The 225,650-nt window shown below is 69.7% G+C and carries 201 protein-coding genes, 1 tRNA gene and 2 riboswitches (2 of these 204 cut by a window edge); of the genes, 123 read left to right on the forward strand and 79 right to left on the reverse strand.

What is annotated here, in order from left to right:
- Positions 1-967, reverse strand: partial view of an LPS export ABC transporter permease LptF gene (lptF, locus tag FHT37_RS03435; protein ID WP_091723999.1) — the 5' portion only. Its footprint begins 233 nt before the window's first position; only the first 967 of its 1,200 coding nucleotides appear in the window; the start codon lies at positions 965-967; the stop codon falls past the left edge of the window.
- 28 nt (positions 968-995) lie between these two features.
- Here lptF and FHT37_RS03440 point away from each other — a divergent pair, with 28 nt between their 5' ends.
- The 9 genes from FHT37_RS03440 to FHT37_RS03480 all read left to right on the forward strand — a co-directional run bounded on the left by FHT37_RS03440 (position 996) and on the right by FHT37_RS03480 (position 15,156).
- Positions 996-2,456 carry a leucyl aminopeptidase gene (locus FHT37_RS03440; RefSeq protein ID WP_183478875.1) on the forward strand — a complete coding sequence of 487 codons (1,461 nt, stop codon included), beginning with the start codon at positions 996-998 and terminating at the stop codon, positions 2,454-2,456.
- Between the two features lie 46 nt (positions 2,457-2,502).
- Positions 2,503-2,931, forward strand: coding sequence for a DNA polymerase III subunit chi (locus FHT37_RS03445; protein WP_183478877.1), 429 nt, complete (start codon positions 2,503-2,505; stop codon positions 2,929-2,931).
- Between the two features lie 342 nt (positions 2,932-3,273).
- A complete protein-coding gene (locus FHT37_RS03450; RefSeq protein ID WP_147241890.1) occupies positions 3,274-4,416 on the forward strand; it encodes a branched-chain amino acid ABC transporter substrate-binding protein in 1,143 nt (380 codons plus the stop codon).
- 478 nt (positions 4,417-4,894) lie between these two features.
- Positions 4,895-6,274 (forward strand): TIGR03013 family XrtA/PEP-CTERM system glycosyltransferase, encoded by a 1,380-nt coding sequence (locus tag FHT37_RS03455; protein ID WP_183478879.1) that lies wholly within the window; start codon positions 4,895-4,897, stop codon positions 6,272-6,274.
- An 83-nt stretch (positions 6,275-6,357) separates the two neighbouring features.
- Positions 6,358-8,496 carry an XrtA/PEP-CTERM system histidine kinase PrsK gene (gene prsK, locus FHT37_RS03460; protein WP_091724012.1) on the forward strand — a complete coding sequence of 713 codons (2,139 nt, stop codon included), beginning with the start codon at positions 6,358-6,360 and terminating at the stop codon, positions 8,494-8,496.
- Between the two features lie 73 nt (positions 8,497-8,569).
- Positions 8,570-9,937, forward strand: a complete 1,368-nt coding sequence (gene prsR / locus FHT37_RS03465) for a PEP-CTERM-box response regulator transcription factor (RefSeq protein WP_183478881.1) — start codon at positions 8,570-8,572, stop codon at positions 9,935-9,937.
- A gap of 71 nt (positions 9,938-10,008) precedes the next feature.
- On the forward strand, positions 10,009-12,885 hold the full coding sequence (gene prsT / locus FHT37_RS03470; protein ID WP_183478883.1) for an XrtA/PEP-CTERM system TPR-repeat protein PrsT: 2,877 nt from the start codon (positions 10,009-10,011) through the stop codon (positions 12,883-12,885).
- 76 nt (positions 12,886-12,961) lie between these two features.
- A complete protein-coding gene (locus FHT37_RS03475) occupies positions 12,962-14,266 on the forward strand; it encodes a GNAT family N-acetyltransferase (protein ID WP_183478885.1) in 1,305 nt (434 codons plus the stop codon).
- On the forward strand, positions 14,263-15,156 hold the full coding sequence (locus FHT37_RS03480) for a serine protease (protein WP_091724022.1): 894 nt from the start codon (positions 14,263-14,265) through the stop codon (positions 15,154-15,156). The genes FHT37_RS03475 and FHT37_RS03480 overlap by 4 nt, the downstream gene beginning before the upstream one ends.
- A gap of 20 nt (positions 15,157-15,176) precedes the next feature.
- On the opposite strand, the gene FHT37_RS03485 is transcribed toward FHT37_RS03480, so the two are convergent.
- Both FHT37_RS03485 and FHT37_RS03490 read right to left on the reverse strand, forming a co-directional pair.
- A complete protein-coding gene (locus tag FHT37_RS03485; protein ID WP_255489480.1) occupies positions 15,177-17,216 on the reverse strand; it encodes an ATP-binding protein in 2,040 nt (679 codons plus the stop codon).
- Positions 17,217-17,346: 130 nt separating this feature from the next.
- Positions 17,347-18,792: a DHA2 family efflux MFS transporter permease subunit gene (locus FHT37_RS03490; protein WP_183478890.1), complete on the reverse strand. Its 1,446-nt coding sequence runs from the start codon at positions 18,790-18,792 to the stop codon at positions 17,347-17,349.
- Positions 18,793-19,018: 226 nt separating this feature from the next.
- Here FHT37_RS03490 and FHT37_RS03495 point away from each other — a divergent pair, with 226 nt between their 5' ends.
- Positions 19,019-19,216 carry a hypothetical protein gene (locus FHT37_RS03495; RefSeq protein WP_183478892.1) on the forward strand — a complete coding sequence of 66 codons (198 nt, stop codon included), beginning with the start codon at positions 19,019-19,021 and terminating at the stop codon, positions 19,214-19,216.
- An 18-nt stretch (positions 19,217-19,234) separates the two neighbouring features.
- On the opposite strand, the gene FHT37_RS03500 is transcribed toward FHT37_RS03495, so the two are convergent.
- The 4 genes from FHT37_RS03500 to gcvT form a co-directional block, all read right to left on the reverse strand.
- Entirely contained in the window at positions 19,235-20,626 is a 1,392-nt protein-coding gene (locus FHT37_RS03500; protein WP_183478894.1) for an L-serine ammonia-lyase, read from the reverse strand.
- Positions 20,627-20,761: 135 nt separating this feature from the next.
- Entirely contained in the window at positions 20,762-23,656 is a 2,895-nt protein-coding gene (gene gcvP / locus FHT37_RS03505) for an aminomethyl-transferring glycine dehydrogenase (RefSeq protein ID WP_183478896.1), read from the reverse strand.
- Between the two features lie 145 nt (positions 23,657-23,801).
- Entirely contained in the window at positions 23,802-24,173 is a 372-nt protein-coding gene (gcvH, locus tag FHT37_RS03510; RefSeq protein WP_183478898.1) for a glycine cleavage system protein GcvH, read from the reverse strand.
- 98 nt (positions 24,174-24,271) lie between these two features.
- Positions 24,272-25,405, reverse strand: coding sequence for a glycine cleavage system aminomethyltransferase GcvT (gcvT, locus tag FHT37_RS03515; RefSeq protein ID WP_183478900.1), 1,134 nt, complete (start codon positions 25,403-25,405; stop codon positions 24,272-24,274).
- A gap of 64 nt (positions 25,406-25,469) precedes the next feature.
- Positions 25,470-25,588: riboswitch (glycine riboswitch) on the reverse strand.
- Positions 25,589-25,598: 10 nt separating this feature from the next.
- Positions 25,599-25,702: riboswitch (glycine riboswitch) on the reverse strand.
- A 51-nt stretch (positions 25,703-25,753) separates the two neighbouring features.
- On the opposite strand from gcvT, the gene FHT37_RS03520 reads away from it, so the two are divergent.
- From FHT37_RS03520 to xerD, 4 genes are all read left to right on the forward strand, one after another.
- Positions 25,754-26,413 carry a response regulator transcription factor gene (locus FHT37_RS03520; protein ID WP_091724043.1) on the forward strand — a complete coding sequence of 220 codons (660 nt, stop codon included), beginning with the start codon at positions 25,754-25,756 and terminating at the stop codon, positions 26,411-26,413.
- On the forward strand, positions 26,410-27,828 hold the full coding sequence (locus FHT37_RS03525; protein WP_091724045.1) for an ATP-binding protein: 1,419 nt from the start codon (positions 26,410-26,412) through the stop codon (positions 27,826-27,828). Before FHT37_RS03520 ends, FHT37_RS03525 begins: the two co-directional genes overlap by 4 nt.
- A 136-nt stretch (positions 27,829-27,964) precedes the next feature.
- Complete coding sequence (locus FHT37_RS03530; protein ID WP_183478902.1) at positions 27,965-29,548, forward strand: DegQ family serine endoprotease; 1,584 nt, start codon at positions 27,965-27,967, stop codon at positions 29,546-29,548.
- A gap of 115 nt (positions 29,549-29,663) precedes the next feature.
- Complete coding sequence (gene xerD, locus FHT37_RS03535; RefSeq protein WP_183478905.1) at positions 29,664-30,638, forward strand: site-specific tyrosine recombinase XerD; 975 nt, start codon at positions 29,664-29,666, stop codon at positions 30,636-30,638.
- Between the two features lie 23 nt (positions 30,639-30,661).
- Here the strand turns inward: xerD and FHT37_RS03540 are convergent, their stop codons facing one another.
- Positions 30,662-31,225, reverse strand: coding sequence for an Lrp/AsnC family transcriptional regulator (locus FHT37_RS03540; RefSeq protein ID WP_183478907.1), 564 nt, complete (start codon positions 31,223-31,225; stop codon positions 30,662-30,664).
- Positions 31,226-31,341: 116 nt separating this feature from the next.
- Between FHT37_RS03540 and FHT37_RS03545 the strand changes: the two genes are divergently transcribed.
- Positions 31,342-31,944: a MarC family protein gene (locus tag FHT37_RS03545; RefSeq protein WP_091724054.1), complete on the forward strand. Its 603-nt coding sequence runs from the start codon at positions 31,342-31,344 to the stop codon at positions 31,942-31,944.
- Here the strand turns inward: FHT37_RS03545 and FHT37_RS03550 are convergent.
- On the reverse strand, positions 31,923-32,507 hold the full coding sequence (locus FHT37_RS03550; RefSeq protein ID WP_183478909.1) for a GNAT family N-acetyltransferase: 585 nt from the start codon (positions 32,505-32,507) through the stop codon (positions 31,923-31,925). The two genes, FHT37_RS03545 and FHT37_RS03550, sit on opposite strands and share 22 nt — an antisense overlap.
- Before the next feature lie 46 nt (positions 32,508-32,553).
- On the reverse strand, positions 32,554-34,575 hold the full coding sequence (locus tag FHT37_RS03555) for a CHASE domain-containing protein (RefSeq protein WP_183478911.1): 2,022 nt from the start codon (positions 34,573-34,575) through the stop codon (positions 32,554-32,556).
- A gap of 357 nt (positions 34,576-34,932) precedes the next feature.
- On the opposite strand from FHT37_RS03555, the gene FHT37_RS03560 reads away from it, so the two are divergent.
- The gene (locus tag FHT37_RS03560; RefSeq protein ID WP_183478913.1) at positions 34,933-35,490 is read left to right on the forward strand and encodes a GGDEF domain-containing protein; all 558 of its coding nucleotides are present in this window, start codon (positions 34,933-34,935) and stop codon (positions 35,488-35,490) included.
- A gap of 64 nt (positions 35,491-35,554) precedes the next feature.
- On the opposite strand, the gene FHT37_RS03565 is transcribed toward FHT37_RS03560, so the two are convergent.
- The 6 genes from FHT37_RS03565 to mutL all read right to left on the reverse strand — a co-directional run bounded on the left by FHT37_RS03565 (position 35,555) and on the right by mutL (position 44,899).
- The gene (locus FHT37_RS03565) at positions 35,555-36,697 is read right to left on the reverse strand and encodes a lipocalin-like domain-containing protein (RefSeq protein ID WP_183478915.1); all 1,143 of its coding nucleotides are present in this window, start codon (positions 36,695-36,697) and stop codon (positions 35,555-35,557) included.
- The gene (locus FHT37_RS03570; protein ID WP_183478917.1) at positions 36,697-39,288 is read right to left on the reverse strand and encodes an FtsX-like permease family protein; all 2,592 of its coding nucleotides are present in this window, start codon (positions 39,286-39,288) and stop codon (positions 36,697-36,699) included. The genes FHT37_RS03565 and FHT37_RS03570 overlap by 1 nt, the downstream gene beginning before the upstream one ends.
- Positions 39,289-39,329: 41 nt before the next feature.
- On the reverse strand, positions 39,330-39,989 hold the full coding sequence (locus tag FHT37_RS03575; RefSeq protein WP_091724067.1) for an ABC transporter ATP-binding protein: 660 nt from the start codon (positions 39,987-39,989) through the stop codon (positions 39,330-39,332).
- Positions 39,990-39,997: 8 nt separating this feature from the next.
- Positions 39,998-40,987, reverse strand: coding sequence for a tRNA (adenosine(37)-N6)-dimethylallyltransferase MiaA (gene miaA, locus FHT37_RS03580; RefSeq protein ID WP_183481187.1), 990 nt, complete (start codon positions 40,985-40,987; stop codon positions 39,998-40,000).
- A gap of 17 nt (positions 40,988-41,004) precedes the next feature.
- Entirely contained in the window at positions 41,005-42,783 is a 1,779-nt protein-coding gene (locus FHT37_RS03585; RefSeq protein ID WP_183478919.1) for a pseudouridine synthase, read from the reverse strand.
- A gap of 73 nt (positions 42,784-42,856) precedes the next feature.
- A complete protein-coding gene (mutL, locus tag FHT37_RS03590) occupies positions 42,857-44,899 on the reverse strand; it encodes a DNA mismatch repair endonuclease MutL (protein ID WP_183478922.1) in 2,043 nt (680 codons plus the stop codon).
- A gap of 94 nt (positions 44,900-44,993) precedes the next feature.
- Here mutL and FHT37_RS03595 point away from each other — a divergent pair, with 94 nt between their 5' ends.
- The 3 genes from FHT37_RS03595 (at position 44,994) to FHT37_RS03605 (ending at position 49,965) form a co-directional block, all read left to right on the forward strand.
- Entirely contained in the window at positions 44,994-45,647 is a 654-nt protein-coding gene (locus tag FHT37_RS03595) for a DedA family protein (RefSeq protein WP_147242330.1), read from the forward strand.
- 317 nt (positions 45,648-45,964) lie between these two features.
- Positions 45,965-49,393 (forward strand): S41 family peptidase, encoded by a 3,429-nt coding sequence (locus FHT37_RS03600; RefSeq protein WP_183478923.1) that lies wholly within the window; start codon positions 45,965-45,967, stop codon positions 49,391-49,393.
- Between the two features lie 53 nt (positions 49,394-49,446).
- Complete coding sequence (locus FHT37_RS03605; RefSeq protein ID WP_183481190.1) at positions 49,447-49,965, forward strand: nucleotidyltransferase family protein; 519 nt, start codon at positions 49,447-49,449, stop codon at positions 49,963-49,965.
- A 31-nt stretch (positions 49,966-49,996) separates the two neighbouring features.
- On the opposite strand, the gene FHT37_RS03610 is transcribed toward FHT37_RS03605, so the two are convergent.
- Complete coding sequence (locus FHT37_RS03610) at positions 49,997-51,493, reverse strand: N-acetylmuramoyl-L-alanine amidase (RefSeq protein ID WP_255489481.1); 1,497 nt, start codon at positions 51,491-51,493, stop codon at positions 49,997-49,999.
- Positions 51,494-51,524: 31 nt separating this feature from the next.
- Positions 51,525-52,088, reverse strand: coding sequence for a tRNA (adenosine(37)-N6)-threonylcarbamoyltransferase complex ATPase subunit type 1 TsaE (gene tsaE / locus FHT37_RS03615; protein ID WP_183481211.1), 564 nt, complete (start codon positions 52,086-52,088; stop codon positions 51,525-51,527).
- A 92-nt stretch (positions 52,089-52,180) separates the two neighbouring features.
- Here tsaE and queG point away from each other — a divergent pair, with 92 nt between their 5' ends.
- Positions 52,181-53,260 (forward strand): tRNA epoxyqueuosine(34) reductase QueG, encoded by a 1,080-nt coding sequence (gene queG, locus FHT37_RS03620; protein ID WP_183481196.1) that lies wholly within the window; start codon positions 52,181-52,183, stop codon positions 53,258-53,260.
- Here the strand turns inward: queG and FHT37_RS03625 are convergent.
- Entirely contained in the window at positions 53,238-54,119 is an 882-nt protein-coding gene (locus tag FHT37_RS03625) for a LysR family transcriptional regulator (RefSeq protein WP_183478925.1), read from the reverse strand. The two genes, queG and FHT37_RS03625, sit on opposite strands and share 23 nt — an antisense overlap.
- 128 nt (positions 54,120-54,247) lie before the next feature.
- On the opposite strand from FHT37_RS03625, the gene FHT37_RS03630 reads away from it, so the two are divergent.
- The 3 genes from FHT37_RS03630 to FHT37_RS03640 all read left to right on the forward strand — a co-directional run bounded on the left by FHT37_RS03630 (position 54,248) and on the right by FHT37_RS03640 (position 56,326).
- Positions 54,248-55,141, forward strand: a complete 894-nt coding sequence (locus FHT37_RS03630; protein WP_183478928.1) for an amino acid ABC transporter substrate-binding protein — start codon at positions 54,248-54,250, stop codon at positions 55,139-55,141.
- Positions 55,142-55,148: 7 nt separating this feature from the next.
- The gene (locus tag FHT37_RS03635; RefSeq protein ID WP_183478930.1) at positions 55,149-55,943 is read left to right on the forward strand and encodes an aspartate/glutamate racemase family protein; all 795 of its coding nucleotides are present in this window, start codon (positions 55,149-55,151) and stop codon (positions 55,941-55,943) included.
- Between the two features lie 116 nt (positions 55,944-56,059).
- Entirely contained in the window at positions 56,060-56,326 is a 267-nt protein-coding gene (locus tag FHT37_RS03640) for a hypothetical protein (RefSeq protein WP_183478932.1), read from the forward strand.
- Positions 56,327-56,362: 36 nt separating this feature from the next.
- On the opposite strand, the gene FHT37_RS03645 is transcribed toward FHT37_RS03640, so the two are convergent.
- Positions 56,363-57,256 (reverse strand): AEC family transporter, encoded by an 894-nt coding sequence (locus FHT37_RS03645; RefSeq protein WP_091724095.1) that lies wholly within the window; start codon positions 57,254-57,256, stop codon positions 56,363-56,365.
- 144 nt (positions 57,257-57,400) lie between these two features.
- Between FHT37_RS03645 and FHT37_RS03650 the strand changes: the two genes are divergently transcribed.
- Positions 57,401-58,378 carry a tripartite tricarboxylate transporter substrate binding protein BugE gene (locus FHT37_RS03650; protein WP_183478934.1) on the forward strand — a complete coding sequence of 326 codons (978 nt, stop codon included), beginning with the start codon at positions 57,401-57,403 and terminating at the stop codon, positions 58,376-58,378.
- A gap of 339 nt (positions 58,379-58,717) precedes the next feature.
- A complete protein-coding gene (gene aceA, locus FHT37_RS03655) occupies positions 58,718-60,016 on the forward strand; it encodes an isocitrate lyase (protein ID WP_141225253.1) in 1,299 nt (432 codons plus the stop codon).
- 93 nt (positions 60,017-60,109) lie between these two features.
- Here aceA and FHT37_RS03660 read toward each other — a convergent pair whose 3' ends face one another.
- Positions 60,110-62,512, reverse strand: coding sequence for a response regulator (locus FHT37_RS03660; RefSeq protein ID WP_183478937.1), 2,403 nt, complete (start codon positions 62,510-62,512; stop codon positions 60,110-60,112).
- Positions 62,503-67,605, reverse strand: coding sequence for a HAMP domain-containing protein (locus FHT37_RS03665; protein WP_183478939.1), 5,103 nt, complete (start codon positions 67,603-67,605; stop codon positions 62,503-62,505). The genes FHT37_RS03660 and FHT37_RS03665 overlap by 10 nt, the downstream gene beginning before the upstream one ends.
- Before the next feature lie 209 nt (positions 67,606-67,814).
- Between FHT37_RS03665 and FHT37_RS03670 the strand changes: the two genes are divergently transcribed.
- The 3 genes from FHT37_RS03670 to FHT37_RS03680 are packed head-to-tail and all read left to right on the forward strand — an operon-like array spanning position 67,815 to position 69,954.
- Positions 67,815-68,282 (forward strand): response regulator, encoded by a 468-nt coding sequence (locus FHT37_RS03670; protein ID WP_183478941.1) that lies wholly within the window; start codon positions 67,815-67,817, stop codon positions 68,280-68,282.
- Positions 68,283-68,298: 16 nt separating this feature from the next.
- Positions 68,299-68,934 (forward strand): UdgX family uracil-DNA binding protein, encoded by a 636-nt coding sequence (locus FHT37_RS03675; protein ID WP_183478943.1) that lies wholly within the window; start codon positions 68,299-68,301, stop codon positions 68,932-68,934.
- A gap of 57 nt (positions 68,935-68,991) precedes the next feature.
- On the forward strand, positions 68,992-69,954 hold the full coding sequence (locus tag FHT37_RS03680) for a helix-turn-helix domain-containing GNAT family N-acetyltransferase (protein WP_183478945.1): 963 nt from the start codon (positions 68,992-68,994) through the stop codon (positions 69,952-69,954).
- 65 nt (positions 69,955-70,019) lie between these two features.
- Here the strand turns inward: FHT37_RS03680 and FHT37_RS03685 are convergent, their stop codons facing one another.
- The gene (locus tag FHT37_RS03685) at positions 70,020-72,167 is read right to left on the reverse strand and encodes a TonB-dependent siderophore receptor (protein WP_310739712.1); all 2,148 of its coding nucleotides are present in this window, start codon (positions 72,165-72,167) and stop codon (positions 70,020-70,022) included.
- A 427-nt stretch (positions 72,168-72,594) separates the two neighbouring features.
- Positions 72,595-74,133 (reverse strand): alkaline phosphatase, encoded by a 1,539-nt coding sequence (locus FHT37_RS03690; protein ID WP_183478949.1) that lies wholly within the window; start codon positions 74,131-74,133, stop codon positions 72,595-72,597.
- A 138-nt stretch (positions 74,134-74,271) separates the two neighbouring features.
- Between FHT37_RS03690 and FHT37_RS03695 the strand changes: the two genes are divergently transcribed.
- Positions 74,272-74,679, forward strand: coding sequence for a hypothetical protein (locus tag FHT37_RS03695; RefSeq protein ID WP_183478951.1), 408 nt, complete (start codon positions 74,272-74,274; stop codon positions 74,677-74,679).
- A gap of 49 nt (positions 74,680-74,728) precedes the next feature.
- Here the strand turns inward: FHT37_RS03695 and FHT37_RS03700 are convergent, their stop codons facing one another.
- The 3 genes from FHT37_RS03700 to FHT37_RS03710 all read right to left on the reverse strand — a co-directional run bounded on the left by FHT37_RS03700 (position 74,729) and on the right by FHT37_RS03710 (position 77,166).
- Positions 74,729-75,232 (reverse strand): hypothetical protein, encoded by a 504-nt coding sequence (locus FHT37_RS03700; protein WP_183478953.1) that lies wholly within the window; start codon positions 75,230-75,232, stop codon positions 74,729-74,731.
- A 100-nt stretch (positions 75,233-75,332) separates the two neighbouring features.
- Positions 75,333-75,920 (reverse strand): TetR/AcrR family transcriptional regulator, encoded by a 588-nt coding sequence (locus FHT37_RS03705; protein ID WP_183478955.1) that lies wholly within the window; start codon positions 75,918-75,920, stop codon positions 75,333-75,335.
- 85 nt (positions 75,921-76,005) lie between these two features.
- Positions 76,006-77,166, reverse strand: a complete 1,161-nt coding sequence (locus tag FHT37_RS03710) for an iron-containing alcohol dehydrogenase (protein ID WP_183478957.1) — start codon at positions 77,164-77,166, stop codon at positions 76,006-76,008.
- 163 nt (positions 77,167-77,329) lie between these two features.
- Between FHT37_RS03710 and FHT37_RS03715 the strand changes: the two genes are divergently transcribed.
- The 6 genes from FHT37_RS03715 to sodC all read left to right on the forward strand — a co-directional run bounded on the left by FHT37_RS03715 (position 77,330) and on the right by sodC (position 83,166).
- A complete protein-coding gene (locus FHT37_RS03715; protein WP_183481214.1) occupies positions 77,330-78,340 on the forward strand; it encodes an alpha/beta hydrolase in 1,011 nt (336 codons plus the stop codon).
- A complete protein-coding gene (locus tag FHT37_RS03720; protein WP_183478959.1) occupies positions 78,337-79,218 on the forward strand; it encodes a YbgC/FadM family acyl-CoA thioesterase in 882 nt (293 codons plus the stop codon). Before FHT37_RS03715 ends, FHT37_RS03720 begins: the two co-directional genes overlap by 4 nt.
- 182 nt (positions 79,219-79,400) lie before the next feature.
- Complete coding sequence (katG, locus tag FHT37_RS03725) at positions 79,401-81,602, forward strand: catalase/peroxidase HPI (RefSeq protein WP_183478961.1); 2,202 nt, start codon at positions 79,401-79,403, stop codon at positions 81,600-81,602.
- 156 nt (positions 81,603-81,758) lie between these two features.
- A complete protein-coding gene (locus FHT37_RS03730) occupies positions 81,759-81,905 on the forward strand; it encodes a hypothetical protein (protein ID WP_175538215.1) in 147 nt (48 codons plus the stop codon).
- Positions 81,902-82,372 (forward strand): hypothetical protein, encoded by a 471-nt coding sequence (locus FHT37_RS03735; RefSeq protein ID WP_091724134.1) that lies wholly within the window; start codon positions 81,902-81,904, stop codon positions 82,370-82,372. The genes FHT37_RS03730 and FHT37_RS03735 overlap by 4 nt, the downstream gene beginning before the upstream one ends.
- A 257-nt stretch (positions 82,373-82,629) precedes the next feature.
- The gene (sodC, locus tag FHT37_RS03740) at positions 82,630-83,166 is read left to right on the forward strand and encodes a superoxide dismutase family protein (RefSeq protein ID WP_091724137.1); all 537 of its coding nucleotides are present in this window, start codon (positions 82,630-82,632) and stop codon (positions 83,164-83,166) included.
- A 176-nt stretch (positions 83,167-83,342) separates the two neighbouring features.
- Here the strand turns inward: sodC and acnB are convergent, their stop codons facing one another.
- From acnB to FHT37_RS03770, 6 genes are all read right to left on the reverse strand, one after another.
- Positions 83,343-85,931, reverse strand: coding sequence for a bifunctional aconitate hydratase 2/2-methylisocitrate dehydratase (acnB, locus tag FHT37_RS03745; RefSeq protein WP_183478963.1), 2,589 nt, complete (start codon positions 85,929-85,931; stop codon positions 83,343-83,345).
- 50 nt (positions 85,932-85,981) lie between these two features.
- Positions 85,982-86,419 (reverse strand): type II toxin-antitoxin system VapC family toxin, encoded by a 438-nt coding sequence (locus tag FHT37_RS03750; RefSeq protein ID WP_091724139.1) that lies wholly within the window; start codon positions 86,417-86,419, stop codon positions 85,982-85,984.
- Between the two features lie 4 nt (positions 86,420-86,423).
- Positions 86,424-86,681 (reverse strand): AbrB/MazE/SpoVT family DNA-binding domain-containing protein, encoded by a 258-nt coding sequence (locus FHT37_RS03755; RefSeq protein ID WP_147242052.1) that lies wholly within the window; start codon positions 86,679-86,681, stop codon positions 86,424-86,426.
- Between the two features lie 229 nt (positions 86,682-86,910).
- A complete protein-coding gene (locus FHT37_RS03760; protein ID WP_091724141.1) occupies positions 86,911-87,474 on the reverse strand; it encodes a hypothetical protein in 564 nt (187 codons plus the stop codon).
- Positions 87,475-87,770: 296 nt separating this feature from the next.
- Positions 87,771-88,781, reverse strand: coding sequence for a CoA ester lyase (locus tag FHT37_RS03765; protein ID WP_183478965.1), 1,011 nt, complete (start codon positions 88,779-88,781; stop codon positions 87,771-87,773).
- Positions 88,782-88,904: 123 nt separating this feature from the next.
- On the reverse strand, positions 88,905-89,891 hold the full coding sequence (locus FHT37_RS03770; RefSeq protein WP_091724143.1) for a malate dehydrogenase: 987 nt from the start codon (positions 89,889-89,891) through the stop codon (positions 88,905-88,907).
- A gap of 257 nt (positions 89,892-90,148) precedes the next feature.
- Between FHT37_RS03770 and FHT37_RS03775 the strand changes: the two genes are divergently transcribed.
- From FHT37_RS03775 to FHT37_RS03850, 16 genes are all read left to right on the forward strand, one after another.
- Positions 90,149-90,931, forward strand: coding sequence for a GntR family transcriptional regulator (locus tag FHT37_RS03775; protein WP_091724144.1), 783 nt, complete (start codon positions 90,149-90,151; stop codon positions 90,929-90,931).
- A gap of 126 nt (positions 90,932-91,057) precedes the next feature.
- Positions 91,058-91,498 carry a succinate dehydrogenase, cytochrome b556 subunit gene (sdhC, locus tag FHT37_RS03780; protein WP_091724147.1) on the forward strand — a complete coding sequence of 147 codons (441 nt, stop codon included), beginning with the start codon at positions 91,058-91,060 and terminating at the stop codon, positions 91,496-91,498.
- Positions 91,499-91,573: 75 nt separating this feature from the next.
- Positions 91,574-91,936, forward strand: coding sequence for a succinate dehydrogenase, hydrophobic membrane anchor protein (sdhD, locus tag FHT37_RS03785; protein ID WP_091724149.1), 363 nt, complete (start codon positions 91,574-91,576; stop codon positions 91,934-91,936).
- Positions 91,937-91,939: 3 nt separating this feature from the next.
- Positions 91,940-93,757 carry a succinate dehydrogenase flavoprotein subunit gene (gene sdhA, locus FHT37_RS03790; protein WP_183478967.1) on the forward strand — a complete coding sequence of 606 codons (1,818 nt, stop codon included), beginning with the start codon at positions 91,940-91,942 and terminating at the stop codon, positions 93,755-93,757.
- A gap of 19 nt (positions 93,758-93,776) precedes the next feature.
- Positions 93,777-94,481, forward strand: a complete 705-nt coding sequence (locus FHT37_RS03795; protein ID WP_091724154.1) for a succinate dehydrogenase iron-sulfur subunit — start codon at positions 93,777-93,779, stop codon at positions 94,479-94,481.
- A 33-nt stretch (positions 94,482-94,514) separates the two neighbouring features.
- The gene (locus FHT37_RS03800; RefSeq protein WP_091724156.1) at positions 94,515-94,796 is read left to right on the forward strand and encodes a succinate dehydrogenase assembly factor 2; all 282 of its coding nucleotides are present in this window, start codon (positions 94,515-94,517) and stop codon (positions 94,794-94,796) included.
- Positions 94,797-94,827: 31 nt separating this feature from the next.
- A complete protein-coding gene (gltA, locus tag FHT37_RS03805; RefSeq protein WP_091724158.1) occupies positions 94,828-96,138 on the forward strand; it encodes a citrate synthase in 1,311 nt (436 codons plus the stop codon).
- Between the two features lie 193 nt (positions 96,139-96,331).
- Positions 96,332-97,348 (forward strand): LacI family DNA-binding transcriptional regulator, encoded by a 1,017-nt coding sequence (locus tag FHT37_RS03810; protein ID WP_183478969.1) that lies wholly within the window; start codon positions 96,332-96,334, stop codon positions 97,346-97,348.
- Positions 97,345-98,346 (forward strand): ribokinase, encoded by a 1,002-nt coding sequence (locus tag FHT37_RS03815; RefSeq protein WP_183478971.1) that lies wholly within the window; start codon positions 97,345-97,347, stop codon positions 98,344-98,346. Before FHT37_RS03810 ends, FHT37_RS03815 begins: the two co-directional genes overlap by 4 nt.
- Positions 98,347-98,366: 20 nt before the next feature.
- On the forward strand, positions 98,367-99,347 hold the full coding sequence (locus FHT37_RS03820; RefSeq protein ID WP_091724161.1) for a nucleoside hydrolase: 981 nt from the start codon (positions 98,367-98,369) through the stop codon (positions 99,345-99,347).
- 79 nt (positions 99,348-99,426) lie between these two features.
- Complete coding sequence (locus tag FHT37_RS03825; RefSeq protein WP_183478973.1) at positions 99,427-100,749, forward strand: TRZ/ATZ family hydrolase; 1,323 nt, start codon at positions 99,427-99,429, stop codon at positions 100,747-100,749.
- Positions 100,750-100,858: 109 nt separating this feature from the next.
- The gene (locus FHT37_RS03830; RefSeq protein ID WP_183478976.1) at positions 100,859-102,016 is read left to right on the forward strand and encodes an ABC transporter substrate-binding protein; all 1,158 of its coding nucleotides are present in this window, start codon (positions 100,859-100,861) and stop codon (positions 102,014-102,016) included.
- 298 nt (positions 102,017-102,314) lie between these two features.
- Positions 102,315-102,575, forward strand: coding sequence for a hypothetical protein (locus FHT37_RS03835; RefSeq protein ID WP_183478978.1), 261 nt, complete (start codon positions 102,315-102,317; stop codon positions 102,573-102,575).
- Positions 102,576-102,687: 112 nt separating this feature from the next.
- Positions 102,688-103,356 carry a response regulator transcription factor gene (locus FHT37_RS03840; RefSeq protein WP_091724163.1) on the forward strand — a complete coding sequence of 223 codons (669 nt, stop codon included), beginning with the start codon at positions 102,688-102,690 and terminating at the stop codon, positions 103,354-103,356.
- Entirely contained in the window at positions 103,349-105,448 is a 2,100-nt protein-coding gene (locus FHT37_RS03845; protein ID WP_183478980.1) for an ATP-binding protein, read from the forward strand. Before FHT37_RS03840 ends, FHT37_RS03845 begins: the two co-directional genes overlap by 8 nt.
- A 77-nt stretch (positions 105,449-105,525) precedes the next feature.
- Positions 105,526-106,635, forward strand: a complete 1,110-nt coding sequence (locus FHT37_RS03850; protein WP_183478982.1) for an EAL domain-containing protein — start codon at positions 105,526-105,528, stop codon at positions 106,633-106,635.
- Between the two features lie 54 nt (positions 106,636-106,689).
- Here the strand turns inward: FHT37_RS03850 and FHT37_RS03855 are convergent, their stop codons facing one another.
- Positions 106,690-107,211 carry a peptidylprolyl isomerase gene (locus tag FHT37_RS03855; protein ID WP_091724170.1) on the reverse strand — a complete coding sequence of 174 codons (522 nt, stop codon included), beginning with the start codon at positions 107,209-107,211 and terminating at the stop codon, positions 106,690-106,692.
- A 146-nt stretch (positions 107,212-107,357) separates the two neighbouring features.
- Between FHT37_RS03855 and FHT37_RS03860 the strand changes: the two genes are divergently transcribed.
- From FHT37_RS03860 to FHT37_RS03870, 3 genes are all read left to right on the forward strand, one after another.
- Positions 107,358-108,431, forward strand: a complete 1,074-nt coding sequence (locus FHT37_RS03860; protein ID WP_255489568.1) for a JmjC domain-containing protein — start codon at positions 107,358-107,360, stop codon at positions 108,429-108,431.
- A gap of 58 nt (positions 108,432-108,489) precedes the next feature.
- Positions 108,490-109,014 (forward strand): hypothetical protein, encoded by a 525-nt coding sequence (locus tag FHT37_RS03865; RefSeq protein ID WP_091724176.1) that lies wholly within the window; start codon positions 108,490-108,492, stop codon positions 109,012-109,014.
- A gap of 157 nt (positions 109,015-109,171) precedes the next feature.
- A complete protein-coding gene (locus FHT37_RS03870; protein WP_091724179.1) occupies positions 109,172-109,372 on the forward strand; it encodes a hypothetical protein in 201 nt (66 codons plus the stop codon).
- A 200-nt stretch (positions 109,373-109,572) separates the two neighbouring features.
- Here FHT37_RS03870 and bamC read toward each other — a convergent pair whose 3' ends face one another.
- From bamC to FHT37_RS03900, 7 genes are all read right to left on the reverse strand, one after another.
- On the reverse strand, positions 109,573-110,736 hold the full coding sequence (gene bamC, locus FHT37_RS03875; protein WP_255511970.1) for an outer membrane protein assembly factor BamC: 1,164 nt from the start codon (positions 110,734-110,736) through the stop codon (positions 109,573-109,575).
- An 81-nt stretch (positions 110,737-110,817) separates the two neighbouring features.
- Entirely contained in the window at positions 110,818-111,699 is an 882-nt protein-coding gene (dapA, locus tag FHT37_RS03880) for a 4-hydroxy-tetrahydrodipicolinate synthase (protein WP_147242474.1), read from the reverse strand.
- Positions 111,700-111,761: 62 nt separating this feature from the next.
- Positions 111,762-112,439 carry a bifunctional 2-polyprenyl-6-hydroxyphenol methylase/3-demethylubiquinol 3-O-methyltransferase UbiG gene (locus FHT37_RS03885; RefSeq protein ID WP_183478986.1) on the reverse strand — a complete coding sequence of 226 codons (678 nt, stop codon included), beginning with the start codon at positions 112,437-112,439 and terminating at the stop codon, positions 111,762-111,764.
- Entirely contained in the window at positions 112,436-113,239 is an 804-nt protein-coding gene (locus tag FHT37_RS03890; protein WP_183478988.1) for an SDR family oxidoreductase, read from the reverse strand. Before FHT37_RS03890 ends, FHT37_RS03885 begins: the two co-directional genes overlap by 4 nt.
- A 117-nt stretch (positions 113,240-113,356) precedes the next feature.
- On the reverse strand, positions 113,357-113,488 hold the full coding sequence (locus FHT37_RS25260) for a hypothetical protein (protein WP_255489482.1): 132 nt from the start codon (positions 113,486-113,488) through the stop codon (positions 113,357-113,359).
- A 23-nt stretch (positions 113,489-113,511) separates the two neighbouring features.
- Complete coding sequence (locus tag FHT37_RS03895) at positions 113,512-114,747, reverse strand: MFS transporter (protein WP_147242981.1); 1,236 nt, start codon at positions 114,745-114,747, stop codon at positions 113,512-113,514.
- 157 nt (positions 114,748-114,904) lie between these two features.
- A complete protein-coding gene (locus tag FHT37_RS03900) occupies positions 114,905-116,317 on the reverse strand; it encodes an amidohydrolase family protein (RefSeq protein WP_183478990.1) in 1,413 nt (470 codons plus the stop codon).
- A 301-nt stretch (positions 116,318-116,618) separates the two neighbouring features.
- Here FHT37_RS03900 and parE point away from each other — a divergent pair, with 301 nt between their 5' ends.
- The 5 genes from parE to FHT37_RS03925 all read left to right on the forward strand — a co-directional run bounded on the left by parE (position 116,619) and on the right by FHT37_RS03925 (position 123,162).
- Positions 116,619-118,607 carry a DNA topoisomerase IV subunit B gene (gene parE, locus FHT37_RS03905; protein WP_183478992.1) on the forward strand — a complete coding sequence of 663 codons (1,989 nt, stop codon included), beginning with the start codon at positions 116,619-116,621 and terminating at the stop codon, positions 118,605-118,607.
- A gap of 171 nt (positions 118,608-118,778) precedes the next feature.
- Positions 118,779-119,339, forward strand: a complete 561-nt coding sequence (locus FHT37_RS03910) for a GNAT family N-acetyltransferase (RefSeq protein WP_091724196.1) — start codon at positions 118,779-118,781, stop codon at positions 119,337-119,339.
- Positions 119,336-120,067, forward strand: coding sequence for a lytic transglycosylase domain-containing protein (locus tag FHT37_RS03915; protein WP_091724197.1), 732 nt, complete (start codon positions 119,336-119,338; stop codon positions 120,065-120,067). Before FHT37_RS03910 ends, FHT37_RS03915 begins: the two co-directional genes overlap by 4 nt.
- 57 nt (positions 120,068-120,124) lie before the next feature.
- Entirely contained in the window at positions 120,125-122,479 is a 2,355-nt protein-coding gene (gene parC / locus FHT37_RS03920; RefSeq protein ID WP_175538218.1) for a DNA topoisomerase IV subunit A, read from the forward strand.
- 188 nt (positions 122,480-122,667) lie between these two features.
- Complete coding sequence (locus tag FHT37_RS03925) at positions 122,668-123,162, forward strand: FxDxF family PEP-CTERM protein (RefSeq protein WP_183478994.1); 495 nt, start codon at positions 122,668-122,670, stop codon at positions 123,160-123,162.
- Between the two features lie 88 nt (positions 123,163-123,250).
- On the opposite strand, the gene FHT37_RS03930 is transcribed toward FHT37_RS03925, so the two are convergent.
- The 5 genes from FHT37_RS03930 to FHT37_RS03950 form a co-directional block, all read right to left on the reverse strand.
- The gene (locus tag FHT37_RS03930) at positions 123,251-123,577 is read right to left on the reverse strand and encodes a DUF3325 domain-containing protein (protein ID WP_183478996.1); all 327 of its coding nucleotides are present in this window, start codon (positions 123,575-123,577) and stop codon (positions 123,251-123,253) included.
- The gene (locus tag FHT37_RS03935) at positions 123,570-125,249 is read right to left on the reverse strand and encodes a PepSY domain-containing protein (protein WP_183478998.1); all 1,680 of its coding nucleotides are present in this window, start codon (positions 125,247-125,249) and stop codon (positions 123,570-123,572) included. Before FHT37_RS03935 ends, FHT37_RS03930 begins: the two co-directional genes overlap by 8 nt.
- A 15-nt stretch (positions 125,250-125,264) precedes the next feature.
- Positions 125,265-125,591 (reverse strand): iron uptake protein, encoded by a 327-nt coding sequence (locus FHT37_RS03940; RefSeq protein WP_147242340.1) that lies wholly within the window; start codon positions 125,589-125,591, stop codon positions 125,265-125,267.
- 166 nt (positions 125,592-125,757) lie between these two features.
- Positions 125,758-126,798, reverse strand: coding sequence for a quinone-dependent dihydroorotate dehydrogenase (locus tag FHT37_RS03945; RefSeq protein ID WP_183479000.1), 1,041 nt, complete (start codon positions 126,796-126,798; stop codon positions 125,758-125,760).
- Between the two features lie 132 nt (positions 126,799-126,930).
- Positions 126,931-127,893 (reverse strand): LysR family transcriptional regulator, encoded by a 963-nt coding sequence (locus tag FHT37_RS03950; protein WP_183479002.1) that lies wholly within the window; start codon positions 127,891-127,893, stop codon positions 126,931-126,933.
- A gap of 113 nt (positions 127,894-128,006) precedes the next feature.
- On the opposite strand from FHT37_RS03950, the gene FHT37_RS03955 reads away from it, so the two are divergent.
- The 5 genes from FHT37_RS03955 (at position 128,007) to rpiA (ending at position 131,854) form a co-directional block, all read left to right on the forward strand.
- The gene (locus tag FHT37_RS03955; RefSeq protein ID WP_091724228.1) at positions 128,007-128,933 is read left to right on the forward strand and encodes a DMT family transporter; all 927 of its coding nucleotides are present in this window, start codon (positions 128,007-128,009) and stop codon (positions 128,931-128,933) included.
- A gap of 79 nt (positions 128,934-129,012) precedes the next feature.
- A complete protein-coding gene (locus FHT37_RS03960) occupies positions 129,013-130,146 on the forward strand; it encodes a 3-deoxy-7-phosphoheptulonate synthase (RefSeq protein WP_091724229.1) in 1,134 nt (377 codons plus the stop codon).
- 15 nt (positions 130,147-130,161) lie between these two features.
- Positions 130,162-130,590 carry a hypothetical protein gene (locus FHT37_RS03965; RefSeq protein WP_254783263.1) on the forward strand — a complete coding sequence of 143 codons (429 nt, stop codon included), beginning with the start codon at positions 130,162-130,164 and terminating at the stop codon, positions 130,588-130,590.
- Between the two features lie 55 nt (positions 130,591-130,645).
- Positions 130,646-131,119 (forward strand): DUF6152 family protein, encoded by a 474-nt coding sequence (locus tag FHT37_RS03970; protein WP_221210952.1) that lies wholly within the window; start codon positions 130,646-130,648, stop codon positions 131,117-131,119.
- 75 nt (positions 131,120-131,194) lie between these two features.
- Positions 131,195-131,854 carry a ribose-5-phosphate isomerase RpiA gene (gene rpiA, locus FHT37_RS03975; RefSeq protein WP_183479004.1) on the forward strand — a complete coding sequence of 220 codons (660 nt, stop codon included), beginning with the start codon at positions 131,195-131,197 and terminating at the stop codon, positions 131,852-131,854.
- Between the two features lie 51 nt (positions 131,855-131,905).
- On the opposite strand, the gene FHT37_RS03980 is transcribed toward rpiA, so the two are convergent.
- Positions 131,906-133,456: a methyl-accepting chemotaxis protein gene (locus tag FHT37_RS03980; protein WP_091724231.1), complete on the reverse strand. Its 1,551-nt coding sequence runs from the start codon at positions 133,454-133,456 to the stop codon at positions 131,906-131,908.
- A 347-nt stretch (positions 133,457-133,803) separates the two neighbouring features.
- Between FHT37_RS03980 and FHT37_RS03985 the strand changes: the two genes are divergently transcribed.
- Positions 133,804-134,307, forward strand: a complete 504-nt coding sequence (locus FHT37_RS03985) for a coiled-coil domain-containing protein (RefSeq protein WP_183479006.1) — start codon at positions 133,804-133,806, stop codon at positions 134,305-134,307.
- 96 nt (positions 134,308-134,403) lie between these two features.
- Here FHT37_RS03985 and mnmC read toward each other — a convergent pair whose 3' ends face one another.
- Positions 134,404-136,383 (reverse strand): FAD-dependent 5-carboxymethylaminomethyl-2-thiouridine(34) oxidoreductase MnmC, encoded by a 1,980-nt coding sequence (gene mnmC / locus FHT37_RS03990; protein ID WP_183479008.1) that lies wholly within the window; start codon positions 136,381-136,383, stop codon positions 134,404-134,406.
- Between the two features lie 135 nt (positions 136,384-136,518).
- Positions 136,519-138,078 (reverse strand): DEAD/DEAH box helicase, encoded by a 1,560-nt coding sequence (locus FHT37_RS03995; protein ID WP_091724234.1) that lies wholly within the window; start codon positions 138,076-138,078, stop codon positions 136,519-136,521.
- A 422-nt stretch (positions 138,079-138,500) separates the two neighbouring features.
- Here FHT37_RS03995 and FHT37_RS04000 point away from each other — a divergent pair, with 422 nt between their 5' ends.
- On the forward strand, positions 138,501-139,208 hold the full coding sequence (locus FHT37_RS04000; RefSeq protein ID WP_175538220.1) for a winged helix-turn-helix domain-containing protein: 708 nt from the start codon (positions 138,501-138,503) through the stop codon (positions 139,206-139,208).
- A 128-nt stretch (positions 139,209-139,336) separates the two neighbouring features.
- Here FHT37_RS04000 and FHT37_RS04005 read toward each other — a convergent pair whose 3' ends face one another.
- On the reverse strand, positions 139,337-140,977 hold the full coding sequence (locus FHT37_RS04005; protein WP_183479010.1) for an ABC transporter substrate-binding protein: 1,641 nt from the start codon (positions 140,975-140,977) through the stop codon (positions 139,337-139,339).
- A 209-nt stretch (positions 140,978-141,186) separates the two neighbouring features.
- Between FHT37_RS04005 and ettA the strand changes: the two genes are divergently transcribed.
- The 4 genes from ettA to FHT37_RS04025 all read left to right on the forward strand — a co-directional run bounded on the left by ettA (position 141,187) and on the right by FHT37_RS04025 (position 145,932).
- Positions 141,187-142,851 (forward strand): energy-dependent translational throttle protein EttA, encoded by a 1,665-nt coding sequence (gene ettA / locus FHT37_RS04010; protein WP_091724236.1) that lies wholly within the window; start codon positions 141,187-141,189, stop codon positions 142,849-142,851.
- Positions 142,852-143,051: 200 nt separating this feature from the next.
- Positions 143,052-143,615 carry a Spy/CpxP family protein refolding chaperone gene (locus tag FHT37_RS04015; RefSeq protein ID WP_183479012.1) on the forward strand — a complete coding sequence of 188 codons (564 nt, stop codon included), beginning with the start codon at positions 143,052-143,054 and terminating at the stop codon, positions 143,613-143,615.
- A 94-nt stretch (positions 143,616-143,709) separates the two neighbouring features.
- Complete coding sequence (locus tag FHT37_RS04020) at positions 143,710-144,423, forward strand: response regulator (protein WP_091725180.1); 714 nt, start codon at positions 143,710-143,712, stop codon at positions 144,421-144,423.
- Positions 144,424-145,932, forward strand: a complete 1,509-nt coding sequence (locus tag FHT37_RS04025; protein WP_310739713.1) for an ATP-binding protein — start codon at positions 144,424-144,426, stop codon at positions 145,930-145,932.
- A 59-nt stretch (positions 145,933-145,991) separates the two neighbouring features.
- Here FHT37_RS04025 and FHT37_RS04030 read toward each other — a convergent pair whose 3' ends face one another.
- The 3 genes from FHT37_RS04030 to trpS are packed head-to-tail and all read right to left on the reverse strand — an operon-like array spanning position 145,992 to position 148,919.
- Positions 145,992-147,425, reverse strand: a complete 1,434-nt coding sequence (locus FHT37_RS04030) for an MATE family efflux transporter (protein WP_255489483.1) — start codon at positions 147,423-147,425, stop codon at positions 145,992-145,994.
- The gene (locus tag FHT37_RS04035; RefSeq protein WP_183479014.1) at positions 147,422-147,892 is read right to left on the reverse strand and encodes a DUF3717 domain-containing protein; all 471 of its coding nucleotides are present in this window, start codon (positions 147,890-147,892) and stop codon (positions 147,422-147,424) included. The genes FHT37_RS04030 and FHT37_RS04035 overlap by 4 nt, the downstream gene beginning before the upstream one ends.
- A gap of 10 nt (positions 147,893-147,902) precedes the next feature.
- Positions 147,903-148,919: a tryptophan--tRNA ligase gene (gene trpS / locus FHT37_RS04040; RefSeq protein ID WP_091724238.1), complete on the reverse strand. Its 1,017-nt coding sequence runs from the start codon at positions 148,917-148,919 to the stop codon at positions 147,903-147,905.
- 153 nt (positions 148,920-149,072) lie between these two features.
- Between trpS and purN the strand changes: the two genes are divergently transcribed.
- The gene (gene purN, locus FHT37_RS04045; RefSeq protein WP_183479016.1) at positions 149,073-149,711 is read left to right on the forward strand and encodes a phosphoribosylglycinamide formyltransferase; all 639 of its coding nucleotides are present in this window, start codon (positions 149,073-149,075) and stop codon (positions 149,709-149,711) included.
- A gap of 19 nt (positions 149,712-149,730) precedes the next feature.
- Here the strand turns inward: purN and FHT37_RS04050 are convergent, their stop codons facing one another.
- Together FHT37_RS04050 and FHT37_RS04055 are read right to left on the reverse strand one after the other, a co-directional pair.
- Positions 149,731-150,381, reverse strand: a complete 651-nt coding sequence (locus FHT37_RS04050) for a DUF1345 domain-containing protein (protein WP_183479018.1) — start codon at positions 150,379-150,381, stop codon at positions 149,731-149,733.
- 14 nt (positions 150,382-150,395) lie between these two features.
- Positions 150,396-150,611, reverse strand: a complete 216-nt coding sequence (locus tag FHT37_RS04055) for a DUF1653 domain-containing protein (RefSeq protein ID WP_255489570.1) — start codon at positions 150,609-150,611, stop codon at positions 150,396-150,398.
- A 114-nt stretch (positions 150,612-150,725) separates the two neighbouring features.
- On the opposite strand from FHT37_RS04055, the gene FHT37_RS04060 reads away from it, so the two are divergent.
- The 3 genes from FHT37_RS04060 to FHT37_RS04070 all read left to right on the forward strand — a co-directional run bounded on the left by FHT37_RS04060 (position 150,726) and on the right by FHT37_RS04070 (position 154,144).
- Complete coding sequence (locus FHT37_RS04060; protein WP_183479022.1) at positions 150,726-151,994, forward strand: RsmB/NOP family class I SAM-dependent RNA methyltransferase; 1,269 nt, start codon at positions 150,726-150,728, stop codon at positions 151,992-151,994.
- Between the two features lie 267 nt (positions 151,995-152,261).
- On the forward strand, positions 152,262-153,473 hold the full coding sequence (locus FHT37_RS04065) for a fatty acid desaturase (RefSeq protein ID WP_255488628.1): 1,212 nt from the start codon (positions 152,262-152,264) through the stop codon (positions 153,471-153,473).
- A 152-nt stretch (positions 153,474-153,625) separates the two neighbouring features.
- Entirely contained in the window at positions 153,626-154,144 is a 519-nt protein-coding gene (locus FHT37_RS04070) for a DUF3016 domain-containing protein (protein WP_175538221.1), read from the forward strand.
- Between the two features lie 119 nt (positions 154,145-154,263).
- On the opposite strand, the gene rpmG is transcribed toward FHT37_RS04070, so the two are convergent.
- From rpmG to trxB, 3 genes are all read right to left on the reverse strand, one after another.
- The gene (rpmG, locus tag FHT37_RS04075) at positions 154,264-154,434 is read right to left on the reverse strand and encodes a 50S ribosomal protein L33 (protein ID WP_058934741.1); all 171 of its coding nucleotides are present in this window, start codon (positions 154,432-154,434) and stop codon (positions 154,264-154,266) included.
- A gap of 22 nt (positions 154,435-154,456) precedes the next feature.
- The gene (gene rpmB / locus FHT37_RS04080) at positions 154,457-154,690 is read right to left on the reverse strand and encodes a 50S ribosomal protein L28 (protein ID WP_022979438.1); all 234 of its coding nucleotides are present in this window, start codon (positions 154,688-154,690) and stop codon (positions 154,457-154,459) included.
- A 240-nt stretch (positions 154,691-154,930) separates the two neighbouring features.
- On the reverse strand, positions 154,931-155,890 hold the full coding sequence (gene trxB / locus FHT37_RS04085; protein WP_183479027.1) for a thioredoxin-disulfide reductase: 960 nt from the start codon (positions 155,888-155,890) through the stop codon (positions 154,931-154,933).
- Positions 155,891-156,069: 179 nt separating this feature from the next.
- Here trxB and FHT37_RS04090 point away from each other — a divergent pair, with 179 nt between their 5' ends.
- From FHT37_RS04090 to FHT37_RS04110, 5 genes are all read left to right on the forward strand, one after another.
- Positions 156,070-156,738 carry a Crp/Fnr family transcriptional regulator gene (locus FHT37_RS04090; protein ID WP_067067043.1) on the forward strand — a complete coding sequence of 223 codons (669 nt, stop codon included), beginning with the start codon at positions 156,070-156,072 and terminating at the stop codon, positions 156,736-156,738.
- A gap of 73 nt (positions 156,739-156,811) precedes the next feature.
- Entirely contained in the window at positions 156,812-159,193 is a 2,382-nt protein-coding gene (locus FHT37_RS04095) for a DNA translocase FtsK (protein WP_183479029.1), read from the forward strand.
- Positions 159,194-159,273: 80 nt separating this feature from the next.
- Positions 159,274-159,954: an outer membrane lipoprotein chaperone LolA gene (gene lolA, locus FHT37_RS04100; RefSeq protein ID WP_183479031.1), complete on the forward strand. Its 681-nt coding sequence runs from the start codon at positions 159,274-159,276 to the stop codon at positions 159,952-159,954.
- An 81-nt stretch (positions 159,955-160,035) separates the two neighbouring features.
- Entirely contained in the window at positions 160,036-161,367 is a 1,332-nt protein-coding gene (locus FHT37_RS04105) for a replication-associated recombination protein A (RefSeq protein ID WP_183481224.1), read from the forward strand.
- A gap of 122 nt (positions 161,368-161,489) precedes the next feature.
- Positions 161,490-162,404 carry an amino acid ABC transporter substrate-binding protein gene (locus tag FHT37_RS04110; protein WP_183479033.1) on the forward strand — a complete coding sequence of 305 codons (915 nt, stop codon included), beginning with the start codon at positions 161,490-161,492 and terminating at the stop codon, positions 162,402-162,404.
- Here the strand turns inward: FHT37_RS04110 and FHT37_RS04115 are convergent.
- A complete protein-coding gene (locus FHT37_RS04115; protein WP_183479035.1) occupies positions 162,319-163,356 on the reverse strand; it encodes a LysR family transcriptional regulator in 1,038 nt (345 codons plus the stop codon). The two genes, FHT37_RS04110 and FHT37_RS04115, sit on opposite strands and share 86 nt — an antisense overlap.
- A 171-nt stretch (positions 163,357-163,527) precedes the next feature.
- Here FHT37_RS04115 and sugE point away from each other — a divergent pair, with 171 nt between their 5' ends.
- Complete coding sequence (sugE, locus tag FHT37_RS04120; protein WP_091724250.1) at positions 163,528-163,848, forward strand: quaternary ammonium compound efflux SMR transporter SugE; 321 nt, start codon at positions 163,528-163,530, stop codon at positions 163,846-163,848.
- A 93-nt stretch (positions 163,849-163,941) separates the two neighbouring features.
- Complete coding sequence (locus FHT37_RS04125) at positions 163,942-164,262, forward strand: hypothetical protein (RefSeq protein WP_147241751.1); 321 nt, start codon at positions 163,942-163,944, stop codon at positions 164,260-164,262.
- 11 nt (positions 164,263-164,273) lie between these two features.
- On the opposite strand, the gene FHT37_RS04130 is transcribed toward FHT37_RS04125, so the two are convergent.
- From FHT37_RS04130 to rpsU, 5 genes are all read right to left on the reverse strand, one after another.
- Positions 164,274-165,842, reverse strand: a complete 1,569-nt coding sequence (locus FHT37_RS04130; protein ID WP_183481227.1) for a TRAP transporter large permease subunit — start codon at positions 165,840-165,842, stop codon at positions 164,274-164,276.
- The gene (locus tag FHT37_RS04135) at positions 165,842-166,450 is read right to left on the reverse strand and encodes a TRAP transporter small permease subunit (RefSeq protein ID WP_091724252.1); all 609 of its coding nucleotides are present in this window, start codon (positions 166,448-166,450) and stop codon (positions 165,842-165,844) included. The genes FHT37_RS04130 and FHT37_RS04135 overlap by 1 nt, the downstream gene beginning before the upstream one ends.
- Before the next feature lie 207 nt (positions 166,451-166,657).
- The gene (locus FHT37_RS04140; RefSeq protein WP_091724253.1) at positions 166,658-167,005 is read right to left on the reverse strand and encodes a TIGR01244 family sulfur transferase; all 348 of its coding nucleotides are present in this window, start codon (positions 167,003-167,005) and stop codon (positions 166,658-166,660) included.
- A gap of 46 nt (positions 167,006-167,051) precedes the next feature.
- Positions 167,052-167,498 carry a GatB/YqeY domain-containing protein gene (locus FHT37_RS04145; RefSeq protein ID WP_099859742.1) on the reverse strand — a complete coding sequence of 149 codons (447 nt, stop codon included), beginning with the start codon at positions 167,496-167,498 and terminating at the stop codon, positions 167,052-167,054.
- Positions 167,499-167,684: 186 nt separating this feature from the next.
- Positions 167,685-167,897 (reverse strand): 30S ribosomal protein S21, encoded by a 213-nt coding sequence (rpsU, locus tag FHT37_RS04150; protein WP_012346814.1) that lies wholly within the window; start codon positions 167,895-167,897, stop codon positions 167,685-167,687.
- A 455-nt stretch (positions 167,898-168,352) separates the two neighbouring features.
- On the opposite strand from rpsU, the gene FHT37_RS04155 reads away from it, so the two are divergent.
- The gene (locus FHT37_RS04155; protein WP_091724255.1) at positions 168,353-169,369 is read left to right on the forward strand and encodes a GGDEF domain-containing protein; all 1,017 of its coding nucleotides are present in this window, start codon (positions 168,353-168,355) and stop codon (positions 169,367-169,369) included.
- A 32-nt stretch (positions 169,370-169,401) separates the two neighbouring features.
- Here the strand turns inward: FHT37_RS04155 and FHT37_RS04160 are convergent, their stop codons facing one another.
- The 7 genes from FHT37_RS04160 to FHT37_RS04190 all read right to left on the reverse strand — a co-directional run bounded on the left by FHT37_RS04160 (position 169,402) and on the right by FHT37_RS04190 (position 175,027).
- Complete coding sequence (locus FHT37_RS04160) at positions 169,402-169,839, reverse strand: EVE domain-containing protein (protein WP_183481240.1); 438 nt, start codon at positions 169,837-169,839, stop codon at positions 169,402-169,404.
- A 356-nt stretch (positions 169,840-170,195) separates the two neighbouring features.
- Positions 170,196-170,537 carry a cell division protein ZapA gene (locus FHT37_RS04165; protein ID WP_091724256.1) on the reverse strand — a complete coding sequence of 114 codons (342 nt, stop codon included), beginning with the start codon at positions 170,535-170,537 and terminating at the stop codon, positions 170,196-170,198.
- Complete coding sequence (locus FHT37_RS04170) at positions 170,534-170,788, reverse strand: cell division protein ZapB (RefSeq protein WP_147241750.1); 255 nt, start codon at positions 170,786-170,788, stop codon at positions 170,534-170,536. The genes FHT37_RS04165 and FHT37_RS04170 overlap by 4 nt, the downstream gene beginning before the upstream one ends.
- A gap of 47 nt (positions 170,789-170,835) precedes the next feature.
- The gene (gene nth, locus FHT37_RS04175; protein ID WP_183479037.1) at positions 170,836-171,474 is read right to left on the reverse strand and encodes an endonuclease III; all 639 of its coding nucleotides are present in this window, start codon (positions 171,472-171,474) and stop codon (positions 170,836-170,838) included.
- A 67-nt stretch (positions 171,475-171,541) separates the two neighbouring features.
- Complete coding sequence (gene rsxB / locus FHT37_RS04180) at positions 171,542-172,207, reverse strand: electron transport complex subunit RsxB (RefSeq protein WP_147241757.1); 666 nt, start codon at positions 172,205-172,207, stop codon at positions 171,542-171,544.
- Positions 172,208-172,266: 59 nt separating this feature from the next.
- Positions 172,267-173,583, reverse strand: a complete 1,317-nt coding sequence (locus FHT37_RS04185; protein ID WP_183479039.1) for a polyhydroxyalkanoate depolymerase — start codon at positions 173,581-173,583, stop codon at positions 172,267-172,269.
- Between the two features lie 241 nt (positions 173,584-173,824).
- The gene (locus tag FHT37_RS04190) at positions 173,825-175,027 is read right to left on the reverse strand and encodes an amino acid aminotransferase (RefSeq protein ID WP_183479041.1); all 1,203 of its coding nucleotides are present in this window, start codon (positions 175,025-175,027) and stop codon (positions 173,825-173,827) included.
- A 166-nt stretch (positions 175,028-175,193) separates the two neighbouring features.
- Here FHT37_RS04190 and uvrB point away from each other — a divergent pair, with 166 nt between their 5' ends.
- Complete coding sequence (gene uvrB / locus FHT37_RS04195) at positions 175,194-177,359, forward strand: excinuclease ABC subunit UvrB (protein ID WP_183479043.1); 2,166 nt, start codon at positions 175,194-175,196, stop codon at positions 177,357-177,359.
- Positions 177,360-177,570: 211 nt separating this feature from the next.
- On the opposite strand, the gene FHT37_RS04200 is transcribed toward uvrB, so the two are convergent.
- The 4 genes from FHT37_RS04200 to FHT37_RS04215 all read right to left on the reverse strand — a co-directional run bounded on the left by FHT37_RS04200 (position 177,571) and on the right by FHT37_RS04215 (position 181,597).
- Positions 177,571-179,322: a rhodanese-like domain-containing protein gene (locus FHT37_RS04200; RefSeq protein ID WP_183479045.1), complete on the reverse strand. Its 1,752-nt coding sequence runs from the start codon at positions 179,320-179,322 to the stop codon at positions 177,571-177,573.
- 40 nt (positions 179,323-179,362) lie between these two features.
- A complete protein-coding gene (locus tag FHT37_RS04205; protein ID WP_183479047.1) occupies positions 179,363-180,352 on the reverse strand; it encodes an aliphatic sulfonate ABC transporter substrate-binding protein in 990 nt (329 codons plus the stop codon).
- 126 nt (positions 180,353-180,478) lie between these two features.
- The gene (locus FHT37_RS04210) at positions 180,479-180,643 is read right to left on the reverse strand and encodes a hypothetical protein (RefSeq protein ID WP_175538223.1); all 165 of its coding nucleotides are present in this window, start codon (positions 180,641-180,643) and stop codon (positions 180,479-180,481) included.
- Between the two features lie 63 nt (positions 180,644-180,706).
- On the reverse strand, positions 180,707-181,597 hold the full coding sequence (locus tag FHT37_RS04215) for a LysR substrate-binding domain-containing protein (RefSeq protein ID WP_183479049.1): 891 nt from the start codon (positions 181,595-181,597) through the stop codon (positions 180,707-180,709).
- Positions 181,598-181,731: 134 nt separating this feature from the next.
- Between FHT37_RS04215 and FHT37_RS04220 the strand changes: the two genes are divergently transcribed.
- The 35 genes from FHT37_RS04220 to ggt all read left to right on the forward strand — a co-directional run bounded on the left by FHT37_RS04220 (position 181,732) and on the right by ggt (position 215,493).
- Positions 181,732-182,127, forward strand: a complete 396-nt coding sequence (locus FHT37_RS04220; protein WP_183479051.1) for a RidA family protein — start codon at positions 181,732-181,734, stop codon at positions 182,125-182,127.
- A gap of 1 nt (position 182,128) precedes the next feature.
- Positions 182,129-183,238, forward strand: coding sequence for an NADH:flavin oxidoreductase (locus FHT37_RS04225; RefSeq protein ID WP_183479053.1), 1,110 nt, complete (start codon positions 182,129-182,131; stop codon positions 183,236-183,238).
- 318 nt (positions 183,239-183,556) lie between these two features.
- Positions 183,557-184,090 carry a Fe-S cluster assembly transcription factor gene (locus FHT37_RS04230; RefSeq protein WP_091724267.1) on the forward strand — a complete coding sequence of 178 codons (534 nt, stop codon included), beginning with the start codon at positions 183,557-183,559 and terminating at the stop codon, positions 184,088-184,090.
- Between the two features lie 67 nt (positions 184,091-184,157).
- Entirely contained in the window at positions 184,158-185,378 is a 1,221-nt protein-coding gene (locus FHT37_RS04235; protein WP_091724268.1) for an IscS subfamily cysteine desulfurase, read from the forward strand.
- A 43-nt stretch (positions 185,379-185,421) separates the two neighbouring features.
- On the forward strand, positions 185,422-185,835 hold the full coding sequence (gene iscU / locus FHT37_RS04240; RefSeq protein WP_091724269.1) for a Fe-S cluster assembly scaffold IscU: 414 nt from the start codon (positions 185,422-185,424) through the stop codon (positions 185,833-185,835).
- 10 nt (positions 185,836-185,845) lie between these two features.
- The gene (gene iscA, locus FHT37_RS04245; RefSeq protein WP_091724270.1) at positions 185,846-186,169 is read left to right on the forward strand and encodes an iron-sulfur cluster assembly protein IscA; all 324 of its coding nucleotides are present in this window, start codon (positions 185,846-185,848) and stop codon (positions 186,167-186,169) included.
- A 148-nt stretch (positions 186,170-186,317) separates the two neighbouring features.
- Positions 186,318-186,839 (forward strand): Fe-S protein assembly co-chaperone HscB, encoded by a 522-nt coding sequence (gene hscB, locus FHT37_RS04250; RefSeq protein ID WP_091725198.1) that lies wholly within the window; start codon positions 186,318-186,320, stop codon positions 186,837-186,839.
- 58 nt (positions 186,840-186,897) lie between these two features.
- Positions 186,898-188,766 (forward strand): Fe-S protein assembly chaperone HscA, encoded by a 1,869-nt coding sequence (gene hscA, locus FHT37_RS04255; RefSeq protein WP_183479055.1) that lies wholly within the window; start codon positions 186,898-186,900, stop codon positions 188,764-188,766.
- A 35-nt stretch (positions 188,767-188,801) separates the two neighbouring features.
- Positions 188,802-189,140, forward strand: a complete 339-nt coding sequence (fdx, locus tag FHT37_RS04260) for an ISC system 2Fe-2S type ferredoxin (RefSeq protein ID WP_091724272.1) — start codon at positions 188,802-188,804, stop codon at positions 189,138-189,140.
- 15 nt (positions 189,141-189,155) lie between these two features.
- Entirely contained in the window at positions 189,156-190,214 is a 1,059-nt protein-coding gene (gene tsaD, locus FHT37_RS04265; protein ID WP_091724273.1) for a tRNA (adenosine(37)-N6)-threonylcarbamoyltransferase complex transferase subunit TsaD, read from the forward strand.
- A gap of 53 nt (positions 190,215-190,267) precedes the next feature.
- The gene (locus FHT37_RS04270) at positions 190,268-191,584 is read left to right on the forward strand and encodes a branched-chain amino acid ABC transporter substrate-binding protein (protein WP_091725200.1); all 1,317 of its coding nucleotides are present in this window, start codon (positions 190,268-190,270) and stop codon (positions 191,582-191,584) included.
- A 243-nt stretch (positions 191,585-191,827) separates the two neighbouring features.
- Positions 191,828-192,097, forward strand: coding sequence for a 30S ribosomal protein S15 (rpsO, locus tag FHT37_RS04275; RefSeq protein ID WP_091724274.1), 270 nt, complete (start codon positions 191,828-191,830; stop codon positions 192,095-192,097).
- A 313-nt stretch (positions 192,098-192,410) separates the two neighbouring features.
- On the forward strand, positions 192,411-194,549 hold the full coding sequence (gene pnp / locus FHT37_RS04280; RefSeq protein WP_091724275.1) for a polyribonucleotide nucleotidyltransferase: 2,139 nt from the start codon (positions 192,411-192,413) through the stop codon (positions 194,547-194,549).
- 42 nt (positions 194,550-194,591) lie between these two features.
- The gene (locus FHT37_RS04285) at positions 194,592-195,578 is read left to right on the forward strand and encodes an NAD(P)H-quinone oxidoreductase (RefSeq protein WP_183479057.1); all 987 of its coding nucleotides are present in this window, start codon (positions 194,592-194,594) and stop codon (positions 195,576-195,578) included.
- 48 nt (positions 195,579-195,626) lie between these two features.
- Positions 195,627-196,367, forward strand: a complete 741-nt coding sequence (gene tpiA, locus FHT37_RS04290; RefSeq protein WP_147241144.1) for a triose-phosphate isomerase — start codon at positions 195,627-195,629, stop codon at positions 196,365-196,367.
- A 34-nt stretch (positions 196,368-196,401) separates the two neighbouring features.
- On the forward strand, positions 196,402-196,794 hold the full coding sequence (gene secG, locus FHT37_RS04295) for a preprotein translocase subunit SecG (protein WP_091724278.1): 393 nt from the start codon (positions 196,402-196,404) through the stop codon (positions 196,792-196,794).
- Between the two features lie 134 nt (positions 196,795-196,928).
- Positions 196,929-197,013: transfer RNA gene (locus tag FHT37_RS04300), tRNA-Leu, on the forward strand.
- 290 nt (positions 197,014-197,303) lie between these two features.
- Positions 197,304-197,663, forward strand: coding sequence for an NADH-quinone oxidoreductase subunit A (locus tag FHT37_RS04305; RefSeq protein WP_091724279.1), 360 nt, complete (start codon positions 197,304-197,306; stop codon positions 197,661-197,663).
- A 173-nt stretch (positions 197,664-197,836) separates the two neighbouring features.
- A complete protein-coding gene (locus FHT37_RS04310) occupies positions 197,837-198,313 on the forward strand; it encodes an NADH-quinone oxidoreductase subunit B family protein (RefSeq protein ID WP_067067101.1) in 477 nt (158 codons plus the stop codon).
- Positions 198,314-198,333: 20 nt separating this feature from the next.
- Complete coding sequence (locus FHT37_RS04315) at positions 198,334-198,930, forward strand: NADH-quinone oxidoreductase subunit C (RefSeq protein ID WP_183479059.1); 597 nt, start codon at positions 198,334-198,336, stop codon at positions 198,928-198,930.
- A gap of 2 nt (positions 198,931-198,932) precedes the next feature.
- Positions 198,933-200,189, forward strand: coding sequence for an NADH-quinone oxidoreductase subunit D (locus FHT37_RS04320; protein ID WP_147241145.1), 1,257 nt, complete (start codon positions 198,933-198,935; stop codon positions 200,187-200,189).
- Between the two features lie 11 nt (positions 200,190-200,200).
- Entirely contained in the window at positions 200,201-200,716 is a 516-nt protein-coding gene (nuoE, locus tag FHT37_RS04325) for an NAD(P)H-dependent oxidoreductase subunit E (RefSeq protein ID WP_147241146.1), read from the forward strand.
- A 12-nt stretch (positions 200,717-200,728) separates the two neighbouring features.
- Positions 200,729-202,126 (forward strand): NADH-quinone oxidoreductase subunit NuoF, encoded by a 1,398-nt coding sequence (gene nuoF, locus FHT37_RS04330; protein WP_147241147.1) that lies wholly within the window; start codon positions 200,729-200,731, stop codon positions 202,124-202,126.
- Positions 202,127-202,147: 21 nt separating this feature from the next.
- Positions 202,148-204,490: an NADH-quinone oxidoreductase subunit NuoG gene (gene nuoG / locus FHT37_RS04335; RefSeq protein ID WP_183479061.1), complete on the forward strand. Its 2,343-nt coding sequence runs from the start codon at positions 202,148-202,150 to the stop codon at positions 204,488-204,490.
- 13 nt (positions 204,491-204,503) lie between these two features.
- On the forward strand, positions 204,504-205,598 hold the full coding sequence (nuoH, locus tag FHT37_RS04340; RefSeq protein WP_183479063.1) for an NADH-quinone oxidoreductase subunit NuoH: 1,095 nt from the start codon (positions 204,504-204,506) through the stop codon (positions 205,596-205,598).
- A 15-nt stretch (positions 205,599-205,613) separates the two neighbouring features.
- Complete coding sequence (gene nuoI / locus FHT37_RS04345; RefSeq protein ID WP_088407447.1) at positions 205,614-206,096, forward strand: NADH-quinone oxidoreductase subunit NuoI; 483 nt, start codon at positions 205,614-205,616, stop codon at positions 206,094-206,096.
- A gap of 78 nt (positions 206,097-206,174) precedes the next feature.
- Positions 206,175-206,816: an NADH-quinone oxidoreductase subunit J gene (locus FHT37_RS04350; RefSeq protein ID WP_183479065.1), complete on the forward strand. Its 642-nt coding sequence runs from the start codon at positions 206,175-206,177 to the stop codon at positions 206,814-206,816.
- Positions 206,816-207,127, forward strand: a complete 312-nt coding sequence (gene nuoK / locus FHT37_RS04355; RefSeq protein WP_067273420.1) for an NADH-quinone oxidoreductase subunit NuoK — start codon at positions 206,816-206,818, stop codon at positions 207,125-207,127. Before FHT37_RS04350 ends, nuoK begins: the two co-directional genes overlap by 1 nt.
- 20 nt (positions 207,128-207,147) lie before the next feature.
- The gene (gene nuoL, locus FHT37_RS04360; protein WP_091724287.1) at positions 207,148-209,196 is read left to right on the forward strand and encodes an NADH-quinone oxidoreductase subunit L; all 2,049 of its coding nucleotides are present in this window, start codon (positions 207,148-207,150) and stop codon (positions 209,194-209,196) included.
- Positions 209,197-209,214: 18 nt separating this feature from the next.
- A complete protein-coding gene (locus tag FHT37_RS04365; protein ID WP_091724288.1) occupies positions 209,215-210,684 on the forward strand; it encodes an NADH-quinone oxidoreductase subunit M in 1,470 nt (489 codons plus the stop codon).
- Between the two features lie 12 nt (positions 210,685-210,696).
- Complete coding sequence (gene nuoN / locus FHT37_RS04370) at positions 210,697-212,178, forward strand: NADH-quinone oxidoreductase subunit NuoN (protein WP_147240855.1); 1,482 nt, start codon at positions 210,697-210,699, stop codon at positions 212,176-212,178.
- A 22-nt stretch (positions 212,179-212,200) separates the two neighbouring features.
- Positions 212,201-212,536: a DUF2818 family protein gene (locus FHT37_RS04375; RefSeq protein WP_091724290.1), complete on the forward strand. Its 336-nt coding sequence runs from the start codon at positions 212,201-212,203 to the stop codon at positions 212,534-212,536.
- Complete coding sequence (locus FHT37_RS04380) at positions 212,517-213,176, forward strand: NUDIX domain-containing protein (RefSeq protein WP_091724291.1); 660 nt, start codon at positions 212,517-212,519, stop codon at positions 213,174-213,176. The genes FHT37_RS04375 and FHT37_RS04380 overlap by 20 nt, the downstream gene beginning before the upstream one ends.
- Before the next feature lie 12 nt (positions 213,177-213,188).
- Positions 213,189-213,677: a DUF1178 family protein gene (locus tag FHT37_RS04385; RefSeq protein WP_183479067.1), complete on the forward strand. Its 489-nt coding sequence runs from the start codon at positions 213,189-213,191 to the stop codon at positions 213,675-213,677.
- Positions 213,678-213,873: 196 nt separating this feature from the next.
- Positions 213,874-215,493 carry a gamma-glutamyltransferase gene (ggt, locus tag FHT37_RS04390; protein ID WP_255489572.1) on the forward strand — a complete coding sequence of 540 codons (1,620 nt, stop codon included), beginning with the start codon at positions 213,874-213,876 and terminating at the stop codon, positions 215,491-215,493.
- Positions 215,494-215,550: 57 nt separating this feature from the next.
- Here the strand turns inward: ggt and FHT37_RS04395 are convergent, their stop codons facing one another.
- The 3 genes from FHT37_RS04395 to FHT37_RS04405 all read right to left on the reverse strand — a co-directional run bounded on the left by FHT37_RS04395 (position 215,551) and on the right by FHT37_RS04405 (position 219,508).
- On the reverse strand, positions 215,551-216,549 hold the full coding sequence (locus tag FHT37_RS04395) for a 5'-nucleotidase, lipoprotein e(P4) family (protein WP_183479069.1): 999 nt from the start codon (positions 216,547-216,549) through the stop codon (positions 215,551-215,553).
- Between the two features lie 117 nt (positions 216,550-216,666).
- Positions 216,667-218,007, reverse strand: coding sequence for a 3-deoxy-D-arabino-heptulosonate 7-phosphate synthase (locus FHT37_RS04400; RefSeq protein WP_221210954.1), 1,341 nt, complete (start codon positions 218,005-218,007; stop codon positions 216,667-216,669).
- A 244-nt stretch (positions 218,008-218,251) separates the two neighbouring features.
- Entirely contained in the window at positions 218,252-219,508 is a 1,257-nt protein-coding gene (locus FHT37_RS04405; RefSeq protein WP_183479071.1) for an NADH:flavin oxidoreductase/NADH oxidase family protein, read from the reverse strand.
- A gap of 92 nt (positions 219,509-219,600) precedes the next feature.
- Between FHT37_RS04405 and FHT37_RS04410 the strand changes: the two genes are divergently transcribed.
- Entirely contained in the window at positions 219,601-220,074 is a 474-nt protein-coding gene (locus FHT37_RS04410; RefSeq protein ID WP_183479073.1) for a MerR family transcriptional regulator, read from the forward strand.
- On the opposite strand, the gene chrA is transcribed toward FHT37_RS04410, so the two are convergent.
- Positions 220,019-221,392, reverse strand: a complete 1,374-nt coding sequence (gene chrA / locus FHT37_RS04415; RefSeq protein WP_183479075.1) for a chromate efflux transporter — start codon at positions 221,390-221,392, stop codon at positions 220,019-220,021. The two genes, FHT37_RS04410 and chrA, sit on opposite strands and share 56 nt — an antisense overlap.
- Positions 221,393-221,515: 123 nt before the next feature.
- Between chrA and FHT37_RS04420 the strand changes: the two genes are divergently transcribed.
- From FHT37_RS04420 to FHT37_RS04435, 4 genes are all read left to right on the forward strand, one after another.
- A complete protein-coding gene (locus FHT37_RS04420) occupies positions 221,516-221,920 on the forward strand; it encodes a DUF5329 domain-containing protein (RefSeq protein ID WP_183479077.1) in 405 nt (134 codons plus the stop codon).
- A 171-nt stretch (positions 221,921-222,091) separates the two neighbouring features.
- Positions 222,092-222,520: a hypothetical protein gene (locus FHT37_RS04425; RefSeq protein WP_147240459.1), complete on the forward strand. Its 429-nt coding sequence runs from the start codon at positions 222,092-222,094 to the stop codon at positions 222,518-222,520.
- A 159-nt stretch (positions 222,521-222,679) separates the two neighbouring features.
- Complete coding sequence (locus FHT37_RS04430) at positions 222,680-224,902, forward strand: diguanylate cyclase domain-containing protein (protein WP_183479079.1); 2,223 nt, start codon at positions 222,680-222,682, stop codon at positions 224,900-224,902.
- Positions 224,903-225,069: 167 nt separating this feature from the next.
- On the forward strand, positions 225,070-225,650 hold the 5' portion of the coding sequence (locus tag FHT37_RS04435; RefSeq protein ID WP_183479081.1) for a cyclopropane-fatty-acyl-phospholipid synthase family protein. It continues 481 nt past the right edge of the window; the window shows 581 of its 1,062 coding nt (coding positions 1-581); its start codon is at positions 225,070-225,072; its stop codon lies off the right edge, out of view.

Here is a 225,650-nt window from a genome sequence, read left to right on the forward strand (position 1 = left end):
TGTTGCCCACCACCCAGGTCTGGGTCAGGTTGATCAGGTTGAAGTAGACGATGAAGGCCAGCAGCGCGAACAGCAGGTTCCAGTTGCTGGCGCGGCGCGGGTTGGTCGCCGAGATGCCGATGCCCAGCAGCACCAGGTTGACGCAGCCCAGGATCATGCCGAAGCGCCATGCCAGCTCGCCGTCGTTCTGCGGCGAGCGGTCGACCAGCAGGTCCAGCGTCGGACGCGTCTTCGGCGCGCGCTTGCCGTCGGCGCGCATCACCTCGTCGTCGACCACCACCTGGTATTGCTGGAAGCGCGCGACCGACTTGTCGCCGTTGCGCAGGTCCACGTCGTTGCGTTGGCCGTGCTCCAGCACGAGGACGCGCTGGTTGTTCTTGTATTGCAGCGCGCCGCGCGCCGAGGTCGTCACCGACTCCAGGTGCTCGGTGTTGTTCATGATGAAGACGTTGCGCGCCGCAGCCTCGTCGGCCGGGTCGCGTTCAATGAAGAACACCCGCGAGCCGTCGTTGGAGCTCTGGAACTGCCCCGGCGCGACGCGGGACAGGTCGCTGCGCTGCTCGAACTGCTCGCGCAGCTGGGCGCTGTTCTCGTTGCTCCACGGCCAGACGATGGTCATCAAGACCGTCACCACCACCAGCACCGGCGAGGCCATCGTCAGCACCGGCCGCACGAAGCGCGTCAGGCCCAGGCCGCTGGCGAACCAGATGGTCATCTCCGATTCCTTGTACATGCGCCCCAGCGACATGACGACGGCGACGAACAGCGACAGGCTCAGCATCACCGGCAGCTGGGCCAGGGCCAGGTAGCCCAGCGACAGCAGCACATGCTGCGGTGCCACCGTGCCCTTGGCCGCCATGCCGAGGGAGCGCACCAGCAGCATCGTCACGACGATGGTCAGGATGACCACGAAGGCCAATCCGAAACTGCGGGCGAGTTCTTTGCGTACTGATGAATCGAATAACATCCGGGCACTTTATCTACTTCTCGGTATTATGGACTTTCGCTCTCAGCTCGCGTCCCTCGACGCCCTGTCGTCGCACGGCGCCGACGCCCTGGTGCTGATCGTCGCCGGCGACAGCCTGCCGGCGTCGCTCGACAAGACCGTTTCCGCCCTGGTCAAGGACGCCATCAAGCTCGGCGACTTCGAGCTGAAGGCGGGTCAGGTCTTGTCCCTGGTCCGTCCCGCCGGCCTGAAGGCCCCGCGCCTGGTCGTCGCCGCCAGCGGTTCGACGCTCAAGGCGGCGCGTTCCGCGCTGACCGCGGCGCTGGGCCAGCTCAAGGGCAAGGGCGCGACCGGCGCCTCGGTGGCCTACGCCGGCTTCGGCGCCGAGCTGACCGAGTCCCTGGCCGAGCAGACCGTGCTGGCCGCCCAGGACGCCGTCTATGTCTACCGCGAAACCAAGCCCAGCGCGCCCGCCGCGTCCAAGCTGACGAAGATCGCCCTGCTGCACGGCAAGGACGAGGCCAAGGCGGTCAAGGCCGGCCTGACGCGCGGCCAGGCCATCGGCGCCGGCATCGCGGTGGCGCGTGAATGCGCCAACCTGCCGCCCAACGTCGCCACGCCGGCCTACCTGGCGGACCAGACCAAGGCGCTGGCCAAGAGCCACGGCATCAGGGTCGAGGTGCTGGACCAGAAGGGCATCGAGAAGCTGGGCATGGGCTCCTTCCTGTCGGTGGCCAAGGGCTCCGACGTTCCGCCGCGATTCATCGTCGCCAAATACGAAGGCGCCGCCAGAACGCAGGCGCCCATCGTGCTGGTGGGCAAGGGCATCACCTTCGACTCGGGCGGCATCTCGCTGAAGCCGGGCGCCGGCATGGACGAGATGAAGTTCGACATGGGCGGCGCCGCCTCCGTGCTGGGCACGCTGCGCGCGGTGGCCGAGCTCAAGCCCAAGATCAACCTGGTCGTGCTGATCGCCGCCTGCGAGAACATGCCCAGCGGCCGCGCGGTCAAGCCGGGCGACGTGGTGACCTCGATGTCGGGCCAGACCATCGAGATCCTGAACACGGACGCCGAAGGTCGCCTGATCCTGTGCGACGCGCTGACCTATGCCGAGCGCTTCAAGCCCGCGGCTGTCGTCGACGTCGCGACGCTGACCGGCGCCTGCGTGATCGCGCTGGGCGGCGTGCGCTCCGGCATGTACGCGAGCGACGACGAACTGGCGGCCGCGCTGTCGGCCGCCGGCGAGACGGCGCTGGATCCGTGCTGGCGCCTGCCGCTGGACGACGACTACGCCGACGGCCTGAAGACCAACTTCGCCGACGTCGCCAACGTGGCCGGCCGCGAGGGCGGTTCCATCACGGCGGCCAAGTTCCTGCAGCGCTTCGCCTCGAAGTACCGCTGGGGCCACCTGGACATCGCCGGCACGGCCTGGAAGGGCGGCGGCGCCAAGGGCGCCACCGGCCGTCCGGTCGGCCTGCTGACGCACTTCGTGCTGTCGCAGGTCCGCTGAGCGCGCTCCGCGTTCCTCGGAAGCTGACAAGGGAAGGGCGGGTCCGGTGACGGAGGTCAACTTCTATACCGGCGTGCCCGACCGACAGGTCTACGCCTGCCGCCTGCTGCGCAAGACGCAGGCGGCCGGGCTGACCGTCGGGGTCTGGGGACCGATGCGGCTGCTCGAGCGACTCGACCAGACGCTCTGGACCTTCGATCCCGGCGAGTTCCTGCCCCACCTGCTGCTGCGCGGCGACACGCCGGAGCTGCTGCGCGAGCGCACCCCCATCCTGCTCTCGGACCAGCTCGACGCGCTGGCCGGGTGCCGGGTGCTGCTGAATTTCGAGCCGGGCGTGCCGCCGGGCATCGAACGCTTCGAGCGCGTGCTGGAGCTGGTCTCCACCGATGCCGAACAGGTCGCCGCGGGACGCGCGCGATTCAAGGCCTACAAGGCCCTCGGCCTGACGCTGAATCATCACGTGATGTCGGCTTGAACGCCGGCGTCGATCACCACGAACGTTCACCGCGACCGATCGCGCCGCGGTGGTGCCGCCGCGCGCGGGCGTGGTGCCGTGACGCCCATGGACAGGGCGCTGGCGGGGCTTGTCGGGCGCCGGGTGGGCGGAAATCCGCACTCTTCGCGCAGGGGCTGTGTGCGCCTTCGCACTCCTGTGAAAACCATCCGGGTTTGCCCCGGTGACAGGGGCGCGACAACGCCTGCGCCGTGACCGCGTTCACAGCATTTTCACTATGGAAACGGCTCCGCCTTTCGGGGTATGGTCGCTCGCGTTGAGAACTCAACGTCATTCCACATATCCCGAGTCGGAGGTTCCTAGATGCAATCCAAGCTGAATGTGATCGTGGGCGCAATCGCCATTGCCGCGAGCGGCGCCGCGATGGCGCAGGATGCGGTGGTCAAGATCGGCCACGTGGGTCCGACCAGCGGCGCGATCGCGCACCTGGGCAAGGACAACGAACTGGGCGCCAAGATGGCCATCGACGAGCTGAACGCCAAGGGCGTGACGATCGGCGGCAAGAAGGTCAAGTTCGAACTGCTGGCCGAAGACGACGCCGGCGATCCCAAGCAAGGCACCGCCGCCGCCCAGAAGCTGGTGGACTCCAAGGTCAACGGCGTGGTCGGCCACCTGAACTCGGGCACGACCATCCCCGCGTCCAAGATCTACAGCGACGCCGGCATCCCGCAGATCTCGCCGTCGGCGACCAACCCCAAGTACACCCGCAACGGCTACAAGACCGCGTTCCGCGTCGTGGCTGACGACGTGCACCTGGGCGGCACGCTGGGCAAGTACGCGGTGACCACGCTCAAGGGCAAGTCCATCGCCGTCATCGACGACCGCACCGCCTACGGCCAGGGCGTCGCCGACGAATTCGAGAAGGGCGTCAAGGCCGCCGGCGGCAAGGTCGTCGGCCGTGAATTCACCAACGACAAGGCCACGGACTTCACCGCCATCCTGACCTCCCTGAAGGGCAAGAAGCCCGACGTCGTCTTCTTCGGCGGCATGGACGCCGTGGCCGGCCCGATGCTGCGCCAGATGAAGCAGCTGGGCATCGAAGCCAAGTTCATGGGCGGCGACGGCATCTGCACGGCCGAACTGCCCAAGCTGTCCGCCGGCACCATCAGCGACAGCCAGGTCGTCTGCGCGGAAGCGGGCGGCGTGGAAGGCGAATCGAAGAAGTCGCTGGACGCCTTCAAGACCAAGTTCAAGGACAAGTACAAGGTCGACGTCCAGATCTACGCTCCGTACGTCTATGACGCGGTCAACGTGATGGTCGACGCCATGGTCAAGGCCAAGTCCGCCGACCCCAAGGTCTACCTGCCCGTGCTGGCCAAGACCTCGGACTACAAGGGCGTGACCGGCACGATCGCCTTCGACGCCAAGGGCGACATCAAGAACGGCGCGCTGACCCTGTACACCTACAAGGGCGGCAACCGCGAGCAGATCGCCGTGGTGCGCTGATCCTCCAAGCGCTGCAAGGTTGAAGGACGCCCACTTCGGTGGGCGTTTTTCATGGCGTGCCGGGATGGCACGCGGTGCCCTCTCCGGGGCGCGGCGGCAGGGCGACATGCAGGTGTCCCCTGATCGAGGGATCACCCCCTCACTCGCGTGCATTCCCGCACGAGAGCCCCCCAAAGCATTCAGTCAGGGGGTTTGCGCCTCCGAGGCGCTACCGACAATGGCCTCCGTCAGCGTGCCGAGGGATCGATTCGGGGATCCGGCGGCGGTCGACGGGAGACGGGTTCAACCGGGTCGGATTGCAAGGCGGACGCCCCTGCAAACAGGGGGCTTTCAAGCCTGGGGGGCGCAGGCATGATGCCCCCCGCAGCGAACAGGGTCCTCCTCTGGGGGAGGCGTTCGCGACGAGCGGTCCAGAGAGGTTCACCCGGGTCGGCGACAGCGTCCCAAGAGGATGCCGTGACCAGCTTTGGGGACGGGCATGATTCGAATTTTTAACCACTACCTCCATCGTCGTACCCTGATCCAGGTGCTGTTCGACCTGGGCCTGATCATCGCGGCGGTGTTCGCGGTCGCGCTGAGCCACGGCAGCGGCGAGCACATGATGAGCTTCGCGGCGTCCTATGGCCTGTCACTGGCCGGCGGCATGTTCGTCATCAACTCCGCGTCCGGCCTCTATTCCCAATCCCACAAGCGCTCGCTGACGCAGTCCTGCGCCCGCGCGCTGTTCGCGCTGCTGATCGGCCTGCCACTGGCCTACGGCCTGTTCAGCCTGATCCCCGCCACCGTCTCCCACCGCGACCTGCTGACCACGACCGCCATGCTGGCCGTCGCGCTGGTGATGGTGCACCGCGTCTACGCGGCGCATTCCGGCGTGCAGGGCGCGGGCCGGACCAAGATCCTGATCTTCGGCAGCGGCCACGCCGCGGTGGCCGTCAGCGAGAGCCTGCGCGCCGCCGATCCGCATGCGCAGATCGTCGGTTTCCTGACGGGCCCCAACGAGGTCGATCCGCAGGTGCCCGCCCACCAGCTGCTGGCCGCCGGCGAGACCCTGACCGACGCCGCGATGCGCCTGGGCGTGGACGAGATCGTCGTGGCGCTGTCCGAGCGCCGCGGCGGCTCCATGCCGCTGCGCCAGCTGCTGGACTGCAAGCTCTACGGCATCCGCGTCGTGGACCTGGCCACCTACTTCGAGAAGACGCTGGCGCAGATCAAGATCAGCCACGTCCACGCCGGCTGGCTGATCTTCGGCGACGGCTTCAACCAGGGCGTGCTGCGCAGCGCCGTCAAGCGCGCCTTCGACCTGGTGTCCTCGCTGGTGCTGCTGGTGGCGACCGCGCCGATCATGGCGGTCACCGCGCTGCTCATCAAGCTGGAATCGCCCGGCAGCATCTTCTACACGCAGGAACGTGTGGGCCTGAACGGCGCCACCTTCAAGGTGATCAAGTTCCGCAGCATGCGCAACGACGCCGAGAAGGACGGCCGCCCCCAGTGGGCGACCAAGAACGATGCCCGCGTGACCCGCGTCGGCAACTTCATCCGCAAGGTCCGCATCGACGAACTGCCGCAGCTGATCAACGTGCTGCGCGGCCAGATGAGCATGGTGGGCCCGCGTCCCGAGCGGCCCTTCTTCGTCGACGAGCTGGTCGCGCAGATTCCGTACTACGCGGTGCGCCACAGCGTGAAGCCGGGCGTGACCGGCTGGGCGCAGGTGCGCTACGAATACGGCTCCACCATCGAGGACTCGCTGGAGAAGCTCCAGTACGACCTGTACTACGTCAAGAACCACACGCTGTTCCTCGATCTGCTGATCATGCTGGAGACGGTGGCGGTGGTCCTGACGGGCCGGGGGGCGCGCTGAGCGCGACGGCGGAGCGACCCGCTCCCGGCGTCCCGTTCCCGCGCCCGCCTCGGAACGCGGCCCGCGCGCCGGGACCCTGATCCATGTGGGCAGACACCCTGAACCTCGGCACCGCGTCCGGGATCGTCGCGGTATTGGCGCACCTGGCCCTGGCGGTCGTGGTGCTGCCGCAGTTCGGCCAGCACCGGCGCCGCGCGCTGCGGCTCGAGGCCGCGCTGCTCCTCAGCGCCGTCTGGGCGGGGCTGGACGCGGCGGTCGAGCAGGGCTGGCTCGGGTCCCACCAGTGGCCCGCGCTGGTGCTGCTGCCCATCTGCGACGCGCTGCGCTACGGCGCGTGGTTCTCCTTCATCCTGGCGCTGATCGAATCGCGCGGTGACGACGGCCAGGCGCGCAGCGCCGGCGTCGCGCGGCCGCTGCAGTGGCTGGCCTGGGCCGGCGTGGCGGCCGCGGTCGCGCTGCCGCTGTGGCGCTACTGGGGCGACGCGCCGCTGGCCCAGATGCAGCGTCCGATGACGATGGCCTGGCTGGGTTTGGGCGTCTTCGGCCTGGTGCTGCTCGAGCAGATGCTGCGCAACATCCACAGCGACGCGCGCTGGAATGCCAAGCCGGTCTGCCTGGGCCTGGGCGCGGTCTTCGCGTTCGACGTGTTCGTGTTCTCGCAGGCCTCGCTCTTCCAGCAGTTCGACGGCGACGCGCTGAGCGTGCGCGCCGCCGTGCACAGCCTGGCCGTGCCGCTGCTGTGGCTGGCCAGCCGGCGCCACAAGAAGTGGCTGGACAAGCTCCATGTCTCGCGCACCGCGGCCTTCCATTCGGCCACGCTGCTGATCGTGGGCGTCTACCTGCTGGGCGTCTCGGGCATCGGCTACTACGTGCGCTACACCGGCGGCGAGTGGGGCCGCGCGCTGCAGCAGGTGCTGCTCGCAGTGGGCGTGCTGGCGCTGCTGACGATGGGCCTGTCGGGCTCGCTGCGCGCCAAGCTGCGCGTCTACATCAGCAAGCATTTCTTCAGCTACCGCTACGACTATCGCCAGGAGTGGCTGCGCTTCACCGCGATGCTGTCGGCCAGCGCCTCGCCGGCGGAGCTGGGCGAGTCGGTGATCCGCGGGCTGGCGCACCTGGTCGAGAGCCCCTCGGGCGCGCTGTGGCTGCGCCGCGCGCCCGCGGCCGGCGCCGACGGCGAGTACCAGCAGGCCGCGCGCTGGAACCTCAACGACGACCGCCAGCCGCTGGCCGCCGACGCCGCGCTGCTGCACCTGCTGCAGGAGCGCGCCTGGATCGTCGACCTGGACGAATGGCGCCGCGACCCCGGCGCCTACGAGCACGCGCCGCTGCCGGCCGCGCTGGCCGGCGATGCGCGCCACTGGCTGCTGGTGCCGCTGATCAACGCGGGCACGCTGACCGGCTGGGTGATCCTGGGGCAGCCGCGCACGCGGCTGGAGCTGAACTGGGAAGTGCGCGACCTGCTGCGCACCGCCGCCCAGCAGGCCGCCAGTTACCTGGCGCAGATGCAGGCGGCCGAGGCGCTGCTGGAGGCGCGCAAGTTCGAGGCGTTCAACCGCATGTCGGCCTTCGTCGTGCACGACCTCAAGAACATCGTCACGCAGCTGTCGCTGATGATGAAGAACGCCAAGCGGCTGCGCGACAACCCGGAGTTCCAGCAGGACATGCTGGACACGGTGGAGAACTCGCTGGACAAGATGCGCCAGCTGATGCTGCAGCTGCGCGAGGGCGACAAGCCGCATCACGGCAGCGCCGGCGGCGTGGCGCTGACGGCGATTGCGCGGCGTCTGGCCGCGGCGGCGGTCGGCAAGGGCCGCGGCCTGGAACTGGAACTGCGCGACGAGGTCAGCGCGCGCGGCCATGAGGAACGGATCGAGCGCGTGCTCGGCCACGTGGTGCAGAACGCGCTGGACGCGACGCCGATCGACGGCCGCGTCACGCTGCGGCTGCAGCGCGTGGGCAGCCACGCGCAGGTGGAAGTGGAAGATACTGGCTGCGGCATGTCGCAGGAGTTCATCGATCAACGGCTGTTCAAGCCGTTCCAGACGACGAAGGCGGCGGGCATGGGCATCGGCGCCTACGAGAGCTACCAGTACCTGCAGGAACTAGGGGGGAAGATCAACGTGGAAAGCGCGCCCGGACGAGGCACCAAGGTCACCATCTTGCTGCCGCTGTTTTTCGCCCAGTCGGGCAGCGACGCCGGCCTGGTGGAGGCGCGATGAGCCCCGCCGCAGCGCCGATCGCCGGCCCCGCCGCCTCCCTCCCGCAAGGCCCCGCGCGGCGGAGGGAACGCGCATGAGCGCCCAGCCCCCTTCGCTGCTCATCGTCGAGGACGACCTCGCGCTGCAGAAGCAGCTCAAGTGGTCGATGGACCGCTTCGAGTCGGTCACGGCCGACGACGTCGCCAGCGCCGTGCTGCAGTTCCGCCGCCACAAACCCCCGGTGGTCACGATGGACCTGGGCCTGCCGCCGGACCAGGACTCGACCTCCGAGGGCTTCCGCCTGCTCGAGAAGCTGATCGAGCTGGAGCCCGGCACCAAGGTCATCGTGCTCACCGGCCAGAACGACCAGAGCAACGCGCTGCGGGCCATCCGCATGGGCGCCTACGACTTCCTGGCCAAGCCGGTCGATCCCGACGTGCTGGTGCTGACCGTCGAGCGCGCGATGCGCCTGCACGAGCTGCAGCAGGAGAACCAGCGCCTGCTGACGCAGCAGGACGGCGAGCCCACCGGCCGCCTGCTGACGCGCGACCCGCAGATGCAGCGCATCTGCCGCACTGTCGAGCGCGTGGCCGGCAGCGACGCCACCGTGCTGCTGCTGGGCGAGAGCGGCACCGGCAAGGAGGTGCTGGCGCAATCGCTGCACGATGCGTCCAAGCGCAAGGGCCGCTTCGTCGCGATCAACTGCGCGGCCATCCCCGAGGCGCTGCTCGAGAGCGAGCTGTTCGGCTACGAGCGCGGCGCCTTCACCGGCGCGACCAAGACCACCGTCGGCAAGATCGAGACCGCGCATGGCGGCACGCTGATGCTGGACGAGATCGGCGACCTGCCGATGCCGCTGCAGGCCAAGCTGCTGCGCTTCCTGCAGGAGCGCAGCATCGAGCGGCTGGGCGGGCGCCAGGAGATTCCGGTGGACGTGCGCATCGTCGGCGCGACGCACCAGGACCTGAAGGCCAAGATCGCGCAGGGCCTGTTCCGAGAGGACTTGTTCTACCGCCTGGCCGAGATCGTCGTCGACATCCCGCCGCTGCGCGATCGCGTCGGCGACGCGGTGCTGCTCAGCCATGCCTTCCTGCGCCGCTTCTCGTCGGAGCAGCGCCGCCCCATCCTGCGCCTGGCCGACGACGCGATCCGCGCCGTCGAGGGCCACCGCTGGCCGGGCAACGTGCGCGAGCTGCAGAACGTGATGAAGCGCGCGTCCATCATGGCCGACGGCGACCGCATCACCGCCGACGACCTCAACCTGCCGCTGCCCGCCGGCGGCGAGGCCGCCGCCGAGGAGCCCGAACTCGACCTGCGCGCCGTGCGCGAGCGCGCCGAGCGCCAGGCTGTCGTGGCCGCGCTGGCCCGCACCGACGGCAACATCGCCAAGGCCGCCGACCTGCTGGGGGTCAGCCGGCCGACTCTGTACGACCTGATGTCCCGTCTCGGCGTGAAAGCATGAAGCCATGAAGGCATGAAGGCCTGAGCACCGCACCGATCCTCCGACACCCACCGACAGCGAAAGAGACACGCATGTCCCGCAAGCCCGCGCACCGCCCACCGACCGCTTCCATCCCTGGCTCTCCCCGCATCGCGCAGGCCGGCCTGCCGCGGGCCCTGCAGCGCGGCGCGACCGCGCTGGCGCTGGGTTCGGCGCTGCTGCTGTCGGCCTGCCTCGGCGAATCCGCGCAGGACCTGGTGAATTCCGCCAAGACGCACCTGGAGAAGAAGGACCACAAGGCCGCGATCATCCAGCTCAAGAACGCGCTGCAGAAGGACGGGTCGCTGGCGGAGGCCCGCTACCTGCTGGCCAAGGCGCTGCTGGACAGCGGCGACGTCGCCGGCGCCGCGATCGAGGCGGAGAAGGCGCGCTCGCAGGGCTTCGGCGGCGACGCGCTGATCGCGCTGCAGGCCCGGCTGCTGCTGATGCAGGGCAAGGTCGACGAGCTGATCGGCCAGTACGGCAGCCGTCACCTGCAGACCGCCGCCGACGAGGCCGACCTGCAGACCACGCTGGTCGGCGCCTACGTCGCCCGGCAGAAGCTGGCCGAGGCCCGCAAGGCCGCCGATGCCGCCGTGCGCGCGGCGCCCGACAGCGTGGCGGTGCGGCTGGTCAACGTGCGGCTGCTCACCAGCGAGGGCAAGCTGCCCGAGGCGCGCGAGGAGGTCGAGCGCGTGCTGGCCAAGTCGCCGCAGGCGGCCGAGGCCTGGCAGCTCAAGGGCGAGCTGCAGGTGCTGGCCGACGCGCCGGCGGCCGAATCGATCGCCAGCTTCCGCAAGGCGCTGGAGTTCGACAAGAAGCTGGTCGGCGCCCATGCCGGCCTGATCAATCAGCTGATGCGCACCGGCGACAAGGCCGGGGCCAAGGACGCGGTGGCCGCGATGAAGGCGGCCGCGCCGCAGCATGCGCAGACCTTCTACTACGCGGCCGTCTTCGCGATGGATGCGGGCCAGGTGAAGGAGGCGACCGCGCTGGCGCAGGCGCTGCTGAAGGTCGCGCCGAACAACGAGCGCGCGCTGTTCCTGGCCGGTCGCGTCGCGCAGGCCAACGGCGACCTGCGCCAGGCCGAGGCGAACTACGGCAAGCTGATCCAGGCCTCGCCCGAGGCGCAGTCGGCCCGCGTCGCGCTGGCCCAGCTGCAGCTGCGCGGCGGCGACGCCGAGCAGGCGATGACGACGCTGCAACCGGCGCTCGACGGCAAGGCGCCGTCGGCCGAGGTGCTGGCGCTGGCCGCCGAGATCCGCCTCAAGCAGGGGCAGGGCGCCGAGGCCGAGCGCTTCCTCGCCCGCGCCGCCGAGGTCAATCCGAACGACGTGCGCAGCCGTGTCGGCCTGGCGCTGGGCCAGATCCAGAAGGGCCAGGAAGCTGCCGGCGTGGCCGCGCTGCGCAAGCTCTCGGCCGAGGACAAGGGCACCTCCGCCGACATCGCGCTGATCAGCGTGCTGGCGCGCAAGAAGGACTACGAGGCCGCGACGCAGGCGATCGCCGCGCTGGAGAAGAAGGATCCCAAGTCCTCGACCGCGCCCGAGCTGCACGGCCGCATGGCGCTGCTGCGCGGCGACCGCGCCGGCGCGCGCGCCGCCTTCGACGAGGCGGTCCGGCGCGAGCCCACCTCGATGACTGCGGCCAACAGCCTGTCCACCATGGACCTGCAGGACCGCAAGGCCGAGGACGCCGTCAAGCGCTACGAGGTGGTGCTCAAGGCCGATCCGAAGAACCTGCGCGCCGAGATGGCGACCATGGGGCTGAAGCTGGCGCACAAGCTGGTCGAGAAGGACGTGGCGATCAAGCGCCTGACCGAGCTCGCCCGGCAGCATCCGGACGACCCGACGCCGCGCCAGGCGGCGGTCGGCCTGCTGATGGAGCAGAAGGACTTCAAGACCGCGCTGTCGCTGGCCCAGGAAGGCGTCACCGCCAGCCCGGACAACCCGGCGCTGATCGACCTGCTGGGCCAGGTGCAGGCCGCCACCGGCGACCGCCAGCAGGCCATCAGCAGCTTCAACAAGGTCGCGACGCTGCAGCCGCGCTCGCCGCTGGGACCGCTGCGCCTGGCCGACCTGCACCTGCTGGCCGGCGACAAGGAGGCCGCGGCCGCGGCGCTCAAGCGGGCCCAGGCGATCGGCCCGGGCGACGCCGAGCTGGCGCGCAAGGTGGTCGAGAAGGCCCTGCAGATGGGCCGCCCGGACCTGGCGCTCGTCGCGGTCAAGGGCCTGCAGCAGGCGCAGCCCAAGTTCGGCCTGGGCTGGAAGCTCGAGGGCGACGTGGCGCGCAGCCGGCGCGATTTCCCCGCCGCGGTGACCGCCTACCGCAAGGCCGACCAGCTGGCCGCCGAGGCCGGCGCCACCACCGCCAACACCGAGCTGGCGATCGTGCTGCACAGCACGCTGATCGAGTCCGGCCGCAAGGACGAGGCCGAGCGTTACGCCGCCGCCTACCTGGCCAAGTACAAGACCGACGAGCTGTTCCAGTACCACCTGGGCGACGTGGCGCTCAACAGCGGCCGCTATCCCGAGGCGGAGCAGCGCTATCAGGCGGTGCTGGCCGCCAATCCGATGAACGCGGCGGCGGCCAACAACATCGCCTGGCTGCGCCTGCGGGCCGGCAAGGCGGACGAGGGCTTGAAATTTGCCGAGCAAGCGAACAAGCTCCGCCCCAACGTGCCGCCTTACATGGACACGCTGGCGGAGGCCCTCGCCGCCAAGGGCCAGAACGCCAAGGCCGTCGAGGTGCAGAAGGAAGCCGTGAAGCAGGCGCCGTCGGTGCCCGCGTACCGCCTGCGCCTGGCGCAGCTGTACGTGGCCGGCGGCAACAAGGGCGATGCCGAGGCGGAACTCAAGCGCCTGGCGGACCTGGGACCGAATTTCGAGCAACAAGCCGAGGTGCGAAAGCTGCAGGCCGCGATCCGCTGAGGCGGTCGACCACGAGGTCGGACGCCCGCGCGGGCCGAGAGGCGGCGGAGACACCGCACCCGGGGAGGGGACGGTCATGAGCCAGATTCGACGATCCAGTCTTCGCAAGCGGTTCCACCAGGGGCTGCGGCGGATCTTCTCCTCGCTGCCGAAGCCGATGCGCTTCGCGATCTACCGCCGCATGGTGGATTGCGACCCGTCGCCCTCGGAGCGCCTGGAGCTCAAGGTGGCGGACACGCAGGAGGAACTCGACGCCTGCTTCCGCATCCTGCACGACGCCTATGTCGGCAGCGGCTTCATGAAACCCGACCCGAGCGGTCTGCGCGTGACCGTCTATCACGCGCTGCCGACCACGACGACGCTGTGCGCCAAGTACGACGGCGTGGTGGTGGGCACCATCTCGATGGTGCGCGAGGGCGTGTTCGGCTTCCCGCTGCAGTCGGTCTTCGACCTCGAGGGCGTGCGGGCCAAGGGCGGCAAGATCGCCGAGATCTCGGCCCTGGCGGTGGCGCCGGCTTTCCGCAAGACCGGCGGCGCGATCCTGTTCCCGCTGATGAAGTTCATGCACCAGTACTGCACCGAGTACTTCGATACCCGGCACCTGGTGATCGCGGTGAACCCCGACAAGATCGAGCTGTACGAGGCGCTGCTGTTCTTCCGGCGGCTCAAGGAGCAGACGGTGGCGGAGTACGACTTTGCCAACGGCGCGCCGGCGGTCGGGGCGACGCTGGACCTGCACGAGGCCGATGCGCTGTTCGAGCGCCATTACCGCGGCCGCAAGCCGGTGAAGAACCTGCACCACTACTTCTTCCGCCACCGGCTGCCCAACATCCGCTTGCCCGAGCGCCGCTTCCACACCACCAACGACCCGGTCATGACGCCGGCGCTGCTGGACCATTTCTTCAACCGCGTGGTGCCGGTGTTCGCGCAGATGGACGACCGCAAGAAGGCGCTGCTGTGGTCGGTGTACCGCGAGGATGCGCAGTTCCGCGCGGTGCTGCCGATGCTCAGCGGCGGCGGGCAGGACCTGGGGCGCTCGCTGCGGCAGTACCCGCGCTACTCGATCCGCTGCCCCGGCCACCTGGACATCCGCGCGGCCAACGACAGCGAGATGGGCCACTTCGACCTCGACGTGATCGAGGTCTCGGCCCACGGCTTCCAGGCCGAGTGCGACCATGAACTGCCGCTGCAGGTGGACGGCACGGTCGAGATCGAGCTGGGCCACAGCGAGACGGCCCATGTGACCTGCCGCGCCGTGCGCCGCAAGGACACGGACCAGGGCAGCTTCTACGGCTTCCGCATCGACGAACCCGACCGCCACTGGCGCAGCTTCGTCTCCACGCTGGAGATGGGCATCACCTCGAAGGACCTTGCCGCATGACCCGCAGTACCGACCGGATCCCCTCGACGACGCCCCCGAACGCGACCGATGCCGCACGGGCTCCCGGACGCGCCCGCGTCGTGGCGCGCCGCGAGCTGCTGGCCTGGGGCGCGGGCGGCGCGCTCGGCGCCTGGGGCCTGGCCGGCACGGGCACGGCCCGGGCGCAGGAGATGTCCAACACCCTGCCGGACCTGATCGACCGCAGCCGCCAGGCGGTGGTGGCGGTGGGCACCTTCGCGGCGACGGACAACCCGCGCTTCGGCTTCCGCGGCACCGGCTTCGCGGTGGGGGACGGGCGCCGCATCGTGACCTGCGCGCATGTGGTCCCGAACCCGGTCGAGAAGGACCTGATGATCACCGTGCCGGCGGCCGGCAATGCGTCGGGGCAGCCGCAGCTGCGGGCGGTGAAGCTGCTGCGCCGCGACGCGGCGCGCGACCTGGCGATCCTGGAGCTGGCCGACGACAAGGGCGCGCTGGTGGACGTGCTGTCGCTGGCGGAGGTCGATGGCGACCGGCCGGTGGTCCGGGAGGGCGCGGCGGTGGCGCTGATGGGGTATCCGATCGGCACCGCGCTGGGCGTGACGATGGCGACGCATCGCGGCAGCATCGCCGCGATCACCCGGGCCGCGCTGCCGGCGCCCAGTTCCAATGCGCTGTCCGAGCGCGCGGTGCGCCAGCTGAGGGAAGGCGCGCTGGAGTTCCTGCAGCTGGACGCCACGGCCTATCCGGGCAACAGCGGCGGGCCGCTGCTGGACATCCGCACCGGCAAGGTGGTGGGCGTGGTCAACATGGTGGCCCTCAAGGGCACCCGCGAATCGGCGCTCAGCGCGCCCAGCGGCATCAGCTACGCGGTGCCGGTGAAGTACGTCTGGCCGCTGCTGGACAAGTGAGGCCTCGGCCGCCCCGCTCTTCAGGGTGTTGGCAATCCGAGCCTGTCGAAGAAGGCGCGATTGCGTTCCCGGGCCGCGTTGAGCAGTCGGTCGAACGAGATCACTTCGATGTAGGCCCTGAAGTTGTCGTTGAAGCCGAAGTAGCCCTGCTTGTCGCTGGTTTCGCGCAGCCCCAGGACCTTGCAACGATGGCGCACGGTTGAAGTCAGGTCCGCGATGACGTAGCAGAAGCCGGGGATCGTGTCGGAACCCGGGATGGGGCGCCCCCGCGCGGTCTTGACACCGCCTTCGCGAATCCGTTCGAGATAACCGAGCGCTTGCTCGATCGGGTCCTTGTCCTCTCCGGCGCGAGCGTCGTTCCTCATCGGGCGCTTGATCTCCACCACCACGATCGATCCCAGCGGCAGCTTCTGACCTTCGTTCACCAGCAGCGGTTGGTCGAAGACATTCAAGGCGCACAGGTCCGGCTCCTTGGCATCGATGCTTCCGGTGATCGGCATGGAGGCCAGCGGCCGATCCGATGCGAGAAAGTTGTGGAACGCCAGTCGTTCATCGATCAACCAGAGGTTCGAGCCATCCGAGAACACTTCGTCGGAGGTCTTGCGCATCGGCATGATCAGATCGTGGATCAGATCCTCGCGCGCGTATCGACCGTCGGCGCCGACGCTGATGGCCTTCTCCAGGATGTCGAGGATGATCTTGCGATGGAAGACGTAGTTGGCGAGGTCGGATTTCTTGATGTCATCGACCTTCTCGAGATAGCGCTGCAGCCGAAGCTGGTACTGGGCCGGTGATTCGGCGTCTCCCAGGTTCATCATCTCGTGGCCTTCCGCGAGCAGGCTGCCTTCGATGTCCGCGAGATGACGGTGCAAGAGCAGATCGAGGTCGCGGTCCGAGATGTCGGGATCAACGCTCAACCGGGCCGGCTCGATCCGGTTGAGGATCGGCCGGTAGCGAGGTGCCCGCTCGGAGACGAAGCGCTCCACGCGGTCCCGGCTGGCCTTTGCATTCGTTTCAAGGTGGTCACGCAGGTGCTGGCTGGCGCGGGTGACCACGGCGTCCCGGATGTCGTCGATCCCGAGTTCGGTAGCCGAGAACAGGTCATCGCTGATGGCCTCGAGGTCGAAGCCGATGCGTTCGGGCCGGACGTGGCCATCCAGGTAGGCCGAGGTGATGTAGCAGGCGTAGTGGAAGTCGCCCTCCGGATCCTTGATCCGACCGTGGAGACCGGAGATCCGACCGCCCAAGGGTTCCTTCTCCACGACGCGGCCCGCGGCACACCAGGCCAGGAAGTGCTGGCGGTCCGCGCCGGCCTTCAATCGCAGATGGGTCAGTTCGAACTCCTGCCCCTTGAGCGTGATTCGCTCCTTGGTCGAGGACGACAGCATGTAGGCGGCGTGGACCTCATGCAAGTCGATCACCTCGTCGCCGTCCACGACCGAGACGGCCGGTGCGCCCCCCTCGCGCACGAAATACCAGAGGCAATGCTCGAAGACGTTCTGGGCAATGGTGGTGGCCGTCTTTGGTGAAGCCTCGCGATAGGGCTGGTCGAAGCCGCAGAGTTCAATGATCGTTGTCGGCTGTGCGTCGGGAGGAGCGTCGGTCATCACCTGCGCGGTGACGCCATGCGCGGGCGTGAACGAGAAATTGCGCTGGCGCAGGCTGCCGTCACTGGAACGAAAGATGCTGGACACCTTGACCGCTTCGAAGGCCTTCAGCCACAGCAGTCGCCCCACGCCCCGGCAGCCCAGCGCGGCCTTGTAGTCGCTGTCCAGCGTCTCGAACGAGGACATGTTCCGTTCGTCGAACCCGACGCCGTTGTCGATGATGCGGAAGCCGACGATGGGCTCCTGGGGCGGCGCCCCGCGGCGCTGCCGGGTGTCTTCCAGCAACTGCTGCTGGGGCGTGCGGAGCACCTCGATGCGAATGTCCCCACCGTCGGGATCGTCCGAGTCGGCGATCGCCTGGATCGCATTGACCACGGCCTCGTAGAGCGGCATGAGTCCCTGGCTGCGCAACAGGGCGGTGTTGCGCAGGCGGCCCTTCAGATAGGTGTTCATGCTCATTGCCACGTTCCTCGTCCGTCCTCACGAAGGGGCATTCTCATCCCGTTCCGGAGGGCCGCCGGACACCCAGGAACAACTGTGCAAGGATCGGTAGGCGCGCAGGCAAGGTGGAGGCGGCAGAGCCTCAGCCGGCGTGGCCGGCCGGCGCCGCCATGCCCGGCTGCGGCGCGGGCTCGCGCAGCAGCAGGGCCAGCAGCCCGCCCGAGGCCGCGAAGACCGCGCCGACCGCGAAGGCGACGCGGTAGCCGCCCGCCAGCGCCGCTGGCAGCGCGGCGCCCAGCGCGCCGAGTTCGGCCGTCTTCCACGCCGCCAGGCTGGCCAGCACCGCCAGCCCCAGCGAACCGCCCATCATGAAGGACGTGTTCACCATGCCCGAGGCCAGGCCCGATTCGCTCGGCGCGACCTCGCTCATCGCCGCCAGCAGCACCGGGTTGAAGGCCACCCCGGCGCCCAGGCCCAGCAGCAGCATGCCGGGCAGCACGTCCAGCCAGAAGCCGCCGTCCGCCGGCGCCCGCGCGAACAGCGCCAGCCCCAGCGCCGCCAGCAGCAGCCCGCCGCACAGCGGCTTGCGCAGGCCCAGCTTCATCACCAGCTTCGCCGACAGGCCGACCGAGAAGGCCGCCATGATCAGGTTGGCCGGCAGGAAACCCAGGCCCACGTGCATCGCGTCGTAGCCCAGCACCAGCTGCATGTAGAGCGCCGACAGGAAGAACCACGCGAACATCGCCGCCGCCCAGAGCACGCCGATCACGTTGGACACCGCCACCGAGCGCAGCCGGAACAGCGACAGCGGCATCAGCGGATGCGCCACCCTCGTCTCCAGCACCAGGAAGGCCGCCATCAGCACCGCCGCCACGCCCAGCAGGCCCAGCGTGCGGGGCGAGGTCCAGCCGGCCTCGTTGCCGTTGACGACGGCGTAGACCGCCAGCATCAGCGACAGCGTCACGGTCACGGCGCCGGCCCAGTCCAGGGTCTCGTCGGGCGCCGTCGGGCCGGCGCGCTCGATCAGCCACAGGCACAGGCCGATCACCACCGCGCCGATCGGCAGGTTCACCAGGAAGATCCAATGCCAGCTCAGCGTGCTGGTCAGCAGGCCGCCCAGCAGCACGCCGATGCTGCCGCCGCCGGCGCAGACGAAGCCGTAGACGCCCATGGCCTTGGCCCGTTCCGCGGGCTCGGTGAACATGTTCATGATCAGCGACAGCGAAATCGCCGACACCACCGCCCCGCCCAGCCCCTGGACCGCGCGGGCGGCGATCAGCAGCCCCTGGGTGTGCGCCAAGCCGCAGGCGGCCGACGCGGCGGTGAACAGCGCCAGCCCCGCCAGGAACATGCGCCGGTGGCCGTACAGGTCGCCCAGCCGGCCTCCCAGCAGCATGAAGCCGCCGAAGGTCAGCATGTAGGCGTTGACGACCCAGACCAGCGAGGTCTCGGTGAAGCCCAGGTCGGCGCGGATCGAGGGCAGGGCGACATTCACGATGGTCGTGTCCAGCACGATCATCAGCACGCCCAGGCAGAGCACGCCCAGCGCCAGCCAGCGGCGCCGCTTCGGATCAAGGTGAGCAGTCATGGCGGATTCGCATCCATTCAGAGGGGGTGGCAGGACCCGTGACGGCTTCGTGAAGACAGACGGGGTTTCGCTTCACGACGATCGGGGCTGACGGATTTCTACATCCTCGCTGTCGGTCGATCGCCGACGCGCGCTGACGGCATTGCGGGACCCGGCGATGCGTCATCGGCGTCTGCCTCGGCGGCATCGACGGGCGGACCATGCGTCAGATCCAAAGGAGACCGCCATGAGCATCACCAAGCACGCCAAGGCCGCGAGGACCGAACCTACCAGCTTGTTCAAGACCGCGCTGTTGCTGTGCAGCCTCGCCATGACCATCGGCCTGCTGTTCAGCGCGGTGCAGGACGCCCGCGGCGCGGGCCTGGAGGACGACGGCGACGCCGGCTCGGCCCCGGCGTCGTTCACGGTCGGCGACGACGGCTGACGCGTCGCCGCCGGCGCGTCAGCACTCGACGATGTTGACCGCGAGGCCGCCGCGGGCGGTCTCCTTGTACTTGGTCATCATGTCGGCGCCGGTCTCCCGCATGGTCTTGATGACCTTGTCCAGGCTGACGTGGTGGGTGCCGTCGCCGCGCAGCGCCATGCGCGCCGCGTTGATGGCCTTGACCGAGGCGATCGCGTTGCGCTCGATGCAGGGGATCTGCACCAGGCCGCCGACCGGATCGCAGGTCAGGCCCAGGTGGTGCTCCATGCCGATCTCGGCCGCGTTCTCGGCCTGGGCCGGCGTGCCGCCCATCACCGCGCACAGCGCGCCGGCGGCCATCGAGCAGGCCACGCCCACCTCGCCCTGGCAGCCGACCTCGGCGCCCGAGATCGACGCGTTCTCCTTGTAGAGGATGCCGATCGCCGCGGCCGTCAGCAGGAAGTCGACGATGCCGTCCTCATTGGCGCCATGCACGAAGCGGGCGTAGTAGTGCAGCACCGCCGGCACGATGCCGGCCGCGCCATTGGTCGGCGCGGTCACGACGCGGCCGCCGGCGGCGTTCTCTTCATTGACCGCCAACGCGTACAGGTTGACCCAGTCCATCACCTGCAGCGGATCACGCAGCGCGGCTTCGGGATGCGCGACCAGATCGCGGTACAGCGCCGCCGAGCGCCGCTTCACCTTGAAGCCGCCGGGCAGGATGCCCTCGGTGCGGCAGCCGCGCTGCACGCATTCCTGCATCACGCGCCAGATCTTCAGCAGGCCGGCGCGCGTCTCCTCGTCGGGACGCCAGTGGCGCTCGTTGCGGCGCATGATCTCGGCGATCGAGCAGCCTTCCTGTTCGGTCAGCGCGAGCAGCTCGGCGCCGGTCTTGAACGGGTAGGGCAGCACCGTGGTGTCGGGCGCGATCTGCTTCTGCTTGGCGCCGTCGGCCAGGACTTCCTCGGTGACGACGAAGCCGCCGCCGACGGAGTAGTAGACGCGGTTCTGCAGCTCGTTGCCTTCGGCGTCGAAGGCAATGCAGCGCATGCCGTTGGCGTGCAGCGGCAGGCTCTGGCGGCGATACATGACGAGGTCGCGGGCCTCGTCGAAGGCGACGACATGGTCGCCGCCCAGCGCGATGCGCTTGTCGTTGCGGATGGCGTCGAGGATGCCGGGAATGCTTTCGATGTCGACCGTGTCCGGCTCATGGCCGGCCAGGCCCAGCAGCACGGCCTTGTCCGAGCCGTGGCCCTTGCCGGTCGCGCCCAGCGAGCCGTACAGCCCGGTGGCCACGCGCACCGTGCGCTCGAGCACGCCCTCATGCCGCAGGCGCTGCACGAACATGCGCGCGGCGCGCATCGGCCCGACGGTGTGCGAGCTCGACGGCCCGATGCCGATCTTGAACAGGTCGAAAACGGAAACTGCCATGGCGGACCTCGTGGGTATTCCCTTGCGGGCTTGCGCCGTCCGGTTCTGCGCGCTCGTGACGCGCCGACCGTGCGGCCTTGAAAGAAGCTAGGCCAAAAAGAAGGCCGCGTCAGCGGCCTCCTTGATTCACCCTGATCACTCGTCAGCGTAGGCCGAGAGCGGAGGGCACGAGCAGACGAGATTGCGGTCGCCGTAGACGTTGTCCACGCGGCCCACCGGCGACCAATACTTCACGTGACGCAGCGCCGGGACCGGATAGGCCGCGTCGTCGCGGCTGTAGCCATGCGTCCACTCGGTCTTGAGCAGGCTCTCGGCGGTGTGCGGCGCGTTGAGCAGCGGGTTGTCCGTCTTGGACCAGGCGCCGGACTCGACCTTCGCGATCTCCTCGCGGATCTGGATCATCGCGGCGATGAAACGGTCCAGCTCGAACTTCGACTCGCTCTCGGTCGGCTCGACCATCAGCGTGCCGGCGACCGGGAAGGACAGCGTCGGCGCGTGGAAGCCGTAGTCGATCAGGCGCTTGGCGACGTCCTCGGCGGAGATGCCGGAGCTGTCCTTGAGCGGGCGCAGATCCAGGATGCACTCGTGGGCCACGCCGCCGCCCTTGACGCCGTCGATGTTGCCGCTGAAGTGGATGTCGTAGTGGTCCGACAGACGCGCGGCCACGTAGTTGGCCGACAGGATCGCGGTCTCGGTCGCGGCCTTCAGGCCGGTCTCGCCCATCATGCGGATGTACATCCACGAGATCGGCAGCACCGCCGCGTTGCCCAGCGGCGCGGCGGAGACGGCGCCGATGGCGGTCTTCTCGCCCAGGCCGGCCGAGCGGTGCGCCGGCAGGAAGGGCACGAGGTCCTCGACCACGCAGACCGGGCCGACGCCCGGGCCGCCGCCGCCGTGCGGGATGCAGAAGGTCTTGTGCAGGTTCAGGTGGGAGACGTCGCCGCCGAACTGGCCCGGCGCGGCGATGCCGACCAGCGCGTTCATGTTGGCGCCGTCCACGTAAACGCGGCCGCCGTGTTCATGCACCAGCGCACAGATCTCCTTGACGTGGGTGTCGAAGACACCGTACGTCGAAGGGTAGGTGATCATGATCGCGGCGAGGTTGGCGCTGTGCTGCTCGCACTTGGCCTTCAGGTCGGCCAGGTCGATGTTGCCTTCCTTGTCGCACTTGGTGACGACGACCTGCATGCCCACCATCTGCGCCGACGCCGGGTTGGTGCCGTGCGCCGACTCGGGAATCAGGCAGATCTTGCGATGCGCGTCGCCGCGCGACTCATGCCAGGCCTTGATGATCAGCAGGCCGGCGTACTCGCCCTGCGAGCCGGCGTTGGGCTGCAGCGAGACGCCCGCGTAGCCTGTGGCCTGGCACAGCCAGGACGTCAGCTGCTGGTCCAGCTGGGCGTAGCCCTGCAGCTGGCTCTGCGGCGCGAAGGGGTGCACCTGCGCGAACTCGGGCCAGGTGATGGGGATCATCTCGCTGGTCGCGTTGAGCTTCATCGTGCACGAGCCCAGCGGGATCATGCTGCGGTCCAGCGCCAGGTCCTTGTCGGACAGCAGGCGGATGTAGCGCAGCATCTCCGTCTCGGAGTGGTGGATGTTGAAGATCGGATGCGTCAGGTAGGCGCTGGTGCGCGAGAGCGCGGCCGGCACCAGCGTGGTCGGCGCCCCGGCCGCGGCGAAGGCGTCCGGCACCGGCTTGCCCTCGGCGAAGACGGTCAGCAGCGCCTGCACGTCGGCGCGGGTGGTGGTCTCGTCCAGCGTCAGGCTGATGCTGTCCTCGCTCGCGCGGCGCAGGTTCATGCCGGCGGCGACGGCGGCGGCCAGCACCGGGCCGGTGTGCGCGCCGGTCTTCACGTGCAGCGTGTCGAAGGCGGTCTCGTGGGCCAGCGTCAGGCCCAGCGCCTTCAGGCCCTGCGCCAGCACGGCGGTGTAGGCGGCCACGCGCTGCGCGATGCGCTTGAGGCCTTGCGGGCCGTGATACACGGCGTACATGCTGGCCACGACGGCCGGCAGCACCTGCGCCGTGCAGATGTTGGAGGTGGCCTTCTCGCGGCGGATGTGCTGCTCGCGCGTCTGCAGCGACAGGCGATAGGCGGGCTTGCCGTGCGCGTCGACCGACACGCCGACCAGGCGACCCGGCAGCGAGCGCTTGAACTCGTCGCGGCAGGCCATGTAGGCGGCGTGCGGGCCGCCGGCGCCCATCGGCATGCCGAAGCGCTGGGTGGTGCCGACGGCGATGTCGGCGCCTTGCTCGCCGGGCGCGGCGATCAGCGTCAGCGCCAGCAGGTCGGCCGCGGCCACCAGCAGGCCACCGTGCGCGTGGACCGCGTCGGCGATCGCCTGCAGCGGGCGCACCACGCCGGTCACGCCGGGGTACTGGACCAGCGCGCCGAAGCACTCGGCCTTGCCGGCGTCCTCGGCGGGGCCGACCTGGACGGTGATGCCCAGCGGCTCGGCGCGGGTGCGCACGACTTCCAGCGTCTGCGGCAGCACGTCATCGGCGACGAAGAAGGTCTGGCTCTTGCTCTTGCCCACGCGTGCGGCCAGCGTCATCGCTTCGGCGGCGGCGGTGGCCTCGTCCAGCATCGAGGCGTTGGCGATGGCCAGGCCGGTCAGGTCGCAGACCATGGTCTGGAAGTTGACCAGCGCCTCCATGCGGCCTTGCGAGATCTCGGCCTGGTAGGGCGTGTAGGCGGTGTACCAGGCGGGGTTCTCGAGGATGTTGCGCAGGATGACGCCCGGAGTCAGGGTGCCGTGGTAGCCCTGGCCGATGAAGGACTTGAGGATCTGGTTCTTGCCCGCGATGGCCTTGAGCTCGGCCAGCGCCTGCGCTTCGGTCACGGCGTCCGGCAGGTCCATCTTCGCGGCGCGCTTGATGGCGGCCGGCACGATCGCGTCGATCAGCGCGGCGCGCGAGGCGCTGCCGATGGCCGACAGCATCAGCGCTTCGTCGTGCGCGTCGGGACCGATGTGGCGGGCGTGGAACTCGACGGCGTTCTCGAGTTCGGCGAAGGAGGGCAGGGCGGACATGGCGGGGCGATCCTGGAAATGAAGTTCTTTGCGGCGCAAGGTCTGCCGAACTCCCTCTCCCGCTTGCGGGAGAGGGCAGGGGTGAGGGCCAGCGGCGGTGGCAGGCAGCAGGCCTGACGAGACCTTGCGCGCAGGGGAGCGACGATTAGGAGTTCTTCACCAGCTCGTCGTAGGCCGTGGCGTCCATCAGCCCGTCGAGTTCCGCCGGGTTGGACAGCTTGACCTTGAAGAACCAGCCCGACTTCAGCGGGTCGGTGTTGGCCAGCGACGGGTCGGCGCGCAGCGCCTCGTTGACCTCGACGATCTCGCCCGACACCGGGGCGTAGACGTCGGCGGCGGCCTTGACCGACTCGACCACGCCGGCCACTTCCTTGGCGGCGAAGGACTTGCCGACGTCCGGCAGGTCCACGAACACGACGTCGCCCAGCGCGTCCTGCGCGTGGACCGTGATGCCCACGGTGGCGATGCCGTCGGTGGTGTCGACCCACTCGTGGTCGGGCGTGTACTTGATGCTCATGGAGAGGCTCCGTGCAATCGGATGGTTGGAACGGGAATCCCGAGGACGACTCGCGTCGGCTCGAGGGAACGGGGGACGAGGCGACCCAGGATCGCGGATCAGCCGCGGAAGTATCCGTTGGGCGTGAACGGCGTGGAAGAGACCGTCATCGGGGTGCGCTTGCCGCGGACTTCGGCGAAGAGCTCGGTGCCCAGCGCGGCGTACGGCGTCTGCACATAGGCCAGCGCCACCGGCTTGCCGACCGTCGGGCCCAGCGTGCCGCTGGTGACGACGCCGATCTCCTGGCCGTCGGCATTGACGAGCTTGGCGCCTTCGCGCACCGGCATGCGTTCCGAGCTCACCAGGCCCACGCGCTTGCGCGCCGCGCCTTCGGCGAACTGGCGGTCGATCACGGCCGCGCCGGGATAGCCGCCGGCGCGGGCGCCGCCGGCGCGGCGCACCTTCTGGATCGCCCAGGTCAGGGAGGCCTCGACCGGCGTGGTCGTCGTGTCGATGTCGTGCCCGTACAGGCACAGGCCGGCTTCCAGGCGCAGCGAGTCGCGCGCGCCCAGGCCGATGGGCATCACCTCGGGCTGGGCCAGCAGCTTGCGGGCCAGCTCGACGCTGCGATCGGCGGCGACGGAGATCTCGTAGCCGTCCTCGCCGGTGTAGCCCGAGCGGGTGACGAAGGTGGGAATGCCGTCCAGCTCGAAGAAACCGCCGGTCATGAAGACCAGCTGGGCGACGCCCGGGTTCAGGCGCGACAGCGCGGTCACCGCCTGCGGGCCCTGCAGCGCGAGCAGCGCCTGGTCGGGCAGCGGACGCACCTCGCAGCGGCCCGACAGATGCTTCTGCATATGGGCGATGTCCTGGTCGCGGCAGCCGGCGTTGACGACCACGAACAGGCCGTCGGTGCGGCGGGCCACCATCAGGTCGTCGAGGATGCCGCCATCGTCGGCGGTGAAGAGCGCGTAGCGCTGCTTGAACATCCCGAGGTCGACGATGTCGACCGGCACCAGGGTCTCGAGCGCGGCGGCGGCGTCGTCGCCCACCAGCAGCACCTGGCCCATGTGGGAGACGTCGAACAGGCCGGCCTGGGCGCGGGTGTGCTTGTGCTCGGCCATCACGCCGGCGGGGTACTGGACCGGCATGTCGTAGCCGGCGAAGGGCACCATCTTGGCGCCCAGTTCCAGGTGCAGCGCGTGCAGGGGGGTTTTGTGCAGGGGCGTGTTCAGGTTCTGATCGGCGGACATGTCTCGCTCCGAGGGCATTCGTCATGACCACCCGACTGTGAACCGATCACGTCCGGGTGGGGGAGATGCCCTCGCTGTCCGCTTTACCTGAGAGATTGGCCGCCGGTGGTTGACCGGTGGCTTGCCCCTTCGGTGGACGGGCTCGACCGGTGGTCCGCCCCGCCTCTCTCCAGTGAGGACGCCCGATGTCTCGGGCGTTTCGTCAGTCCTTTTGCCTGAGCGTTCGCAGCGTGGGATCGCCAGTGCCACTGCGCCTTCGGCGGCCCCCGCGAGGGGGCTCTCTCCTGACAGGCGCGCATTGTAGTCATGGAAATGACCCGGTCCAGCCGGACGTGCACAATCGCGCCCATGCGACTCCTGCTGGTGGAAGACGACCTCATGATCGGCGAGCAGCTGCTCGGGCTGCTGCGCGCCGAAGGTTATGCCGTGGACTGGGTGCGCGACGGCGAGATCGCCGACACCGCGCTGCAATCCCAGACCTACGACCTGGTGCTGCTCGACCTGGGCCTGCCCAAGCGCGACGGCATGAGCGTGCTGCAGGCCCTGCGCGGGCGCAAGCAGACGGTGCCGGTGCTCATCGCCACCGCGCGCGACGCCACCGCGCAGCGGGTGGCCGGGCTCGATGCCGGGGCGGACGACTACGTGCTCAAGCCCTTCGAGCTCGACGAGCTGCTGGCCCGCATCCGCGCGCTGCTGCGCCGCGCCGCCGGCCGCGCCGAGCCGGTCTATGAGCACATGGGCGTGAGCATCAACCCGGCCACGCGCGAGGTCACCGCCAACGGCCATCCGGTGACGCTGTCGCAGCGCGAATGGGCGGTGCTGGAGCCGTTGCTGGCGCGCCCCGGCATGGTCCTGTCGCGCCAGCAGCTCGAGGAGAAGCTGTACGGCTGGAAGGACGAGATCAGCAGCAACGCCGTCGAGGTCTACATCCACGGCCTGCGCAAGAAGCTGGGCGCCGAGCTGATCCAGAACGTCCGCGGCGTCGGCTACCGCGTGCCCAAGGAATGAACGCGGGCCTGGAGCCCGACGCGCCGCGGCGCGGCCGGTTCGCGTTGCTGCCGCGCTCGCTGCGCTACCGGCTGCTGCTGTTCCTGCTGGGCGCGATGCTGACCAGCGCGCTGATCCAGGGCATGAGCGCCTATCGCAACGCGCTGATGGAGACCGACGAGATCTTCGACTACCAGATGCAGCAGGTCGCGCTGTCGCTGCGCGCGGGCATGGGCACCGGCCTGCCGCTGCCGCTGGGGGAGGAGCAGAGCATCGACCTGATCGTGCAGGTCTGGGGCCTGGACGGCACGCCGCTGTACCGCTCGGCCGGCCCGGACTGGCTGCCGCAGCGCGCGGTGCTGGGCTTCTCGAATGTCGCGCTGCGCGGCAAGCGCTATCGGGTCTTCGCGGTGCAGGGCCGGTTCCAGGTCGTGCAGGTCGCGCAGGACATCGCGGTGCGCCAGCGCATGGCGGGGCAGCTCGCGTGGCGCACGGTGCTGCCGACGGCGCTGATGCTGCCGATGCTGGCGCTGGTCGTGTGGTGGGTGGTCTCGCATTCGCTGGCGCCGCTGGAGCGGGTGCGCCAGCAGCTGTCGCGCCGCGCGGCGCAGGACCTGGCGCCGGTCGATGACGAGGACCTCCCCGCCGAGATCCAGCCGCTGGTCACCGAACTCAACGGCCTGCTGGACCGCGTGCGGCAGGCCTTCGAGCAGCAACAGCACTTCGTCGCCGACGCGGCGCATGAGCTGCGCTCGCCGCTGGCGGCGCTGAAGCTGCAGCTGCAGTCGCTGCGGCGCGCGCCGGACGACGCCGCCCGCGCGCAGGCGCTGGAGAAGCTCGGGCAGGGCATCGACCGCGCGTCCCATCTGATCGAGCAACTGCTCGCGCTGGCGCGGCAGGACAGTGCCAGGGCGCAGGCACCGTCGCAGCCGATCGCGCTGGATGCGCTGTGCCGCGACGGCGTGATCGACGCGGCGACGCTGGCGCAGGCCCGTGGCATCGACCTGGGCATGGAGCGCTGCGATGCGGTGCTGGTGGACGGCCACCGCGAGGCACTGACCATGCTGCTGCGCAACCTGCTGGACAACGGCATCAAGTACGGGCGCAGCCGCGTCGACCTGAGCCTGGAGCGCAGCGGCGGACAGGCGCTGCTGGTGGTCGAGGACGACGGGCCCGGCATCCCCGACGCCGAGCGCGGCCGGGTCTTCGACCGCTTCTACCGTTCCGAGGCGCAGGCCCAGCAGGCCCCGGGCAGCGGCCTGGGCCTGGCGCTGGTGCGCAGCATCGCCGACGACCACGGCGCCAGCCTGCGCCTGGGGCACAGCACCGCGCTGGGCGGCCTGCGCGTGGAGCTGGCGATGCCGCTCTCGCGCGCCACGCCGGCCGCGGCGCCAACCTTGCCGCCCGCGGTGCCGCCGGCGCTGCCGCACGCCTGAAAGGCGCTCGCCACCGCCGCTTCACGGCGGGGCCACGGCGATTAAGAGCGACCTAAGCGAAGCTCCTCACACTTCGAGCCATCGAATCGGCGCAAGGCCTCCGGGCCGACCGCCGGCAGCGAATCTGGAGGTTCAGATGGCTCAACAAGTGGAGAAGATGATTCCGGTGAAGAAGCTCGTGTGGGCGCTGGCCGCGGCTGGCGTGTTGGGTGCCGCGGGCGGTGCGCTGGCGATGCGCAACGCCAAGGTGATGCCGGTCTCGGTTTCGGACTCGGCGGCGACCGCGCCGGCGCAAACCGGTGAGGCGCAGGTCGCTGCGGTGACGACGCCGCTGGCCAACGCGGCCGCGCCGGCGGCGAACTTCACGCCGCCGCCGGCGGGCATGCCCGACTTCGCGCAGATCGCCGCGGCGCAAGGGCCGGCGGTGGTCAACATCAGCGTGTCCGGCACGGTGAAGACGCGCGCCGCGCGCGTGCCGCAGATCGATCCGGACGATCCGTTCTACGAGTTCTTCCGCCGCTTCGGCGTGCCCGGCATGCCCGGTGGCCCGAATGGCGGTGGCGAGGGCGGCAGCCGCGAGATCCGCGGCCAGGGCTCGGGCTTCATCGTCAGCGCCGACGGCGTGATCCTGACCAACGCCCACGTCGTGCAGGACGCGCAGGAAGTGGTGGTCAAGCTCACCGACCGCCGCGAGTTTCGCGCCAAGGTGCTGGGCAGCGACAAGTCGACCGACGTCGCGGTGCTCAAGATCGAGGCCAAGAACCTGCCGACGGTGCGCCTGGGCGCGACCCGCGACCTGCGCGTCGGCGAATGGGTGCTGGCGATCGGCTCGCCCTTCGGTTTCGAGAACAGCGTCAGCGCCGGTGTGATCAGCGCCAAGGGGCGCTCGCTGGGCCCGGACGAGAGCCGCGTGCCCTTCCTGCAGACCGACGTCGCGATCAACCCCGGCAATTCCGGCGGCCCGCTGTTCAATGCGCGCGGCGAGGTGGTCGGCATCAACTCGCAGATCTACAGCGCGTCGGGCGGCTACCAGGGCCTGTCCTTCGCCATTCCGGTCGAGGTGGCCAACAAGGTCCGCCAGCAGATCGAGAAGGGCGGCAAGGTGCAGCACGCCAAGCTGGGCGTGATGGTGCAGGAGGTCAACCAGGGCTTCGCCGATTCCTTCAAGCTGGACCGCCCCGAGGGCGCGCTGGTCGCCAACGTCGAGGAGAACGGCCCCGCCGCCAAGGCCGGCCTGCGCTCGGGCGACGTGATCCTGGGCTTCAAGGGCCAGCGCATCGTCTCCAGCGGCGACCTGCCGGCGCTCGTGGACCAGTCGCTGCCCGGCGACAAGGTGGACATCGAGGTCTGGCGCAACGGCAAGCGCGAGACCATCACCGCCACGCTCGGCGACGCGAACGAGAAGGGCGCGAAGCTGGCCAAGGCCGGCGGCGACGCCGATGGCGACCACGCCAAGCTCGGCCTGGCCCTGCGTCCGCTGCAGCCCGAGGAGCGCCGCCAGCTCGGCACCCGTGACGGCCTGCTGATCCAGGAAGTGGGCGAGGGCAGCGCCGCGGCGCGTGCCGGCGTCCGTCCGGGCGACGTGCTGCTGGCCGTCAACGGCACGCCGGTGCAGTCGGTCGAGCAGGTCCGCGGCGCGGTCAAGGGCGCGGAGAAGTCGGTCGCGCTGCTGGTGCAGCGCGGCGCCGACAAGATCTTCGTGCCGGTGCGCATCGGCTGATGACCTGAACCGTTCTCCCAACCAACCGCTGCCTGTGGCGGTTGCTCCGTGGGGCCCGCGCGTGGTGGCGCGGGCCCCTTTTTTTCGGCGGCCTCGCGCTGGCATCATGCGCGGCATGTCCTCGTCCCGATCGACCCCATCCGCACCACGCCCCCCCGAAGCCTCGCCCGGTGAGCCGGCCCTGCGCTCGGCCGAGCGCGAGCGCAGCCAGCGTGCGATCGACGCCTTCATCGAGGCCCTCTGGATCGAGGAGGGCCTGTCGCGCAACACGCAGCTGGCCTATCGCCGCGACTTGCAGCTGCTGGCCGACTGGCTGGCGGCCGAGCCGCGTCTGGCGCTGGACGACACCCGCGAGCAGGACCTGTTCGGCTACGCGGCCGCGCGACACGAGGGCGGCAAGGCGACCTCCGCGAACCGGCGGCTGTCGGTGTTCAAGCGCTACTTCCGCTGGGCCTTGCGGGAACGCCGGCTGGAGCGCGATCCCACGCTCAAGCTCAGCGCCGCCAAGCAACCGGTGCGCGTGCCCAAGACGCTGCACCAGACCCAGGTCGAGGCGCTGCTGGACGCGCCCGACGTCGGCACCGCGCAGGGGCTGCGCGACCGGGCGATGCTCGAGCTGATGTACGCCAGCGGCCTGCGCGTCACCGAACTCGTGACGCTCAAGAGCGTGCATGTCGGCCTGCGCGAGGCGGTGCTGCGCGTGACCGGCAAGGGTGATAAGGAGCGGCTGGTGCCCTTCGGCGAGGAGGCGCATGCCTGGCTGATGCGCTACCTGCAGGAGGCGCGTCCGCAGCTGCTGAGCGCGCGCAACACCGATGACCTCTTCCTGTCCCGTTTCGGCCAGGCCATGACGCGCGAGACCTTCTGGCGCATCGTCAAGAAATACGCGGTGGCGGCGGGCATCACCAGCCCGATCTCGCCGCACACGCTGCGGCATGCCTTCGCCACGCACCTGTTGAACCATGGCGCGGACCTGCGCGCGGTGCAGCTGCTGCTGGGCCATGCCGACCTGTCCACGACGCAGATCTACACGCACGTGGCGCGGGAGCGGCTGAAGGCGCTGCACGCGGCGCACCATCCGCGGGGCTGAGCGCCGGTCGCGCCGACGCCGCCTCAGTCCACCGGCAGGCCCGCTGGCGGCTTGATCTCCTCCAGGCAGATCATCGACCGCACGTCCGCGACGCCGTCCAGCTGCATCAGCTTGTCGGTGAGGAACTTGGACAGCGCCTGCAGGTCGCGCGCCACCACCTTCAGCAGGTAGTCGGAGTCGCCCGAGACGGTGTGGCACTCCAGGATCTCGGGGAAGTCGCGGATCAGCGACTCGATCTCGCGCACGCGGGCGAAGGCCTGCGCGGTGATGTTCAGGCTGACGTAGGCGGTGACGCCCAGCCCGAGCGCCAGCGGCGCCACGTCGGCGCGATAGCCCCGCAGCACGCCGCGTTCCTCCAGCGCGCGCACGCGGCGGAAGCACTGCGGCGCCGACAGGTGGACCTGCGCCGCCAGGTCCACGTTGGACATGCGGCCGTCGCGCTGCAGCGCTTCCAGGATGCGCAGGTCGATCGCGTCCAGCGTCACCGGCCCGAGAGGGCGGGGGCGCGCCGGCGCCGCAGCCGGCCGGCCCGCGCTGGTCGCCGGGGCGGGAACGGATCGAGCCGGCTTCTTGTCCAACTTGTTCATCGGCGAGGTCGTGATGAGGAATTGTTGCGATTCTAGGGATTCGCGTGAACGAAGCGTGCGTGAGAGCGCGCTGCCCGCAGCGAACGCGACGCCGTCATCGGCGAGAATCGCGCCCCATGGATCACAGCTTCCTCTCCGCCCTCATCCTGCTGCTGCTGGTGCTCGACCCGCTGGGCAGCCTGCCGATCTTCATCCCCATCATGCGGGCCGTGCCGCGCGAGCGCCGGCTGAAGGTCGCGCTGCGCGAGGTCGGCATCGCCTTCGCGGTGCTGCTGGCCTTCATGTTCCTGGGCGAGGGGTTCCTGCGCCTGATGCACCTGTCGGAGCGCTCGCTCGAGGTGGCCGGCGGCGTGATCCTGATCATCATCGCGATCCGGATGATCTTCAGCCATGCCGGCGAGTCGGCCTACGGCGTGGACACCGGACGCGAGCCCTTCATCTTCCCGCTGGCGGTGCCGCTGCTGGCCGGTCCGTCCGCGATGGCCACGGTGCTGCTGCTGGCCTCGCGCCAGCCGGACCGGGTGGCCGAGTGGATCGGTGCGCTGTTCACCGCGATGGTCATCTCCTTCCTCGCGCTGATCCTGGCCGACCGCATCCGCAAGCTGCTGGGCGACTCGGTGGTCTCGGCGCTGGAGAAACTGATGGGCCTGGTGCTGACCGCCATCGCGGTCGAGATGATCCTGTCGGGCCTGAAGCGCTACTTCGTCGGCGGCCTCTGATCGGCCGGATCGGCGGGGTCGGCCGGCCCGCTCCGCGCGGCCTGCGCCGCGCGCCATTCCGCCGCCGTCATGCCGTAGACCGCGACGTCGTTGTCGTACCAGCGCTCCACGCCGCGATAGCGCATGCCGAGCTTGGTCATCACATGCGAGGACGCCTCGTTGGCCGGGTCGCAGACGGCCACCAGCTGCGGCGCGCGCAGGTCGTCGAAGGCGAAGGCGGCCATGCGGCGCGCGGCCTCCGAGCCGTAGCCGCGGTTCCAGCGGTCGCGCCGCAGGCGCCAGCCGATCTCGTGCGGATTGGCCGCGTCGCGGCCCAGGTGCTGGATGCAGCCGGCGCCGACGATCTCACCGGTGTCGATCTCGAAGAAAGTCCACCAGCTGTAGCCCCATTCGGCCCAGCGCGCCTTGACGCGGTCGATCATCGCCTGCGTGTCCTCGAGCGTGTCGGGCTTGCCCGTGATGTAGCGCATCACGTCCAGGTCGCGATTCATCTCGAACAGGCCGTGCAGGTGCGCATCGGTCATGGGCTCCAGGCGGAGCCGGGCGGTGGTCAGTGAGGTCATCGGGCGACTGTACGGCGGTTCAGCGGTTCAGCGGGCATGACGCCGGTCATCCGTCGGCCTCGGCGGCCTCGGCGGCCAGCTCCTCGGCCGTGCGCCGCAGCGCCGAGAGGTCGAGCTCCTCCGGCGGCAACGCGCCGTTGAGCCAGCGGATGCGGCAGCGGCCAGCGCGCTTGGACTCGAACATCGTCTGGTCGGCGCGGCTCATCAGCACCTCGGGATCGACGCCGTCCAGCGGATAGTGCGCCACGCCGAAGCTGCTGCCGACCTGCACCGTCACGCCGCTGGACAGCCGCACCGGGGCGAGGATCTCGCGCAGCAGCCGCTCGCAGGCCGGCCGGCTGTCGGCCACCGCGGGCAGCGGCGTCAGCAGCACGACGAACTCGTCGCCGCCCAGCCGCGCGGCCGTGTCCGAGCCCCGGATGCCGCTGGAGAGCCGCTGCGCGACCGCCTTGAGCACCTCGTCACCGGCGTCGTGGCCGTGGGCGTCGTTGATGGCCTTGAAGCCATCCAGGTCCAGGTAGGCGACCGCCATCTTCTGCGACTGCCGCTGCGCCACGGCCATCGCCTGGCGCAGCCGGTCGGCCAGCAGCACCCGGTTGGGCAGGCCGGTGAGCGCGTCATGGAAGGCGGCCCGCTCCACGCGCGCCTCGTGCGCCTTGCTCTGCGTGATGTCGGCCATCATCCAGAGCGTCGTGTCCACGTCGCGCTCGCCCGGCAGGGCCACGCCGTTGAGGTCGATCCACACCAGGCTGCCGTCCTTGCGCCGCATCTGCAGCTGGCTGCGGTAGTGGCCGCCGCGGCTCAGCACCGGGTAGGCGTTGCGGCCCAGCGCCGCGAAGGTGTCCTCGTCGACATAGAGCTCGCGCACCGGCAGCCCGAGCATCTCGTCGGCGTCGTAGCCGAAGAGCTGTTCCAGCGCGCGGTTCTTCCAGACGATGCGCCGGCCGCGCAGCTTGGCGATGGCGATGACGTCGGCGTCCAGCATCGCCTGCTGGTCCAGCGTCAGGCGGCGCAGGTCCTCGGTCATCGCGTCGGCCAGCGCCTGCGCCCGCGCCCGGCCGGCCGCCAGCAGGTAGGTCGTGGCCGCCAGCAGCGCCGTCAGCAGCAGGCCGATCAGTCCCGGCCCCCAGCCTGCCGCGTCGATCACCGCGCGCTCGTAGGCGGTCGTCAGCGCGGCCTCGAGCCGGAACGCCCGCCCGGCGATCTCCACCCGGCGCTCGGCCGCCACCACGCGGAGGTCGAAGGCGGGCTGCGCGCTCGGCGCGGCATCCAGCGGCTGGATGCCGGTGCTGGAGTCGAGCAGCAGGTCCTCGGTCGCGGTGTGGTCGTCGACCAGCAGGCGGAAATCCATCGGCGCCGCCGCCAGGCCTTCCTTGAGCCCGTGCAGGATCTCCTGCGCCACCAGCGGCGCGTAGAGCAGGCCCAGCAGCGCCTGGCGCCGCTGGGCGGCGTCGATCGGGTCGGCGCCGTCGCGGAACACCGGCACCAGCAGCAGCATGCCGGGGCCGTGCGCGTGGTCCTGCACCAGCGGCACCGGCGCCGACAGCGTGGCCTCGCCGGTGGCGATGGCGCGCTCGATCGCGCGCCGCCGGATCGCCTCCGAGCCCAGGTCGAAGCCCCAGGCCGCGTAGTTCTGCGACAGCGGCTCGATGTGCGCGACGACGAACAGGTCGGGCGCGTCGCCCCGGCTGCGCACCGAGAACTGCGGCGCGCCGTTGGCGCGCTCGGCGGCGATGAAGGCGGGCAGGTCGGCGCGTTTGACCCGCGGCACGAAACCGAAGCCGCGCACGCCGGGGAATTCGCGCGTCAGGTCGCGCGACTGGACGTAGGCGCGGAAGGACTGCCGGTCGACGCGCCCGCCCAGCGCGGCCAGCGCGCCGCGCGCGCCCTTGAGGCCGTACACCGGCTGGACGAAGCGCTGGACGATGTCGCGCTCGAGCCGCTCCATCTGGGCGTCGAGCAGGCGATGGGCCTCGGCCACGACGCGGTTGCGGTTCCACAGCATCGCGCTGAGCGTCAGCGCCAGGCCGGCCAGCAGCACCAGCAGCGCGCCGACGACGGCGGGCATCGGCAGGTCGCCGGCCGGGGAGGAGGGCGCAGGCGCTGGGGCCGGGAGCGGGGACGCGAGGTCGTGCGCTGGAGCGTCGTGCACGGGCGGGGCGGCAGGGCCGCTGGGCGTGGACACAGCCGGGTACTTTAGAGCAGCCGCCGCGCGGCGGCATGGCGTCCCTGCGGCGCGTCCGGATTCGTTACATCTGCCGCGACGCGCCCTTGCGCAAGCGCCTATCCTCCCTCGCTCAAGGGGGCGGCGCGCGGCTTGCTCCTGTGCTGCAATCAATCCTCATCTCCGGCGAAGGCGGGCAGCATGGCTCAAGACTCGGACAGGGGCCCCGGGGCCTGGTGGGCATTCCTGAGGCGGCGCTGGGTGACGCGCCGCGACCCGCCCGCGCGGGTGGCCGCGGCGGACGAGGCGCAGCTGATGGACGGCCTCAAACGCGAGGCCGCCCGGGCGCAGCGCCACCGCCACGACGGCGTGCTGATGCTGCTGGAACTCGATCCCTGGACCCGCCTGCAGCAGCAGCACGGCCAGGAATGCCTGCAGGCGCTGGACGAGCGCCTGGACCAGCTGATGCGGCAGCAATTGCGCGGCGGCGACTGGCTGCTGCCGCTGCCGCGCGGCGTCTGGGCCGCCTACCTGCCGTGCACCGATCCACTGGGCGCGCTGGACGCGGCCGACCGGCTGCGGGCGCGCGTCGCGACGCTGGACTACCGCTGGCAGGGCCAGTCGCTCCCTTTGAGCGCGAGCCTGGGCCTGGCCCATTGGCAGGACTGGCGGCGCGAGCCGCAGCAGGGTGCTGACCAACTGCTGCAGCAGGCGCGCCAGGCGCTGGCGATGGCGCGCGGCGCCGGCTGCAACTGCGTACGCGCCTACGCGGCGATGCCCTCCGGCCGCAACCGCTACAGCGGAACGCGCCCGGCCTGACGCCGTCGTCCGTCGTCCGCCATCCCGCGGCCATCGGCCCGCGGTCCGTCCGTGGTCGGTGGCGCTACAGCGGCACCCGGCCGGCGTAGCCGGTCATCTCCAGGTAGCCCCAGCCCAGCCCGCGGCCGGCCTCGTCGCTCACGCGCGCCACGCCCTCCCAGTACGGGAAGCCGGTGCTGAGCCGGGTGTCGATCTCCTGGGCCGCGTAGGCCGCCTCGACGAGCAGCACGCCGCGCGGCGTATGGATGCGCCAGCGCACCGGGTAGGTGGCCCGGCTCACCGGGCTCTTCCAGAAGGCCAGCGGCTCGAAGCGCAGCTGCTGCTCGAAGTCGACCGGTGCGCCGCCTTGCCGGCCGCGCCAGCTGCCGCCGGTCCAGATCACCGCGCCGTCGTGCGCGCGCATCTGGAACAGCGTCAGCGACGAGCCGTCGTCCAGGTTCAGGCCGAGCCAGTCCCAGCCGACCGCCCGATCCGGCGCGGCGTCGGCGCCGCGACCGAGGTACTGGTTGCTCCATTCGTGGTCCAGCCAGGCGCTGGCCCGCACCGTGCGCGTGCCGCCGTCGCGCAGCGCGAGCCGGCCGCTGCCGGCCAGTTGCGGCTCGCTGACGTAGCGGCTGGCCTGCTGCGCGCCGGGACCCTTGCGCGACCAGCCCGCGCGGCCCTGCAACAGCGGCGCCAGCGGCGCGTCCAGCGTCAGCGCGAGCGCGAAGCCCGCGCGCTCGCTGGGCATCGACAGCGCATAACGGCTGCGTCCATCGGGGCCGTCGCTGCGCCGGAGCTGCCAGCCGCCCAGGCGCACGCGGGTGTCGTCGGTCTCGGCGCGCGCGTTGGCGAAGCCGTGGCGCAGCACCTGCTGGTCGTGCAGCAGCCGCTGGCGTCCGAGGTCCGAGATCGCCGCGTGGCCCAGCATCACCTGGTCCGGCGCGAAGGCCGACGACAACGGACGCTGGAGCGCATGGCGGACGCGGAAGAAGGTGAGCTGGAAGCCGAAGTCCGGCCGCGTCGTCTCGCCGGCGCGCCCGTCGACCCGCAGCACGCCGGTGACGTACCACCACTCGATGCGGGCCTCGGGGTGCGCGCCATGGTCGCGGGGAAACCGCAGCGGCGCGTCGGACAGCGTGTCATCGGCCAACGCGGCCTGCGCGCGGGCCGGCCCTATCGCGCCGAGGCCGCCGAGCGCGCCCAGCAGCGGTCGTCGTCCGATCATCACCAGTCCTCCCGCACCGCGCGCAGCGCCTCGCCCCGACCGGCACGCAGCGCGCGGGCGCTGGCCCAGGCGGCGGTCACGCCGGTGGCGACCAGGCTGGCCGCGAGCAGCGCCGCGACCCGGCCCACCGGCACCGACCAGTCCATGCTCCAGTGGAAGCTCTGCGGATTGAGCCGGAACACCAGCACCGCGCTGATCGCCAGGCCGACGATCAGTCCCATCAGCGCGCCGGCCACCGCCTGCAGCAGGCTCTCGGCCAGCACCAGTCGGCGCAGCATCGCGCGCGTCAATCCCAGGTGCAGCAGCAGGCCGAATTCCCGCCGGCGCGCCAGCAACTGCGCCGACAGGCTGGCCGCGACGCCGAACAGCCCCAGCCCCAGGCCCACCGCCTGCAGCCAGTAGGTGATGGCGAAGCTGCGGTCGAAGATCGCCAGCGAGAAGCGGCGGAGCTCGCCGGCGGAGGCGATCTCCAGCGAGTCCGGCGCCCCCGAGGCCTCACGCAGCGCCTGCTGCGCCGCCACCGGATCGGCGCCGGGCCGCAGCCACAGTGCCAGCTCGGTGATCGCCGCGTCGCCGCTGAGCCGTTCCCAGTCGCGCCGCTCCATCAGCACCGCGCCGGTCTGGCGGCTGTAGTCGCGCCAGATCGCCTTCACCGCGACCGGCAACTGGCGGCCCTCCAGCCGCAGCGTGAAGCGGTCGCCGGGCGCCAGGCGCAGCTCGTCGCGCATCGCCTCGTTGATGTAGACCGGCTGCACGCCGTCCGGCAGCGCGACCGCCTCGCCCTGCAGCGGCAGGCGGTGGTCCAGCGGCCGTGCCAGCAGCGTCGTGCTGCCGGTCATGCCGCGCACGGTGAAGCCGATGTCGCGGGTGCGCTGCGCCGCCACGCGGTCGATCCCGGGCAGCCGTGCGGCCGAGGCGGCCAGCCCCGGCGGCATCGGCTGGCCCTGCTGGGCGCTGTCGCGGGCGGTCTGGCGCAGGTAGAGATCGGCCGGCAGCATGTCGCTCAGCCATTGGTCCAGCGACTGGCGGAAGCTCGCGACCATCACCAGCATCGCCACCGCGAGCGCCAGCGCGACCAGCACGCCGGCGATCAGCCGGCCGGCCTCGCCGGCCTGGTCGCGGGCACGTTCCACCGCCAGCAGCGGCAGCGCGCGCCGCGCCGCCCAGCCACGCAGCAGGCCGGTGATCGCGCGCAGCACGAAGGGCACGCTGCCCAGCGCGCCCAGCAGCAGCGCCACCATCGCGGCGTACGCGCCCAGCGGCAGCCCGAGCACCGGCCGCATCGCCGCCAGTGGCAGCGCGGCCAGCAGCAGCGCCGGACCGATCCACCACCAGCGGCCCGTGTCGCCGCCGCTGCCCAGGCCCTTGAGCACCTGGGCGACCGGCAGCCGGCGCAGCCGCGCCAGTGGCAGCGCCGCCGCGCCCAGGCTGACCAGCGGGCCGAGCGCGAGCAGGCCCATGATCGACGCCGTCGAGAGCCGCAGCGCGGGCCGGCCGCCGCTGAGCCCGGTCAAGCCGCTGCCCAGGTCACCGCCGAGCGCCTGCAACCCGAGTTCCGCCAGCCCGATCGCCAGGCCCAGGCCCAGCACCGCGCCGGCCAGGCCCAGCGCCAGCGCCTCGGACACCAGCAGCGCCAGGCGCTGCCTTGCGCTCATGCCCAGCACGCCGAGCAGCGCCAGCTGCGGCAAGCGCTGCGCCACCGACAGGCTGTGCACCGCGAAGACCATGAACGCGCCGACGAACAGCGCCATCAGCGACAGCACGCCCAGGTTGAGGCGGTAGGCGCGCGTCAGGCGGCGGGCGTCGTCGGCCTGCTGGCGGGCCTGGTCCTCGGGCGCGTGCGCCGACACGCCGGGCGGCCAGGCCGCGGGCACCGCGTGGCCGGTGGCCATGCGCAGCAGGATGGCGTCGAGCTGGCCCGGACGATGCAGCAGTTCCTGGGCCCAGGCGATGTCCATGATCACCAGCGCCTGCTGGCGATCCGGCACCCGGCCGACGACCGGCAGCGGGGCGGGCTCGCCGGGCAGGTCCACGCGCAGACCAGCGGGGGCCTCCAGGCCGAGCCGCGTCCAGGCGGCGTCGCTGACCAGCAGCGCGGGCTCGCGCAGCGCGCGGCCGAGGTCCGCGCCGTCCATCCGCGGCAGCCACTGCGGATGGAAGGCGCCGATCTGGAACAGGTCCAGGCCGATGAGCCGCACCCGCTGCCATTGGCCGTCGCGTCCCTGCAACCGGATGCTCGCGTCCAGCCGGGGCGCGATCGCGGCGATGTCCTCGCGCGCGGCGAGCTCGGCGAAGAAGCGGTCGGACAGCGGCGCGGCGCCGGCGGTGGCGCCGAGTTCGACATCGGCCTGCGCGCTGCTCTGCCGCGCGGCCGATTCGAACTGCGCCAGGGCCGAGGCATTGATCCAGTGGACCGCGCCCGCGAGCGCCAGGCCCAGCGCGATCGTCAGCAGCGCGGCGAGCTGTCGGCCCCACTGCAGGCGCAGCGCGGGCCAGGACAGCTGCCACCACCAGCCCCAGGCGCGCCGCAGGCCGGCGAGCGGGGCGTGGCGGCCGGTGTCGCGCGGCGGGGAGACGGTCGGGGCGCTCATGCGGTGGGGACGGGCAATCGGCGGGCTCGGGCGGTGCGCCTTCAGGCCTCGACGAGGCGGCCGTCCTCCAGCCGCAGGCGCCGGTCCGCGAGCTCGGCGGCATGGGCCGAGTGCGTCACCAGCAGGCAGGCCGCGCCCTGGTCGCGCAGCTGCTGGCGCAGCAGCCGCATGACCTGGTCGGCATGGGCGGGATCGAGGTTGCCGGTGGGCTCGTCGGCCAGCACCAGCACCGGGCGGTGCACCAGCGCGCGGGCGATGGCCACGCGCTGCAGCTGGCCGCCGGAGAGCTGGCGCGGCAGGTGGCGGGCCTGCGCGCCCAGGCCGACCGCGTCCAGCATCTCCTCGACACGGCGCGCGTCGGGCTTGCCCTGCAGCAGCAGCGGCAGGGCGACGTTGTCCCGCACGGTCAGGTGGGGCAGCACATGGAAGGCCTGGAACACGAAGCCGAGTTGCTCGCGGCGCAGCCGGGCCTGACCGGATTCATCCAGCGCGAGCAGGTCGCGGCCTTGCAGCACCACCTGGCCGCGATCCAGCGGCTCGAGCGCCGCCAGCCCGTTCAGCAGCGTGGACTTGCCGCTGCCGGATTCGCCGAGCAGCGCCAGCATCTCGCCGCGATGCAGCGTCAGCGAGAGGTGCTCGAACAGGGTTTGCGCGCCGTAGCGCTTGGTCAGGCCGGTGGCGGTGAGGAGGGGGACGTCCATCGTCGAGCTCAGTCGGCGCCGGCAGTGGCGGTGTCGTCGGCGAGCGCGATCAGCTGTTCGAGCGCGTCGGGCGCTTCCGCCGCCACCACGCGCCGCGCCGGCATGCTGCGCAGCCAGGTGATCTGGCGCTTGGCGAGTTGCCGCGTCGCGGCGGTGCCCAGTTCGCGCAGGGCCGCGAAGTCGGGCGCGGCCTCGTTGGCGTCGAGCAGTTCCCAGGCCTGCCGATAACCGACGCAGCGCATCGACGGCAGCCCCAGGTGCAGGTCGCCGCGGGCGCGCAGGCGCCGCACCTCGTCGACGAAGCCCTGTTCGATCATCAGCTCGAAGCGCTGCGCGAGGCGCTGGTGCAGCCAGGCGCGCGCCGCGTCCGACGGCTCCAGGGAGATCAGCGGCCAGTCGACGCCCTGCGCGCGCTGGCGCCGGTAGAGCGCCGACATCGGCTCACCGCTGAGCAGGCAGACCTCGAGCGCGCGCTGGATGCGCTGCGCGTCCAGCGGCGCCAGGCGGGCGGCGGTCTCCGGATCCAGCGCCGCCAGCCGTGCATGCATCGCGGGCCAGCCGTCGCGGGCGGCCTCGGCATCGAGTTGCGCGCGCAGCGCTGGATCGGCCTGCGGCAGCTCGGACAGGCCGTCGAACAGCGCCTTGAAATAAAGCATCGTGCCGCCAACCAGCAGCGGCCGCGCGCCGCGGGCCTGGATCTCGGGCACCAGGCGCAGCGCGTCGCGGACGAACTGCGCCGCCGAGTAGCTCGCGGTCGGCTCCAGGACGTCGATCAGGTGATGCGGCACCGCGGCGAGTTCTTCCGGCGTCGGTTTGGCGGTGCCGATGTCCATGCCGCGGTACACCAGCGCGGAGTCGACGCTGATGATCTCCACCGGCTGGCGGCCCGCGATCGCGAGCGCGGCCGCCGTCTTGCCGCAGCCCGTCGGCCCGGCGAGGCACAGCGGCCGCAACGCCGGCGGCGGGCAGGGCGCGACCGCAGCGGCCGTTGCGGCCATCGCGGCCGGCGCTTCGATCAAAAGCGCTCCCAGGGCGCGAGGTAGCGCCACTGGCCCGGCGGCAGCTGGCCCAGCGGGATGCGGCCGATGCGCACGCGCTTGAGCGCCAGCACCTTCAGGCCGACCAGCTCGCACATGCGGCGGATCTGGCGCTTGCGGCCCTCGCGCAGGACGAAGCGCAGTTGGTCCTCGTTGGCCCAGCTGACCTTGGCCGGCTTGAGCTGGACGCCGTCCAGCTCGAGGCCGTGGTTCAGCAGCGCGATCGCCTTCGGATCGAGCTGGTGCTGCGGATGCTGCCCGGCGTCGCCGTGCTCGAGGGCGACGCGCACCAGGTATTCCTTCTCGACGTCGGAGTCCTCGCCGATCAGGTGGCGCGCGATGCGGCCGTCCTGCGTCAGGACCAGCAGGCCGGTGGAATCGATGTCCAGCCGGCCGGCGGGCGCGAGGTTGCGGCCGTGGCCGGGCGCCCAGTGGATCTTGGCGGGATCCTCGCCCCAGTGCGTGTCGGCCTTGACCAGCACCGACGCCGGCTCGTAGCCGTCCTCGGCCTGGCCGGAGACATAACCGATGGGCTTGTGCAGCAGGATGGTCACGCGCTGCGCCTGCTGCTCGCGGGCGGCGGGATCGACTTCGATCTTCGCGTCCGGGCCGACGCGCTGGCCCAGCGTCGCGGGCTCGCCGTCGACGGTGACCCAGCCAGCCTCGATCCACTCGTCGGCTTCGCGGCGCGAGGCCAGGCCGAGTTCGCTCATGCGCTTGGACAGGCGCTCGCCGGCGTCGGGATCGGCCAAGCGCACCGGTGCGGGTTGACGCGGCGCGTCCGGCTGGCGCGGACGGTCGGTGCGCTCGGCGCGCTCCTCGCGTTCGGCGCGGGCGTGGACGTCGCCCGGATGGGCGGCGCCCCGATCGCCAGCGGGCGCGCGGCGCGGCCGGTCCTCGCCGTGACGGAAGCCGGGATTCGCGCCCGGGCCCGAGCCGTAGCGCGAGCCCTCGGCGCCACGGCCGTAGCGGTCGCCGCCACGGTCGCCGCCGCGCTCATCGCGACGCGGGCGGTCGCCGTAGCCGCGGTCCCCCGCGGGGCGGTCGCCGAAAGGACGGTCGCGCTGAGGACGGTCTCCCTGGGGGCGCTCGCCGAAGGCGCGTGGGCCCTGAGGACGGTCGCCGTAGCCGCGCTCGCCATGGCCGCGCTCCCCAAAACCACGATCCCCGTGGCTGCGGTCGCCGTAGCCGCGGTCCCCTTGCGGGCGGGCGGGGTGGTCACCGTAACGGCCGTCGCCGCGGTCATCGCGCCGCGGACGGTCTCCCTCGAAGCGGGAACGGTCCCCTTGCGAGCGGTCGTCGTAGCGGGGGCGATCTCCTTGTGGACGGTCGCCGTAGCGGGCGCGGTCGCCCTGCGGGCGGTCGCCATGGGGGCGGCGTTCGTCGCCGCCCCGGTCAGGACGGCCGCCGAAACCGCCGCGGTCCTCGCGCGGGCCGCGGTCGGCGCGATCGCCGTAGCCGCCTTCGCGTTGCGGGCGGCCAGGGCCTCCGCGGCGTTCATCGCGGCCTTGCGGACCGCGCGCGTCGCGGTGGCGGTCGTCGCCGCGCGGATCACGGCGCTCCTGGCGACCTTCCTCGGCGCGGCGCTGCTGGAACGCAGCCTCGCGTTCGGCGCGTTCGGCCTGCGCCTTGGCCAGCGTCGGGCGCGGCTTGTTGACGCCCTGGCCGCGCAGCGGCGCGCGGCGGGGGCCCTTGTCCGGACCGTCCGCGGATTTGGCGTCGGCCGATTTGTTCTTGTTGAGCTTGAGCGTGGCCATGTCGGTACTGCTTCTGGTGAAAGGGTGGATCGCCGATGCGAACGGGAAAGCGGGCGGGGCGAGCGGCGACGGCTCAGCGTCCGCGCAGGAACAGCGCGTCGAGGTCGCGGAGGGTCAGTTGGCGCCAGGTCGGGCGGCCGTGGTTGCACTGGTCGGCGCGTTCGGTGCGTTCCATGTCGCGCAGCAGCGCGTTCATCTCGTCGATCGTCAGCTGCCGGTTGGCGCGCACCGCGCCATGGCAGGCCATCGTGGCCAGGATCTCGTGCTGGGCGCGCTCGATCGCATGGCTGGCGTCGAACTGCGCCAGCTCGGCCAGCACGCCGCGGGCCAGCTCCACCACGTCGCCGCCGGCCAGCAGCGCCGGCCGCTCGCGCACCGCCAGCACCTTGGCCGACAGCGGCGAGATGTCCAGCCCGAGCCGGCGCAGCGTCTCGGCCTGCGCCTCGGCGGTGGCGATCTCGGCCGGCGTCGCGGCGAAGGTCACCGGGATCAGCAGCGGCTGGGAGTCGATGCGGGTCTCGCCGAGCGCGGCCTTGAGGCGCTCGTAGATGACGCGCTCATGGGCCGCATGCATGTCGACGATCACCAGACCCTGGGCGTTCTCGGCCAGCACGTAGATGCCCTGGATCTGCGCGATCGCGCGGCCCAGCGGCCATTCGCCGGCCTGGCTGGTCGGCAGCGGCATCGGTGGCGCATCGCGCAGCAGCGCGGCCGCGGACGAGGCCGGCGCCGTCGGCAGCCCGGCCGCCGGCGCGCTGGCGTAGAGCGCCTCGGCCTGCTCCAGCGCGAGCGCGGTCTGCGCGCGGGTCGGGATCGGCGCGCGCCAGCCTTCCGGGCCGGCGAAGCGGGCCGAGGGGGCGTGATACGGCGCGGGCGGCTCGTAGGCGCGAACGCCGGGCGCGTCCGTGTCGGACGACGCACTGGACGGCGCCCCGGACGAGGGTCCGGAGACGGCGGTCGCGCCGTCCATCGGCCGCTCCCAGGCCGGCGTGCCGGTCCATCGCTGGCGGCCCGGGTCCGCGGCCGGCCCGGCGGCAGCGCCTTCGGCCGTGGCCGGCGCGCCGTCCTCCGCGCGGGATAGCGCCAGCGCGGCGACCACGGCGCGGCGCACCTGCTGGTGGATCTCGCGGCCGTCGCGGAAGCGCACCTCGATCTTGGTGGGGTGGACGTTGACGTCGACCAGCTCGGGCTGGACGTCGATGAACAGCACGTAGCTGGGCTGGCGATGGCCGTGCAGCACGTCGTCGAAGGCCGAGCGGATCGCATGGGCGATCAGCTTGTCGCGCACGTAGCGGCCGTTGACGTAGACGTACTGCATGTCGGCGCGGCTGCGAGCGGCTTCGGGCAGGCCGACGCGGCCGTGGATGCGCATCGGGCCGACCTCGGCGAAGACCTCGCGGCTCTGCGCGATGAATTCCTCGTTCAGGACTTCGGCGATCCGCTGCGGCAGCGGTGACGCGCGCCACTGGTCGACCAGCTTGCCCTCGTGCCAGACGGCGAAACCGACGTCGGGGCGGGCGAGGGCGTGGCGCCGCAGCGCTTCCAGGCAGTGCGCCAGCTCGGTGCCCTCGCTCTTGAGGAACTTGCGGCGGGCGGGGGTGTTGAAGAACAGCTCGCGGACCTCGACCGAGGTGCCTCTGGCGCGGGCGGCGGGGCTGAGCTCGCCGGTGCGGGCTTCCAGGCGCCAGGCATGCGGGGCGCCATGGAAGCGGGAGATGATGGCCAGTTCCGCGATCGAGGACACGGCGGCGAGGGCCTCGCCGCGGAAGCCCATGGTGGCGACGGCCTCGAGGTCGCCGAGGCTGCCGATCTTGCTGGTGGCGTGGCGCTTGATGGCCAGCGGCAGTTCGCCATCGGGGATGCCGTGGCCGTCGTCCTCGACGATCAGGGAGCGGATGCCGCCGGCGATCAGCTTGAGCTGGATCTGGCCGGCGCCGGCGTCCAGCGCGTTGTCAACCAGTTCGCGCACGACGGAGGACGGGCGTTCGACGACCTCGCCGGCGGCGATCTGGGAAATCAGTTCATCGGGGAGTTCGCGGATCGCGCGGCGCGCGCCGGAGACGGCGTGGCCCTGATCGGCCGCGGAGTCCGCCATCGGGGCGAGGGTGTCATCCATGGGGCGCGATTGTAGGAGGAGCGGAAATTCGATCCGGTCCGTCCTCGCGTTTCGTCACCGGTTGTCATGGAACCGCCCGCCATAATCCGCGCCCATGGATCTGATGCACTTCCTCGTCGACTTCATCCTGCACGTCGACAAGCACCTCGCCGAGTTCGTGGCCGCCTACGGCATGTGGGTCTACGCGCTGCTGTTCCTGATCGTGTTCGTGGAGACCGGTCTGGTGGTGATGCCCTTCCTGCCGGGCGATTCGCTGCTGTTCGTGGTCGGTGCGCTGTGCGGCACCGGGATGATGAATCTGCCGCTGGCGATCACCGTCCTGCTGGTGGCCGCGATCCTGGGCGACCAGTGCAACTACACGATCGGGCGCTACTTCGGGCCCAAGGTGTTCCAGTGGGAGCAGTCCCGCTTCTTCAACAAGCGCGCCTTCGACGCCGCACATGAGTTCTACGAGAAGCACGGCGGCGTCACCATCATCCTGGCGCGCTTCATGCCGTTCATCCGCACCTTCGCGCCCTTCGTGGCCGGCGTCGCCGAGATGACCCGCAGCCGCTTCACCGCCTACAACGTCGCCGGTGGCGTCATCTGGGTGGTGGGCCTGACGCTGGCGGGCTACCTCTTCGGCAACATCCCCTTCGTCCAGACCCATCTCTCCAAGATCATCTGGGCCATGATCATCATCCCCGGCCTCATCGCCCTCTACGGTGGATGGAAGGCCTCGCGCGCGAAGTCCACCTCCGCCGCATAAGCCTTCAGCACCGACAGCGCGCAGCTCGACGCAGACCACGAGCCTGCGACGCGGACAGCGAGCCGTTCGGGGGCGGTGGGGCGTGGGGTTCTGGCCCTTGCGGCCAGGGCCCCACGCCCCAGCGACCAAGCGCTCGACCTCGGCAGGTAGGCGGTCCCCCCAAGCCCAAGCGCTCGACCTCGGCAGTTGGGCGGTCCCCCTAACCACGCTCCCGGGAAAACACCGACGCACCCCGCGCGCAAACCCAGGGGGTGAGCTTCGTCACGGGAAAGTCACGGGGCTATCCTCGCCCGCTGCCTTTCACCGCCGACAAGCCCATGCAACTCAGCACCCTCAGCAAGGCCGCCACCCTGGCCCTGAGCTTGACCGCCGCCATCGCGGCGGCCCCCACGCAGGCCCAGCAGGCCGCGACTGCTTCCGCTTCTTCCGCCGCGAGCGTCGCCGCTCCGGCGCCCGCCGTGACGATGCTGCTGCGCGAGCCCGCCGTCTCGGCGCGTCACCTGGCCTTCGTCTACGGCGGCGACCTGTGGATCGCCAACCGCGACGGCAGCCAGCCGCGCCGCCTGGCCGGTCATGCCGCGCCGGAGTTTGCGCCGCGCTTCTCGCCCGACGGGCAGTGGATCGCGTTCTCCGCCGGTTACGACGGCAACACCGATGTCTACGTGATCGCCGCCAGCGGCGGTCAGCCGCGGCGCCTGACCTGGCATCCGTCCGCGGACCAGGTGACCGGCTGGAGCGCCGATGGCAGGCGCGTGCTGTTCGCCTCCAACCGCGAGGTGCTGAACACCCGCAGCAAGCAGCTGTTCGAGGTGGCGCTGGAAGGCGGCTTCGAGCAGAAGGTGATGGAGGCTGTCGCCTATGAGGGCGTGTGGTCGCCCGACGGCACGCGCCTGGCCTACCGCCCCAACGGCGCGGCCTACTCGGGCCCGAGCGGCTGGCGCCAGAGCCGCGGCGGCACCACGCCGCCGATCTGGATCCTCGATCCCAAGGGCAAGACCTGGGAGCAGATCCCGCATGTCAACGCGACCGACAGCAATCCGATCTGGATGGGCGACGAGGTTGTCTTCATCTCCGACCGCAACGACGGCGCGGCCAACCTCTTCGCCTTCCACACCAGGACCAAGGCGCTGCGCCAGCTGACGCGGGAAACCGTCTGGGACGTGCGCAGCGCCGATGGCCGCGACGGGCGCATCGTCTACGAGGCCGGCGGGCAGCTCAAGGAGATCGGCCTCGAGGGCGGCACCGCGCGCATCCTGAGCATCGCGCTGAACGAGCCCAGCAACGAAGCCCGCGTGCAGTGGAAGGACGCGGCCCGCACCGTCACCAAGGCGGCGCTGTCGGCCACCGGCAAGCGCGCGGTGATCAGCGCTCGCGGCGAGGTCTTCACCGTGCCGGTGAAGGACGGCGTCGTGCGCAACCTGACGCAGACCTCCGGCGTGCGCGAGAAGGATGCGATCTGGAGCCCTGACGGCCAGCAGGTCGCCTACGTCTCCGACGAGCCCGGCATGCGCCACCAGGTGGTGATCCGCGACCAGCTCGGCGACCAAGCCGCCAACAAGCCCACGCGCAAGATCCTGCTGCCCGAGGTCGGCTACTACACGCTGCTGGACTGGTCGCCCGATGGCGCGCGGCTGGTGCTGCAGGACAACCACCTCAACCTCTACCAGCTGCCGCTGAGCGGCCCGCAGTCGGGCAAGCTCGCGAAGATCGACACCAGCGAGCGCCGCGCCGGCTTCGACGTCAGCTTCTCGCCCGACGGTCGCTACCTGGCCTACACGGTGGTCGGAAAGAACTTCTTCAGCCAGGTCCGCATCGCCGACTTCCAGACCGGCCAGCAGCACACCGTCACCGACGGCCTGAGCCACGCCAACCTGCCGGCGTTCTCGACCAAGGGCGACGTGCTGTTCTTCGCCGCTTCGATCAACTCCGGCCCGGCCCAGGTGGGCCTGGACATGTCGACGCAGGAGCGCTCGCTGCGCATGGGGCTGTACGCGGCGGTGCTGCGCGCCGACGGCAAGTCGCCGCTCGAGCCCAAGGCGGGCGACGAGGAAGGCAAGGACGGCAAGGGCAAGGCGGACGAGGCCAAGGACGCTGACAAGTCCGACAAGGGCGACAAGGACGCGAAGGCCGACAAGTCCGACAAGAAGGACGACGCCAAGGACGTCAAGCCCAAGGCCAAGCCGGTGCGGATCGACTTCGCCGGCCTGAAGGACCGCATCGTCGGCCTGCCGGTCGCGACGGCCCGCTATGACGACCTGGGCGTGGCCGACGATGGCGCGCTGTTCTACCTGGAGCGCAAGCAGCCGGGTGTCTCGATCGACGCCGAAGGCGGCAACGGCCGCAAGGGCGACCTGTACCGCTTCGATTTCGAGGAGAAGAAGGCCAAGCTGGTGAAGCCGCAGGTCGAGGACTACAGCCTCAGCCCCGATGGCAAGAAGCTCCTGCTGAACCTGGGCGGCGGCCGACTGGAAATCGCCGACGCTCGCGAGAAGGTCGACACCAAGAGCATCGACCTGTCGGGCCTGAAGACGCGCATCGACCCGCGCGCCGAGTGGCGCCAGATCTTCGACGAGACCTGGTGGATGGAGAAGGAGTTCTTCTACGACCCCAAGCTCCACGGCCTGGACTGGCAAGGCGTCTATCAGCGCTATGCGCCGCTGGTGGCCGGCGTGCAGCGCCGCGAGGACCTGAACGACCTGCTGGTCGAGATGATCGGCGAGCTGCAGGTGGGCCACAACCGCGTGGGCGGTGGCGACGTGGTGCAGGAGGCGCGCGTCGCGGTGGGCCTGCTGGGCGCGGACTTCAGCTTCGAGAACGGCAAGTACCGCATCAAGAAGATCTTCAAGGGTGACCGCTGGGATCCCTACCTGAAGGCGCCGCTGGCCGCGCCTGGCCTGGGCGTCAAGGAGGGCGACTACCTGCTGGCGGTCAACGGCCAGCCGGTGGACGGCACCCACAACCTGTACCAGCAGCTGGAGAACACGGTCGGCAAGCAGGTGCAGCTGACGGTGTCGGCCAACGCGAACGGGCAGGGCGCGCGGCGCGTGACGGTCGAGCCGATCTCGACCGAGAGCCGCCTGCGCCAGTGGGCCTGGATCGACCACAACCGCGAGGAAGTGGATCGCCTGAGCGGCGGCAAGATCGCCTACGTCTACATGCCGGACACGGCCGGCCCGGGCTTCCAGCACTTCAACCGGATGTTCTTCGCGCAGGTGGACAAGCCGGGCCTGATCGTCGACGACCGCCGCAATGGCGGCGGCCAGGCGGCCAACTACGTGACCGAGCTGCTGAACCGGGCCTACCTGGGCAGCTGGAAGGACCGCGATGGCCTGATCTACGACACGCCCGCGGGCGCGATCTACGGGCCCAAGGCGATGCTGATCGACCAGGACGCGGGCTCCGGCGGCGACTTCATGCCGTATGCGTTCAAGCGCACGGGGCTGGGGCCGCTGATCGGCAAGCGGACCTGGGGCGGGCTGATCGGGATCTCGGCCAATCCGAGCCTGATCGATGGCGGCTTCCTGGTCGTGCCGTTCTTCCGCTTCTTCACGCCGGAAGGCGAATGGCGCATCGAGAACGAAGGCGTCTCGCCCGACATCGATGTGGACCTGGACCCGGTGGCGGTCAATGCCGGCCGTGACGTTCAGCTCGAGGCGGCGGTCGCGAACGTGATGGAGCGCCTGAAGACATGGCAGCCGATCCAGCGCACCGTGGCGCCGCCGATGCCGACGCAGTTGGGCAAGTGAGCGTCGACCACCGCGCGCAGCTCGTCGAGTTCGCGCGCGGCAGCGGCTGGCTCATGGACGCGCTGCGCGCGGTGCGCTCGCTGGGCCTGGCGTCCTGGTGCATCGGTGCCGGCGCGGTTCGCAACCTCGTGTGGGATGCGCTGAGCGGGCATCGGCAGCCCTCGGCCCTGTCCGATGTCGATGTCGCGTTCTTCGATCCCGTGGACCTGCGTGGCGAGCGGGATGCCGAACTCCAGCGCAGTTTGTCTGAACGCCTGCCCGAGCTGCCGTGGGAAGTGACGAACCAGGCCGCAGTGCATCTCTGGTTCGAGTCGTACTTCGGCCACGCTGTGGCGCCGTTGCGCTCGCTCGAGGAAGCCGTCGGCAACTGGCCCGAATACGCGACCTCGGTGGCACTCTGGCTCGACGCAGGCGACATGATTCATGTGATCGCGCCCCACGGACTCGACGACCTCTTCAACATGGTCGTGCGCCGCAACCCGACGCGCGCCAGCGAGCAGAACTTCCGGGACAGGACCGCGGCGAAACGCTACGCCGAGCGCTGGCCCGGCGTGACGATCGTGCCGCTATAGAGCGTCGGCATGTCCCTCGGGCGGCTCGGCGTCACAACGCCCGATGTCTCGCCGCCAGCGGCGGGTTCTTCGCGAAGTAGCGCGCGATGCCGGTGGCCAGCGCCTTGACCAGGTCGTCCTGGTAGTCCGGATCGCGCAGCTTGGCTTCTTCCTCGGGGTTGGAGATGAACGCCGTCTCCACCAGGATCGACGGCACGTCCGGCGCCTTCAGCACCGCGAAGCCGGCCTGCTCCACGCTGCCCTTGTGCAGCTTGGCCAGCTTGCCGATCTGCCCCAGCACCTCGCCGCCCAGCTTCAGGCTGTCCTTGATCTGCGCCGAGGTGCTCATGTCCAGCATCGCCCGCAGCACGCCGGCATCCTTCACCGCCTTGCTGTTGACGCCGCCGATCACGTCCGCCGCGTTCTCCTTGTCCGCCATCCAGCGCGCCGCCGTCGAGCTCGCGCCGCTGGTGGACAGCGCGAAGACCGAGGCCCCGCGCGCCTTCGGCGTGATGAAGGCGTCGGCATGGATCGACACGAACAGGTCGGCCTGCACCCGCCGCGCCTTGCGCACCCGCTCGCCCAGCGGGACGAAGAAGTCCGCGTCGCGCGTCATCATCACGCGGATGCGCGGGTTGGCGTTCAGCCGGTCGCGCAGCTTCTTGCCGATCGCCAGCACCACGTCCTTCTCGCGCAGGCCCGTGGGGCCGATCGCGCCGGGGTCTTCGCCGCCATGGCCCGGATCGATCGCGATCACGATCAGGCGATCCAGCTTGGACTGGCTCATCTCCGGCGCCACCTCCTTGAGCGGCGGCGCGGGCGGCGGCGGGGTCTCGATCCGCGCGACGGCGCTGGCCGGCCGCTGCGGGGGCAGGGCGGCCGCGCTGGCGGCGCTCTCGGCGCTCGAGGCCGCCGTCTGCGGCCGGTCGATGCGGCCGATCAGCTCGCCCAGCGCGTCGTTGACCGACTGCGCCGCGGCGCTCTCGGCCGCTTCCTTCTCGCGCACCAGGTCCAGCAGCGGATCGCGCTCGCGCGTCGGATGCAGGTCCAGCACCAGGCGGTTCTTGTAAGCCGCCACCGGCTCGATGGTGAACACCTGCGGCGCCACCGCCTGCTTCAGGTCCAGCACGATGCGCACCACGCGCGGCTGGTTCTGTCCCACGCGCACGCCGGCGATGTAAGGGTCGTCCGGCTTCACCTTGCCGAGCAGCTCCTTCAGGCCGGCGTTCAGTTCCAGGCCATCGATGTCGATGACGAGCCGGTCCGGATTCGCGGCCATGAAGCTCTTGGCGGCCAGTTGGCGATCGGACTCGATGGTCACGCGCGTGTAGTCGCTCGCCGGCCAGACGCGCACCGCGACGATGGTGGCGGCGCCGGTGACGCCCGCGGCCAGCGCGGGCAGGGCCGGGAAGCTCAGCACCACCGCGCCCATGCGGCGCAGGGCCTTGCGGCGGTCGCGCGACGCGGGCGCGGTCACGGGCGTGGACGGGGCCGCCACCGCGTCGTGCGGCAGGGGGGCGGCAGGCAGGCCGGTCAGGTCTCCGTTCATGTGAGGCGTGTCGGTCTCGTTCGAATCGATGTCAATCGGGGGCGCCGTTCGTGCCCGGCGCATCGGAAGCGGCGGGCGCGGCGGACGATGAGGTCGAGGCGGCCAGTTGCCGGTCCAGCTCGGCGAGCAGCGCCTGGCCGCGCGGCGTGTGGGCCTCGGCGTGGACGTCCCGGCTGTCGTCGTCATTGACCGCGAGCACCAGCCGCAGGTCCGGGGGCGGCAGCATGCCGGCGGCCTTGGACGGCCATTCGCTGAGCTTGAGCCCCGGCGCGGCGAAGATGTCGCGGAAGCCCGCGTCCTCCCACTCGCGCGGATCGTTGAAGCGGTAGAAGTCGAAGTGGTGGGCGGGCAGGCCGCCGAGGCCGGGCGGCGTGTAGTCCTCGACCACCGCATAGCTGGGGCTCTTGATGCGGCCGGTGACGCCCAGCGCGCGCAGCAGGTGGCGCACCAGGCTGGTCTTGCCGGCCCCCAGGCCGCCGTCGAGCTCGATGCCCAGGTCCGCGATCTGCGGGCAGCGGGCCAACGCCTGCGCGAAGCGCTCGCAGGCGGCCTCGTCGGGCCAACGGAATGGGCGGGTTTCTAGAATGCTCAACAGCGATGAATTCCTTGGTCAACACCCCGCGGCCCGACGCGCCCTCCGACGCCTCCTCGAGCCCCTCCCGCGACCCCGACGCGCTGGCTGCGCTGATGGTCGAGGTCCGCGCCTGGGCGCATGAGCTCGGATTCTCACAGATTGGGGTGGCCCACGTCGATCTGAGCGATGCGGAGGCCGGCCTGCAGGCCTGGCTCGACGCCGGCTTCCATGGCGAGATGCAGTACATGGCCGCGCATGGCCTCAAGCGCGCCCGCCCGGCCGAACTGGTGCCCGGCACGATCAGCATCCTCACCGCGCGCATGGATTACCTGCCCGAGGCCATCGGCCACGAATGGCAGGCGCGGGAGTGGGCCGCGCTGGGCGACCCGGCGCGGGCGCAGGTGTCGCTCTACGCCCGCGGCCGGGACTACCACAAGGTCCTGCGCCAGCGCCTGCAGCAGCTGGCGGACCGCCTGCAGGCGCGCGTCGGCCCGATGGGGCACCGCGTGTTCACCGACTCGGCGCCGGTGCTGGAGGTGGAACTCGCCAGCCGCTCGGGCATCGGCTGGCGCGGCAAGCACACCCTGACGCTGCACCGCGACAGCGGCTCGATGTTCTTCCTCGGCGAGATCTACCTGGACCTGGCGCTGCCGCCCAGCGAGCCGGTCAGCGCGCATTGCGGCCAGTGCCGCGCCTGCCTGGATGCCTGTCCGACCGGGGCGATCATCGCCCCCTACCGGCTCGACGCGCGGCGCTGCATCAGCTACCTGACGATCGAGCAGGACGGCCCGATCCCGGTCGAGTTCCGCGCCGCGATCGGCAACCGCATCTACGGCTGCGACGACTGCCAGCTCGCCTGCCCCTGGAACAAGTTCGCGCGCAGGAACCCGCTGCCCGACTTCGAATGGCGCGAGCCGCTCGGCGACGCCTCGCTGCTGACGCTGTGGGCCTGGGACGAGGCGACCTTCCTCAAGCGCACCGAAGGCTCGGCGATCCGCCGCATCGGCCACGCGCGGTGGCGCCGCAACATCGCGGTCGCGCTGGGCAACGCGCTGCGGCAAGACCTGGCGCCGGCGCTGCGGGCAGCGATGCGGGCGGCGCTCGAGGCGGCGCGCCCCGGCGCGTCGCCGCTGCTGGCGGAGCACATCGACTGGGCCCTCGCGCAGGACCTCAGCCCTCGACCGCCTGCCTGAACGCGGCGATGAAGTCGGACACGGCTTGCGGCGAGCGCAAGCCCTGCGGCTGCACCGCGCGCACCTCGACCGGCACTTCCGGCAGCAGCGTCCGGATGTGCAGGTCGCCCGCGCTGGCCTGCGCGGTGAACGAATCGATGATGGCCGGCCCGAATCCCTGTTCGGCCATGATCATCGCGATGTGGTGGGTCTGCACGGTGATGCCGGCCCGCGGCGACAGCTCCAGCCGCGCCCATTGGTCGGCCAGCACGGCGCCCAGCGGGTCGCGCTCGTCGATGCGGATGAAGGGCTCGCGCAGCAGGTCCTGCAGCGCGACGGTCGTGCGGCGGTCGGCGCCGGTGCGGCTGCGCGGCGAGGCGCACACCAGCCGGCCGGTCGCCACCAGTTCATCGGAGAGGGCGGGGTGGGGCAGCCGCCCGTAGACGATGCCGACATCGCCCTCCTGCAGCGCCATGGCGCGGGCGATGTCGTTCGAATGCATCGTCCGCACGCTGATGGGCAGGTCGCGGTAGCGGCGGCGGAAGCGCTTGAGCGCCTCGGGCAGGGCCTTCACCGCCAGCGAAGGGACGATCAGGATGCGGAAGCCCTGGCCCTCGCCGCTGCCCAGCGCGCCGGCCATGCGCCGCACCGACTCCAGCTGCGACATCAGCGCCTGCACCTCCGGGTAGAGCGCCTGCGCTTCGCGCGTGGGCACGAGGCGGCGTCGCTGGCGTGTGAACAGCGCGTAGCCCAGCTGGAGTTCGGCCAGCTGCAGCGACTGCGTCACCGCCGGTTGTGTCACATGAAGCAGCTTCGAGGCCGCGCTGACCGATCCCGTCAGCATGACGGCGTGGAAGACCTCGATGTGCTTCAGGCGCATGACGCCGTCTCCGTGGGGAACATAAGGCCAGCTTATAGGATGAAGCGCAACCGCGATGCCCGCTGGGCGCTGAGGTTCAATATCGTTCACGGCATTGCAACCCCCGCGTCCCCGAGAAAGGAATTCCCATGAAGGTGTTCGTTTCCAGTGCAGTCGTCGCCCTGTCGCTCGTCGTGCCGATGGGCGCGTGGGCCCAGACGGGCGGCACGCTCGACAAGGTCAAGGCCTCCGGCGTCATCACGGTCGCCTACCGGGATTCCTCGATCCCGTTCTCCTACCTGGGCGCGGACGCGCAGCCGACCGGCTTCGGCTGGGAGATCTGCGGCCGGATCGTCGAGCAGGTCCGCAAGACCACCGGCCGCGCCGACCTGAAGGTGGCGACCCAGTCGGTCACCTCTCAGAACCGCATCCCGCTGCTGGCCAACGGCACGGTGGACATCGAATGCGGCTCCACCACCAACAACAGCGAGCGCGCCAAGCAGGTGAGCTTCGCGATCAACTACTTCTACACGGGCACGCGGCTGCTGGTGAAGAGCAGTTCGCCGATCAAGTCCTTCGCCGACCTGAAGGGGCGCAAGGTGGTGTCGACCACGGGCACGACCAACTTCCAGGTGATGCGCAAGCTCAACGCGGAGAAGCAACTGGGCTTCGAGTTGATCAGCGCGAAGGACCATGCGGAATCGGCGCTGCTGGTGCAGTCGGACCGCGCCGACGCATTCGCGATGGACGACATCCTGCTCTACGGCCTGCGCGCCAGCGCGATCAATCCCGCGGAGCTGGCCGTGGTCGGCGAAGCCGTCCAGGTCGAGCCCTACGCGATCATGCTGCGCAAGGACGATCCGGCCTTCAAGCAGCTGGTGGATGCGACGCTGACGCAGCTGATGAAGAGCGGCGAGTTCGAGACGCTCTACAAGAAGTGGTTCCAGTCGCCGATCCCGCCCAAGGGGATCAACCTCAATGCGCCGATGAGCCGCGAGCTGCAGGACAACCTCAAGACGCTGTCCGACAAGCCGGCGCTGTAAGACCGCGATGACGCACGACACACCGCGCCTGGCGCGCGGCGCGGGCGGAGCCTTGCCCGCCGCGCCGATGGCCGTCGAGGCGATCCGGCCCCAGACGGGCATCGTCGGCATCCTGGGCGGCATGGGCCCGCTGGCGACGGTGGACTTCATGCGCAAGATGCTCGAGGCCACGCCCGCGGCGACCGACCAGGAGCACGTGCCGGTCGTCGTCAGCAGCATCCCTCAGGTGCCGGACCGCACGGCCGCGTTCCGCGGCGAGGGCGAGTCGCCGCTCGCGGCCATGGTCGACAGCGGGCGCCGGCTGGTGGCTGCCGGCGCGGGCGTGGTGGTGGTGCCTTGCAACACGGCGCACCTCTGGTTCGATGAGATCGAACGGGCGCTGGCGCTGCCGATGCTGCACCTCGTCGACGCGGCGATCGCCGAGGCGCTGGAACGCGTGCCCGATGGCGGCAAGGTCGGCCTGCTGGCGACCGATGCGACGCTCGCGTCCGGGCTCTACCTGAACCGGGCGTCGCCGGACGGACGCCGCGTCCACTGGTTGCAGCCCACGGCGGGCGAGATGCTGGAGCTGGTGATGCCCGGCATCGCCGACGTGAAGGCCGGAGCCATGGACTCGGCGGCGCAGCGGCTGACCAGGGCCGCGCAAGCCCTGTGCGCACGCGGCGCGCGGGCGATCGTGCTGGGCTGCACCGAAATCCCCCTCGTGCTGGACGCCGCGGCGGCGGGCGCGCCAGTCATCGATGCCACCGCGGCGCTGGCGCGCCAGGCCGTGGCCTGGGCGCTGGCGCCGCAGCACAAATAGACATTCCAGTCGGTGTCTGGCATCGACGTGCGACGAGGAATCCAGGATGGTTCCCGGCGCCTCCAGTCGGGAAGATGCGCTTGCGGGCGGGATGGTCCTGCCCGAGGAGCAGATGCATGATTCTCGAATTGGGCGCCACCTGCTACGTCGCGGCCTTCGTACGAGGGGCCACGGGCCATCGCTCGTGGGGTTGGGGCGCTCTGGGCGTCCTCCTCGTCGGACTCGGCGCGTCCTTTGACGCAGGCGCGGAGGCGCGGATGTCGATGCCGCGATTCCTCGTCGACCAGTGCCTGATCGCGGTTGGCGCCGTGGTGGCTGGTCGATGGCTCGCACGGCGCGGATCGGCCCGGCGTGAGCAGTGTTCCGATCGCGATCGACCTTGAACGGACGGCTCGCCGCCACCGCGCGGCGAGCCGTACTCAGCGCGCCGCGGTCCCCAGCGCCAACCACAGCGGCAGCACGATCATCCCCAGCAGCGTGGAGACGGTCACCAGCCCCGCCACGAACGGGCCGTTGCCGCCCATGCGCACGGCCAGCACGTAGGCGCTGGAGGCCGTCGGCATCGCCGCGAAGGCGAGCAGCAGGGCTGCCTGCGGCGCGGGCAGCGCGAGCGCATGGCCGATGGCCAGCGCGATCACCGGCAGCACCAGGTGCCGGATCGCGAGCAGGGCGCTCGCCAGCCACGGCGCGTCCTTGAGCGCCCCCAGCCGCAGTCCCGCGCCGACCGCCATCAGCCCCAGCGGCAGCGCCGCCAGGCCGATCTTCTGCAGCGAGATCGCCGCCGGCTCCGGCAGGCGCAGCCCGGTGAGGTTGGCGGCCAGGCCGGCCAGCGTCGACACGATCAGCGGATTGCGCGCCAGCTCGCGCAGGTAGCCGTGCCCGCCATGCCGGGCCAGCGGATAGACCGCCGCGACATTGGCCACCGGCACGCACACCGCGACGATCATCGCGATCCACGCCACGCCCTGCGCGCCATGCAGCCGCTCGGCCAGCGCGAGCGCGACGAAGGAGTTGAAGCGGAAGGCCACCTGCGCGCCGGAAGCATGCGTTCTCGCGTCGACGCCCGGCACCCAGCGCAGCGCGAAGGCCAGCGCGATGCCGCTGAGCATCACGCCCAGCCCGCCGCCCATCAGCGCCATCGTGTCGCCCGGCGACAGGCTGCTGCGCGAGATCGAGTTGAACAGCAGCACCGGGAACAGCAGGAAGTACACCAGCTTCTCGGCCGCTTCCCAGACCGGGCGGTCCAGCGGCGTGTACCGGCACAGCACGAAGCCGGCGACGATCAGCAGGAAGTCAGGCAACAGCAGCAGCATCGGAAGACTCGAAGGGGGCGTCCGAGTGTGCCAGCGCTTTCCCGCCCCGCCGGCGAGGTCTCTACGTAGTTCCGCTAGCGCGGGCGCGCCGACGAGATACTTAAGCTGTTCCGATCCCCCAATCCTTCAGAAGACGAGGAGCTCATGAACCGTCGCTCGATCCTCCAACGCGGCCTGCTGCTGAGCACGCTGACGCTGTCCTGCGCCGCGGCGCTGGCCCAGTCCTATCCCACCAAGCCGGTCAAGCTGGTCGTCCCGTTCGCGCCGGGCGGCACCACCGACATCGTGGCGCGCGTGGTCGCGCAGCACATCGCCGGTCCGCTGGGCCAGACCATGGTCGTCGAGAACAAGGCCGGCGGCGGCGGCATCATCGGCGCCAACGACACCGCCAAGTCCGCGCCCGACGGCTACTCGCTGGGCGTGGCCACCGTGTCCACCACGGCCACCAACCCGGCGATCAATCCGAAGACACCGTACAACCCGCTGACCGACTTCACGCCGATCGTGAACCTCGCGGCCACGCCCAACGTCATCGCGGTTCATCCGTCCTTCCCCGCCAAGGACTACAAGGCCTTCATCGCCGAACTGAAGAAGAGCCCCGGCAAGTACAGCTATGCGACCTCCGGCACCGGCGGCATCGGCCACCTGCAGATGGAGCTCTACAAGAGCCTGACCGGCGTCTTCGTCACCCACATCCCGTACCGCGGCGCCGGCCCGGCCTTGAACGACACCGTCGCGGGCCAGGTGCCGATGATCTTCGACAACCTGCCGTCCGCGCTCCCGTTCATCAAGGACGGCCGCCTGGTGGCCATCGCCGTGGCCGCGCCGCAGCGCCTGGCCGTGCTGCCCAATGTGCCCACCTTCAAGGAACTGGGCCTGGAGCCGGTCAACCGCATGGCCTATTACGGCATCCTCGGCCCGAAGAACCTGCCCAAGGAGGTCGTGGCCAAGATCAACGAGGCCGCGCGCAAGACCGTCGACATGCCCGAGGTCAGGAAGCGCATCGAGGAAACCGGCTCGATCGTGATCGGCAACTCGCCGGAGCAGTTCAGCGAGCAGATCAAGGCCGAATACGCGGTCTACAAGAAGGTCGTCGAGACGCAGAAGCTCAAGCTCGACTGACCGGACCGTTCTCCGCAAAAAGGGCGCCCCGAAAAGGGCGCCCTTTTTCTTGGCCGGATTTCCGACCTGCGGATTCCCATCGCCGCCCGGGTGATTTCAGATCATGAAAAGAGTTTATCGGCATGCAAAAAGCAGTCGTGCTGCACCGCCGCAAGATTTCTCATGATGGAAGAGTCACTCTCACAATCCGGTTTCCTGTTTGCAAGTGATTGATTTGCATGGATAAAAAATTCAGTCTTATATAAGACATACGCCAACACGGCGGCGGTCAAGGCGCCTAGATTTGAGCCCATCGGTTTTCGTTTTCTCCAGCAACTTCATTCCCCACAGGAGCTCACCATGACGACCTTGACCCGCGAACAACAAATTGCCGCCCTCGAGAAGGACTGGGCCGAGAACCCCCGCTGGAAGGGCATCCAGCGCGGTTACTCCGCCGCCGACGTGGTGCGGCTGCGCGGTTCGCTGCCGATCGAGCACACGCTGGCCAAGCGCGGCGCCGAGAAGCTCTGGAACCTGGTCAACACCGAACCCTTCGTCAACTCGCTGGGCGCGCTCACCGGCAACCAGGCCATGCAGCAGGTCAAGGCCGGCCTGAAGGCGATCTACCTGTCCGGCTGGCAGGTCGCCGGCGACGCCAACAGCAATGGCGAGATGTACCCCGACCAGTCGCTGTACTCGGTGGACTCGGTGCCGAAGGTGGTCAAGCGCATCAACGCGACCTTCAAGCGCGCCGACGAGATCCAGTGGAGCGAAGGCAAGAACGACATCGACTACTTCGCTCCGATCGTGGCGGACGCGGAAGCCGGCTTCGGCGGCGTGCTGAACGCCTTCGAGCTGATGAAGGGCATGATCGACGCGGGCGCCGCGGGCGTGCACTTCGAGGACCAGCTGGCCGCCGCCAAGAAGTGCGGCCACATGGGCGGTAAGGTGCTGGTCCCGACGCGTGAAGCGGTGGCCAAGCTGGTCGCGGCGCGCCTGGCGGCCGACACCATGGGCGTGCCCACCGTGCTGCTGGCCCGCACCGACGCCGAGGCCGGCGACCTGGTGACCAGCGACATCGACGACAACGACAAGCCCTTCTGCACCGGCGAGCGCACCGTCGAAGGCTTCTTCCGCACCCGCAACGGCCTGGACCAGGCCATCAGCCGCGGCCTGGCCTACGCGCCCTACGCCGACATGATCTGGTGCGAGACCGGCAAGCCGGACCTGGCCTTCGCCAAGGCCTTCGCCGAGGCCATCCATGCGAAGTTCCCCGGCAAGCTGCTGGCCTACAACTGCTCGCCGAGCTTCAACTGGAAGAAGAACCTGGACGACGCCACCATCGCCAAGTTCCAGCGCGAACTGGGCGCGATGGGCTACAAGTTCCAGTTCATCACGCTGGCCGGCTTCCACAGCCTGAACTACTCGATGTTCAACCTGGCCTACGGTTATGCGCGCAACAACATGAGCGCCTTCGTCGAGCTGCAGGAGGCTGAATTCGCCGCCGCTGAAAAGGGCTTCACCGCGGTGAAGCATCAGCGCGAGGTCGGCACGGGTTACTTCGACGCGGTCACCACCACGATCGAGGCGCAGGCGTCGACCGCGGCGCTGAAGGGTTCCACGGAGGACGAACAGTTCTTCGATGCCAAGCACGGCTGATCGCCGCGCGGCGGCCCCGCTCACGCGGGGTCGATGAACCGGAAGAGGGGCTGCGGGGAGCAGCCCCTTTTTTCATGACGCCATGGCGCGGGCTCAGCGCGTCGTGGCCTCGGAATGCAGGGCCGCGGGCGCACGCAGCCGCCATTCCTGGATCAGTTCGACGACCGCATCCGGGTCCGCCGGCTTGACCAGGTGCACATCGAAACCCGCTTCGTGCGCGCGCCGACGGTCGTCCTGCTGGCCGTACCCCGTCAGTGCGATCAGCAGGCAGCGATCGCCGCCGGGCAGGGTGCGCAGCCGGCGGGCCACCTCGTAGCCATCCAGGCCGGGCAGGCCGATGTCCAGCAGCACCACGTCGGGCGCGCTGGCCGCGGCCAGGTCCAGCGCGCGGGCGCCGTCCAGCTCCACCTGCGTGTCGAAGCCGGCCAGCTCGAGGAACACCGCCATCGAATCGGCCGCGTCGCGGTTGTCGTCGACGACCAGCACATGGCAGGGCTCGTCATCCTGCTGCGGCTGCGGCGCGGACGTGCCGCGACCGGCCCCCGCGCCGCCGGTCGGGGCGGTGCTGGTCGCAGCCGCGGGCTCCGGCGGCACCGCGTCCATCGCCTCGTCTGCCAGCACGGCGGGCAGGCGCACCACGAACTCGGAGCCGTGGCCGGGGCCGTCGCTGTGCGCCTCGACCTCGCCGTGATGCAGCTGCACCAGGCGCTGCACCAGCGTCAGCCCGACGCCCAGGCCGCCCTGGTTGCGATCCAGGCCGCGCGGGCCCTGCTCGAAGAGGTCGAAGACGTGCGGCAGCAGCGAGGCGGCGATGCCGCGGCCGTTGTCGCGCACGGTCAGCGTGAAGCCCGGCGCGCGCGACGCCGCGGCGCCGCCATCGCCATGGCCATCGGCCGGCTCGTCGCGCGCCAGCGTCAACTCGATGCGGCCTTCGGGGCCGGTGTACTTGCTGGCGTTGTGCAGCAGGTTGGTGATGACCTGGATCAGCCGCGCGGCATCGCCGCGGACCCGCGCCGGCCGGTCGGGCAACTGCAGGCGCAGTTCCTGGCGCTGCAGGTCCACCAGCGACTGCACCGCCTCCAGGCTCTGCCGCACGACATCGCGCAGGTCCAGTGTCTCGGTCTTGAGCACGATCTTCCCCTGGCTGATGCGGGCGACGTCCAGCAGCTCGTCGACCAGGCGCGTCAGGTGGCGCGCCTGACGGTCGGTCACCGCGAGCGCCTGGGCGAGCCGGGCGTCGCGATCGGCGCGCGCGGCGGCCTCCTCGCCCGCTTGCGGCACCACCAGCGCGCGCATCACCTCGATCGCGCTGCGGATCGGCGCGAGCGGATTGCGCAGCTCGTGGGACAGCATCGCGAGGAATTCGTCCTTGCGGCGGCTGGCCTCGAGCAGCCCGGCCTCGGCCTGCCGGCGCTCGACGATCTCGGCCTGCAGCGCGCCATACAGGCGCGCGTTCTCGAAGGCGATCGCCGCCCGTCCGGCCAGTTCCTCCAGCGTCGGCCAGTCGGGCGGCTGGTGCGGCTCGACCAGCAGCAGCCCGCCGAGCGCGCGCTCGCCCGCCACGAGCGGCAGCACGACGCCGCTGGCCGTGTCGCGGCGCAGCAGCGCGCGCGGCGGCGGCTCGTCGTCCTCGGGCAGCACCGACGGCGCGAAGGCGGGCAGCGCCGCGGGCAGGGCGGCCGCCGCGGCACCGGACCCGCCGGGCTGCAGCGCCGGCACCATCTGCTCGAGCGCGTTGCGCGTTGCGTTGTAGAGGACCTCGGAGAGCATCTGCTCGCGGCCCTCGGTGAACAGCGCCGGCTCGCCGGCCGCGATCGGCGCGTCGCAGCGCAGCACGCGCTCGTGGCCATGGCCGGCGTCGCGCAGCCAGAGCAGCGCGCGCGGCGCGAAGCGCGGCACCAGCAGCGCGAGCAGGCGCCGCATCGCGACCTCGGCGTCCAGCGAGTCGGCCAGCTCGCGCCCGGCCTGCGCCAGGAAGATCGAGCGCCGCGTGTTCTCCTCGGCGGCGCGCTGCGCCGCTTCGGCGCGCGCGATCGCGATGCGCTCCAGCGCCTGCTGTCGCAGGCGCTGCTGCATGATGAACAGGTCGACGAAGACCCGCACCTTGCTGCGCAGCACGTCGGGAATGACGGGCGAGAGGATGTAGTCGACCGCACCCAGCGAGTAGCCCTGCGCGGTCTGCAGCTCGTCGGCGTAGGCGGTGACGAAGATGATGGGCGTGTGCGCCGAGCGCCGGTAGCCGCGGATCAGCCGCGCCGTCTCCAGGCCGTCGATGCCCGGCATGTTCACGTCCATCAGGATCACCGCGAACTGCTGGCGCAGCACCTCGCGCAGCGCCTCGCTGCCCGAGCGCGCGATCACCAGGTGCTGGTCGAGGTCGGCCAGGATGGTCTCGAAGACCAGCAGCTTCTCGGGCAGGTCGTCGACGATCAGGATGCTGGCGCGCTCCGCCGCGTCGGGCGTCGCGTAGCCGTCGAAGAGGGCGCTCAGCGGCATAGCCAGCCCCGCAGCACCGTCAGCATGTTGGCGGGGTCGACGGGCTTGGAGAGGTAGTCCCAGGCGCCGGCCTCGATGCACTTCTGGCGGTCGCCCTTCATCGCCTTGGCGGTGACCGCCACCATCGGCAGCTCGCGGCCGCGCGGCAGGCGGCGGATCTGCTGCATGGTCTCCAGGCCATCCATCTCCGGCATCATGATGTCCATCAGCACGATGTCGATCGACGGATCCTCCTGCACCAGGCGGATCGCCTCGCGGCCGTTGTCGGCCGAGACGATCACCATGCCGTGGCTGTCCAGCACGGTCGCGAGCGCGAAGATGTTGCGCATGTCGTCATCGACGATCAGCGCCTTCTTGCCGGCCAGCGGGCAACGCGCCTCCTGCGCGTCGCGCAGCGCCTGGCCCTCGCGGTCGCCCATGTCGGCCGCCGCGCGGTGCAGCGCCATCGCCAGGGCCGCGAGCGCCGCATCGGTGCTGGCGGCGGTGCGCACCGCCAGGCCATGCGGCCGCGACCATCGTCGCGCCACGCCCGGCTCGTCGGACGCTTCGGCGCCGGCGGGCGGCTCGGCGTTCAGCGCCACCACCGGCAGCGGCAGCGTGCCGGGCCGGCGCTCCAGCGCATCCAGCACGTCCTGCGGCCCGAAGGGGCAGTTGGCCGCGTCGACCAGCAGCGCGTCGACGCCGGGCAGCAGCTCGCGCGCCTCCTCGGCCGAGCGGACGAAGATCGTCTCGACGTCATGCGCCAGCGGCGCCAGCAGCGCGATCCGCTCCGGCCCGTCGGGCATCGCGACGGCGAGCCGGCGCTGCGGCCGGTCCAGGTAGCGCTGCAGCTCGCGCAGCGCCACGTCCACGTCGTCGCGCGACTGCAGCGGCTTGGACAGGAAGCCGAGCGCGCCGGCCTGCAGCGCGCGGTCGCGCGCGTCGTCGGTGGAGACGACGCAGACCGGCAGGTGCCGGGTGTCGGGATCGGACTTGAGCCGGTCCAGCACCCGCCAGCCCTGCATGTCGGGCAGGAAGATGTCCAGCGAGATCAGGCTGGGCCGGAACTCCTGCGCCATCGCCAGCGCACCGGCGCCGGTGGTGGCCACCAGCCCCTTCATGCCGCCCTGGCGCGCCGCCTCCAGCAGCACGTCGGCGAAGGCGAGGTCGTTCTCGACGATCAGCAGCACCCGGTCGCCGCTGGCGATGTCCTCGCGATCGTCCTTGGCGACATTGGCGAAGACGATGCTGTCCGGCGGTGCGTCCATCTGCGGGCGCTGCGGCTCCAGCGGCGGCGGTTCGGCGGCGTCGGACGGGGCCGGACGGGCTCGCCCGGCCGGCGCGCGGCGTGCCGCGGCGCGCTGCACCGCGGCCTCGGCCAGCTCGGCCGCGGTGATCGCCGCGCGCGAGCGCGGCGCGTCGTCGGCGCCCGCCGTCGCGGCGTCCGCTTTCGCCGCATCGGCTGCAGGGGACGTGTCCACCACGTCGACGGCATCGACCACCGGCTTCGCGCCGGCCGGGCGCGGACGGGCGGTGCGCGCCGGCGTGTAGTGCTGCGGCAGGTAGAGCGTGAAGGTCGATCCGCGGCCCGGCGCGCTCACCAGCTTGATCTCGCCGCCCAGCAGCCGCGCGAGTTCACGGCTGATCGCCAGGCCCAGGCCGGTGCCGCCGTACTTGCGCGAGGTCGAGCCGTCGGCCTGCTGGAAGGCCTCGAAGATGATCTGCTGCTTGTCGGCCGAGATGCCGATGCCGGTGTCCGCCACCGAGAACGCGATCACCTGGCCCGCGTGGTTGAGCACCTCGTTGTCCGCCGACCAGCCGTCGGCGGCCGCGGTGACGGCGAAGGTGACCTGGCCCTGGTGGGTGAACTTGAAGGCGTTGGACAGCAGGTTCTTGATGATCTGCTGCAGCCGCTTGACGTCGGTGACCAGCGACTTGGGCAGCGGCGGCTCCATCTCGACGCTGAAGCCCACGTGCTTGGACTCGGCGAAGTGGCGGAAGCTGCGTTCCACCGAGCGCTGCAGTTCGTCCAGGCGCAGCTCGCTGACGTCCACGGCCACGGTGCCGGACTCGATCTTGGACAGGTCCAGGATGTCGTTGATCAGCATCAGCAGGTCGTTGCCCGACGCATGGATGGTCTTGGAGAACTCCACCTGCTTGAGCGTCAGGTTGCCCTCGCTGTTCTTGCAGAGCTGGTCGGACAGGATCAGCAGCGAGTTCAGCGGCGTGCGCAGCTCGTGCGACATGTTGGCCAGGAATTCCGACTTGTACTTGGAGGTCAGCGCCAGCTGCTCGGCCTTTTCCTCCAGCGCCTGCCGGGCCTGCTCGACCTCGGCGTTCTTGCGCTCCACCTCCTGGTTCTGGTGGGCCAGCAGCTGCGCCTTCTCCTGCAGCTCGCCGTTGGTCTGCTGCAGTTCCTGCTGCCGGCGCTGCAGCTCTTCGGCCAGCGACTGCGACTGGATCAGCAGGTCCTCGGTCCGGGTGCTGGCCTCGATCGTGTTGATCACGATGCCGATGGATTCGGTGAGCTGGTCCAGGAAGGCCTGGTGGGTCGGGTTGAAGCGCTCCAGCGAGGCCAGCTCCAGCACGCCGCGCACGCGGCCCTCGAAGATCACGGGCAGCACCAGCACTTCCATCGCCGCCGTCTCGCTCAGACCGGAGGCGACGCGGAAGGCGCCGCTGGGCACGTTGGCCAGGAGGATCTTCTCCTGGTCCAGCGCGCACTGGCCGACCAGGCCCTGGCCGAGCGCGAGCTCCTTGCCATGCGTGGCCAGGCCGCCCGAGGCATAGCTGGCGATCAGCTTCAGGCGCGGCATCTCGCCGCGCATGTTGAGCACGTAGAACTCGGCCTGCTGCACGCCGACCACCGGCGCCAGCTCGCTGAGGATCAACTGGCCGACGGTCACCAGGTCCTTCTGGCCCTGCAGCATGCGGCTGAACTTGGCCAGGTTGGTCTTGAGCCAGTCCTGCTCGGTGTTCTTCTGGGTCGTGTCCTTGAGGTTGACGATCATCTCGTTGATCGTGTCCTTCAGCGCCGCGACCTCGCCCTGCGTCTCGACGGTGATGGAGCGCGTCAGGTCGCCCTGCGTCACGGCGGTGGCGACCTCTGCGATCGCGCGCACCTGGGTGGTCAGGTTGGCGGCGAGCTCGTTGACGTTCTCCGTCAGGCCCTTCCAGGTGCCCGACGCGCCCGGCACCTTGGCCTGGCCGCCGAGCTTGCCCTCGACACCCACCTCGCGCGCCACGGTGGTCACCTGGTCCGCGAAGATGGCCAGCGTGTCCGTCATCGAGTTGATGGTGTCGGCCAGCGCGGCGATCTCGCCCTTGGCCTCCACGGTCAGCTTCTGCGCCAGGTCGCCGTTGGCCACGGCGGTCACGACCTTGGCGATGCCGCGCACCTGGCCGGTCAGGTTGCCGGCCATGAAGTTCACGTTGTCGGTCAGGTCCTTCCAGGTCCCCGAGACGCCGCGCACCGTGGCCTGGCCGCCCAGCCGGCCCTCGGTGCCGACCTCGCGCGCGACGCGGGTCACTTCCGCGGCGAAGGACGAGAGCTGGTCCACCATCGTGTTGATCGTGGTCTTGAGCTCGAGGATCTCGCCGAGCACGTCGACGGTGATCTTCTTGGAGAGGTCGCCCGCGGCCACGGCCTTGGTCACGTCGGCGATGTTGCGCACCTGCGAGGTCAGGTTGGACGCCATCGAGTTGACCGAGTCGGTCAGGTCCTTCCACGTCCCGGCCACGCCCTGCACGTCGGCCTGGCCGCCGAGCTTGCCCTCGGTGCCGACCTCGCGCGCGACGCGGGTCACTTCCGCGGCGAAGGAGCGCAGCTGGTCCACCATCGTATTGACGGTGTTCTTGAGCTCCAGGATCTCGCCCTTGACGTCGACGGTGATCTTCTTGGACAGGTCGCCGGCGGCCACGGCGGTGGTCACCTCGGCGATGTTGCGCACCTGGGAGGTCAGGTTGCCGGCCATGAAGTTCACCGACTCGGTCAGGTCCTTCCACGTCCCGGCCACGCCCTGCACGTCAGCCTGGCCGCCGAGCTTGCCCTCGGTGCCGACCTCGCGCGCGACGCGGGTCACTTCGGCGGCGAAGGAGCGCAACTGGTCCACCATCGTGTTGACGGTGTTCTTGAGCTCCAGGATCTCGCCCTTGACGTCGACGGTGATCTTCTTGGACAGGTCACCGGCGGCCACGGCCTTGGTCACGTCGGCGATGTTGCGCACCTGCGAGGTCAGGTTGCCGGCCATCGAGTTGACCGAGTCGGTCAGGTCCTTCCAGGTGCCGGACACGCCCTCGACCCGCGCCTGGCCGCCGAGCGAGCCCTCGGTGCCGACCTCGCGGGCCACGCGCGTCACTTCGGACGCGAACGAGCGCAGCTGGTCGACCATCGTGTTGATGGTGTTCTTGAGCGTCAGGAACTCGCCCTTGACGTCGACCTCGATCTTCTTGGAGAGGTCGCCCTGCGCGACGGCGGTGGTCACGTCGGCGATGTTGCGGACCTGGTCGGTGAGGTTGCCGGCCATGGAGTTGACCGAGTCGGTCAGGTCCTTCCAGGTGCCTGCCACGCCCTTGACCTTGGCCTGGCCGCCGAGCTTGCCCTCGGTGCCGACCTCGCGCGCGACGCGGGTCACCTCGGCGGAGAAGTCGCCGAGCTGCTCGACCATGCGGTTGATGGTCTTGGCGGTATGCAGGAACTCGCCCTGCAGCGGGCGGTTGTCGACCTCCAGCGCCATGGACTTGGTGAGGTCGCCCTCGGCGACGGCGCCGATGACGCGGGCGGCTTCGCTGGTGGGGTGGACGAGGTCGTCGATCAGCGCGTTGATGCAGTCGATCTGCTGACCCCAGAAGCCCCGCATCTCCGGCAGGGCGGCGCGCTGCTTGAGCCGGCCTTCCTTGCCGACGACCTGCCGCAGGCGGGAGAGCTCCGCGGCCATCGACGCGTTCTGCTCGACCACCTCGTTGAAGGCATCGGCGAGCTTGCCGGCGACGCCGGTCCAGTGGAACGGCAACCGGACGTCGGGGTCGCCACGCCGCAGCGCGTGGAGCGCAAGCAGCATCGCATTCAGGTGTTCGGCCGGGACCACGGCCACCCCTTCTTCCAAGACGCTCATGGTCATCTCCCGGCCGTCTCGACGCGGCTCAACCGGTGGACTTTAGCCGGGCGTACACCCCCATGGGGGCTGGGTTTAGGAGTGTTGGCGCGAGGGGGTACGGGCACGCGGCTTGCCCTCATCGGTCATCGACGGACGGCTTTGGCCGGACGCGCTTTGTCGCGCGGGTAGGGCTGTTGCGTCGTGTTGCACTCTGGGAGAACACCTCGATGTCCGAACCATCGCCTCATGCGCTGCGGGTGCTCGTCATTGACGACGACCCGGAGGGAGCGCGCAGCCTCAGCGAGTTGTTCCGCTGCTACGGCTGCGCGACGGCGGTGGCCTACAGCGGCCGGGTCGGCCTGCGGCTGCTCAAGCTGTTCAAGCCGGAGCTGGTGTTCGTCGACTTCGACATGCCCGACATGAATGGCCTGGAGGTGGTGTCCGAAGCCAAGCTCATCGACGCCGAGGCCGGCCGCCACGTGATGTACGTCTGCCTGACCGGCGGCGGCCCCGAGATCACCGATGAGAGCGCCGGCGCGGCGGGCTTCAACCGCTTGCTCTACAAGCCGCTGAAGGTGACCGACCTGCTGGCGGTATTGCTGACCGCCCGGCCCGGCAATTTCGTCGCCGGCAGCAGCGCGCCGGCGATCCGGCCGGCGCGTCCGGCGTACGGGGATCGCACGTCCAGGCATTGAGTGGGCCGGAAGCGACATGGCCCGCGTCGCTCGCGCCGCCCGGCAGGCCCAGTGGGCGCAGCTCGCCGAGCAGGCGAAGGCGTGCCAGGCCTGCCCCTTGTGGCAGGGCGCGACGCAGACGGTATTTGGCGAAGGACCGGTCGTGGCGCGGCTGATGCTCGTCGGCGAGCAGCCCGGCGATCGCGAGGATCTGCAGGGGCATCCCTTCGTCGGCCCGGCGGGGCGTCTGCTTGATGAGGCGCTCGCGCAGCTGGGCTGGCCGCGCGACCAGCTCTATCTGACCAACGCGGTCAAGCACTTCAAGTACGAACTGCGCGGCAAGCGGCGGATGCACAAGTCGCCGGCGCAGCGCGAGGTGCAGGCCTGCGCGCCGTGGCTGGAGCAGGAGATCGCCACGGTGGACCCGGGCGCGATCGTGGCGCTGGGCGCGACGGCGGCGCGCGCGGTGCTGGGGCATGCGGTGCCGGTGCTGGCCAATCGCGGCCAATGGCTCGCGCGCGAGGATGGCCGGCGCGTGCTGATCACGCTGCACCCGTCGGCGCTGCTGCGCGACCGCGGGCCGGATCGTGACGCGGCGATCGCCGCGTGGATCGAGGACCTGCGTCGCGCCGGGGAACTGCCAAAGCGTGGCGGGGCTCCGCCCAACGCGTGAGGACCGTTGGCAATCAATTGCTTGCCAAAAGCAAATACATGGCGCAGCATGCGCGCCATGACCGACAGTGACCGTATCGAAGCCGTCCGCCGCTTCAACCGCTTCTACACGCGCCGCATCGGCGTGCTCGACGAAGGCCTGCTGGATTCCGAGTTCAGCCTCACCGAGTGCCGCATCCTCTGGGAGCTGGCGCATCTGGACGCCGGAACCGGGATGACCGCGACCGAACTGGGGCGGCTGCTGAACCTGGACGCCGGCTACCTCAGCCGCTTGCTGCGCCATCTGAAGGAGCGCGACCTGGTGCGCGCGTCGCGCAGCGAGGCGGACGCCCGGCAGTCGCTGCTGACGCTGAGCCCGGCCGGCCGCAAGGCCTTCAAGCCGCTGGATCGCCGCTCGCGCGAGCAGGTGGGCGAGCTGCTGGGCCAGCTCGGCGAGGCCCAGCAGGTGGAGCTGCTGCAGGCGCTGCGGCGCGTGCAGTCGCTGCTCGAGGAGCCGGGCGCGAAGCCGGCGACGGGCGGCTTCCTGCTGCGTCCGCACCGGCCCGGCGACATGGGCTGGATCGTCGCGCGGCATGGCGCGCTCTATGCGCGCGAGTACCAGTTCGACCTGAGCTTCGAGGCGCTGGTGGCGCGCATCGCCGCCGACTTCCTCGAGCGCTTCGACCCGCGTCGCGAGGCCTGCTGGATCGCCGAGCGCGACGGCACCAACATCGGCAGCGTCGCGCTGGTGCAGGCCCGCGACGAGGCGACCGGCGCGCCGATCGACGGCGTGGCGCAGCTGCGACTGCTGCTGGTGGAGCCCTCGGCGCGCGGACTCGGATTGGGTGATCGCCTCGTCGCCGAGTGCCACCGCTTCGCCCGCGAGGCCGGTTACCGGCAGGTGCGCCTGTGGACCAACAGCCAGCTCGATGCCGCCAAGCACATCTATCGCAAGGCGGGCTACCAACTGGTCGCGAGCGAGCCCTTCCAGGGATTCGGCCTGGATCTCGTCGGCGAGACCTGGGAACTGACGCTGGGCTGATCCGCGAGCACCTGGTCCGCCGCGCCCAGCGTTGCCGTGCTCGCCAGGCTCAAGAGCTGAGTAGCTCAGTAGCTCAGCTGCAGGCTCAGCGTCCAGGTGCGGCCCAGCGCCGGCGAGACCACGTTGGCGTTGATGGCGCCGTCGAAGTAGTCCTTGTCGAGCAGGTTCTTCAAGCCCGCATTGACGCGCCAGGTCGGGCCGGCGTAGCCGACGCTGGCATCGACGACCGCGTAGCCGGGCAGCGCGAAGGGCAGGTTGCCGCGTTGGCGGCTCACCGCGCGGCCACCCAGGCCCAGCGTCCAGTTCGGCAGCGCCGCCGGCTTGTAGAGCGCCCACAGCGTGGCGGCATGCAGCGGCTGCAGGTTGATCGGCTTGCCGAGGATCGCGGCGTTGTTGTCGCGCGTGACCCGCGCGTCGGTGTAGGCGTAGCCGGCGGTCAGGCTCAGTCCGTCCTTGAGCCGGGCGCCCACCTCGAGTTCAACGCCGCGCGACTGCTGCTCGCCGGTCTGCACGCTGAAGCCGGTGTTGACGGGATCCGAGGTCGTGACGTTGCGCCGCTTGAGGTCGAACACCGCCAGCGAGCCGGTCAGGCGACCGTCCGCCGATTCATGCTTGAGCCCCCATTCGTACTGCTTGCCGGTCTCGGGCACGAAGCCCCGGCCGTCGAAGTCCTGGCCGCTGACCGGCAGGAAGGACTCGGACCAGCTGACGTAGGTGGACCAGCCGGGCAGGAACTCCTTGACCAGGCCGGCGCTGCCCACGGTGGCCGCGTCGGTCTTCAGCGACTGCGTGTTGCGGACGCGGTCCTCGAGCCGCTCGCGCGAATGGTCGCGGCGCAGGCCCACCAGCGCGGTCCAGCCGGCGCCGAACTTCATCTGGTCCTGCAGGTAGAGGCCCGCCACCGTCAGCGTCGACGGCGCGAAGGCGGTCAGGTTGGCGGGGCAGGTGGCCGGCATGCCGTACTGCGGATTGAACAGGTCCAGCGGCGCGATCGTGCAGGCGCGCGAGCCCTGGCGGCTGTGGCCGCGGCGCGCGTCCAGGCCGACGACCAGCTGGTGCGCGACCGGTCCGGTGTCCGCCCGGTAGAGCAGCGAGGTGTCGGTGGCGAGGATGTCGTAGTCCAGGTACTGCCGCGTCGCCGAGCGATTCTGCAGACGGCGATTGGCTTGCAGCGCCTGCAGCGCGACGAAGTTGCCGGTGCCCGATTCCTCCTCGTAGCGCACGCCCTGGCGCAGCGTCAGCGCCGGATCGAAGCGGTGCTCCAGGCTGTAGCCCAGGGTCTTCTGCTCGACGTCGTAGCCGCCGAAGGCGGTATCGCCGGTGAACATCCGGCGGTCCACCGTGCCGTTGGGATTGGGCAGCAGCGTGCCGTAGGGCGTCGTGCCCTGCTGGCGGATCCACTGGCTGTGCGAGTAGCTGCTGAAGATCACGACCTCGGTGTCGCGGCCGAAGTCGATCGACAGCGACGGCGAGACCCAGCGGTCCTTGCGCCAGACCTGGTCGGTGGCGTCGTCGCCGTCGGAGGTCTGCGCGGTGATGCGCAGCGCGGTGCGGCCGTTGGCGGAGAGCGGCTCGTTGATGTCGGCGGACAGCGTGCGGCTGTTGAAGCTGCCGATGTCGACGCCGCCATCGAGGCGGCGTACCGTCTCGGGCCGCTTGCTGACCGCATTGACCAGGCCGCCGGGCTGGACCTGGCCGTAGAGGATCGAGGACGCGCCCTTGAGCACCTCGAAGCGCTCGTAGGCGTAGCTGGTCAGCCGTGTCCACATGCCGGGGCTCTGCACCAGGCCGTCGATCAGGATGGACTCGGTGGAGCGGAAGCCGCGGATGTTGATGTCGTCGAAGCCGCGACGGCCGAAGTTCACCGGGCTCACGCCGGGCACCGTCTGCAGCGCCTGCTGCAGGTTGGTGATCTGGCGCGAGTCCATCACCTCGCGGGTCACGACGCTCATCGAGCGCGGCGTCTCCAACAGGCGCATCTCGGCCTTGCCGGCGGTGATGCCCTGCGTCGGCGCGAAGCCGGTGTCGCGCTGGACGCTGCCGTAGATCACGACCGAGTCCATGCGGCGCGGCTCGGCCTCCGAGGCGGCATCGGCAGGCGCGGCCGGCGCGGCGGTGCCGCCGGGTGCCACAGGGCCGCCGGACTGGGACGCGGACGCCGACGGCGTCTGGGCAAGGGTGATGGGGCCGTGCACGCTCAGCGCGATGAACACGGCGATAGCGACGGGATGCTGGGCGGGCGCGCACGGGCGCGGCAGAGTGGAACGACGATGGAGACGGAAGGACATGGACGTCGACGGCAACGGGACGCCGGCGCGATACACGCGCGGCGCACGAGGTGGAGGGATCCGCGTTGCATGGCGTCAGCGAGCAAGACACGGCAGATCAGCCGGCCCCGCGAGGACGGGACCGGCGGCGGCATCGAGGCCGCGATCGAGGCGTTGGCTGGCTGTGCGGATGGCCGCGTCGTGGACGGGCTTGGCTGGCTCGCGCTCCGCGTCGGTGGCGGAGGGCGCTGGCGGCGGGTGGGGCGGGGTAGCGCCCCGAGACCGCGAGCGGGGCGGAGTGTACCGAGTTTGTTTCGCGCGCCGAGGAAGCACGGCGACACCGCGGGGGCGATCGGCGTCCCGTCGCTGCGCCTCAGGAGGCTGCCTGCGCGCCCGGTCGCCCCGCCTCGACGACGAAGCGCGCCGCGGTCGACACGGGGCTCTTCGCGTCCCACGGCGACGCCACGCTGCGCAGCTCGACATCGAGCCGGTCCGCCCTCAGCTCGAAACGCATGTAGCCGCGCTGGTCGCTGCGGCCGTAGCGCAGGTGCGGATTGAAGGGCAGGGCCTTGTCCAGCTGCGACTGCTCCGCGCCGTGGCTGGAGATCGAGGTGCCGCAGAACTCGCTGGCCAGCACCGGCGCCCGCTCGTCGTCCCAGTCCAGCTTCAGGTCGGCCACGTAGTTGGCGTGGACGTCGCCGCCCAGCACCACTGTGTTGGGCACGCGCCGGGCCTGGAGGTCGCGCAGCAGGCGCTCGCGCGCGAAGGGATAACCGTCCCAGCCGTCGGTCCAGTAGCGCCCCGGCCCCTGCGCCGGATCCTGCCGGTTGAAGCGCGCCATCAGGGTCTGCTGCGCCAGCAGGTTCCACGGCCGCGTGGCGTCCCAGCTGTCGCGCAGCCATTGCTCCTGCGGCGCGCCCAGCAGCGTGCGGCGCGTGTCCAGGAGCTCGGGACAGTCCTTCACGTTCACGGTGTTGGAGCCGCCGCGGCCGGGCTTGGGGCAGGCCTGCGGATCGCGCCAGGAGCGATCGTCGAGGGTGATCAGCCGCGCCAGTCGGCCCCAGTCGACGCGGTGGCTGAGCGCGATGTCCACGCCCTTGGGCCGCATCGATGCCGGGAAGGGCTGGTGCTCCCAGTACGCCTGCGCCGCGGCGACGCGACGTTGATGGAAGTCCGGCGCCAGGTCCTGCGACACGTCGCCGGCCCAGTCGTTCTGCACCTCGTGGTCGTCCCAGGTCAGGATCCAGGGCGCGTTCGCATGCATCGCCTGCAGCTGCGGGTCGCGCTTGTACTGGGCGTAGCGGTCGCGGTAGTCGGCCAGGCTGCGGCACTGCGGCCCATGGTGGCGCCGCGGCACGCGGGCATCGTGCGGCGTGGCGTATTCATAGATGTAGTCGCCCAGGAACAGCACCAGGTCGAGGTCCTGCCTCGCCATGTCGCCCCAGGCCGCGTACTCGCCGTGGTCGAAACGCTGGCAGGACGCGATGGCGAAGCGCAGGGCCGCCGGCATCGCGTCGGCCGCCGGCGCGGTGCGGGTGCGGCCAGCCGGGCTCTGCTGCCCCAGGGCGCGAAACCGATACCAGTACCGGCGGTCCGGGCGCAGGCCGGCGGGCTCCGCATGCACGCTGTGGGCGGTGCAGGGCTCGGCGTGCTCGATGCCGCGCGCGACCACGGTCCGGAAGGCCTCGTCCTGCGCCAGCTCCCAGTGCACCGGCACCGTCGCCGGCAGGGCCTCGCCGAGGAGCCGCGTCCACAGCACCACGCGGTCGGCGCGCGGACTGCCGGAGGCGACGCCGAGCGCGAACAGCGGCTCGGCGGCCGCATCGGCGTGTCGCAGCAGCGCCGGCGCGCAGCCGGCGACGAGGACGGCCTGCAGCAGGCCGCGGCGGGAGAGCGATCCAGGGCAAGTCATGGCCCCGAGCGTAATCCGGGACGCTGACAGCGCGACGAGGCCATGACGCCACAGCGGCGCGATGACACGGCGGCGCGGCGCACGGCCGCGCGGGCGCCCGGTACGATCCAGCCTCATCGCTCCCGCCCACCGCCGCGCATGACCACCCAGCTCATCCTCTTCCGCCTCGCCATCCAGAGCAGCTACGTCGCCAACTCCGAGGAGCCGGCGACCGAGGACGCCTTCGACACCATCCAGTTCTTCGCGTCCAACGGCGCCGCGTGGCGGATCAAGACCTATGCCACCGACCAGGACGTGCATGTCTGGTCGCTCGACGGCGGCGAGCTCGGCGACCTGGTCGAGCTGGCGGTCAGCAACACCGAGGCCAACTACGGCGACGTGCTGGAGGAGGGCTACATCATCGACTCCGAGACCGGCCTGGACGGCGTGCGAGAGCAGCTCGAGGCGCGCGTCCTGCCGCCGCATCTGAACGAGACCTCGGTCGGCGCGGTGTTCTGGACGCCGCCGGGCTCCAGCTACAAGTCCAGGAGCCGGCCCGGCAACTGAGCGCCGGCCCGCGCGCTTGCGCATGGTCGAGCGGCGGTCCAGCTCGTCATCACCGGCTGCCGGCGCGGTTCTCCGCCCGGATCGCCAGCCCCTGCAGCGTGAAGCCGACCGCGAACACCAGCAGCCAGCCCAGCAGCGCGGCCTTCACCACCGGATCGTCCGGACCGGTGGCCAGCGGATGCGCGACCGGCAGCCGGGTCAGCGTCTCGTTGATGCCGGGCACCAGGAGCAGGAAGAAGCTGAACGAGAGGCCGAAGGTCTGCGCATAGGGCCTCAGCCGGCCGAGGGCGCCCAGCCGCGGCGCGACCCAGGCGCCGCCGAACGCCGCCAGCAGGGCCAGCACGCCCAGCACGTGACCGGGATTGATGCCGGTGACACTCGACAGCCCGAAGGCGGTGAACACCGACAGCGTCAGTCCGGCGAGATAGACCTGGCCGGAGCGCGTGGACGGCTCGATGCGACGCCAGCGCGCGAAGCCGTGCAGGCCCGCGACGAGCGGGATCAGGCTGATCAGGGTGTGCGCGATGCCGAGCGATGAAAGCGGGTGGGGCATGGGGACCTCGTTGAAGCAGGTGATGAAAGTACGATCTACTAGTTGGTAGATTGATGGCGCGAAAGAAGGGCGGCCGAAGCCGCCCGCGGTGCAGCGCCCGTCAGGCGGGCTGGGTCAGCTTGAGGATCGCCGGCTGCACGATGGCGGCGAAGGACTTGGGGTCGTCCAGCGCGCGCGCCACCAGCATCGCGCCATGCACGACCGCCATGAACGAGCGCGCCGAGATCGCGGGGCTGTTGAGCAGGTGGAACTGGCCGGCCCCGACGCCGCGCTTGAGCACCGACGCAAGCCAGGCGTTCAGGTCGTGGAAATGGGCCCGCACCTCGGCGGCCACTTCCTCGGGGATGGTCGGCATCTCGGTGGCCAGCATGGCGCAGATGCAGAAGGGATGCTCGCCGCTGCGGATGCAGCCGGCCCAGTAGTCCGCATAGGCGTTGAGCTCGGACAGCGGATCGTCGAACTGCCGCTCCAGCGAGGCGAGCCCTTGCCGCGCTTCCTCCCGGTAACGCGCGACCACCGTCTGCACCAGCGCCGCCTTGCTCGGGAAGTGATGGTGGATGCTGGCCTTGGTGATGCCCACCCGCTCGGCCAGGTCGGCATAGCTGAAGCTGTTGTAGCCGCCGGCGACCAGCAGCGCCCGCGTGTGGGCGGCGATCTCGGCGGCTTTCGGGGAGAGCTCGATGGTCATGAATGCGGAGGCAGTCGCATGAAACTGGGTAGCACTCTACTAGTTGGTAGGTTGGTTGTCAAAGCCCCCGAGGCTAGCCTGCGGGTCACATCGACTCGTCCAGCATCCGGCGGTAATCGCCGGCCGAAGCCTCGCGCGGGTTGGTCTTGTGGCAGTGGTCATGCAGCGCGCGCTCGACGATCTGGTCGTACAGCTCGTTCGTCACACCCATCTCGCGCAGGCCCGACGGCAGGCCGAGCCGCTGGTTCATCGCCTTGACCGCGCCGGCCAGCTCATCGGCCGGCGTGCCTTCCTGCAGGTTCATCGCATGGCCCATGCGGGCGATCTTGTCGTCGCGCCGCATCGAATCGTGCATCCCGTTGAAGCGGATCACCGCCGGCAGGAAGACCGCGTTGAGCGTGCCGTGGTGCAGCCTGGGCATCAGCCCGCCGAGCGCGTGGCTCAGCGAATGCACGCAGCCCAGTCCCTTCTGGAAGGCCAGCGCCCCCATGGTGCTGGCCGCCATCATGTCGAGCCGGGCGTCGAGGTCGTCGGGATGCGTGGTGGCGCGCTCGATCTGGCGCCAGCCGCGGCGCAGGCCCTCCAGCGCGATGCCGTCGGCCGGCGGATTGAAGGCGGCCGACATGAAGGTCTCCATGCAGTGCGCGATCGCGTCCATGCCGGTCGCTGCGGTCAGCGCGGCAGGCAGCTTGCGCGTCAGCTCCGGATCGCAGACGGCCGAGCGCGGCATCAGCGTCCAGTTGTGGAAACCCAGCTTGCGGCCGTCGTCCACGATGATGATCGCGCCGCGCGCGACCTCGGAGCCGGTGCCGGCGGTGGTCGGCACGGCGATCAGCGGCGCGGCCTGCGGGCCGATGTTGCCGGCGCCGCCGAGGATGGTCGCGTACGCCGTCAGCGGGCCCTCGTGGGTGGCCGCGATCGCGACGCCCTTGGCCAGGTCGATGCTGGAGCCGCCGCCGATCGCGATCAGCCCGTCGCAGCCGTGGGCGCGGTAGAGCGCGGCGGCCTCGCGCACCGCGGCCTCGGTCGGATTCGGCGGGGTGCCGTCGTAGACGGGCAGGGCGGCGGCGGCTATCGGCGACGCGGTCCAGGCCTCGATCACCAGGTCCAGCACGCCGGCCGCGCGCACGCCCTTGTCGGTGACGATCAGCGGCCGCGTGATGCCGGCACGGGCGCATTCCGCGCCCAGCACGCGGCGCGCGCCGACCTCGAGGTGGATGTGGGTGAGGTACTGGATCAGGGCCATGGGCGGAGTCCTTCTGCCGGGAGGTGGGCGAGGGGGAAGACGGGTCTTGGCGCCGCGTCGGCGACGGCGCGCGTTGTCTGGGAAAATCCCGCGATTGCGGCTCGGCAACGGCTGAGCCTACGCCCTGGAGTTCCCGTTGAGTAGCACCTTGTTGACACCGCGGATGGCCGCGGTGCTCGAGCGCATCCACCGCGCCAACCGCCCGTCCTTCCACAGCCTCTCGCCCAAGCAGGCGCGCATCGCCTACCTGATGGGCGCGGAGATCCTGGACCTGCCGCGGGCGCCCTTGCCGCGCATCGAGAACCTGGCAATCCCCGGTCCCGCCGGCGACATCGCGGTGCGCCTGTACGCCCCGGTCACGCGCGAGGATGCCGCCGCCCGCAATCCGCGCGGCCTGCCGGTGCTGCTGTACTTCCATGGCGGCGGCTTCGTCATCGGCAGCCTGGAGACCCACGACAGCCTGTGCCGCCAGCTGGCGCTGCGCAGCGGCGCGGCGGTCGTCGCGGTGGACTACCGCCTGGCGCCCGACCACCCGTTCCCCGCCGCCGTCGACGACTGCTGGGCGGCGCTCGCCTGGCTGGCGCAGGCCGCGCCGTCGCTGGGCCTGGACCGCGCGCGCATCGCCGTCGGCGGCGACAGCGCCGGCGGCACGCTGGCCGCGGTGACCGCGCTGCATGCCCGCGACATCCGGGCGCAGCTGGGCGTCCCGCTCGCGCTGCAGCTGCTGATCACGCCGGGGGCGACGGCGCATGCGGACACCGACTCGCACCGCCGCTTCGCCAAGGGCCACCTGCTGGACGCCGACACCATCGCGTGGTTCTTCAACCAGTACATCCCGGCCGAGCGACGCGAGGACTGGCGCTTCGCGCCGCTGCAGGCCGAGGATCACGAGGACCTGGCGCCCGCCTGCTTCATCCTGGCCGAGGCCGATCCGCTGATCGACGAGGGCATCGCCTACGCCGACCTGCTGCGCGCCCGCGGCAACGCGGTGCGGCTGGAGCTGTACCGCGGCGTGACCCACGACTTCATCAAGATGGGTCGCAGCATCCCCGAAGCCGAGCAGGCGCTGGACGCCTGCGCCGATGCGCTCCGGACCGCCTTCGGCCTGCCGGCGCCGGCCACCGCCCCCGTGACTTCCACGACCTCCACGACCCCCACCGGGGCCTCCGCATGAGCAGCACCAACGCCTCCGCGCTCGCGCGCGACCGCTTCCGCTTCTTCGAACGCCTGCGCGTGCGCTGGGCCGAGATCGACGCGCAGCAGATCGTCTTCAACGGCCATTACCTGACCTACTTCGACACCGCGGTGGGCGGCTACTGGCGCGCGCTGGCGCTGCCCTACGCGCCGACGATGCAGGCGCTCGAGGGTGACCTGTTCGTGCGCAAGTCGACGATCGAATACCTGGGCTCGGCGCATTACGACGAGCTGTTGGACATCGGCGTGCGCACCGAGCGCGTCGGCACGACCTCGCTGACGGTCAGCTGCGCGGTGTTCCGCGGCGACGAGTGCCTGGTGCATGGCGAGCTGGTCTATGTCTTCGCCGATCCGGTGGGGCGCGTGCCCAAGGCGGTGCCGCAGGCGCTGCGCGAGCTGCTGCTGGGCTTCGAGCGCGGCGAGCCGATGACCGACGCGCGCGTGGGCAACTGGGCGACGCTGGGCGCGGACGCGCACCGCATCCGGCAGGCCGTGTTCGTCGAGGAGCAGAAGATCCCCGCCGACATGGAGTGGGACGCCGCCGACGAGAGCTGCACGCACGCGGTCGCCTACAACCGGCTGGGCCGGCCGCTGGCCACGGGCCGGCTGCTGGAGCATGTGCCGGGCGTGGCCAAGATCGGCCGGATGGCGGTGCTGTCGCCGATGCGCGGCAGCCGCGTCGGCCGCCAGGTGCTGGACGCGCTGATGCAGGCCGGCCGCGAGCAGGGCTACCGCGAGGTGCTGCTGCACGCGCAGCTCAGCGCCGAAGGGTTCTACACGCGCGCCGGATTCCAGCGCCGCGGGCCGGTGTTCGAGGAAGCCGGGATCGCGCACGTGGAGATGGTGCGGGGGCTGTGACCAAGGCCCGGCTTCTCCAAGCTTGCCGCTATCCAGGCCATTAGGAATTGCAAATGGCTCTCTGATTGTCGATAGCAAATACTCGCGCCACCCCTGACATTCCAGGGGACAGGAAGCACCGCGTCGAGGAGGGCTCGACATCCTGGCGACGCGGTGCCGGCAGCAAGACAACTGGAGAAGCGATGAGTGAACAAGGCAAGTGCCCGGTGATGGGGCATGGCAGCGCGCCGGTGGCGCGGACCAACCGCGACTGGTGGCCCAACCAGCTCAACCTGTCGGTGCTGCGACAGCTCTCGGCCAAGTCCGATCCGATGGGCGAGGACTTCAACTACGCCGAGGAATTCAAGCGCCTGGACCTGGAGGCGCTCAAGCGCGACCTGACCGCGCTGATGACCGATTCCCAGCCCTGGTGGCCGGCTGACTGGGGCCACTATGGCGGGCTGTTCGTCCGCATGGCCTGGCACAGCGCCGGCACCTACCGCACCGCGGACGGCCGCGGCGGCGCCAGCGCCGGCAACCAGCGCTTCGCGCCGCTGAACAGCTGGCCCGACAACGGCAACCTCGACAAGGCGCGCCGCCTGCTGTGGCCGATCAAGCGCAAGTACGGGCAGCGGATCTCCTGGGCCGACCTGATGATCCTGGCGGGCAACGTCGCGATGGAATCGATGGGCTTCAAGACCTTCGGCTTCGCTGGCGGACGCGAGGACATCTGGGCGCCGGAGGAGGACGTCTACTGGGGCGCCGAGACCGAATGGCTGGCCACCAGCGACAAGCCGAACAGCCGCTACTCCGGCGAGCGCGAGCTGCAGAAGCCGCTGGCCGCGGTGCAGATGGGCCTGATCTACGTGAACCCGGAAGGCCCGGACGGCAAGCCCGATCCGGTGGCCTCGGGCCGCGACGTGCGCGACACCTTCGGCCGCATGGGCATGAACGACGAGGAGACCGTCGCCCTGGTGGCCGGTGGCCACACCTTCGGCAAGGCGCATGGCGCCGGCGATCCGAAGCTGGTCGGCCCGGAACCGGAGGCCGCGCCGATCGAGGCGATGGGCCTGGGCTGGATCAACCAGTTCGAGTCGGGCAAGGGCGTGCACACCACCACCAGCGGCATCGAGGGCGCGTGGAAGCCGAATCCGACCACCTGGGACAACGGCTACTTCGACATGCTGTTCGGCTACGAGTGGGAGCTGACCAAGAGCCCGGCGGGCGCCCATCAGTGGGTGGCCAAGGACGTCAAGCCCGAGCACATGATCCCGGACGCGCACGATCCGTCGCGCAAGCACGCGCCGATGATGACGACGGCCGATCTGTCGTTGCGCATGGATCCGATCTATGAGCCGATCTCGCGCCGCTTCCATCAGGATCCGGCCGCCTTCGCCGATGCCTACGCCCGCGCCTGGTTCAAGCTGACCCACCGCGACATGGGCCCGAAGTCGCGCTACCTGGGCCCGGACGTGCCGGCCGAGGACCTGCTCTGGCAGGACCCGCTGCCGGCCGTCGACCACGCGCTGATCGACGCGGCCGACATCGCGGCGCTGAAGGCCCAGATCCTGGCGTTCGGCCTGACGGTGAGCGAGCTGGTGTCGACTGCCTGGGCCAGCGCCTCGACCTTCCGCGGCTCGGACAAGCGAGGCGGCGCCAACGGCGCGCGCATCCGCCTCGCGCCGCAGAAGGACTGGGAAGCGAACCAGCCGGCGCAACTGGCCAAGGTGCTGTCGGCGCTCGAGACCATCCAGCGCGACTTCAACGCGGCGGCGACGGGCGGCAAGCGGGTCTCGCTGGCCGACCTGATCGTGCTGGGCGGCGTCGCCGCGATCGAGCAGGCGGCCCAGGCCGCGGGCCATGCGGTCGTGGTGCCCTTCACCCCGGGCCGCACGGACGCTTCGCAGGCGCAGACCGACGTCGAGGGCTTCGCGGTGCTGGAGCCCGTCGCCGACGGCTTCCGCAACTACCAGAAGGCCCGCTTCACCGTCTCGGCCGAGGAGCTGCTCGTCGACAAGGCGCAGCTGCTGACGCTGGGTGCGCCCGAGATGACGGCGCTGGTCGGCGGTCTGCGGGTGCTCGGCGCCAATGTCGGCGGCGTGTCGCACGGCGTCTTCACCGACCGGCCCGGCGTGCTCACCAACGACTTCTTCGTCCACCTGCTGGACATGTCGACCCAGTGGCGCGCGAGCGCGCAGGACCCCGACGTGTTCGAAGGCCTGGATCGCGAGACCGGGCAGCCGCGCTGGACCGGCACCCGCGTGGATCTGGTGTTCGGCTCGAACTCGGTGTTGCGCGCGCTGGCCGAGGTCTACGGCAGCGCCGACGCGCAGGGCCGGTTCGTCCGGGACTTCGTCGCCGCGTGGACGAAGGTGATGAACCTGGACCGCTTCGACCTCGCCTGAGCAGCGGGTGACAAGACTGGCGCGATGAGCGCGCCATGAAGGGGCGGCGGGGCGCCCCCGGCCGGCAGGTCCGGCGCGGGGAGCCTCGCCGCCGGTCCCGGTCCCTCGACGGGCCGGGACGCGACAAGCAGACGGCGCAGGCCGCAGGAGACAGCCATGGTCATCGATGTTGTCCTCGATGCCGTCATCGACCTCGTCCGCGATGCGGCGAAGCGATGGCCCGCCGCCCCGGGCGGCAAGGACTGGCACCGCGAAGCGAGCGTCGCGCCGGGGCTGCGCGCCTGGACCCGGCGCTGGCCATGACGGCCCAGCGCTGCGTGCTCGCGGCGCGGAGCGGCCGGTCCGAAGGCGGCGTCGAGGGCGCGGACGCGGCATGCCAGGCGCTGCGCGGGCTGTGGGTGCGGGTGCTCGTCCAACTGCGCGAGCTCGGCCAGTCCTGCGCGACACCGGCGGCGCAGCAGCGGCTGCGGCGCATCGGCGTGCGGCGTCCCGACGTGCTCGTGGACGGCCTGGCCGGCGAATTCCGTCGGACCCACCAACTGGCCGCGATGGGCTGCTGCCTGCCGCCGGCGATCGAGGCGCTCGTGCCCGGCGCCATCGCCCCGCGCGATGAAGACGGCCTGGATCGCGGCTTCGAGGCGCTCAGCGCGAGCTACGCGCAATTGCTCGACCGCCTGGCGCCGCCGCCGGGCAGCCACCGTCACAACTGGCTGGAGAGCCGCGTGCGGGTGCATCTGGCGAGGGCCGAGGCGCTGCGAGGGGTGCTCTGACGTGGCGCTTTCGCCTTCATCCCGAGGCGGGTGTGAAGGCCGGGTGAGCGTGGGGTGAGCAAGCAGTGAGCATCGGACGACGATTGGCTACCCTGCGCGTTGCGCGGCTGCCGCGTCGCTTCGTCAGCGTGCGCGCGACACGCCGTTGCACGATCATTCGACCCCAGGGCGCATCGCCGGTCCCACCGGCCGGTGCCCCGACCGATGGCCGTCGTCGGCCCGGTCGCCTTTCCCGTCCATCCGAAGAGGAGTTTCGAATGAAAGTCGCCAAGTCCCTGTGCCTGGGCCTGATCGTGTCCGGTGCCGCCCTGACGGCCGCGCATGCCGCCGAACTGACGGTGAACCTCGCCATCGCGCAGCCCGATGGGGCCGGCGCCTCGGCGGGCACGGTGCGCATCGTCGAGACGCCGTATGGCCTGGCCTTCTATCCGCAGCTCCAGGGGTTGCCTGCCGGCCTGCATGGTTTCCATGTGCATGAGAACCCGTCCTGCGGGCCCGCCACGACCAACGGCACGGTGACCCCGGCCGGCGCGGCGGGCGGGCACTTCGATCCCAAGGGCAGCAAGCGCCATGGCGAGCCCTGGGGCGACGGCCACCTGGGCGACCTGCCGCCGCTGTTCGTCGCGCAGGACGGGCAGGCGGTCAATCCGGTGCTGTCGCCGCGACTGACCAAGCTCGACGAGGTCAAGGGCCACGCCTTGATGGTCCATGCCGGCGGCGACAACCACGCCGACCATCCGGCCCCGCTGGGCGGTGGCGGCGCGCGCATCGCCTGCGGCGTGATCGGCGGTTGAGCAGCGGCGCAGCAGCGGCCGCTGGACGTCCGGACCGGACCCGCGCCGTCCGCGCCGTCGATTCACCATGAACAAGGGCCCGGAGGTTCGCACCTCCGGGCCCTTGTCGTTGGCGGGGCAGGGGACTCACCATCCCCCGCGTCGCCGCGGACCGGGGTCCGCGACGGTCCGGCCGATCAGGCGACCGACTTCGCCGTTTCCGCGTATTCCTCGATCTGGTCGAAGTTCATGTAGCGGTAGACGCTGGCCTTGTCGGCATCGATGACGCCCATCTCCTTGAGGTACTCCGCCTTGGTCGGCAGGCGGCCCAGGCGGGACGCGATCGCGGCCAGCTCGGCCGAGCCCAGGAACACGTTGGTGTTCTTGCCCAGACGGTTGGGGAAATTGCGCGTGGAGGTCGAGATGACCGTCGCGCCCTCGCGGACCTGCGCCTGGTTGCCCATGCACAGCGAGCAGCCCGGCATCTCGGTGCGCGCACCGGCGGTGCCGAAGGCGGCGTAATGGCCTTCCTTGATCAGCTCGCTCTGGTCCATCTTGGTCGGCGGCGCGACCCACAGCTTGACCGGGATGTCGCGCTGGCCGCCCAGCAGCTTGGCCGCCGCGCGGAAGTGACCGATGTTGGTCATGCACGAGCCGATGAAGGCCTCGTCGATCTTGGTGCCGGCGACTTCGGACAGCACCTTCGCGTCGTCCGGGTCATTCGGGCAGCAGACGATCGGCTCGGTGATGTCGGCCAGGTCGATCTCGATGACGGCGGCGTACTCGGCGTCCTTGTCCGCTTCCAGCAGGTCCGGCTTGGCCAGCCAGGCCTCGACCTTCTCGATGCGGCGCTGCAGCGTCTTCGCGTCGGCGTAGCCGTCGGCGATCATGTTCTTCATCAGGACGATGTTGGAGGTGAGGTACTCCTTGATCGGCGCCGGATTCAGCTTGATCGTGCAGCCGGCGGCCGAGCGCTCGGCCGAGGCGTCGGACAGCTCGAAGGCTTGCTCGACCTTCAGGTCGGGCAGGCCCTCGATCTCCAGGATGCGGCCCGAGAAGATGTTCTTCTTGCCGGCCTTGGCCACGGTCAGCAGACCGGCCTTGATGGCGTACAGCGGAATCGCGTGCACCAGGTCGCGCAGGGTCACGCCCGGCTGCATCTCACCCTTGAAGCGCACCAGCACCGATTCCGGCATGTCCAGCGGCATCACGCCGGTCGCGGCGCCGAAGGCCACCAGGCCCGAACCGGCCGGGAAGGAGATGCCGATCGGGAAACGCGTGTGCGAGTCGCCGCCGGTGCCCACGGTGTCGGGCAGCAGCAGGCGGTTCAGCCAGCTGTGGATCACGCCGTCGCCCGGACGCAGCGACACGCCGCCGCGGTTGGAGATGAAGGCGGGCAGCTCGCGGTGCGTCTTCACGTCCACCGGCTTCGGATACGCGGCGGTGTGGCAGAAGGACTGCATCACCAGGTCGGCCGAGAAGCCCAGGCAGGCCAGGTCCTTCAGCTCGTCGCGGGTCATCGGGCCGGTCGTGTCCTGCGAACCGACCGTCGTCATCTTCGGCTCGCAGTAGGTGCCCGGACGCACGCCCTGGCCTTCCGGCAGGCCGACCGCGCGGCCCACCATCTTCTGCGCCAGCGTGAAGCCGGCCTTGGATGCGGCCGGCGCCTGCGGCAGGCGGAACTGCGTCGAGGCCGGCAGGCCCAGGAACTCGCGCGCCTTGGCGGTCAGCGAGCGGCCGATGATCAGGTTGATCCGGCCGCCGGCGCGCACTTCGTCGAACAGCACGTCGCTCTTGAGCTTGAACTCGGCCACGGTCTCGCCGTTCTTCACCAGCTTGCCGTCATAGGGCAGCACGTCGATGACGTCGCCCATCTCCAGCTTGGACACGTCGACCTCGATCGGCAGCGAGCCCGAGTCTTCCTGCGTGTTGAAGAAGATCGGCGCGATCTTGCCGCCCAGCGTCACGCCGCCGAAGCGCTTGTTGGGGACGAAGGGGATGTCCTGGCCGGTGGCCCAGATCACCGAGTTGGTCGCCGACTTGCGCGACGAGCCGGTGCCGACGACGTCGCCGACGTAAGCCACGACGTGGCCCTTCTTCTTCAGGTCCTCGATGAACTGCATCGGGCCGCGCTTGCCGTCCTCCTCGGGCTTGAAGGCCGCGTCGGGGCGGGTGTTCTTCAGCATCGCCAGGTAATGCAGCGGGATGTCCGGACGGCTCCACGCGTCGGGCGCGGGCGACAGGTCGTCGGTGTTGGTCTCGCCCGGCACCTTGAAGACGGTGACGGTGATCTTCTTCTCGACTTCCGGACGCGAGGTGAACCACTCGGCGTCGGCCCAGCTCTGCATCACTTCCTTGGCCTTGGCGTTGCCCGCCTTGGCCTTGGCGGCGACGTCGTTGAAGTAGTCGAACATCAGCAGGGTCTTCTTCAGACCGTCGGCGGCGACGCCGGCGACTTCGGCGTCGTCCAGCAGCTCGATCAGCGGATGCACGTTGTAGCCGCCCACCATGGTGCCCAGCAGTTCGGTGGCCTTGGCCTTGGAGATCAGGCCCACCTTCAGGTCGCCGTGCGCGACGGCGGCCAGGAAGCTGGCCTTGACCTTGGCGGCGTCATCCACGCCCGGCGGCACGCGGTGGGTCAGCAGGTCCAGCAGGAAGGCCTCCTCGCCGGCCGGCGGGGTCTTGATGAGCTCGATCAGCTCGGCGACTTGCTTCGCGTCGAGCGGCAGCGGCGGGATGCCGAGCGCGGCGCGTTCGGCTTCATGTTGGCGATAGGCTTGCAGCATGCGAACTCCAGTGTGGTCTCTGCTTGGGTCGAAAGAGCGGGTCTCGGCGGTCACGGCGCGCTGGGCACGATGACCTTGAGGCCCTTGAAATAGTCTCGGAAGAAGCCCTGGTCCCGGGTGATCAGGCCGTCGCACTGCAACATCGCGTGCGCGCCCACCAGGAAGTCGGGCATCGCCCGCGTGGCGGCGGCCTCGGGCGCGCCGGAAGGCGCCCCCTTGTCGGCCAGCCGTTGCTTGAACTTGCGTTGCATCTCGCCGGCGCGGATCGCCGCGCGCTGGTCGATGGCCAGAAAGCGCAGGCCCATCTCCTCGAGCGCGTCCATCACCTCCGAGCCGTGCCCGAGGCCGGCCGTGACTTCGGCCAGCACCACGTCGCACAGCACCACCGGGCCGCTGGACAGCGCCAGGCGCAGCGCGGCCTCGGCGGCGTCGGCGCCGGGGGCGTCGCCCAGGAGGTCGATGAGAACGGAGCTGTCGACGGCGATCATCGGATCAGGCGTCGGTGGGTTCGTCGAAGGACTGGTCGGGCGTGCGACCGCGCAGGTCGCGCATGACGTCGTCGGTCGAGGTGCCTTCGGGCAGCTTGAAACGGCCGCGGGCCCGGGAGATGGCGTCGTCGACGTTCTTGCGCAGGATGATGCGGGCCCCGTCGAGTTCCACCTTGAGGGTGGTGCCCTTGGTCAGTCCCAGGGCGTCCCGCACGGCCTTGGGCAGGGTGATCTGACCTCGTTCGGCGACGGTGGCTTCCATGCGGGCTCCTGGCGATCCTGGGAGATTAGGCGACGGCCTTGGCGATTTCATGACCGCCCGCGGCCGGTCGCCGGTGCGGTATGAATCGGAAAGTATGCATGAATTGTACGTACTTTCGGCTCGCGAAATCCAGCCCGGCGTGCGCAAGCCCGAGGTCCGCGCTGGGGGAAGCGGTGGCGGACGGGCGTGAAAAAGCCGCCTCGAGGGCGGCTTCGTCGGGGCGCGAGGCTCAGTTCGCGCTCGGCGCGATGCCCAGGCCGGGGCCGGCGGGCGCCGACGCGGCGCGGGCGGCCTCGATGGCGGCGCGCTGTTCCGGGTGGACGCATTCGTCGACCAGGCGCTGGCCGGCCTTGACGTCCAGCAGCATCGACTTGTTGGCGATCTGGACCATCAGCGTGCGGCCGGTGACGTCCTCCAGGCGCAGGGCGCCGGTCGACGACAGCACCGGCTTCATCGTGAAGGTGTCCTTCTTGAAGCCGACGTTGATGTAGCCGGCGTGCTTCTCATCGGGAGCGATGGTGACGGACTGCTTGAATTCGCACTCGTACAGGCCGAGGTAGGCGCGCTTGGCGGCGGCCAGTTGCTCCTCGTTCGCCTCCGGCAGCGGGGGCGGGGGCGGCGGGGTCTTGGCGGCGGGCTTCTTGGCCGTCGACTTGCCGGCGGCGGGCTTCGCGGCCTTGGCCGGTGCGGCCTTGCTGCCGGCATTCGGGTCGGGCTGAGCGGCGGCGAGGCCGGCGGTCAGGGTCAGCGCGGCGGCAGCGGCGCCGGACAGGAGGAGGGCGGTCAGTCGCATTCTGGGAATGGGGAAGAGGGGCCTGGAAACACCAGCCGATGCAGGTGGCCGAAAAACAAACGCCGACAGGCGGCGATGCGCAATTGTCACCGCGGCCTCGTCCCGCAAAACCCGCATTTAATGTGTCAAACCGTTGATCGACGCTAGGGTCTTCACCGGTTGTGCGCGTCGCGGCGCGAGGCGTGACGCCGCTTTTTCGTCCTCGCGGTCCGCGGCGCGTGAAGTGCTGCACGGATGGGCGATTGCACATTGTTGCGCCCGACGCGCGAGCGGCCCGCCACTGCGGCGTCGACGCGTCAAAGCGGCGACGGCCGCGGCGCGAACCAGGCCTGCGCGACCTCCGTCGGCAGGTTCTGTCCGGTGCTATGCGCGCGCTGCAGCAGGTGCCAGAACAGGCGGTAGCTGGCGCGGTCATGCAGCATGTCGCGGTGCTGGATCGGCGCCCATTGCGCCGCCTGGGCGGCCTGCAGGATCTCGATGGCCTCGTCGATCTCGGCCACGCTCGGCGCGAAGGCATCGATGATGGGCTGGATCTGGTTCGGATGGATGCTCCACATCCGCGTGTAGCCGAACTCGCGCGCCGCGCGCTCGGCGGCGGACTGGATCGCGCGCTCGCTCTTGAACTCGGTCACCACGCAGTGCGACGGCGTCTTCGCATAGGCATGCGCGGCCGCCGCGATGGACAGCTTGGCGCGCCGCACCAGCGGATGGGTGAACTGGCCCTCGACCGTCAGCGCGGAGCGCGGGATCGCGCCGCGATGCGCCGACACGAAGTCCATCAGCCCGAACGACAGCGACTCGATGCGCGGGTGTGCCGCGATCGCCATCACGTCGCGCAGCGCGCCGTGGGTCTCGATCAGCGTGTGCAGCGGCAGCGGCTTGCGGATCGCGTGGCGCTTGAGGCAGTCGTCGATGAAGGCGATGGCGCGGTCCAGGTCCGCGATGCCTTCGGGCTTGGGGATCATCAGGAAGGCGAGCTTCTCGCCGCCGCCGGCGATGACCGCCTCCACGTCCGCTTCGAAGGCCGGGTGGTTGAACGGATGCACGCGCACGCCGACGCGGCCATGCGCATTGAGCGAGCCGTTGAGCAGGTGCAGCACCAGCAGCATGTGCTCGGCCTCGCCGCCGACGGGCGCGCCGTCCTCGCAGTCCAGCGTGATGTCGAAGACCGGGCCCATCCGCGCCTGCAGCTCCAGGCTCTTGATCATGCGGGCCTCGACGCCGCAGTAATGGTCGACGACCGGCAGGACGACGGGCGCCTGGCCGTCTTCGAACAGGGCGTCGGCGGGGTGGAGGAGCGTGCTCATGCGATGACGGCGGGAGGGGTTGAACTCTGGAAGGAAGAAGGGCCGGCCTTCTTGCGAAAGGCCGGCCCGTCGAGTGTCGCTCAGCGGAAGCGGTGCGCGGGCCCCTGCGGGCCCTCGCGCGCCTTACAGCAGATGCTTGACGCCGTTCTGCTCTTCCAGCAGCTCGTTCAGCGTCTTGTTGATGCACTCTTGCGAGAAGGCGTCGATCTCCAGGCCCTGGACGATCTTGTATTCGCCGTTCTCGACGGTCACCGGGTAGCCGAACATGACTTCCTTCGGAATGCCGTACGAACCGTCCGACGGGATGCCCATCGTGACCCACTTGCCGTTGGTGCCCAGGGCCCAGTCGCGCATGTGGTCGATGGCGGCGTTGGCGGCCGAGGCGGCCGACGACAGGCCGCGCGCGGCGATGATCGCGGCGCCGCGCTTGCCCACGGTCGGCAGGAAGGTGGTGCGGTTCCACTCTTCATCGTTGATCAGGGCCTTGACCGACTGGCCGTCGATGGTGGCGTAGCGGTAGTCCGCGTACATCGTCGGCGAGTGGTTGCCCCACACGGCCAGCTTCTCGATGCCGGCGACCGGCTTGCCGGTCTTGGCGGCGATCTGCGAGGCGGCGCGGTTGTGGTCCAGGCGCAGCATGGCGGTGAAGTTCTTCGCCGGCAGGTCCGGGGCCGACTTCATCGCGATGTAGGCGTTGGTGTTGGCGGGGTTGCCGACCACCAGCACCTTGACGTTGCGCGAGGCCACGGCGTTCAGCGCCTTGCCCTGCACGGTGAAGATCTGGGCGTTGGCGGCCAGCAGGTCCGAACGCTCCATGCCCGGGCCGCGCGGACGGGCGCCGACCAGCAGCGCGTAGTCGGTGTCCTTGAAGGCGGTCATCGGGTCGCTGTGCGCCTCGATGCCGGCCAGCAGCGGGAAGGCGCAGTCTTCCAGTTCCATGATCACGCCCTTGAGCGCGTTCTGGGCCTTCTCGTCCGGGATCTCCAGCAGCTGCAGGATGACGGGCTGGTCCTTGCCCAGCATCTCGCCGCTGGCGATGCGGAACAGCAGGGCGTAGCCGATCTGGCCGGCGGCGCCGGTGACGGCGACGCGAACGGGTTTCTTGCTCATCAGAAGTCTCCGGGGAAGTGCGAGTGAATGATGCGGGAGGCGCGGTCCGCGCCAGCGGCGGCAAGTGTAGGCCAGCACGGTGGCGGCACGGATCGCGATAGGGTCTTCTTCGCCCACCGGTGTGGGGAGTCGCCCCCAAATTAGCGGGCGACCATTGCGTGAAACTGACACTCTTGTGTCTTATATAAGACTAATCTCCTCGGACTCCCCCCCGGAGGATGGACGCTCGCACCGCAGTTGTGCTCGAATCGCGCCCCATGTCGCCCCCCGCCGCCCCGGTTCACCCCGTCACGCCGCTCAATGAGCTGGCGCGCGCGGAAGCCGCGCCGTCGTTCAGCCCGCTGTATCGCCAGATCAAGGGGCTGATCCTCAAGGGCCTGCAGGCCGGCGAGTGGAAGGCGGGCGAGACCATCCCCAGCGAGATGGACCTGGCCGCCCGCTTCGGGGTGAGCCAGGGCACCGTCCGCAAGGCCGTCGATGAGCTCGCGGCCGACAACCTGCTGGTCCGCAAGCAAGGGAAGGGCACCTTCGTCGCCACCCATGCGGAACAGCAGCAGCAATACCGCTTCCTGCGCCTCACGCCCGACGGCGATGCCGCCGCGTCGCTCGGGCGCCAGCTGCTGGACTGCAAGCGCCAGCGCGCGCCGGCCTTCATCGCCAAGCTGATGCAGCTGCGCGCCGGCGACCCGGTCATCGAGATCCGCCGCCTGCTGCACAGCGGCGGCCAGCCGGTCGTGCTGGACGACATCTGGCTGCCCGGCGCCCTGTTCAAGGGGCTGACGGCGGAGCGGCTGCTGGAGCATCGCGGGCCGTTCTACAGCCTGCTTGAAACCGAATTCGGCGTGCCGATGATTCGCGCGCAGGAAAAGATCCGGGCGGTCGCGGCGGAGGAAGACGCCGCCGCGCTGCTGCAGGTGGCGCCCGGCAGTCCGCTGCTGAGCGTCGAGCGTCTGGCCTTCACCTACGGCGACAAGCCGGTGGAGTTGCGCCGCGGCCTCTACAACACTACTCATCACTTCTATCGCAACGACCTGAACTGATGCATTCGCGTTGCGGCGATGACGTTTTCATGGCACCGCATGAAAACGACATGCGCCCAGGACACCCTTCCGGGGTGTTGCGTTGCCATAAAATCTTCGGGTTTCACATTGATTACAAGGTCGGACATGACGGACGCCACCCAAGCCACCAAGAAGAATCGACCGGTCTACACCAACATCCATGTCACGCAGATCGTTGGCTATCGCCTGCCGCCGGCGGGCATCGTCTCGATCCTGCACCGCATCAGCGGCCTGCTGATGTTCTTCCTGCTCCCGTTCGTGATCTGGATGTTCGACACCAGCCTCACGTCGGAGATCTCTTACGAAACCTTCACCGCGGCCTTCGTCTCGGGCATCGGTTTCCTGCCGGGCTGGTTCATCAAGCTGGTCGCGCTGGCCCTGATCTGGGGCTACCTCCACCACTTCATCGCGGGCGTGCGCCATCTGTGGATGGATGCGACCCACAGCGTCAGCAAGCAGCAAGGCAAGAGCAGCGCCATCGTGACGCTGGTGCTGTCCATCGTGCTGACGATCGCGCTCGGCGCCAAGCTCTTCGGCCTGTACTGATCCCGCCGCCGGCGCGCGGCTCGGCTCGCGCGACCGGGATGAATCCCGACGATTGACCCAAGAGGCAAATCAACAATGACAACCTACGGAAGCAAGCGCATCGTCACCGGTGCGCATTACGGCCTGCGCGACTGGATGGCCCAGCGCGCCACCGCGCTGCTCATGGCGCTGTTCACCCTCGTGCTGCTGGCGCAGGTGCTGTTCACCAGCCAGCCGCTGGGCTACGACCTGTGGGCCGGCATCTTCAGTAAGCAATGGATGAAGTTCCTGACCTTCGGCCTGATCGTCTCGCTGGCGTATCACGCGTGGGTCGGCGTGCGCGACATCTGGATGGATTACGTGAAGCCGGTGGGCGTGCGGCTGGCGCTGCATGTGTTCACGCTGGTGTGGTTGACGGGTTGCGCGGGTTGGGCGATCCAAGTGCTCTGGAGGCTGTAAGAAATGCAAATCGGAACCTCGCTGCCCAAGCGCAAATTCGACGTCGTCATCGTGGGAGCCGGCGGCTCCGGCATGCGCGCGTCGCTGCAGCTGTCGCTCGCCGGCCTGAACGTGGCCGTGCTGTCCAAGGTCTTCCCGACCCGCTCGCACACCGTGGCCGCTCAAGGCGGCATCGGTGCCAGCCTGGGCAACATGTCGGAAGACAACTGGCACTACCACTTCTACGACACCGTGAAGGGCTCGGACTGGCTGGGCGACCAGGACGCCATCGAGTTCATGTGCCGTGAAGCGCCGAAGGTGGTCTACGAGCTCGAGCACTTCGGCATGCCGTTCGACCGCAACCCGGACGGCACGATCTATCAGCGCCCGTTCGGCGGCCACACCGCCAACTACGGCGAGAAGCCGGTCCAGCGCGCCTGCGCCGCGGCCGACCGCACCGGCCACGCGCTGCTGCATACGCTGTACCAGCAGAACGTCAAGGCCCGCACCAACTTCTTCGTCGAGTGGATGGCGCTGGACCTGATCCGCGACGCCGAGGGCGACGTGGTCGGCGTGACCGCGCTGGAGATGGAGACGGGCGAGATCCACATCCTCGAAGCCAAGACCGTGCTGCTGGCCACCGGCGGCGCGGGGCGCATCTTCGCGGCCTCGACCAACGCCTTCATCAACACCGGCGACGGCCTGGGCATGGCGGCGCGCGCCGACATCCCGCTGCAGGACATGGAGTTCTGGCAGTTCCACCCGACCGGCGTGGCCGGTGCCGGCGTGCTGCTGACCGAAGGCTGCCGCGGCGAGGGCGCAATCCTGCGCAACGCCAACGGCGAGCGCTTCATGGAGCGCTACGCCCCGACGCTGAAGGACCTGGCGCCGCGCGACTTCGTCTCGCGCTGCATGGACCAGGAGATCAAGGAAGGTCGCGGCTGCGGTCCCAACAAGGACTACGTCGTGCTGGACATGACCCACCTGGGCGGCGACACCATCCTCAAGCGGCTCCCGTCCGTGTTCGAGATCGGCCACAACTTCGCCAACGTCGACATCACCAAGGAGCCGATCCCGGTCGTGCCGACCATCCATTACCAGATGGGCGGCATCCCGACCAACGTCAACGGCCAGGTCGTCGTCCAGAAGGGCGAGGATCACAAGAGCGTGGTCAACGGCCTGTACGCGGTGGGCGAGTGCTCCTGCGTCTCGGTGCACGGCGCCAACCGCCTGGGCACGAACTCGCTGCTGGACCTGGTGGTCTTCGGCCGCGCGGCCGGCAACCACATCGTCGAGGCGCACAAGGGCTTCAAGGCCGCCGGCAAGGCGCACAAGCCGCTGCCCAAGGACGCCGCCGACCAGACGCTGGCGCGCTTGGCCCGCCTGGAGTCCAACACCGGCGGCGAGTACGCCCAGAACGTCGCCAACGACCTGCGCGCCGCGATGCAGTCGCACGCCGGCGTGTTCCGCACCCAGGCGCTGCTGGACGAGGGCGTCACCGCCGTCGCCGCGATCCGCGAGCGGGTCAGGAACATCACGCTGAAGGACAAGTCCAAGGTCTTCAACACCGCCCGCGTCGAGGCGCTGGAAGTGGACAACCTGATCGAGGCCGCGCAGGCCACCATCGTGTCCGCCGCCGCCCGCAAGGAATGCCGTGGCGCCCACACCGTCAACGACTACGAGCGGGGTCCGGACGATGCGGAATTCCCGCTGGGCCGCAACGACAAGGAGTGGATGAAGCACACCCTGTGGCACTCCAAGTCCAACAGCCTGACCTACAAGCCGGTCAACCTCCAACCGCTGACCGTCGAGAGCGTCCCGCCGAAGGTCCGTACCTTCTGAGCGCCGCAGGAGCATTCAAATGATCAAGCGCACCTTCAAGATCTACCGCTACGACCCGGACAAGGACGCCAAGCCCTACATGCAGACCATCGAGCTGGAGCTCGCCGGCAACGAACGCATGCTGCTGGACGCCCTGCTCAAGCTCAAGGAAGTGGATCCGTCGCTGTCGTTCCGCCGCTCGTGCCGCGAAGGCGTGTGCGGCTCCGACGCGATGAACATCAACGGCAAGAACGGCCTGGCCTGCCTGACCAATCTGCGCTCGCTGCCGGACGTCATCGTCCTGAAGCCGCTGCCGGGCTTGCCCGTCGTCCGCGACCTGATCGTGGACATGACGCAGTTCTTCAAGCAGTACAACTCGATCCGTCCGTTCCTGGTGAACGAGGAAGCGCCGCCCGAGAAGGAGCGCCTGCAGTCCCCCGAGGAGCGCGACGAGCTCAACGGCCTGTACGAGTGCATCCTCTGCGCGAGCTGCTCCACGAGCTGCCCCAGCTTCTGGTGGAACCCCGACAAGTTCGTCGGTCCCGCCGGCCTGCTGCAGGCCTACCGCTTCATCGCCGACAGCCGCGACCAGGCCACCGCGGAGCGCCTGGACAACCTCGAGGATCCGTACCGCCTGTTCCGCTGCCACACCATCATGAACTGCGTCGACGTCTGCCCGAAGGGTCTCAACCCGACCAAGGCGATCGGCAAGATCAAGGAACTGATGGTGCGTCGCGCCGTCTGAGGCCCGCACCGCGAGACAGCAGCGCGCACACGCATGAACGCCGTGGACACCAACACCCTCATCGATGAGAGGGATCTCTCCAAGCTCAAGTGGCGTTGCCGCCGCGGGCTGTTGGAGAATGACCTCTTCATCGAGCGGTTCTTCCAACGTCACGAAGGCGCGCTGACCGTCTTCCACGCGGAAGGCCTGCGGCAGTTGATGGACCTGTCCGACAACGACCTGCTGGACCTGCTGCTGGCCCGCAAGGAGCCGGCGGACGACCTGGACCGGCCGGACGTGCATGCCGTGCTCGCGCTGCTGCGGACCCCTCAGTAACAAGAACCCCCCGAAGTCATAAGGAATGCCCATGACCCCGTCTGACGTCAAAGCCACCCTGTCGTTCTCCGACGGCAGCCCGCAAATGGATCTGCCCCTGTACAAGGGCACCATCGGTCCGGATGTGATCGACATCCGCAAGCTTTACGCGCAGACCGGCAAGTTCACCTACGACCCGGGCTTCCTGTCGACGGCGTCGTGCAACTCGACCATCACCTACATCGATGGCGACAAGGGCGAGCTGCTGTACCGCGGCTACCCGATCGAGCAGTTGGCGGTGAACTGCGACTACCTCGAGACCTGCTACCTGCTGCTCTACGGGGAGCTGCCGACCCCGTCGCAGAAGGAGGAGTTCGTCAGCCGCGTGACCAACCACACGATGGTCAACGAGCAGATGCAGTTCTTCCTGCGCGGCTTCCGCCGCGACGCGCACCCGATGGCGGTGATGACGGGCCTGGTGGGCGCGCTGTCGGCCTTCTATCACGACAGCACCGACATCAATAACCCCGAGCACCGCGAGATCGCCGCGATCCGCCTGATCGCGAAGATGCCGACGCTGGTGGCGATGGCCTACAAGTACACGATCGGCCAGCCCTACATCTATCCGAAGAACGACCTCTCGTACGCCGGCAACTTCATGCGCATGATGTTCGCCACGCCCTGCGAGGAGTACAAGCCCAACGACGTGCTGGTGCGCGCGATGGACCGCATCTTCACGCTGCACGCGGACCACGAGCAGAACGCGTCGACCTCGACGGTGCGCCTGTGCGGCTCGTCGGGCACCAACCCGTTCGCGGCGATCGCGGCCGGCGTGGCCTGCCTGTGGGGCCCGGCGCACGGTGGCGCCAACGAGGCCTGCCTGAACATGCTGAACGACATCCAGCAGATGGGTGGCGTGGCCAAGATCGGCGACTTCATCAAGCAGGTCAAGGACAAGTCCAGCAACGTCAAGCTGATGGGCTTCGGTCACCGGGTCTACAAGAACTACGACCCGCGCGCCAAGCTGATGCGCGAGACCTGCCACGAAGTGCTGAACGAACTGGGCCTGCACGACGACCCGCTGTTCAAGCTGGCGATGGAGCTGGAGAAGATCGCGTTGGAAGACGAATACTTCGTCGCCCGCAAGCTGTACCCGAACGTGGACTTCTACTCGGGCATCGTGCAGCGCGCCATCGGCATCCCGGTGCCGCTGTTCACCGCGATCTTCGCGCTGGCCCGCACCGTCGGCTGGATCGCGCAGCTCAACGAGATGATCGGCGACCCCGAGTACAAGATCGGCCGTCCGCGCCAGCTGTTCGTCGGCGCCACCAAGCGCGACGTCAAGCCGATCGCCCAGCGCTGATCGGGACCGCGAGTCGCCCCGGCGGCTCGTCGCTGCGAAGCCCCTGCGCCCGAGGCCAGGGGCTTTTCTTTTGAATATTTGGTGCGCGGGGTTCGCCCGAGCACGGCTTCCGTCAAGCTTGCGGTATGCTCTGCAAACGTTTGCAATTGACGGAACACGCCAGTTTGGCACGAGCAGGGGACCGAATCTACCAATGAGCACCATCAAGGATGTGGCCGCTTTGGCGGGGGTGTCCTTCACCACGGTCTCGCATGTGCTGAACAACACGCGGCCGGTCAGCGCCGAGGCGCGGGCGCGCGTCCTGGCGGCGGTCGACGAGATCGGTTACCTGCCCAGCGCGGTGGCCCGCTCGCTGCGGCGCAGCGAGACCAAGATCGTCGGCGTGCTGGTGCCCAACGTGCGCAATCCCTTCTTCGCGGAACTGGTCGTCGGCGCCGAGGAGTGGTGCCGCCAGGCGGGCTATTCGGTCTTTCTCTGCAATTCCGACAACGATCCCAAGCACCAGCAGTCCTACCTGCGCACGCTGCTCGAGAAGCGCATCGACGGCCTGCTGCTGAGCTCGGCCGGCGACACCGAGGCGCTGGCCAGCACCTTCCGCCATGCCAGCGTGCCGGTGGTGACGGTGGACCGCCTGGTGCCGGGCGCGCGCGCCGACCGCGTCAGCGTCAACAACCAGCTGGGCGCCTTCGAGGTGGTGCGCCACCTGCTGGAACTGGGCCATCGCCGCATCGGCTGCGTCAGCGGCCCGGGCGAGTTCGAGGTCACCACCGAGCGCGTCGCCGGCTGGCGCAGTGCCATGGAGCAGCGCGGCCTGGTGGCCCGCCCCGAATGGCTGGCCGAAAGCGACTTCAGCACCGCCGGCGGCTACGAGGCCGTCAAGGCGCTGCTGACGCGACAGCCCGAGCTCACCGCCGTCTTCACCTGCAACGACCTGATGGGCATGGGCGCCTTGCGCGCCGCCGCCGAGATGGGCCGGGTCGTGCCGCGCCAGCTGTCGGTCGTGGGCTTCGACGCGATCGAGCTCGGCAGCTACGTCTATCCCGCGCTGACCAGCGTGGGCTGCTCGATCCGCGAGCTCGGCCGGGAGGCCGGCCGCGCGCTGATCGAGCGCATCGAGAATCCCCAGGCGCCGTTCAAGGACCTGCAACTCGTGCCGCAGGTCGTGCTGCGCGAGAGCACCGCGGCGCCGTCGTCTCCGGAGCTTTCATGACTTCAGCCCAGGCTGCGGCCACCGTCGTGGTGGTCGGCAGCGTCAACATGGACCTCGTGGCCCACGCCGCGCGGCTGCCCGCGCCGGGCGAGACCCTGATCGGCCAGGCCTTCGCGGGCACCCCCGGCGGCAAGGGTGGCAACCAGGCGGTGGCCGCGTCGCGGCTGGGCGCCGAGGTCGCGCTGATCGGCCGCGTCGGCATGCGCCAGCATGGCCAGGACCTGCTGAGCGCGCTGGAGGCGGAACGCGTCCACACCCAGGCCGTGCGCCGCGACGAGGCGGCCTGGCCCGGCGTGGCCGTGATCATGGTCGCCAGCGAGGGCGGCGAGAACGCCATCGTCGTCGTGCCCGGCAGCAATGCGGACCTGGCGCCGGCGGATGTCGAGCAGGGCGGGGCGCAGCTGCGCCAGGCCAGGGTCGTCGTCGCCCAGTTGGAGGTGCCGGTGCCGGCGATCCAGCGCGCCTTCGAGATCGCCCGGCAGTCCGGCGTGACCACGGTGCTGAACGCCGCGCCGGCGCAGGAGCTGCCGGCCACCTTGCTGGCGCTGAGCGACTGGCTGGTCGTCAACGAGACCGAAGCGCTGCAGCTGGCGCGCGCGGTGACGCTGCCCGGCGATGCCGACGAACTGACGATCGCGCGCGCGACCGCGGCGCATCTGCGCACGCTGGGGCCGCGTCACGTGCTGGTGACGCTGGGCGCCGCCGGTGCCTGGCTGCTGTGCGACGCGCATCCCGAGGGGCTGCATCTGGTCGCCGCGCGCGTCGAGGCGGTGGACACGGTCGGCGCGGGCGACACGCTGGTCGGTGGCCTCGCGGTCGGGCTGGCCGAAGGGCTGGTCGCGGCGCGCGCGGTGGCGCTGGGCCAATCGGCCGCCGCGCTCGCGGTGAGCCGCGCCGGCGTCCAGCAGGCCATGCCCCACCGCTCGGAACTGCCGGAATTGCCCGAGCTCGCCGCGCTGATCGCGAAGGCGGCACACTCCGCCGACGGCAACCCCTGACCCTGGAGCGCAGTATTCCCATGGACAGCACGAACCCGGCTTCCGCCCGCATTCCCGTCATCTTCGACACCGACCCCGGCATCGACGACGCGCTCGCGCTCGCCTTGCTGGCGCGTCATCCGCGCTTCGAGCTGCTGGCCGTCACGACGGCCTTCGGCAACGCGCCGGTCGAGACCACCACCCGCAACGCGCGCGGCCTGACCGCGCTCTACCGCCAGGACATCCCGGTCGCCGCCGGCGCCGCCGGCCCGCTGCTGGACAAGCGCCGCCGCAAGGACGCCGCGCACGTGCACGGCGACGACGGCCTGGGCGGCATGGCCGCTGGCCTGCCCGCGCCGACGCGCCCGCTGGATCCGCGTCCGGCGCATCGCCTGATCTGCGACCTCGTCAACGCGCGCCCCGGCGAGATCACGCTGGTGGCCGTCGGCCCGTTCACCAACCTGGCGCTGGCGCTGGCCCACGATCCCTCGATCGCCGGCAAGGTCCGGCGCGTGATCGTGATGGGCGGCGCCTTCGGCCTGAAGGGGCATGGCGGCAACGTCACGCCGGTGGCCGAGGCCAACATCATGGCCGACCCCGAGGCCGCCGACCAGGTCTTCACCGCGCCCTGGCCGGTCACCATCGTCGGCCTGGACGTGACGCAGGAGGCGATCATGCGCGAGGCCGACCTGGACAGGCTGCGCGGCCGCGGCGAGGGCGCCGGCGACCTGCTCTGGCAGGCCACGCGGCACTACCAGCAGTTCTACGACGCGCGCGACGGCATCGGCGGCATCTATGCCCATGACGCGAGCGCCGCGGCGCTGCTGCTGGTGCCGGAGGCCTTCACCCTGCGCGCCGGGCCGGTGCGGGTCGTGCTGGAGGGCATCGCCACCGGCCAGACCATCCAGGACTGGCGCAACGAGCACGGCACCGGCACGCCGTGGAGCGGCCACCCGTCGCAGCAGGTCTGCGTCGCGGTCGACGCGGCGCGCGTGCTGGCGCTGTTCGACGAGATCTTCTGACGCCGGCGGCGGCCTTCGCCACGCCTTCGAGTTTCAAGACAATGCACGGCGCGCCGACCCGCGCCCCAAGGAGAACCTGATGACGACCCAAGCCGTGAAGCTGCTGTTGCCCCGCTGGCTGATCACCATGACCCCCGACAGCCCGGTGCTGGAACAGCATGCGCTGGCGATCGAGGGCGAGCGCATCGCCGCCGTCCTGCCGCGCGACGAGGCGCTCCAGCGCTACGCCGATGCCGAGCGCGTCGAGCTGCCGCACCACGTGCTGATCCCCGGCCTGATCAATGCCCACACGCACTCGGCGATGTCGCTGCTGCGCGGCGTGGCCGACGACCTGGCGCTGATGGACTGGCTCAACAACCACATCTGGCCGCTGGAGCGCCAGTGGGTGAGCGAGGACTGGACCTACCAGGGCTCGCTGCTGTCCGCGGCCGAGGCGCTGCGCGGCGGCGTCACCTACCTCAACGACATGTACTTCTTCCCCACCGCGATGGCCCGCGCGGCGGTGGACAGCGGCATCCGCGCCGGCGTGTCGATCAACGTGATCGACTTCCCGACCGGCTACGCCGCCAACGCGCAGGACTACATCGAGAAGGGCCTGGCCGCCTACGAGCAGTTCAAGGGTGAGAAGCTGCTGGACTGGACCAGCGCGCCGCATGCGCCGTACACGGTCTCGGACGAGACCTTCATCCAGCTGCGCCAGCTGGCCGAGAAGTACGACCTGCAGATGCACTGCCACATCCACGAGACGCAGGACGAGATCGACGGCAGCCTCAAGCAGTACGGCGAGCGTCCGCTGGCGCGCCTGAACAAGCTGGGCCTGCTGAACGCGAAGATGATCGCCGTGCACATGGTCCACCTGAGCGACGACGAGATCGACCTGGTCGCGAAGCAGGGCGTGCACCTGGTTCACAACCCGAGCTCCAACCTGAAGCTGGCGTCGGGCGTGGCGCCGGTGAAGGCGCTGGAAGCGGCCGGCGTGAACACCATCCTGGGCACCGACGGCGCCGCCTCCAACAACCGCCAGGACATGCTCAGCGAGATCCGCGCCGCCGCGTTGCTGGCCAAGGGCGTGACCGGCGATCCGCTGACGGTGTCGGCGCGGACCGCGCTGGAGATGGCCACCGTGCGCGCCGCCAAGGCGATGGGCCGGGCCAGCGACCTGGGCACGCTGGAGGCCGGCAAGCTGGCCGACGTCGTCGCCGTGGCGCTGGACTCGATCGAATGCCAGCCGGTTTATCACGCGGATGCGCAGCTGGTTTATGTCGCCGGGCGTGAACATGTCACGGACGTGTGGGTGGGCGGCCGGCAGGTGCTGTCGAATCGCAACGTTCTGACTTTCGACACCCAGGCCTTGCAGGGGCGCGTGGCGGACATCGTGGCTAAGATGCGCGCCGGGCGCTGATCCCCCCTGAACACGGGGGTGGCGGCGCCGAGGGGCCGGCCGTCGACCTGACCGCCGGTGTGCAGGAGACACAGCCGGCCGTCACCGCGCGCCGGTGGGACAGATCACCATGAGCAAGCCTTCCCGGAGCCGGCCCCTGAGCCGGTTCGTCGCGACCATCGCCACCGCCGCCACCGCGGTGCTGGCCCTTGGACTGGGCACCGCCGCCCGCGCGGACATCCTGATCGGCCAGACGGCCGGCTTCACCGGCCAGGTCGCCGCCAGCGTCAAGGAACTGACGCTGGGCGCCAAGCTCTACATCGACCACGTCAACGCCGCCGGCGGTGTCAACGGCCAGAAGATCGACCTGCAGTCGCTGGACGACGGCTTCGATCCCAAGCGCGCCGCGGCCAACGCGCAGACGCTGATCGACAAGGGCGCGGTCGCGCTCTTCCTCACCCGCGGCACGCCGCACACCCAGGCGGTGATGCCGCTGCTGGAGAAGGCGCAGGTGCCGCTGGTGGCGCCGTCGACCGGCGCGATGCTGCTGCACAAGCCGGTGCACCCCTACGTCTTCAACGTGCGCTCGACCTACCAGCGCGAGGCCGAACGCGCCGTCCAGCTGCTGCTCGAGATGGGCAACACCCGGATCGCCCTGGTGCAGGTCAACGACACCTTCGGCGCCGATGGCGTCGCCGGCGCGATGACCGGCTTCAACGATCGCAAGATGAAGCCGGTCGCCCATTTCACCTACGAGCGCGAGAAGCCGGACATCGCCGGCGTGGTGAAGCAGCTGATCGCGGCCGATCCGCAGGTCGTGCTGCTGGTGGCCTCGCAGCAGATCACCGCCGACACGATCAACGCGCTGCGCGCGGCCGGCTCGCGCATCCTCGGCGCCACCTTGTCCAACAACGCGTCCAACGGCTTCGTCCAGCTGCTGGGCCAGAACGCCGCCGGCGTCATCGTGTCGCAGGTGTTCCCGAGCGAGCGCAGCACCAACCTGGCGATGGTCAGGGAGCTGACCGACCTGGTGAAGGCCAAGCCGGCCGAAAGCGGCGGCCTGGTCACGCCGGCCATGATGGAGGGCTTCGCGAGCGCCAAGGTGCTGGTCGAGGGGCTCAAGCGCGCCGGCAAGGACGCGAGCCGCGCCAGCCTGCTGCGCGCGCTGAACAACATGTCGCGCTACGACCTGGGCGGCATGGAACTCAACTTCAGCACCACCGATCACACCGGCACCAACTACGCCGACATCGCCATCATCGATCCGCGAGGACGATTCCTGCGCTGAGCCTGGACCGGTCCATTTCTCAGCTGACGGGCGCCTTCGGGCGCCCGTTGTCATTGGATATTTCGGAATTCACCGAATCCGTCAATGGACGGTATTCAAAGCCTTGACAGGGTCTTTTGATACTCGGCGGCTGAATGCCGGCGTTGGAAATATTCGCCAATCATGATCTTTCTCACGACCATCCTCGCCGAATAGCAAATTTAGGCTGATCACTCACATTTGTGAGTTATTAGCAAGTGAGGCGTACTCGGACACACTGCCGGCCGAAACCTGCAGACGGACTGCTGTCATGAAGAATATGTACGCGATCTCCATCGGTCTGGCCTTCGCCGGCGCCGGATGCCTGCTGGCCGAGAAATCCACGCGGTCGATACCCGGGAATCCCTCATTTGAACTTACTGTCATCGGTTATCTGTTGATCAGCGGCGGACTGATGCTGCTGATCGCCTGCCTCGCCGCCTCGGCCGACGCCTGGCTGCGAGCCCGACGGCGCCGCGCTTGCGCTCCTCCCGAGCCGGATTGGGAGCGCCATCCACCGCCAATCGTCGATCACCACTGACTCCAGTCACCCAGCAGTTTTTGTTTACTTGCTTCGGTGATTGCTCGTTTCCTGCCGCTCGCGAAACTGTGCCCGCCCATGGCATTGGGATAACGAGAGAAGGAGTCGAGGAATGAGTATCGCCGTCGTGATCATCGAGGACGATCCGGCTGTCATGAAAAGGCTGGTGGACGTGATTTCAAATAGCAGTTTCTGCGAAGTGGTCGGTGTCGCCAGGAATCGCGGCGAAGCGATGGCCGCGATTCTGGCCAACCGGGCCGATCTTTATCTGATCGACCTGGGACTGCCGGACGCCGACGGGGTGGAGCTGATCCAGCTGGTGCGGGAACGGTGTCCGGAATCCCGCAGCATGGTGCTGAGCACCTTCGGTGACAGCAAGCACGTGATGCGCAGCTTGCGCGCGGGCGCCCGGGGCTACCTGCTCAAGGACGAGATCCAGCCGTCGCTGGTGGAGAAGCTGGTCAGCGCGCACAACGGGCAGGCGCCGCTCAGCCCGGCGGTGGCCCAACTGGTGGTCGAGCGGATCTCCATGCTGGAGAACAACGTGCGGCCCCAGGTCGATCGCGAGAAGGTGCTGCGCGATCTCGGCATGGGCGAGCGCGAATGGGAGGTCCTGCGCCTGCTCATCGAGGGGCTGCCCATCGTGGAGATCGGTCGCCGGCTGAGCATTTCCCATCACACCGTCAACCAGCACCTGCGCAGCGTCTATCGCAAGCTGGGCGTGAAGTCCCGCGCGATGGCGGCCAACGCGGCGCGGCTGCATGGACTGATCGATGAATAGCCCCCGCCGCGGCTCGCTGAAGACGGTCTTCTTCTGGCTGAGCTTCTTCATCGTTGCGCTGCTGGTGATCGCCACCAGCACTGTCGCCACGCGCGTCTACCACGTCGACGCGATCCGCGACCTGGAGGTCGTCGCCGCGGCGCCCGATTCGCGCGATGCGGGCCCCGAGGCGCCGCGCCTTGCCGGGCGGGTCCTGGTCCAGGCGCCACGGGTGGCCTTGCCCCATGTCGAGGACGTGAGCCAGGCGGGGGGATTCAAGCGGGTGAGATTCCGCATCGACCTGGACCGCTACCTCGAGCGGCCAACCGCCTGCTGCGAGATCGACGCCGACGGCGGCGTGATCGGCGGCAGACGCATCCCCGGTACCAGCCTCGTGATCAGCCAGGCCCTCGACGGGATGGACGTCTACCTGAACGGGGTCTGGGTCGCGGGCCTGCCGAAGTCGAACGCGAGCGGACGCTGCAAGTGGTACCGGCCGCTCCAGGTGCCGCTGGCGCGCCGACTGCTGCAGCCCGAGGGCAACCAGCTGACGGTCGAGCTGACGACCTGGGATCCGCAGATCCAGCTCGCGCCGATCTACATCGGCGACCTGGATGCGATCTCCACCATCCATGAGCTGACCCTGTTCATCGGCTCGTCGCTGGCCAATGCGTCCAACGTCTTCTGCCTGTTGGCGGGCATGTTCATGCTGGGCGCCTGGTTGGCGAGCAGGAAGGACGGCGCCGTGTTCCTGCACGCGGGCGCCACCACCGTGCTGTGGTCGGTGCTGTTCACGCTCGTGCTGCTGCCCTATGTCCCGGCGGCGTGGTTGCCGCTGTGGACCTGGGCGCAGTACGCCTGCATGGGCGGCGTGATCGCGGTGCTGACGCTCTTTCTTTTCGCCTTCGTCGGCGAGCCCCTGGGCTGGCGCGGCCGCGCGGCGCTCTTCGGCACGGCGGCGTTCGCGGCGCTCGCCTATCCGCTGCTCGGGCTGCGCGGCCGGGAATGGCTGGACCTCTGGTGGCTGCCCACCATGCTTTGCTTTCACCTGTACGCCTGTTCGCGACTGGCGCTGCACATCGCCCGTACCCGCTCGCGCACGGCGATGTCGCTGCTCTTCCAATCGGTGCTCGCGCAGGTGTTCGCGCTGCGCGATCACAACGCGGTGCAGCACCTGATCTCGATCCCGATGCCGGAAGCCGGCTGGTCGATGACGCACCTGCTGGTGGCGCCGATCTTCCTCAGCCACCTGAGCGTGCCGCTGCTGCTGTTCGTCGTCGCCCAGATCCTGCTGACGAAGTTCCAGGCCAACGTGAAGCGCATCCGCGACCACAACCGCATCCTGACCGAGACCCTGCAGCAACGCGAACGCGAACTGCTGATCAGCCACAACCGCCAGCGCGAGATGGAGAACGAAGCCGCCATGCAGCTCGAGCGCGACCGCATCTATCGCGACCTGCACGACGGCATCGGCTCCAAGCTGGTGACGACGCTGTTCAGCGTGCGCGACCGCGCCATCGACCACGAACGGCTCGAAGGGCGGCTGCTGGAGGCCCTGACGGACCTGCGGGAGATCATCTCGGTGACGCAGGTCCGGGAGCAGCGAGCCTTCCAGGACATCCTGTTCACCTACTGCAGCGGCCTCGACGAGGCGCTCACGCGCGCCGACTTCCAGGTCGAATACGAGGTGCCCGAGGGGCTGGAGCTCGTGCTGCTGGCCGACTTGTCGAAGCAGCTCATGCGCATCGTCGAGGAGTCGGTGGCCAACACCATCAAGTACGCCGGCGCGAGCCGCCTGTCGATCCGCATGGCGATCGTCGAGGCGGAATCGCTGGAGGTGGTGATCGAAGACAACGGCCAGTCCGGCGACCGGCGGGGCGAGGCGGCCGACGCGACCGGTCGTGGCGCCTCCGCCCTGCGCGGCGGCACCGGTCTGGCCGGGCTGCAGCGTCGCGCCCGGCGCATCGGTGCCAGCTTCGACTTCGAGCGCACGCCACGCGGCGCCCGCACGCTGCTGCGGCTGCCGCTGCGCGTGCCCGGCGACGCGCGGCCGGGAAACGAGTCGGTCCGCGACAGCTCTCAGTTGGGCGCGGCTGCATTCCCACCGGGCTGAGCCATCGAACGCCGGGCCGATCCTGGAAATACTGGCGTCCCGGCCCGAATCGCGGGCCAGTCGACGAAGCCCCGGCCATGCCTTCCTCCCGTCCTTCCCGCAGTGGCGTCACGCTGGTCCAACGCCTGATGGCGCCGCAGCCGCCGCAGGTCCACTTCGCCCGCCAGGCGGTGATCGATGGCTCGGTCGAACCGATGGGCCTGGAACTCGCCTTCCGCTGGAAGGAGGGGCAGCGCCGGCCCCCGCGACCGCCGAGCCCCGGCGCCACCAGCCTGCTGCTCAGCCGGGCGCTGCTCGACGGCGGCTTGATCCAGCAGCGGCGGCCCGGCTGCCTGTTCGTGGACATGGATGCCGCGGCCCTGCTCAGTCCGGTCGCCGACGTGCTCTGCGGGGCGCTCGGCGCGATCCAGCTGCCGACCGATGTGCCGGTGCAGGCGTCGACCACGCGCCGCATCGCGCAACTGCATGCCCGCGGCTACCAGTTCGCGCTGGCGGGGATCGCTTCGCCGGACGACCCGCGCCTGGCCTGGCTGCCGATGGTCGCGTTCCTGAAGCTGGACGTGTCCTTGGCGCCGCTCGATGCGTGGGCGCCGATCCAGGACCTGGCGCGCCAGGCCGGGGTGGCGCTGATCGCCGATCGGCTGACCGAACCGGCCGACTACCTGCGGCTCAAGGCCCGGGGTGTGCGCTACTTCCAGGGGGACCTGCTGGGGCCGCCTCAGGAGGAGTCTCCGCGGGCGCTGCCCAGCTGCGATCTGGATGTCCTGGCGCGCTTGTTCCGCCTGGCGCGCCTGGGCGCGCCGCACGACGCGCTGGCGATGGCCGCGGCGGCCGATCCGGCGCTGGTCGTCCGGCTGCTGATGCTTCACCGGCTCTACCTGAACCGGCTGCGGCCGCCCGCCTCGTTGACGGAGGCCTTGGCCGACCTGCCCGAGCAGGTCCTGATCGGCTGGCTGCATGTGCTGCGCACCAGCACCTTCGATCTGTCGCCGCACACCCGGAGCTGGTCGCAGGCCGTGCGTGAGCAGATCCACAACTATCGCGCCCGGCTGATCGGCGCTCGCGCCTGCAGCAGCCCGGCCGAACTCGAAGCCAAGGTGTTCGATCTCTATCGCCGCCTCTGCTCACGCGAGTCGATCCCCCCGCCGACTCGACCGACCCTGCTCGAGCGCTGCGGCCCCTTTTGACGCGCAGAAGTAAAAAGCCCCGCGGTGCGGGGCTTGCAGGGCGGCTTGCAAGGCTCAGTGGAGCGGCTCGTCCGGGTCCGGTCCGCTGACGACCGAGAAGCCCGAGTCGCCGAGCGTGCCGGCTTCGATCTCCTCCTCAGTCGCCTCGCGCACGTCGCAGACGGTCACATGGATGCGCAAGCCGACGCCGGCCAGCGGATGGTTGCCGTCGAGCACCACGTGCTCCGGATAGACCTCGGTGACGGTGTAGATGCGGTCCGCGGGCATGTCGGGCGTCGAGGAGCCTTCGGGCAGGCCCTCGAACTGCATGCCGACGTCGACGTTCTCGGGGAAGACCTCGCGCGGCTCGAAGCAGACGAGATCGCTGTCGTAATCGCCGAAGGCATCTTCGGGCTCGAGCGCGACGCTGACTTCGTCGCCGGTGGTCTTGTCGACCAACGCTTCCTCGACCTTCGCGAACAGGTCCTCGCCGCCGTAGAAGAACTCCATCGCCGGGTCCAGGACCTCGACGGATTGGCCTTGGGCGTCCTCCAGTCTCCAGGTCAAGGAGACGACGCAGGGGGCAGTGATTTGCATCGCGCGATTCTCTCAGACAATCCTTGCCCATGACTTCCAAGCCCACGTCCTCCTCGAAGCGCCCGCCGGCGCCGGCCGCCGCCTCGTCGGGGCTCGACATCGACGCCCGACTGCCGCTGCTCGGCGGCCTCAGCCCGGCGCAGTTCATGAAGCGCCATTGGCAGAAGCAGCCGCTGCTGGTGCGTCAGGCCCTGCCAGGCGTGCAGCCGCCCATCGACCGTGCCGGCCTGGCGGCGCTGGCCGCCAGCGACGAGGTGGAGTCGCGTCTGGTCGCGCAGCAGCCCGGGGATCGCTGGACCTTGCGCCAGGGACCGATTCCCAAGCTGCCGGCCTGGAGCAAGCCGCAGTGGACGCTGCTGGTGCAAGGCCTGGACCTGCATGTCGACGCCGCGCACGACTTGCTCGGCCGGTTCCGTTTCGTGCCCGAGGCCCGCCTCGATGACCTGATGCTCTCCTACGCCAGCGAGGGCGGCGGGGTGGGGCCGCATTTCGATTCCTATGACGTCTTCCTGATCCAGGTCAGCGGTCGTCGTCATTGGCGCATCGGCCGCCTGGGCGTGTCGACCTCCGGCGCGCTGCGCGAGGATGTGCCGCTGAAGGTGCTCGCCGACTTCGAGCCGGAGCAGGACTTCGTGCTCGAGCCCGGTGACATGCTCTACCTCCCGCCGGGCTGGGCGCACGATGGCGTCGCCGTCGGCGGCGACTGCATGACGGCGTCGGTCGGCTTCCGCTCGCCTTGGCGAGGCGAACTGGCGAATGAACTGCTGGTGCGCCTGACCGACGACGAGGAGGCGCCGCGCGGTGACCGGATGTATGTCGATCCCCGCCAGGCGGCCACCGCCGAACCGGGAAGAATCCCCGAGGCGCTGACCGCCTTCGCGCGCGAAGCGGTGCTCAAGGCGGTGGCCCAGCCGCTTGCGCTGGAGCGGGCGCTGGGCGAGGCGCTGACGGAGCCGAAGCCGCGGGTGTTCTTCGAGCCGGGAGACGCGTTGCCGCCAGGGCAGGGCGCCAGGTTGAGCCCGCGCACGCGCATGATGTACGACGCGGCGCACGTGTTCATCAATGGCCAGTCCTTCCGCGCCGGCGGGCGCGACGCGACCCTCATGCGCCGTCTGGCGGATCGGCGGACGCTGTCCGTGGCCGAGGTGGCCCGCCTCAGCGAAGGCGCGCGCCACCTGCTCGATCAGTGGACCGAGGACGGTTGGATCCTGCCCGGTTGAACGGGCATGATCGTCGCCGCCCCATGGTCGCCTACCCTGATTTCCTGAGGAGGTCGACATGTCGCAGGAACCCCTGATCCCGGAAAACCTCCGACCGGGCCTCGTGGAAACCGTCGAGGAAGTCCGGCAATTGCTGCGGCAAGCGCTGCTGCTTGCCGCGTCGCAGGGCGGGCGGGAACTCTGCTGGCTCGACACCGACTTCGCCGCCTGGCCCTTGTCCGATCCGGAGCTCCTGGATGCCCTGCATCGCTGGGCGCTGCCGCACCGCCGGCTGCGCCTGCTCGCGGCCCTCGACTACGAAGCGCTGCGCCGCGTCCATCCGCGTTTCGTCCAGTGGCGCCAGTTGCACGACCATGTGGTGCAGGCGCGGGCCTTCGATCCGGCGGACTTGGGCGACCGCAGCACCCCGACGCCGCAAGGCGTGGTGCTGGCACCCGGATTGCTGACCTTGAAGTTGTGGACGCCGGCGCGGGCGTCGCTGGCGCTGCGTGATGCCCGCGAAGAAGCCATGGCGCGCGAATGGTTTGACGCAATTGAGCAACGGTCTGCCGATTCGTTCGCCAGCAGCACCCTAGGGTTGTAAGACGATTACAAACTGGTGGCTATAATTGCCGGCTAGGCGAGGGAAGCGCTCGAGGTTTCTCGCGTCTTGGTCTGCTGAAGTTCGTACTGGTCATCATGTACGACTTCATTAATTACCGGTAATTGATTGTTCGTCTAAAAGTTACTTGAGGACAAGTATGAAAAAGTCGATTCTGATGGCCTCCCTGCTGGCCGCTGTTGCCCTGACCGCTTGCGGCAAGAAGGAAGAAGCTGCCGCTCCGGTGGCGACGCCCGCTCCGGAAGCTTCGGCTCCCGCCGTTGAAGCCTCGGCCCCGGCCGTTGAAGCTTCGGCTGCTGCCTCGGACGCTGCTGCTCCCGCTTCGGCCGCCAGCAACTAAGACGATCTCTCGTCCTGAGAAAGCCGCATGGGTTCGCCCATGCGGCTTTTTCTTTGGCGCCTCCATGGCGCAAGGTATCGGCGCGAACATCGCCCGCCCGCTGGTATTTGACTGGATATTCGCGCCCATGAAAAACGCCACCGGAGGGTGGCGATTTTGTTTTGCGCAAACTGAGGATGTACGGTTGTCCGTCGCCCAGATCAGCGGACGTCTTCCATCAGCAACTGGAGGATGCGCTTGGCCAATTCGTCGGTCTGCTGCTGGCCCTTGTCGTCCTGGATCTGGACGGTGGACTTGCCGCCGTCCGATTTGACCGACACGCGATAGCGAACGGCGCTGGAGGCGCTCTTCGCGCCGAACAGGCGCTGGAAGAAATTGGGCTCTTCCTTGCCGGCCTGGTTCGGGTCGGCATAACGCAGGAAGAACAGGCCTTGCTTGCGGTCGCGGTCCTCGATCGTGAAGCCGTGGCGGTCCAGCGACTGGCCGACGCGGCGCCAGGCGCGGTCGAAGTCTTCGTTGATCTGCAGCTGGTCGGGCACGTCGGCCAGCGAGCGCGGTGCGGCGCCACGCGGCGCTTCGGCGAAGCTCGGCGCCGGCTGCTGCGCATTCGCGACCATGGTCTTGGCGTCTTCTTCCTTGCCGCCGAGCTTGAGCATCAGGCGCGAGGTCATTTCGGCCTCGAGTTCCGGATCCGACGGGCGGGGCTGCCAGCCGGTCTCGTCGCGCTGCGAGTTCGTGTAGATCTCGACCAGACCGCGGTGCGTCACGTAGATGTCGGTGCCGCCCTGCTCATTGCGTTCCAGGCGAGTGCGGTACTTGTCGCGCTCACCGGTCGAGTACAGCGAGTCCAGCAGCGAGCCCAGCGCCTTGCGGATGAAGTCCTGGGGCAGCTTGGCCTTGTTCTCGGCCCAGTTGGTCTCCATGACGCCGACGTTCTGATCCTCGGATTCGATGGTGAAGCCGCGCTCCTGCCAGAAGCTCTTGACCTGCGGCCAGAGCTGCTCCGGCGGCAGCGCGCTGTGCAGCCAGCGCGCGTTGCCCAGGCGATGGAACTCGACGTTGCCCGCCTTGTCCAGCGCCACGGGGGCGCCGGCGGTGGCGCCGATCGCCTGGCGCTGCGCGTTCGGCTGGGCGGCCATCTGCGCGGCGCTGATCGGGCCGGTCGGGCGGTTTTCCTTCGGAAGCTGGGTCAGGTCCGGCGGCACGTCCAGGCCGGTGGTCTGCTTGGCCTGGGTGCGGTAGTCGACCTTGTCGCTGGTGGTGATGCTCTCGAACGTGCTGCACGCCGTCAGCGAGGCCAGCGCCATCAGGCAGGCCACGCGCACCGGGGTGGGAGCGCCGGATTCAGGAAGGGAACGAGTCACGCTGGAGATCTCCGAGGTAGGTCGCTGCGGCCCGCGGCCGCTGAAGGAAAAGGAGCCGCCGGCGGCGCCGGCCGGCGGTGATTAGAGCAGGCCGGCCTCGCGCAGGGCAGCTTCGACCAGTTGCTGGCCCGCCGGCGTCAGCGGCGTCAGCGGCAGGCGCAGATGGTTGCTGCTGCGGCCCAGCTTGTTCAAGGCCCACTTGGCCGGGGCCGGGCTGGGCTCGCAGAACAGCTGCTTGTGCAGCGGCAGCAGCTGGAAATGCAGCGCGGTGGCCTCGCGCACGCGGCCCTCGATCGCGGCCATGCACAGCTCGTGCATCGCCTTGGGGGCGATGTTGGCCGTGACGCTGACCGAGCCGCGGCCGCCCATCAGCATCAGCGCGATGGCCGTGCCGTCGTCGCCGGAATAGATGCTGAAGCCGGGGGGCGCATGCTTGATCAGCCAGGCGGCGCGCTCGATGTTGCCGGTGGCCTCCTTGATGCCGAAGACGCCGGGCAGGGCCGCGCAGCGGATGGCCGTTTCCGGCGCCATGTCCGCCACGGTCCGGCCGGGCACGTTGTACAGCATCATCGGAATGTCGACCGCTTCCGCGATCGCCTTGAAGTGCTGGTAGATGCCCTCCTGGGAGGGCTTGTTGTAGTAGGGGACCACCGACAGCGTGGCGTCGGCTCCGACCTGCTTGGCGAAGCGGCTCAGCTCGATGGCTTCGGCGGTGGCGTTGGCGCCGGTGCCGGCCAGGACCGGCTTGCGGCCCTTCACATGCTCGACCGCGACGCGGATGACCTCGCGGTTCTCTTCCATCGTGACGGTGGGCGACTCGCCGGTGGTGCCGACGACGCCGATGACGTCCGTGCCCTGGTCGATGTGCCAGTCGATCAGGCTGCGCAGCCCGTCGAAGTCGATGCGGCCGTCTTCATGCATCGGCGTGACCAACGCGACGATGCTGCCAACAATTGCGTTCATTGAGGATTCCTCGTGATCGGCGGATTCTACTGAAGCGCCGGGGCGCTTCCGGGGCTCCGCGCTCAGCGCAACCGGTATCGCGGGTAGACCCCAGGCGCGGCCCCCGTGGCGTCCGCCGTGGGCGCGCTGGCGACGGGCCGGTTGTCGCGAACGGCAGCAACGCGCTGCACGTAACGACCGTTGACGCCGCCGGCCGCAGGGCCGGGCGGCTCCGACTCGATGAAGCCATCCTCGTAGGCGATCACGCGCAGGCCGTTGGCCGCGTCCAGCAGTTCCCCCGGACGCAGCAGGAACTCGGGCCGCGCGGGGCGGCCGATCGTCTGCTGTCCGTCGGTAAAGGTTTCGTAAATCAGCCAGCCGCCGGGCGCGACGGCCTCGACGATGCGCGGCAGCAGCGGCCGCCACAGGTAGTTGGTGACCAGCACGAGGTCGAACACGCGCCCCTCGAGCGGCCAGGGGCCTTGCTCGATGTCGGCCTGGATCAGCTCGACGCGACCGGAGAGTCCGGCCAGCCCCGCCAGGGCCGTCGTGTCGCGGTCGACGCCGGTGACCGCCACGCCGTCGCCCGCCAGCAGGCGCAGGTGGCGGCCCGAGCCGCAGGCCAGGTCCAGCGCGGTGAGGCCGTCGCGGTCGCGCCAGGCCTGTGACCAGCGCAGCACCCAGTCGCTGGGCAGTCCCGTGCCGTGGCCGCCGCCCACGGCCGGGCGCGACGGGCTGCCGAGGAACGTCGTCGTGCTCATGCGGGCCGCTGTTCCTTCTTCAGCGCCTTCAGCGCCATGCGGTCGACCATCGCCGGCGCCAGCAGCTTGAGCCAGCGGCCCAGCTTGCCTTTGGTCGTCATGACGATGTCGCGCTCGCGGGCCAGGGTGCCGTCGAGGATCAGCCGCGCGCATTCCTGGACGGTCATCGCGCCGCGTTCGTCCAGGCTGCTCAGGCCCGAGGCCTGTCCCTGCGCGTTGAAGCCGCGGTAGCGGATCTGGGTGTCGACCACGCCGGGATAGGCGATCGTGACGCTGACGCCGTGCGCGGCGACCTCGGTGCGCAACGCCTCGAAGAAGCCGGTCATCGCGAACTTGGTGGCGCTGTAGGCGGTGCGACCGGGGATGCCCAGCAGCCCGGCCAGGCTGGAGACCGCGACGATGCGACCCTGGCTGGCCTTGAGCGCGGGCAGCGCCGCCTGGGTGCACCAGGCCGAGCCCCACAGGTTGATCTGCATCAGCCGTTGATACCAGGCCAGGTCCTTGACCTGGTCGAACAGCGCGTGCGCCGACATGCCGGCGTTGTTCACCAGCACGTCGATCGCGCCGAAGGCGCCGAGCGTGGCGCGCACCAGCTCCTGGCAGTCCTCCTGCGACTCCACGTCGCAGCGCTGCACCAGCGTGCGGGCGCCGAGCGCCTCGCATTCCGCCGCCACCCGTTCCAGCTTGTCGACGCTGCGCGCGGCCAGCACCAGCGAGAGCTTGGCGCCGTCGCGCCGCGCCCATTGGCGCGCCAGTTCGGCGCCGATGCCGTCCGAGGCGCCCGTGATGATCACGACCATGTTGTCTCCGTTCTCCTTGTCAGATCCAGAACCCGAGTGCCCGCCTCGCCGCCGCGGTGGTCCGCGGTCTGTCGTGGCCCCTTGCCGGTGCGCATCGGCTTCGTCCGCGGCCGGCGCTCAGAAGCAGGCCCAGATCGCGTCGCCCAGCTGCTGCATCAGCGAGGGCTGCGTGTAGGCCAGAAAGACCGCCGCCAGCACCGCCGCGGCGCCCAGCCCGGCGAGGATCCGACGGAGCGCGCGCCGTGTCATGGTGGGGTTCCCGGAGGCCGGCCTCAGGCCGCGGCCGGGACCGGGCGGCGCGTGATCGCGGACTCGCGCACCGGCAGGTTGGCCAGCATCGCCATCACGCCCAGCGCGATCGCCAGGTACCAGACGACGTCGTAGGAGCCGGTCGCGTCGTAGAGCTTGCCGCCCAGCCAGACGCCCAGGAAGGAGCCGATCTGGTGGCTGAAGAACACGAAGCCGCCCAGCATCGACATGTGCTGCACGCCGAAGATCTGCGCCACGATGGCGTTGGTCGGCGGCACGGTGGACAGCCACAGCACGCCCATCACGGCGGCGAAGACATAGACGCTGACTGGCGTCAGCGGCACGTTCAGGAAGATCAGGATCGCGATCGAGCGCAGCAGGTAGATGGCCGAGAGCAGGTAGCGCTTGGGCAGTCTCTGGCCCAGCGTGCCGGCCGCATAGGTGCCGAAGACATTGAAGAGCCCGATCAACGCCAGCGCGTTGGTGGCGACCTGCGGCGTCAGGCCGTGGTCCTTCAGGTAGCTGGGCATGTGCACGCCGATGAACACGACCTGGAAGCCGCAGACGAAGTAACCCAGCATCAGGAGCTGGAAGCTGCGATAGCCGAAGGCCTCGCGCAGCGCCTGGCCGATGCTCTGGTGGTGCGCGCCGTGGGCGGCGTCCCGGGCCGGCTCGCGCAGGCCGAAGGCCAGCGGCACGATCAGGCAGGCGGCGATCGCCAGCACGAACAGCGCGTTCTGCCAGCCGCTGTAGCCGATCAGCCAGTTCTCGACCGGCACCATCAGGAACTGGCCGAAGGAACCCGCCGCCGCCGCGACGCCCATCGCCCAGGAGCGCTTCTCCGGCGCGACGTTGCGGCCGATGACGCCGTAGACCACCGCGTAGGTGGTGCCCGACTGCGCCAGCCCGATCAGCACGCCGGCGCTGCCCAGGAAGCCGGCGGCGGTCGTGGAGACGGCCATCAGCGCCAGGCCGGCCGCGTAGAGGAAGGCGCCGGCGACCAGCACCCGCAGCGCGCCGAAGCGGTCGGCCAGCATGCCGGCGAACGGTCCGGCGGCGCCCCAGGCGATGTTCTGGACGGCCAGCGCCAGCGAGAAGGCTTCGCGCGTCCAGCCGCGGTCCATCGTCACCGGCGTCAGCCACAGCCCGAAGCCGTGGCGGATGCCCATCGACAGCGTGACGATCGCGGCGCCGCAGATCAGCACCTGCTGCAGCGACAGGGTGCGGGACGAGGAGGGGGAGGTCGGGATCGCGCTCATCCGGGCAATGTAATGGCTTCGGGTCGGCTTGGCTGACACCTGAATGACGCACATCCCCCGCGGGGGGCGGCCGGGTCGGCGCGATTCGCCCGATCGGGCGGGGTGGATGGCGCTCAGGCGCGCATGGTCGATGAAGGGGCGGGCTGGTCGGTCGCGCTCAGCCCGACTTGCCCGAGGCCGGTTTGGCCTTGCCCTTGGCCGGGGTCGACTTCTTCGTGCTGCGGGTGCCGGCCTTCTTGCCGGTCGCCTTCTTCTTGCCGGGGGCCGCGTTGAGGGCGTTGTTCTCCTCGCCGGCGGTGGCGGCCACGTCGTCCAGCTGGGTCAGCACGCGGCCCTGCTTGATGCGCAGCAGCGGCTTGTCCAGCGCGTCCAGGTCCTCGAGCGGATTGCCGATCAGCACCAGGAAGCTGGCCTCGCAGCCGGGCTGGAAGCAGCCGAGCTTGCGCTGCGGGAACAGCGCCCGCGGCGTGTCGACGGTGGCCAGACGCAGCAGCGCGGCCTTGTCGAGCACGCCCAGCTGGTCCAGGTGGTGCAGCTCGTTGAGCGCATTGCCGGTGAACAGGTCCGAGCCGACCAGCAGCCGCGCGCCGGCCGCCTTCAGGCGTTCCAGGTTCTGCTTCTGGACCGCCTCGATCCGCGCCAGCAGCTCCGGCGCCGGCTGGAACAGCCGCGTCGCGACGGTGGCGGTGACGATGCCGACCTGCTTCTCGGCGGCCAGCGCGGCGACCTCGGGCGGGATCAGGTGGGTCTCCGGCGCCTCGCCGTGCTGGGGGAAGTAGCCCGGCAGCTCGGCGATGAAGTCGGCGCCGGCGCGCACCGCCGCGGCGAAGTCGGCGACGCTCTCGATGTGGACCACGACGCGGCGCTGCTCGGCATGGGCGCGGCGCACGACCTCGGCCACGACCTCGGGCGTCACGCCCAGCCGGCCGCGCAACTCGGGCTGCTGGCGCAGCTCGGGGCGGTCGTGGTAACTCATGATGACCTTCACCAGGTCGCTGTGGCGGCCGGCGATCAGCGGCCACTTCCTGGCCACGTCGTCGGGCGAGTCCATCACCAGCACCGCCTTGTCGACGATCTGGTCCAGCGTCATCGGCGGCGTGCCCGACTGCAGCATCGCCAGCGGCTGGCCGTCCGACGAGGTGATGCAGGCGGTGGCGAAGAGCACGTCCGGCGTTTCCGGCTGCGAGATCCGGGCGCGGATCGGATCGATCGCGGCCGGATCGGCGCACAGCATCGCGGCGTAGAACACGCCGTCGCGCAGGTAATCCTGGCCGAACTTGTCCAGGCCCCAGGCGCCCTGCAGGTTGTGGTTGTGGGCGTCGGCGAGCGGCGCGACCAGCGTCTGGCCGCGCAGCTCCAGCAGCCGGTTGACCTTGCGCGGGCGCTTCTCGACGAAGCGGCCGTCCTCGACATAGAGGGTCCCGCTCTGCAGCTTCTCGCCGTCGAACCAGCGCGCGTGGCGCAGTTCCATCGCCATCTCGGGACTGGCCTTGAAGTCCTCCGCCCGGGCCGGCCCTCCCGCGAGCAGCGCGCTCAGGGCCACGGCGAGCGGCGCCAGCAAGGCCCGCACGGGGCGGACGGCGTGGAGGGGGCGGGACGGGGCGGGCATGAAACCGGGGAGGGCGACGGTGGGGGAGTGCGGCGGACCCCCGGTAGCGGGGCCCGACAAGCCGGGAAGCGGCGGATGCTACGACAGCGCCTCCCGCTCGCCGGCGTCCGATCGGTAACCGGACGTGCCGCCGCGCACCCGCCGTGCGGCATGCGCGCGGCCTTGCAGCGCAGGCCCCGCTTCCGAGGGGAAACCCCCATGGGAGCGACCCCTGCCATCCGGCGTCAGGGAGCGTCACCGACGCTGCATAGAATCCCGCCCCATGGCAACCAAAGCAGTCAACCCACCGGGCAGCTACGGCGAAGGCTCGATCCGCGTCCTCAAGGGACTGGAGCCCGTCAAGCAGCGTCCGGGCATGTACACCCGCACCGACAACCCCCTGCACATCATCCAGGAGGTCATCGACAACGCGGCGGACGAGGCCCTGGCCGGTCACGGCAAGCGCATCGCCGTCACCCAGCACACCGACGGCTCGATCACGATCGAGGACGACGGCCGCGGCATCCCCTACGGGCTGCACCCCGAGGAAGGCGTGCCGGTCGTCGAGATCGTCTTCACCCGGCTGCACGCCGGCGGCAAGTTCGACAAGGGCTCGGGCGGCGCCTACAGCTTCTCCGGCGGCCTGCACGGCGTGGGCGTGTCGGTGACCAACGCGCTGGCCAAGCGGCTGCAGGTGACGGTCTACCGCGAAGGGCAGGTCGCGACGCTGGCCTTCTCCGGCGGCGACGTCGTCGAGCCGGTGGCCACGCGCAAGGCTGACCTCAAGGCCGGCGACCGCAAGACCGGCACGACAGTGCGCGTCTGGCCGGACGCGAAGTACTTCGAGAGCGCCGACCTGCCGAAGAACGAGCTGGTCCACCTGCTGCGTTCCAAGGCCGTGCTGATGCCCGGCGTCACCGTGACGCTGACGCAGGAGAAGAGCGGCGAGACGCAGACCTGGACCTACAAGGGCGGCCTGCGCGACTACCTCATGCAGTCGCTGCCGGCGGATCCGCTGATCCCGCTGTTCGAGGGCGAGCAGTTCGCCACCGCCTCCGAGAGCGAGAACTTCGCCGAGGGCGAGGGCGCGAGCTGGTGCGTGGCCTTCACCGAGGAGGGCCAGGTCATGCGCGAGAGCTACGTGAACCTGATCCCGACGGTGGCCGGCGGCACGCATGAATCGGGCCTGAAGGACGGCCTGTTCGGCGCGATCAAGGGCTTCATCGAGATGCACGCGCTCGCGCCCAAGGGCGTCAAGCTGATGGCGGAGGACGTGTTCTCGCGCGCCAGCTTCGTGCTCTCGGCCAAGGTGCTGGACCCGCAGTTCCAGGGCCAGACCAAGGAACGGCTGAATTCGCGCGACGCGCTGCGGCTGGTGTCGGCCTTCGTCAAGCCGGCGCTGGAGCTGTGGCTCAACCAGCATGTCGAGCACGGCAAGAAGCTGGCCGAGCTCGTCATCAAGCAGGCGCAGACCCGCCAGCGCGCGGCGCAGAAGGTCGAGAAGCGCAAGAGCTCCGGCGTGGCCGTGCTGCCCGGCAAGCTGACCGACTGCGAGAGCACCGACCTGCTGCACAACGAGCTGTTCCTGGTCGAGGGCGACTCGGCCGGCGGCTCCGCCAAGCTGGGCCGCGACAAGGAGACGCAGGCCATCCTGCCGCTGCGCGGCAAGGTGCTCAACGCCTGGGAGGTCGAGCGCGACCGGCTGTTCGCCAACAACGAGATCCACGACATCTCGGTGGCCATCGGCGTGGACCCGCACGGCAAGAACGACGAGCCGGACCTGTCCGGCCTGCGCTACGGGAAGATCTGCATCCTCTCGGACGCGGACGTCGACGGCGCCCACATCCAGGTGCTGCTGCTGACGCTGTTCTTCCGCCACTTCCCCAAGCTGATCGCCACCGGCCATGTCTACGTGGCGCGGCCGCCGCTGTTCCGCGTCGACGCGCCGGCGCGCGGCAAGAAGCCGGCCGCCAAGCTCTACGCGCTGGACGAGGGCGAGCAGACCGCCATCCTCGACAAGCTGCGCAAGGAAGGCGCGCGCGAGGGCAGCTGGAGCATCAGCCGCTTCAAGGGCCTGGGCGAGATGAACGCCGAGCAGCTCTGGGACACGACGCTCAATCCCGAGACCCGCCGCCTGTTGCAGGTGCAGTACGGCGACCTGGACTTCGCCGACACCGAGGGCGCCATCAACAAGCTGATGGGCAAGGGCGAGGCGGCCGCCCGCCGCGAGCTGATGGAGCTGCACGGCGACGCCATCGAGGTCGACGTCTGAGGACCCTATGCCCCCACGCTCACTTCGTTCGCTGCCCCCCGAGGGGGTGCTCAACGCCCTTCGGGCGGCCGGGCGGGCGTCGGACGATGCGCCCCCACGCTCACTTCGTTCGCTGCCCCCCGAGGGGGCGCTCAACGCCCTTCGGGCGGCCGGGCGGGCGTTGAGGCCGACATGGCCAGCACCGTGATGCAAGACCACCGCGTCACCCTGCGACCGACGATGCTGTCCGACCTGGACTTCGTCGTCGGCGTGGAGCAGGACGCGGGCAACCGGCCCTTCATCACGCCCTGGGAGCGCACGCAGCACGAGGGTGCCATCCGCTTTCCGGACGCGCGCCATTTCATCGTCGAGCTGGATGCCGAGCGCGCCGGCTTCGTGATCCTGCAGGGCTGTCGCAATCCCAACCGCTCGGTGGAGCTCAAGCGCATCGTGCTCGGTCCGAAGGGGCAGGGCGTGGGGCGGGTGTGCGTGCGGCTGCTCAAGAAGATGGCCTTCGCGCAGCTGGGCGCGCACCGCTTCTGGCTGGATGTGAAGGGCCGCAATACGCGGGCCCAGGCGCTGTATCGCAGCGAGGGCTACGTCGAGGAGGGCCGGCTGCGCGAATGCGTGCGCGCCGAGCCGCTGCCCGACGCGCAGGGCGTGATGGGCGAGGGCTTCGACGACCTGATCGTGATGTCGCTGCTCAAGCGCGAGTTCGAGGCGCGCGTGGCGCAGGGGCTGGAGCCGTCATGAGCCACGGCCGCGGCCCCACGACGCGCGGCGTGCGGCTGCGCAAGCGCCTGGCGCTGAGCATCGCCGTGGCCTTCGCGGCCAAGCTGACGCCGGCGCATGCGGAGCTGTGGGGCTACGTGGACGCCGACGGCATCGCGCACTTCGCGCCGACGCAGGTCGATGGCCGCTTCCAGCCGGTGATGTCGCCGCTCAGCGGCATCCAGCGCGTGCCCGGCAAGACCGACCACGGCCAGCGCATGCTGACCTGGCTGGACATCGCGCCCGAGGTCAAGGCGGTGCAGCCCTACCTGCGCGAGGCCGCGGCGGCGACCGGCGTGGATGCCGAACTGCTGAAGGCCATCATCGCGGTCGAGTCCGGCTTCCGGCCGGAAGCGGTGTCGCCGCGCGGCGCGTCCGGGCTGATGCAGATCACGCCGGCCACGGCCCAGCGCTACGCCACCGCGGAGGAACTGCGGCGGCCACTGCACCTGCTGGAGCCGCGGACCAACGTGATGATCGGCGCGCGCATGCTGGCGGACCTGACGCGGCGCTTCGGCCGGCTGGACGCGGCGCTGGCGGCCTGGAACGCCGGGGAAGGCGCGGTGCGGCGGGCCGGCGGGCAGATGCCCGACATCGACGAGACCCAGGCCCATGTGCACCTGGTGCTGGAGCTGTACTGGGCGCTGCTGCAGCGCAGCCTCGGCGCCCGGGCCCGGCAACTGACGATGGTCGCCACGCCGCTCGAGTGAGCGGGCGCGGCGACCGAAGATTTCCCAAGAAGATTCGAACGACCGGCGCAGGCCGGCATGAGAGAGATGACGCAAGAGACCTTTGATTTCGAGACGCCGGGCCAGCCGGGTGGCGGACAGGCGCCGTCGGGCGACGCGCTGACGCTGGCGCAGTACGCGCAGCAGGCCTACCTGGAATACGCGCTGTCGGTGGTGAAGGGCCGGGCGCTGCCCACCTACAGCGACGGCCAGAAGCCGGTGCAGCGCCGCATCCTCTACACGATGGAGCGGCTGGGCCTGGGCTTCGCCGGCGCCACCGGCGCCAAGGCGGTCAAGAGCGCCCGCGTGGTCGGCGAGGTGCTGGGCAAGTACCACCCGCACGGCGACCAGGCCGCCTACGACGCGATGGTGCGCATGGCCCAGGACTTCAGCCAGCGCTATCCGCTGGTGGACGGGCAGGGCAACTTCGGCAGCCGCGACGGCGACAACGCCGCGGCCATGCGCTACACGGAAGCCCGGCTGTCGATCTACTCGCGGCTGCTGCTGGACGAGCTCGACCAGGGCACGGTCGATTTCCAGCCCAACTACGACGGCTCCGAGAACGAGCCGCGCGAGCTGCCGGCGCGCCTGCCCTTCGTGCTGCTGAACGGCGCGTCGGGCATCGCGGTGGGCATGGCCACCGAAGTGCCCAGCCACAACCTGCGCGAGGTGGCGGAAGCAGCGGTGCTGCTGCTCAAGCGCCCGGACGCCGGCGACGACGAGCTCTACGCCGCGATCCAGGGCCCCGACTACCCGGGCGGCGGCCAACTGATCAGCTCGGCCGAGGAGATCCGCGCCGCCTACAACACCGGCCGCGGCAGCCTGAAGCTGCGCGCGCGCTGGAAGATCGAAGACCTCGCGCGCGGCCAGTGGCAACTGGTCGTGACCGAGCTGCCGCAGGGCGTCAGCACGGCCAAGGTGCTCGAGGAGATCGAGGAGCTGACCAACCCCAAGGTCAAGACCGGCAAGAAGACGGTCACGCCGGAGCAGCTGCAGCTCAAGGCCTCGGTGCTGGCGGTGCTGGACAAGGCCCGCGACGAATCCAACAAGGACGCGCCGGTGCGCCTGGTGCTGGAGCCCAAGAGCCGCACCATCGAGCAGCAGGACCTGATCAACACGTTGCTGGCGCACACCAGCCTGGAGACCTCGGCGCCGCTGAACCTGACCATGGTCGGCGACGACGGCCGCCCGGTGCAGAAGACGCTGCGCAAGATCCTGACCGAGTGGATCGGCTTCCGTCTCAACACGGTGACGCGCCGCACGCAGCACCGCCTGGACAAGGTCCGCGACCGCATCCACATCCTGGAAGGCCGCCACGAGATCCTGCTGCACATCGACGAGGTCATCGCGCTGATCCGTCACTCCGACGAGCCCAAGCCGGCGCTGATCGAGCGCTTCAAGCTCAGCGAGCGCCAGGCCGACGACATCCTCGAGATCCGGCTGCGCCAGCTCGCGCGCCTGGAGTTCATCAAGATCGAGCAGGAACTCAAGGGCCTGCGCGAGGAGGCCGGCAAGCTCGAGGAAATCTTGTCCAACCCGTCGGTGCTGCGCCGCACGGTGGTCAAGGAGATCGAGTCGGACGCCAAGCAGTACGGCGACGAGCGCCGCACGCTGATCCAGGAGGACAAGCGCGCCGTGGCCGAGGTGCGCATCGTCGATGAGCCGGTGACGGTCGTCGTCAGCCTGAAGGGCTGGGTGCGCGCGCTCAAGGGCCATGAGGTCGATCCGGCGGCGCTGGCCTTCAAGTCGGGCGACTCGCTTTACGGCGTGTTCCCGTGCCGCAGCGTCGATCCGCTGGTGGTGCTGGGCAGCAATGGCCGGGCCTATTCGGTGCCGGTCTCGGCGCTTCCGGGCGGCCGCGGCGACGGCCAGCCGATCACGACGCTGATCGAGCTGGAATCCGGCAGCCAGATCGCCCATTACTTCGCCGGCGCGGCGACGCAGAAGCTGCTGCTCGCGGGCACCGGCGGCTTCGGCCTGGTGGCCGAGGTCGGCGACCTGGTCGGCCGCCAGAAGGCCGGCAAGGGCTTCCTGAGCCTGGAAGGCGAGGAGCGGCCGCTGCCGCCGGCGGTGGTGCCGGCCGGCGAAGTCGCCGGGGTGCAGGTGGCCTGCCTCTCGATGGCGGGGCGGCTGCTGACCTTCGCGATCGACGAGCTCAAGCACCAGCCCAAGGGCGGCCGCGGCCTGACGCTGATCGACCTGGACGCCAAGGACGCGCTGGTGAGCGTCGCGGCCTTCACCAACCAGCTCCTGGTCAGCGGGACGGCGCGCGGCGGCAAGGCCAAGGAGGAACCGCTGAAGGGCATGGCCCTGGCCGGTTACGCCGGCAAGCGCGCCAAGAAGGGCAAGGCCTGTGACCTGATGCAGAAGCCAATGCGGGTGACGGCGGCCTGAGCGCCGGTCGGGGCGCCGGCGACGCACGCTGGCGTGCCCGATTCAGGCACGCAGGGGACAAGCGTGTCCCCTGTTTCTTACGGCTGTGACGCACCGCAACAAAAGTCGCGGGTTTGTGCAAGACACGAACGCATGCTGCAGTGCAAACTTCCTCACGAATCAACTCGTTTTCTCGGGATGGGAGCCGCATGAAGTTCAAGTCTCTCGCCGTGGCGCTGGCCGCGGCCCTGATCGGTGGCGCCGCCGCCGCGTCGACGCTGGATCCGGTGTTCGTCACGCCGACCAACGGCAGTTTCTCGGACGTGGTCCTGGGCAGCTTCACCCTGACGCAAGCGTCGGACGTGACGGGCTCGGTGTTCGCCGCGACCTCGATCGACTTCGGCAGCGGCTTTACGTTGCCGCTGCAGTCGGTGACCTTCAGCTTCGCGGGCCTGAACGGCAGCGGCCTGGCGGTGAGCGACCTGGATGCCAGCGCGGGCGGCTTTCGCTATGCCAACCTGGCCGCGGGCACCTACCAGCTGATCGCCAGCGGCTCGCTGGGCGGCAGCGGCTTCGGCAACATCGCCGTGCTGTCGACGACGGTCAATGCCGTCGCGGCCGCGGTGCCGGAACCGGCCACCTACGCGCTGATGCTGGCCGGCATCGGCGTCCTGGGCGTCGCCGCCCGCCGCCGTCGCGCCTGAGCGCCCCGCCGCGTCATCGGACGCGGCGTCCTCTGCGAAGCATCGCGCCCTCCCGGCGCGGTGCTTTTTTCATTGGGGCGGCGCAAATTCATTGCGCCGCGACGCGGCGCGGCCACAGCCCTCGCAGCCAGCGCGGCCGCCACGACAGGGTAGCCGCGATCGCTACCGCGCCGCCGGCCAGCAGCATCAGCCACACGAGCACCGCCATCGTCGGATGGTCCGCCCCGAGGCACAGCCCCAGCGACGCGGCAAGCGCCAGCGCGCCCGCCACGCGCAGTGCGCGCGCCAGCGACGGCGGCGGGGCGGCATCGCCATGGACCTGTTCCCAATGCGTGTCCATCGCCAGCGCCAGCCAGCCGAAGCCGAGCACGGCGCTGACCGCGGCACCGGTGAGCAGCCAGGTCGGTTCAACCATGGCGCGCCTCCGCGGTCGCCAGCACGGCGGGCGAGTGGCCGGTCGCCGTGGCCTTCGCCCGCCGACCGAGCCGGCCGGCCGCGAGGATCGCCACGGCGGCGGTCGCCAGCAGGCTGAGGTCGACGCCCGCCACCGGCCAGTAGCCGGCCGCGAGGGTGCGTCCCAGGTGGTCGCCGGTGGTGACCGCGTTGGCGACGACCGCCGTCACCGCGCCGGCGGCGATCAGGCCGCACTGCTCGCGCCAGGCCGGGTTCATCCGCGCGCGCGCGAGCGCGCCGCCACGGGCGAAGGCGTGCAGCATCGCCAGGCCCCAGGCGCTCCAGAACACCGTGCGCTCCCAGTCGCCCTTGTCGGCGAGCGACTCCGGCAGCAGCCGGTTGGCCACCAGCATCGCCATCGTCGCCACCAGCATGCCGGTGACCGTGGTGACCGCCAGCGCGTCGACCACGCGGCTGCCCGCGCTGCCCGCCTTCGCATGCTGCTGCTTGCGCTTCTCGACGAAGAACAGGAAGCCGGTGGCGATGCAGACGCAGCCCAGCAGCCCGCCCAGCACATACAGCCAGCGCAGCAGCCAGTGACGGAAGTGCTGCAGGTGCAGCCCGGTCAGGAACTCGTTGACGCTGTCCACCGCGCTGCGCGGCGGGTCCTCGCGCAGCAGCTCGCCGGTGGTCGCCTTGAAGTGGACGCCTTCGCCGGTCAGCGCGACGCGGTCGGTGCCGGCGCGATAGACGCTGACGTAGGCGTTGGCGTCGCCCACGTGGCTGACGTAGACGAAACCGACGTCGCCGGCCATGCCCTTGGCCTGCCAGCGCTGCTGCGCCTGCGCCACCATCGCGTCCACCGAGGCCATCGGCGCGGTCACGCCGGCGCGTTCGTGCGGCAGGCCGGTCTCGCGCGCCTCGACGCGCTCGTGCAGCTCGTGCAACTCATGCAGCTGCGTGTGGGCGACCGGGAAGTAGATGCCCGCGAAGATCACCAGCCCGGTGAACGCGAAGAAGAAATGGAAGGGCAGGGCGACCACGCCGGTCAGGTTGTGCAGGTCCAGCACGCTGCGCTGCACGGTCTTGTGGCGGCGGAAGGTGAAGAACTCCCGGAAGATCTTGCGGTGCATCACAACGCCGCTGACCAGCGCGGCCAGCATCATCAAGGCCGAGAAGCCGACGATCCAGGTGCCCAGGTCCTTCCATTTCAGGTGCAGGCTGTAATGCAGCGGATAGAAGAACTCGCTGCCCACGCGCAACTGCCCCTGCGGCAGCACGGCGCCGGTGCGCGGGTCCAGCGCGTGGCTGGCGAAGACGGTCTCGTCCGGGTCCTTCGCGCGCGGCACCTCGAAGCCGGCGAACACCGACACCACCGGATCGCGGTGCGTCGTGTAGGCGCCCCAGTTGCGCACGACCTCGAAGCGCTCGGGCAGCGGCCCGTCGACGCGGCCGTCGAGCAGCGCGATCGCGTCCTTGTCCGGCTGCATGCGCTCGAAGGCGGGCTTGAGGATGGTGTCGAAGGACGGCATCGGCTGCGGCGCGAAACGCGACGAGGGGATCGCCCAGCGGTCGATCTCGCGGTCGAAGACCGACAGCGAGCCGAAGAAGAACACCACCATCAGCACGAAGCCCAGCACCAGGCCGAACCAGGTGTGCAGCCAGGCCATCGAGAGCCGGAAGTTCTGGAACACGGGTCGCTCCTTGTGTCAGGCGAGCAGCGCGCGCTGGATCAGCGCCGCCGCCCCGGTCATCAGCCCGCCGCCCGCCAGCAGCACCGCCCAGCACCGGCCGACACGCCGCGCCGCGAAGGACCACAGGAAGACCACCAGGTAGAGCAGCACCCCGAGGATCGCGGCCAGGTGTTCGGCGTCGTGGAAGGGCATGCCCAGGCCATACAGCCCGGCATGGACGACGGCGATGAAGCCCCAGCAGAACGCATAGCCGCCGAGCACTGCCGCGCCGATGCGCGACAGCAGCGCCAGCGGCGGGAGCCGGCCCGGCGCGCGGGAGGGCCTGGGAGCGAGGTCGGTCATGGCGGCCGAGGGCATGAGGCGCTGTTGCAAATGCGAGGCATTATCGTCTTGTCAATGACCAAGATGCATGTAATTCGCATTTGCGATAGCAGGTTTTTGTGGGACGGGCGCAAAAAAAGAAGCGCTCCCTAGGGAGCGCTTCGGTCGTGCGGGAGGCGGGGCGGCGTCAGAGCCGCGCCATCGCCCGGGCGCATTCCGGCACCAGGGCCGGGCCCTTGTAGATCAGGCCGGTGTAGAGCTGGACCAGGTCGGCGCCGGCCTGCAGCTTGGCGCGTGCGTCCTCGCCGCTGAGCACGCCGCCCACGCCGATGATGGGATAACCGCTGCCCAGCGCCGCGCGCAGCAGGCGGATGACGCGATTGCTGGCCTCGAAGACCGGCGCGCCCGACAGGCCGCCGGTTTCGCCGGCATGCGGCAGGCCCTGCACCGCATCGCGGGCGATCGTCGTGTTGGTCGCGATCACGCCATCGATGCCATGGCGCTTCAGGCTCGCGGCGATCACCGCCACCTGGTCCTCGTCCAGGTCGGGCGCGATCTTCACGAACAGCGGCACCTGCCGGCCGCTCGCGTCCTGCAGCGCCAGCCGGCGCGCCTGCAGCGGGCCGAGCAGCGCATCCAGGGCCTCGTCGCTCTGCAGCTGGCGCAGGTTCTTGGTGTTGGGGCTGGAGATGTTGACGGTGATGTAGTCCGCGTGCGGGAACACGCCTTCCAGGCCGATCAGGTAGTCGTCGACGGCGCGCTCGATCGGCGTGACCGCGTTCTTGCCGATGTTCAGGCCCAGCAGCCCGCCGTGGTGGCGGAAGCTGTGCGAGCGCTTCACGTTGGCGATGAAGGCGTCCAGTCCCTCGTTGTTGAAGCCCAGGCGATTGATCAGCGCCTGCCTGGCCGGCAGGCGGAACATGCGCGGCTTGTCGTTGCCCGGCTGCGCCTTGGGCGTGACGGTGCCCACCTCGATGAAGCCGAAGCCCATCGCGCCCAGGCCGTCGATGCAGCGGCCGTTCTTGTCCAGGCCGGCGGCCAGACCGATGCGATTGGGGAACTTCAGGCCGGCGACGGTCACCGGATCGGCGACCCGCGCCTGCGCCCAGGTGCACTGGGCGGGCGTGTTCTGGAGTCGGGCGATGCTGCCCAGGGTCAGTTCGTGCGCGTGTTCGGGATCCAGGCCGAACAGGAAGGGACGGGCGAAGCCGTAGGGGATGAGGGCCATGATGGGGCGGCATTGTCTCATCGCGCCCTTGCCGGGCCGGCCGCGCCTAGGCTCCGCGTGCGAACGGTGATGGGGGACTCGCCCTAGCTCCAACGGGCCCGGGCCCGGACGGGCACGCCGCCCGAGCCGGTTTCACGGGGCGTCCGGCGGGTGGTCGGGGCGATCCCAGGGCGGCACGTCCCCCCATCGCTCGACACAGAAATCGATCAGCGCCCGGACCTTGGGACTCGGGAAGCGGCTGGGCAGATAGACCGCGTAGAGCGTGTCCGCCTCGGCCGGTCCGCCCAGCGGCGTCCAGTCGGGGAGCAGGGCGGTGAGGCGGCCGGCGCGCAGGTCGCGGCCGATGGCGTAGGTCGGCAGCACCGCCAGGCCCATGCCGGCGAGCGCGGCCACGCGCAGCGATTCGCTGCTGTTGGCGGTCAGGCCGCTCTCGAAGCGCAGCGCGCCGGAGATCTCGACCTCGGCCTCGCCCCGCTCCGGATGGCGGAAGCGCCAGCGCTCCGGCGCGTGCAGGTAGCCGAAGCGCAGGCAGCGGTGGTCGGCCAGCTCGGCGACCGAGGTCGGCGTGCCCTGCGCCGCGAGGTAGGCCGGCGATGCGCACAGCACGAAACGGATGTCCGCCAGCTTGCGTGCGACCAGGCCCGGGCTCGGCCGACCGGTGAGCCGCAGCACCAGATCGAAACCTTCCTCGGCCAGGTCGACGTAGCGGTCGTTGAGCCCCAGCACCACCTGCAACTGCGGATGGCGAGCGCAGAACTCGGTGAGCAGCGCAGTGAATTGCAGGTTGCCGAACGCGGTGGACGTGCTCAGGCGCAGCACGCCGAGGGGCTGCTCGCGCTGGCCGGCGAGCTCGGCATCCAGCGCCTGCGCCTCCTCGAGCAACCGCAGCGCGCGCTCGTACACGCCGCGTCCCTCGGCGGTGGGGCTGATGCTGCGGGTGGTCCGATGCAGCAGCCGGGTGCCCAGCTGCTGCTCCAGTCGCGCGACCTGCTTGCTGACGGCGGACTTGGTCGCGCCCAGCAGCTTGGCCGCCCCCGAGAAGCTGCGCGCGTCGACAACGCGGGCAAAGGCCTGCAGGTCTTCCAGGCGTCCCATGGCGGTCTCCGATTGTTCTCGATCTGGAAACTCTAAAACGAAAGTAGAGCGGATTGTGTCCGAAGCGGCGCGTTTCTAGAGTGCGTCCATTGATCTTCGGAAAGGAACTGGCCATGACGACTGCCACCCACGGCGCTCTGCCGACCCCGTCGACCGCGGGCGCGGATCGGCTCGGCGCGCTGGTCGCGCTGAGCCTGCCGGCGCTCTTCATCCTGCTGTGGAGCACCGGCTACCTCGCCGGCAAGCTGGCGCTGCCGCACGCCGGTCCGTTCACCCTGCTCGCGCTGCGCTTCGGGCTGGCCGCGGTGGTGCTGCTCGGCGTGTCGGCGGCGACCGGCGCGCCGTGGCCGAAGACGCCGCGGGCCTGGATCCACCTCGGCGTGGTCGGCTTGTTGATGCAGGTGCTGCACTTCTCCGGCGTCTACTGCGCGATCGCCTGGGGGCTGCCCACCGGCGTGGCCGCGCTGCTGATCGGCCTGATGCCGCTGGCCACCGCGCTGGGCGCGCACCTGTGGCTGGCCGAGCGCCTGAGCGCGCGCCAGTGGCTGGGCATGTTGGGCGGCCTGGCGGGCGTGGCGCTGGTCATCGCGGACCGCCCCCTGGGCGGTGGCGCCTGGCAGGCCTATGGCGCCGGGTTGCTCGGCCTGGTGGGGCTGGTGGCCGGCACGCTGTACCAGAAGCGCTTTTGCGCCGGCATGGACCTGCGCACCGGCAGCGGCATCCAGATGACGGTCTCGGCGCTCGCGGTGACGGCCCTGGCGCTGTGGCGCGAGCCCGGCGTGGCGGACTGGAGCGCCGAGCTGATCGGCGCGACGCTGTGGCTGGGCCTGGTCAACTCGATCGGCGCCTTCAGCCTGATGTTCGTGATGATCCGGCGCGGTCAGGCGGCGGCGGTGGCGCGGCTGTTCTACCTGATCCCCGGCGTCTCGGCGCTGATGGGCGTGGCGCTGCTGGACGAGCACCTGGGCGCGCTGTCGCTGGCCGGTTTCGTCGTCGCGGCCGCGGCGGTGGGGCTGGCGTCGATGAAGCGGGGCGGTTGATGTCCGGGATTGCGCGGCGGCGGATAATCGCCGCTTCCTTTTTCGCGTTTCCGTGTCCGAGAGGGCACGCGCCGCCGCCATGAAGCACCTCGACCATCCGCAGCACGACCGCGAAGTCGGCTCCGCCGACGCCACCCGCGACGCCACCCGCACCGACGACACCCGCATCGACGCGGTCCGCCCGCTGATCTCGCCGGCGCTGCTGCTGGACGAGCTGCCGCTGCCCGAGGCCTCGCTCGAGGTCGTCGAGACGGCGCGGCGCGAGATCAGCGACGTGCTGCACGGCCGGGACGACCGGCTGCTGTGCGTGGTGGGGCCCTGCTCGATCCACGACCACGGCCAGGCGATGGACTACGCCCGCCTGCTCAAGGACCTGCGCGAGGAACTGAAGCAGGACCTGCTGGTCGTGATGCGGGTCTACTTCGAGAAGCCGCGCACGACGGTGGGCTGGAAGGGCTACATCAACGACCCGCACCTGGACGGCAGCTTCCACATGAACGAGGGTCTGCGTCTGGCCCGCCAGCTGCTGCTGGACGTGACCGCGCTGGGCCTGCCGGCGGGCACCGAGTTCCTGGACCTGCTGTCGCCGCAGTACATCTCGGACCTGATCGCCTGGGGCGCGATCGGCGCGCGCACCACCGAGAGCCAGAGCCACCGCCAGCTCGCCTCCGGCCTGTCCTGCCCGGTGGGCTTCAAGAACGGCACCGACGGCTCGGTGAAGATCGCCGCCGACGCGGTGCTGGCCGCGCGCGCCAGTCACGCCTTCATGGGCATGACCAAGATGGGCCTGGCCGCGATCTTCGAGACCCGCGGCAACGACGACTGCCACCTGATCCTGCGCGGCGGCAAGGCGCCGAACTACGACGCGGCCTCGGTGCAGGCGGCGGCCGAGGTGCTGAAGGCGGCGGGCCTGCGCGAGCAGCTGATGATCGATTTCTCGCACGCCAATTCGTCGAAGAAGTACGAGCGCCAGATCGACGTCGGCCAGGATGTCGGCGCGCAGATCGCCGGTGGCGACGCGCGCATCACCGGCGTGATGATCGAATCGCACCTGCAGCCGGGCCGCCAGGACCTGCTCGCGGGCCAGACCAAGGCGGACCTGCTGCCGGGCGTGTCCATCACCGATGCCTGCCTGGGCTGGAGCCAGACCGAGCCGCTGCTGCGCTCGCTGGCCGCCGCGGTGCGCCAGCGCCGCGACCGCCAAGGCGCGTGAGCGGCGTGCCGAGCCGTGTGGGACACGCTGACGGCGTTGGCGGCCCATCCCTGGGCCTACCCCGCGTTCTCGGTCGTGCACTTGATCGGGCTGGGCGCGCTGTTCGGCGGCCTGCTCGTCTTTGAACTGCGCGCGCTGGGCGCGCGTCGCGAGCTCGATCCCGGCGCGCTGGCGCGACTGGCGATTCCCACGGCGCTGGCGGGCTTCGCGCTGTGCGCCGTCTCCGGCGCAGCCATGTTCGCGACCCAGCCGCAGGAGCTGTGGGTCAATCCGGCGCTGCGGGTGAAGCTCGCGCTGATCGCTGTGGCGGGCCTGAACGCGGCCTGGTTCCACTGGCGCGGCGGCGTGCGGGCGCAGGACCGCCTGGGCCGCTGGCAATGCCTGCTGTCGTTGGGGATTTGGGTCGCTGTCATCATCTGCGGGCGCTGGATCGCCTTCGTCTGACGTCCTTCCCGCCAGCGCGTCCTTCAGGTCCTTCACGCCCTTCAAGGAGGCTTCGATGGAACGTCGTCTGTTGCTGGCCGCGCTCGCGGCCGCGCCCCTGATGCCCGCCGCCGTCCGCGCCCACCATGGGTGGAGCGGCTTCGACCAGGACCGCCCGCTGTACCTGGAGGGCCGCGCGGCCAGGGTGACCTGGCGCAATCCGCATGTGGAGCTGGATCTGGAGGTGCCGGAGCGGCTCGTGCTGCCGGCCGACCTGAAGCAGCGGGTCCTGCCCAAGCAGACGACCGCCGTCGACGGCGAGGCCCTGCTCGCGAAGACGCAGGTGCCGACGCGGCGCGACCGGCGCTGGGAGGTCGAGCTGGCGCCGCTGACGCGGCTGGAGGCCTGGCAGGTCGAAGAGATCAGGCCTGGCACCCAGGTGTCGGTGATCGGCTTCGCCGCCCCGGGCGAGCAGGGCGCGGCGGTGCTGCGGGCGGAGTACCTGTTCGTCGGCGGGAAGGTGTACGGGCTGCGGTCGTCGCCCGCCTGAGCGGCGGAGATAATCCCGCCTTTCCTCTCCCGCCAGTTTTCCGGCCCTCTACGACGAGCCGTCGCTCGCCCCTCCATGACCCAAGACGAATTGAAGACCCTGGTCGGCCAGGCCGCATTGCAGTACGTGACGCCGGACACGGTGGTGGGCGTGGGCACCGGCTCGACGGTGGACAAGTTCATCGACGCGCTGGCCGCCAGCGGCGTGCGCATCGCCGGCGCGGTGTCCAGCTCGGTGCGCAGCACCGAGCGCATGAAGGCGCTGGGCATTCCGGTGCTGGACGCGTCGGAGGTCGAGTCGCTGCAGGTCTACATCGACGGCGCCGACGAGATCGACCGCCAGGGCCACATGGTCAAGGGCGGCGGCGCGGCGCTGACGCGCGAGAAGATCGTGGCCGACCTGGCCCAGACCTTCGTCTGCATCGCCGATGAGAGCAAGCTGGTCGACGTGCTGGGCGCGTTCCCGCTGCCGGTCGAGGTGATCCCGATGGCCGCCGCGCAGATCGCGCGCCGCTTCCGCGCGATGGGCGCCGAGCCGGTGCTGCGCCAGGACTGCGTGACCGACAACAGCTGCCGCATCCTGGACGTCAAGGGCCTGCGGATCACCGATCCCGCCGCCTTCGAGGCCGAGGTCAGCCAATGGCCCGGCGTGGTCACCGTCGGCGTCTTCGCCCGCAACAAGGCAAGCGTGTGCCTGCTGGGCACGGCACAGGGCGTGAAGACCTTGACCTTCTGATCGGCGCCCGACCGCCCGCCTCACGGATCGGGGGCGGCGACGCGGTCGACCTCAGCGCAGGCGGAACACCGAGATCGCACCGGCCAGCCGCTGCGACTGCTCCTTAAGGCTCTCGGCCGCGGCGGCCGACTCCTCCACCAGCGCCGCGTTCTGCTGTGTCATCTGGTCCAGCTGGCCGATGGCCGCGTTGACCTGCTGGATGCCGTCGCTCTGCTCGCGCGAGGCGGCGCTGATCTCGCCGATGATGTCGGCCACGCGCTGCACGCTGGCGACGATCTCGGTCATCGCGCCGCCGGCGTCCTCGACCAGGCGCGAGCCCGATTCCACGCGCTCGACGCTGGCGCCGATCAGCGTCTTGATCTCCTTGGCGGCCTCGGCGCTGCGCTGCGCGAGCGAGCGCACCTCGCTGGCGACCACCGCGAAGCCGCGGCCCTGCTCGCCGGCACGGGCGGCTTCCACGGCCGCGTTCAGCGCCAGGATGTTGGTCTGGAAGGCGATGCCGTCGATGGTGCCGATGATGTCGGCGATGCGGCGCGAGCTCTCGCTGATCTCGCCCATGGTCGCCACCACCTGGCCCATCACCGAGCCGCCGCGCTGCGCGGTCTCCGCGGCCGAGCTCGACAGCTGGTTGGCCGTCATCGCCGAATCCGCGGTCTGGCGCACGGTGCCGGTCAGCTGCGTCATCGAGGCCGCGACCTCCTGCAGGTTGGAGGCGGTCTGCTCGGTGCGTGCGCTCAGGTCGTGGTTGCCGGTGGCGATCTCGGCGCTGGCGGTGCCGATGCTCTCGGCGGAGCCGCGCACGTCGCCGATCAGCTTGAGCAGCTGCGCCTGCATGCCGCCCAGCGAGCCCAGCAGCTTGCCGGTCTCGTCACGGCCGCCGGCCGGCACCGGCCTGGTCAGGTTGAAGTGGGCGATGGCGTCGGCGACCTCGGCCGCGCCCTGCAGCGGGCGGGTGATGGAGCGCGTCAGCGCGACCGCGAACCAGGCGCCCAGGCCCAGCGCGACCAGCGAGAACACCAGCAGCGCCGTGCGCGCGCGGCGGTTGGTCGCGTCGAGCTGCAGGGCGGCCTCGTCCAGCAGGCTGCGCTTGTGCTGCACGATGGCCTGGATCGCTTCCTGGAACCGGCCCGCGGCGGGCTGGAAGTCGCGGTCGAAGATCTCGCGCGCCTTCTCGGCGTCTCCACTCTTCTTGCTGGCGGCCACCGCGTCGCGCGAACTCAGGTAGCCCTTGCGGGCCTCGCTGAGCGTGTCGAACATCCGGCGCTCGTCCGGCGTGACCATGTAGCCGTCGAGCCGCTTCTGCAGCTCGCCCGACTGCCGGGTCGACTCGGCCGAGGTCGCGGCGAAGAACTGGGCGAGGCTGGGGTCGGCGCTGACGGCGATCGCGCTGGTGCGGTTCACGCCGTTGGTGATGTTGCGGTACCAGTCGGAGGCGACGCGCTCGGCGGCCAGGTCCTGGTTGAGCATCACGTCGGTCTCGGCGGCCACGCGGCCCAGCGCCAGGTAGCTCAGGCCCGAGCCCACGAAGGCGATCAGCAGTACCAGGCCCAGCACCACGCCGAGCCGCTGGCCGATCGATCGGCCGGCGACGAGATGAATCATGGATGTCCCCCAAAGATGTCGATGTGCGTTGATGGACCCGCGCCCTGGCGGGCGCGGGACGCCCTTGACGGCGTTTCCGCTCCATATCGACGCCGGCGCCCGGAACTTGAATGACGGCGGGGACGCGGCCCGGCGAATGGGTGTGCGGTGCGTCATCCGTCACGCATGGGCGCGGGCTGCCGCTCCGTCCGATCCGAGTCACCGCGCGGTCGTTCCCGCTTGATCCTCCGCAAGAGGGATCTCACTCCCCCGTCGGCTCCCCCAAGGTTGGCAAGTCGACGGCCGCGTCCGGTGGCAGAGTCGTCGCCTGGGACGAGCAGGACTCGTCATCGAAGCTGGAGAAGGCAATGCAAGGAATCGACAGTGGGCTGCGAGGCGATCGCAGCGGTGGCGGGACGGTGGAGCTGGCGATCCAGGTCCAGGCCTTGAAGACGCGGATGGACACGGTGCTGCCCACGCTGGCGACACGGGAACAACTGGCGCAGGAGGTCGGGGCGCTGCGCAGCGAGATGAAGCATGAGATCGGCGCCCTGCGCAGCGAGATGAAGCAGGAGATCGGTGACCTGCGCAGCGAGGTGAAGCAGGAGATCGGCGCGCTTCGCAGCGAGTTGAAGCACGAGGTGGGCACGCTGCGCGCCGAGATCAAGGACTCGATCGGCGGACTGCGCGCGGAAATGCATCAGACAGTGGCGAGTGCCATCAAGTGGGGGTTGGGCATCGGGCTGAGCGCGATCACCGCGGCGGCGGCCTTCGTGACCGTCATGTCGCCGCACTTTTCGTCCTTCTCGCGGGGTCGCGAGGCCGTGGCCGCCGTGGCGGCGGAGCCGGCCGAGTTGCCGACCCGGCCGTGACGCCGTGACCCCGCGACCTGGCCGAGTTGCCGACGTGACCGTGGCCGAACACCAAGCCGGCCGTGACCCGCTTCAGCCGCTGTTTCAGCTGCTGTTTCAGCCGCTGCTTCTGCGCTGCTTCGCGCCGAAGCGCGCGGGGTCGACGGCCTCGGCCAGACTGGCCTCCATCGGCCACGGCGCGCCGGTGAGCTGCGCGGCGATGAGCTCCGCGCACAGCGTCGCCGAGGTGATTCCGCGCGAGCCCAGCGCGCCCAGCACCATCAGCCCGCGATGCCGCGGCCAGAAGCGCACCTGCTCGGCGCGCTGCACGGGCGCTTGCGCCGGCACGGCGCCGACGATCGGCAGCCGGTCCGGCACCAGGCTGCGCCATCCCACGCGGCCCGCAAGGGGCGGCGGATCGTCATCGCGCGCGTCGATGGCGGGCGAGGGTGGTGTCGGCGCGTCGCTCAAGGCACCGGGCAGCAACTCGGCCAGGCGCGCCAGGTTCTGCGCCTGATCCGCGGCGCGAAGCTGGGGCTCGGGGTCGTTGGCATCGGCGCTGGCGCCGAAGCACATCGTGCCGTCGGGCAGGCTCAAGGCGTAGCCGAGCCCGGCCACCGGCAGGGCAAGCGCGCATGGCGAGCGATCCGCCGGCAGGGTGCTCAACTGCCCGCGCTGCGCGATCCAGGGCCACGCCGGGCCGGCCGACCACTCCGCCATCAGCGCGGCATTGGCGGTGCCGCCGCAGAGCACGACCGCGTCGGCGGTCGCCAGCGTCGCCCCATCCGCCCCCAGCGCGATCCAGCGATCGCTGACGTCGTCGCGCCGCAGGCCCGCCACGACGGCGCTCAGGCGCAGCGAGAAACCGGGACGGCCCGCCGCCTCCGCGAGCCAGGCCGCCGCGAGCGCCGGCGGGGACACCGCGCCACCGCCCGGAAAGTGCCAGGCGGGCCGGCCCAGGGGAAGCTTGGCCAGAGCGGCGGCGGCGTCGGCGTCGAGCGCCTGGATGTATGCCTCCGGCAGGCCGCTGCGCACGAGCAGCTCGCGCATCTCGTCGAGCGCCTGCGGCGCGCGCTCGACCCGCAGCAGTCCCCATTGCAGCCAGGGCAGGGCAGGGGCGATCCGGCGCAGTTCGCGCTCGGTGGCCAGGGCCGCGGCCCGGTTGAAGCGCGCGTGTACCCCATCGTCGGCGTGGATCGTCCCGTGGAAGAGCCCGCCCGGATTGCCGGAGGCCTGGCCGGCCGGCGTGGGACCGGCCTCGAGCACCGTCACCCGCAGGCCCTCCCGCGTCAGCACCCGGGCGCAGGCCGCGCCCGCCAGGCCAGCGCCGACGATCACCACGTCGCGCGGCGCAGGATGCGGCGCGGCGCGGCCGGGTGGCGCCGGCGCGCGGTGGCGCGGCGCGAAGCTCGCGACGGTCGTCGCCCATTTGCCACCGGTGCCGGGCCGCTTCTCGACCTGGAAACCCGCGGCCGTGAGTCCGTCGCGCACCGGCCGCGCCACGCTCCAGGTCGCGGCCGTGGCGTCGGGCGCGGCCAGCCGGCCGGTCTGGCGCAGCACGGCGTCGTCCCACAACTCGGGGTTCTTTGCCGGCGCGAAGCCGTCCAGGAAAAACGCGTCGACCGACGCCACCAGCTCCGGCATCCATTCGCGCGCGTCGCCCAGCGCCAGCATCAGCCGCACCCGGCCGTCCTCGAAATCGAGCACGTGCAGGTTGGGCGTGAGCGGCGGCCAGGCCTCGATCAGCTGCGCAGCCAGCTCGGGCGCCGGCGAAGCGGCATGGGCGCGCGCCAGGTCCTCGCGGGTCAGCGGGTGCTTCTCCAGGCTGAGGAAGACCAGGCGCTCGCAGCGCGAGGGATCGTCACGCCATGCGGCCCAGGTCGCCAGGAAGTTGTTGCCCAGGCCGAAGCCGGTCTCCAGCACGACGAAGCGCGCGCGGCCGGCCCAGCGGCCGGGCAGGCCGTTGCCGGCCAGGAAGACCTGCCGCGCCTGCTCGAAGGCGCCGAAGGGGGCGTGGTAGAGGTCGCCGAACTCCGGCGCATGGGGCACGGCGCCGGAGAAGTCGACGCGGGCGGGGACGATGGGCGCGGTCTTCATGGGGAGTGGCCGCGAGTATGCCCAAGCCGGGCGGGGCGCAGCCGCCGGTGACGGCGGAAACGAAAACGGCGCCGGTGACGGCGGAAACGAAAACGGCGCCGATGACGGCGCCGTGGTCTGCCGGCTGAAGGCCGATCAGGAGGTCGACTTCGGGCGCGTCAGCGCCGCGCCGGCCGGGCGGTTGCCCTGGCTGCCATGACGGCTGCCCTGGCCCTGGCCTTGACCGTGGCGCTGGCCGCCGGCGTTCTGGCCCGACGAGGCGCGCTGGCCTTGTCCCTGGCCACCCTGGCCGCCTTGGCCGTGAGCATGGCGCTGCTGGCCCTGGCCGCTGCCCGAGCCACCGCTGCGCTGGCCGCCTTGCGCGCCCTGCGCCGGACGTCCGCCCTGGCCCCCGCCCTGCGGACGACCCTGGCCTTGCGGGCGACCGCCATTGCCACCGCCGCCACGACGGCCACCGCCGCCGCCGGCCGGACGCGGCGACCCCGAGGACTTGCCCACGCCGCCGTTGAGGACCATGCGGCCCATCACGATCGGTTCGGCCTTGGCGTTCGGGTCCGGCTCGAAGCCGGGCACCACCTCACGCGGGATCTCGCGCTTGATCAGCTTCTGGATGTCGCGCAGGAAACCTTCCTCGTCGACGCACACCAGTGACAGCGCCTCGCCCTGCGCACCCGCGCGGCCGGTGCGGCCGATGCGGTGCACGTAGTCCTCGGCGACGTTGGGCAGCTCGTAGTTGATGACGTGGGGCAGCTGGTCGATGTCGATGCCGCGCGCGGCGATGTCGGTCGCCACCAGCACCTTCAGGTCGCCGCTCTTGAACTCCGACAGCGCCTTGGTGCGGGCGCCCTGGCTCTTGTTGCCGTGGATGGCCATCGCGGTGATGCCCTGCTTGTCCAGGAACTCGGCCAGGCGGTTGGCGCCGTGCTTCATCCGCGTGAACACCAGCACCTGATGCCAGTCGTGCTTGGTGATCAGGTGGGCCAGCAGTTCCTTCTTCTTGTCGCGGTCGACCGGATGGATGCGCTGGGCGATCGTGTCGGCCGTCGCGTTGCGGCGCGCGACCTCGATCAGGCCCGGGTTGTCCAGCAGGCGGTCGGCCAGCGCCTTGATCTCGTCGCTGAAGGTCGCCGAAAACAGCAGGCTCTGCTTCTTGGCCGGCAGCAGCGCCAGCACCTTCTTGATGTCGTGGATGAAGCCCATGTCCAGCATGCGGTCGGCTTCGTCCAGGACCAGGATCTCGACCTTGGACAGGTCCAGCGTGCCTTGCTGCGCGTGGTCCAGCAGGCGGCCCGGCGTCGCCACCAGGATGTCCACGCCCTTGCGCAGCTTGTCGATCTGCGGCTGCATGCCGACGCCGCCAAACATCACCATGCTGGTCAGCGGCAGGTACTTGCCGTAGGTGCGCACGCTTTCCTCGACCTGCGCGGCCAGTTCGCGCGTCGGCGTCAGCACCAGGGCGCGGATGGCGATGCGGCCCTTGGCGTCGCGCACCGGCTTGCCGGCGGACAGGCGCTCGAGCACGGGGAGGGTGAAGCCGGCGGTCTTGCCGGTGCCGGTCTGGGCGCCGGCCATCAGGTCGCCGCCGGTCAGGACGGCGGGAATCGCCTGGGATTGGATGGGGGTGGGGGTCGAGTAGCCGGCATCGGCGATCGCGCGGAGCAGGGGCTGGGAGAGTCCCAGTGCGTCAAAACTCATAAGCTGCTTTGTTCGTGCCCGGACGGGCTTTGTGTGCAGCACGCCGGCCGGTGAGGCCTGGCGCCAGTCTTCGGCTGCCGTGGGAGAGCGTGAGCTCAGAAATGAAAACCGCGGCAAGACTGAGCCGCGGTGATGGGCGGGATTGTAGCCGAGGGGTGTCCCTCCACCGGGGGAAGGGTCCCGCCCGAAGTGGGAAGGATGCAAGTTCCGCACGGGTTGCTCACGGGATCGACACGGGCCGCGGACAGCTTCGCGCAAGCTCGGTGACAGCCGTCGCTCAGCCGCGCATGTCGGCGCCCGCAGTCGTGTTTCGGCGCGGTAAACCGCGGGTAAAAAGGGCCGCGAGGTCCGTGCTGATCGGCCTTCGGACGGGGTTGCGGCGGCATAGTCTTGCGCCAGTGTTTCCACTTGTCCCCTTGTCCATGAGCGCCTTGTTTCCCGATCCTGCCGCCGGCACCCACTTGCTGCTGCTGGACCCCGACCCGCATGCGCGCCTGCGATTCGCCGGCCTGATGCGGGCCTGGGGCTTTCGCGTCACCGACAGCAGCGAGCCGGCCCTGCTGGACCGCGTGCCGCTGCTGCCGGTGGACCTGGCCCTGATCGATCCGAGCGACGCGCGGGAGGCCGGCTGGGGCGCGCTGACGCGCTTGAGGCAGCGCTCGCGGTTGCCGGTGATCGTGCTGCTGCAGCAGGACAGCACGCTGGAGCGGGTGCTGGCGCTGGAGCGCGGCGCGGATGCGGTGCTGGCCAAGGACGGCGAGCCGCGCGAGTTGCAGGCGCGCATCAAGGCCTTGCTCCGGCCGCGTGAAGGGGATGCGGCGGAGGTGCTGATGTTCGGGCGATTCAGGCTCGAGCCGATGACCCGCCGCCTGACCGGGCCGGGGGGCTTCTGCGTGGTGCTGTCGCAGAGCGAATACAAGCTGCTGCGCGCGTTCCTGGAGCGACCGCACAGCGTGCTGCAGCGGCAGGAGTTGCTGCATCTGGCGCGCGGCGACGGCGTCACCGCGCTGGAGCGCAGCGTGGACCTGATGGTCTCGCGGCTGCGGCAGAAGCTGCACGACGACCCCAGTTCACCCTTGATCCGCACCGTGCGGGGGATCGGGTATCTGTTCGATCCACCGTTGAGGTGACGAAGAGGCGGGCGGACTGCCATCGCCGCTGGCCCTCACCCCTCCCTCTCCCGCAAGCGGGCGAGGGTGTTCGACCGAGCGGCTGAAGACGGGGGTGGCCTGCGGCGGATGAGCGGGAAGTCCGGCGCCTACTTCGCGGCGACCGACGCCCAGCGCAGCTCGAACCAGTTGTCCGGGCGATGGACCACCGTCACGTTGGCGCGCGTCGCCCACGGGATCATCTGGCGGTGCAGCGGGATCAGGTGCACCTGCGACCGGAACTCCCGCAGCGCGGCCTTGATCAGCTCCTCGCGCTTCTTCGGATCGGCTTCCTCGCTGGACTGCGCGGCCAGCTGGTCGAACTTGTCGTCCGTCCAGTTGCCGAAGTTGTACTGCCCCACCGACTTCTCGCCGCGGTTGCGCATCAGCGGCGTCATCGCGACTTCGGCATCGGTGATGCTGCCGCCCCAGCCATACATGTAGAGGCTGGTGTCCAGCTTCTCCAGCTTGGGGAACATCAGCACGCGCGGCTGCGCATTGACCTTGACCTTCACCTTGAGCTGCGACCACATCGAGGCCAGCGCCAGGCAGATGCGCTCGTCGTTGATGTAGCGGTTGTTGGTGCAGTCGAGCGTGACCTCGAAGCCGTTGGCATAGCCGGCGTCGGCCATCAGCTTGCGCGCCGCCGCCAGGTCGTAGGGCAGCCGGGTCTCGAGCTGCGGGTCGTTGAACGCCCCCAGCGGCGAGGGCGTCAGCCCGCCCGTGGGCAGGCTCAGGCCGTTCATCAGCTTGGTGCGCAGCGTCTGGATGTCCACCGCCTGGTAGAGCGCCTGGCGCACCCGCAGGTCCTTGAACGGATTCTTGTCGCCCGGCACTTTCCCGTACAACAGCTTGTCGCGCGCCTGATCCATGCCGATGAAGACGATGCGGTTCTCCGGGCCTTCCTGGACCTTCACCTGCGGCGTCTGCTTGAGCTTGGGGATGTCGCGCGGTGAGGGATCCAGCACGAAGTCGATCTCGCCCGAGACCAGCGCCGCCAGCCGCGTCGCGTCGTTGGCGATCGGCGTGTAGACGGCCTCCTGCACGTTGCCGTCGAACTGGCCCCACCAGGCCGGATTGCGCTTGAAGGCGGTGCGGATGCCGGGCTCGCGCGCCGTCATCTGGTAGGGGCCGGTGCCGTTCGCATGCGTCGCGGCGTAGGTCTCCTGCTTGTCCTTGAAGTTCTGCGGCTTGACGACGTTGTGCTGCTCGCACCAGCGCTTGCTCATGATGAACAGCGTGTCCAGGTGCTGCAGGAAGATGGGGTTGACTTTGTCGAGCTGGAATTCGACGGTGAAGTCGTCGATCTTGCGCGGCGTGCCCACCGCCTGCGCGTAGACGCTGATCTGCGAGTACGGGTCCTTCGCCCGGTTGATCGAGAACACGACGTCGTCGGCGGTGAACGGCGAGCCGTCGTGGAACTTCACGCCCTGGCGCAGCTTGAGCCGCCACAGCGTCGGCTTGAGCTGGGTCCACTCGGTGGCAAGACCCGGCACCAGGTTGAGCTGGCGGTCGCGCGAGACCAGCCGCTCGTAGACCTGGCCGTTCATCGCGTTGGTGACGATCTCGTTCTGCGAATGCGGATCGGCCGTCTGCATGTCGCCCTGGCTGGCCCAGCGCAGCGTCTGGGCCTGCGCGCCGCCGGCGATCAGGGCCAGCGCCAGCGGCAGCGCGCCCAGCGCGGCGCGGGCGGCCCGGACGGTGACGGCGCGCGGCGCGCGCGGACGGACGGAGATGGAACGGAACGGCATGGTGGTCATCTCGGTGTGAACGGGAGGGCGGGGGAGGGGCGGGGAAGGGCGGTCGAGTTTAGGGGCATGGGCGGAAGCTGCGACAATGCCGGCCTATTGCCCGGGCGAGCCACCACCGCCCATGCACGCCCCGGCCCCTGGATCGCCCCGCGATCCCCGGCGCCCGAGGGGCCCCAGGTCAACCCACGAAACGCTGAACAACCATCGCCATGGCTCAATACGTCTTTTCGATGAACCGCGTCAACAAGACGGTTCCCCCGAAACGCCACATCCTCAAGGACATCTCGCTGTCCTTCTTCCCCGGCGCCAAGATCGGCGTGCTGGGCCTGAACGGCTCGGGCAAGTCCACGCTGCTGAAGATCATGGCTGGCGTCGACAAGGAGATCGAGGGCGAGGCGATCCCGATGCCCGGCATCAAGATCGGCTACCTGGAGCAGGAGCCCAAGCTCAACCCCGACCAGACCGTGCGTGAAGCGGTCGAGGAAGGCATCGGCGGCGTGCTGGCCGCCAAGAAGCGCCTGGATGAGGTCTACGCCGCCTATGCCGAGCCGGACGCCGACTTCGACGCACTGGCGGCCGAGCAGGGCGAGCTGGAGGCCATCATCGCCGCCGCCGGTTCCGAGAACACCGACCTGCAGCTGGAGCTGGCCGCCGACGCGCTGAACCTCCCGCCCTGGGACGCCAACATCGGCGTGCTGTCCGGCGGCGAGAAGCGCCGCGTCGCGCTGTGCCGCCTGCTGCTGTCCAAGCCCGACATGCTGCTGCTGGACGAACCGACCAACCACCTGGACGCCGAATCGGTCGAGTGGCTGGAGCAGTTCCTGCAGCGCTTCCCCGGCACCGTGGTGGCCATCACCCACGATCGCTACTTCCTGGACAACGCCGCCGAGTGGATCCTGGAACTGGACCGCGGCCACGGCATCCCCTGGAAGGGCAACTACTCCGACTGGCTGGATCAGAAGGAACGCCGCCTGGAGCAGGAGCAGAAGTCCGAGGACGCCCGCGCCAAGGCGATGAAGGAAGAACTGAAGTGGGTGCGCTCGAACGCCAAGGGCCGCCAGGCCAAGAGCAAGGCGCGCCTGGCCCGCTTCGAGGAACTGAGCGACGTCGAATACCAGAAGCGCAACGAGACCAACGAAATCTTCATCCCGGTCGCCGAGCGCCTGGGCAATGAAGTGATCGAGTTCGAAGGCGTGACCAAGTCCTTCGGCGACCGCGTGCTGATCGACAACCTGTCGTTCAAGGTCCCGCCGGGCGCGATCGTCGGCATCATCGGTCCCAACGGCGCCGGCAAGTCGACGCTGTTCCGCATGATCCAGGGCGTCGAGCAGCCGGATTCGGGCACGGTGAAGATCGGCAAGACGGCCAAGCTGGCCTTCGTCGACCAGAGCCGCCAGAGCCTGGACGCCAACAAGACGGTGTGGGAAGACGTCTCGGGCGGCCTGGACAACATCGTCGTGGGCAAGTTCGTGATGCCATCGCGCGCCTACATCGGCCGCTTCAACTTCAAGGGCAACGACCAGCAGAAGATGGTCGGCCAGCTCTCCGGCGGTGAGCGAGGCCGCCTGCACCTGGCCAAGACCCTGGCCCAGGGCGGCAACGTGCTGATGCTGGACGAACCGTCTAATGACCTGGACGTCGAAACCCTGCGCGCGCTGGAAGAGGCGCTGCTGGAGTTCGGCGGCTCGGCGATGGTGATCTCGCACGATCGCTGGTTCCTGGACCGCATCTGCACCCACATCCTGGCTTGCGAGGGCGACTCGCAGTGGTTCTTCTTCGACGGCAACTTCCACGAGTACGAAGCCGACAAGAAGAAGCGTCTGGGCGAGGAAGGCGCGCGTCCCAAGCGCGTGCGTTTCAAGCCGATCACCTGATCGATCTGGCATCCCATCCCCCGATCCGCGCCCTCTGGCACGGATCGCGCCAGGCGCCCGCGAGGCCTCGATTTCAAGAGGCGTCGCGGGCGTTTTTCATTGGGGGCGATTCATTTCACGAATCTTTACGGCGCACCCATGGGCGATTGACGCGCGCCGCCGACCATCTCCTCACCCCCAAACGAATTGGAGATTCCGAGATGGTCAAACGCATTACCCGACCCCTCACGATGCTGGCGCTGGCCGCGAGCCTGGGCCTGGGCGCGCTGGCGGCGCAGGCCCAACCCGCCCCGGGCGACACGCCGCCTCCGCCGCATGCGATGCATCGCGGCCACGACTTCGGTGGCTTCGCGATGCAGGGGCGCCTGCTGAAGGAAGCCGGGGTCACCGACGCCCAGCGCGCCCAGCTCAAGCAGATCTTCGAAGCCGCCCACAACGACCTGAAGGGCCAGCGCGAGACCGGCCGGCAACTGCACGAGCGCATGGAAGCGCTGTTCACCGCGCCGACCGTCGACGCCAACGCGGTCGAGCAACTGCGCCAGCAGATCGCCGCGCAGCACGAGGTCGCCTCCAAGCGCCTCACGCTGGCGATGATCGACGCGTCGCGGGTGCTCACGCCTGAGCAGCGCGCCAAGCTCGCCGAGCTCAAGAAGCAGCAGCGCGAGAAGATGAAGCAGCGCATGAAGGATCGCGGCCAGCACCGGAAGGACCGCCAGGGCGCGAATCCGGACAACCCGGTGCCGCAGCCTTTCACCGAACGCTGAACGCGAGAGGCCGGCTATGCTTCAGTCTTTCGATGAGTCCGCGGCGCGCGGCCTGGCCGATCCGGCCCGGTCGGTGGCCGCCTCGCAACGCCCGATGAATCCACGACTGCTCCTGATCGACGACGACGCCCGGCTCACCGCGATGCTGGGCGACTACCTCAGCAGCGCCGGCTTCGATGTGAGCTTCGCCGGCTCGCTGGCGCAAGGGCGCTCGGAGCTGGAGGCCGGCCAGTTCGAGCTGCTGGTGCTGGACCTGATGCTGCCCGACGGCGATGGCCTCGAGTTCTGCCGCCAACTGCGCGGTGACAAGCGCTGGCGCCGCCTGCCGGTGCTGATGCTGTCGGCCCGCGGCGAGCCGATGGACCGCATCCTGGGGCTGGAGCTCGGTGCCGACGACTACCTGCCCAAGCCTTTCGAGCCCCGCGAGCTGCAGGCCCGGGTGAAGGCGCTGCTGCGCCGCACCGAGCCGCAGGCGATGGGGGACGAGGTGCTGCGCTTCGGGCGGCTGGAGATCGACCTCGCGGCGCGCCAGGTGCGCCTGGACGGCAACGCCTGCGACCTGACCAGCCACCAGTTCGACCTGCTGGTCGTGCTGGCGCAGAGCCCGGGCCGCGTGCTGTCGCGCGACCAGATCATGGACGCGCTCAAGGGCCATCCGCTGGAAGCCTTCGACCGCTCGATCGACGTGCACATCTCCCGCATCCGCTCGGTGATCGAGGACGACCCCAAGAACCCGAGACGGGTGCTGACGGTGCGCGGCGCCGGCTACGTGTTCGCACGCAAGCAGGACGCCGAAGGCCTCGAATAAGTGAAGGCGCTGTACCTCCGCATCTACGTCACCGTCGTGGTGGTGTTGCTGGCCTTCGCGCTGGGCTCGGCCTGGCTGTTCCAGGGCCGCATCGAGCAGGAGCGCGGCACCTTCGAGCAGGCGGCCTCCGAGCGGCTGGTGGCGCTCGCGGTGCTGGTGCAGCGCGCCTTGCCGCCGTCGACCGCCTCCGTCGACGAACAGGCCGACGCCGTCGAGGACTGGGGCCAGCGCCTGCGCATGGCCCTGGCGCTGGAGGATGCGCGCGGGCGCCGCATCGGCGCCTCGCCGCTGTTCGAGCGCCGCGAGGACCTGCCCGGCTCGCGGGTGCAGCGTGTGCCGCTGGATGACGGCCGTCACCTGCTGTTCCTGCGCCTGGCGCGTCCGCCCGGCGCGTCCGGCCCGATGGGGCAGGACAAGCTCGAGGCCGAGGCGCGCGCCGCGAGCGGACCCCGCCGCGTCTTCCGCGAGCGTCGTGATCCCTTCGTCGACGGTCCGCCGCCCGAGCCGCGTGATCCCGGGCGCCGGGAAGGCCGGACCGAGATGGACCAGATGCGCCAGCGCATGCTGGACCGGCTCGAGCAGCAGCGCCGCGAGGAAAACGCGGCCTCCTGGGTGCCGGGCTGGGTGCCGCGCCCGAGCGGCGAGGCGCTGGCGGTGTTGCTCGCGGTACTGTTCCTGGCGGTGGCCGGCGGCGCCTATCCGGTCGTGCGCCGGCTCACGCGGCGGCTCGAATCGCTGAAGTCGGGCGTCGAGCAGTTCGGCTCCGGGGACCTGAGCTTCCGCGTGCAGGACAACGGCAAGGACGAGGTCGCGGCGCTGGCCACCAGCTTCAACCGGGCGGCCGAGCAGATCGAGACGCTGCTGCGTTCCCACAAGAGCCTGCTGGCCAACGCCAGCCACGAGCTGCGCTCGCCGCTGGCGCGGCTGAAGATGGCGTTCTCGATGCTGGACGACGCCTCGCCAGCGCAGCGGGCGCGGCTCGGCCAGGAGATCAACACCAACATCGCCGAACTGGATGCGCTGGTCGAGGAAGTGCTGCTCGCCAGCCGCCTCGAGGGCGGCGCGCAGTCGCTGCGGCTCGAGCCGGTGGACCTGCTCGCGATCGCCGCCGAATCGGCCGCGCAGGGCGGCGCGGAGCTGGAGGTCGAGGACGGCCTGGGCCAGTTGACGGTCCGGGCCGACGACCGCCTGTTGCGTCGCGCGCTGCGCAACCTGCTGGAGAACGCGCGCCGCTATGGCGGTCCGGTGGTCGAGCTGAAGGTGCGTCGCGCCGGCCAGGACCGCATCGAGCTGCAGGTCTGCGACCGCGGCCCGGGCGTGCCCGAGCCGATGCGCGAGCGGATTTTCGAGGCCTTCTTCCGCCTGCCTGGCCATGCCGAGGTGTCCGGCGGCGTGGGCCTGGGGCTGAACCTCGTCAAGCAGATCGCCACCGCCCACCAGGGCACGGTGCGTTGCGACGCCCGGGAGGGCGGCGGCAGCTGCTTCGTGATCACGCTGCCGCTGAACTGAGCGCTCGTGGGGGCTCGTCGCAGGATCTCAGACGATCCACGCAGCCCGCTCCGGGAAGTTCAAGCCTCTCTGACTTCCCGCCGATGCACGAGTGCCAGCAGCAGGCCCAATCCCAGCGCGGCCGCCGCCAACCCGACCGACGCCGCGCTCCAGAACCCACGCGCGCCCTGCATGACGGCCGGCAGTTCGACCTCATGCTCCCCGAAGGCGAGCCAGTAGCCCCCGCCCAGTCCGAGTCCCCAGATCGCGAACGCATAGATCAGCATCGGCGCGGTCGCGATGTGATGCGCGCGCAGCACGAAGGCCGCGACCGTCTGTCCGGCGTCCGACACGTGGAACAGCCACAGCCAGCCCAGCAGCGGCAGCGCCGCGGCGACGATGGCTGCGTCGCTGGTGTAGAGCCCGAGCACCTGCTCCCGCAGCGCGAAGATCACACCGCCCAGCACGAAGGCGATGACCAGCGCGATCTCCAACCCATGCCAGCCGAGCCGCCGCGCGGCCGCGTAGTCGCGGGCCCCCAGCGCCTGGGCCACCAGCGTGCTGCAGGCGTTGGCCTGCGCCAGCGGCAGCATGAACATCATCGCGACCAGGTTCGCGCAGAGCTGATGGCCGGCCACCGGCGTCGTGCCCAATCGCGCGATGAAGATCGCCATGAAGGTGAAGCCGGTGACCTCGATCAGCACCGAGGCGCCCATCGGCACACCGAGCTTGACTAGGCGGACCAGCGTCGCCCGGCGCGGCCGGTGCAGCCCTGTCCCGGCGAACCCGAACGGCGCATAGAACGGGTCGCGCTTGAGCACGACGAGCGCGATCAGCAGCTGGCTCCACATCACGATCGCCGTCGCGATCGCGCAGCCCACCGCGCCCAGCGGCGGCACTTGCAGCGGTCCGACCGAGAAGCCGGCGATCAGCAGCGCGCTGGCCGGGAATTTCAGCAGCAGCCCGCCGATCTGCAGCGCCATCACCGCCTTGGGCCGCGACACCGCCGTGTTGAAGCCGCGATACGCCGTGAACAGCAGCGCGGCCGGCAGCGCGATGCCCAGCATGCGCAGGTAGTCCCGCACCTTGGTGGCGATCTCCGGGCTCACCTGCGAGATCGCCAGGAAGGGCTGCGGGAACCAGAGGATCAACTCGCCCACGACCGTCAGCGCGAGCGCCAGCCAAGCGGCCTGATGCAGGCTGTCGCCGGCCTCGGTCATGCGCCTGGCGCCGAACAGCTGCCCCGCCACCGGCGAGATCGCCAGCACCACGCCCATCAGCCCGACGAACACCGAGGTGTAGACCGCCGAGCCCACCGCCAGCGCCGCCAGGTCGATCGCGGAATGCCGCGCCACCAGCAGCGTGTCGATCGTGGAGTAGGCGAGCACCGCCAGCTGGCCGATGAACACGGGCCAAGCCAGCGGCAGGATCTGGCGCAGGCTCCGCAGCCGTCCGCCCAGCGCTGCCCGTGCGCCGGCATTCGCGGCGTCGTGGGCGTCCGCGGTATCGGTCAAACGGACTCCCCGCCGGCCGTGTCCCGCTCCGGCGCGCCCGGCTCGAGCGGCGTCGCGTCGCCGCGCCGCTCGATGGCCCGCTCCGCATAGCGGTTGAAACGCCAGGCCGTGCCCTCGAGCGTGATCCGCCGCCAGGTCGCGCGTTTCTCGCCCGGCGTGAACACCGGCCAGTTCTGCACCTCGTCGAAGCTGCGGCCGCAGCCCTTGCAGAGCTCGTCGCCCTGGCTGGTCGAGCAGATCGCGATGCAGGGTGCGTCCGGCGTCGTGTCGTACCAGCGCATCCAGGCGTCGAGCGCCGGGGCGGGCATCGAGTCCTCGTCGCACTCGGTTTCGTGGTGGAAGACCATCAGCGCGTAGACCTCGGCCAGCGCGCGCAGCTCGGGGCCCAGTGACACGCCATCGCCCGGCGCGCGCTGGCGCCACCAGTTGATGGCGGACTCGATGTCGGTGATGTGGATGCCAGCCATCTCAGCCATCTCAATAGTCGATGCCCATCGCGCCGCGCACCTCGCGCAGCGTCTTGCGCGCCACTGCACGGGCACGTTCCGTGCCGACCTCGACGATCCAGTGCACCTTCTTCGGGTCGGCCAGCAGCTCGTCGGCGCGCTCGCGCCACGGCGCCTGCTCGTCGTGGATCGCCTCGATCAGCGGCTGCTTGCAGTCCAGGCAGCCGATGCCCGCGCTGCGGCAGCCGGACTCCACCCAGGCGCGGGTGTCGCTGTCGGCATAGACCTTGTGCAAGGCCCAGACCGGGCAGCGCTCCGGCTCGCCGGGATCGCCGCGGCGCACCCGCTGCGGGTCGGTCTGCATCGTGCGCACCTTCTCCGCGACGACCTCCGGCGCGTCGCGCATCGCGATCGCGTTGCCGTGGGTCTTGCTCATCTTGCGGCCGTCCAGGCCGGGCAGGCGCGAGGTCTCGGTCAGCAGCGCCTGGGGCTCGGGGAACAGCGGCGCCGCCTGCTGGCGATAGAGATGGTTGAAGCGCCGCGCGACCTCGCGCGTCACCTCGACGTGCGGCGCCTGGTCCTCGCCGACCGGCACGAAGGCCGCCTTGTAGATCAGGATGTCCGCCGCCTGCAGCAGCGGATAACCGAGGAAGCCATAGGTGGCCAGCTCGCGGTTCTCCGCCACCAGGTCCTTGTAGCTGGGCATGCGCTCGAGCCAGCTCGACGGCGTGCTCATCGCCAGCAGCGTGAACAGCTCGGCGTGCTCGGGCATGCGGCTCTGGATGAACAGCGTCGCCTGGGCCGGGTCGATGCCGGCGGCCAGCCAGTCCACGACCATGTCGTAGACGCTCTGCTCCAGGCCTTCCCGGTGCTGGTAATGGGTGGTCAGCGCATGCCAGTCGGCGACGAAGAAGAAGCAGTCGTAGGCCGCCTGCAGCCGCACCCAGTTCTTCAGGGCACCGTGGTAATGGCCGAGGTGCAGCGCGCCGGTCGGGCGCATGCCGGAGAGCACACGCTGGCGCGGGAGGGGAGGCGGATGGTCGGTCATGGCGGCGGGCTGGGCGGTGGCCGCGCCGCGGGACGGTCGCACCGCGAGGCGGGGCGGGCGGCCGTCCGGGCGAGCGGCGGGAGGGCGATTGTAGGGAGGCACGGCCCGCGCGACGGCCGGTCATGCCCATGCCCTTGGCTACACTGCCGGCCCATGAAGCACATCGTGATCCTGATCTCCGGCCGCGGCTCCAACATGGAGGCCATCGTGCAGGCCTGCGCCGCCGGCGGATGGCCGGCGCGCATCGCCGCGGTGATCAGCAACCGGCCGGACGCCGCCGGGCTGGCGTTCGCGCAGGCGCACGGCGTGCCCACCGCGGTCGTCGACCACAAGGCCTTCGGCAAGGGCGACGCCGCGCGCGTCGCGTTCGACGCCGAGCTGCAGCGCGTCATCGACGGCTTCAGCCCCGACCTGGTCGTGCTGGCCGGCTTCATGCGCATCCTGACGCCGGGCTTCACCGCCCACTACGCGGGGCGCATGCTCAACATCCACCCCTCGCTGCTGCCGGCCTTCCCCGGCCTGCACACGCACCAGCGCGCCATCGAGGCCGGCTGCCGCGTGGCCGGCGCGACGGTCCACTTCGTGACCGCGGAGCTGGACCACGGGCCGATCGTCGCGCAGGCGGTGGCGCCGGTGCTGGACGGTGACGACGAGGCGGCGCTGGCGGCCCGGGTGCTGCGGCTCGAGCACCGCATGTATCCGAGCGCCGTGCGCTGGTTCGTCGAGGGTCGACTGGCCGTCGAGGGCGCCCGCGTGCGCCACGCCGCCGGCGAGCCGCAGATGTTCAGCTGAGGCCGGGCCGGCCGGGCGCTCAGCCCAGCATGCCGGCCAGGAAGTTGATCGTCAGCGCCAGCACGACGGTATTGAACACGAAGGCCTGTACCGCCTGCACCAGCACGAGCCGCCGGATCGGCCGTGAACTCACGACGACGTCCGAGGTCTGCGAGGTCGCCGCCACCGTCGCGGCGAAGTAGAGGAAGTCGATGTAGTCGGGCGCCTCTTCGTCGCCGGGGAACTCCAGCCCGTGCGGCGCCTTGGGCCCGCAATGGAACAGCGAAGCGTAGGCCAGCCCGAACTCGACCGGCAGCAGCAGCCAGGAGCCGGTCAGCGTCGCCGACGCCACCAGCAGGTGCGGCCAGGCTTTCAGCAGCCCGGCTTCCTTGACCTGGGCGAGCTCCAGCGCGATCGCCGCCATGCTCGCGGCACCGCCGAGGATGGCCAGCGCCAGCACCGTCGGCACGCTGTCGGCGACGGCGCGGGCCTGCTCCTCGACGTCTTCGGCGTCGGTGTGGAACATCCGCCAGCCGATCAGCAGCAGGTAGGTCCAGACGCCGGCGCTCCAGCCCAGCAGCAGGCGGGTGTGCCAGGCCAGTTCCATCGGCCAGGAGGCCGCCAGCAACGCACCGGTCGCCGCGCCGATCAGCAGGCGCGGTCGGCGCTGGATCTGGTGCAGTAGCGGCATGGCGGGCGAGGGCCTCAGTCGCCGATCCGGGCGAAGCGGGGCACGGCGCGGCCGTCCACCTCGACGCTGCCGAAGAACATCGCGTGGGGGCGGACCCAGAGGCCCGAGTCGCCGTACAGCGGCCGGTAGAGCACCAGCGGCTCCAGCGTCTCGCTGTGGCGCACGACGCCGTGGACTTCGTACTCGCCGCCCTTGTAATGGCGGTAGCGCCCGAGGGGCGCCTCGGGCAGCGGGGCGAGCGGGTCGCCGGCGCCATGGCTGGAGGGGAGCGCGGTGGGTGCGGCGCTGGGGTGGGGGGAGGGCGGGGCGTCGCTCATGCGGGAAGGCTCGGGGATAATCCGGCGATGCATCCTAATGCCCTTCTTGAACTCTGCGCCGAACTGGTGGACAGCCTGCTGCTGTTCGACAAGCCGGCCGACGCTCTGGTCTCCGACTTCTTCCGCGCCAACAAGGCCCTCGGCCAGCGCGAGCGCCACACCATCGCCGAAACCGCCTACGCCGTGCTGCGCCAGCGCCCGCTGCTGCAGCACCTGGCCCAGTCTGGCCGCGGTCCGATGGCGCGGCGCCTGGCGATCCTCGCCTGGGCCGGCAACGAAGCGTTCCTGCGCGGCGCGCTCAAGGACGAGGAGCAGCAGTGGCTCAAGCAGGTGGGGTCCATCGACCGCGCCAAGCTGCCCGAGAAGCTGCGTCACAACCTGCCCGACTGGCTGGTCGAGCCGCTGAAGGCGCGCCTGGGCGACGAGCAGTTCTGGCAGCTGGCCGACGCCGTCAACACCGCCGCGCCGCTGGACCTGCGCGTGAACCTGCTCAAGGCCAAGCGCGAGGAGGTGCAGGCGGCGCTGAAGGAGAAGGGCTTCAATTCGACGCCGACGCCGTATTCGCCCTGGGGCCTGCGCCTGGACGGCAAGCCCGCGCTGCAGAAGCTGGACGTCTTCACCAGCGGCCAGGTCGAGGTCCAGGACGAGGGCAGCCAGTTGCTGTCGCTGCTGACCGAGGCCAAGCGGGGCGAGATGGTGGTCGACTTCTGCGCCGGCGCCGGCGGCAAGACACTCGCGCTGGGCGCCGCGATGCGCAACACCGGCCGGCTGTATGCGTTCGACGTGTCCGGGCACCGGCTGGACAAGCTCAAGCCCCGGCTGGCGCGCAGCGGGCTGTCCAATGTCTACCCGGTCCAGATCAGCAATGAGCGCGACGAACGGATCAAGCGCCTGGCCGGCAAGATCGACCGGGTGCTGGTCGACGCGCCGTGTTCGGGCCTGGGGACCTTGCGCCGCAATCCCGACCTGAAGTGGCGCCAGTCGCCCGACAGCGTCAAGGAACTGCATGACAAGCAGGTGGCGATCCTGAACAGCGCCGCCCGCCTGCTGAAGCCGGGCGGCCGACTGGTCTATGCGACCTGTTCGCTGCTGGATGCCGAGAACGAGGCGGTCGCCCGGGTCTTCTCCGAAGCCCATCCCGATTTCACGCTGCAGCCGGCCCAGGAGGTTCTGGCCCATGCGCAGGTCGACGCCGAGCAGGCCGTGGCGCTGTCCGACAACGGTTACCTGCGCCTGTGGCCGCACCGCCATCACAGCGACGGATTCTTTGCGGCCGTCTGGGAACGCAAGAAGTAAGGCGGGCGGGCCGATTGGGATGCCGTAATTCTTATGACGAACTAATCGCCGGGGCGAACCACGCTGCGAACCGGATCGCTGGCGTTCGAGGCCCTACGAGTTCGTTCGATGGATCACGATGTCAGGCCATTCCAACTCTGGTGCGTCAAAAGCAGGCGGGAAAGCCGGTCTGATTTGGGCGATTTCTAGAGGGCCTCGCCTACAATCGTGGTTTCCTGTGGACAACTGGCTCCTCGCGAGCAGGGTTAGGACCGAATGAACGTATTGATGTCTGTGCACGATGCCGTCCTCAACTGGATGATCGACGGCTTCACCGGCGCCAGCTGGTGGCAGATCGTGGTCTTCACGCTGGTGGTGACGCACATCACCATCGCCGGGGTGACGATCTTCCTGCACCGCGCCCAGGCGCACCGCGCGCTCGACCTGGGGCCGATCCCCTCCCACTTCTTCCGCTTCTGGCTGTGGCTGACCACGGGCATGGTCACCCGCGAGTGGGTGGCGATCCACCGCAAGCATCACGCCAAGTGCGAGACCGAGGAAGACCCCCACAGCCCGGTCACCCGCGGCATCAAGACCGTGATGACCCGAGGCGCGGAGTTGTATCGCGCCGAGGCGAAGAACGAGGAAACCATCAAGAAGTTCAGCCATGGTGTGCCGGACGACTGGATGGAGCGCCATGTCTACAGCGGGCGCTCGGTCTGGGGCGTGTCCCTGATGATGATCATCGACTTGGCGCTGTTCGGTGTGGCCGGTCTGGCGGTCTGGGCCGTCCAGATGGTCTGGATCCCGTTCTGGGCCGCCGGCGTGATCAACGGCGCCGGCCACTACTGGGGTTACCGCAATTTCGAGGCGACCGACGCGTCGACCAATGTCTCCCCGTGGGGCCTGATCATTGGTGGCGAGGAGTTGCACAACAACCACCACACCTATCCGACGTCGGCCAAGTTCTCGGTCAAGCCGTTCGAATTCGACATCGGCTGGGGCTACATCCGCGCGATGGAGATGATCGGTTGGGCGAAGGTCCGCAAGACCGCGCCGCAGATGAAGACGGGCGAGATCAAGGCCGTCGCGGACAAGGACACGCTGGAAGCCATCATCGCCAATCGCTACGAGGTGATGGCGCGTTATGCCCGCGGCCTGCGCGGCGCCTGCAAGGACGAGCTGGCCAAGCTCAAGGCGGCGGGCGAGCAGCACAGTGTCAAGTTCCACCAGTTCAAGCTGGCCAAGCGCTGGCTGCATCGTGACGCCGAGAAGATCCCGGCGGTCTTCCAGGCGCAGTTGGATGGGGCTCGCGCCGCCAGCCCGGTGCTGGACAAGCTGGTGACCATGCGCGAGGAACTGCGTCAGCTGTGGACTCGCACGAACGTGTCGGCCGAGCAGCTGGTGCATGACCTCCAGGCGTGGTGCCGCAAGGCCGAGGAAAGCGGTATCGCGGAACTCAAGGCCTTCGCGATGGGGCTGCGCGCAGTGCGCGCCTGATCGACTGGCACGCGTGTCGCCCGCGGTGAGGCCGTCTTGGTGATGGCTGTCACCGGTCGACGGATGAAGGAATGCAAAGGGCGCCCTTACCGGGCGCCTTTTTTCATTGGGGCGCCCATAATTTGTTGGGACCCTCACACAAGGAGACTGACATGATTGCCGCAATCCCGTTCAAGCGCATCGCGCTGGTCAGCCTGATGACCCTGAGTTTTGGGGCGATGGCGTCGGTGGCCCAGGCGCAGGCGGAGGTGAGCTTCATCAAGCCGGAGAATTTTTCGGACATCGGCTTCAACTACGTGGATCGCACCACGGCAATGAAGCAACTGGAGGATCACTTCAAGGCGCTGGCCGCTCGCGAATTGCCGGGCAAGCAACTGAAGATTGAAGTGACCGACATCGACCTGGCCGGGGAATTGGAGCCGGCGGCCCGCGTCGACCGCCTGCGGGTGCTGCGCACTGTCACCATTCCCCGGATGAGCTTCACCTACACGCTCAGCGAGAACGGCAAGGTCCTGAAGTCCGGCAAGGCGGACATCAAGGACATGGACTACCAGAACGCAAGCAACCGCTACTTCGACTCCGAGCCGCTGCGCTATGAGAAGAAAATGATCGACGACTGGATGGCCAAGGATCTGCTGGGCAAGGACCGCTTGGCGCGCGTGACGCCCTGAGCGGCGCGGGATGGCTCAGTTGGGCGGCGCGTCGCCCGCGCTCCAGAATGAAAAAACCCGCCGATTGGCGGGTTTTCTTCAAGGTGAGGGCGGTGCTGTCGCAGCCCTCGCGAGCTGAATCACTTCAGCTTGGTTTCCTTGTACAGCACGTGCTTGCGCGCCTTGGGGTCGAACTTCATGAATTCCAGCTTTTCGGGCGTGGTCTTCTTGTTCTTGTTCGTGGTGTAGAAATGACCGGTGCCGGCAGTGGATTCCAGCTTGATCTTTTCGCGTCCGCCTTTGGATGCCATGGTGTCGCTCCTGGTTCAGTGATTAGGCTTGACCGCGGGCACGCAGGTCGGCCAGCACGGCGTCGATGCCCTTCTTGTCGATCAGACGCAGCGCGGCGTTGCTGATGCGCAGACGGACCCAGCGGTTTTCGCTTTCGACCCAGAAACGGCGGTATTGCAGGTTCGGCAGGAACCGGCGCTTGGTTTTGTTGTTGGCGTGGGAAACGTTGTTCCCGACCATGGGCTTCTTGCCCGTGACTTCGCAGACGCGTGCCATGAGGACACTCCGATACTTGTCATCCGGCGACCGTCCCAATCGTCCCGACCTTGCTGTCGGATCGCGGGCGGCGGCCTCACCTCGCCATAGGGTGGCGGTTTCCCATCTTCCCCGCGTCGAGATCCTTCACAGGTTGTCGGCGCAGGAAAACGGCGAGTGTAGCAGAAACGAGCCGACCCGCGGAAGAGCAGGCCGGCTGGAATGCTGACGCCGCTGGGGCGGCGCGCAGGCTGGCGGCGCTCAGCGCGCTTCCTGCTCCAGGAAGCGCTGGGCGTCGAGTGCTGCCATGCAGCCAGTGCCGGCGCTGGTGATGGCCTGGCGGTAGACGTGGTCCTGCACGTCGCCGGCGGCGAAGACGCCGGGCACGCTGGTCATCGTCGCGAAGCCTTCCAGGCCGCTCTTCGTGCGGATGTAGCCGTCCTTCATCTCGATCTGGCCGGCGAAGATGTCGGTGTTGGGCTTGTGGCCGATGGCGATGAAGCAGCCTTGCAGCTTGACGTCGGTGGTCGCGCCGTCCTGCGTGCTCCTGATGCGCACGCCGGTCACGCCGCTGGCGTCGCCCAGCACCTCGTCCAGCGTGTGGAACAGGTGCAGCTCGATCTTGCCGGCCTGGACCTTGTCCATCAGCTTGTCGACCAGGATGGGCTCGGCGCGGAACTTGTCGCGGCGGTGGATCAGGTGGACCTTGCTGGCGATGTTGGACAGGTACAGCGCTTCCTCGACCGCGGTGTTGCCGCCGCCGACCACGCAGACCTCCTGCTCGCGATAGAAGAAGCCGTCGCAGGTCGCGCAGGCGCTGACGCCGCGGCCCATGAAGGACTCTTCCGACGGCAGGCCCAAGTACTGCGCCGAGGCGCCCGTGGCCAGGATCACCGTGTCGGCGGTGTAGACGGCGCTGTCGCCGGTCAGCGTGAAGGGGCGCTTGGAGAAGTCGACGCTGTTGATGTGGTCGAAGACGATCTCGGTCTGGAAGCGCTCGGCATGCTGCTGGAAGCGCTGCATCAGCTCGGGGCCTTGCACGCCCATCACGTCGGCGGGCCAGTTGTCGACCTCGGTGGTGGTCATCAACTGACCCCCTTGCGCCATGCCGGTGACCAGCAGCGGCTTGAGGTTGGCGCGGGCCGCGTAGAGGGCGGCGGTGTAGCCGGCGGGACCGGAGCCGAGGATCAGCAGTTGGGCGTGTCGGGTGTTTTGGCTCATGACAGGCAATTGGGGATGCGCACAGCGGACGCAAGGGTCGACAGCCTACGGCCGTTACAGCGTTGACCCTATGAACAGCCGTGAACAAATTGGCACAATGCATCCATTCTAGGTGGCGGGTCCCTCTGCCATCCTGACAACCACGATTGACCCTAACCCCCGACAGGAGGCATCCCTTCATGGCCATGTTGTCCAACTTGGATCTGATCCGCAGGGTTCCCTTGTTCTCCCTGCTGACCGCCGACCAGGCCCAGTCCATCGCGGACAGCGTCGTCAAGCGGCGCTTCAAACGCGGCGAGTTGATCGTCGAGCAGGGCACCAAATCCAACGCGCTCTTCATCCTGCTGAACGGCCGGGCCCGCGTCCTGACCGCCGACAGCCGCGGCCGCGAGGTGATCCTCGCGGTGCTTCAGCCCGGCGACTATGTCGGCGAGATGAGCCTCATCGACAACGAGCCGCACTCGGCCACCGTCAGAGCCGAGGTGCAGACCGACATGCTGGTGCTGGGCCGTGCCGATTTCGCGCGTGGCCTGCCCGAGCCGTCGAGCCTGGCCTACGGCATCCTGCGCGGCCTGGTCGCGCGCCTGCGCAACGCGGACCGGCAGATCGAGTCGCTCGCGCTGCTCGACGTCTACGGCCGCGTCGCGCGCACGCTGCTGGACATGGCGGAGGAAGAGAAGGGCGTGAAGATCATCCGCGGCAAGGTGTCGCGCCAGGACATGGCCAAGGTCGTCGGCGCGTCGCGCGAGATGGTCAGCCGCGTCATGAAGGACCTCGAGGACAAGGGCGTGATCGAGACGCTCGAGAACGGCTCGGTGGTCATCAAGGAACGCCTGCAGCACGATTGAGGCGTCAACGTTTCTTCACCATGGCGTGTGACCCCGCGTCCGGGACGCGGGGCGCTTGCGTCACAATCGCGGGATGAGTTTTCCCGGTTCCCTGCTGGGCGGTGGTGACGACGCCGCCACGTCGCCCGAGCGCCCCGCGCCGGCGCGCAAGTCCAAGAAGGCCGCCGCCGCTGCCGCGGTGGCGCCCACGCCGCCCAGCCCGCTGCGCACGCCGCTGTGGCTGCTGGTCGGCGCGCTGGTCTGGTGCCTGGTCTTGCTCGCGATGGTCAGCCATGACCGCGCCGACGCCGCCTTCAGCACCGCCGGCACCGCCGGGCCGACGCACAACCGCGTCGGATCGCTGGGCGCCTGGATCTCCGACCTGATGCTCTTCGGCTTCGGCTACTCCTGCTGGTGGCTGATGCTGGTGTCGCTGCGCGCCTGGCTGAGCGGCCTGGCCCGCCTGCTGCGCGCCGACGGCAGCCCGCTCCCCACGCTGAAGGAACGCCTGCCGGCGATCGGCGGCCTGGTGCTGCTGCTGGCGGCGAGTTGCGCGCTCGAGTGGACGCGCCTGTACGGCTGGGAGTCGTACCTGCCGGGCCATGCCGGCGGCGTCCTGGGTTACCTGCTGGGACCGGCCAGCATGAAGCTGCTGGGCTTCGCCGGTTCGGGCGTCGTGTGGATCGCCGCGCTGGTGGCCGGCGTGTCGCTGGCGCTGAAATTCTCGTGGCTGAAGCTGTCCGAGCAGATCGGCGCCTCGATCGAACGCCTGATCGAGAAGCGCGAGGTCCGCCGCGAGATCGCCGAGGACAAGCGCGTCGGCAAGGAAGCCAAGCGCGAGCGCGAGGCCATCGTCGAGGTCGAGCGGCTGGTCGAGGAGGAGCACCACATCCCGATCGTCATCGAGCCGCCGGTGGTCGAGGTGCCCAAGTCCACGCGCGTGATCAAGGAGCGTCAGCAGACGCTGTTCACCGATCCGGCCGACGCCAAGCTGCCGCAGGTCGACCTGCTGGATGCGCCGCCGCCGCGCATCGAGACCGTCACGCCCGAGTCGCTGGAGATGACCAGCCGCATGATCGAGAAGAAGTTGAAGGACTTCGGCGTCGAGGTGCGGGTGGTGGCCGCCTCGCCCGGTCCGGTGATCACGCGCTACGAGATCGAACCGGCCACCGGCGTGAAGGGCGCGCAGATCCTGGGCCTGGCCAAGGACCTGGCGCGCTCGCTGAGCCTGGTGTCGATCCGCGTGGTCGAGACCATCCCCGGCAAGAACTACATGGCGCTGGAGCTGCCCAACGCGCGGCGCCAGACGATCCGGCTGTCGGAAATCCTCGGCTCGCAGGTCTATGCCGACGCGGCGTCGCCGCTCACGATGGGCCTGGGCAAGGACATCGTCGGCATGCCGGTCGTGGCCGACCTGGCGAAGATGCCGCACTGCCTGGTTGCCGGCACGACCGGTTCGGGCAAGTCGGTGGGCATCAACGCGATGATCCTGTCGCTGCTCTACAAGGCCGAGGCCCGCGACGTCCGCCTGATCCTGATCGACCCCAAGATGCTGGAAATGAGCGTCTACGAGGGCATCCCCCACCTGCTGGCGCCGGTCGTGACCGACATGAAGCAGGCCGGCAACGCGCTGAACTGGTGCGTCAACGAGATGGAGCGGCGCTACAAGCTCATGTCCAAGATGGGCGTGCGCAACCTGGCCGGCTACAACAAGAAGATCGCCGACGCGGCCGAGCGCGAGGAGAAGATCCCCAACCCGTTCAGCCTGACGCCCGAGGAGCCGGAGCCGCTGGACCGGTTGCCGCACATCGTCGTCGTGATCGACGAACTGGCCGACCTCATGATGGTGGTCGGCAAGAAGATCGAGGAACTGATCGCGCGCCTGGCCCAGAAGGCCCGTGCCGCCGGCATCCACCTGATCCTGGCGACGCAGCGCCCGTCGGTGGACGTGATCACCGGCCTGATCAAGGCCAACATCCCGACCCGCCTGTCCTTCCAGGTCTCGAGCAAGATCGACTCGCGCACCATCCTCGACCAGATGGGCGCCGAAGCGCTGCTGGGCATGGGCGACATGCTCTACATGGCGTCGGGCACCGGGTTGCCGGTGCGGGTGCACGGCGCGTTCGTCAGCGATGACGAGGTGCATCGTGTCGTCGACTACCTGAAGGAGCAGGGCGGCGAGCCGAACTACATCGAGGGCATCCTCGAGGGCGGCGTGCTCGACGGGGACGGCGGCGGCGATGGCCTGCCCGGCCTGGCCGCCGGCGGCGACGGCGAATCCGATCCGATGTACGACCAGGCAGTGGCCGTGGTGCTGCAGCACAAACGGGCCTCGATCTCGCTGGTGCAACGCCACCTGCGCATCGGCTACAACCGGGCCGCCCGCTTGCTGGAGCAGATGGAGAAATCGGGCCTGGTGTCGTCGATGGCCACCAACGGCAACCGCGACATCATCGTGCCCAAGCGGGAGGAATGAACCGCGCCGGCCGCCGCGTTCCTCGCCTTCCGCACCTCCCGCTCCGTTCAAGCATCCACGCCCTCGTCGACGAGCATCCCATGGCCCATCCGCTCCACCCGCTCCATTCGCTTCAATCGCTCCGTTCCCTGTCGCTCCGCGGCCTTCGCGCGACCCGCGCGGTCGCGGGCGTGGCGCTGCTGGGGGCCGCCGCGCTGGCCCATGCCGACGGCGTGAGCGCGCTGCAGCAGTTCGTGACCGAGGTGAAGAGCGGCCGCGCCAGCTTCACGCAGACGGTCACCGCGCCGGATGGCAAGCGCAAGAAGACCACCACCGGCACCTTCGAGTTCCAGCGGCCGAACCAGTTCCGCTTCGCCTATGCGAAGCCGGCCGAGCAACTGATCGTGGCCGACGGCAAGGAGGTCTGGATCTACGACCCGGACCTGCAGCAGGCCACGGTTCGGCAGATGGACCAGGCGCTGGGCGCGACGCCGGTGGCGCTGCTCGCCGGGGGCGACCTGTCGCGGGACTTCACGCTGAAGGCGCTGCCGGCGGCCAACGGGCTGGACTGGGTGCAGGCGACGCCGCGGCGCAACGACAGCGGCTTGCAGAGCCTGAAGCTGGGCTTCAAGGGACGCGAGCTGTCGGCGCTGGAGATCGTCGACGGCTTCGGCCAGCAATCGGTGATGCAGTTCAGCGCGGTGGAGCCCAATGCCAAGGTGTCGGCCGAGCGCTTCCGCTTCACGCCGCCGCCGGGTACGGACATCGCGCGCCAACCCTGACCGAGCTTCGAGCCTGCACCGATGAGCAACGCGTCGCTCTTCCCGGACGAGTTCGATCCCGTTCCCAGCGGGCCGCCGGCCATGGGGGCGCCGGGCAAGCACGCGCCGCTGCCGGAGCGGCTGCGGCCGCGTCAGCTCGACGAGGTCGTCGGCCAGCGCCACCTGCTCGGGCCCGGCATGCCGCTGCGCGTCGCGCTGGAGAGCGGCCGGCCGCATTCGATGATCCTGTGGGGCCCGCCGGGCGTCGGCAAGACGACGCTGGCGCGGCTGATGGCGCAGTTCTTCGACGCGCAGTTCATCGCGATCTCGGCGGTGCTGGGCGGCGTCAAGGACATCCGCGAGGCGGTCGAGCGCGCCCTGGCCGCAGCCGGGCAGGGGCGGCGCACGATCGTGTTCGTCGACGAGGTCCACCGCTTCAACAAGGCGCAGCAGGATGCCTTCCTGCCGCATGTCGAGTCCGGCCTGTTCAGCTTCATCGGCGCGACGACGGAGAACCCGTCCTTCGAGGTCAATTCGGCGTTGCTCTCGCGCGCGACGGTGCATGTGCTGAAGTCGCTCGACGAGCAGGACATGCGCGAGCTGCTGGCGCGCGGGCGCGAGGCCCTGGGTGCGCCGCCGGTCAGCGAGGCCGCCACCCAGCGCCTGATCGGTTATGCCGACGGTGACGCCCGGCGGCTGCTCAACACGCTGGAGACGGTCGCGCAACTGACGCCGGCGGACACGGCGGAGATCGACGAGGCGCTGCTGGAGCGCACCCTGGGCGAGCAGCTGCGGCGCTACGACAAGGGCGGTGACCAGTTCTACGACGTGATCTCGGCGCTGCACAAGTCGGTGCGCGGCTCCAACCCCGACGCGGCGCTGTACTGGCTGGTGCGCATGCTCGATGGCGGCGTCGACGCGCGCTACATCACGCGCCGCCTGATCCGCATGGCCAGCGAGGACATCGGCAACGCAGATCCGCGCGCGCTGCGGATCTGCCTGGATGCCGCCGAGACCTACGAGCGCCTGGGGTCGCCCGAAGGCGAGCTGACGCTGGCGCAGGCGGTCGTGTACCTGGCGATCGCGCCCAAGTCCAACGCCGTCTACAACGCCTACAACCAGGTGCGCGCGCTGATCAAGCAGGACAGTTCGCGGCCGGTGCCGGTGCATCTGCGCAATGCGCCGACGCGGCTCATGAAGGAGCTGGGCTACGGCAAGGCCTACCGCTACGCGCATGACTTCCCCGGCGCCTATGTGGCCGGCGAGCAGTACCTGCCGGACGGCCTCGAGGACCAGCGCTTCTACGAGCCGGTGCCGCGTGGCCTGGAGATCAAGATCGGTGCCCGGATGGACGAGCTGCGACGGCTGGACGCGGAGGCGCTCGGCCAGGAGGGCGAGGCCTCGCCCCGCCGCGGCGAGGACCGCGAGGGCTGAGCATGGGCGCGGCGTGGCGAGCCTCCTTTTTCACGACGCGCCTGGTGCGCGCTGGGCAGGCTGTCGCGCGGATGCGCGGGCGGTGTTTCGGCGCGGTCCTCGGTTTTGCTTTGGGCCTGGGCGTGGCCGCACCGGCCGCGCAGGCGGCGGCCGCCAAGCCGGCTCCGGTGGTGCGTCCGGCGCAGCCGCCCGAGGGGCCGACGCTGGCCCGCATCCGCGAGACCGGCGTCATCGTCCTGGGCTATCGGCCGGCATCGGCGCCGTTCTCCTACCTCGACGCGCAGCTGCGTCCCACCGGCTATTCCGTCGAACTGTGCGAGCGCGTGATCGCCTCGCTGCGCACGCGGCTGAAGCTGCCTGACCTGGAGGTGCGGCGCGTGGCGGTGGGCTCGGCGACGCGCATGCCGATGGTCAGCAACGGCACGCTGGACATGGAGTGCGGCATCACCACCAACACCGCGGAGCGGGCCCGCAGCCAGGCCTTCTCGGTGACCATCTTCGTGGCCGAGACCAAGCTGATGACGCGCCATGGCGAGAAGGTGCAGAGCCTGTCCGACCTGCGCGGCCGGCCGGTGGTGAGCACCATCGGCACGACCAGCATCCAGCACCTGGCCAAGGTCAACGAGCAACTGGGGCTGGGCATCCGCATCGTCGCGGGGCTGGACGATCCGGACGCCTTCCAGCTGCTGCGCAGTGGCCGCGCCGACGCCTTCATGATGGACGACGTCATCATCCGCAGCCTGCTGGCGCAGCAGGGGTCGGCGGTCTCGCCCGACGACTACGTGATCTCCGACCGGGCGCTCACGGTCGAGCCCTACGCGATCGGGCTGAACCGCGACGATCCGATGTTCAAGACCATGGTCGACGACGTGCTGGTCGGCCTGTACCGCAGCGGCGAGATCCACACGATCTACAGACGCTGGTTCGAGTCCCCGCTGCCGCCCTCCGGCATCAACCTGAAGCTGCCGATGAACGCCGCTTTCCGGCGCGTGGTGGCGCAGCCGACGGACTCGCCCGATCCGGAGCGCTATCGCTGAAGGCGCTGAAGGCCGCGGCGGGTGCCGCCGGCGCGGCGCGGTCGCTCGCGATCGCGCCCGAGCAGCCTGAGCGGCCGTTCAGCAACTCGACGAAGCGCCGCGCCGCCAAGCCCAGGGGCCGGGTCTGCGTCCACACCACGTCGACGTAGAGCTGTAGCGCGGTGGTGAAGTTGCCGGCGGGAATCTGGACCAGCTCGCCCGAGGCCAGCGCCGCGCGCACGAAACCGGACGGCAACCAGGCCCAGCCCAGCCCGGCCGACACCATGCGCAGCGCCGCGACCGGGCTGTCGGTGCGCCACTGCACCCGCGAGACCGAGATCCGCTTGTCGACGTCGCAGGCATCGCGGCCAGCGACCAGGATCTGGCGCTCGGCGATCAGGTGCTCGTCGCGCAGCGCCGAGGCCTCGCGCGCGAGCATCGGATGCGAGGCGGCGACGACGGCGACCAGCGTCTCGCGGGCCACTTCCTGGAACTGCTCGGACGGGTCCAGGCCCTGGCGCTCGAACACCAGCGCCAGCTGCGCGCGCCCGGATTTCAGCATCGCCAGCGCATCCGCCTGCGGCGCGGTCAGCACCTCGATCTCCAGCAGCGGGAACTCGGTCGACAAGGTCGTCAGCGCGTCGCTCCACGGCGTCGCCGCGACCAGTTCAGGCGCGACCGCGATCACCAGCGACGGCTCCAGGCCCTGCGTCATGGACAGTGCGTGCCGATTGAGCTGGCCGAACTGCTCGGCCAGCCGGCGCGCCTGCGGGACCAGCGCGAGCGCCTGCGGCGTGGGCACGGGTTCGCGGCCGGCGCGGTCGAAGAGCGGCAGGTCGAGTTCGGCCTCCAGGTGGGCGATCGTCATGCTCACCGCCGACGGCACCCGGCCCAGCGCACGGGCGGCGGCGGAGAACGAGCCGTGGTCGATCGCGGCGAGGAAGACGCGGAGATTGTCCAGGTCGAAGGCCATGGCGGGTCCTTGGGAGGGATGGCGAGTGAGGGGTTGATCTATCAGTCGGGTTGATGGATTCTGACTTCAACTATCAGGATGGCGAACATACAGTCCGTCCCATCGTGAATCAAGGCCTCGGCGCAGGGCGGCCACGCTCAACGCGCCGACGCCCTCAACAAGGAGTTCGACATGGTGTGGGGTGTGCTGTTCTTGGCGGGGCTGTTCGAGATCGGATGGGCCGTCGGCCTGAAGTACACGGAGGGCTTCACCCGGCCGTGGCCGACGGTGGGCACCGTGCTGGCGATGGTGACCAGCGTGGTGCTGCTGGGTTGGGCGCTGAAGCACCTGCCGGTCGGCACGGCCTATGCGATCTGGACCGGCATCGGCGCGGTCGGCACCGCGATCGCGGGCATCGTGCTGCTGGGCGAATCCGCCTCGCCGGCCCGGCTGGCCTGCATCGGGCTGATTGCCGTGGGCATCGTCGGGCTCAAGATGGTCTCGTCGCAGTGAGGGCCGGGCCGGCGTCGGCGGCGGCCCGCCAGCGGGAAGCGGGCAGGGCATGGGACTTGCCGTTCACGGTCATCCAGACCGCAGGAGTTCCTCATGCCCGACTTCGACGAACGACGAGACCACGCCTACGACCGCGAGCAGGAGGCCGCCTACTGGCGCGACAACTACGCCAAGCGGCCGTACATCCAGCAAGGCGACACCCATGACGACTTTGGCCCGGCGTATGCCTACGGCGTCGATGCGTTCGCGCGTTATCCGGACCGTGACTTCGACGATTTCGAGGCCGAACTGCATCGCGACTGGGGCGAGCAGCGCAAGGGGTCGTCGCTCGACTGGGCGCGCGCCAAGCCCGCCGTGAAGGATGCGTGGCAGCGCATCAAGGAGGCCTCGAACATGCCACCGTCGACGCGCTGAGGCGCGCGCCGCTATTTCTTGTCTTCCAGCGAGCGTCGCACGGCCTCCATCGGGTCCTCGGCCTCGGACGCCGGCGCGGAGGCCGCCGACGCCGCTTCCGGCGGCAATCCGAACAGCGCGTTCGTGTCCGCATTCGGGTCGACGCGTTCCGCCTGCCCGGCATCGATGCCCTGCAGCATCTCGGTGGCCTTGTCCATGTCGACCGCTTCGGCCTTGTCCAGGAAGGCGGTCACCGTCACCGGGAAGAAGATGACGATCGCCACCAGGATCAGCTGCATCACCACCCAGGGGATGGAGCCCAGGTAGATGTCGCTCGACAGCACACGCCGCGGCAGCGCGCCGGTCTTGAACAGTGAATCCGAGATGCCCCGCAGGTAGAACAGCGCGAAGCCGAAGGGCGGATGCATGAAGCTGGTCTGCATGTTCACGCACAGCATCACGCCGAACCACACCAGGTCGATGCCCATCTTGTCGGCGACCGGGCCCAGCAGCGGCAGGATGATGAAGGCGATTTCGAAGAAGTCCAGGAAGAACGCCAGGAAGAAGATGAACAGGTTCACCACGATCAGGAACCCGATCTGACCGCCTGGCAGGCTGGTCAGCATGTGCTCGATCCACTTGCCGCCTTCCACGCCCTGGAACACCAGCGAGAAGGTGCGCGAGCCGATCAGGATGAACACCACCATCGCGGTGATGCGCATCGTGCCGATCATGGCTTCGCGGACCACCGGCCAGTTCAGGCGCCGGTGCGACGCGGCCAGGATGAAGGCGCCCACCGCGCCCATCGCGCCGGCCTCGGTCGGCGTGCAGATCGCCGTGTTGATGCCGGGCAGGCCGCCCATCGAGCCCAGCACCGCGAAGATCAGCACCGCCGACGGGATGATGCCGCGCAGGCATTTCTTCCACAGCGCCCAGCCGTCCAGCGTGCGCGCTTCCTTGGGCACGCCGGGCACGTGCTCCGGCTTGAGCCGCGACAGCGCGAAGGTGTAGAGCGCGAAGATCAGCACCTGCAGGATCGACGGGCCCCAGGCGCCCTTGTACATGTCGCCCACCGGCTTGCCGAGCTGGTCCGCCAGCACCACCAGCACCAGCGAGGGCGGCACCAGCTGCGTGATCGTCCCGGACGCCGCCAGCACCCCGGTCGCGTAGCGCATGTTGTAGCCGTAGCGCATCATCACCGGCAGCGAGATCATCGCCATCGCGATCACCTGGCCGGCCACCGTGCCGGTGATCGCGCCCAGGATGAAACCGACGATGATGACCGAGTAGCCCAGCCCGCCGCGCACCGGACCGAAGAGCTGGCCCATCGAATCGAGCATGTCCTCGGCCAGGCCGCATTTCTCCAGCAGCGCACCCATCAGGGTGAAGAACGGGATCGCCAGCAGCAGGTCGTTGGACAGGATGCCGAAGACGTTCTGCGGCAGCGCCGTCATGAACTCCGGCGGGAACCAGCCCTGGCTCACCGCGAAGAATCCGCAGGCCAGGCCCAGGGCGGCCAGCGAGAAGGCCACGGGGAAACCGATCAGCATGATGATGATCAGCCCCGCGAACATCAGCGGGGGGAATTGCTCCATCGTGATCATTGCAGCGGCCTCTCGTAGTGGGTGTCCATCTCGACGAGATGGGCCAGGTAACCCAGGCGCTTGATCACCTCCGAAAGTCCTTGCAGGAACACCAGCCCGAAGCCGACCGGCAAGGTCAGCGCGGCCGGCCAGCGGATCAGTCCACCCGCGTTGCCCGACACCTCACCGCTGGTGAACAGCTTGTGCAGGTAGCCGCCCAGGCCGAGCGTCGCGATCGTGTCGTCCGGCCGCATGCCGGTCATGAGCTTGCCCAGGAAGAAGTCCCAGGACAGCCAGCCCGCGTAGGCCATCACCGGGATCAGGAAGACGATCAGGCCGAACAGGTCGATGTAGACCTTGCCGTGCCCGCGCCAGCGCGCGTAGAGGATGTCGACCCGCACATGCTCGTTCAGGCGCAGCACCTGCGCCGCGCCGCCCATCACGCAGACGGCGAACAGGTACCACTGGATCTCGAGGAAGGCGTTGGAGCTGATGTCCAGGCCGTAGCGAATCACCGCATTGGCGGCGCTGATCAAGCACGACAGCAGGACGGCCCAGGCGGCAAGCGTGCCGAACCGGTCCGTCAGCCAGTCGATGCCCTTGGCGAAAGCAAGCAGGGCGTTCATCGAGGAATCCAGGTCTCCATGTGAGCCCGCGACGGGGGAGGGCTCGTTTCTTGTCGTAGACGCGGACTGTAGCCAGCGAGCGCTGACGGCGACCTGATTTCGTACGCTGTTCCGGGAAAGCCCTGAGGACCGCGGAAGGGAGAAAAAAGAAGGCCCCGGTCGGGGACCAGGGCCTGCGGCGCCCTTGGGCGCGGTGGTCGGGACGCGTCAGGCGTCGAGCTGCATCGCGGAGGCGAAGAGCCGGGTCGAGCGCGCGCCGGAGCGGCAGAACGCCAGCACCGGCTTGGGCGCCTCGTCGAGCAGCGCGCGCATCGCGGCGATCTCCTCCGGGGACTGGTAGCCGCCCTGCACCGGCAGGTGGTGGTAGACCAGGCCCGCCGCCTCGGCCGCGACGCGGACCTGCTCGCTGGTGGGCTGGTCCGGGCCGCCCTCGAAATCCGGGCGGTTGTTGATCACCGACTTGAAGCCGGCCGCGGCCAGTGCGGCCATCGTGTCCGGCGTCAGCTGCGGCGCGACGCAGAAATCGGGCGTCAGTTGTTGGACGGTCAGTTCCATGGAGGCTCCTGTCGTTGAATCGGAAGCGGACGCGGCGGGAAGGGGCTCAGCCCGCCAGCGCGGCCTTCACCGCGGCCGAGACCAGGCCCATGTCGGCCTTGCCCGCGAGCTTGCCCTTCACGGCGCCCATCACCTTGCCCATGTCGGCCGGGCCCTTGGCGCCCAGCTCGGCCACGATCGCGGCGACCTCGGCCTTGATCTCGTCCTCGCTCAGGCGCTGCGGCAGGTAGACCTCCAGCACCTTCAGCTCGGCGGTTTCCTTGTCGGCCAGGTCCTGCCGGCCGGCGGCGGTGAACTGGCTGATCGAGTCCTTGCGCTGCTTGATCAGCTTGTCGACGATGCCCACCAGCATCACGTCGTCCACCGTCACGCGCTCGTCCACTTCCTTCTGCTTCACGGCGGCCAGCAGCAGGCGGATCGTGCCCAGGCGCTCGCTGTCCTTGGCGCGCATCGCCGTCTTCATGTCTTCGGTGATCTGTTCCTTCAGGCTCATGAGGGCTCCTTGCTTCTCTCTCGAAATGCGTTTCTCGGTCTCGCGGAGATCATCGGCCGTCGCGGGCCGGTGCGGCGCGGAGACAAAAAAGCCCGCGGCAGCGTCCTGCGCGGGCTTTCTGTGCTGTTCGGGCAGTGGGGAGCGCTCAGCGAGGGTCCCCGGTGCCGAAGCGGTCCGATCCTTCGATCAGTACAGCTTCTTGGGCAGCTGCATGCTGCGCACGCGCTTGTAGTGGCGCTTCACGGCGGCAGCCTTCTTGCGCTTGCGCTCGGCGGTCGGCTTCTCGTAGAACTCGCGGGCGCGCAGCTCGGTGAGCAGGCCCAGCTTCTCGATGGTGCGCTTGAAGCGGCGCAGGGCCACGTCGAACGGCTCGTTTTCTTTGACGCGAATGGTGGTCATGAAATTCCTTCAAATAGCGCTCGGTGTTCGCGAGGAAGGGCTTGCCTTCGAAGCGGAGTATCCGGATTCCACTTCCGAATCGACGCGCAGGGTTTGCCAGCAAAACGCGGATTCTAGCCTCATTTTTGACGGTCCGCCAAATTGAAGCGGGTCGACGTGCCCGGACGCCTGCGAGCGCGATGCGGCGGGCCCCGCGCTCATCACGTCCCGCGCCGACGGTTTCATCCCAGGCGTGACTTTTTCACGCGCTGCCGCCGCGCGCGCTTCGCGTCGGCGCGCTGGGGGAAGTGCATCGCCGTGGCCCTCTCTCGCGGCACGCTAGGATGCCTGACCCCAAGCTTAGGGGGAGAGAGCCCCCGCGATCGTGGTCGGCACTTGCCCGGGCGACCGGCACCCATCTACATTCGATCCACCACCATTCGACCGCCAGGGGAATCCCCGGCCCGGCCCGACCCATGGAATTAAACGCCGCCGCGACGCCCGCGCCCGCCAGCTTCGATGCCTGGCTGGCGTCGTCGGGAACGCCCCAGGCACATGTCGCGGCCGGCCTGCTCGGCCTGCTGGAACCGACCGGCGCCTGCCTGACCGTGAAGTCGATGGCCACCGGGCGCTACGTCTTCGCGAGCCCGGCCATGGGCGAACTGTTCGGCCGGATCGAGGCCGGCATCGTCGGCGCGACCGACGCCGACCTGATGCGCGGCGACGAAGTCCAGGCGATGCGCCGCTCCGAGCAGGCCACGCTGGCCCAGCGCGGCGTCGTGAGTTCCGAGCACCGCCTCGAGATCGGCGGCCGCCGCCGCGAGTTCATGGTCATGCGCTTCCCGCTGGGCCAGGAACACGTGATGGCCTTGTGGAGCGACAAGACCGAGGAACGCCATCGCGAAACGCATCTGCAGCGCGCGCTGCAGCAACTCGAGCAGCAGCAGAAGTCGCTCGAGCAGATGCGGCGCGAGCTGCAGCAGGGCAGCGGCCGCGACGAGGTGTCGGGGCTCTACATGCGCGCGCAGTTCGACGACCAGTTGCTGCGCGAGATCGATCTCTCGACGCGCGAGCACCGCGAATTCACGCTGGTGCTGATCGCGCTGGATCCGGTCACGGCCGAGGCCGGACTGGGCGAGGAGGCGCGCCAGCGCCTGCTCGAGGGCCTGGGGCGCATGCTGCGCGCCAACACCCGCGCGATGGACGCGGCCTGCCGCATCGGCGACGACCTGTTCGCGGTGCTGCTGTCGGGCGTGGGCCTGGCAACGGCGCATGCGCGCATGGAACAGCTGCGCCGCCAGTGCCATGCGCAGATCGTCGTGCTGCATGGGCAGGACATCGGACTGTCCCTGTCGATGGGCGTCGCGAGCTTCCCGCATACCGCGTCGCGCCAGGAGGAGCTGCTGGGCGCCGCCGAGATGGCGGTCAAGGAAGCCCAGCGCCGCGGCGGCAACCAGGTCGTGCTGGCGTCGATCCCGTTCGGCATGGGCTGAGGGCCCGCCGCGCCCGCCCCGTCGCCCGCCGCTCAGGCGAGCAGGGCCTGGAGGCGCCGCCACTCCGCCGCCGTGACCGGCGTGATCGACAAGCGGTTGCCCGGCTGCAGCGTGCGCATCTGCGACAACACCGGATCGCGCTTCATCTCCGCCAGGCTCAGCAGCCGCGTCTTGCGCACGAAGCGCACGTCCACATGCGACCAGCGGGGCGCTTCAGGCTTGGACTTCGGGTCGAAGTAGGGGCTGGCCGGATCGAATTGCGTGGCGTCCGGATAGGCGGTGCTGCTGACCTCGGCGAAGCCGGCGATGCCCGGCTCCGGACAGGACGAGTGATAGAACAGCACCCCGTCGCCGATGCGCATCTGATCGCGCATGAAGTTGCGCGCCTGGTAGTTGCGCACGCCGGTCCAGGGCAACTCGCCGGCGGCCTGCAGGTGATCGATCGAGGCCTCGTCCGGCTCGGACTTCATCAGCCAGTACTGCGGCGCGTCGCCGGTGGGCTGGGAGGGCTGGGCAGTGCTCAAGGTGAAACCCCGCGAGATCGGCGGCGCCGCGGCGCCGGCCGTCGACCATGAAAAAACCGCGCTCTGAGCGGTCAGGCGCGGTTTCGGGAAGAGGTGTCCACGGCGAGCCGTGAGCCGCATTCCTGAACCCTAGGGGTACAGGTGGGCGAGGTCAACATGGCTTCGGGTTCATCTGACGCGAGACGCTCACACCAGCCAGGTAATGTTCCAAGCCCTTGCTCGCGAGAGCATCGGTTCAAGGAAATATAAAACTCACGCGAACGCAGTGGACGGAGCGGATTCTACGCGGCGAGCCGCGGCGATCACAGCAGTTGCCCGTCTTGCACCAGGGCTTCATCGAGCCGCTTCATCAGCGTTTCAAGATCCGGTGCAGGCAGCTGTCCGGCACTCGTACCGCTGTCGCCAGCGCCTGCCTCGGCGGCATCGCCAGCCGCGGGCGAGGCGCCGACTTCGGTCAGCGAATAGGCCAGGTTCAGCGCCGCCAGCACCGCGATGCGCTCACGCGCCTTGATGCGGCCCGCATCGCGGATCGCGCACATTTCCTTGTCGACCCGGGCGACCGCCTTCTGCAGCGCGGCCTCGCCGCCTTCGGGGCAGCCGAGCAGGTAGCTCTGGCCCATGATCGTGACTTCCATTTGCTTCATGCGCCCGTCTTTCGAGAGTCGGTGGCCTCGGATCCGTCGCTGCCGTCGAGGAGATCGGCCGCCTCCACCGGCAGGCGGTCGAGCAGCGCATCGATGCGCCCGCGCGCCGCGGCCAGGCGCGAACGCAGGCTGTCGCGCTCCAGCGTGAGCGCCTGCACCTGCTGCTCGAGCAGCGTGTTCGTGCGCTTCAATTCCTCGTGGCGCACCAGCAGGCGCTCCACGCGGTCGACGAGGTCGGTGATGCTGGACATGGCTTCCCTGACGGATGGACGCGCGGATTGTAGGGGGCCGGGTTCGCTCAACGCGCCGCAGCCATCGGCGCACTGTCACATTGCGCGACGACGGCGCAACGCTCGCACAGCGGCCGGCGCGCCTGGCACACATAACGCCCATGCAGGATCAGCCAGTGGTGGGCATCGACGAGGAATTCCTGCGGCACACGCGCCAGCAGTTGCTGTTCGACTTCCAGCACGTTCTTGCCGGGCGCGAGGCCGGTGCGGTTGCCGACACGGAAGATGTGCGTGTCCACCGCCATCGTCGCTTCGCCGAAGGCGACGTTCAGCACCACGTTGGCCGTCTTGCGGCCGACGCCGGGCAGCGACTCCAGCGCCTCGCGGCTCTGCGGCACCGCGCCGCCATACTGCTCGACCAGGATGCGGCAGGTGGCGTGCAGGTTCTTCGCCTTGGTCTTGTAAAGGCCGATCGTCTTGATGTATTCGGCGAGCCGCTCCTCGCCCAGTTCGAGGATCTTTTGCGGCGTGTTGGCCACGACGAACAACCGGCGCGTCGCCTTGTTGACGCCGACGTCGGTCGCCTGGGCCGAGAGCAGCACCGCGGCCAGCAGCTCGAAGACGCTGGCGTATTCGAGTTCGGTTTGCGGCGACGGGTTGGCGGTGCGGAGGATCTCGAAGAACTCGCGGATCTGGGTCTGGTTCATGGCGAGTGGCCGGTGCGGGCAGGGCGTGCGAGCGGAGGGGGGACGGGGAAGGGCGATGCGGGGCGGCTCAGGCGCCGCGCTTGGCCCGGGCGCGCGCCAGCGCGGCTTCGATGACGGCCCGCTTGCGATCGATCTGGGCCGCGTCGGTGAGCCGGGTTTCCGACTCGAGGTGATCCAGCTTGTGGCGCGCCTTGGCCTCGAGGCGGTCGTCGTGCTCGCGGCGTTCGCGCTCGACGCGGATCTCGTGCCAGCGGTAGCGCTCGCGGGCGCGCTCGGCCTGCGCCGGGCTCCAGGCGGACCAGCCGCTGCGCCCTGGCGTGACCTCGGCCAGTGAAATGCAATCCACCGGGCAGACCGGGATGCAGAGTTCGCAACCGGTGCAGTCCGCGTCGATGACGTGATGCATCAGCTTGTTGCTGCCAACGATCGCGTCGACCGGGCAGGCCTTGATGCAGAGCGTGCAGCCGATGCACCAGTCCTCGTCGATGACCGCGAGCCGGCGCGGACCCTCGAGGCCGTGCTCGGGGTTGAGCGGCAGCGCCTCGCGGGCGGTGAGGGCGGCCAGTCGCGCGATGCCCTCGGCGCCGCCGGGCGGGCACTGGTTGATGGCGGCCTCGCCGCGCGCGATCGCATGCGCGTAGGAATGGCAATCGGGATAGCCGCAGCGCGTGCACTGCGTCTGCGGCAAGGCCTGGTTCAGGCCTTCGACGAGCGCGTCGAAGGCAGCGTCCACCAGGCCGGCAGACGGGGGGGCGGACGGGTCAGCGGAGGCGGAATCGGACGGGGCGGGGTTCACTCGGTCGGCTTGCGCGGACGGCGCGTCGCCGGTCGGGGCGCGCGCTTGGCCGCGGCGGGCTGGTGCAACGGGGCCGCATCGTACTTGGCAATGAAGTCGCGGATCACCGGGTAGACCTTCTCGCGCCAGCGACGGCCCGAGAAGATGCCGTAGTGACCGGCGCCGATCGCGTCGTAGTGGAACTGGTTCTTCGCGTCGATGCCGCTGCACAGCTCATGCGCGGCCTTGGTCTGGCCGGCGCCGGAGATGTCGTCCAGCTCGCCCTCCACGGTCAGCAGCGCGGTCTGGGTGATGTCCTGCGGACGCACCAGGTCGCCGCCGACATCCCAGGTGCCGTTGACCAGCGCGAAGTCCTGGAACACCGTCTTGATCGTGTCCAGGTAATACTCGGCCGGCATGTCCAGCACGGCGTTGTACTCGTCGTAGAAGCGGCGGTGGGACTCGGCGCTGTCGTCGTCGCCGCGCACCAGATCGAGGAAGTAGTCGTAGTGCGAGCTCAGGTGGCGGTCCGGATTCATCGCCACGAAGCCGGTGTGCTGCAGGAAGCCGGGGTAGACCTCGCGCCCCGCGCCCGGGAAGTTGGTCGGCACGCGGTAGATGACGTTGTTCTCGAACCAGCTGTAGCTCTTGTTCATCGCCAGGTTGTTGACCGCGGTCGGGCTCTTGCGGGCGTCGATCGGGCCGCCCATCATCGTCATCGAGCGCGGCGTGGTCTCGCCCTTGGAGGCCATCAGCGAGATCGCCGCCAGCACCGGCACCGTCGGCTGGCAGACCGAGATCACGTGGCAGTCCTCGCCGACGTGGCGGATGAAGTCCTGGACGTAGTAGATGTAGTCGTCGAGGTGGAAGGGACCGGCTTCGAGCGGCACCATGCGGGCGTCGGTCCAGTCGGTGATGTAGACCTTGTGGTCCTTGAGCAGCTGCTTGACCGTGTCGCGCAGCAGCGTGCTGTGGTGGCCGGACAGCGGCGCCACGACCAGCACCGTCGGCTGCGCCTTCATCTTGGCCAGCACGGCCGGGTCGTCGGTGTAGCGCTTGAAGCGCAGCAGGCGGCAGAAGGGCTTCTCCAGCGCCACCAGTTCCTGCACCGCGACGTCGATGCCGTCCACCTCGACGCTGGTGATCTCGAATTCCGGCTTCTCATACTCCTTGGCCAGCCGGTGCATGAGATCCAGACCGGCGGACATCCGGTGCGACAGCGGCGTGTGCGCGAACGGCGACAGCGGATGGCTGTAGAGCTTGGCGGTGGCGCTGGCGAACTCGGAGAACGGGCTCAGCAACGCGCGCTGGGTTTCATAAAGCTGGTAGAGCATCTGGCGGACCTCTCGAGGGGGAGTGAGGCGAAAGCTGGCACCCGTTGTGCAACGCAGCAATTCTAGGTCCCGGCCATCGGAAGTGTGTGTCGCCGGCGTGCCGTCGGGGGCCGCGGCAGGGACTTCGAACCGGCGGATTTCGCCATAAATGCGCAGGGCCGGCCCGCTTGCGGCGGTACCGGCCCTGGGTTCGAGCGCCGATCGTGCGATCAGCGCATCGAAGTGTGGCGGCGAGGAAGGGTCAGACCTTCTTGACCGCGGCGATCGCGGCGGCAACCGGCTTGAGGTTCTTGCTGTTGAGCGCCGCCACGCAGATGCGGCCCGAATCGACGCCGTAGACGCCGAACTCCGAGCGCAGGCGCTGCATCTGCTCGGCGGACAGGCCGCTGTAGCTGAACATGCCCTTCTGGCGGGTGACGTAGCTCAGGTCGTCAGTGATGCCGGCGGCCTGGAGCTCGGCGACCAGCGCCTCGCGCATCTGCTTGATGCGCACCCGCATGCCGGCCAGTTCCTCTTCCCACTGGGCGCGCAGCGCGGGCGTGGACAGCACGGTGGCCACGACCTGGGCGCCGTGCGTCGGCGGGTTGGAGTAGTTGGTGCGGATCACGATCTTGAGCTGGCTCAGGACCTTGGTCGCTTCCTCGGCGGAGGCGCAGACCACGCTCAGCGCGCCGACGCGCTCGCCATAGAGCGAGAAGCTCTTGGAGAAGCTGGTCGAGACGAAGAAGTCCAGGCCGGCGGCCAGGAACTGCTGGATCACGGCGCCGTCCTCGGCGATGCCTTCGCCGAAGCCCTGGTAGGCCATGTCGAGGAAGGCGACCAGGCCGCGCGCCTTGACCGCCTCGACGACCTGCGCCCACTGGGCGGGCGTCAGGTCGTAGCCGGTCGGGTTGTGGCAGCAGGCGTGCAGTACGACGACCGTGCCGGCCGGCGCGGCGTTCAGCGCGCCCAGCATGCCGGCGAAGTCGATGCCGCGGTTGGCGGCGTCGTAGTAGGGATAGGTCTCGACCGGGAAGCCGGCATTGGTGAACAGCGCGCGGTGGTTTTCCCAGGACGGGTCGGAGATCAGCACCTTGGCGCCGGGGTTCAGGCGCTTGAGGAAGTCGGCGCCGATCTTCAGGCCGCCGGTGCCGCCCAGGGCCTGCACGGTGGCCACGCGCTTGGCCTTGAGGACTTCGCTGTCGGCGCCGAAGACCAGGCCCTGCACGGCCGCGTCATAGGCGGCGATGCCGTCGATGGGCAGGTAGCCGCGCGGCTTGGGGGCCGCCTGCATCTGCGCCTCGGCGGCGGCCACGCAGGCCAGCAGCGGGAGCTTGCCGTTGTCGTCGTAATAGACGCCCACGCCCAGATTGACCTTGGCGGGATTCGGATCGGCGTTGAATTGCTCGTTCAGACCCAGGATGGGGTCGCGGGGGGCCATGGCGACGGCGGCGAACAGGGACATGGAGGCTTTCCTGACAGTGCGTTGGCAAGAGCGGGAAGGGCACGACGGGAGAAACCCGTCCGGCTGCGCTACGCTGTCGCGTCCTGACGCCCGAGGCGCCTCCCGCGCGCCCAGCGAAGCCCGCCGATTGTAGGCAGGGAACAAGCGTTGCCCCTGGGAAACCCTGATGAGCCGATCCACCGCCGCCACGCCCTCAATCCCCGCCGCCAAGGCGAAGAAGTCCGCTTCGCCCGAGGCGCAGACGCCCGAGGTGGGTGCGCCGCCGAAGGGCGAATTCGTCTCTTTCGAAGGCTCTCCGTTCCAGCTGTTCCAGCCTTACCCGCCGGCGGGCGACCAACCCACCGCCATCCAGCAGCTGGTGGAAGGCGTCAATGACGGCGAAAGCTTCCAGACGCTGCTGGGCGTGACGGGCTCGGGCAAGACCTTCACCATGGCCAACACGATCGCGCGGCTGGGCCGGCCGGCGATTGTCTTCGCGCCCAACAAGACGCTGGCGGCGCAGCTGTACAGCGAGTTCCGCGAGTTCTTCCCGAAGAACGCGGTCGAGTACTTCGTCAGCTACTACGACTACTACCAGCCCGAGGCCTACGTCCCGCAGCGCGACCTGTTCATCGAGAAGGACAGCGCGATCAACGAGCAGATCGAGCAGCTGCGGCTGTCCTGCACCAAGAGCCTGCTGGAGCGGCGCGACGTGGTGATCGTGGCGTCGGTGTCGGCGATCTACGGCATCGGCAACCCGAGCGACTATCACCAGATGGTGATGACGCTGCGGGTGGGCGACAAGCTCGGCCAGCGCGACATCATCCAGCAGCTGGCGCGCATGCAGTACACGCGCAACGAGATGGAATTCACCCGCGGCCACTTCCGCGTGCGCGGCGACACCATCGACGTCTTCCCGGCGGAGCACTCGGAGCTGGCGCTGCGCATCGAGCTTTTCGACGACGAGGTCGAGGGGCTGACGCTCTTCGATCCGCTGACCGGCCAGATCCGGCAGAAAATCCCGCGCTTCACGGTCTATCCATCCAGCCATTACGTGACGCCGCGCGACCGCGTGGTCGCGGCGATCGAGACGATCAAGGAGGAACTGCGCGAGCGCGTGGCCTTCTTCATCAAGGAGGGCAAGCTGGTCGAGGCGCAACGGCTGGAGCAGCGCACGCGCTTCGACCTGGAGATGCTGCAGGAGGTGGGCCACTGCAAGGGCATCGAGAACTACACGCGCCACCTCTCGCAGGCCGCGCCCGGCGATCCGCCGCCGACGCTGGTCGACTACCTGCCGCCGGACGCGCTGATGTTCCTGGACGAGAGCCACGTGCTGATCGGCCAGTTCAGCGCCATGTACAACGGCGATCGGGCGCGCAAGAGCACGCTGGTGGACTACGGCTTCAGATTGCCGTCGGCGATGGACAACCGGCCGCTGAAGTTCGAGGAGTACGAGCGCAAGATGCGCCAGGCCATCTTCGTCAGCGCGACGCCGGGCGACTACGAGAAGCGCCAGGCGGGCGCGGTCGTCGAGCAGCTGGTGCGGCCGACGGGGCTGGTGGATCCGGTGGTCGAGGTCAGACCGGCGACGCACCAGGTGGACGACGTGCTGCAGGAGATCCGCGATCGCATCGAGATCAACGAGCGCGTGCTGATCACCACGCTGACCAAGCGCATGGCCGAGCAGCTGACGGAGTACCTCAGCGACAACGGCGTGAAGGTGCGCTACCTGCACTCGGACGTGGACACCGTCGAGCGGGTCGAGATCCTGCGCGACCTGCGGCTGGGCACCTTCGACGTGCTGGTCGGCATCAACCTGCTGCGCGAAGGCTTGGACATCCCGGAGGTCTCGCTTGTGGCGATCCTGGACGCGGACAAGGAAGGCTTCCTGCGCGCCGAGCGCAGCCTGATCCAGACCATCGGCCGGGCGGCGCGCAACGTGAACGGGAAGGCGATCCTGTATGCGGATCGCATCACCGAATCGATGAAGAAGGCCATCGGCGAGACCGAGCGCCGCCGCGCCAAGCAGATCGCGTTCAACGAGGCCAACGGCATCACGCCGCGCGGCGTGGTCAAGCGTATCCGTGACCTGATCGACGGCGTCTACAGCGACAAGCCGGGCCGCGACGACGCCAAGGTCATCGCCGAGGCCGCGGAGGTCGAGGCGATGAGCGAGAAAGACCTCAGCAAGCGCATCCAGCAGCTGGAGAAGCAGATGCTGGAGCATGCGCGCAACCTCGAGTTCGAGAAGGCGGCGAGGCTGCGCGATCAACTCTCGCAACTCAAGGAACAGGCGTTCGGCGCGGCGGTGCACGACAACGTCGTGCCGATTTCGGCGGGCAAGGGCAAGTGACCCCGGGGAGCAGCGCGGTGCGGGAGCAGTGCGCTGGGCGCTGATGGGGCGGAAGGGCTTCGATTGACTGCGGGACGGGGAGCGCGGGCTCTCCAGGCAGCAGGGGGCATCCCGTCCGGGAACCCCCAGCAGCCTTCCGGCCCCACCGGCGCTCGCTGCCCCCGGGTTGAGCGCTTGTTGTGGGTGGGGCGTGCGCCGTGATGTCGTTCGGTCAGTCTTCGATGACGCGGAAGAAATGCGTGCCGTCGCGGTCCAGTTGCGCGAGGAGACCGTACTCCCAGTCGAGGTAGGCCTGCATCGCGTCGCGCGGATGGTGGTTGCCCTCGTAAGGGCGGCGGTAACGGTCGTCGCGCGGGAAGGCCAGGCGGGGATTGGCGGATTCGATCGGGAGGCCCGCGTCGTACCAAGCCGTCGTGCCGCCCTCCAGCACCAGCAGCTCGCGACCCTCGGCCGCCAGTTCCGCGGCAAGGTCGGCCGCGACGAAGCGCGGCAGCACGCCCAGGTTGCCCGTCAGCACGACGCGGCGCGCCGCCGGAATGACGGTGCGCAGCGCCTCAGCCAGCCGAGCGCGCGGGCTCCACCAGGCGCCGGGGATGTGCCGGACGATGTAGGTGATGCTCGGCGCGACGTCGATGACCACCGTGTCCGGCTGTTCGCGGTCGGCGTCCTCGTCGCGCCAACGGGCCAGCTCGGCCGGCGTCACCGTGGCCACGGTCGGGGAGAGCGGCTGCGGCGGCAGGTCCGGGCCGGTCTCGGTGTGCGCCGCGGGATCCGGCGGCAGCACCGCCACCTCCCAGCCCATCTGCGCCAGCCAGGCCGCCGCCATCGAGGCACGGATGCCGTCGTCGTCGCTCAACACAATGCGCGCGCCGCGCACCGGCACGTGGTGGTCGGTCTCCTGGATCAACTGGCCGCCCGGCGCGTGCCGGAAGCCCGGACGGTGGCCGCGCGCGTATTCGTCGGCGCCACGGACGTCGAAGCGGTAGGTGGAGCGACGCGGATCGGTCAGCCAGTCGGCGAGCACACGCGCATCGATGCGCTGCGCATGCGCGCGGCGGGCCAGTGCCGTGGCGCCTTCGCGCGCCGCGTCCAGGTCGCCCAGCGGCACGTCCTCGTGCGAGCGCCCCTGGCCCTGCGCGAGCGCCAGGCCCTCGAGCGTCCAGCCGATCGTGCCGTTGCGCAGCGCGACGACGGGATTGGGCACGCCGGCGTCGATCAGCGACTGCGCGCCGATCAGGCTGCGGGTGCGGCCGGCGCAGTGGACGACGATGAGGGTCGTCGGGTCCGGCGCGAGGTCGCGGACGCGTCGCACCAGTTCGCCGCCAGGCACGCTGATCGAGCCGGGCAGGCTCATGCTGCGGTATTCGTCGAAGCGCCGGGCATCGAGCAGGACGAGTTGGTCGCCGCGCGCGAGGCGACGCTGGAGTTCGTCGGCCGGGATCGAGGGGGTGTGGCGCCGGGCCTCGACCAGCTCGCCGAAGGCCTTGCTCGGCACGTTGACGTCGCGGAACAGCTCGAGACCTGCTTCGCGCCAGGCGCCCAGGCCACCGGCGAGCAGCGCGACGTCGGTGTAGCCCAGCGCCTGCAGCTTGCGCGCCGACGCCGCCGCCACGCCTTCCCCGTCGTCATAGACGACGATGGGCACGCCGCGCCGCGGCAGGCGCCCCCAGGCGTCGAGCTCCAGCCGCGAGGCGGCGAGGTTGGCGGCCCACAGCGGATGGGCCTCGGCATAGGCCGCTTCCTCGCGCACGTCGAGCAGCGCGATCTCCACCCGCGCGAGCAGCGCGGCGCGGACGTCGGCGACCGTGCGAGTCGGCAGCGGCGCCGGATGGCGGGGCGCCTGAGGCGGGTGCAGGACCGGCGCGGCCGCGGATGCGGGCGACGAGGCGGCCGAAGCGGCCGGAGCGGTTGTGGCGTTGGACGCGGTCGTGGCGATCGTGTCGGTGGGATGCAGGACGGTCATGGCGGCGGGCTCCTGGCGGTCGGGCGGTCGGGCGGGCCGGTCAGGCGGGGCGCCAGACCGGCGATTCCTGGATGGCGACGCGCCGAGGCAGGATCTGCGCGCCGCTGAAGGCGTCGGCGATGCGCTGCTGCTCCGACAGCGACTCGGCGTCGATCGGACGCACCGCATAACTGCGGCGCTCATTGGCGGCGGCGACGATGGCGGGGTCCAGGCCAAGCGCCGGCGCGTGCCAATCGGCCGCGGCGGCGGGGTTCTTCTTGACCCATTCCCCAGCGCGCTGGAGTTCCTCGTAGACGCGCTGCAGCATCTCCGGGTGCCGCTGCGCGAAGGGCGTGGCCGCGAGGTAGAAGCGCCGGTAGGCCGCGATGCGGGTGCCGTCGACCAGGATGCGGGCGCCCGATTGGCGTTGCACCGCCGCCAGGAAGGGATCCCACACGACCCAGGCGGCGATGGCGCCGTTCTCGAAGGCGGAGCGGCCGTCGGCGGGTGTGAGGTAGGCGGGCTCGATGTCGCGGATCGACAGGCCGGCCTGGCTCAGCGCCTCGAGCAGCAGGTAATGCGCGCCGGCGCCCTTGGCGAAGCCCACCTTCCTGCCCTTGAGCTGGGCGACGCTGGTGATCGGCGAATCCTTGCGCACGACGATGGCCTGGGCGGTCGGCGAGGGCGTCTCGATGGCGTAGTAGGTGAGCTTGGCGCCAGCGGCCAGCGCGAACGGCGGCACGGCGTCGGCGACGTCCGCGCTGAGGTCCAGCGCGCCGATGTTGAGCGCCTCCAGCAGCGGCAGGCCGGAGGTGAATTCATGCCAGGAGACAGCGACCTGCCGCGGGGCGAGCGCCTGCTCGAGCACCCCGCGCGACTTGAGCAGCAGCGTCAGCGTGCTGGACTTCTGGTAGCCGATGCGCAGGGTCGTGGTTTCGGCCGCGCTGACGGGGGCGGCGGGCAGGGCGACCGCGCCGGTGAGCGCGGCGGCCTGCGCAAGCCAGCGGCGGCGGGTGGATCCGGAAACGGTCGGGGCGGGCGGGACGGTCATGGCGGCGGGCGCGTGGAGCGCAAGGCATCTGAGCGCCGCAGCCTAGGGATCCCGGCCAGGGATCGGAACGAAGCAAAGCGAGGATCGATAGACGCCGGCGTCTTGCCGGCAAGCCTTACCGACCCTTCAAGCCGTGGGCGGCAGGTCCCGCTGGGGCGGAGGCTCGGTCGACGGGCGCGGCGTCGACGGCTCCTCCAGGGCCCACGCCAGCAGGGCGGCGGTTTTCTCGTCGCCCAGGTCGATCAGCTGCAGGCGTGCGGCGCGGACAGTCTCGATTTGCGTGAGGGTCATGGGGGTCTCCCAGGTGTGGAGTCGCGGAGAGGGCAATTGCCGGTCCCGGGTAGGCCCGGCCGCTCACGATCCCGCCGCCGCCTGCTGTCTCAGCCAGACCATGGCCGCCTGCGTGCTGGTCGACGGCGCCCGCTCGCTGCTGACGGCCAGGTGATAGGTGTGGCCATCGATCACCGGCCCGAACGGTTGCACCAGATGACCGGCGGCGAGCTCCTCGGCGACCAGCGCCTGGCTCACCAGCGCGATCCCGTGGCCGGCGACCGCCGCCTGGATCGCATGGCCTTCGTCCGAAAAACGCAGTTGCCCGGCCGATGACCGGCCCAGGATGCCGGCCGCGGCGAACCAGCGCTCCCAGGTCGGGTTCTCCGGCTGCGGCCGTTTCCAATCGAAGCAGATCAGCGGCACGCGCGCCAGGTCCTCGATCGAGCTCACGCCGAGCCGCGGATTGGCGACGGGCGCGAAGTGGTCCGCAAACAGCGGCTCGGTGCTGAGACCGGGATAGGGGCCGCGACCGTAGCGGATCGCGATGTCGACCGCCGTCGAGCGCAGGTCGACCACCTCGTCCGACGCCTGCAACTGCAGGTCGATGTCGGCATGCCGCAGGCGGAAGTCGGACATGCGCGGGACCAGCCACTTCACCGTGAAGGCATTGGTCGCCGAGATCACCACCTGCGGCCGGCGGCGCGGCTGGGTCAGGCGCTCAAGCGCCGACTGGATCGCGTCGAAGCCGTCGCGCAGCACGGGATAGAGCTGGGCGCCGGCCTCGGTCAGGGTGACGCGGCGCACCTGGCGCTCGAAGAGCGCGACGCCGGATTGCTCCTCCAGCCCTCGGATCTGATGGCTGATCGCCGTCGGCGTCACGGCGAGTTCCTCGGCGGCGGCCTTGAAGCTACCCAGGCGCGCGGCCGCCTCGAAGGCGCGCAGCGCGGACAGCGGAAGTGATCGACGATCCATCGGAGGGTGCTGATGAATGAACTCTGCTCATCTTACGGCTGACAATTGAACCTTTGTCGCCCGCTAGGTGCTTCCCTATTGTTCACCCCGAGGCCGGCGCTTCGTCGGCCTCGATGAATGAAAGGAATGCAATCATGCTGGAACGCGTCATCACCCATCCCGATCCTTATGAGCCCTACCTGCTGTCGCAAGGCATCAAGGCGGGCGGGCTGCTCTTCATCTCCGGTCAGGCCGGCGCCGGGGAAGACGGCCGCATCGTGGCGGGCGGTTTTCTGGCCCAGGGGCGCCAAGCCTTCGCGAACCTGCGTCGGGCGCTGGAAGCCGGCGGCGCGGGGCTGAAGGACGTCATCAAGGTCACGATCTTCGTGACCGACATGGGTCATTTCGACGATGTGGTGGCCCTGCGGCGCGAGTTCTTCTCGATGCCGTACCCGGCGGACACCATCGCTGAGATCAAGGCGCTCTACACGCCGGAGGCGATGATCGAGATCGAGGCGATCGCCGAAGTGCCCGGTGCGCAGGGGCGCTGACATGAAGGCGTCCAACCTGTTCGACCCCGTTGACCTGGGGCCGCTGCGGCTTGCGAATCGATGGGCCGTGGCGCCGATGACGCGCGTCAGCGCGACTGCCGAAGGCCGGGCGACACCGCGCATGGCGCGGTATTACGCCGACTTCGCGGCGGGCGGCTTTGGGCTGGTCATCACGGAAGGGATCTATACCGACCGCGCGTACTCGCAGGGATATCTCTTCCAGCCGGGGCTGGCTGACGACGCACAACGCGACGCCTGGCGACCGGTGGTGGAAAGCGTCCATGCCGCAGGCGGACGCATCGTGGCGCAGCTGATGCACGCGGGTGCGATCTCCCAGGGCAACGCGCACCGGGCCGTGGCGAAGGGGCCTTCGGCGGTGCAGCCGGCGGGCGTCCAGATGTCTTTCTATAGAGGGGAGGGGCCGTATCGCATGCCCGAAGCCATGACGCTCGCGGAGATCACCGCGGCGATCGACGGGTTCGCCGCGGCGGCGGTGCGGGCCAGGGAGGCCGGCTTCGATGGGGTGGAGCTGCACGGCGCCAATGGGTATCTGCTGGACCAGTTCCTCACCGAGCACACCAATCGGCGCGAGGACGGCTATGGCGGCGCCTTGGCTCAGCGGCTGCGGCTGGGCGTCGAGGTGATCGCCGCCGTGCGGGAGGCGGTGGGCGCGGGGTTCCCGGTCGGCTATCGGGTGTCGCAGGGCAAGGTCAACGACTTCGGCCACAAGTGGCGCGGCGCCGAGGCCGACGCAGCACTGGTGTTCAGGGCTCTGTCGGCGGCACCGATCGACTACCTGCACACGACCGAGTTCGAGGCCTGGCAGCCGGCCTTCGGAGAAGGTCCGAGCCTCGCGGCACTGGCGCGGCGGTACGGGTCGGTGCCGGTGATCGCGAATGGATCGCTGCATGATCCGGCCCGCGCCGCGGGGATGGTGGCGCGCGGGGAGGCGGACCTCATCGCCCTGGGACGGGGCGCGCTGAGTAATGCCGACTGGCCGCGGCGGGTTCGGGACGGGCTGCCGCTGGAGGAGTTCGACCGGGCGTTGCTTTCGCCGCTGGCCGATCTGGCGAACGCCGACCGGAGGCGCGCCCGGACCGCACGAGCCTGAGATCGCTCGCAAGACCCCGCCTGCGGGAAGGGTTATTGGCGCTGTCATTGAGAATCCGGCGGCGCGGGATGCCAAGGCCCGCCCGGGCCGGCCGCCCGGCCGCTGGACATCTGGCCTCTAGCGCAAACCGCCGTTCCGCGCCTGGCCTGGAACGGCCCCCTCGACGCCAGTCGGGGGTAACCCGAGCAAGCTCCTTCTTAATTGAGTAAAATGCTCGGACATTGCAGGGGGAAACCCTGCTTCGTGAGTCGACCCGGCGTCAGCCGAGCCGCCGCCTCCATGTCCTGAAGCCCGACACGGGCGCCAAGGAGAAGTTCGATGCGTCTCACCACCAAAGGTCGTTTTGCCGTCACCGCGATGATCGATCTGGCCCTGCGCGAAAACAGCGGCCCCGTCGCGCTGGCGGCGATCAGCCAACGCCAGCAGATCTCGCTGTCCTACCTGGAGCAGCTGTTCGGCAAGCTCCGCCGCCATCAGCTCGTCGAGTCCACCCGCGGCCCCGGCGGCGGCTATTCGCTCGGCCGCCGCTCCGATGAAATCACCGTCGCCGACATCATCGTCGCCGTCGACGAGCCCATCGACGCCACCGGCTGCGGCGGCAAGGAAAACTGCATGGGCGACGACAACGGCCGCTGCATCACGCACGACCTCTGGACCGCGCTCAACAACAAGATGATCGAGTTCCTGGACTCCGTGACGCTGCGCAAGCTCGTCGACGACCAGCTCGCCAAGGGCGTCACCGTCGAGGAAGCGCCCGTCAAGCGCGCCATCTCCAGCACCCCCGTCGTCAAGCCCATCCGCATCACCGCGCCGAATTCCGTCTTCGCGCTCGGCAATGCGATGAGCAAGTGATCCCGGCCCTCCGCTCCGCTCCGGTCCGCGTCAACCCGATTCAGTAGTCGACAAGAAGAACGTTCCCATGGACATGACCCCGCACTTCCCCATCTACATGGACTACGGCGCCACCACGCCGGTGGACCCGCGCGTCGTCGACGCGATGATCCCGTGGCTGCGCGAGCATTTCGGCAATCCGGCGTCGCGCAGTCATGCCTGGGGGTGGGAAGCGGAAGAAGCCGTGGAGAAGGCCCGCGGCGAGGTCGCCAAGCTGATCAACGCCGATCCGCGCGAGATCGTCTGGACCTCCGGCGCGACCGAGTCCAACAACCTCGCCATCAAGGGCGCGGCCAACTTCTACCAGTCCCGCGGCAAGCACCTGATCACCGTCAAGACCGAGCACAAGGCCGTGCTCGACACGACGCGCGAACTGGAGCGCCAGGGCTTCGAGGTGACCTACCTCGACGTCAAGGAAGACGGCCTGATCGACTTCGACGTGCTCAAGGCGGCGATCCGCCCGGACACGATCCTGATCTCGGTGATGTTCGTGAACAACGAGATCGGCGTGATCCAGGACATCCCCGCCATCGGCGCGCTGTGCCGCGAGAAGGGCATCATCTTCCACGTCGACGCCGCGCAGGCCACCGGCAAGGTCGAGATCGACCTGGCGACGCTGCCCGTCGACCTGATGAGCCTGGCCTCGCACAAGAGCTACGGTCCCAAGGGCATCGGCGCGCTGTACGTGCGCCGCAAGCCGCGCGTGCGCCTGGAAGCGCAGATGCACGGCGGCGGCCACGAGCGCGGCCTGCGCTCGGGCACGCTGCCCACGCACCAGATCGTCGGCATGGGCGAGGCCTTCCGCATCGCCCGCGAGGAGATGGCCACCGAGCTGCCCCGCATCAAGGCGTTGCAGCAGCGCCTGCTGGATGGCCTGAAGGACATCGAGCAGGTCTTCATCAACGGCGACCTCGAGCGCCGCGTGCCCCACAACGTCAACGCCTCGTTCAACTACGTCGAGGGCGAGTCGCTGATCATGGGCATCAAGGGCATCGCCGTGTCCTCGGGCTCGGCCTGCACGTCCGCCAGCCTGGAGCCCAGCTACGTGCTGCGCGCGCTGGGCCGCAGCGACGAGCTGGCGCATTCCTCGCTGCGCATGACGATCGGCCGCTTCACGACCGAGGAAGAGATCGATTACGCCGTCTCGCTGCTGAAGGACCGCGTCGCCAAGCTGCGCGAGCTGTCCCCGCTGTGGGACATGTACAAGGAAGGCATCGATCTGAGCACCATCCAGTGGGCCGCTCATTGATCTGATCCGCAGGACACCCGAACAACGACGTTGGAGAACAGTCATGGCATACAGCGACAAGGTCATCGACCACTATGAGAACCCCCGCAACGTGGGCGGTTTCGACAAGGGCGACGAATCGGTGGGCACCGGCATGGTCGGCGCGCCGGCCTGCGGCGACGTGATGAAGCTGCAGATCAAGGTGAACCCGGCCACCGGCCTGATCGAGGACGCCAAGTTCAAGACCTACGGCTGCGGCTCCGCGATCGCGTCGAGCTCGCTGGTCACCGAGTGGGTCAAGGGCAAGACGCTGGACGAAGCGCTGTCCATCAAGAACAACCAGATCGCGGAAGAACTGGCGCTGCCGCCGGTGAAGATCCACTGCTCGATCCTGGCCGAGGACGCCATCAAGGCCGCCGTGGACGACTACCGCGCCAAGCACGGCCAGACCGCCGACGCCGCGACCGCCACCGCCTGAGGTCCGCGCGATGTCCGTCACCCTGACCGAAGCCGCCGCCCGGCACGTCACGCGCTACATCGCCAAGCGCGGGCGGGGCGTCGGCGTGCGCCTGGGCGTCAAGACCACCGGCTGCTCCGGCCTGGCCTACAAGCTGGAGTACGCCGATGAAGTGGCCCCCGAGGACGTCGTCTTCGAGGGCCATGGCGTCAAGGTGCTGATCGACCCGAAGAGCCTGCCCTACCTGGACGGCACCGAGCTGGACTTCGTCCGCGAGGGCCTGAACGAGGGCTTCAAGTTCCGCAACCCGCGTGAGAAGGACCGCTGCGGCTGCGGCGAATCCTTCCGCGTCTGACTGTCGGCCCCCCGACGGGCGTGTACGCCCGTCCCGCCCCCCGAGGGGGCAGCAAGCCATCTTGGGGCGGCCCGGCGATGTCTTGCGCGCGCTGACGGTCACCGCTTCATCGGCGCGGCAGCTCGGCCGCGCTTTTTTCATTGACATCGTGAAACTCGACGACGACGACTTCACCCTGTTCGGCCTGCCGCAGCGCTTCGCGCAGGACGGCGCCGAGATCGCGCAGCGCTGGAAGGCGCTGGCGGCGAAGGTGCATCCGGACCGCTTCGCCGCCGACGGCGCCGCCTCGCAGCGCCTGGCGATGCAGTGGTCGCTGCGCGTCAACGAGGCGCATCAGCGCCTGCGCGATCCGCTCAAGCGCGCGTCCTATCTCTGCGAGCTGCGTGGCGCGCCGATCCAGGCCAACGAGAACACCCGCATGCCGGCCGCCTTCCTGATGGAACAGATGGAATGGCGCGAGTCGCTGGACGAGGCCAAGACGCCCGACGCGATCCTGGCCATCGACCAGCAGGTCGCCGGCCGCGAACGCGCGCTGCTGGCCCAGGCCGGCCGCCAGCTCGACGACGAGGGCGACGCCGCGGCCGCCGCCGAATCGGTGCGCGCGCTGATGTTCCTGACGCGCTTCCGCGCCGACATCGACCAGCGCCTGGAGGCGCTCGAGCATTCCTGAGGCCCGCGCGCGCATCGCCGCCCGCCGCCTCGACTTCCGAAGAACAAGACACGACACCATGGCCCTGCTGCAAATCTCCGAACCCGGCGCGTCGCCCGATCCCCATCAGCGGCGCATCGCCGTGGGCATCGACCTGGGCACGACGCACTCGCTGGTGGCGGCGATGCGCCACGGCGTCGCCGAGTGCCTGCCCGACGATCAGGGCCGCGTGATCCTGCCGTCGGCGGTGCGCGTGATGCCCGAGGGCCGCCGCCAGTTCGGCTACGACGCGCTGGCCGCGCAGGCCGAGGACCCGGAGAACACCATCGTCTCGGTCAAGCGCTTCATGGGGCGCCGCGTCGAGGACATCGCCAACCGCGACAAGCTGCCGTATCGCTTCGAGGACACGCCGGGCATGCTGAGCCTGGCCACGCGCGAGGGCCTGAAGTCGCCGGTCGAGATCAGTGCCGAGATCCTGGCCACGCTGCGCCAGCGCGCCGAGGACACCTTCAACGACGACCTGTTCGGCGCCGTCATCACGGTGCCCGCGTACTTCGACGACGCGCAGCGCCAGGCCACGAAGGACGCGGCGCAGCTCGCGGGCCTGAACGTGCTGCGCCTGATCAACGAGCCCACCGCCGCCGCGATCGCCTACGGGCTGGACAACGGCAGCGAGGGGCTCTACGCCGTCTACGACCTGGGCGGTGGCACCTTCGACATCTCGCTGCTGCGCCTGACGAAAGGCGTCTTCGAGGTGGTGGCCACCGGCGGCGACGCGCAGCTCGGCGGCGACGACTTCGACCGCCTGCTGGCGGACTGGGCGCTGGCGCAGGCCGGCCTGAGCGTCACCAGCGCCGCCGACAAGCGCCGCGTGCTGGTCGCCGCGCGCCTGGCCAAGGAGGCGCTGACCGATGCCGAACGCGTCACGCTGAGCGCCGCGCTCGACGCCGGCGCGCTGAGCGTCGAGGTGTCGCGCGCCCAGTTCGATGAACTGGCCCTGCCGCTGGTCAACAAGACGCTGCTGGCGGTGCGCCGCGTGCTGCGCGACGCCAAGGTCGGCGCCGACGAGGTGCAGGGCACGGTGATGGTCGGCGGCTCGACGCGCATGCCCATCGTGCGCCGCGTCGTGAGCGAGCTCTTCGGCCGCGAGGTGCTGACCAACCTGAATCCCGACGAGGTCGTCGCGCTCGGCGCGGCGGTCCAGGCCAACCAGCTCGCGGGCAACAGCGCCGACGGCGAGATCCTGCTGCTGGACGTGATCCCGCTGTCGCTGGGCCTGGAGACCATGGGCGGGCTGGTCGAGCGCATCATCGAGCGCAACGCCACCATCCCGGTCGCCAAGGCCCAGGACTTCACCACCTTCAAGGACGGCCAGACCGCGCTGGCGGTGCACGTGCTGCAGGGCGAGCGCGAACTGGTGAGCGAGTGCCGCTCGCTGGCGCGCTTCGAGCTGCGCGGCATCCCGCCGATGGCCGCGGGCGCCGCCCGCATCCGCGTGAGCTTCCAGGTCGATGCCGACGGCCTGCTGAGCGTGTCCGCGCGCGAGCTGGGCTCGGGCGTCGAGGCGGCGGTGCAGGTCAAGCCGAGCTATGGCCTGGCCGACGAGCAGATCGCCACCATGCTGCGCGAAGGCTTCGCCAGCGCCGAATCCGACATGGCCGCCCGCAAGCTGCGCGAGGCGCGCGTCGAGGCCGAGCGCATGATCCTCGCCACCCAGTCCGCGCTGCGCGCCGACGGCGACCTGCTCAGCGAGGCCGAGCGCGCCGAGATCGCCGCGCTGCAGTCGGACCTGCTCGCCAAGGCGCAGGTCGACGACGCGGCCGCGAATGCCGATGCCATCGATGCCGCCGTCCAGGCGCTGGCCAAGGGCACCGAGGCCTTCGCCGCCGCGCGCATGAACCGCGGCATCCAGCAGGCCCTGACCGGCCGCAGCATCGATCAGGTCTGAGCGCGAGCCGACACCGCCAGCTTCAAGGACATCCCATGCCCGTCATCAAGATCCTTCCCCATCCCGAATACGCGCCCGAGGGCAAGACCATCGAGGCGCCGTCCGGGACGACGATCTGCGAGGCGCTGCTCGACAACCACGTCGAGATCGAGCACGCCTGCGACCAGGTCTGCGCCTGCACCACCTGCCACGTGATCGTGCGCGAGGGCTTCGCCTCGCTGTCCGAGATGGAGGAGAACGAGGAGGACATGCTGGACCGCGCCTGGGGCCTGGAGCCGAATTCGCGTCTGTCCTGCCAGGCCATCCTGTCCAACACCGACGTGACGGTCGAGATCCCCAAGTACTCGATCAACCACGCCAAAGAGAACCATTGAGCGGCGGCTGAGTCCATGCGTGTCCTCGGCATCGAATCCTCCTGCGACGAAACCGGCGTGGCGCTGGTGGACGCCTCGGGCGACGGCGTGCCCGCGCTGCTGGCGCATGCGCTGCACAGCCAGATCTCGATGCACCAGGCCTATGGCGGTGTGGTGCCGGAGCTGGCCTCGCGCGACCACATCCGCCGCGTGCTGCCGCTGACCCGCGAGGTGCTGGCCAGCGCCGGCCTGTCGCTGGCGGACATCGACGTCGTCGCCTACACCCAGGGGCCCGGTCTGGCCGGCGCGCTGCTGGTGGGCGCGGGCGTGGCGGCCTCGCTGGGCGCCGCGCTCGATCGACCGGTGATGGGCGTCCATCACCTCGAGGGCCACCTGCTGTCGCCGTTCCTGTCCGAGGATCCGCCGGAGTTCCCCTTCGTCGCGCTGCTCGTCTCGGGCGGCCACACGCAGCTGATGCGGGTCGACGACGTGGGCAGCTACGAGCTGCTCGGCGAAACCATCGACGACGCCGCGGGCGAGGCCTTCGACAAGTCGGCCAAGCTGCTCGGCCTGCCGTACCCCGGTGGCCCGCATCTGTCGAAGCTGGCGGAGCAGGGCGATCCCGAGGCCTTCGCGCTGCCGCGACCGCTGCTGCACAGCGGCAAGCCCGATTTCAGCTTCGCGGGCCTCAAGACGGCGGTGCTGACGCAGGTGCGCAAGCTCGAGGCGCAGCCCGGCGGCATCACCGAGGCGCAGCGTGCCGACCTGGCCGCATCGACGCAGGCCGCGATCGTCGAGGTGCTGGTGAAGAAGGCGCTGCTCGCGCTCAAGGACACCGGGCTGAAGCGGCTGGTCGTGGCCGGCGGTGTCGGCGCCAACAAGCGGCTGCGCGAGCAGTTGAACGCGGTCTGCGACAAGCGCCGCGTGCGCGTGCACTATCCCGAGCTGCACCTGTGCACCGACAACGGCGCGATGATCGCGCTCGCCGCCGCGCTGCGCCTGCAGCGCGACATGGCGGCGCTCACGCGCGGTGGCGGCTTCGAGGTCCGCCCGCGCTGGGACCTGTCGCAACTGAACGGCCCGGCCGCGCTGTGAGGCGCCTGGCGAGGCGGGCGGCGCTGTTGCTGGGCGCCGTGATGGCCGTTGGCATGGCGAGCGCCGCGGGAGCGACCCGCGTGACGACGGGGCCGAACGCTTCGTCCTCGTCACCACCACCGTCTCGGTCTCCGTCTTCTGTGTCGTTGCGCCAGATCAGCGAGCCGGCGGTGCCCATCCGGCTCGCGCTGATCGAGGGCCTGTCCGGTCCGCTGGGCAATGGCGGCGAAGCGGTGTTCCGCAACCTGGTCTGGGCCACCGAGCGTGTCAACGCGCGCGGCGGCGTGCGGCTGCCTGGCGGCGCTCGGCGACTGGAGCTGGTGCGATTCGACAGCAAGGGCTCGGTCGAGGAGTCGCTGTCCATGCTGCGCGCCGCGACCGACCAGGGCATCCCGGTCGTGCTGCAGGGCAACAGCTCGGCGGTCGCCGGTGCGCTGATCGCGGCGCTGGAGAAGCACAACGCGCGCGAGCCGACGCGCCGCGCGCTGTTCCTGAACTACGCCGCCGTCGATCCCGCGTTGACCGGCGCGCAGTGCAGCTTCTGGCATTTCCGCTTCGATGCCCACACCGACATGCGGCTGGCCGCGCTGGTCGAGGTGATCGCCCAGGACCCGGCGCTGAAGACGATCTACCTGATCAACCAGGACTACAGCTTCGGCCAGCATCTGCGCGAGCAGGCGAGGGCGATGCTCGCCAGACGCCGGCCCGACCTACGCATCGTCGGCGACGAACTGCATCCGCTGGGCCGGGTGAAGGACTTCCTGCCCTACGCGACCAAGATCCGCGCCAGCGGCGCCCAGGCGGTGCTGACCGGCAACTGGGGCAACGATCTGACGCTGCTGATCAAGGCGGCCAAGGACATCGGCCTGACGGCGCGTTTCCACACCTTCTACGGCAATGCGCTGGGCGTGCCGGGCGTGCTCGGCGAGGTGGGCGTCGACCGGGTGCTGGCCGTGGCCGAGTGGCATCCCAACGTCGGCACCCCCGACGCGGAGCGCTTCTATGCCGCGTTCCGCCAGCGCTTCCCGAAGCCGGAGCACGACTACCTGCATGCCCGCATGCAGCTGATGGTGGAGATGCTGGTCGCCGCGATGGAGCGGGCCGGCACGACCTCGCCCCAGGCGGTGGCGACGGCGCTTGAGGGGCTGAAGCTCGACGGCCGGCCGCTGGGCATCGCTCACGAGGGCGTGATGCGGGCGGCCGATCACCAGCTCCAGCAGCCGCTGTACGTCAGCGTGATGCGCCGCGCCGGGGAGGCCGGCGTGCCGCACGACAACGAGGGATCGGGCTACGGCTTCCGCACCCTGCGCTACCTGGATGCGGCGCAGGCGGCGCAGCCTTCGACCTGCCGGATGCGCCGCCCGGACTGATCGCCGCCGCCGCGGCCGGGCGGGGCGCCAGGGCCGTCGGCTCTGGGCGAGCGCCGATTCGATGCCCGATTCGTATATACTGCGCGCTGTTTTGCCTGGCCCGTCCAGGGAAACAGCCAGCACGGCACGGGTCGGTTTCACCTGTGACCGCAAGTCAATCCTCGGAAACCGTCAGCGCACTCGCAGCCTTCATCGGCCATGCCCGGCGGACCTTCCGAACCATTCCGGAACAAGGAACGCATCATGTCCATCGCCGATCTGAACAAGGCCGACATCGTCAAGGCCAACGCCCGCAGCGCCAACGACACGGGCTCCCCCGAAGTCCAGGTCGCCCTGCTGACCGCTCGCATCAACGAGCTGACCCCCCACTTCAAGCTGCACGCCAAGGACCACCACGGCCGCCGCGGCCTGCTGAAGATGGTCAACCAGCGCAAGAGCCTGCTGGCCTACCTGAAGAACAAGGACGCTGACCGCTACACCGCCCTGATCCAGAAGCTGGGTCTGCGCAAGTAAGTCGCGCGTGCATGCAAAGAGCCTGATTGGTCCGATTCCAACAGGCTCTTTGTCGTTTCTGCGAGCCGCTGCCGGAGCGTTCCGGACGGCCCGCCGCCGGTCCAGTCGCCGGTCAGGCCGCCCGCCCGCAGGGCAGGCCGCCTGAGAAGACGATGGAGTCGGGCTGACGTGGCGCTGCTGTGTCATTCCAATGCGCTTGCCGGCGGGGGCCGGGCAAGCAGGCGCTCTGGAATGGCATCCCGCCAAACCCAGCTTCACTCCCGGTTCCGCGCCGCACCGCGAGCGGCGCATCCCTGAACTGAGGAGAACTCGAATGAGCATGTTCAACAAGGTCACCAAGACCTTCCAATGGGGCCAGCATCAAGTCGTGATGGAGACCGGCGAGATCGCCCGTCAATCCAGCGGCGCCGTCCTGGTGAACATCGAGGACACCGTGGTCCTGGCGACCGTCGTCGCCAAGTCGGCCCCCAAGGCCGGCCAGGACTTCTTCCCGCTGACCGTCGACTACATCGAGAAGACCTACGCCGCCGGCAAGATCCCCGGCAGCTTCTTCAAGCGTGAAGGCCGTCCGAGCGAGCTCGAGACCCTGACCTCGCGCCTGATCGACCGCCCGATCCGTCCGCTGTTCCCTGAAGGCTTCTTCAACGAAGTCCAGGTCGTCATCCACACCGTCTCGCTGAACCCGGAAGTCCAGGCCGACATCGCCGCGATGATCGCCACGAGCGCCGCGCTGGCGATCTCCGGCATCCCGTTCAACGGCCCGATCGGCGCCGCGCGCGTGGGCTACGTCAACGGCGAGTACGTGCTGAACCCGGGCAAGACCCAGCTGATCGACTCGAAGCTGGACCTGGTGGTCGCCGGCACCGAAGCGGCCGTGCTGATGGTCGAATCGGAAGCCGACCAGCTGAGCGAAGACATCATGCTGGGCGCCGTCACCTACGGCCACGACCAGGGCAAGATCGCGATCGCCGCGATCAACGAGCTGGTCCGCGAAGCCGGCAAGCCGTCCTGGAACTGGGTCGCCCCGGCCAAGGACGAGGGCTTCATCGCCAAGGTCACCGCGCTGGCCGAGGAAGAGCTGCGCGCCGCCTACCAGATCCGCTCCAAGCAGGCCCGCACCGAGGCCTGCCGCAGCGCCTACGCCAAGGTCAAGGACGCCCTGACCGCGGAAGGCGTCGCCTTCGACGGCGTGGAAGTCGACGGCCTGCTGTTCGAGATCGAAGCCCGCATCGTGCGTGGCCAGATCCTGGCTGGCGAGCCGCGCATCGACGGTCGCGACACCCGCACCGTCCGCGCCATCGAGATCCGCAACAGCGTGCTGCCGCGCGCCCACGGCTCGGCGCTGTTCACCCGCGGCGAGACGCAGGCGCTGGTCGCCGCGACGCTGGGCACCGACCGCGACGCGCAAGTCATCGACGCGCTGGCCGGCGAGTACTCCGAGCGCTTCATGCTGCACTACAACATGCCCCCGTTCGCCACCGGCGAAACGGGCCGCGTGGGCAGCCCCAAGCGCCGCGAGATCGGCCACGGCCGCCTGGCCAAGCGCGCGCTGGTCGCGGTGCTGCCGAGCAAGGAAGACTTCCCGTACTCGATCCGCGTGGTCTCGGAGATCACCGAGTCCAACGGCTCGTCGTCGATGGCCTCGGTCTGCGGCGGCTGCCTGTCGCTGCTCGACGCCGGCGTGCCGCTGAAGGCGCACGTCGCCGGCATCGCCATGGGCCTGATCAAGGACGGCAACCGCTTCGCCGTGCTGACCGACATCCTGGGCGATGAGGACCACCTGGGCGACATGGACTTCAAGGTGGCCGGCACGACCTCGGGCATCACCGCGCTGCAGATGGACATCAAGATCCAGGGCATCACCAAGGAGATCATGCAGGTCGCCCTGGCGCAGGCCAAGGAAGCGCGTCTGCACATCCTGGAGAAGATGGTCGACGCGATGGGCTCGGCCAATGCCGAGATCTCGCAGTTCGCTCCGCGCCTGTACACGATGAAGATCAATCCGGAGAAGATCCGTGACGTGATCGGCAAGGGCGGCGCCACCATCCGCGCGCTGACCGAAGAGACCGGCACGCAGATCGACATCGCCGAGGACGGCACCATCACCATCGCCTCGACCGACGGCGACAAGGCCGAGCTGGCCAAGAAGCGCATCGAGCAGATCACCGCCGAAGCGGAGATCGGCAAGGTCTACGAAGGCCCGGTCACCAAGATCCTGGACTTCGGCGCGCTGATCAACATCCTGCCCGGCAAGGACGGTCTGCTGCACATCAGCCAGATCGCCCACCAGCGCGTGGAGAAGGTCACCGACTTCCTGAGCGAAGGCCAGATCGTCAAGGTCAAGGTCCTGGAGACCGACGAGAAGGGTCGCATCAAGCTGTCGATGAAGGCGCTGCTGGACCGCGACGCGGCGCCGGTCGCTCCGGCTCACGGCGAAGGCTCGGCCGAGTAATCGGCCCGGCTCCGGCTTCGACGCACCGCGACCCGACCTGCCATGAAGGCCATCGCCATCACGCAGCCCGGCGGACCGGAGGTCCTGCAGCTGATCGAACGCGCCGACCCCGTCGCTGGGGCCGGCGAGTGCCTGATCCGCGTGCAGGCCTATGGCATCAACCGTCCGGATGTGCTGCAGCGCAAGGGCGCGTATCCGCCGCCGGCGGGCGCCAGCGATCTGCCGGGTCTGGAGGTCGCGGGTGTTGTCGAGTCGGGAGATGCGCAGGCGCTGGCCGCCGCTGGCCTGAAGGTCGGCGACGCGGTCTGCGCGCTGGTCGCGGGCGGCGGCTATGCCGAGCTGTGCGTGGCGCCGGTGGTCCAGTGCCTGCCGGTCCCCCAGGGCTGGAGCATGGCCGAGGCCGCCAGCCTGCCGGAGACCTTCTTCACCGTCTGGAGCAATGTCTTCGAGCGCGCCCGCCTGCAGCCTGGCGAAAGCCTGCTGGTGCATGGCGGCAGTTCGGGCATCGGCGTCACCGCGATCCAGATCGCGAAGGCGCTGGGCTCGACGGTGCTGGTCACCGTCGGCACTGCGGACAAGGCCAAGGCCTGTCTGGCGCTGGGCGCCGACGTCGCGATCAACTATCGCGAGCAGGACTTCGTCGAGGTGGTGAAGGCGGCGACCGGCGGTCGCGGCGTCGACGTGATCCTGGACATGGTCGCCGGCAGCTATGTCGCGCGCAACGTGCAGTGCCTGGCGGATGACGGCCGCGCCGTGATCATCGCGGTGCAGGGTGGCGTGAAGGCGGAGTTCGACGCGGGCCAGGTCCTGCGTCGTCGTCTGACGATCACCGGCTCGACGCTGCGCCCGCGTCCGATCGCGTTCAAGGCCGGCATCGCCCGCGCGTTGCGCGAGCGGGTCTGGCCGCTGCTCGAGTCCCGTGCCATCGCGCCGGTGATCTTCAGGCAACTGCCGGCGTCCGAGGCGGCCGCGGCGCACGCGCTGATGGAGTCGGGCGAGCACATCGGCAAGATCGTGCTGAGCTGGTGAGCGTCCAGCGCGCTCGCGGGATTTTTCGGTTTCAAGGGAGTTGATCTGATGCGCAAGAAACTGGTGGTCGGCAACTGGAAGATGCATGGCACCCGTGCGTCGAACGCCGTGCTGCTGGCGGGCCTCAAGGAAGCGGGTCCGTGGAACGCCCAGGTGGCCGTGTGCGTGCCTTTCCCGTACATCACGGAGACGGCGCTGGCGCTGACCGGCACGCAGATGGCCTACGGTGCGCAGGACGTGTCCACGCACGAGCAGGGCGCCTACACCGGCGAGGTGTCGTCGGCGATGCTGGCGGACATCGGCTGCCGTTTCGCGATCGTGGGGCACTCGGAGCGCCGCGCCTACCACGCCGAGAGCGACCAGCTGGTCGCCGACAAGGCCAAGGCGGCGCTGGCGCATGGCGTCACGCCGATCGTGTGCGTCGGCGAGACGCTGGCCGAGCGCGAGGGCGGCAAGACGGAAGAGGTCGTCAAGCGCCAACTGGCGGCGGTGATCCACACGCTGACGCATTGCATCGGCGAGATCGTCGTGGCCTACGAGCCGGTGTGGGCGATCGGCACCGGCCTGACGGCCACGCCGGAGCAGGCCCAGCAGGTCCATGCGCTGCTGCGCCAGCAGTTGCGCGCGGCCACGCAGAAGGCCGATCAGATGCAGATCCTGTACGGCGGCAGCGTCAAGCCCGACAACGCCGTCCAACTGTTTGCGCAGCCCGACATCGATGGCGGCCTCATCGGAGGCGCCGCGCTGAAGGCGGCCGATTTCGCGGCGATCTGCCGCGCCGCCGGCTGAAGTCCGGCGTTCAAGGTTCCTGGAGAAAGAAGCAATGCAAGTGATGATGAACCTGGTGCTGGTGGTGCAGCTGATCGCGGCACTGGCGATGATCGGCTTGGTGCTGGTCCAGCACGGCAAGGGTGCCGACATGGGGGCCTCGTTCGGCAGCGGGGCCTCGGGCTCGCTGTTCGGCGCGACCGGCAGCGCCAACTTCCTGTCGCGCTCGACCGCGGTCGCCGCGACGATCTTCTTCGTGGCGACGCTGGCCCTGGCCTACATGGGCAGCCACCGCGAGGGCGGCATTGGTGCCGGCCCGACGGCGGGCGAGCAGTTGCTGGAACGTGCCGCCACGCCGGCCTCCCCGGCATCGGCCGCGGCGCTGCCCGGTGCGTCGATCGCTCCTCAGGCCGCGCCTTCGGCGGCGGCCTCGGGCGCCTCGAACTGACAGAGATGGGCGGCAAGCGCAAGCTCCTCGACAAAATTGCTTCGGTTTCTTTTTGTCGCTCAGAAAGCGCTATAGAATTCGAGGCTGTCTGAAACGCGAGCCGTCAAGACAAAGTCACTGAAGGGTGACAACCAGCCGACGTGGTGAAATTGGTAGACACGCTATCTTGAGGGGGTAGTGGCGAAAGCTGTGCGAGTTCGAGTCTCGCCGTCGGCACCAGATAAATCGGCCTGCCATGGTCTTCGTGATCTAGCCGGAAAGCCGGATCGAAGCAGATCAAGCAGGTTGAAGGATTCGGGGGAATCTCCACGCGACAGGCGTGTGCGAATTTCCGGAGTCCTAGGCGGGCGCGGTCCGTGAGCGATTGGATAATCGCTGGCGGCGCGCCCGTTGCTTTTGCCGAATCGTTGGTCGGCCCTGGCCCGCCAATCTTCGGTGACACGTTGGGAATTGGAATTGCCGCCCACTGCGGCAGTATCTCGATCCCGGCATCAAAACGAGAGCAAGCCGTGAGCCTGGAACAATACCTGCCCGTCATCCTTTTCATCCTGGTCGGTTGCGGAGTGGGTATCGCCCCGCAAGTGCTGGGCTTCCTGGCGGGTCCGCGTCGCCCTGACGCGGCAAAGAACAGCCCCTACGAATGCGGCTTCGAGGCCTTCGAGGACGCGCGCATGAAATTCGACGTGCGCTACTACCTCGTCGCCATCCTCTTCATCCTCTTCGACCTGGAAATCGCCTTCCTGTTCCCCTGGGCGGTCTCGCTGCGCGAGATCGGTCCGGAAGGCTTCTGGGCGATGATGATCTTCCTGGGCATCCTGGTCGTGGGCTTCGCCTACGAATGGAAGAAGGGCGCGCTCGACTGGGAGTGACGACCCGACCGCGGGCCCGCGGCGACGCGCCGGGCCCGTGAACGCATCAGGACACGGCGCCCGTTTCGGGCGCGTGTCCGTTAGGGAAGGGCAACGCGTCAACGCGGCGTCAAGGCGACGGTCGCGCGCTCGAGGGCCCTTCTCCGCTGATCTCGAAAGATTGGAAATTCGATATGGGTAACGAAGGCGTATTGAAGGAAGGCTTCATGACCACCCAGCTGGACAAGCTGGTGAACTGGTCCAAGACCGGCTCGTTGTGGCCGATGACCTTCGGTCTCGCCTGCTGCGCGGTGGAGATGATGCACGCGGGCGCCGCGCGCTACGACATCGACCGCTTCGGCATGCTGTTCCGTCCGAGCCCGCGCCAGTCCGACCTGATGATCGTGGCCGGCACGCTGTGCAACAAGATGGCGCCCGCCCTGCGCAAGGTCTACGACCAGATGGCCGAGCCGCGCTGGGTGCTGTCCATGGGCAGCTGCGCCAACGGCGGCGGCTACTACCACTACAGCTATTCGGTGGTGCGGGGCTGTGACCGCATCGTCCCGGTCGACGTCTATGTCCCGGGCTGTCCGCCGACCGCCGAGGCGCTGCTCTACGGCATCCTGCAGCTGCAGGCCAAGATCCGTCGCGAGAACACCATCGCTCGCTGAGCAGAAGCAGGCTGATTCCCATGACCATGAAACTCGACACCCTGCAGGCGGCGCTGCAATCCGTGCTCGGCGAGCAGATCGTCGCGCTCAAGCGCGAGCTGGGCGAAATCACGATCACCGTCGCGGCCAAGGACTACTTCAATGTCGCCAAGCTGCTGCGCGATCACTCGGAGCTGCGCTTCGAGCAACTGATCGACCTGTGCGGCGTGGACTACTCGGCCTACAAGGACGGCGCCTACGACGGCGCGCGCTTCGCGGTGGTCTCGCACCTGCTGTCGATCAACAAGAACTGGCGCCTGCGCGTCAAGGTCTTCGCGCCTGACGACGATTTCCCGTCGGTGGCCGCGGTGACGCCGATCTGGAACGCCGCCAACTGGTTCGAGCGCGAGGCCTTCGACCTGTACGGGATCATCTTCGAGGGTCATGAGGACCTTCGTCGCATCCTGACCGACTACGGTTTCATCGGCCACCCGATGCGCAAGGACTTCCCGGTGACGGGTCATGTCGAGATGCGCTACGACCCCGACCAGAAGCGCGTGATCTACCAGCCGGTCACGATCGAGCCGCGCGAGATCACCCCGCGCGTGATTCGCGAAGACAACTACGGGGGCCTGTGAGCATGCCAGCCGAAATCAAGAACTACACCCTGAACTTCGGTCCCCAGCACCCGGCCGCGCACGGGGTGCTGCGCCTGGTGCTCGAGCTGGACGGTGAGGTGATCCAGCGCGCCGACCCGCACATCGGCCTGCTGCACCGCGCCACCGAGAAGCTGGCCGAGTCCAAGACCTTCATCCAGTCGCTGCCCTACATGGACCGCCTCGACTACGTGTCGATGATGGCCAACGAGCATGCCTACTGCCTGGCCATCGAGAAGATGCTGGGCCTGGAGGTCCCGGAGCGCGCGCAGTACATCCGCGTGATGTTCGCGGAGCTCACCCGCATCCTGAACCACCTGCTCTGGCTGGGCGCGCACGGCATCGACTGCGGCGCGATGAACATCCTCATCTACTGCTTCCGCGAGCGTGAGGACATCTTCGACATGTACGAGGCAGTGTCGGGCGCGCGCATGCACGCGGCCTACTTCCGTCCGGGTGGCGTGTACCGCGACCTGCCGGACTCGATGCCGCAGTACAAGGTCAGCAAGATCAAGAACCAGAAGGCGATCGACAAGCTCAACGAGAACCGTCAGGGCTCGCTGCTCGATTTCATCGAGGACTTCTGCAACCGCTTCCCGGCCAACGTCGACGACTACGAGACGCTGCTGACCGACAACCGCATCTGGAAGCAGCGCACGGTGGGCATCGGCGTCGTGTCGCCGGAGCGCGCGCTGAACCTGGGCCTGACCGGCCCGATGCTGCGTGGCTCGGGCATCGCCTGGGACACCCGCAAGACCCAGCCCTACGACGTGTACGGCCGCATGGACTTCGACATCCCGGTCGGCACCAACGGCGACACCTACGACCGCTACTGCGTGCGGGTCGAGGAGATGCGCCAGTCCAACCGCATCGTGCAGCAGTGCGTGAAGTGGCTCAAGGCCAATCCGGGTCCGGTCATCACCGACAACCACAAGGTGGCGCCGCCCAGCCGCGTGGCGATGAAGACCAGCATGGAAGAGCTGATCCACCACTTCAAGCTGTTCACCGAAGGCTTCCGCGTCCCCGAGGGCGAGGCCTACGCCTCGGTCGAGCATCCGAAGGGCGAGTTCGGCATCTACATCGTCAGCGACGGCGCCAACAAGCCGTACCGGCTGAAGATCCGCGCGCCGGGCTATTCGCACCTGGCCGCGCTGGACGAGATGGCCCGGGGCCACATGATTGCCGACGCCGTGGCCGTGATCGGCACGATGGACATCGTGTTCGGTGAAATTGACCGTTGAGTGGTGAAGCGATGAGCAGCACTGAATTTGTCTTGAGCGACGCGACCAAGTCGCGCTTCGCGCGCGAAGTCGCCAAGTACCCGGCGGAACAGGCGCAATCGGCCGTGATGGCCTGCCTGTCGATCGTCCAGCAGGAGCAGGGCTACGTGTCCCGCGAGGCCGAGGACGCGATCGCCGACTACCTCGGCATGCCGGCGATCGCCGTCTACGAGGTCACGACCTTCTACAACATGTACAACCAGCGCAAGCTGGGCGCGTTCAAGCTGAACGTCTGCACGAATCTTCCGTGCCAGCTGCGCGACGGCCAGAAGGCGCTGGACCACCTGTGCACGAAGCTGGGCGTCGAGGCCGGTGGCACGACCGCCGACGGCGTCTTCACCGTGCAGCAGAGCGAGTGCCTGGGCGCTTGCGCCGACTCGCCGGTGATGCTGGTCAACGACCGCCAGATGCTGAGCTTCATGAGCGCCGAACGGCTGGACGAGCTGGTGGACGCGCTCAGAGCCCACCACGCGGCCAACAAGAACTGAGGGACCTGGACGATGACCAACATCGCGAACATCGACCTCTCGAAGTGGCAGGCCACCGGCAAGGAAACCTGCTTCCACGACCGCAACATCACCCCGCAGATCTACGCGGGCCTCGATGGCAAGAACTGGTCGCTGAAGGACTATGAAGCGCGCGGCGGCTACCAGGCGCTGCGCAAGATCCTGGCCCAGGGCGAAGGGCAGGGCATGACCGCCGACCAGGTCATCGCCGAAGTGAAGGCCTCGGGCCTGCGCGGCCGCGGCGGCGCCGGCTTCCCGACCGGCCTGAAGTGGAGCTTCATGCCGCGCCAATTCCCGGGCGCGAAGTACCTCGTCTGCAACAGCGACGAAGGCGAGCCGGGCACCTGCAAGGACCGCGACATCCTCATGTACAACCCGCACATCGTCATCGAAGGGATGGCGATCGCGGCGTATGCCATGGGCATCAAGGTCGGCTACAACTACATCCACGGCGAGATCTTCGAGGTCTACGAGCGCTTCGAGGCGGCCCTGGAAGAGGCCCGTGCGGCCGGCCTGCTGGGCGACAACATCCTGGGCAGCAACTTCAGCTTCCAGCTGCACGCGCACCACGGCTTCGGCGCCTACATCTGCGGCGAGGAAACCGCGCTGCTGGAATCGCTGGAAGGCAAGAAGGGCCAGCCGCGCTTCAAGCCGCCGTTCCCGGCCTCGTTCGGCCTGTACGGCAAGCCCACCACGATCAACAACACCGAGACCTTCGCCGCGGTGCCCTGGATCATCCGCAACGGTGGGCAGGCCTACCTCGAAGTGGGCAAGCCCAACAACGGCGGCACCAAGATCTTCTCGATCTCGGGCGACGTCGAGCGTCCGGGCAACTACGAGATCCCGCTGGGCACCTCGTTCGAGAAGCTGCTCGAGCTCGCCGGCGGCATGCGTGGCGGCCGCAAGCTCAAGGCGGTGATCCCGGGCGGCTCGTCGGCCCCGGTGCTGCCGGCCGACATCATGATGCAGTGCACGATGGACTATGACTCCATCGCCAAGGCCGGCTCGATGCTGGGCTCGGGCGCCGTCATCGTGATGGACGAGACCCGCTGCATGGTCAACAGCCTGCTGCGCCTGTCCTACTTCTACGCGCACGAGTCCTGCGGCCAGTGCACCCCCTGCCGCGAGGGCACGGGCTGGATGCACCGCGTGATCGAGCGCATCGCCCACGGCAAGGGCCGCGTCGAGGACATCGACCTGCTGAACTCCGTGGCCGACAACATCCAGGGCCGCACCATCTGCGCGCTGGGCGATGCCGCCGCGATGCCGGTGCGCGCGATGCTCAAGCACTTCAAGGGCGAGTTCATCGCGATGATCGAACAGGCCCAGCAGAACAAGGCGCCCGCCGCGTCGTCCCCGTCCGCCACGGCGAAGTCGCCGGCGCACGCCTGATCGGAGCCGCTGAGAAGAACTATGGTTGAAATCGAACTCGACGGCCAGAAGGTCGAAGTGCCCGAAGGCAGCATGGTGATGCATGCCGCTGAGAAGGCCGGGACGTACATCCCGCACTTCTGCTACCACAAGAAGCTGAGCATCGCGGCCAACTGCCGCATGTGCCTGGTCGACGTGGAGAAGGCGCCCAAGCCGCTGCCCGCCTGCGCGACCCCGGTCACGCAGGGCATGATCGTGCGCACCAAGAGCGAGAAAGCCATCAAGGCCCAGCAGGGCGTGATGGAGTTCCTGCTGATCAATCACCCGCTGGACTGCCCGATCTGCGACCAGGGCGGCGAATGCCAGTTGCAGGATCTGGCCGTCGGTTACGGCGCGGGCTCCTCGCGCTACACCGAAGAGAAGCGCGTGGTGTTCCACAAGAACGTGGGCCCGCTGATCTCGATGGAGGAGATGAGCCGCTGCATCCACTGCACGCGCTGCGTGCGCTTCGGCCAGGAGATCTCCGGCGTGATGGAGCTGGGCATGGCGCACCGCGGCGAGCACAGCGAGATCCAGACCTTCGTCGGCCGCACCGTGGACTCGGAGCTGTCGGGCAACATGATCGACATCTGCCCGGTCGGCGCACTGACCAGCAAGCCCTTCCGCTACAGCGCCCGCACCTGGGAGCTGTCGCGCCGCAAGAGCGTCAGCCCGCACGATTCGACCGGCGCCAACCTGATCGTCCAGGTCAAGAACAACGAAGTGCTGCGCGTCGTCCCGCTGGAGAACGAGGCCGTCAACGAGTGCTGGATCGCCGACCGCGACCGCTTCTCGTATGAGGCGCTGAACAGCGACGAGCGCCTGACCACGCCGATGCTCAAGCAGGGCGGCGAGTGGAAGCCGGTGGACTGGACCACGGCGCTCGAGTACGTCGCCAACGGCCTGAAGCAGATCAAGACCGAAAAGGGCGGCGCGTCGATCGCGGCGCTGGGCTCGGAGCACAGCACCGTCGAAGAGCTGCACCTGCTGGCGCAGCTGGTGCGCGGCCTGGGCAGCGAGAACATCGACACGCGCCTGCGCGTGGTCGATCCGGCGCTGCGCGCGGGCGAGGGCAAGGCCTTGTGGCTGGGCACCTCGATCGCGTCGCTGTCGGCGCTGGATCGTGCCTTCGTCGTCGGCTCGTCGCTGCGCAAGGACCATCCGCTGTTCGCGCAGCGCCTGCGCCAGGCTGCCCGCCGCGGCGCGCAGATCGTCGCGCTGGGGGGCTCGGTCGAAGACTGGAAGATGACGGTCGCTTCGACGCTCGTCGCTGCGCCGTCGGCATGGGCCGCTGAACTGGCCAACGTCGCCACCGCAATCGGTGCCGCCAAGGGCGTCAGCGCTCCGGCGCAAGCGAGCCAGGGCCAGGCGACGGACGCCGCCAAGGCGATCGCCGACGCGCTGCTGTCGGGCGAGCGCAAGGCGGTGCTGCTGGGCAATGCCGCGATCCAGCATCCGCAGGCCGCGACGCTGCTGTCGCTGGCGAACTGGATCGGCGAGCAGACCGGTGCCAGCGTCGGCGTGCTGTCGGCCGCGGCGAACACCGTCGGCGCCCAGTTGGTCAAGGCCCAGCCGGGGCAGGGCGGCCGTTCGGCGGCCCAGCTGCTGAACGACCAGCCGGCCAAGGCGCTGCTGCTGCTGAACACCGACCCGGTGCTGGATGGCCCCAACGCCGCCGCCGCCGCCAAGGCCGTCAACGCGGCCGAGATGGTCGTCGTGCTGAGCCCGTTCAAGACCGGTCCGGTGGTCGAGTTCGCCGACGTGCTGCTGCCCACGGCCCCGTTCACCGAGACCTCGGGCAGCTTCGTCAACGCGGAAGGTCGCCTGCAGAGCTTCGTCGGCGTGGCCAAGGCTCGCGGCGAGACCCGTCCGGGCTGGAAGATCCTGCGCGTGCTGGGCAACCTGCTGGGCCTGCAGGGCTTCGAGTTCGACAGCTCCGAGCAGGTCCGCGCCGCGGCGCTGGGCTCCGAGCTGGACCTGACGAACCGCCTGTCCAACGGCGTGTCGGCGCAGTCCGCCGCGGCCGCCCCGGTGCAGGGCCTGGAGCGCCTGACGACGGTGCCGATCTACGCGACGGACGCGCTGGTGCGCCGCGCCACCTCGCTGCAGCTGACCCGCGACGGCCGTGACGCGGCCGTCGCCTCGCTGCCGCAGGCGCTGTGGACCAGCCTCGGCCTGAATGAGAAGGGCGCGCAGGTGCGCGTGTCGCAGGACGGCGGCGAGGCCGTGCTGTCCGCGCAGCTGGACGCGTCGCTGCCCGCGAACGTGGTGCGCATTCCCGCCGGCATCCCCGAGACCGCCGCGCTGGGCGCGTTCACCGGCGCGATCGCCGTGACCAAGGCCTGAGGACGAGACGACCATGGAAAACTTCTACAACGCCGGCGCCTCGATGCTGGGCATGGTCTGGCCGGTGGTCTGGAGCCTGCTCAAGATCATCGCCGTGCTGCTGCCGCTGCTGGGCTGCGTCGCCTACCTGACGCTGTGGGAACGCAAGGCCATCGGCTGGTCGCAGATCCGTCCGGGCCCGAACCGGGTCGGTCCGATGGGCCTGCTGACGCCGATCGCCGACGCCGTGAAGCTGATCTTCAAGGAGATCATCGTCCCGAGCGCCGCCAACAAGGGCCTGTTCTTCCTCGGCCCGATCATGACCATCATGCCGGCGCTGGCGGCCTGGGCCGTCGTGCCCTTCGGCCCCGGCGCGGCGATCGCCGACGTCAATGCCGGCCTGCTGTTCCTGATGGCCATCACCTCGCTGGAGGTCTACGGCGTGATCATTGCGGGCTGGGCCTCCAACTCGAAGTACGCCTTCCTGGGCGCGCTGCGCGCCTCGGCCCAGATGGTGTCCTACGAGATCGCGATGGGCTTCTGCCTGGTCGTGGTGCTGATGGTCACCGGCTCGATGAACGTCAGCGCCATCGTCACCAGCCAGGAGCAGGGCTGGTTCGCGTCGCACGGCGTGAATGTCCTGTCGTGGAACTGGCTGCCGCTGCTGCCGATCTTCCTCGTGTACTTCATCTCCGGCCTGGCCGAGACCAACCGCCATCCGTTCGACGTCGTCGAAGGCGAATCGGAAATCGTGGCCGGTCACATGATCGAGTACTCGGGCATGTCCTTCGCGATGTTCTTCCTGGCCGAGTACGCCAACATGATCCTGGTGTCGGCCCTGGCGGTGCTGATGTTCCTGGGCGGCTGGTCGGCGCCGATCTCCTGGTCGCTGCTGGGCATGGATACGCCGGCCTTCATCCAGCAGACCATGGCCTTCTGGAACTGGTTCTGGCTGTTCGCCAAGACCTTCTTCGTCGTGACCTGCTTCCTGTGGGTGCGCGCGACCTTCCCGCGCTATCGCTATGACCAGATCATGCGTCTGGGCTGGAAGATCTTCATTCCGGTCACCCTGGTGTGGCTCGTCGTGGTGGGTCTGTGGATCCAGTCGCCGTTCAACATCTGGAAGTAATCCGAGGTATCTGCTGTGATCAAGGACCTAGTCAAGAGCTTCATGCTCACCGAGCTGCTGAAGGGCATGGCCCTGACGGGCCGGCATTTCCTCTCGAAGAACATCACGGTGCAGTTCCCGGAAGAGAAGACGCCGCTGTCTCCTCGCTTCCGCGGCCTGCACGCGCTGCGCCGGTATGAGAACGGGGAAGAGCGCTGCATCGCCTGCAAGCTGTGCGAGGCCGTGTGCCCCGCCATGGCGATCACGATCGAATCGGACGTCCGTGCCGACGGCTCGCGCCGCACCACGCGCTACGACATCGACCTGACCAAGTGCATCTTCTGCGGCTTCTGCGAGGAGAGCTGCCCGGTCGACTCGATCGTCGAGACCGACATCTTCGAATACCACGGCGAGAAGCGCGGCGACCTCTACTTCACCAAGGAGATGCTCCTGGCGGTGGGGGACCGGTACGAGCCGCAGATCGCAGCCAGCAAGGAGGCCGACGCCAAGTACCGCTGACCGGTCGAGCGGCTGCCCGGACCCTCGCGCGAGCGAGGGGAGGGCGCCGCGGCCGGCGGCCTGCTTGCAGGAAATCGCATGGATATCACTACCGCGCTGTTCTTCGTCTTCTCGGCCGTGCTGCTGGGCTCCGCGTTCCGTGTCATCACGGCCAAGAGCACCGTTCACTCGGCCCTGTTCCTGATCCTGTCGTTCTTCAGTGCCTCCTGCCTGTGGATGCTGCTGAAGGCCGAGTTCCTGGCCATCACGCTGGTGCTGGTCTACATCGGCGCCGTCATGGTGCTGTTCCTGTTCGTCGTGATGATGCTGGACTTCGAGTCCACCGCCGTGCGCGAGAGCATCTGGAAGCACCTGCCGGTGGCCAGCCTCGTCGGCGCGCTGATCGCGCTGGAGATCGCGGCCGTGCTCATGGGCGGCTTCCGTGGCGTCGAGAACGCGCCCGAGATCGCCGGCATGGCGCAGTTCGGCAACACCAAGCTGCTGGGCATCGAGATCTACACCAACTACCTGTTCCCGCTGCAGATCGCCGCCGTGCTGCTGCTGGTGGCGATCATCGCGGCGATCGCGCTGACGCTGCGCGGCCGCAAGGACTCGCGCCACCAGGACGCCTCGCAGCAGGTCAAGGTCAAGAAGGCCGACCGCCTGCGCATCGTGAAGGTCGCCCCCACCGTCGAAGCCCCGTCCGTGGCGGCGGCTGACAAGAACGAAGGAGCCGCGTGATGGGTGCGCTGAGCCTGAACCACTTCCTGATCCTGGGCGCGTTCCTGTTCGCGCTGTCGGTGATCGGCATCTTCCTGAACCGCAAGAACCTGATCGTGCTGCTGATGGCCATCGAGCTGATGCTGCTGGCGGTCAACATGAACTTCGTCGCGTTCTCGCACTACCTGGGCGACATGGCCGGCCAGGTGTTCGTGTTCTTCATCCTGACCGTGGCGGCCGCCGAGTCGGCGATCGGCCTGGCGATCCTGGTCGTGCTGTTCCGCAACCGCAGCAGCATCGACGTGGAAGAGCTGGACGCCCTCAAGGGCTGACGAGGGAAGCGAGAAAAACAATGTCTGCAACACTCTCCCAGAACCTGCTGCTGGCGGTGCCGCTGGCCCCGCTGGCGGGCGCCATCGTGGCGGGCCTGTTCGGCAAGCAGGTGGGCCGCCGCGGCGCCCACGTCGTCACCATCCTGGGCGTGCTGATCGCCTTCATCCTCTCGGCGATGACGCTGAGCGCGGTGCTCGACGGCGCGCGCTTCAACCAGACCGTCTACGAATGGATGGTGCTGGGCGGCCTGAAGATGGAAGTCGGCTTCATGATCGACGGCCTGTCCGCGATGATGATGTGCGTGGTGACCTTCGTCTCGCTGATGGTGCACATCTACACCATCGGCTACATGGAGGAAGACCCCGGCTACCAGCGCTTCTTCAGCTACATCTCGTTGTTCACCTTCAGCATGCTGATGCTGGTGATGTCCAACAACATGCTGCAGCTGTTCTTCGGCTGGGAAGCGGTGGGCCTGGTGTCCTACCTGCTGATCGGCTTCTGGTACACGAAGCCGACGGCGATCTTCGCCAACATGAAGGCCTTCCTGGTGAACCGGGTCGGCGACTTCGGCTTCATCCTGGGCATCGGCCTGCTGGTGGCCTACGGCGGCTCGCTGAACTACACCGAGACCTTCGCCAAGTCGGCCGAGCTGGCCAAGATCGGCTTCGCCAACCCCTTCGGCGGCGAGCCCTGGATGATGCTGAGCGTGGCCTGCATCTGCCTGTTCATCGGCGCGATGGGCAAGTCGGCGCAGTTCCCGCTGCACGTCTGGCTGCCGGACTCGATGGAAGGCCCGACCCCGATCTCGGCGCTGATCCACGCGGCGACCATGGTGACGGCCGGCATCTTCATGGTGTCGCGCTTCAGCCCGCTGTTCGAGCTGTCGGACACCGCGCTGAACTTCGTCATGATCATCGGCGCGATCACCGCGCTGTTCATGGGCTTCCTGGGCATCATCCAGAACGACATCAAGCGCGTGGTCGCGTATTCCACGCTCTCGCAGCTGGGCTACATGACGGTGGCGCTGGGCGCTTCGGCCTACTCGGTCGCCGTGTTCCACCTGATGACGCACGCGTTCTTCAAGGCGCTGCTGTTCCTGGGCGCGGGCTCGGTGATCATCGGCATGCACCATGACCAGGACATCCGCAACATGGGCGGCCTGCGCAAGTACATGCCCATCACCTGGATCACCTCGCTGCTGGGCTCGCTGGCGCTGATCGGCACGCCGTTCTTCTCGGGCTTCTACTCGAAGGACTCGATCATCGAGGCGGTCCATGCCTCGCACCTGCCGGGCGCGGGCTTCGCCTACTTCGCGGTGGTGGCCGGTGTCTTCGTGACGGCCTTCTACAGCTTCCGGATGTACTTCCTGGTCTTCCACGGCAAGGAGCACTTCCACCACAAGCCCTTCCCGGGCGAGCACGACCACCACGACGACCACGGCCACGGGCATGACCACACGCCGCACGAGTCGCCCTGGGTGGTGACGGTGCCGCTGATTCTGCTGGCGATCCCGTCGGTGGTGATCGGCTACCTGACGATCGGCCCGATGGTGCACGGCGAGTTCTTCAAGGACGCGATCGTCGTGAACCACGAGCTCCACCACGCGATGCACGAGCTGGGCGAGGAGTTCCACGGCGCCTTCGCGATGGCGCTGCACAGCCTGCAGACGCTGCCGCTGTGGCTGGCCGTGGCCGGCGTGGCCGTCTCCTACTGGTTCTACATGATCAGCCCGGCGATCCCGGCCGCGATCGCGCGCACCTTCCGCCCGATCGTGACGATCCTCGAGAACAAGTACTACATGGACTGGTTCAACGAGAACGTGCTGGCCCGCGCGGCCCGCGCCCTCGGCACCGGCCTGTGGAAGGCCGGCGACCAGGGCGTCATCGACGGCGTCCTGATCAACGGCTCCGCGCGCACGGTGGGCGGCATCGCCGGCCTGGTGCGCCTGATCCAGACCGGCCACCTGTACTGGTACGCGCTGGTCATGATCCTGGGTGTCGTGGGTCTGATGACCTGGCAGCTGTGGCCTTCCATGTGGCCCCAATTCAAGGCCCTGTTGGGTCTGTGACGCGGGCGGAGAATAAGAATGTTGCTGAGTCTCTCCATCTGGCTGCCCATCGTCTGCGGTGGCCTGCTGCTCGCGCTCGGACGCGACAACAACGCCGGCGCGGTGCGCTGGATGGCGCTGGTCGCGTCGGTCGCCTCCTTCCTGGTGACGCTGCCGCTGATCTCGGGCTTCGACACCTCGACGGCGGCGATGCAGTTCGTCGAGAACGCGTCCTGGATCGAGCGCTTCAACATCCACTACCACCTGGGCGTGGATGGCATCTCGATGTGGTTCGTGCCGCTGACGGCCTTCATCTCGATCATCGTGGTGATCGCGGCCTGGGAAGTGATCGAGACGCGGGTGCACCAGTACATGGGCGCCTTCCTGATCCTGTCGGGCCTGATGATCGGCGTGTTCTGCGCGCTGGACGGCATGCTGTTCTACGTGTTCTTCGAGGCCACGCTGATCCCGATGTACATCATCATCGGCGTCTGGGGCGGACCTCGGCGCGTGTACGCGGCCTTCAAGTTCTTCCTGTACACGCTGGCCGGCTCGCTGCTGATGCTGATCGCGCTGCTCTACCTGTACAGCCAGTCGGGCAGCTTCGAGATCCTGGACTGGCACAAGCTGCCGCTGCCGATGTCGGCGCAGTCGCTGCTGTTCTTCGCCTTCTTCGCGGCCTTCGCGGTGAAGGTGCCGATGTGGCCGGTGCACACGTGGTTGCCGGACGCGCACGTGGAGGCGCCGACCGGCGGCTCGGTGGTGCTGGCGGCCATCATGCTGAAGCTGGGCGCCTACGGCTTCCTGCGCTTCTCGCTGCCGATCGCGCCTGACGCGGCCCGTCACTACGACTGGTTCATCATCGGCCTGTCGCTGATCGCGGTGATCTACATCGGCCTGGTGGCCATGGTCCAGCGCGACATGAAGAAGCTGGTGGCCTATTCGTCGGTCGCCCACATGGGCTTCGTGACCCTGGGCTTCTTCATCTTCAACGAGCTGGGCATCTCCGGCGGCCTGGTGCAGATGATCTCGCACGGCTTCGTCTCGGGCGCGATGTTCCTGTGCATCGGCGTGCTCTACGACCGCGTGCATTCGCGTGAGATCGCCGACTACGGCGGCGTCGTCAACACGATGCCCAAGTTCGCGGCGCTGGCGGTGTTCTTCGGCATGGCCAACTGCGGCCTGCCGGCGACCGCGGGCTTCGTGGGCGAGTGGATGGTGATCCTGGGCTCGGTGCAGCACAACTTCTGGATCGGCCTGCTGGCGGCCACGGCGCTGATCTTCGGCGCGGCCTACACGCTGTGGATGATCAAGCGCGTCTACTTCGGCGCTGTGACCAACGACAACGTCCGCAACCTGACCGACATCAACGGCCGCGAGTTCCTGATGCTGGGCGTGCTGGCGATCGCGACGCTCTACATGGGCGTGTATCCGAAGCCGTTCACCGACGTGATGCACCCATCCGTCGACGCGCTGCTCAAGCACGTCGCGGTGTCCAAGCTCCAATAAGGGCCCAACACAATGAATGACATGAACTGGGTCGCGGTCTATCCCGAAATCCTGCTGCTGGTGCTGGCCTGCGTGGTCGCGCTGGTGGACCTGTTCGTCACCGACCCGCGCCGCACGCCGACCTACTGGCTGACGCAGCTGAGCCTGGCGGTGGTGGGCGCGATGCACTTCGCCGCGATGGGCAACGCGCCGGCCGAGGCGATGCAGGGCCTGCTGGTCGTCGATCCGCTGAGCCACCTGCTCAGCGGCGTCAGTGCGCTGGCGCTGATCATCACGCTGGTCTATGCGCGTCCCTACGCCGAGTCGCGCGAGATGCTCAAGGGCGAGCTGTTCACCCTGAGCCTGCTGGCGCTGCTGGGCGTGAACGTGATGGTGGCGTCCAACAACTTCCTGTCGATCTACCTCGGCCTGGAGCTGATGAGCCTGTCGCTGTACGCGCTGACCGCGCTGCGCCGCGACCACACCATCTCGACCGAAGCCGCGATGAAGTACTTCGTGCTGGGCGCGCTGGCCTCGGGCTTCCTGCTGTACGGCCTGTCGATGATGTACGGCGCCACCGGCTCGCTGTCGATCCCGCGCGTGTTCGAGGTGATCTCCAGCGGCACGGTCAACAAGGGCGTGCTGGTGCTGGGCGTGGTGTTCGTCGTCGCCGGCCTGGGCTTCAAGCTGGGCGCCGCGCCGTTCCACATGTGGGTGCCGGACGTCTACCAGGGCGCGCCGACCGCCGCGACGCTGCTGATCGGCGGCGCGCCCAAGCTGGCCGCGCTGGGCATCGCGCTGCGCCTGCTGGTGGAAGGCATGCTGCCGCTGGCCACGGACTGGCAGCAGATGCTGCTGGTGATGGCGGTGGCCTCGCTGGTGGTGGGCAACCTGGCCGCGATCGCGCAGAGCAACCTGAAGCGGATGCTGGCGTACTCGACGATCTCGCAGATGGGCTTCGTCGTGCTGGGCCTGGCCTCGGGCGTGGTGAACGGCCAGCCGGACAACCATGCGCTGAACGCCTACAGCTCGGCGATGTTCTACGCGATCACCTACGTGCTCACGACGCTGGGCAGCTTCGGCCTGATCATGCTGTTGGCGCGCCAGGGCTTCGAGTCCGAGCAGATCAGCGACCTGGCCGGCCTGTTCAAGCGCAGCCCCTGGTATGCGCTGGTGATGGCGATCTACATGTTCTCGCTGACCGGCATTCCGCCGACGGTGGGCTTCTACGGCAAGCTGGCCGTGCTGCAGGCGATGGTCACGACCGGCCAGTCGCTCTACCTGTGGCTGGCGGTGGTGGCGGTGGTGCTGTCGCTGATCGGCGCGTTCTACTACCTGCGTGTCGTGAAGGTCATGTTCTTCGATGAACCGACCGACCACGCCCCGCTGAACGCCCCGGCCGACGCGCGCCTGGTGATGTCGCTCAACGGCATCGCGGTGCTGGCCTTCGGCCTGCTGCCCGGCGGCCTGCTGGCGCTGTGCGGCCAGGCCGTGACCCGCGCGCTGGCGCACTGAGCGCGCGCTGAGCGGACCCGGGATGGAGCAGGGCGCTTCGGTGTGGGTGGTGCTGGTGGTCGCGCTGGTCGCGGCCAACCTGCCTTACCTCAGTTCGCGCATCCTGCTCGTCGGGCCGCGCCGCGATCCCAAGGCCGCCGGCTGGCGGCTGCTGGAACTCTTCCTGCTGGCGCTGGCGACGCTGGCCGTCGGCTTCGGGCTGGAGGCCCGGCTGGGTCAGCGCGCGCCGCAGGGCTGGGAGTTCTACGCGGCGGCGCTGGCGCTGTTCGTGACGCTGGGATTCCCGGGCTTCGTGTGGCGCTATCTGCGCCGTTCGCGGTCCAAGGTGCGAGAGTTCGATGACGAAGAAGCTGCCTGAGGCCCTTCGACCCGATGCCGACGGCGTGGTCGGCATTCCCCCGGCGGCCGACGCCGATCCCCATCTGCGCGAGACCCCGCTGAGTTCCGACTGGATCCTGCGGGGCAACTTCCTTCATGCCAAGCGCGACCGCATCGCGCTGCCCAACGGCCGCGAAGCGACGCGCGAGTACATCCGCCATCCCGGCGCCGCCGTGATCGTGCCGCTGCTGGACGACGGCCGCGTGCTGCTCGAGCGCCAGTACCGCTACCCGATGGGCCGCGTGGTGCTGGAGTTCCCCGCCGGCAAGCTGGATCCGCTGGAACCCCCGCTGCGCTGCGCGATGCGCGAGCTGGTCGAGGAGACCGGCTACACCGCGCGCGAGTGGGCCTACGCCGGCGTGATGCACAACGCGATCGCCTATTCGGACGAGCGCATCGAGGTCTTCTTCGCGCGCGGGCTGGTCGCCGGCGAGCGCCGCTTGGACGACGAGGAGTTCCTCGACCTGCTGGCCGTGGGCGAGGACGAGCTGGACCGCATGGCCTTCGATGGCCGCGTCACCGACGCCAAGACCCTGACCTGCCTGCTGTGGCTGCAGCGCTGGCGTGCCGGCGCATGGCCTTTGGACTGGATGCCGGCGGCCGAGGCGGCGAGCCGCTAGCATCGGCCGATCATGCTGGTCCTGAATCTGGCCTGCGAGACAGGCCATTCCTTCGAAGGCTGGTTCGCGTCGGCCAACGACTTCGAATCGCAGCAGCAGCGCGGCCTGCTGAGCTGCCCGCTGTGCAACAGCGCCAAGGTGCGCAAGATGCCGAGCGCCCCGCGGCTGAACCTCTCCGCCGCCGAGCCGGCGCCGGCCCGGTCGCGCGCGCCAGCGGCGCCATCCCCCGAGCCCACCGCACCGGTGCTGCCGCCCGGCGCGCCGGTGATCGCCGCCGAGCTGCAGAAGCAGGTGATCCAGGCGGTGCGCACGCTGATGGCCAACACCGAGGACGTCGGCGACCGCTTCGCCACCGAGGCCCGCCGCATCCATTACGGCGAGGCCCAGGAGCGCGGCATCCGCGGTCGCGCCACGCCCGACGAGGCGCGTGAACTGGCGGACGAAGGCATCGACATCGTCGCACTGCCGGTGCCCGACGCGCTGAAAGACCCTCTCCAGTAACGACCTGACGCCTCGTGGGATTGCGGGCGATGCCGGGGCCGGTGTCGAATCGCGCGGTCGCATCTGTTGAGGAATCAGGTTCATGAAGACTTTCCGATTGCTTGTCTGCGCCGCGGCGGCGACCGCGTCGTTCGCGTTCGCGCCGGTCGCGCCGTCTTATGCGGCCTCCGCCGCGCCGGTGGCCGCGCCCAATGGGATGGTGGTGACGGCGCAGCACCTGGCCACGCGCGTCGGCGTCGACGTGCTGAAGGACGGTGGCAATGCCGTCGACGCCGCGGTGGCGGTGGGGTATGCGCTGGCGGTGGTGTACCCGGCCGCGGGCAACCTGGGGGGCGGCGGCTTCATGACCATCCAGCTCGCCGACGGTCGCAAGACCTTCCTGGACTTCCGCGAGAAGGCGCCGCTGGCCGCCACGGCCAACATGTACCTGGACAAGGACGGCAACGTCGTGAAGGGCCTGAGCACCCACGGCCACCTGGCGGTGGGCGTGCCGGGCACGGTGTCGGGGCTCGAGTACGCGCGCGAGAAGTACGGGACGATGAAGCGCCAGACGCTGATCGCGCCGGCGGTCGCGCTGGCGGACCGCGGCTTCGCGCTGGACCAGGGCGACGTCGACATGTTCCAGACGGCGACCAAGGACTTCGAGGCCGATCCCGCGTCCGCGGCGATCTTCCTGAACAAGGGCAAGGCCTTCCAGCCCGGCGACAAGCTGGTGCAGAAGGACCTGGCGAAGACGCTGCGCGAGGTCTCGGCCAAGGGCACCGACGGCTTCTACAAGGGCTGGGTGGCGAAGGCGCTGGTCGAGTCGAGCCAGGCCGGCAAGGGCATCCTGACGCAGGCCGACCTGGACCAGTACCGCACGCGCGAGCTGGCGCCGGTCGAGTGCGACTACCGCGGCTACCACGTGGTGTCGGCGCCGCCGCCGAGTTCGGGCGGCGTGATCATCTGCGAGATGCTCAACATCCTGGAGGGCTATCCGCTGCGGCAGCTGGGCTGGGGCTCGGCGCAGGGCGTGCATTACCAGATCGAGGCGATGCGGCATGCCTACGTCGACCGCAACAGCACCCTCGGCGATCCGGACTTCGTGAAGAACCCGCTGCAGCGGCTGCTGGACAAGGACTACGCGGCCAAGATCCGCGCCGCGATCGATCCGGCCAAGGCCGGGGTGTCGCAGGACCTCAAGCCGGGCGTGCCGCCGCATGAGGGCAGCAACACCACGCATTACTCCATCGCCGACAAGTGGGGCAACGCGGTGTCGGTGACCTACACGCTGAACGACTGGTTCGGCGCCAAGGTCACCGCCGCGAAGACCGGCGTGCTGCTCAACAACGAGATGGACGACTTCACCTCCAAGGTGGGCGTGCCCAACATGTACGGCCTGGTGCAGGGCGAAGCCAATGCGATCGCTCCGGGGAAGCGGCCGCTGTCCTCGATGAGCCCGACGATCGTGACCAAGGACGGCAAGCCGGTGATGGTGGTGGGCACACCGGGCGGCAGCCGCATCATCACGGCGGTGCTGCAGACGATGATCAACGCGATCGACTACGACATGAACGTCCAGGAGGCGGTGGACGCACCGCGCTTCCACCACCAGTGGATGCCGGACCTGACGAACGTGGAGCCCTACGCGCTGTCGCCGGACACGCGCCGGATCCTCGAGGGCATGGGCCACAAGCTGGGTGCGCCGCATCCAGCGAACCACCTGGCGGCGATCATCGTCGGCGCGCCTTCGCTGAACGGGAAGCCGGTGGGCAACAACCGGTTCTACGGCGCGAATGATCCGCGCCGCAATACGGGGCTGGCCGCCGGTTATTGAGCGCGGTTGTCGGGGCGGGCATCGAACCCGGGTATCGAGCCCGGGGATCGAATCCGGCTATTGAGCCGAGGCGGCGGAAGCCGCCGCGGCTGCCGCGGCCGCAGTCCCCGCTGAGTTCGCCGTGCCCGCTGAGCCCGTTGTGCCTGCCGTAGCGGGCTCGGCGGCCGCGGGACCGGCCCACGGCTTCAAGGCCGCGTAGCGCTGGGTGAGCGACAGCGCATCGCCCCAGGAGCCATAGGTCGGATTGGGAATCGGGACCCAGGTCGTGCCCCAGCGCGCGGCGTGGTCCTGCTCGACGTAGCGGGCGCGCGGGACGAAGTCGTTGAGGTCGTCGCCGACCAGCATCGCGATGCGGTGCGTGCGCGCGACGGCCTCCCGGCGCGGCGTCTTGTCCGAGGCCGCCCATTCCGCGCGCTCGCCGCGCAGCATCACGTCGGCGGGCGCGACCGCATGGCCGAGCACGCGGCTCAGGTTGGCGATCGTCTGCGCCTTCTGCGGGCAGGCGGCGTGGAGGCCGTCCGGGCCGAAGGGGCCGTCGGCCGGGCAACGCCGGTTGGTGATGAAGACGACCCGGAAGCCGGTCGCGCGCGCCCGTGCGATGAACTCGGGCGCGCCGGGAATGGCGGCGGCCTGGGCGCTGGCCACCCAGGCGGCCCAGCTGCTTTCCTCGTAGCTGCGACCGTCGCGGATCTGCCAGGCCTCATAGGGCGAGTTGTCGAGCACGGTCTCGTCCACGTCCAGCACGATGGCCGGTGGCTTGCGCGAGAAGCCGCCCTGCGCCGCCTGTTCCAGCGAGGCCGTCTCGCGCGTGGCCCGACGCGCCGCGCCCAGCCGGGCCGTCGCGGCGCGGTAGACCGCCAGCGTGGCGGCCTGGCGTTCGACCGCGGTCTGGAACCAGAGCGTGGCGTTGAGGTTCTCGCGCGCCATCACCGGCTGGGCGACGGCGGCGGGCGACACGGCCAGGCCGGTCAGGCAGGCGAGTCCGCTCAAGGCGGCCAGGCAGGTCGACCGGCTCGGCAGTCGCCGGGCGAAGGAGGGCAGGAAGGCGCGGGGCATGGCGGGTCGTTCTCTCGGTTGGAAACGCGGGATCGCGGAAGTGCGGGAGTGCGGAGGTGCAGGGCGGGGCTGCGGGATCGCGGGATTGTTTCGCAGCCGGGCTGCACGGTCGGTGGACTAGGTCGAGTCCGGCGTGTCCTGGGCCACCGCCATCAGGTCGCTCGGATGGAGCATGAGCTCGCGCACGGTCCGCAGCGTCGCATGCTGGCGCAGCACCGGCTTGAAGGCGGGCGCCGTCAGCAGTTGGTCCCAGACCGCCTTGAGCTGGCGGGGTTCGACCGAGGCACCGCGCTCGAGCCGATCGGCGAAGTCCAGGCTCGCCGGTGTCGACAGCAACTGCATGCGGCTCGCGGCGCTGAGCAGCCGCGGTGCCTGCTCGGCCGGCGCGTCGCTGCAATAGAGCACCGCGCGGGCCAGGTCGTCTTCCTCGGTCGGCAGGGCGCGCAGCGAGGCGCCCCGCAAGGCGATCTCGCCTTGATGCGAGGCGAAGGCATAGGTCGACCGCGGGTCCGCCTGCGCCAGCAGCCGCAGGCCGCGCAGCAGCCGGGGCAGGTCGGTGGTCGCTGCATCGGCCGAGGCCTTGGCCTCGACCAGCAGGAGCAGGTCCCAGGTACTGGCGTCGTGGCGCCGCAGCAGGGCGACATCCCACTCGCTCTTGGCGCGCCGCGGATCGCCGGGGATCGACGACGGCACCTTCAAGGAAGTCGCCACGCGGTAGCGCGGCGGGTGCTCTTCCGCATTCAGACGCGCGGCCAGGACCTCGAGCGCCTGCGCGGCAAGCGCTTCCACGGCGTCGCCGCGGCGCTGCGCGTCGCTGCCGGCCGCGGTGGCCTGCCCGGTGCCCGCCGCGGGGCCTTGCCGTGCCCACAGCGCGCGATATCGCTGCACCTCGTCCCGCTGGCCCAGCGCCTCGATCCGGCAAAGCCGCCTGAGCGCGTCATCGCTGACGATCCGCTCCAGGCTGCGAAACAGCACCGGCTCGTCCTGCACCTCGGGCAAGCCCAGGAGGTCCATGATCGCGTCGTCGACGTCGGACCAGTCCGCCGCGGCGCTTGCCTGCCGCATGCGCTGCAAGCCGTCCCGGATCTCGCCGGCGGGGTGGTCCTGCAGCTTCGCCGGATGGGCCAGCGCATTGGCCGCCGAACGGATCTGCCGCCGGTCCGCCTCCGCATGCGCATTGAGCGAGGCGAACTCGCGCACGGCGGGCGAGCGATGGCGCAGCACCATCGCCTGGAGCGCGGCATCGCCGTGCTCCGGCCGCATGGCCTCGGCGATGTGCCGCGCGAGGGCGTCGAGGAACAGCGCGCGAACATCGTCGCCTGGTGCCGAGCCGGCGTCCAGGGCCTGCCGCGCGCGCTCGATCGAGGTGGCGAGTGCGGTCGCGGTCCCGTGGGTCCGGGCCTCTGCGAGCGAGTCCGGTAGCGCCGGTGCGCGGAAGCGGCGGGCGGCGCGCTGCAACCGGTCCGCGATTTCCCGAGGGAGTGGCGCCGGATCCGGGCGCGACGGGGAGAGCGTCGGAGGGACAGGGGGCGAAGGAGACGACATGGCGACGAGCAGGCGCCGAACAGGCGGCGAAGGATGTCGAGGCCGCCATTGTGTCCGGCTCGCGCGCCGCGATGCTTCCCGTGCGGACCCGTGCGGACCCGTGCGGACCCGTGCGGGCTCTTGCGGGTCCGTGGGGCGCCTGGCCCCGTCGCTCCGATCAGCGCTGCGGCACGGCCGTGGCCGCCCGCCAGGCGCGATAGCGCCGCGTGAGCCGCGAGGCGCGCCACTGGTCCATCAGCAAGGTCACCAGCGGCGACAGGCGCCGCGACGGTGATGCGCCCGAGGCCATGCGCGCCAGCTGCCGCCGTGCCAGCGCCATCGTCGCGAGGCTGCCCAGCACCTTGTTCTTCCAGGTCACGGTGACGGGCTCGGCGACCGCCTCGGCCTTGATCCAGCGCGTCGGCAGGTCCGGCTCGTAGGCGAGCGCGGTGCCCAGCCCGACCACCGCGATCCCGCCCGCCAGCACGCGTTCGGCGACGGCGCGCCGGCGGATGCCGCCGGTCGTCATCACCGGCATGCGCGCGTGCCGGGCCAGGCCTTGCGCGAACTCCAGGAAATAGGCCTCGCGCGCCAGCGTGCGACCGTCGGCGGTGCGGCCCTGCATCGCGGGGCTCTCGTAGCTGCCGCCGGACAGTTCGAGCAGGTCGATGCCTTCGGCGTTCAGCATCTCGACGACCGCGCGAGCGTCGGCCTCGTCGAAGCCACCGCGCTGGAAGTCGGCGCTGTTGAGCTTCACCGAGATGGCGAAGCCGGGGCCGCCGGCGGCCTTGACGGCGCGCACGACCTCGATGAGCAGGCGGGCGCGGTGGGCGATCGGGCCGCCGTAGCCATCGTCGCGGCGGTTGGCCAGCGGCGACAGGAACTGCGACAGCAGGTAGCCATGGGCGGCATGGACCTGCACGCCGTCGAAGCCGGCCTCGCGCGCGGCGCGGGCGGTGTCGGCGAAGCGGCCCACGATGGCGCCGATCTCGGCGGCGGTCAGCGCGCGGACCGGTGCGAACAGCTTGCCGTGCTTGCCCATCTCGAGCGCGACCTCGGACGGCGCGTAACCCGGATTGCCCAGTGCCGCGAACACCTGTCGGCCTGGGTGGTTGATCTGCATCCAGACCTTGGTGCCGCCGGCCTGTGCGGCGCGGGCCCAGGCCCGGAAGGCGTCCAGCGGCGTGCCGGCCTCGAGCACCAGACCGCCGGGGCTGGTCAGCGCGTCGGGCGCGACCATGACGTTGCCGGTGATCAGCAGCCCGGCGCCGCCTTCGGCCCAGCGGCGGTAGAGCGCCTGGCTGTGGGCGCCGGGCACTTGGCCGGGCTCCGCCAGCATCTCTTCCATCGCGGCCTTCGCGATGCGGTTCTTCAAGGTCTGGCCGGTCGGCAGGACCAGCGGCAAGTGCAGGGCGGAGGAGGCAGCGATCGACATGGACAGGGACTCGCCCGGAGAAAGGGGCGGTTGGAAAGAGAGAAGGCCGCCAGCGTAAGCTTCAAGCTGAGTTGAAGGTCAAGGGGTTTTGAATGCGGATTGGGGAACTGGCGAAACAGCTCGGGATCAAGCCCTCGGCGATCCGGTTCTATGAAGCGAGCGGGCTGTTGCCGGAGGGCGAGCGCGGCCTGAACGGTTATCGCGAGTACGGCCCGGAGACGCTGCAGCGGCTGCAGTTCATCCAGCTGTCGCAGCGTCTGGGTTTCTCGCTCGACGGCATCCGGCAGGCGCTGGCGCAGGAAGTGGATGGCCGGCTGCCACATGAACTGGTGCAGGCCAGCCTGAAGCGGCGGCGCGAGGAGATCGCCCGCATGCGCGCCGAACTCGACGCGCAGGATGCGGAGCTGGAGCGGCTGGGCCGGACCTGCGAGGAGAACTGGGCCCAGGGGCAGTGCTTCGACCGGGAAGGCTTCCTGGCGTCGATGGGCGAGGCACTCGACGCCGCCGCCGTCACGCCGCCGGCATCGCCAGCGCCAGCGCGAGCCCGATCGCGCCGCACGCGCTGAGCAGCGGGATCACGCCCCACTTGAAGCGGAACAGCGCGACGGCCGCGCCGGCGGCGATCAGCGCGGACGTGGCGTCGAAGGGACCGCCCAGTCCCTGCGGCCAGAACACGTGGCCGGCGAAGAACAGCGCCAGGTTGACGATCACGCCCACCACGGCCGCGGTGATCGCGGTCAGCGGCGCGGTCAGGCGCAGGTCGCCGTGGGTCGCCTCGATGACCGGGCCGCCGGCCAGCACGAAGACGAAGGAGGGCAGGAAGGTGAAGCAGGTGACCAGCGTCGCCGCCGCGGCACCGGCGGCGAAGAGCGCGTCCGGTCCGAAGACCTGTTCCTTCCATCCGCCCAGGAATCCGACGAAGGCGACCACCATGATGAGCGGCCCCGGCGTGGTCTCGCCCAGCGCGAGGCCATCGATCATCTGCGGCCCGGTGGCCCAGTGGTGGTGCTCGACGGCGCCCTGCACGACGTAGGGCAGCACCGCGTAGGCGCCGCCGAAGGTCATCAACGCGGCCTTGGTGAAGAACAGCCCCATCTGCGTGAACGCGCCGTCGAGCCCATACAGGGCGGTCAAGGTGCCCATCGCGGCGAGCCACAACCCCAGGCCCACGATCAGCACCCGGGCGAGGCGAGCGCGAGTGAAGCGGGCGTGCGGGGGCGTCGGGGTGTCGTCGTCGATCAGCGCCGGGCCGTAGCCGGCCTGCGCGGCGGCGTGCGCGGCACCGGGCGAGAACACCTGCGGCGCGAAGCGCGCGCCGATCGCGCCGGCGATCCCGGCGCCCAGCACGATGAGCGGGAAGGGCAGGTCCAGGAGGATCGCCACCAGCGCCGCGACCGCGATGCTCCACAGCCAGCCGTTGCGCAGCACGCGACGGCCGATGCGGTGGGCCGCGTGCAGCACGAGCGCGGTGACCGCGGGCTTGATCCCGTAGAAGACCCCCGCGACCGCCGGCAGCGTGCCGAAGGCGACGTAGATCCACGACAGCGCGACGAGGATGAACAGCGATGGCAGCACGAAGAGTCCGCCAGCGACGATGCCGCCCCAGCCACGGTGCATCAGCCAGCCGATGTAGGTGGCGAGCTGCTGGGCCTCGGGGCCGGGCAGCAGCATGCAGTAGTTGAGCGCATGCAGGAAGCGCCGCTCGCTGATCCAGCGGCGACGCTCGACCAGCTCGGCATGCATGATCGCGATCTGCCCGGCCGGGCCGCCGAAGCTGACGAAGCCCAGCTTCAGCCAGAAGAGGAAGGCTTCCCGGAAGGAGACGGGGGCGGGGCGGTCCGGGGGCGAAGCGACCGTGGCGGTGGAATCGTTCGGACGGGTCATGCGCGGGGGCCGGACAGCTGGAGGGGGACGACGGGTTGGCGGCGAAGTGTGCCTCAGCCCGCCGTCCGCGAGGCGGGTCGCGTGGCAAGATCGCCGCCTCTCGCTGACTCGACCCCCTGTCCCATGCGCACTCCCCTGATCCCGATGCTCCTCGCCCTGGCGCTGGCCGCGCCGATCGCCGGCCGGGCCGATCCACTGCCCGCGGCGGCGAAGGCCGAGGTCACCGCCTTGCTGGGGCGACTGCAAGCCTCGTCCTGCGAGTTCAATCGCAACGGCGATTGGCACTCGGCGTCCGACGCGAAGCGGCACCTGGAACGCAAGCTCGCCTACCTCGAGGACAAGCAGCTCGTGAAAACAGCGGAGCAGTTCATCGAGCTCGGCGCCTCGAAGAGCAGCATGAGCGGCAAGCCTTACCTGGTGCGTTGTGCGGGCGCCTCGCCGGTCGAGAGCAAGGCGTGGCTCATGCGCGAACTGGCAGCCGTACGCGCCGCGGCCAAGGGCGCGTCGGCGCCGCCGTCGACACGCTAGGGACGGCGATCGCTCCGCGGGCTCCCTCTGGCGATGGCGCGAGAGGATGCCGGCTCGCCAGCGCCAGCGCCGCCGTGAGCGCGGGCGTCGATATCATGCGCAGCCGCCGGTCCTGCGCGGACCGGCCGCCAACCAACGCGCCGCAGTGCGCGACATCAGGGAGAAGATTTCATGCGGGCAGTGCTGCTCATCGTCATCGTCGTGGTGCTCGGCGTCATCGGCTGGAAGAAGCGTGACGAGATCCCGTTCCTGCGCGATGCCACGCGCGAGCTGGAGCGCCAGGCCGGCAAGGTCGAGCTGCCGAAGCTGCACACCGGCAACGACACGCCGGCGGGGCCCAGTGGCGGTTCGGCGCCGTCCCCGGGCGGTGTGCGCCGCTGCGTCGTCGACGGCCAGGTGCTCTACACCAACGAGGCCTGCCCGCGCGGCAGCGCCGAGCAGAAGGTCAAGGGCGGCACGGTGTCGGTGATGCCGGCCTACAAGGCCCCGCCGCCGCCCGAGCAGGCCGGCTCCGGCATCCCCAATGCGCGGGAGTTGCTCGCGCCCAAGGGCGGCACGCTCAAGGACAAGGCCCAGGAACGGGCGATGGAGGGGCTGTGACACCCCCCGCATTCCCGGGTTTACGGGCATCGCGTCACAGGGCCGGGGCTCAGTAGACTGGCCCTGAGGCCGGCCACGGGACCGGCCACCTCGCAGGGAGACCAGCCGGGACAGGGCTCAGCGCCCGCCCGGCGCGCCGGAGCCGATGCTTCGCAAGCCATGCCGCTGACCGATCCGCAACTCCTTGTCGACGGTGCCGCCAAACGCCGGCGTCGCATGACGGCCTGGCTCGTCGGCGCCAACCTGACCGTCGCGCTCGTGCTCGCGGCGCTGGTCTGGCATGTGCTGGACGCGTCCCATCGCACCTACGCGACGCAGGCGCGCGATGTCGCCGAAGGCCTGGCCGCCGTTGCGCAGCTCAACGTCGAGGCCGAGATCGGCCGCGTGGACGCGGTGCTGCGCGCCACCGGCGCCGAGCTCGAGCGGCTGATGGCCGCGCCCGGCGGCGCCCCCGACGCGGTGCTCAACGAGGTGCTGCATGCGCGCTTCGGCCTGCTGCACGGCATCGAGGCCTTCCGCGCCGCCGACGCCAGCGGCGAGGTCCGCTGGGGCACGCGCCTGCCCGCCGGCGCGCCGGCGCGCGTCCATGACCGCGACTACTTCCTCCAGGCGCGCGCGCTCGCCGAGCCCGCGACGCTGGTGACCGGTCCGCTGGTCTCGCGGGTGTCGGGCAACTGGGTGGTGGCGTTCGTGCGGCCGCTGGTCGTGCGGGGCCGCTTCGCGGGCGTCCTCTACGTGAGCGTCGGCGTCGACCACTTCCGCCACCTCTTCGAGCGCTACGAGCTGGCGCCGCTGGACGCGATGACGCTGCGCCGCGACGACCTGCGGCTGGTCGCGCGCATCGCGCCGGGCAGTCCGGTGCAGGGCGAGGTCGGCGACACGAAGGTCTCGGCGCGGATGCGCGAGATGCTGGCGGCGAATCCCCGCCAGGGCAGCGTGGTCACCACGGTGAGCATCGACGGCCGCGACCGCACCAGCGCCTACCGCGCGCTCGACCACTGGCCCTTCGTCGTTTACGCCGGCGTGAACAACGAGCGCTTCTTCAAGCCCTGGCGGGAACAGGCCTGGACGGTGGCGTCCCTGGCGGCGCTGGCCTGGCTGCTGGTGGCGCTCGCCACCTGGCATGTGCGGCGCGCCAACCGCCGCGAGGAGCAGGCCATGACGGCGCTGGCCGAGCAGGGCAAGCGCATCCAGGCGCTGATGCGGGTCTCGGCGGATGGGATCCACATCATCGACGGGCGAGGGCGGCTGGTGGAGATGAGCGACTCCTTCGCGGAGATGCTCAAGTCCACCCGCGCCTCGCTGATGGGGCGCCACGTCGGCAGCTGGGACGTCAACCAGGACGAGGCGGCGATCAATGCCTGGCTGGCGAAGATCAAGGCGGGCGACCGGCAGCGCGTGGACGTGCAGCATCGCCGGGACGACGGCCAGGTGATCGACGTCGAGCTGCAGCTCAGCGTCACCGAGATCCGTGGCGAGCTCTACGTGTTCTCGTCCGGGCGCGACGTCACCCAGGCGCGGCGCCTGCAGCGCGAGCAGGCGGCGATGCTCGACAGCGACCTGGTGGCCATGGCCAAGATCGAGCACCGCACCATCACCTGGCGCAATCGCGCGCTGGAACGCATCCTCGGCTACGGGCCCGGCGAGCTGCAGGGCGCGCCGGCGCGGGTCTTTTACTGGGACGACGCGCAGTACGAGGAGGTCGGGCGGCAGGTGTATTCGGCGCTGGCGGAGCACGGCCACTACCGGTCGCAGATCCGGATGCGCAGCAAGGGCGGCGAGGCGGTGTGGGTGGACTTCGGCGCGGCGCCGCTGTCGGCGACCGAGATCTTCGCGATGGCGGTGGACATCACGCCGATGAAGGCGGCGCATGAGCACCTGGCGCACGCGGCCTTCCACGACGCGCTGACGCAGCTGCCCAACCGGGTGCTGCTGCACGACCGGATCGAGCAGGCGCTTGGCGTGGCGCGGCGGGAACGCAAGCGGGTGGCGATCTGCTACCTGGACCTGGACGGCTTCAAGGCCGTCAACGACGAGCACGGGCACGACGCCGGCGACCAGTTGCTGGAGACGGTGGCGAGGCGGCTGCTGGCCCACATCCGGCCGCTGGACACGGCGGCGCGCCTGGGCGGGGACGAGTTCGTGCTGGTGCTGACCTGTGTGGACGGCGACGACTGGCGGCCGGTGCTGGCACGCGTCGTCGACGCCATCGGCGAGCCGGTGGCGCTGAGCTCCGGCGCGATCGTCGCGGTGGGCGCGACCGTCGGCGTCGCGGTGTTCTCGCCCGACGACACGACCGGCGCGCAGGAACTCATCGAGCGCGCGGACCACGAGATGCTGCGCGGAAAGCGCGACGGCAAGGGACGGGTGGTGGCGGGCTGAGGCGGGGAGGGCCAGCGGGCGGTGGTGGGCGCCGCGCCTCAGGCCGGCGGCGGGATGGCCGTCGCCTTGGACCACACGGCCCGCCAACCGTCGCGCCCGCGCGCACCGGAGATCCAAGTCGCCCGGCCCGGCGTACAAGCGGCAGACCAATCCCCGAAGGGCATGCCATGGCGCCTGCAATTTCCTCGATCGCCGTCCGGCTCGCCGAGCGCGGCTTGCTGCCTGAGGCCGCGGTGCGGCTGGGCATCCGGCGCCTGCTGCGCCTGCGGCTCGACGAGGCGCATCACCAGGACCCCGAGGCGGCGGCCGCGCTGACGCAGGACTTCCTGGCCGGGCTGCGCGCCGCGCCGCTGGCGGTGCTGCCGGAGCAGGCCAACGCGCAGCATTACGAGCTGCCGCCCGCGCTGTTCGAGGCCATGCTGGGACCGCGGCGCAAGTACAGCTGCTGCTGGTGGCCCGAAGGCGTCGACACGCTGGCGGCGGCCGAGGAGGCGGCGCTGGCGGAAACCGCGGCGCGCGCCGGGCTCGCCGATGGACAGACGATCCTGGAGCTGGGCTGCGGCTGGGGCTCGCTGAGCCTGTGGATGGCGCAGCACCTGCCGGCGGCGCAGATCCTGGCGGTGTCGAACTCGGCCTCGCAGCGGGCCTTCATCGAAGCGCAGGCGCTGCGGCTGGGCCTGCGCAACCTGCAGGTGCAGACGGCCGACTTCTCGTCCTGGGGCGAGGACGGCCAGTTCGACCGGCGCTT

The organism is Mitsuaria sp. BK037 (genome assembly GCF_014193045.1).
In the GTDB taxonomy this organism is placed as follows: Bacteria; Pseudomonadota; Gammaproteobacteria; order Burkholderiales; family Burkholderiaceae_C; genus Roseateles.

Bases quoted from the DNA above. Each gene is read 5' to 3' on its own strand.
- FHT37_RS03550 (WP_183478909.1), bottom strand. From the start codon at position 32,507: ATGACCTCACTGACCACCGCCCGGCTCCGCCTGGAGCCCATGACCGAT.
- nuoK (WP_067273420.1), top strand. From the start codon at position 206,816: ATGGGTGCGCTGAGCCTGAACCACTTCCTGATCCTGGGCGCGTTCCTG.
- FHT37_RS04125 (WP_147241751.1), top strand. From the start codon at position 163,942: ATGCCCGACTTCGACGAACGACGAGACCACGCCTACGACCGCGAGCAG.
- fdx (WP_091724272.1), top strand. From the start codon at position 188,802: ATGCCCGTCATCAAGATCCTTCCCCATCCCGAATACGCGCCCGAGGGC.
- FHT37_RS03925 (WP_183478994.1), top strand. From the start codon at position 122,668: ATGAAGTTCAAGTCTCTCGCCGTGGCGCTGGCCGCGGCCCTGATCGGT.
- FHT37_RS03495 (WP_183478892.1), top strand. From the start codon at position 19,019: ATGAGCATCACCAAGCACGCCAAGGCCGCGAGGACCGAACCTACCAGC.
- FHT37_RS03555 (WP_183478911.1), bottom strand. From the start codon at position 34,575: ATGCCCGCCGTCGTCGGCGCGCTGCTGGTGCTGCTGGCCGGCCTGGCG.
- FHT37_RS04145 (WP_099859742.1), bottom strand. From the start codon at position 167,498: ATGAGCCTGAAGGAACAGATCACCGAAGACATGAAGACGGCGATGCGC.
- FHT37_RS25260 (WP_255489482.1), bottom strand. From the start codon at position 113,488: ATGACACGGCGCGCGCTCCGTCGGATCCTCGCCGGGCTGGGCGCCGCG.
- FHT37_RS04095 (WP_183479029.1), top strand. From the start codon at position 156,812: ATGAGTTTTCCCGGTTCCCTGCTGGGCGGTGGTGACGACGCCGCCACG.
- FHT37_RS04310 (WP_067067101.1), top strand. From the start codon at position 197,837: ATGGGTAACGAAGGCGTATTGAAGGAAGGCTTCATGACCACCCAGCTG.
- FHT37_RS03475 (WP_183478885.1), top strand. From the start codon at position 12,962: ATGAGCCAGATTCGACGATCCAGTCTTCGCAAGCGGTTCCACCAGGGG.
- dapA (WP_147242474.1), bottom strand. From the start codon at position 111,699: ATGAACGCAATTGTTGGCAGCATCGTCGCGTTGGTCACGCCGATGCAT.
- sugE (WP_091724250.1), top strand. From the start codon at position 163,528: ATGGTGTGGGGTGTGCTGTTCTTGGCGGGGCTGTTCGAGATCGGATGG.
- FHT37_RS03810 (WP_183478969.1), top strand. From the start codon at position 96,332: ATGAGCACCATCAAGGATGTGGCCGCTTTGGCGGGGGTGTCCTTCACC.
- FHT37_RS03820 (WP_091724161.1), top strand. From the start codon at position 98,367: ATGGACAGCACGAACCCGGCTTCCGCCCGCATTCCCGTCATCTTCGAC.
- FHT37_RS03755 (WP_147242052.1), bottom strand. From the start codon at position 86,681: ATGGAAGCCACCGTCGCCGAACGAGGTCAGATCACCCTGCCCAAGGCC.
- sdhD (WP_091724149.1), top strand. From the start codon at position 91,574: ATGACAACCTACGGAAGCAAGCGCATCGTCACCGGTGCGCATTACGGC.
- FHT37_RS03710 (WP_183478957.1), bottom strand. From the start codon at position 77,166: ATGGCCCTGATCCAGTACCTCACCCACATCCACCTCGAGGTCGGCGCG.
- FHT37_RS04285 (WP_183479057.1), top strand. From the start codon at position 194,592: ATGAAGGCCATCGCCATCACGCAGCCCGGCGGACCGGAGGTCCTGCAG.
- FHT37_RS03545 (WP_091724054.1), top strand. From the start codon at position 31,342: ATGGATCACAGCTTCCTCTCCGCCCTCATCCTGCTGCTGCTGGTGCTC.
- FHT37_RS04160 (WP_183481240.1), bottom strand. From the start codon at position 169,839: ATGAAGTCCGAGCCGGACGAGGCCTCGATCGATCACCTGCAGGCCGCC.
- FHT37_RS03735 (WP_091724134.1), top strand. From the start codon at position 81,902: ATGACGGCCCAGCGCTGCGTGCTCGCGGCGCGGAGCGGCCGGTCCGAA.
- FHT37_RS03890 (WP_183478988.1), bottom strand. From the start codon at position 113,239: ATGGTCGTGATCATCACGGGCGCCTCGGACGGCATCGGCGCCGAACTG.
- FHT37_RS03860 (WP_255489568.1), top strand. From the start codon at position 107,358: ATGAAGCGCCATTGGCAGAAGCAGCCGCTGCTGGTGCGTCAGGCCCTG.
- FHT37_RS03980 (WP_091724231.1), bottom strand. From the start codon at position 133,456: ATGATTCATCTCGTCGCCGGCCGATCGATCGGCCAGCGGCTCGGCGTG.
- nth (WP_183479037.1), bottom strand. From the start codon at position 171,474: ATGAACCAGACCCAGATCCGCGAGTTCTTCGAGATCCTCCGCACCGCC.
- FHT37_RS04060 (WP_183479022.1), top strand. From the start codon at position 150,726: ATGCATCCTAATGCCCTTCTTGAACTCTGCGCCGAACTGGTGGACAGC.
- FHT37_RS04425 (WP_147240459.1), top strand. From the start codon at position 222,092: ATGCGGGCAGTGCTGCTCATCGTCATCGTCGTGGTGCTCGGCGTCATC.
- sdhC (WP_091724147.1), top strand. From the start codon at position 91,058: ATGACGGACGCCACCCAAGCCACCAAGAAGAATCGACCGGTCTACACC.
- pnp (WP_091724275.1), top strand. From the start codon at position 192,411: ATGAGCATGTTCAACAAGGTCACCAAGACCTTCCAATGGGGCCAGCAT.
- mnmC (WP_183479008.1), bottom strand. From the start codon at position 136,383: ATGAAGACCGCGCCCATCGTCCCCGCCCGCGTCGACTTCTCCGGCGCC.
- prsR (WP_183478881.1), top strand. From the start codon at position 8,570: ATGAGCGCCCAGCCCCCTTCGCTGCTCATCGTCGAGGACGACCTCGCG.
- nuoN (WP_147240855.1), top strand. From the start codon at position 210,697: ATGAATGACATGAACTGGGTCGCGGTCTATCCCGAAATCCTGCTGCTG.
- katG (WP_183478961.1), top strand. From the start codon at position 79,401: ATGAGTGAACAAGGCAAGTGCCCGGTGATGGGGCATGGCAGCGCGCCG.
- FHT37_RS03455 (WP_183478879.1), top strand. From the start codon at position 4,895: ATGATTCGAATTTTTAACCACTACCTCCATCGTCGTACCCTGATCCAG.
- FHT37_RS03815 (WP_183478971.1), top strand. From the start codon at position 97,345: ATGACTTCAGCCCAGGCTGCGGCCACCGTCGTGGTGGTCGGCAGCGTC.
- FHT37_RS03720 (WP_183478959.1), top strand. From the start codon at position 78,337: ATGAGCAGCACCAACGCCTCCGCGCTCGCGCGCGACCGCTTCCGCTTC.
- aceA (WP_141225253.1), top strand. From the start codon at position 58,718: ATGACGACCTTGACCCGCGAACAACAAATTGCCGCCCTCGAGAAGGAC.
- lolA (WP_183479031.1), top strand. From the start codon at position 159,274: ATGGCCCATCCGCTCCACCCGCTCCATTCGCTTCAATCGCTCCGTTCC.
- FHT37_RS03750 (WP_091724139.1), bottom strand. From the start codon at position 86,419: ATGATCGCCGTCGACAGCTCCGTTCTCATCGACCTCCTGGGCGACGCC.
- FHT37_RS04375 (WP_091724290.1), top strand. From the start codon at position 212,201: ATGGAGCAGGGCGCTTCGGTGTGGGTGGTGCTGGTGGTCGCGCTGGTC.
- FHT37_RS04220 (WP_183479051.1), top strand. From the start codon at position 181,732: ATGCTGGAACGCGTCATCACCCATCCCGATCCTTATGAGCCCTACCTG.
- FHT37_RS03955 (WP_091724228.1), top strand. From the start codon at position 128,007: ATGACGACTGCCACCCACGGCGCTCTGCCGACCCCGTCGACCGCGGGC.
- gcvT (WP_183478900.1), bottom strand. From the start codon at position 25,405: ATGTCCGCCGATCAGAACCTGAACACGCCCCTGCACAAAACCCCCCTG.
- nuoE (WP_147241146.1), top strand. From the start codon at position 200,201: ATGAGCAGCACTGAATTTGTCTTGAGCGACGCGACCAAGTCGCGCTTC.
- nuoF (WP_147241147.1), top strand. From the start codon at position 200,729: ATGACCAACATCGCGAACATCGACCTCTCGAAGTGGCAGGCCACCGGC.
- FHT37_RS04395 (WP_183479069.1), bottom strand. From the start codon at position 216,549: ATGCCCCGCGCCTTCCTGCCCTCCTTCGCCCGGCGACTGCCGAGCCGG.
- FHT37_RS03945 (WP_183479000.1), bottom strand. From the start codon at position 126,798: ATGGCCCTCATCCCCTACGGCTTCGCCCGTCCCTTCCTGTTCGGCCTG.
- FHT37_RS03865 (WP_091724176.1), top strand. From the start codon at position 108,490: ATGTCGCAGGAACCCCTGATCCCGGAAAACCTCCGACCGGGCCTCGTG.
- rpsU (WP_012346814.1), bottom strand. From the start codon at position 167,897: ATGACCACCATTCGCGTCAAAGAAAACGAGCCGTTCGACGTGGCCCTG.
- FHT37_RS03985 (WP_183479006.1), top strand. From the start codon at position 133,804: ATGCAAGGAATCGACAGTGGGCTGCGAGGCGATCGCAGCGGTGGCGGG.
- FHT37_RS04320 (WP_147241145.1), top strand. From the start codon at position 198,933: ATGCCAGCCGAAATCAAGAACTACACCCTGAACTTCGGTCCCCAGCAC.
- FHT37_RS03525 (WP_091724045.1), top strand. From the start codon at position 26,410: ATGAACGCGGGCCTGGAGCCCGACGCGCCGCGGCGCGGCCGGTTCGCG.
- acnB (WP_183478963.1), bottom strand. From the start codon at position 85,931: ATGCTGCAAGCCTATCGCCAACATGAAGCCGAACGCGCCGCGCTCGGC.
- FHT37_RS04105 (WP_183481224.1), top strand. From the start codon at position 160,036: ATGGGGGCGCCGGGCAAGCACGCGCCGCTGCCGGAGCGGCTGCGGCCG.
- prsT (WP_183478883.1), top strand. From the start codon at position 10,009: ATGTCCCGCAAGCCCGCGCACCGCCCACCGACCGCTTCCATCCCTGGC.
- nuoG (WP_183479061.1), top strand. From the start codon at position 202,148: ATGGTTGAAATCGAACTCGACGGCCAGAAGGTCGAAGTGCCCGAAGGC.
- FHT37_RS03485 (WP_255489480.1), bottom strand. From the start codon at position 17,216: ATGAACACCTATCTGAAGGGCCGCCTGCGCAACACCGCCCTGTTGCGC.
- rpmB (WP_022979438.1), bottom strand. From the start codon at position 154,690: ATGGCACGCGTCTGCGAAGTCACGGGCAAGAAGCCCATGGTCGGGAAC.
- FHT37_RS03585 (WP_183478919.1), bottom strand. From the start codon at position 42,783: ATGGCCACGCTCAAGCTCAACAAGAACAAATCGGCCGACGCCAAATCC.
- FHT37_RS03640 (WP_183478932.1), top strand. From the start codon at position 56,060: ATGATTCTCGAATTGGGCGCCACCTGCTACGTCGCGGCCTTCGTACGA.
- rpiA (WP_183479004.1), top strand. From the start codon at position 131,195: ATGACCCAAGACGAATTGAAGACCCTGGTCGGCCAGGCCGCATTGCAG.
- FHT37_RS04205 (WP_183479047.1), bottom strand. From the start codon at position 180,352: ATGACCGTCCCGCCCGCCCCGACCGTTTCCGGATCCACCCGCCGCCGC.
- FHT37_RS04315 (WP_183479059.1), top strand. From the start codon at position 198,334: ATGACCATGAAACTCGACACCCTGCAGGCGGCGCTGCAATCCGTGCTC.
- FHT37_RS04015 (WP_183479012.1), top strand. From the start codon at position 143,052: ATGGTCAAACGCATTACCCGACCCCTCACGATGCTGGCGCTGGCCGCG.
- FHT37_RS03830 (WP_183478976.1), top strand. From the start codon at position 100,859: ATGAGCAAGCCTTCCCGGAGCCGGCCCCTGAGCCGGTTCGTCGCGACC.
- FHT37_RS04165 (WP_091724256.1), bottom strand. From the start codon at position 170,537: ATGAAGCAAATGGAAGTCACGATCATGGGCCAGAGCTACCTGCTCGGC.
- FHT37_RS03695 (WP_183478951.1), top strand. From the start codon at position 74,272: ATGACCACCCAGCTCATCCTCTTCCGCCTCGCCATCCAGAGCAGCTAC.
- nuoH (WP_183479063.1), top strand. From the start codon at position 204,504: ATGGAAAACTTCTACAACGCCGGCGCCTCGATGCTGGGCATGGTCTGG.
- tpiA (WP_147241144.1), top strand. From the start codon at position 195,627: ATGCGCAAGAAACTGGTGGTCGGCAACTGGAAGATGCATGGCACCCGT.
- FHT37_RS03770 (WP_091724143.1), bottom strand. From the start codon at position 89,891: ATGAGCAAGAAACCCGTTCGCGTCGCCGTCACCGGCGCCGCCGGCCAG.
- FHT37_RS04385 (WP_183479067.1), top strand. From the start codon at position 213,189: ATGCTGGTCCTGAATCTGGCCTGCGAGACAGGCCATTCCTTCGAAGGC.
- FHT37_RS03850 (WP_183478982.1), top strand. From the start codon at position 105,526: ATGCCTTCCTCCCGTCCTTCCCGCAGTGGCGTCACGCTGGTCCAACGC.
- FHT37_RS04135 (WP_091724252.1), bottom strand. From the start codon at position 166,450: ATGAACGCCCTGCTTGCTTTCGCCAAGGGCATCGACTGGCTGACGGAC.
- FHT37_RS03960 (WP_091724229.1), top strand. From the start codon at position 129,013: ATGAAGCACCTCGACCATCCGCAGCACGACCGCGAAGTCGGCTCCGCC.
- FHT37_RS03930 (WP_183478996.1), bottom strand. From the start codon at position 123,577: ATGGTTGAACCGACCTGGCTGCTCACCGGTGCCGCGGTCAGCGCCGTG.
- FHT37_RS03500 (WP_183478894.1), bottom strand. From the start codon at position 20,626: ATGGCAGTTTCCGTTTTCGACCTGTTCAAGATCGGCATCGGGCCGTCG.
- FHT37_RS04365 (WP_091724288.1), top strand. From the start codon at position 209,215: ATGTTGCTGAGTCTCTCCATCTGGCTGCCCATCGTCTGCGGTGGCCTG.
- FHT37_RS03895 (WP_147242981.1), bottom strand. From the start codon at position 114,747: ATGAGCGCGATCCCGACCTCCCCCTCCTCGTCCCGCACCCTGTCGCTG.
- FHT37_RS03570 (WP_183478917.1), bottom strand. From the start codon at position 39,288: ATGAGCGCCCCGACCGTCTCCCCGCCGCGCGACACCGGCCGCCACGCC.
- FHT37_RS04405 (WP_183479071.1), bottom strand. From the start codon at position 219,508: ATGTCGATCGCTGCCTCCTCCGCCCTGCACTTGCCGCTGGTCCTGCCG.
- FHT37_RS04430 (WP_183479079.1), top strand. From the start codon at position 222,680: ATGCCGCTGACCGATCCGCAACTCCTTGTCGACGGTGCCGCCAAACGC.
- FHT37_RS03705 (WP_183478955.1), bottom strand. From the start codon at position 75,920: ATGACCATCGAGCTCTCCCCGAAAGCCGCCGAGATCGCCGCCCACACG.
- xerD (WP_183478905.1), top strand. From the start codon at position 29,664: ATGTCCTCGTCCCGATCGACCCCATCCGCACCACGCCCCCCCGAAGCC.
- FHT37_RS03440 (WP_183478875.1), top strand. From the start codon at position 996: ATGGACTTTCGCTCTCAGCTCGCGTCCCTCGACGCCCTGTCGTCGCAC.
- chrA (WP_183479075.1), bottom strand. From the start codon at position 221,392: ATGACCCGTCCGAACGATTCCACCGCCACGGTCGCTTCGCCCCCGGAC.
- FHT37_RS04185 (WP_183479039.1), bottom strand. From the start codon at position 173,583: ATGCTCTACCAGCTTTATGAAACCCAGCGCGCGTTGCTGAGCCCGTTC.
- FHT37_RS04000 (WP_175538220.1), top strand. From the start codon at position 138,501: ATGAGCGCCTTGTTTCCCGATCCTGCCGCCGGCACCCACTTGCTGCTG.
- FHT37_RS03680 (WP_183478945.1), top strand. From the start codon at position 68,992: ATGACCGACAGTGACCGTATCGAAGCCGTCCGCCGCTTCAACCGCTTC.
- FHT37_RS03480 (WP_091724022.1), top strand. From the start codon at position 14,263: ATGACCCGCAGTACCGACCGGATCCCCTCGACGACGCCCCCGAACGCG.
- FHT37_RS03885 (WP_183478986.1), bottom strand. From the start codon at position 112,439: ATGAGCACGACGACGTTCCTCGGCAGCCCGTCGCGCCCGGCCGTGGGC.
- FHT37_RS04115 (WP_183479035.1), bottom strand. From the start codon at position 163,356: ATGGCCTTCGACCTGGACAATCTCCGCGTCTTCCTCGCCGCGATCGAC.
- FHT37_RS03625 (WP_183478925.1), bottom strand. From the start codon at position 54,119: ATGCGCCTGAAGCACATCGAGGTCTTCCACGCCGTCATGCTGACGGGA.
- FHT37_RS03870 (WP_091724179.1), top strand. From the start codon at position 109,172: ATGAAAAAGTCGATTCTGATGGCCTCCCTGCTGGCCGCTGTTGCCCTG.
- FHT37_RS04005 (WP_183479010.1), bottom strand. From the start codon at position 140,977: ATGCCGTTCCGTTCCATCTCCGTCCGTCCGCGCGCGCCGCGCGCCGTC.
- FHT37_RS04070 (WP_175538221.1), top strand. From the start codon at position 153,626: ATGATTGCCGCAATCCCGTTCAAGCGCATCGCGCTGGTCAGCCTGATG.
- miaA (WP_183481187.1), bottom strand. From the start codon at position 40,987: ATGGCCGCAACGGCCGCTGCGGTCGCGCCCTGCCCGCCGCCGGCGTTG.
- FHT37_RS04090 (WP_067067043.1), top strand. From the start codon at position 156,070: ATGGCCATGTTGTCCAACTTGGATCTGATCCGCAGGGTTCCCTTGTTC.
- FHT37_RS03915 (WP_091724197.1), top strand. From the start codon at position 119,336: ATGAGCCACGGCCGCGGCCCCACGACGCGCGGCGTGCGGCTGCGCAAG.
- FHT37_RS04035 (WP_183479014.1), bottom strand. From the start codon at position 147,892: ATGGCTGGCATCCACATCACCGACATCGAGTCCGCCATCAACTGGTGG.
- hscA (WP_183479055.1), top strand. From the start codon at position 186,898: ATGGCCCTGCTGCAAATCTCCGAACCCGGCGCGTCGCCCGATCCCCAT.
- secG (WP_091724278.1), top strand. From the start codon at position 196,402: ATGCAAGTGATGATGAACCTGGTGCTGGTGGTGCAGCTGATCGCGGCA.
- FHT37_RS03645 (WP_091724095.1), bottom strand. From the start codon at position 57,256: ATGCTGCTGCTGTTGCCTGACTTCCTGCTGATCGTCGCCGGCTTCGTG.
- FHT37_RS04380 (WP_091724291.1), top strand. From the start codon at position 212,517: ATGACGAAGAAGCTGCCTGAGGCCCTTCGACCCGATGCCGACGGCGTG.
- FHT37_RS04410 (WP_183479073.1), top strand. From the start codon at position 219,601: ATGCGGATTGGGGAACTGGCGAAACAGCTCGGGATCAAGCCCTCGGCG.
- sdhA (WP_183478967.1), top strand. From the start codon at position 91,940: ATGCAAATCGGAACCTCGCTGCCCAAGCGCAAATTCGACGTCGTCATC.
- FHT37_RS04170 (WP_147241750.1), bottom strand. From the start codon at position 170,788: ATGTCCAGCATCACCGACCTCGTCGACCGCGTGGAGCGCCTGCTGGTG.
- uvrB (WP_183479043.1), top strand. From the start codon at position 175,194: ATGAGCCGATCCACCGCCGCCACGCCCTCAATCCCCGCCGCCAAGGCG.
- ettA (WP_091724236.1), top strand. From the start codon at position 141,187: ATGGCTCAATACGTCTTTTCGATGAACCGCGTCAACAAGACGGTTCCC.
- rpmG (WP_058934741.1), bottom strand. From the start codon at position 154,434: ATGGCATCCAAAGGCGGACGCGAAAAGATCAAGCTGGAATCCACTGCC.
- FHT37_RS03530 (WP_183478902.1), top strand. From the start codon at position 27,965: ATGGCTCAACAAGTGGAGAAGATGATTCCGGTGAAGAAGCTCGTGTGG.
- FHT37_RS03610 (WP_255489481.1), bottom strand. From the start codon at position 51,493: ATGAACGGAGACCTGACCGGCCTGCCTGCCGCCCCCCTGCCGCACGAC.
- gltA (WP_091724158.1), top strand. From the start codon at position 94,828: ATGACCCCGTCTGACGTCAAAGCCACCCTGTCGTTCTCCGACGGCAGC.
- FHT37_RS03940 (WP_147242340.1), bottom strand. From the start codon at position 125,591: ATGACCGACCTCGCTCCCAGGCCCTCCCGCGCGCCGGGCCGGCTCCCG.
- FHT37_RS03670 (WP_183478941.1), top strand. From the start codon at position 67,815: ATGTCCGAACCATCGCCTCATGCGCTGCGGGTGCTCGTCATTGACGAC.
- FHT37_RS04215 (WP_183479049.1), bottom strand. From the start codon at position 181,597: ATGGATCGTCGATCACTTCCGCTGTCCGCGCTGCGCGCCTTCGAGGCG.
- FHT37_RS03765 (WP_183478965.1), bottom strand. From the start codon at position 88,781: ATGAGCACGCTCCTCCACCCCGCCGACGCCCTGTTCGAAGACGGCCAG.
- FHT37_RS04065 (WP_255488628.1), top strand. From the start codon at position 152,262: ATGTCTGTGCACGATGCCGTCCTCAACTGGATGATCGACGGCTTCACC.
- queG (WP_183481196.1), top strand. From the start codon at position 52,181: ATGGTCGAGGTCCGCGCCTGGGCGCATGAGCTCGGATTCTCACAGATT.
- prsK (WP_091724012.1), top strand. From the start codon at position 6,358: ATGTGGGCAGACACCCTGAACCTCGGCACCGCGTCCGGGATCGTCGCG.
- gcvH (WP_183478898.1), bottom strand. From the start codon at position 24,173: ATGAGCATCAAGTACACGCCCGACCACGAGTGGGTCGACACCACCGAC.
- FHT37_RS03690 (WP_183478949.1), bottom strand. From the start codon at position 74,133: ATGACTTGCCCTGGATCGCTCTCCCGCCGCGGCCTGCTGCAGGCCGTC.
- purN (WP_183479016.1), top strand. From the start codon at position 149,073: ATGAAGCACATCGTGATCCTGATCTCCGGCCGCGGCTCCAACATGGAG.
- FHT37_RS04230 (WP_091724267.1), top strand. From the start codon at position 183,557: ATGCGTCTCACCACCAAAGGTCGTTTTGCCGTCACCGCGATGATCGAT.
- FHT37_RS03630 (WP_183478928.1), top strand. From the start codon at position 54,248: ATGAAGGTGTTCGTTTCCAGTGCAGTCGTCGCCCTGTCGCTCGTCGTG.
- FHT37_RS04235 (WP_091724268.1), top strand. From the start codon at position 184,158: ATGGACATGACCCCGCACTTCCCCATCTACATGGACTACGGCGCCACC.
- FHT37_RS03825 (WP_183478973.1), top strand. From the start codon at position 99,427: ATGACGACCCAAGCCGTGAAGCTGCTGTTGCCCCGCTGGCTGATCACC.
- FHT37_RS04190 (WP_183479041.1), bottom strand. From the start codon at position 175,027: ATGTCCCTGTTCGCCGCCGTCGCCATGGCCCCCCGCGACCCCATCCTG.
- FHT37_RS04020 (WP_091725180.1), top strand. From the start codon at position 143,710: ATGAATCCACGACTGCTCCTGATCGACGACGACGCCCGGCTCACCGCG.
- FHT37_RS04155 (WP_091724255.1), top strand. From the start codon at position 168,353: ATGGAATTAAACGCCGCCGCGACGCCCGCGCCCGCCAGCTTCGATGCC.
- FHT37_RS03800 (WP_091724156.1), top strand. From the start codon at position 94,515: ATGAACGCCGTGGACACCAACACCCTCATCGATGAGAGGGATCTCTCC.
- FHT37_RS03600 (WP_183478923.1), top strand. From the start codon at position 45,965: ATGCAACTCAGCACCCTCAGCAAGGCCGCCACCCTGGCCCTGAGCTTG.
- FHT37_RS03520 (WP_091724043.1), top strand. From the start codon at position 25,754: ATGCGACTCCTGCTGGTGGAAGACGACCTCATGATCGGCGAGCAGCTG.
- FHT37_RS03635 (WP_183478930.1), top strand. From the start codon at position 55,149: ATGACGCACGACACACCGCGCCTGGCGCGCGGCGCGGGCGGAGCCTTG.
- parC (WP_175538218.1), top strand. From the start codon at position 120,125: ATGAGAGAGATGACGCAAGAGACCTTTGATTTCGAGACGCCGGGCCAG.
- FHT37_RS04200 (WP_183479045.1), bottom strand. From the start codon at position 179,322: ATGACCGTCCTGCATCCCACCGACACGATCGCCACGACCGCGTCCAAC.
- FHT37_RS03760 (WP_091724141.1), bottom strand. From the start codon at position 87,474: ATGCGACTGACCGCCCTCCTCCTGTCCGGCGCCGCTGCCGCCGCGCTG.
- FHT37_RS04225 (WP_183479053.1), top strand. From the start codon at position 182,129: ATGAAGGCGTCCAACCTGTTCGACCCCGTTGACCTGGGGCCGCTGCGG.
- FHT37_RS03490 (WP_183478890.1), bottom strand. From the start codon at position 18,792: ATGACTGCTCACCTTGATCCGAAGCGGCGCCGCTGGCTGGCGCTGGGC.
- FHT37_RS03565 (WP_183478915.1), bottom strand. From the start codon at position 36,697: ATGATCGGACGACGACCGCTGCTGGGCGCGCTCGGCGGCCTCGGCGCG.
- FHT37_RS03845 (WP_183478980.1), top strand. From the start codon at position 103,349: ATGAATAGCCCCCGCCGCGGCTCGCTGAAGACGGTCTTCTTCTGGCTG.
- FHT37_RS03605 (WP_183481190.1), top strand. From the start codon at position 49,447: ATGGACGCGCTGCGCGCGGTGCGCTCGCTGGGCCTGGCGTCCTGGTGC.
- FHT37_RS03795 (WP_091724154.1), top strand. From the start codon at position 93,777: ATGATCAAGCGCACCTTCAAGATCTACCGCTACGACCCGGACAAGGAC.
- FHT37_RS04050 (WP_183479018.1), bottom strand. From the start codon at position 150,381: ATGCCGCTACTGCACCAGATCCAGCGCCGACCGCGCCTGCTGATCGGC.
- FHT37_RS03575 (WP_091724067.1), bottom strand. From the start codon at position 39,989: ATGGACGTCCCCCTCCTCACCGCCACCGGCCTGACCAAGCGCTACGGC.
- trxB (WP_183479027.1), bottom strand. From the start codon at position 155,890: ATGAGCCAAAACACCCGACACGCCCAACTGCTGATCCTCGGCTCCGGT.
- FHT37_RS03675 (WP_183478943.1), top strand. From the start codon at position 68,299: ATGGCCCGCGTCGCTCGCGCCGCCCGGCAGGCCCAGTGGGCGCAGCTC.
- iscU (WP_091724269.1), top strand. From the start codon at position 185,422: ATGGCATACAGCGACAAGGTCATCGACCACTATGAGAACCCCCGCAAC.
- tsaD (WP_091724273.1), top strand. From the start codon at position 189,156: ATGCGTGTCCTCGGCATCGAATCCTCCTGCGACGAAACCGGCGTGGCG.
- FHT37_RS03450 (WP_147241890.1), top strand. From the start codon at position 3,274: ATGCAATCCAAGCTGAATGTGATCGTGGGCGCAATCGCCATTGCCGCG.
- rpsO (WP_091724274.1), top strand. From the start codon at position 191,828: ATGTCCATCGCCGATCTGAACAAGGCCGACATCGTCAAGGCCAACGCC.
- gcvP (WP_183478896.1), bottom strand. From the start codon at position 23,656: ATGTCCGCCCTGCCCTCCTTCGCCGAACTCGAGAACGCCGTCGAGTTC.
- FHT37_RS03540 (WP_183478907.1), bottom strand. From the start codon at position 31,225: ATGAACAAGTTGGACAAGAAGCCGGCTCGATCCGTTCCCGCCCCGGCG.
- FHT37_RS03665 (WP_183478939.1), bottom strand. From the start codon at position 67,605: ATGAGCGTCTTGGAAGAAGGGGTGGCCGTGGTCCCGGCCGAACACCTG.
- nuoL (WP_091724287.1), top strand. From the start codon at position 207,148: ATGTCTGCAACACTCTCCCAGAACCTGCTGCTGGCGGTGCCGCTGGCC.
- FHT37_RS03715 (WP_183481214.1), top strand. From the start codon at position 77,330: ATGGCCGCGGTGCTCGAGCGCATCCACCGCGCCAACCGCCCGTCCTTC.
- FHT37_RS03840 (WP_091724163.1), top strand. From the start codon at position 102,688: ATGAGTATCGCCGTCGTGATCATCGAGGACGATCCGGCTGTCATGAAA.
- FHT37_RS03595 (WP_147242330.1), top strand. From the start codon at position 44,994: ATGGATCTGATGCACTTCCTCGTCGACTTCATCCTGCACGTCGACAAG.
- mutL (WP_183478922.1), bottom strand. From the start codon at position 44,899: ATGGATGACACCCTCGCCCCGATGGCGGACTCCGCGGCCGATCAGGGC.
- FHT37_RS03660 (WP_183478937.1), bottom strand. From the start codon at position 62,512: ATGCCGCTGAGCGCCCTCTTCGACGGCTACGCGACGCCCGACGCGGCG.
- FHT37_RS03835 (WP_183478978.1), top strand. From the start codon at position 102,315: ATGTACGCGATCTCCATCGGTCTGGCCTTCGCCGGCGCCGGATGCCTG.
- FHT37_RS04420 (WP_183479077.1), top strand. From the start codon at position 221,516: ATGCGCACTCCCCTGATCCCGATGCTCCTCGCCCTGGCGCTGGCCGCG.
- sodC (WP_091724137.1), top strand. From the start codon at position 82,630: ATGAAAGTCGCCAAGTCCCTGTGCCTGGGCCTGATCGTGTCCGGTGCC.
- FHT37_RS03910 (WP_091724196.1), top strand. From the start codon at position 118,779: ATGGCCAGCACCGTGATGCAAGACCACCGCGTCACCCTGCGACCGACG.
- ggt (WP_255489572.1), top strand. From the start codon at position 213,874: ATGGTGGTGACGGCGCAGCACCTGGCCACGCGCGTCGGCGTCGACGTG.
- FHT37_RS04210 (WP_175538223.1), bottom strand. From the start codon at position 180,643: ATGACCCTCACGCAAATCGAGACTGTCCGCGCCGCACGCCTGCAGCTG.
- FHT37_RS03970 (WP_221210952.1), top strand. From the start codon at position 130,646: ATGGAACGTCGTCTGTTGCTGGCCGCGCTCGCGGCCGCGCCCCTGATG.
- iscA (WP_091724270.1), top strand. From the start codon at position 185,846: ATGTCCGTCACCCTGACCGAAGCCGCCGCCCGGCACGTCACGCGCTAC.
- FHT37_RS04350 (WP_183479065.1), top strand. From the start codon at position 206,175: ATGGATATCACTACCGCGCTGTTCTTCGTCTTCTCGGCCGTGCTGCTG.
- FHT37_RS03650 (WP_183478934.1), top strand. From the start codon at position 57,401: ATGAACCGTCGCTCGATCCTCCAACGCGGCCTGCTGCTGAGCACGCTG.
- FHT37_RS03995 (WP_091724234.1), bottom strand. From the start codon at position 138,078: ATGAGTTTTGACGCACTGGGACTCTCCCAGCCCCTGCTCCGCGCGATC.
- FHT37_RS04140 (WP_091724253.1), bottom strand. From the start codon at position 167,005: ATGGAACTGACCGTCCAACAACTGACGCCCGATTTCTGCGTCGCGCCG.
- FHT37_RS03730 (WP_175538215.1), top strand. From the start codon at position 81,759: ATGGTCATCGATGTTGTCCTCGATGCCGTCATCGACCTCGTCCGCGAT.
- FHT37_RS03775 (WP_091724144.1), top strand. From the start codon at position 90,149: ATGTCGCCCCCCGCCGCCCCGGTTCACCCCGTCACGCCGCTCAATGAG.
- FHT37_RS03950 (WP_183479002.1), bottom strand. From the start codon at position 127,893: ATGGGACGCCTGGAAGACCTGCAGGCCTTTGCCCGCGTTGTCGACGCG.
- FHT37_RS03855 (WP_091724170.1), bottom strand. From the start codon at position 107,211: ATGCAAATCACTGCCCCCTGCGTCGTCTCCTTGACCTGGAGACTGGAG.
- FHT37_RS04270 (WP_091725200.1), top strand. From the start codon at position 190,268: ATGGCGAGCGCCGCGGGAGCGACCCGCGTGACGACGGGGCCGAACGCT.
- FHT37_RS03700 (WP_183478953.1), bottom strand. From the start codon at position 75,232: ATGCCCCACCCGCTTTCATCGCTCGGCATCGCGCACACCCTGATCAGC.
- parE (WP_183478992.1), top strand. From the start codon at position 116,619: ATGGCAACCAAAGCAGTCAACCCACCGGGCAGCTACGGCGAAGGCTCG.
- trpS (WP_091724238.1), bottom strand. From the start codon at position 148,919: ATGACCGACCATCCGCCTCCCCTCCCGCGCCAGCGTGTGCTCTCCGGC.